General features: G+C 65.6%; 217 protein-coding genes, 5 tRNA genes, 2 other RNA genes and 2 pseudogenes (1 of these 226 running past the window's edge). 66 read left to right on the plus strand and 160 right to left on the minus strand.

What is annotated here, in order from left to right; all coding sequences use genetic code 11:
• Positions 1 to 140: 140 nt before the first annotated feature.
• Both lysS and prfB read right to left on the minus strand, forming a co-directional pair.
• Entirely contained in the window at positions 141 to 1,658 is a 1,518-nt protein-coding gene (gene lysS / locus CSC70_RS09115) for a lysine--tRNA ligase (RefSeq protein ID WP_162456367.1), read from the minus strand.
• 31 nt (positions 1,659 to 1,689) lie between these two features.
• A protein-coding gene (gene prfB / locus CSC70_RS09120) for a peptide chain release factor 2 (RefSeq protein ID WP_162456368.1) occupies positions 1,690 to 2,815 on the minus strand; the annotation gives its coding sequence in 2 pieces (ribosomal slippage) (positions 1,690 to 2,739 and positions 2,741 to 2,815; 1,125 coding nt in all).
• A 176-nt stretch (positions 2,816 to 2,991) separates the two neighbouring features.
• On the opposite strand from prfB, the gene CSC70_RS09125 reads away from it, so the two are divergent.
• On the plus strand, positions 2,992 to 3,735 hold the full coding sequence (locus CSC70_RS09125) for a M48 family metallopeptidase (protein WP_162456369.1): 744 nt from the start codon (positions 2,992 to 2,994) through the stop codon (positions 3,733 to 3,735).
• 57 nt (positions 3,736 to 3,792) lie between these two features.
• On the opposite strand, the pseudogene CSC70_RS09130 reads toward CSC70_RS09125, so the two are convergent.
• The 11 genes and pseudogenes from CSC70_RS09130 to CSC70_RS09180 all read right to left on the minus strand — a co-directional run.
• A pseudogene (locus CSC70_RS09130) lies at positions 3,793 to 4,821 on the minus strand (single-stranded-DNA-specific exonuclease RecJ); the annotation flags it as partial.
• An 814-nt stretch (positions 4,822 to 5,635) separates the two neighbouring features.
• Positions 5,636 to 6,394 carry an SseB family protein gene (locus tag CSC70_RS09135; protein WP_130522582.1) on the minus strand — a complete coding sequence of 253 codons (759 nt, stop codon included), beginning with the start codon at positions 6,392 to 6,394 and terminating at the stop codon, positions 5,636 to 5,638.
• Positions 6,395 to 6,521: 127 nt separating this feature from the next.
• Entirely contained in the window at positions 6,522 to 6,923 is a 402-nt protein-coding gene (locus CSC70_RS09140; RefSeq protein ID WP_234852496.1) for a copper-binding protein, read from the minus strand.
• Positions 6,924 to 7,002: 79 nt separating this feature from the next.
• Positions 7,003 to 7,368, minus strand: a complete 366-nt coding sequence (locus CSC70_RS09145; protein WP_130522583.1) for a hypothetical protein — start codon at positions 7,366 to 7,368, stop codon at positions 7,003 to 7,005.
• Between the two features lie 67 nt (positions 7,369 to 7,435).
• Entirely contained in the window at positions 7,436 to 10,612 is a 3,177-nt protein-coding gene (locus CSC70_RS09150) for an efflux RND transporter permease subunit (protein WP_130522584.1), read from the minus strand.
• Positions 10,609 to 12,156, minus strand: coding sequence for an efflux RND transporter periplasmic adaptor subunit (locus tag CSC70_RS14700; protein ID WP_130522585.1), 1,548 nt, complete (start codon positions 12,154 to 12,156; stop codon positions 10,609 to 10,611). The genes CSC70_RS09150 and CSC70_RS14700 overlap by 4 nt, the downstream gene beginning before the upstream one ends.
• Positions 12,153 to 13,376, minus strand: a complete 1,224-nt coding sequence (locus tag CSC70_RS09160) for a TolC family protein (RefSeq protein ID WP_234852498.1) — start codon at positions 13,374 to 13,376, stop codon at positions 12,153 to 12,155. Before CSC70_RS09160 ends, CSC70_RS14700 begins: the two co-directional genes overlap by 4 nt.
• 144 nt (positions 13,377 to 13,520) lie before the next feature.
• Complete coding sequence (locus tag CSC70_RS09165; protein WP_130522587.1) at positions 13,521 to 13,907, minus strand: hypothetical protein; 387 nt, start codon at positions 13,905 to 13,907, stop codon at positions 13,521 to 13,523.
• Positions 13,908 to 14,000: 93 nt separating this feature from the next.
• The gene (locus CSC70_RS14705) at positions 14,001 to 14,291 is read right to left on the minus strand and encodes a GDCCVxC domain-containing (seleno)protein (protein WP_484573146.1); all 291 of its coding nucleotides are present in this window, start codon (positions 14,289 to 14,291) and stop codon (positions 14,001 to 14,003) included.
• A complete protein-coding gene (locus CSC70_RS09175; protein ID WP_130522589.1) occupies positions 14,206 to 14,490 on the minus strand; it encodes a heavy-metal-associated domain-containing protein in 285 nt (94 codons plus the stop codon). Before CSC70_RS09175 ends, CSC70_RS14705 begins: the two co-directional genes overlap by 86 nt.
• Positions 14,491 to 14,500: 10 nt before the next feature.
• Positions 14,501 to 14,857: a mercuric transporter MerT family protein gene (locus CSC70_RS09180; protein WP_130522590.1), complete on the minus strand. Its 357-nt coding sequence runs from the start codon at positions 14,855 to 14,857 to the stop codon at positions 14,501 to 14,503.
• A 41-nt stretch (positions 14,858 to 14,898) separates the two neighbouring features.
• Here CSC70_RS09180 and CSC70_RS09185 point away from each other — a divergent pair, with 41 nt between their 5' ends.
• Positions 14,899 to 15,345, plus strand: coding sequence for a MerR family transcriptional regulator (locus CSC70_RS09185; RefSeq protein WP_130522591.1), 447 nt, complete (start codon positions 14,899 to 14,901; stop codon positions 15,343 to 15,345).
• Here CSC70_RS09185 and CSC70_RS09190 read toward each other — a convergent pair.
• From CSC70_RS09190 to CSC70_RS09235, 10 genes are all read right to left on the minus strand, one after another.
• Positions 15,342 to 16,235 carry a cation diffusion facilitator family transporter gene (locus tag CSC70_RS09190; protein WP_130522592.1) on the minus strand — a complete coding sequence of 298 codons (894 nt, stop codon included), beginning with the start codon at positions 16,233 to 16,235 and terminating at the stop codon, positions 15,342 to 15,344. The two genes, CSC70_RS09185 and CSC70_RS09190, sit on opposite strands and share 4 nt — an antisense overlap.
• Before the next feature lie 38 nt (positions 16,236 to 16,273).
• On the minus strand, positions 16,274 to 17,521 hold the full coding sequence (locus CSC70_RS09195) for a sodium:proton exchanger (protein ID WP_162456371.1): 1,248 nt from the start codon (positions 17,519 to 17,521) through the stop codon (positions 16,274 to 16,276).
• Between the two features lie 22 nt (positions 17,522 to 17,543).
• Positions 17,544 to 17,864: a P-II family nitrogen regulator gene (locus CSC70_RS09200; protein WP_130522594.1), complete on the minus strand. Its 321-nt coding sequence runs from the start codon at positions 17,862 to 17,864 to the stop codon at positions 17,544 to 17,546.
• Between the two features lie 73 nt (positions 17,865 to 17,937).
• Entirely contained in the window at positions 17,938 to 18,258 is a 321-nt protein-coding gene (locus CSC70_RS09205) for a P-II family nitrogen regulator (protein ID WP_130522595.1), read from the minus strand.
• A complete protein-coding gene (locus CSC70_RS09210; RefSeq protein ID WP_162456372.1) occupies positions 18,255 to 21,383 on the minus strand; it encodes an efflux RND transporter permease subunit in 3,129 nt (1,042 codons plus the stop codon). Before CSC70_RS09210 ends, CSC70_RS09205 begins: the two co-directional genes overlap by 4 nt.
• A gap of 40 nt (positions 21,384 to 21,423) precedes the next feature.
• Positions 21,424 to 22,551, minus strand: a complete 1,128-nt coding sequence (locus CSC70_RS09215; RefSeq protein WP_162456373.1) for an efflux RND transporter periplasmic adaptor subunit — start codon at positions 22,549 to 22,551, stop codon at positions 21,424 to 21,426.
• Positions 22,552 to 22,580: 29 nt separating this feature from the next.
• On the minus strand, positions 22,581 to 23,861 hold the full coding sequence (locus tag CSC70_RS09220; protein WP_130522598.1) for a TolC family protein: 1,281 nt from the start codon (positions 23,859 to 23,861) through the stop codon (positions 22,581 to 22,583).
• A 64-nt stretch (positions 23,862 to 23,925) separates the two neighbouring features.
• A complete protein-coding gene (locus CSC70_RS09225; RefSeq protein WP_130522599.1) occupies positions 23,926 to 24,312 on the minus strand; it encodes a hypothetical protein in 387 nt (128 codons plus the stop codon).
• A 109-nt stretch (positions 24,313 to 24,421) separates the two neighbouring features.
• Positions 24,422 to 26,812, minus strand: a complete 2,391-nt coding sequence (locus tag CSC70_RS09230; RefSeq protein ID WP_130560917.1) for a heavy metal translocating P-type ATPase — start codon at positions 26,810 to 26,812, stop codon at positions 24,422 to 24,424.
• 109 nt (positions 26,813 to 26,921) lie between these two features.
• A complete protein-coding gene (locus CSC70_RS09235) occupies positions 26,922 to 28,874 on the minus strand; it encodes a cytochrome c/FTR1 family iron permease (protein WP_234852499.1) in 1,953 nt (650 codons plus the stop codon).
• Between the two features lie 192 nt (positions 28,875 to 29,066).
• On the opposite strand from CSC70_RS09235, the gene CSC70_RS09240 reads away from it, so the two are divergent.
• Both CSC70_RS09240 and CSC70_RS09245 read left to right on the plus strand, forming a co-directional pair.
• Positions 29,067 to 29,510, plus strand: coding sequence for a MerR family transcriptional regulator (locus CSC70_RS09240; RefSeq protein WP_130560916.1), 444 nt, complete (start codon positions 29,067 to 29,069; stop codon positions 29,508 to 29,510).
• 37 nt (positions 29,511 to 29,547) lie between these two features.
• Entirely contained in the window at positions 29,548 to 31,194 is a 1,647-nt protein-coding gene (locus CSC70_RS09245) for an NAD+ synthase (protein WP_130522602.1), read from the plus strand.
• Positions 31,195 to 31,504: 310 nt separating this feature from the next.
• Here the strand turns inward: CSC70_RS09245 and CSC70_RS09250 are convergent, their stop codons facing one another.
• Positions 31,505 to 31,717 carry a hypothetical protein gene (locus CSC70_RS09250; protein WP_130522603.1) on the minus strand — a complete coding sequence of 71 codons (213 nt, stop codon included), beginning with the start codon at positions 31,715 to 31,717 and terminating at the stop codon, positions 31,505 to 31,507.
• A gap of 93 nt (positions 31,718 to 31,810) precedes the next feature.
• Here CSC70_RS09250 and CSC70_RS09255 point away from each other — a divergent pair, with 93 nt between their 5' ends.
• Positions 31,811 to 32,479 (plus strand): arginase family protein, encoded by a 669-nt coding sequence (locus tag CSC70_RS09255; protein ID WP_205956140.1) that lies wholly within the window; start codon positions 31,811 to 31,813, stop codon positions 32,477 to 32,479.
• Between the two features lie 86 nt (positions 32,480 to 32,565).
• On the opposite strand, the gene CSC70_RS09260 is transcribed toward CSC70_RS09255, so the two are convergent.
• The 16 genes from CSC70_RS09260 to CSC70_RS09335 all read right to left on the minus strand — a co-directional run bounded on the left by CSC70_RS09260 (position 32,566) and on the right by CSC70_RS09335 (position 46,894).
• Positions 32,566 to 32,862 (minus strand): EF-hand domain-containing protein, encoded by a 297-nt coding sequence (locus CSC70_RS09260; RefSeq protein WP_130522605.1) that lies wholly within the window; start codon positions 32,860 to 32,862, stop codon positions 32,566 to 32,568.
• A gap of 27 nt (positions 32,863 to 32,889) precedes the next feature.
• Positions 32,890 to 35,397: a heavy metal translocating P-type ATPase gene (locus CSC70_RS09265; protein WP_130522606.1), complete on the minus strand. Its 2,508-nt coding sequence runs from the start codon at positions 35,395 to 35,397 to the stop codon at positions 32,890 to 32,892.
• Positions 35,384 to 35,791 (minus strand): heavy metal-responsive transcriptional regulator, encoded by a 408-nt coding sequence (locus tag CSC70_RS09270; RefSeq protein ID WP_130522607.1) that lies wholly within the window; start codon positions 35,789 to 35,791, stop codon positions 35,384 to 35,386. The genes CSC70_RS09265 and CSC70_RS09270 overlap by 14 nt, the downstream gene beginning before the upstream one ends.
• Before the next feature lie 15 nt (positions 35,792 to 35,806).
• Positions 35,807 to 36,115, minus strand: coding sequence for a hypothetical protein (locus CSC70_RS09275; protein WP_130522608.1), 309 nt, complete (start codon positions 36,113 to 36,115; stop codon positions 35,807 to 35,809).
• A gap of 172 nt (positions 36,116 to 36,287) precedes the next feature.
• The gene (locus tag CSC70_RS09280; RefSeq protein ID WP_130522609.1) at positions 36,288 to 36,797 is read right to left on the minus strand and encodes a DUF411 domain-containing protein; all 510 of its coding nucleotides are present in this window, start codon (positions 36,795 to 36,797) and stop codon (positions 36,288 to 36,290) included.
• Positions 36,798 to 36,807: 10 nt separating this feature from the next.
• A complete protein-coding gene (locus CSC70_RS09285) occupies positions 36,808 to 37,329 on the minus strand; it encodes a YybH family protein (protein WP_234852501.1) in 522 nt (173 codons plus the stop codon).
• A complete protein-coding gene (locus CSC70_RS09290; protein WP_130522610.1) occupies positions 37,307 to 38,149 on the minus strand; it encodes a c-type cytochrome in 843 nt (280 codons plus the stop codon). The genes CSC70_RS09285 and CSC70_RS09290 overlap by 23 nt, the downstream gene beginning before the upstream one ends.
• A 47-nt stretch (positions 38,150 to 38,196) precedes the next feature.
• Positions 38,197 to 39,309, minus strand: a complete 1,113-nt coding sequence (locus CSC70_RS09295) for a copper resistance protein B (protein WP_130522611.1) — start codon at positions 39,307 to 39,309, stop codon at positions 38,197 to 38,199.
• Positions 39,306 to 41,204 carry a copper resistance system multicopper oxidase gene (locus tag CSC70_RS09300; RefSeq protein ID WP_130522612.1) on the minus strand — a complete coding sequence of 633 codons (1,899 nt, stop codon included), beginning with the start codon at positions 41,202 to 41,204 and terminating at the stop codon, positions 39,306 to 39,308. The genes CSC70_RS09295 and CSC70_RS09300 overlap by 4 nt, the downstream gene beginning before the upstream one ends.
• Before the next feature lie 123 nt (positions 41,205 to 41,327).
• Positions 41,328 to 41,774, minus strand: coding sequence for a CopL family metal-binding regulatory protein (locus CSC70_RS14895; protein ID WP_162456374.1), 447 nt, complete (start codon positions 41,772 to 41,774; stop codon positions 41,328 to 41,330).
• Between the two features lie 382 nt (positions 41,775 to 42,156).
• Positions 42,157 to 43,392 (minus strand): organoarsenical effux MFS transporter ArsJ, encoded by a 1,236-nt coding sequence (arsJ, locus tag CSC70_RS09310; protein WP_130522613.1) that lies wholly within the window; start codon positions 43,390 to 43,392, stop codon positions 42,157 to 42,159.
• Between the two features lie 4 nt (positions 43,393 to 43,396).
• The gene (locus CSC70_RS09315) at positions 43,397 to 44,401 is read right to left on the minus strand and encodes an ArsJ-associated glyceraldehyde-3-phosphate dehydrogenase (protein WP_162456375.1); all 1,005 of its coding nucleotides are present in this window, start codon (positions 44,399 to 44,401) and stop codon (positions 43,397 to 43,399) included.
• 33 nt (positions 44,402 to 44,434) lie between these two features.
• Positions 44,435 to 44,932, minus strand: a complete 498-nt coding sequence (locus tag CSC70_RS09320; RefSeq protein WP_130522615.1) for an arsenate reductase ArsC — start codon at positions 44,930 to 44,932, stop codon at positions 44,435 to 44,437.
• Between the two features lie 24 nt (positions 44,933 to 44,956).
• A complete protein-coding gene (arsB, locus tag CSC70_RS09325; protein ID WP_379655385.1) occupies positions 44,957 to 46,024 on the minus strand; it encodes an ACR3 family arsenite efflux transporter in 1,068 nt (355 codons plus the stop codon).
• Positions 46,021 to 46,365, minus strand: a complete 345-nt coding sequence (locus tag CSC70_RS09330) for an ArsR/SmtB family transcription factor (protein ID WP_130522616.1) — start codon at positions 46,363 to 46,365, stop codon at positions 46,021 to 46,023. Before CSC70_RS09330 ends, arsB begins: the two co-directional genes overlap by 4 nt.
• A 172-nt stretch (positions 46,366 to 46,537) precedes the next feature.
• Entirely contained in the window at positions 46,538 to 46,894 is a 357-nt protein-coding gene (locus CSC70_RS09335; protein WP_130522617.1) for a helix-turn-helix domain-containing protein, read from the minus strand.
• Positions 46,895 to 46,988: 94 nt separating this feature from the next.
• Between CSC70_RS09335 and CSC70_RS09340 the strand changes: the two genes are divergently transcribed.
• Positions 46,989 to 47,759 carry a hypothetical protein gene (locus CSC70_RS09340; RefSeq protein ID WP_130522618.1) on the plus strand — a complete coding sequence of 257 codons (771 nt, stop codon included), beginning with the start codon at positions 46,989 to 46,991 and terminating at the stop codon, positions 47,757 to 47,759.
• A 73-nt stretch (positions 47,760 to 47,832) separates the two neighbouring features.
• Here the strand turns inward: CSC70_RS09340 and CSC70_RS09345 are convergent, their stop codons facing one another.
• The 17 genes and pseudogenes from CSC70_RS09345 to hrcA form a co-directional block, all read right to left on the minus strand.
• Complete coding sequence (locus CSC70_RS09345; RefSeq protein WP_130522619.1) at positions 47,833 to 49,599, minus strand: single-stranded-DNA-specific exonuclease RecJ; 1,767 nt, start codon at positions 49,597 to 49,599, stop codon at positions 47,833 to 47,835.
• Positions 49,596 to 50,102, minus strand: coding sequence for a hypothetical protein (locus CSC70_RS09350; protein WP_130522620.1), 507 nt, complete (start codon positions 50,100 to 50,102; stop codon positions 49,596 to 49,598). Before CSC70_RS09350 ends, CSC70_RS09345 begins: the two co-directional genes overlap by 4 nt.
• The gene (locus tag CSC70_RS09355) at positions 50,099 to 52,240 is read right to left on the minus strand and encodes a hypothetical protein (RefSeq protein WP_162456376.1); all 2,142 of its coding nucleotides are present in this window, start codon (positions 52,238 to 52,240) and stop codon (positions 50,099 to 50,101) included. The genes CSC70_RS09350 and CSC70_RS09355 overlap by 4 nt, the downstream gene beginning before the upstream one ends.
• 1 nt (position 52,241) lies before the next feature.
• Positions 52,242 to 53,837, minus strand: coding sequence for a site-specific integrase (locus CSC70_RS09360; protein WP_162456377.1), 1,596 nt, complete (start codon positions 53,835 to 53,837; stop codon positions 52,242 to 52,244).
• Positions 53,819 to 55,009 carry a tyrosine-type recombinase/integrase gene (locus tag CSC70_RS09365; RefSeq protein ID WP_130522623.1) on the minus strand — a complete coding sequence of 397 codons (1,191 nt, stop codon included), beginning with the start codon at positions 55,007 to 55,009 and terminating at the stop codon, positions 53,819 to 53,821. Before CSC70_RS09365 ends, CSC70_RS09360 begins: the two co-directional genes overlap by 19 nt.
• A gap of 236 nt (positions 55,010 to 55,245) precedes the next feature.
• Positions 55,246 to 55,950 (minus strand): annotated as a pseudogene (locus CSC70_RS09370) (single-stranded-DNA-specific exonuclease RecJ); the annotation flags it as partial.
• A complete protein-coding gene (locus tag CSC70_RS09375) occupies positions 55,947 to 56,867 on the minus strand; it encodes a phosphoglycerate mutase (protein ID WP_162456379.1) in 921 nt (306 codons plus the stop codon). The pseudogene CSC70_RS09370 and the gene CSC70_RS09375, both read right to left, overlap by 4 nt.
• A 7-nt stretch (positions 56,868 to 56,874) precedes the next feature.
• On the minus strand, positions 56,875 to 57,339 hold the full coding sequence (gene greA, locus CSC70_RS09380) for a transcription elongation factor GreA (protein WP_484573205.1): 465 nt from the start codon (positions 57,337 to 57,339) through the stop codon (positions 56,875 to 56,877).
• A gap of 8 nt (positions 57,340 to 57,347) precedes the next feature.
• Positions 57,348 to 60,596, minus strand: a complete 3,249-nt coding sequence (gene carB / locus CSC70_RS09385) for a carbamoyl-phosphate synthase large subunit (protein WP_162456381.1) — start codon at positions 60,594 to 60,596, stop codon at positions 57,348 to 57,350.
• Between the two features lie 18 nt (positions 60,597 to 60,614).
• Complete coding sequence (locus CSC70_RS09390; protein WP_162456382.1) at positions 60,615 to 62,513, minus strand: alpha/beta hydrolase family protein; 1,899 nt, start codon at positions 62,511 to 62,513, stop codon at positions 60,615 to 60,617.
• Between the two features lie 84 nt (positions 62,514 to 62,597).
• On the minus strand, positions 62,598 to 63,722 hold the full coding sequence (carA, locus tag CSC70_RS09395; RefSeq protein WP_162456383.1) for a glutamine-hydrolyzing carbamoyl-phosphate synthase small subunit: 1,125 nt from the start codon (positions 63,720 to 63,722) through the stop codon (positions 62,598 to 62,600).
• A gap of 118 nt (positions 63,723 to 63,840) precedes the next feature.
• Positions 63,841 to 64,572, minus strand: a complete 732-nt coding sequence (dapB, locus tag CSC70_RS09400; protein ID WP_162456384.1) for a 4-hydroxy-tetrahydrodipicolinate reductase — start codon at positions 64,570 to 64,572, stop codon at positions 63,841 to 63,843.
• Between the two features lie 34 nt (positions 64,573 to 64,606).
• Entirely contained in the window at positions 64,607 to 65,719 is a 1,113-nt protein-coding gene (locus tag CSC70_RS09405) for a prephenate dehydrogenase (protein WP_162456385.1), read from the minus strand.
• A 61-nt stretch (positions 65,720 to 65,780) separates the two neighbouring features.
• On the minus strand, positions 65,781 to 66,896 hold the full coding sequence (gene dnaJ / locus CSC70_RS09410) for a molecular chaperone DnaJ (protein ID WP_162456386.1): 1,116 nt from the start codon (positions 66,894 to 66,896) through the stop codon (positions 65,781 to 65,783).
• Positions 66,897 to 66,984: 88 nt separating this feature from the next.
• Positions 66,985 to 68,919 (minus strand): molecular chaperone DnaK, encoded by a 1,935-nt coding sequence (gene dnaK / locus CSC70_RS09415; RefSeq protein ID WP_162456387.1) that lies wholly within the window; start codon positions 68,917 to 68,919, stop codon positions 66,985 to 66,987.
• A gap of 103 nt (positions 68,920 to 69,022) precedes the next feature.
• Positions 69,023 to 69,550, minus strand: coding sequence for a nucleotide exchange factor GrpE (grpE, locus tag CSC70_RS09420; protein WP_162456388.1), 528 nt, complete (start codon positions 69,548 to 69,550; stop codon positions 69,023 to 69,025).
• 94 nt (positions 69,551 to 69,644) lie between these two features.
• Positions 69,645 to 70,694: a heat-inducible transcriptional repressor HrcA gene (hrcA, locus tag CSC70_RS09425; RefSeq protein WP_162456389.1), complete on the minus strand. Its 1,050-nt coding sequence runs from the start codon at positions 70,692 to 70,694 to the stop codon at positions 69,645 to 69,647.
• A 100-nt stretch (positions 70,695 to 70,794) separates the two neighbouring features.
• On the opposite strand from hrcA, the gene recN reads away from it, so the two are divergent.
• Positions 70,795 to 72,471 (plus strand): DNA repair protein RecN, encoded by a 1,677-nt coding sequence (recN, locus tag CSC70_RS09430; RefSeq protein ID WP_162456390.1) that lies wholly within the window; start codon positions 70,795 to 70,797, stop codon positions 72,469 to 72,471.
• A 15-nt stretch (positions 72,472 to 72,486) separates the two neighbouring features.
• Here the strand turns inward: recN and fur are convergent, their stop codons facing one another.
• Positions 72,487 to 72,888 (minus strand): ferric iron uptake transcriptional regulator, encoded by a 402-nt coding sequence (gene fur, locus CSC70_RS09435; RefSeq protein WP_162456391.1) that lies wholly within the window; start codon positions 72,886 to 72,888, stop codon positions 72,487 to 72,489.
• A 110-nt stretch (positions 72,889 to 72,998) separates the two neighbouring features.
• On the opposite strand from fur, the gene CSC70_RS09440 reads away from it, so the two are divergent.
• Positions 72,999 to 73,385: an outer membrane protein assembly factor BamE gene (locus CSC70_RS09440; protein WP_425501566.1), complete on the plus strand. Its 387-nt coding sequence runs from the start codon at positions 72,999 to 73,001 to the stop codon at positions 73,383 to 73,385.
• Positions 73,386 to 73,389: 4 nt separating this feature from the next.
• Here CSC70_RS09440 and CSC70_RS09445 read toward each other — a convergent pair whose 3' ends face one another.
• Complete coding sequence (locus CSC70_RS09445) at positions 73,390 to 73,650, minus strand: RnfH family protein (protein ID WP_162456393.1); 261 nt, start codon at positions 73,648 to 73,650, stop codon at positions 73,390 to 73,392.
• Positions 73,640 to 74,077, minus strand: a complete 438-nt coding sequence (locus CSC70_RS09450) for a type II toxin-antitoxin system RatA family toxin (RefSeq protein WP_162456394.1) — start codon at positions 74,075 to 74,077, stop codon at positions 73,640 to 73,642. Before CSC70_RS09450 ends, CSC70_RS09445 begins: the two co-directional genes overlap by 11 nt.
• Before the next feature lie 77 nt (positions 74,078 to 74,154).
• Here CSC70_RS09450 and smpB point away from each other — a divergent pair, with 77 nt between their 5' ends.
• A complete protein-coding gene (smpB, locus tag CSC70_RS09455; RefSeq protein ID WP_162456395.1) occupies positions 74,155 to 74,649 on the plus strand; it encodes an SsrA-binding protein SmpB in 495 nt (164 codons plus the stop codon).
• A gap of 7 nt (positions 74,650 to 74,656) precedes the next feature.
• Here smpB and CSC70_RS09460 read toward each other — a convergent pair whose 3' ends face one another.
• A complete protein-coding gene (locus tag CSC70_RS09460; protein WP_162456396.1) occupies positions 74,657 to 77,086 on the minus strand; it encodes a S8 family peptidase in 2,430 nt (809 codons plus the stop codon).
• Between the two features lie 186 nt (positions 77,087 to 77,272).
• On the opposite strand from CSC70_RS09460, the gene ssrA reads away from it, so the two are divergent.
• Positions 77,273 to 77,626: a transfer-messenger RNA gene (ssrA, locus tag CSC70_RS09465) on the plus strand.
• A 75-nt stretch (positions 77,627 to 77,701) separates the two neighbouring features.
• Here ssrA and CSC70_RS09470 read toward each other — a convergent pair.
• The 5 genes from CSC70_RS09470 to rpsF form a co-directional block, all read right to left on the minus strand.
• The gene (locus CSC70_RS09470; protein ID WP_162456397.1) at positions 77,702 to 79,111 is read right to left on the minus strand and encodes a replicative DNA helicase; all 1,410 of its coding nucleotides are present in this window, start codon (positions 79,109 to 79,111) and stop codon (positions 77,702 to 77,704) included.
• A gap of 212 nt (positions 79,112 to 79,323) precedes the next feature.
• Positions 79,324 to 79,767: a hypothetical protein gene (locus tag CSC70_RS09475; RefSeq protein WP_162456398.1), complete on the minus strand. Its 444-nt coding sequence runs from the start codon at positions 79,765 to 79,767 to the stop codon at positions 79,324 to 79,326.
• Positions 79,768 to 79,916: 149 nt separating this feature from the next.
• Entirely contained in the window at positions 79,917 to 80,369 is a 453-nt protein-coding gene (gene rplI, locus CSC70_RS09480; protein ID WP_162456399.1) for a 50S ribosomal protein L9, read from the minus strand.
• Between the two features lie 162 nt (positions 80,370 to 80,531).
• The gene (rpsR, locus tag CSC70_RS09485; RefSeq protein ID WP_162456400.1) at positions 80,532 to 80,762 is read right to left on the minus strand and encodes a 30S ribosomal protein S18; all 231 of its coding nucleotides are present in this window, start codon (positions 80,760 to 80,762) and stop codon (positions 80,532 to 80,534) included.
• Between the two features lie 17 nt (positions 80,763 to 80,779).
• Complete coding sequence (gene rpsF, locus CSC70_RS09490; RefSeq protein WP_162456401.1) at positions 80,780 to 81,214, minus strand: 30S ribosomal protein S6; 435 nt, start codon at positions 81,212 to 81,214, stop codon at positions 80,780 to 80,782.
• Positions 81,215 to 81,423: 209 nt separating this feature from the next.
• Here rpsF and CSC70_RS09495 point away from each other — a divergent pair, with 209 nt between their 5' ends.
• On the plus strand, positions 81,424 to 82,104 hold the full coding sequence (locus CSC70_RS09495) for an Hpt domain-containing response regulator (RefSeq protein ID WP_211369461.1): 681 nt from the start codon (positions 81,424 to 81,426) through the stop codon (positions 82,102 to 82,104).
• 1 nt (position 82,105) lies between these two features.
• Here the strand turns inward: CSC70_RS09495 and recO are convergent, their stop codons facing one another.
• The 9 genes from recO to rpoE form a co-directional block, all read right to left on the minus strand.
• Positions 82,106 to 82,840, minus strand: coding sequence for a DNA repair protein RecO (gene recO, locus CSC70_RS09500; protein WP_162456403.1), 735 nt, complete (start codon positions 82,838 to 82,840; stop codon positions 82,106 to 82,108).
• Positions 82,841 to 83,047: 207 nt separating this feature from the next.
• A complete protein-coding gene (era, locus tag CSC70_RS09505) occupies positions 83,048 to 83,965 on the minus strand; it encodes a GTPase Era (protein WP_162456404.1) in 918 nt (305 codons plus the stop codon).
• A 56-nt stretch (positions 83,966 to 84,021) separates the two neighbouring features.
• Entirely contained in the window at positions 84,022 to 84,705 is a 684-nt protein-coding gene (rnc, locus tag CSC70_RS09510; protein WP_162456405.1) for a ribonuclease III, read from the minus strand.
• Positions 84,692 to 85,072 (minus strand): DUF4845 domain-containing protein, encoded by a 381-nt coding sequence (locus CSC70_RS09515; protein WP_162456406.1) that lies wholly within the window; start codon positions 85,070 to 85,072, stop codon positions 84,692 to 84,694. The genes rnc and CSC70_RS09515 overlap by 14 nt, the downstream gene beginning before the upstream one ends.
• A 38-nt stretch (positions 85,073 to 85,110) precedes the next feature.
• Positions 85,111 to 85,956 (minus strand): signal peptidase I, encoded by an 846-nt coding sequence (lepB, locus tag CSC70_RS09520; protein ID WP_162456407.1) that lies wholly within the window; start codon positions 85,954 to 85,956, stop codon positions 85,111 to 85,113.
• Positions 85,957 to 86,026: 70 nt separating this feature from the next.
• Positions 86,027 to 87,817: a translation elongation factor 4 gene (lepA, locus tag CSC70_RS09525; RefSeq protein ID WP_162456408.1), complete on the minus strand. Its 1,791-nt coding sequence runs from the start codon at positions 87,815 to 87,817 to the stop codon at positions 86,027 to 86,029.
• Between the two features lie 119 nt (positions 87,818 to 87,936).
• Positions 87,937 to 89,451 carry a DegQ family serine endoprotease gene (locus CSC70_RS09530; protein WP_162456409.1) on the minus strand — a complete coding sequence of 505 codons (1,515 nt, stop codon included), beginning with the start codon at positions 89,449 to 89,451 and terminating at the stop codon, positions 87,937 to 87,939.
• 106 nt (positions 89,452 to 89,557) lie between these two features.
• A complete protein-coding gene (locus tag CSC70_RS09535; RefSeq protein ID WP_162456410.1) occupies positions 89,558 to 90,532 on the minus strand; it encodes a sigma-E factor negative regulatory protein in 975 nt (324 codons plus the stop codon).
• Complete coding sequence (gene rpoE, locus CSC70_RS09540) at positions 90,532 to 91,164, minus strand: RNA polymerase sigma factor RpoE (protein WP_162456411.1); 633 nt, start codon at positions 91,162 to 91,164, stop codon at positions 90,532 to 90,534. Before rpoE ends, CSC70_RS09535 begins: the two co-directional genes overlap by 1 nt.
• A gap of 231 nt (positions 91,165 to 91,395) precedes the next feature.
• Here rpoE and CSC70_RS09545 point away from each other — a divergent pair, with 231 nt between their 5' ends.
• Both CSC70_RS09545 and CSC70_RS09550 read left to right on the plus strand, forming a co-directional pair.
• Positions 91,396 to 93,462 carry a 3-hydroxyacyl-CoA dehydrogenase NAD-binding domain-containing protein gene (locus tag CSC70_RS09545; RefSeq protein ID WP_162456412.1) on the plus strand — a complete coding sequence of 689 codons (2,067 nt, stop codon included), beginning with the start codon at positions 91,396 to 91,398 and terminating at the stop codon, positions 93,460 to 93,462.
• A gap of 60 nt (positions 93,463 to 93,522) precedes the next feature.
• On the plus strand, positions 93,523 to 93,696 hold the full coding sequence (locus tag CSC70_RS09550) for a hypothetical protein (protein ID WP_162456413.1): 174 nt from the start codon (positions 93,523 to 93,525) through the stop codon (positions 93,694 to 93,696).
• A gap of 24 nt (positions 93,697 to 93,720) precedes the next feature.
• On the opposite strand, the gene CSC70_RS09555 is transcribed toward CSC70_RS09550, so the two are convergent.
• From CSC70_RS09555 to CSC70_RS09610, 12 genes are all read right to left on the minus strand, one after another.
• Positions 93,721 to 94,083 carry a PilZ domain-containing protein gene (locus tag CSC70_RS09555; protein WP_162456414.1) on the minus strand — a complete coding sequence of 121 codons (363 nt, stop codon included), beginning with the start codon at positions 94,081 to 94,083 and terminating at the stop codon, positions 93,721 to 93,723.
• Positions 94,080 to 95,060, minus strand: coding sequence for a DNA polymerase III subunit delta' (locus tag CSC70_RS09560; RefSeq protein WP_162456415.1), 981 nt, complete (start codon positions 95,058 to 95,060; stop codon positions 94,080 to 94,082). The genes CSC70_RS09555 and CSC70_RS09560 overlap by 4 nt, the downstream gene beginning before the upstream one ends.
• A complete protein-coding gene (gene tmk / locus CSC70_RS09565; protein ID WP_425501567.1) occupies positions 95,057 to 95,692 on the minus strand; it encodes a dTMP kinase in 636 nt (211 codons plus the stop codon). The genes CSC70_RS09560 and tmk overlap by 4 nt, the downstream gene beginning before the upstream one ends.
• An 8-nt stretch (positions 95,693 to 95,700) precedes the next feature.
• Positions 95,701 to 96,762 (minus strand): endolytic transglycosylase MltG, encoded by a 1,062-nt coding sequence (mltG, locus tag CSC70_RS09570; RefSeq protein ID WP_162456417.1) that lies wholly within the window; start codon positions 96,760 to 96,762, stop codon positions 95,701 to 95,703.
• 82 nt (positions 96,763 to 96,844) lie between these two features.
• The gene (locus CSC70_RS09575) at positions 96,845 to 98,194 is read right to left on the minus strand and encodes an aminodeoxychorismate synthase component I (RefSeq protein ID WP_162456418.1); all 1,350 of its coding nucleotides are present in this window, start codon (positions 98,192 to 98,194) and stop codon (positions 96,845 to 96,847) included.
• An 82-nt stretch (positions 98,195 to 98,276) separates the two neighbouring features.
• A complete protein-coding gene (gene fabF / locus CSC70_RS09580) occupies positions 98,277 to 99,515 on the minus strand; it encodes a beta-ketoacyl-ACP synthase II (protein WP_162456419.1) in 1,239 nt (412 codons plus the stop codon).
• 102 nt (positions 99,516 to 99,617) lie between these two features.
• Entirely contained in the window at positions 99,618 to 99,857 is a 240-nt protein-coding gene (gene acpP / locus CSC70_RS09585; RefSeq protein ID WP_162456420.1) for an acyl carrier protein, read from the minus strand.
• Positions 99,858 to 99,999: 142 nt separating this feature from the next.
• Entirely contained in the window at positions 100,000 to 100,743 is a 744-nt protein-coding gene (gene fabG / locus CSC70_RS09590) for a 3-oxoacyl-ACP reductase FabG (protein ID WP_162456421.1), read from the minus strand.
• A 67-nt stretch (positions 100,744 to 100,810) separates the two neighbouring features.
• Entirely contained in the window at positions 100,811 to 101,752 is a 942-nt protein-coding gene (gene fabD / locus CSC70_RS09595; RefSeq protein ID WP_162456422.1) for an ACP S-malonyltransferase, read from the minus strand.
• Positions 101,753 to 101,844: 92 nt separating this feature from the next.
• A complete protein-coding gene (locus CSC70_RS09600) occupies positions 101,845 to 102,837 on the minus strand; it encodes a beta-ketoacyl-ACP synthase III (RefSeq protein WP_162456423.1) in 993 nt (330 codons plus the stop codon).
• 107 nt (positions 102,838 to 102,944) lie between these two features.
• Positions 102,945 to 103,139, minus strand: a complete 195-nt coding sequence (rpmF, locus tag CSC70_RS09605) for a 50S ribosomal protein L32 (RefSeq protein WP_162456424.1) — start codon at positions 103,137 to 103,139, stop codon at positions 102,945 to 102,947.
• Between the two features lie 60 nt (positions 103,140 to 103,199).
• Positions 103,200 to 103,709: a YceD family protein gene (locus CSC70_RS09610; protein WP_162456425.1), complete on the minus strand. Its 510-nt coding sequence runs from the start codon at positions 103,707 to 103,709 to the stop codon at positions 103,200 to 103,202.
• 113 nt (positions 103,710 to 103,822) lie between these two features.
• Between CSC70_RS09610 and CSC70_RS09615 the strand changes: the two genes are divergently transcribed.
• Positions 103,823 to 104,392, plus strand: a complete 570-nt coding sequence (locus tag CSC70_RS09615; RefSeq protein ID WP_162456426.1) for a Maf family protein — start codon at positions 103,823 to 103,825, stop codon at positions 104,390 to 104,392.
• Between the two features lie 30 nt (positions 104,393 to 104,422).
• Here CSC70_RS09615 and CSC70_RS09620 read toward each other — a convergent pair whose 3' ends face one another.
• Positions 104,423 to 106,270: an ArnT family glycosyltransferase gene (locus CSC70_RS09620; RefSeq protein ID WP_162456427.1), complete on the minus strand. Its 1,848-nt coding sequence runs from the start codon at positions 106,268 to 106,270 to the stop codon at positions 104,423 to 104,425.
• 38 nt (positions 106,271 to 106,308) lie between these two features.
• Here CSC70_RS09620 and CSC70_RS09625 point away from each other — a divergent pair, with 38 nt between their 5' ends.
• Genes CSC70_RS09625 through CSC70_RS09640 form a run of 4 tightly spaced genes read left to right on the plus strand, consistent with a single transcriptional unit; the run spans position 106,309 to position 110,694 of the window.
• On the plus strand, positions 106,309 to 107,256 hold the full coding sequence (locus CSC70_RS09625; RefSeq protein ID WP_246189380.1) for an AAA family ATPase: 948 nt from the start codon (positions 106,309 to 106,311) through the stop codon (positions 107,254 to 107,256).
• Between the two features lie 6 nt (positions 107,257 to 107,262).
• Positions 107,263 to 108,225 carry a DUF58 domain-containing protein gene (locus CSC70_RS09630; RefSeq protein WP_425501568.1) on the plus strand — a complete coding sequence of 321 codons (963 nt, stop codon included), beginning with the start codon at positions 107,263 to 107,265 and terminating at the stop codon, positions 108,223 to 108,225.
• 1 nt (position 108,226) lies between these two features.
• On the plus strand, positions 108,227 to 110,179 hold the full coding sequence (locus tag CSC70_RS09635; protein ID WP_162456429.1) for a transglutaminase TgpA family protein: 1,953 nt from the start codon (positions 108,227 to 108,229) through the stop codon (positions 110,177 to 110,179).
• Positions 110,176 to 110,694, plus strand: a complete 519-nt coding sequence (locus CSC70_RS09640; protein ID WP_162456430.1) for a Slp family lipoprotein — start codon at positions 110,176 to 110,178, stop codon at positions 110,692 to 110,694. Before CSC70_RS09635 ends, CSC70_RS09640 begins: the two co-directional genes overlap by 4 nt.
• A 60-nt stretch (positions 110,695 to 110,754) precedes the next feature.
• Here the strand turns inward: CSC70_RS09640 and CSC70_RS09645 are convergent, their stop codons facing one another.
• From CSC70_RS09645 to dnaX, 5 genes are all read right to left on the minus strand, one after another.
• Positions 110,755 to 111,105 (minus strand): histidine triad nucleotide-binding protein, encoded by a 351-nt coding sequence (locus tag CSC70_RS09645; protein ID WP_162456431.1) that lies wholly within the window; start codon positions 111,103 to 111,105, stop codon positions 110,755 to 110,757.
• A gap of 116 nt (positions 111,106 to 111,221) precedes the next feature.
• Complete coding sequence (locus CSC70_RS09650) at positions 111,222 to 111,602, minus strand: hypothetical protein (protein WP_162456432.1); 381 nt, start codon at positions 111,600 to 111,602, stop codon at positions 111,222 to 111,224.
• 261 nt (positions 111,603 to 111,863) lie between these two features.
• Positions 111,864 to 112,463 carry a recombination mediator RecR gene (gene recR / locus CSC70_RS09655; RefSeq protein WP_162456433.1) on the minus strand — a complete coding sequence of 200 codons (600 nt, stop codon included), beginning with the start codon at positions 112,461 to 112,463 and terminating at the stop codon, positions 111,864 to 111,866.
• A gap of 60 nt (positions 112,464 to 112,523) precedes the next feature.
• Positions 112,524 to 112,844: a YbaB/EbfC family nucleoid-associated protein gene (locus CSC70_RS09660; RefSeq protein WP_162456434.1), complete on the minus strand. Its 321-nt coding sequence runs from the start codon at positions 112,842 to 112,844 to the stop codon at positions 112,524 to 112,526.
• A gap of 5 nt (positions 112,845 to 112,849) precedes the next feature.
• Positions 112,850 to 114,535, minus strand: coding sequence for a DNA polymerase III subunit gamma/tau (gene dnaX / locus CSC70_RS09665; RefSeq protein ID WP_162456435.1), 1,686 nt, complete (start codon positions 114,533 to 114,535; stop codon positions 112,850 to 112,852).
• Between the two features lie 185 nt (positions 114,536 to 114,720).
• Here dnaX and CSC70_RS09670 point away from each other — a divergent pair.
• A tRNA-Ser gene (locus CSC70_RS09670) sits at positions 114,721 to 114,813 on the plus strand.
• 125 nt (positions 114,814 to 114,938) lie between these two features.
• Here CSC70_RS09670 and CSC70_RS09675 read toward each other — a convergent pair.
• The 4 genes from CSC70_RS09675 to CSC70_RS09690 all read right to left on the minus strand — a co-directional run bounded on the left by CSC70_RS09675 (position 114,939) and on the right by CSC70_RS09690 (position 118,190).
• Positions 114,939 to 115,088 (minus strand): hypothetical protein, encoded by a 150-nt coding sequence (locus CSC70_RS09675; protein ID WP_162456436.1) that lies wholly within the window; start codon positions 115,086 to 115,088, stop codon positions 114,939 to 114,941.
• Between the two features lie 107 nt (positions 115,089 to 115,195).
• Positions 115,196 to 115,885 (minus strand): ABC transporter ATP-binding protein, encoded by a 690-nt coding sequence (locus CSC70_RS09680; RefSeq protein WP_211369463.1) that lies wholly within the window; start codon positions 115,883 to 115,885, stop codon positions 115,196 to 115,198.
• Positions 115,882 to 117,042 carry an ABC transporter permease gene (locus CSC70_RS09685; RefSeq protein WP_162456437.1) on the minus strand — a complete coding sequence of 387 codons (1,161 nt, stop codon included), beginning with the start codon at positions 117,040 to 117,042 and terminating at the stop codon, positions 115,882 to 115,884. The genes CSC70_RS09680 and CSC70_RS09685 overlap by 4 nt, the downstream gene beginning before the upstream one ends.
• Positions 117,039 to 118,190: an efflux RND transporter periplasmic adaptor subunit gene (locus CSC70_RS09690; protein ID WP_162456438.1), complete on the minus strand. Its 1,152-nt coding sequence runs from the start codon at positions 118,188 to 118,190 to the stop codon at positions 117,039 to 117,041. Before CSC70_RS09690 ends, CSC70_RS09685 begins: the two co-directional genes overlap by 4 nt.
• A gap of 647 nt (positions 118,191 to 118,837) precedes the next feature.
• Here CSC70_RS09690 and ffs point away from each other — a divergent pair.
• Positions 118,838 to 118,934, plus strand: an RNA gene (gene ffs / locus CSC70_RS09695) — signal recognition particle sRNA small type.
• 98 nt (positions 118,935 to 119,032) lie between these two features.
• Here ffs and CSC70_RS09700 read toward each other — a convergent pair.
• Complete coding sequence (locus CSC70_RS09700; RefSeq protein WP_162456439.1) at positions 119,033 to 119,806, minus strand: MBL fold metallo-hydrolase; 774 nt, start codon at positions 119,804 to 119,806, stop codon at positions 119,033 to 119,035.
• The gene (locus tag CSC70_RS09705; RefSeq protein WP_162456440.1) at positions 119,806 to 120,555 is read right to left on the minus strand and encodes a 3-deoxy-D-manno-octulosonic acid kinase; all 750 of its coding nucleotides are present in this window, start codon (positions 120,553 to 120,555) and stop codon (positions 119,806 to 119,808) included. Before CSC70_RS09705 ends, CSC70_RS09700 begins: the two co-directional genes overlap by 1 nt.
• 21 nt (positions 120,556 to 120,576) lie before the next feature.
• On the opposite strand from CSC70_RS09705, the gene CSC70_RS09710 reads away from it, so the two are divergent.
• Positions 120,577 to 121,620 (plus strand): glycosyltransferase family 9 protein, encoded by a 1,044-nt coding sequence (locus CSC70_RS09710; RefSeq protein ID WP_211369464.1) that lies wholly within the window; start codon positions 120,577 to 120,579, stop codon positions 121,618 to 121,620.
• 132 nt (positions 121,621 to 121,752) lie between these two features.
• Positions 121,753 to 122,769 (plus strand): fatty acid desaturase, encoded by a 1,017-nt coding sequence (locus tag CSC70_RS09715; protein WP_162456441.1) that lies wholly within the window; start codon positions 121,753 to 121,755, stop codon positions 122,767 to 122,769.
• A gap of 25 nt (positions 122,770 to 122,794) precedes the next feature.
• Here CSC70_RS09715 and CSC70_RS09720 read toward each other — a convergent pair whose 3' ends face one another.
• Entirely contained in the window at positions 122,795 to 123,202 is a 408-nt protein-coding gene (locus CSC70_RS09720; protein WP_162456442.1) for a DUF6165 family protein, read from the minus strand.
• A gap of 131 nt (positions 123,203 to 123,333) precedes the next feature.
• On the opposite strand from CSC70_RS09720, the gene CSC70_RS09725 reads away from it, so the two are divergent.
• Entirely contained in the window at positions 123,334 to 123,813 is a 480-nt protein-coding gene (locus CSC70_RS09725) for a hypothetical protein (RefSeq protein WP_162456443.1), read from the plus strand.
• Positions 123,814 to 123,878: 65 nt separating this feature from the next.
• Here the strand turns inward: CSC70_RS09725 and CSC70_RS09730 are convergent.
• The 3 genes from CSC70_RS09730 to rpsO form a co-directional block, all read right to left on the minus strand.
• Positions 123,879 to 123,969: transfer RNA gene (locus CSC70_RS09730), tRNA-Ser, on the minus strand.
• Positions 123,970 to 124,057: 88 nt separating this feature from the next.
• The gene (gene pnp, locus CSC70_RS09735; protein ID WP_162456444.1) at positions 124,058 to 126,166 is read right to left on the minus strand and encodes a polyribonucleotide nucleotidyltransferase; all 2,109 of its coding nucleotides are present in this window, start codon (positions 126,164 to 126,166) and stop codon (positions 124,058 to 124,060) included.
• Between the two features lie 144 nt (positions 126,167 to 126,310).
• Positions 126,311 to 126,571 (minus strand): 30S ribosomal protein S15, encoded by a 261-nt coding sequence (rpsO, locus tag CSC70_RS09740; RefSeq protein WP_162456445.1) that lies wholly within the window; start codon positions 126,569 to 126,571, stop codon positions 126,311 to 126,313.
• On the opposite strand from rpsO, the gene CSC70_RS09745 reads away from it, so the two are divergent.
• A complete protein-coding gene (locus CSC70_RS09745; RefSeq protein WP_162456446.1) occupies positions 126,564 to 126,725 on the plus strand; it encodes a hypothetical protein in 162 nt (53 codons plus the stop codon). The two genes, rpsO and CSC70_RS09745, sit on opposite strands and share 8 nt — an antisense overlap.
• 9 nt (positions 126,726 to 126,734) lie before the next feature.
• Here CSC70_RS09745 and truB read toward each other — a convergent pair whose 3' ends face one another.
• The 23 genes from truB to tpiA all read right to left on the minus strand — a co-directional run bounded on the left by truB (position 126,735) and on the right by tpiA (position 149,945).
• The gene (gene truB / locus CSC70_RS09750; protein ID WP_162456447.1) at positions 126,735 to 127,697 is read right to left on the minus strand and encodes a tRNA pseudouridine(55) synthase TruB; all 963 of its coding nucleotides are present in this window, start codon (positions 127,695 to 127,697) and stop codon (positions 126,735 to 126,737) included.
• Between the two features lie 67 nt (positions 127,698 to 127,764).
• Positions 127,765 to 128,136, minus strand: a complete 372-nt coding sequence (gene rbfA, locus CSC70_RS09755; protein WP_162456448.1) for a 30S ribosome-binding factor RbfA — start codon at positions 128,134 to 128,136, stop codon at positions 127,765 to 127,767.
• Positions 128,137 to 128,233: 97 nt separating this feature from the next.
• Positions 128,234 to 130,843, minus strand: coding sequence for a translation initiation factor IF-2 (gene infB, locus CSC70_RS09760; protein WP_162456449.1), 2,610 nt, complete (start codon positions 130,841 to 130,843; stop codon positions 128,234 to 128,236).
• A 94-nt stretch (positions 130,844 to 130,937) separates the two neighbouring features.
• Positions 130,938 to 132,449, minus strand: a complete 1,512-nt coding sequence (gene nusA, locus CSC70_RS09765; protein WP_162456450.1) for a transcription termination factor NusA — start codon at positions 132,447 to 132,449, stop codon at positions 130,938 to 130,940.
• A gap of 139 nt (positions 132,450 to 132,588) precedes the next feature.
• Positions 132,589 to 133,161, minus strand: coding sequence for a ribosome maturation factor RimP (locus CSC70_RS09770; protein ID WP_162456451.1), 573 nt, complete (start codon positions 133,159 to 133,161; stop codon positions 132,589 to 132,591).
• Between the two features lie 160 nt (positions 133,162 to 133,321).
• Positions 133,322 to 133,398, minus strand: a tRNA-Met gene (locus CSC70_RS09775).
• A 71-nt stretch (positions 133,399 to 133,469) separates the two neighbouring features.
• Positions 133,470 to 134,915: an NADH-quinone oxidoreductase subunit NuoN gene (gene nuoN / locus CSC70_RS09780; RefSeq protein ID WP_162456452.1), complete on the minus strand. Its 1,446-nt coding sequence runs from the start codon at positions 134,913 to 134,915 to the stop codon at positions 133,470 to 133,472.
• A 9-nt stretch (positions 134,916 to 134,924) separates the two neighbouring features.
• Complete coding sequence (locus CSC70_RS09785) at positions 134,925 to 136,430, minus strand: NADH-quinone oxidoreductase subunit M (protein WP_162456453.1); 1,506 nt, start codon at positions 136,428 to 136,430, stop codon at positions 134,925 to 134,927.
• Between the two features lie 19 nt (positions 136,431 to 136,449).
• Positions 136,450 to 138,585, minus strand: a complete 2,136-nt coding sequence (gene nuoL / locus CSC70_RS09790; RefSeq protein ID WP_162456454.1) for an NADH-quinone oxidoreductase subunit L — start codon at positions 138,583 to 138,585, stop codon at positions 136,450 to 136,452.
• A gap of 7 nt (positions 138,586 to 138,592) precedes the next feature.
• The gene (nuoK, locus tag CSC70_RS09795; protein ID WP_162456455.1) at positions 138,593 to 138,898 is read right to left on the minus strand and encodes an NADH-quinone oxidoreductase subunit NuoK; all 306 of its coding nucleotides are present in this window, start codon (positions 138,896 to 138,898) and stop codon (positions 138,593 to 138,595) included.
• The gene (locus CSC70_RS09800; protein WP_162456456.1) at positions 138,895 to 139,551 is read right to left on the minus strand and encodes an NADH-quinone oxidoreductase subunit J; all 657 of its coding nucleotides are present in this window, start codon (positions 139,549 to 139,551) and stop codon (positions 138,895 to 138,897) included. The genes nuoK and CSC70_RS09800 overlap by 4 nt, the downstream gene beginning before the upstream one ends.
• Before the next feature lie 7 nt (positions 139,552 to 139,558).
• Positions 139,559 to 140,047 (minus strand): NADH-quinone oxidoreductase subunit NuoI, encoded by a 489-nt coding sequence (gene nuoI / locus CSC70_RS09805; protein WP_162456457.1) that lies wholly within the window; start codon positions 140,045 to 140,047, stop codon positions 139,559 to 139,561.
• A gap of 4 nt (positions 140,048 to 140,051) precedes the next feature.
• Complete coding sequence (gene nuoH, locus CSC70_RS09810; RefSeq protein ID WP_162456458.1) at positions 140,052 to 141,143, minus strand: NADH-quinone oxidoreductase subunit NuoH; 1,092 nt, start codon at positions 141,141 to 141,143, stop codon at positions 140,052 to 140,054.
• On the minus strand, positions 141,140 to 143,386 hold the full coding sequence (gene nuoG / locus CSC70_RS09815) for an NADH-quinone oxidoreductase subunit NuoG (RefSeq protein WP_162456459.1): 2,247 nt from the start codon (positions 143,384 to 143,386) through the stop codon (positions 141,140 to 141,142). The genes nuoH and nuoG overlap by 4 nt, the downstream gene beginning before the upstream one ends.
• Positions 143,383 to 144,768 carry an NADH-quinone oxidoreductase subunit NuoF gene (nuoF, locus tag CSC70_RS09820; RefSeq protein WP_162456460.1) on the minus strand — a complete coding sequence of 462 codons (1,386 nt, stop codon included), beginning with the start codon at positions 144,766 to 144,768 and terminating at the stop codon, positions 143,383 to 143,385. Before nuoF ends, nuoG begins: the two co-directional genes overlap by 4 nt.
• A gap of 9 nt (positions 144,769 to 144,777) precedes the next feature.
• Positions 144,778 to 145,305 carry an NADH-quinone oxidoreductase subunit NuoE gene (gene nuoE / locus CSC70_RS09825; protein WP_162456461.1) on the minus strand — a complete coding sequence of 176 codons (528 nt, stop codon included), beginning with the start codon at positions 145,303 to 145,305 and terminating at the stop codon, positions 144,778 to 144,780.
• Positions 145,302 to 146,612 carry an NADH-quinone oxidoreductase subunit D gene (locus CSC70_RS09830; RefSeq protein WP_162456462.1) on the minus strand — a complete coding sequence of 437 codons (1,311 nt, stop codon included), beginning with the start codon at positions 146,610 to 146,612 and terminating at the stop codon, positions 145,302 to 145,304. Before CSC70_RS09830 ends, nuoE begins: the two co-directional genes overlap by 4 nt.
• Positions 146,609 to 147,334, minus strand: coding sequence for an NADH-quinone oxidoreductase subunit C (locus CSC70_RS09835; protein WP_162456463.1), 726 nt, complete (start codon positions 147,332 to 147,334; stop codon positions 146,609 to 146,611). The genes CSC70_RS09830 and CSC70_RS09835 overlap by 4 nt, the downstream gene beginning before the upstream one ends.
• A 40-nt stretch (positions 147,335 to 147,374) precedes the next feature.
• Positions 147,375 to 147,929 carry a NuoB/complex I 20 kDa subunit family protein gene (locus tag CSC70_RS09840; protein ID WP_162456464.1) on the minus strand — a complete coding sequence of 185 codons (555 nt, stop codon included), beginning with the start codon at positions 147,927 to 147,929 and terminating at the stop codon, positions 147,375 to 147,377.
• Entirely contained in the window at positions 147,920 to 148,276 is a 357-nt protein-coding gene (locus tag CSC70_RS09845) for an NADH-quinone oxidoreductase subunit A (RefSeq protein ID WP_162456465.1), read from the minus strand. The genes CSC70_RS09840 and CSC70_RS09845 overlap by 10 nt, the downstream gene beginning before the upstream one ends.
• 323 nt (positions 148,277 to 148,599) lie before the next feature.
• Positions 148,600 to 148,684 (minus strand) — tRNA-Leu (locus tag CSC70_RS09850).
• Between the two features lie 48 nt (positions 148,685 to 148,732).
• Positions 148,733 to 149,155: a preprotein translocase subunit SecG gene (gene secG / locus CSC70_RS09855; RefSeq protein WP_162456466.1), complete on the minus strand. Its 423-nt coding sequence runs from the start codon at positions 149,153 to 149,155 to the stop codon at positions 148,733 to 148,735.
• Between the two features lie 25 nt (positions 149,156 to 149,180).
• The gene (tpiA, locus tag CSC70_RS09860) at positions 149,181 to 149,945 is read right to left on the minus strand and encodes a triose-phosphate isomerase (RefSeq protein WP_162456467.1); all 765 of its coding nucleotides are present in this window, start codon (positions 149,943 to 149,945) and stop codon (positions 149,181 to 149,183) included.
• A gap of 82 nt (positions 149,946 to 150,027) precedes the next feature.
• Between tpiA and CSC70_RS09865 the strand changes: the two genes are divergently transcribed.
• Complete coding sequence (locus CSC70_RS09865; protein ID WP_162456468.1) at positions 150,028 to 150,822, plus strand: SDR family NAD(P)-dependent oxidoreductase; 795 nt, start codon at positions 150,028 to 150,030, stop codon at positions 150,820 to 150,822.
• 49 nt (positions 150,823 to 150,871) lie between these two features.
• Here the strand turns inward: CSC70_RS09865 and CSC70_RS09870 are convergent, their stop codons facing one another.
• From CSC70_RS09870 to trpB, 5 genes are all read right to left on the minus strand, one after another.
• Positions 150,872 to 151,810, minus strand: coding sequence for an isopenicillin N synthase family dioxygenase (locus CSC70_RS09870; RefSeq protein ID WP_162456469.1), 939 nt, complete (start codon positions 151,808 to 151,810; stop codon positions 150,872 to 150,874).
• Positions 151,811 to 151,882: 72 nt separating this feature from the next.
• Positions 151,883 to 153,247 carry a phosphoglucosamine mutase gene (gene glmM, locus CSC70_RS09875; protein ID WP_162456470.1) on the minus strand — a complete coding sequence of 455 codons (1,365 nt, stop codon included), beginning with the start codon at positions 153,245 to 153,247 and terminating at the stop codon, positions 151,883 to 151,885.
• A gap of 45 nt (positions 153,248 to 153,292) precedes the next feature.
• Entirely contained in the window at positions 153,293 to 154,183 is an 891-nt protein-coding gene (accD, locus tag CSC70_RS09880) for an acetyl-CoA carboxylase, carboxyltransferase subunit beta (protein ID WP_162456471.1), read from the minus strand.
• Between the two features lie 71 nt (positions 154,184 to 154,254).
• Positions 154,255 to 155,058 (minus strand): tryptophan synthase subunit alpha, encoded by an 804-nt coding sequence (trpA, locus tag CSC70_RS09885; RefSeq protein WP_162456472.1) that lies wholly within the window; start codon positions 155,056 to 155,058, stop codon positions 154,255 to 154,257.
• Positions 155,055 to 156,272, minus strand: a complete 1,218-nt coding sequence (trpB, locus tag CSC70_RS09890) for a tryptophan synthase subunit beta (RefSeq protein WP_162456473.1) — start codon at positions 156,270 to 156,272, stop codon at positions 155,055 to 155,057. Before trpB ends, trpA begins: the two co-directional genes overlap by 4 nt.
• Positions 156,273 to 156,372: 100 nt before the next feature.
• On the opposite strand from trpB, the gene CSC70_RS09895 reads away from it, so the two are divergent.
• Complete coding sequence (locus tag CSC70_RS09895) at positions 156,373 to 157,263, plus strand: LysR family transcriptional regulator (protein WP_162456474.1); 891 nt, start codon at positions 156,373 to 156,375, stop codon at positions 157,261 to 157,263.
• A 134-nt stretch (positions 157,264 to 157,397) separates the two neighbouring features.
• Here the strand turns inward: CSC70_RS09895 and CSC70_RS09900 are convergent, their stop codons facing one another.
• Positions 157,398 to 158,252, minus strand: a complete 855-nt coding sequence (locus tag CSC70_RS09900) for an alpha/beta hydrolase family protein (protein ID WP_246189382.1) — start codon at positions 158,250 to 158,252, stop codon at positions 157,398 to 157,400.
• Positions 158,253 to 158,342: 90 nt separating this feature from the next.
• Between CSC70_RS09900 and CSC70_RS09905 the strand changes: the two genes are divergently transcribed.
• On the plus strand, positions 158,343 to 158,936 hold the full coding sequence (locus tag CSC70_RS09905) for a TetR/AcrR family transcriptional regulator (RefSeq protein ID WP_162456476.1): 594 nt from the start codon (positions 158,343 to 158,345) through the stop codon (positions 158,934 to 158,936).
• Positions 158,937 to 159,076: 140 nt separating this feature from the next.
• Here CSC70_RS09905 and CSC70_RS09910 read toward each other — a convergent pair whose 3' ends face one another.
• The 8 genes from CSC70_RS09910 to prmB all read right to left on the minus strand — a co-directional run bounded on the left by CSC70_RS09910 (position 159,077) and on the right by prmB (position 166,906).
• The gene (locus CSC70_RS09910; protein WP_162456477.1) at positions 159,077 to 159,724 is read right to left on the minus strand and encodes a phosphoribosylanthranilate isomerase; all 648 of its coding nucleotides are present in this window, start codon (positions 159,722 to 159,724) and stop codon (positions 159,077 to 159,079) included.
• Positions 159,721 to 160,500, minus strand: coding sequence for a tRNA pseudouridine(38-40) synthase TruA (gene truA / locus CSC70_RS09915; protein WP_162456478.1), 780 nt, complete (start codon positions 160,498 to 160,500; stop codon positions 159,721 to 159,723). The genes CSC70_RS09910 and truA overlap by 4 nt, the downstream gene beginning before the upstream one ends.
• Entirely contained in the window at positions 160,500 to 162,236 is a 1,737-nt protein-coding gene (locus CSC70_RS09920) for a motility hub landmark protein FimV (RefSeq protein ID WP_162456479.1), read from the minus strand. The genes truA and CSC70_RS09920 overlap by 1 nt, the downstream gene beginning before the upstream one ends.
• A 54-nt stretch (positions 162,237 to 162,290) precedes the next feature.
• Positions 162,291 to 163,313, minus strand: coding sequence for an aspartate-semialdehyde dehydrogenase (locus CSC70_RS09925; RefSeq protein WP_162456480.1), 1,023 nt, complete (start codon positions 163,311 to 163,313; stop codon positions 162,291 to 162,293).
• 125 nt (positions 163,314 to 163,438) lie between these two features.
• Positions 163,439 to 164,452: a 2-hydroxyacid dehydrogenase gene (locus CSC70_RS09930; protein ID WP_162456481.1), complete on the minus strand. Its 1,014-nt coding sequence runs from the start codon at positions 164,450 to 164,452 to the stop codon at positions 163,439 to 163,441.
• A complete protein-coding gene (gene aroC, locus CSC70_RS09935) occupies positions 164,445 to 165,548 on the minus strand; it encodes a chorismate synthase (RefSeq protein WP_162456482.1) in 1,104 nt (367 codons plus the stop codon). Before aroC ends, CSC70_RS09930 begins: the two co-directional genes overlap by 8 nt.
• Before the next feature lie 75 nt (positions 165,549 to 165,623).
• Complete coding sequence (locus tag CSC70_RS09940; RefSeq protein ID WP_162456483.1) at positions 165,624 to 165,914, minus strand: GIY-YIG nuclease family protein; 291 nt, start codon at positions 165,912 to 165,914, stop codon at positions 165,624 to 165,626.
• A gap of 62 nt (positions 165,915 to 165,976) precedes the next feature.
• Positions 165,977 to 166,906 (minus strand): 50S ribosomal protein L3 N(5)-glutamine methyltransferase, encoded by a 930-nt coding sequence (prmB, locus tag CSC70_RS09945; RefSeq protein WP_162456484.1) that lies wholly within the window; start codon positions 166,904 to 166,906, stop codon positions 165,977 to 165,979.
• Between the two features lie 102 nt (positions 166,907 to 167,008).
• Here prmB and CSC70_RS09950 point away from each other — a divergent pair, with 102 nt between their 5' ends.
• Together CSC70_RS09950 and asd are read left to right on the plus strand one after the other, a co-directional pair.
• Positions 167,009 to 167,668: an SCO family protein gene (locus tag CSC70_RS09950; protein WP_162456485.1), complete on the plus strand. Its 660-nt coding sequence runs from the start codon at positions 167,009 to 167,011 to the stop codon at positions 167,666 to 167,668.
• Entirely contained in the window at positions 167,665 to 168,513 is an 849-nt protein-coding gene (gene asd, locus CSC70_RS09955) for an archaetidylserine decarboxylase (RefSeq protein WP_162456486.1), read from the plus strand. Before CSC70_RS09950 ends, asd begins: the two co-directional genes overlap by 4 nt.
• Before the next feature lie 16 nt (positions 168,514 to 168,529).
• On the opposite strand, the gene CSC70_RS09960 is transcribed toward asd, so the two are convergent.
• Positions 168,530 to 169,741, minus strand: a complete 1,212-nt coding sequence (locus CSC70_RS09960) for an APC family permease (protein WP_162456487.1) — start codon at positions 169,739 to 169,741, stop codon at positions 168,530 to 168,532.
• A 53-nt stretch (positions 169,742 to 169,794) separates the two neighbouring features.
• Complete coding sequence (locus CSC70_RS09965) at positions 169,795 to 171,318, minus strand: lytic transglycosylase (RefSeq protein ID WP_246189383.1); 1,524 nt, start codon at positions 171,316 to 171,318, stop codon at positions 169,795 to 169,797.
• Positions 171,319 to 171,510: 192 nt separating this feature from the next.
• Here CSC70_RS09965 and CSC70_RS09970 point away from each other — a divergent pair, with 192 nt between their 5' ends.
• Complete coding sequence (locus CSC70_RS09970; RefSeq protein ID WP_162456489.1) at positions 171,511 to 173,016, plus strand: helicase HerA-like domain-containing protein; 1,506 nt, start codon at positions 171,511 to 171,513, stop codon at positions 173,014 to 173,016.
• A gap of 28 nt (positions 173,017 to 173,044) precedes the next feature.
• Entirely contained in the window at positions 173,045 to 173,545 is a 501-nt protein-coding gene (greB, locus tag CSC70_RS09975; RefSeq protein ID WP_162456490.1) for a transcription elongation factor GreB, read from the plus strand.
• 7 nt (positions 173,546 to 173,552) lie between these two features.
• Here greB and rimO read toward each other — a convergent pair whose 3' ends face one another.
• The gene (gene rimO / locus CSC70_RS09980; protein ID WP_162456491.1) at positions 173,553 to 174,944 is read right to left on the minus strand and encodes a 30S ribosomal protein S12 methylthiotransferase RimO; all 1,392 of its coding nucleotides are present in this window, start codon (positions 174,942 to 174,944) and stop codon (positions 173,553 to 173,555) included.
• A 92-nt stretch (positions 174,945 to 175,036) separates the two neighbouring features.
• Between rimO and CSC70_RS09985 the strand changes: the two genes are divergently transcribed.
• The 7 genes from CSC70_RS09985 to pcp are packed head-to-tail and all read left to right on the plus strand — an operon-like array spanning position 175,037 to position 180,843.
• Positions 175,037 to 175,699, plus strand: a complete 663-nt coding sequence (locus tag CSC70_RS09985) for a dienelactone hydrolase family protein (protein WP_162456492.1) — start codon at positions 175,037 to 175,039, stop codon at positions 175,697 to 175,699.
• The gene (locus tag CSC70_RS09990; protein ID WP_162456493.1) at positions 175,696 to 176,103 is read left to right on the plus strand and encodes an HIT domain-containing protein; all 408 of its coding nucleotides are present in this window, start codon (positions 175,696 to 175,698) and stop codon (positions 176,101 to 176,103) included. The genes CSC70_RS09985 and CSC70_RS09990 overlap by 4 nt, the downstream gene beginning before the upstream one ends.
• Positions 176,100 to 177,752, plus strand: a complete 1,653-nt coding sequence (pxpB, locus tag CSC70_RS09995) for a 5-oxoprolinase subunit PxpB (RefSeq protein WP_162456494.1) — start codon at positions 176,100 to 176,102, stop codon at positions 177,750 to 177,752. Before CSC70_RS09990 ends, pxpB begins: the two co-directional genes overlap by 4 nt.
• Before the next feature lie 7 nt (positions 177,753 to 177,759).
• Positions 177,760 to 178,512, plus strand: coding sequence for a 5-oxoprolinase subunit PxpA (locus CSC70_RS10000; protein WP_162456495.1), 753 nt, complete (start codon positions 177,760 to 177,762; stop codon positions 178,510 to 178,512).
• Positions 178,509 to 179,222: a DUF969 domain-containing protein gene (locus CSC70_RS10005; protein ID WP_162456496.1), complete on the plus strand. Its 714-nt coding sequence runs from the start codon at positions 178,509 to 178,511 to the stop codon at positions 179,220 to 179,222. The genes CSC70_RS10000 and CSC70_RS10005 overlap by 4 nt, the downstream gene beginning before the upstream one ends.
• A complete protein-coding gene (locus tag CSC70_RS10010; RefSeq protein ID WP_162456497.1) occupies positions 179,219 to 180,172 on the plus strand; it encodes a DUF979 domain-containing protein in 954 nt (317 codons plus the stop codon). Before CSC70_RS10005 ends, CSC70_RS10010 begins: the two co-directional genes overlap by 4 nt.
• 11 nt (positions 180,173 to 180,183) lie before the next feature.
• A complete protein-coding gene (pcp, locus tag CSC70_RS10015; protein WP_162456498.1) occupies positions 180,184 to 180,843 on the plus strand; it encodes a pyroglutamyl-peptidase I in 660 nt (219 codons plus the stop codon).
• Between the two features lie 16 nt (positions 180,844 to 180,859).
• Here pcp and dcd read toward each other — a convergent pair whose 3' ends face one another.
• Together dcd and apbC are read right to left on the minus strand one after the other, a co-directional pair.
• Positions 180,860 to 181,429: a dCTP deaminase gene (gene dcd / locus CSC70_RS10020; RefSeq protein ID WP_162456499.1), complete on the minus strand. Its 570-nt coding sequence runs from the start codon at positions 181,427 to 181,429 to the stop codon at positions 180,860 to 180,862.
• 98 nt (positions 181,430 to 181,527) lie between these two features.
• Positions 181,528 to 182,373, minus strand: coding sequence for an iron-sulfur cluster carrier protein ApbC (gene apbC, locus CSC70_RS10025; protein WP_162456500.1), 846 nt, complete (start codon positions 182,371 to 182,373; stop codon positions 181,528 to 181,530).
• A 289-nt stretch (positions 182,374 to 182,662) separates the two neighbouring features.
• Between apbC and CSC70_RS14805 the strand changes: the two genes are divergently transcribed.
• From CSC70_RS14805 to rnfB, 6 genes are all read left to right on the plus strand, one after another.
• Positions 182,663 to 185,428 carry a TonB-dependent receptor plug domain-containing protein gene (locus CSC70_RS14805; RefSeq protein WP_281349604.1) on the plus strand — a complete coding sequence of 922 codons (2,766 nt, stop codon included), beginning with the start codon at positions 182,663 to 182,665 and terminating at the stop codon, positions 185,426 to 185,428.
• Positions 185,429 to 185,524: 96 nt separating this feature from the next.
• Positions 185,525 to 187,579 (plus strand): alpha/beta hydrolase family protein, encoded by a 2,055-nt coding sequence (locus CSC70_RS10035; protein ID WP_246189384.1) that lies wholly within the window; start codon positions 185,525 to 185,527, stop codon positions 187,577 to 187,579.
• Between the two features lie 112 nt (positions 187,580 to 187,691).
• Complete coding sequence (locus tag CSC70_RS10040; protein WP_162456502.1) at positions 187,692 to 188,129, plus strand: DUF2147 domain-containing protein; 438 nt, start codon at positions 187,692 to 187,694, stop codon at positions 188,127 to 188,129.
• Positions 188,130 to 188,230: 101 nt separating this feature from the next.
• Positions 188,231 to 190,297, plus strand: a complete 2,067-nt coding sequence (gene metG / locus CSC70_RS10045; RefSeq protein ID WP_162456503.1) for a methionine--tRNA ligase — start codon at positions 188,231 to 188,233, stop codon at positions 190,295 to 190,297.
• A 61-nt stretch (positions 190,298 to 190,358) separates the two neighbouring features.
• A complete protein-coding gene (locus CSC70_RS10050) occupies positions 190,359 to 190,949 on the plus strand; it encodes an HAD-IB family phosphatase (protein ID WP_162456504.1) in 591 nt (196 codons plus the stop codon).
• Positions 190,946 to 191,389 carry an Rnf electron transport complex subunit RnfB gene (gene rnfB / locus CSC70_RS10055; protein WP_246189385.1) on the plus strand — a complete coding sequence of 148 codons (444 nt, stop codon included), beginning with the start codon at positions 190,946 to 190,948 and terminating at the stop codon, positions 191,387 to 191,389. Before CSC70_RS10050 ends, rnfB begins: the two co-directional genes overlap by 4 nt.
• A 15-nt stretch (positions 191,390 to 191,404) precedes the next feature.
• Here rnfB and CSC70_RS14810 read toward each other — a convergent pair whose 3' ends face one another.
• From CSC70_RS14810 to CSC70_RS10090, 7 genes are all read right to left on the minus strand, one after another.
• Positions 191,405 to 191,758: a TraB/GumN family protein gene (locus CSC70_RS14810; protein ID WP_162456584.1), complete on the minus strand. Its 354-nt coding sequence runs from the start codon at positions 191,756 to 191,758 to the stop codon at positions 191,405 to 191,407.
• A complete protein-coding gene (locus CSC70_RS14815; protein ID WP_162456505.1) occupies positions 191,734 to 192,342 on the minus strand; it encodes a TraB/GumN family protein in 609 nt (202 codons plus the stop codon). Before CSC70_RS14815 ends, CSC70_RS14810 begins: the two co-directional genes overlap by 25 nt.
• Positions 192,343 to 192,369: 27 nt before the next feature.
• Positions 192,370 to 193,317 carry a DUF1684 domain-containing protein gene (locus CSC70_RS10070; protein WP_425501557.1) on the minus strand — a complete coding sequence of 316 codons (948 nt, stop codon included), beginning with the start codon at positions 193,315 to 193,317 and terminating at the stop codon, positions 192,370 to 192,372.
• The gene (gene mutL, locus CSC70_RS10075) at positions 193,318 to 195,120 is read right to left on the minus strand and encodes a DNA mismatch repair endonuclease MutL (RefSeq protein ID WP_162456586.1); all 1,803 of its coding nucleotides are present in this window, start codon (positions 195,118 to 195,120) and stop codon (positions 193,318 to 193,320) included. It abuts the gene before it with no gap.
• Positions 195,121 to 195,169: 49 nt separating this feature from the next.
• Positions 195,170 to 196,678 carry an N-acetylmuramoyl-L-alanine amidase gene (locus CSC70_RS10080; protein WP_162456506.1) on the minus strand — a complete coding sequence of 503 codons (1,509 nt, stop codon included), beginning with the start codon at positions 196,676 to 196,678 and terminating at the stop codon, positions 195,170 to 195,172.
• Positions 196,679 to 196,753: 75 nt separating this feature from the next.
• Positions 196,754 to 197,236, minus strand: a complete 483-nt coding sequence (gene tsaE / locus CSC70_RS10085) for a tRNA (adenosine(37)-N6)-threonylcarbamoyltransferase complex ATPase subunit type 1 TsaE (RefSeq protein WP_162456507.1) — start codon at positions 197,234 to 197,236, stop codon at positions 196,754 to 196,756.
• A gap of 58 nt (positions 197,237 to 197,294) precedes the next feature.
• Entirely contained in the window at positions 197,295 to 198,767 is a 1,473-nt protein-coding gene (locus CSC70_RS10090) for an NAD(P)H-hydrate dehydratase (protein WP_162456587.1), read from the minus strand.
• 23 nt (positions 198,768 to 198,790) lie between these two features.
• Between CSC70_RS10090 and queG the strand changes: the two genes are divergently transcribed.
• A complete protein-coding gene (queG, locus tag CSC70_RS10095; protein WP_162456508.1) occupies positions 198,791 to 199,876 on the plus strand; it encodes a tRNA epoxyqueuosine(34) reductase QueG in 1,086 nt (361 codons plus the stop codon).
• Between the two features lie 5 nt (positions 199,877 to 199,881).
• Here queG and pgi read toward each other — a convergent pair whose 3' ends face one another.
• The 6 genes from pgi to pcnB all read right to left on the minus strand — a co-directional run bounded on the left by pgi (position 199,882) and on the right by pcnB (position 205,411).
• Positions 199,882 to 201,390 (minus strand): glucose-6-phosphate isomerase, encoded by a 1,509-nt coding sequence (gene pgi, locus CSC70_RS10100; RefSeq protein ID WP_162456509.1) that lies wholly within the window; start codon positions 201,388 to 201,390, stop codon positions 199,882 to 199,884.
• The gene (gene panD, locus CSC70_RS10105) at positions 201,387 to 201,767 is read right to left on the minus strand and encodes an aspartate 1-decarboxylase (protein ID WP_162456510.1); all 381 of its coding nucleotides are present in this window, start codon (positions 201,765 to 201,767) and stop codon (positions 201,387 to 201,389) included. Before panD ends, pgi begins: the two co-directional genes overlap by 4 nt.
• A gap of 76 nt (positions 201,768 to 201,843) precedes the next feature.
• Positions 201,844 to 202,686, minus strand: a complete 843-nt coding sequence (panC, locus tag CSC70_RS10110; protein WP_162456511.1) for a pantoate--beta-alanine ligase — start codon at positions 202,684 to 202,686, stop codon at positions 201,844 to 201,846.
• 69 nt (positions 202,687 to 202,755) lie between these two features.
• On the minus strand, positions 202,756 to 203,568 hold the full coding sequence (gene panB, locus CSC70_RS10115; protein WP_162456512.1) for a 3-methyl-2-oxobutanoate hydroxymethyltransferase: 813 nt from the start codon (positions 203,566 to 203,568) through the stop codon (positions 202,756 to 202,758).
• Complete coding sequence (folK, locus tag CSC70_RS10120) at positions 203,565 to 204,086, minus strand: 2-amino-4-hydroxy-6-hydroxymethyldihydropteridine diphosphokinase (protein WP_162456513.1); 522 nt, start codon at positions 204,084 to 204,086, stop codon at positions 203,565 to 203,567. Before folK ends, panB begins: the two co-directional genes overlap by 4 nt.
• On the minus strand, positions 204,083 to 205,411 hold the full coding sequence (pcnB, locus tag CSC70_RS10125) for a polynucleotide adenylyltransferase PcnB (protein ID WP_162456588.1): 1,329 nt from the start codon (positions 205,409 to 205,411) through the stop codon (positions 204,083 to 204,085). The genes folK and pcnB overlap by 4 nt, the downstream gene beginning before the upstream one ends.
• Positions 205,412 to 205,507: 96 nt before the next feature.
• Between pcnB and CSC70_RS10130 the strand changes: the two genes are divergently transcribed.
• Both CSC70_RS10130 and fdxA read left to right on the plus strand, forming a co-directional pair.
• Positions 205,508 to 205,582 (plus strand) — tRNA-Glu (locus CSC70_RS10130).
• A 187-nt stretch (positions 205,583 to 205,769) separates the two neighbouring features.
• Entirely contained in the window at positions 205,770 to 206,093 is a 324-nt protein-coding gene (fdxA, locus tag CSC70_RS10135; protein ID WP_162456514.1) for a ferredoxin FdxA, read from the plus strand.
• 96 nt (positions 206,094 to 206,189) lie between these two features.
• Here fdxA and CSC70_RS10140 read toward each other — a convergent pair whose 3' ends face one another.
• Positions 206,190 to 206,699, minus strand: coding sequence for a hypothetical protein (locus CSC70_RS10140; protein WP_162456515.1), 510 nt, complete (start codon positions 206,697 to 206,699; stop codon positions 206,190 to 206,192).
• A 181-nt stretch (positions 206,700 to 206,880) separates the two neighbouring features.
• On the opposite strand from CSC70_RS10140, the gene CSC70_RS10145 reads away from it, so the two are divergent.
• The 8 genes from CSC70_RS10145 (at position 206,881) to CSC70_RS10175 (ending at position 213,422) form a co-directional block, all read left to right on the plus strand.
• A complete protein-coding gene (locus tag CSC70_RS10145) occupies positions 206,881 to 207,456 on the plus strand; it encodes a glycine cleavage system transcriptional repressor (RefSeq protein ID WP_211369465.1) in 576 nt (191 codons plus the stop codon).
• Between the two features lie 16 nt (positions 207,457 to 207,472).
• On the plus strand, positions 207,473 to 207,598 hold the full coding sequence (locus CSC70_RS14820) for a hypothetical protein (protein WP_281349606.1): 126 nt from the start codon (positions 207,473 to 207,475) through the stop codon (positions 207,596 to 207,598).
• Positions 207,595 to 208,077, plus strand: coding sequence for a peroxiredoxin (locus CSC70_RS10150; RefSeq protein WP_162456517.1), 483 nt, complete (start codon positions 207,595 to 207,597; stop codon positions 208,075 to 208,077). Before CSC70_RS14820 ends, CSC70_RS10150 begins: the two co-directional genes overlap by 4 nt.
• Before the next feature lie 118 nt (positions 208,078 to 208,195).
• On the plus strand, positions 208,196 to 209,596 hold the full coding sequence (locus tag CSC70_RS10155; protein WP_162456589.1) for a PhoH family protein: 1,401 nt from the start codon (positions 208,196 to 208,198) through the stop codon (positions 209,594 to 209,596).
• A 159-nt stretch (positions 209,597 to 209,755) separates the two neighbouring features.
• Entirely contained in the window at positions 209,756 to 210,007 is a 252-nt protein-coding gene (locus CSC70_RS10160) for a helix-turn-helix domain-containing protein (protein ID WP_162456518.1), read from the plus strand.
• Entirely contained in the window at positions 210,007 to 211,728 is a 1,722-nt protein-coding gene (locus CSC70_RS10165; RefSeq protein ID WP_162456590.1) for a SulP family inorganic anion transporter, read from the plus strand. The genes CSC70_RS10160 and CSC70_RS10165 overlap by 1 nt, the downstream gene beginning before the upstream one ends.
• A gap of 48 nt (positions 211,729 to 211,776) precedes the next feature.
• Positions 211,777 to 212,586, plus strand: coding sequence for a bifunctional hydroxymethylpyrimidine kinase/phosphomethylpyrimidine kinase (gene thiD / locus CSC70_RS10170; RefSeq protein WP_162456519.1), 810 nt, complete (start codon positions 211,777 to 211,779; stop codon positions 212,584 to 212,586).
• A complete protein-coding gene (locus tag CSC70_RS10175; protein ID WP_162456520.1) occupies positions 212,583 to 213,422 on the plus strand; it encodes an alpha/beta hydrolase family protein in 840 nt (279 codons plus the stop codon). Before thiD ends, CSC70_RS10175 begins: the two co-directional genes overlap by 4 nt.
• A gap of 10 nt (positions 213,423 to 213,432) precedes the next feature.
• On the opposite strand, the gene galE is transcribed toward CSC70_RS10175, so the two are convergent.
• Positions 213,433 to 214,446, minus strand: coding sequence for a UDP-glucose 4-epimerase GalE (gene galE, locus CSC70_RS10180; protein WP_162456521.1), 1,014 nt, complete (start codon positions 214,444 to 214,446; stop codon positions 213,433 to 213,435).
• A gap of 274 nt (positions 214,447 to 214,720) precedes the next feature.
• On the opposite strand from galE, the gene tviB reads away from it, so the two are divergent.
• The 11 genes from tviB to CSC70_RS10235 all read left to right on the plus strand — a co-directional run.
• The gene (tviB, locus tag CSC70_RS10185) at positions 214,721 to 216,010 is read left to right on the plus strand and encodes a Vi polysaccharide biosynthesis UDP-N-acetylglucosamine C-6 dehydrogenase TviB (RefSeq protein WP_281349607.1); all 1,290 of its coding nucleotides are present in this window, start codon (positions 214,721 to 214,723) and stop codon (positions 216,008 to 216,010) included.
• Positions 216,011 to 216,031: 21 nt separating this feature from the next.
• A complete protein-coding gene (locus tag CSC70_RS10190) occupies positions 216,032 to 217,039 on the plus strand; it encodes an NAD-dependent epimerase (protein ID WP_162456522.1) in 1,008 nt (335 codons plus the stop codon).
• 78 nt (positions 217,040 to 217,117) lie between these two features.
• On the plus strand, positions 217,118 to 217,741 hold the full coding sequence (locus CSC70_RS10195) for an XrtA/PEP-CTERM system exopolysaccharide export protein (protein ID WP_162456523.1): 624 nt from the start codon (positions 217,118 to 217,120) through the stop codon (positions 217,739 to 217,741).
• Positions 217,742 to 217,803: 62 nt separating this feature from the next.
• Entirely contained in the window at positions 217,804 to 219,312 is a 1,509-nt protein-coding gene (locus CSC70_RS10200) for an XrtA system polysaccharide chain length determinant (protein ID WP_162456524.1), read from the plus strand.
• On the plus strand, positions 219,309 to 220,052 hold the full coding sequence (locus CSC70_RS10205) for a P-loop NTPase family protein (protein WP_162456525.1): 744 nt from the start codon (positions 219,309 to 219,311) through the stop codon (positions 220,050 to 220,052). Before CSC70_RS10200 ends, CSC70_RS10205 begins: the two co-directional genes overlap by 4 nt.
• A 12-nt stretch (positions 220,053 to 220,064) precedes the next feature.
• Entirely contained in the window at positions 220,065 to 221,411 is a 1,347-nt protein-coding gene (locus tag CSC70_RS10210; RefSeq protein WP_162456526.1) for an outer membrane beta-barrel protein, read from the plus strand.
• 62 nt (positions 221,412 to 221,473) lie between these two features.
• A complete protein-coding gene (locus CSC70_RS10215) occupies positions 221,474 to 222,232 on the plus strand; it encodes a polysaccharide deacetylase family protein (RefSeq protein WP_162456527.1) in 759 nt (252 codons plus the stop codon).
• A complete protein-coding gene (locus CSC70_RS10220; protein ID WP_246189386.1) occupies positions 222,229 to 223,377 on the plus strand; it encodes a glycosyltransferase family 2 protein in 1,149 nt (382 codons plus the stop codon). Before CSC70_RS10215 ends, CSC70_RS10220 begins: the two co-directional genes overlap by 4 nt.
• Entirely contained in the window at positions 223,374 to 224,606 is a 1,233-nt protein-coding gene (locus tag CSC70_RS10225) for a glycosyltransferase family 4 protein (protein ID WP_162456528.1), read from the plus strand. Before CSC70_RS10220 ends, CSC70_RS10225 begins: the two co-directional genes overlap by 4 nt.
• A 10-nt stretch (positions 224,607 to 224,616) precedes the next feature.
• Positions 224,617 to 225,765: a glycosyltransferase family 4 protein gene (locus CSC70_RS10230; RefSeq protein ID WP_162456529.1), complete on the plus strand. Its 1,149-nt coding sequence runs from the start codon at positions 224,617 to 224,619 to the stop codon at positions 225,763 to 225,765.
• Positions 225,762 to 226,777: the 5' portion of an asparagine synthetase B family protein gene (locus tag CSC70_RS10235; protein ID WP_162456530.1), read on the plus strand. Its footprint extends 769 nt past the window's final position; 1,016 of the gene's 1,785 nt are visible here — the first part of the coding sequence; it begins with the start codon at positions 225,762 to 225,764; its stop codon lies beyond the right edge, outside the window. Before CSC70_RS10230 ends, CSC70_RS10235 begins: the two co-directional genes overlap by 4 nt.

Genomic DNA, 226,777 nt, shown 5'->3' on the forward strand with positions numbered 1-226,777 from the left:
CGGTTGATGTAACGCACACTTCAGGCACAGTCCGATACCCTAGCCGGGCCATCGCCGGGCGCTGGTTGTGCGGCAGTTACGCAGAAACTGCCCCAGCGTGTCACCGTACGCCACAGCACTGTCGCCGGGCGCCGGAGGTCTCAGGCCTCGGGACGCATGTACGGGAACAGCAGGACGTCGCGGATCGAACCGGACCCGGTCAGCAGCATCACCAGCCGGTCGATGCCGATGCCCAGCCCGCCGGTCGGCGGCAGGCCGACTTCGAGCGCGCGGATGTAGTCGGCGTCGTAATGCATGGCTTCGTCGTCGCCGCCCTCCTTCGCCTCGACCTGGGCCTGGAAGCGCGCAGCCTGATCCTCGGGGTCGTTGAGTTCGGAAAAGCCGTTGGCGATTTCCTTGCCGTTTATGAACAGCTCGAAGCGGTCGGTATAGCCGGAGCCATCGTCGCTGGCGCGGGCCAGCGGCGACACTTCAATCGGGTGCTCGGTAATGAAGGTCGGCTGGACCAGCTTGTCCTCCACCGTCGCCTCGAAAATTTCCAGCAGCAGGCTGCCCCAGCCATGGCCGGGTTTGGTCTTGAGTCCCAGCCGCTGGCAATGCTTCAGCAGGGCCTCGCGATCGGTGCAGTCGGCCAAGGTGATCTCGGGGTTGTAGTGGCAGACCGCCTCGTCCATGCGCCAGCGGCGGAAAGGCGCCCCCAGATCGATCAACTGCCCTTCCCACTCCACTTCGGTGACGCCAAGCACCTCCCGCGCGGTATCGCGGATGACGTTCTCGGTCAGGTCCATGACTTCGTGGTACGTGGCATAGGCCTCGTACAGTTCGAGCATGGTGAATTCGGGGTTGTGCCGGGTACTGACGCCTTCGTTGCGGAAATTGCGGTTGATCTCGTAGACCCGCTCCAGCCCGCCGACCACCAGCCTCTTCAAGTACAGCTCCGGCGCCACCCGCAGGTACAGGTCCAGGCCCAGGGCGTTGTGGTGGGTAACGAAGGGCTTGGCAGTAGCGCCGCCGGGGATGTAATGCATCATCGGCGTTTCCACCTCAAGGAAACGCCGGGCGTCCAGCCAGGACCGGATCGCGCGGATGATCATCGAACGCTTGACGAAGACCTCGCGCGCCTCGGGGCTGACGATCAGGTCGACGTAACGCTGACGATAGCGCTGTTCGACGTCGCTCAGGCCATGCCACTTGTCCGGCAGCGGGCGCAGCGCCTTGGTCAGCAGCCGCAGCGTGTCGGCCTTGACCGACAGCTCGCCGGTCCGGGTCCGCATCAGCGAGCCTTCCACAGCGACGATGTCGCCGACGTCCCAGCCCTTGAACGCCTCGTAGGTTTCGCCGAGCACATTCGATTGCAGGAACAGCTGGACCCGCCCGCTCATGTCCTGCAACTGGGCGAACGCGGCCTTGCCCATCACCCGCTTGGCCAGCAGGCGCCCGGCCACTGCCACCCGACGGCCGGACGCTTCCAGCGCCTCGCCGGTCCAGTGCTCGGCATCGGCGAATTCGGCCTGCAGATCGCCGGCGAAATCGGCTCGACGGAAATCGTTCGGGAAGGCGATCCCCTGCTCGCGCAACGCCGCCAGTTTGCTCCGTCGCTCGGCGATCAGGCTGTTTTCGTCGGCGATGGATGCGGGATTGTCGGTCTGGTCGGTCATGTCGTCGGGAACGATGGCTTGTGCAGGAGGATTATGCGTCGATGCGCTTGGCGCCGGCGTCCAGCCCGGCTTTCAGGCTGGCCTCGAGGAATTCGTCCAGGTCGCCGTCCAGCACCTTCTGGGTGTCGGTACGCTCGATTCCGGTGCGCAGATCCTTGATCCGGCTCTGGTCGAGCACGTAATTGCGGATCTGGCTACCCCAACCGATGTCGGACTTGGTGGCTTCCAGCGCGTTCTTCTCAACGTTGCGCTTCTGCACTTCCAGTTCGTACAGCTTGGCCTTCAGCATCTTCATCGCGCGGTCGCGGTTGGCATGCTGGCTGCGCTCGGTCTGGCAGGCCACTACCACCCCGCTGGGCATGTGGGTGATGCGCACCGCCGATTCGGTCTTGTTGACGTGCTGACCACCGGCACCGGAGGAACGGTAGACGTCGGTACGCAAATCCGCCGGGTTGATGTCGATGTCGATGCTGTCGTCCACTTCCGGCGAGACGAACACGCTGGTGAAGCTGGTATGGCGGCGGTTGTCCGAATCGAACGGCGATTTGCGCACCAGCCGGTGCACACCGATCTCGGTCTTCAGCCAGCCGTAGGCATACTCGCCCTCGACCCGGAACGTGGCCGACTTGATACCCGCCACTTCGCCGTCGCTGGCTTCCATCAGCTCGACCTTCCAGCCGCGCGATTCGGCCCAGCGCAGGTACATGCGCAGCAGCATCTCGGCCCAGTCCTGGGCCTCGGTGCCGCCGGCGCCGGCCTGGATGTCGACGAAGGCATTGGCGCTGTCCATCTCGCCGGAGAACATGCGCTGGAATTCCAGCTTCTCCACGCCCCTGGCGTAGCGCTCGACGTCGTCGACCACCGCCTGCGCGGTGTCCTCGTCGTCTTCCATTTCCGCCAGTTCCAGCAGTTCGCCGCCACCGGATAGGCCGTCGTCCAGCTCGCGGATTCCGTTGACCACCTTGTCCAGCATCGAACGCTCGCGGCCCAGCTTCTGCGCGTACTCGGGGTTGTCCCAGATGTCGGGATTTTCCAGCTCCCGGCTTACTTCTTCCAGACGCTCGCGCTTGGCATCGTAGTCAAAGATACCCCCGTAGCGAGGCCAACCGCTGCTGCAGGTCGGCGATGCGCTGGCGGACGGGATTCAGTTCGATCATGGCGGCGGGCAAACTCTGTCGAAATCGGCCTGCCATTCTAGCAGCCGACGTGGCCGGATCGCCCGCTTCGGAATCGACCTCGCAATCGGCTTCGCCAAGGCCGATGGTTATACTCCGCGCGCCGTGGCCGGCCGGTGCCGGCTGCCGATATCGCCCAATCGAAAGGAGTTGCACGCATGAGGATGTTGTCCGGAACCTGTCTGATCGCCGCCTGCCTGGCGGTTGCTTTTCCCGCCCAGGCCATCGATCTGAAGAAACTGGCCGAAACCGGGCTCAAGGCCGGCAAGGCGATGAGCCTGTCCGATGCCGACATCGCCGCCGGCGCCGAACAGGGCTGCGCCTACATGGATCAGGAAAACCAGCAGGCCGCCGCCAGCGACCCCTACAGCAAGCGCCTGGCCAAGCTGACCCAGGGGCTGGAAAACGAAGACGGCATGCAGCTGAACTTCAAGGTCTACAAGACCGACGAGGTCAACGCCTGGGCGATGGCCAACGGCTGCGTACGCGTCTACACCGGGCTGATGGACATGGCCAGCGACGACGAGGTCCGCAGCGTGATCGGCCACGAGATCGGCCATGTCAAGCTGGGCCACAGCAAGAGCAAGATGCGCACCGCGATGCTGGCCGCGCTGGGCCGCGAGACCCTGCAGTCCAGCGGCAGCTCGACCGTGGCCAGCCTGACTTCCGGCCAACTCGGCGACCTGGCCGAAGGCTTCGTCAACGCGCAGTTCTCGCAAAAAGAGGAAAGCGCCGCCGACGAGTACGGCTACCGTTTCATGGTCCGCCACCAGTACGACCCCAACGCCATGGTCAGCATGTTCCGCAAGCTCTCCAGCGACGGCGGCCTGATGTCCTCGCACCCCGGCTCCGAAGCCCGTGCCAGCAAGATCGAAACGCTGATCGAGAAGGACGCGCGCTGACAACCCGGTTGTTCTCCCTCCGCGGCGCATCGGCCGCCGGAGGGAGTTCGGCGCGGGTCATGCCGGCTCGCGATGCACGACCACCAGCTGGATGGCGCCGCCGCCGCGCCAGTCGTCCGGTTGCAGGCGGTAGGCCAGCCGGCTGCGCGGCGCCGGCCGTTCGCCATCCCAGCCGCCGAAATGGATGGCATTGAGCGGCTCGCGGCGCCCTTCGGAACGCAGGCTCAGCTTTAGGTGGCGCTCACCGACCACGCGCCAGTCCAGCACTTCGAACTCGCCGTCGAACAGCGGCTCGGGAAAGCCCTGCCCCCACGGCCCGCCATCGCGCAGTGCTTCGGCATGGAAGCGGTCGAATTCCTGCGGCCTGAGTTCGCCATCGCTGAGTATCTCGGCCTGCAGCAGGCCTTCATCCAGCATGGCTTCCGCCTGCGCGACGAACGCGGTCCGGAATGCCTCCAGATCGTCCAGTTGCAGGCTCAATCCGGCCGCCATCGCATGCCCACCGAACTTTCCGATCAGACCCGGATGCGCGGCGTCGACCGCCGCCAGCGCGTCACGGATGTGGAAGCCGGGAATGCTGCGGGCCGAGCCGCGCAAGCTATCCGCGCCCGGTTCGGCCGGGGCAAAGGCGACCGCCGGGCGATGCAGCCGTTCCTTCATCTTCGAGGCGACCAGGCCGACCACGCCGGGATGCCATTCCGGATCGAACAGGCATAGCGCCGGCGGTGGCGCATCGTCGGCAACGATCCGCGCCAGCGCCGCTTCGGCTTCGTCGGTCATCTGCTGCTGCACACCCTGACGCTCGGCGTTGATGCCGTGCAACAGCGCGGCGATTTCGCGGGCGCGAGCCGCGTCATCGCACAGCAGGCACTCGATCCCCAGCGCCATGTCCTCCAGCCGGCCAGCCGCGTTCAAGCGCGGCGCGATGGCAAAGCCGATGTCGGCGGCGCTCAGGCGTCCTTCCTCGCGCCCTGAAACCTCGATCAGCGCGCGCAGCCCGGGGCAGCCACGACCATTGCGCAAGCGGCGCAGGCCGGCGCCGACCAGAGCACGGTTGTTGGCGTCCAGCGGCACCATATCGGCTAGGGCGCGGCGCCCGTCTGGACACTTTTTCGGTAGCTGTCGAAATTTAGGCAACCTCGCCTGTGGATTCGAAACAGAGCCGAACACTTCAGATATTCCTTGGGTTGTGCACTTTTGGCCAGGGTCCATCGTGCGAGGAGATGCTAGCTAACAACTTGCACCAACCCTACCAGCCGTGTGACTCCGTCGGAAGCGGACACAAAACAGACTTCGGCGCAGCCCCCGAGGGGCTGCCGATATCCGCCTGAAAGGAGCAATAAACCCAAGGATATGCCTTTAATATCAATTAGTTACTTGATACTAGCTGCCATAGTTGCTGCCCTGATTACGTTCGCCAAGGCTCAGGTGTGAGATCAGACGCTGCGTGATACAGCGGCAGACGATAGGTCCCGAATAGCCGCCGAAGCCGGCCCCAGTCGCGCCCTAGGAAGAGCCAGCGGAAATCTTCGTCGAATTGAAACTCCGAACGGAATGGATAGGTCGGCCTGTCATTGTCCACTCCTTCCAGAAGATCGAACCCATCTAGCGCAAGCACGCTGATCGCAGGCGCATCCTTCCGCTTCCGCCTACCCTCAAAGCCACATAGCCGCTCGGTTACCCTGCCAAGGAGTTCGGCAGGCGCAGGACGCAGATCAATGATCTCCGTCGCAACTCCTCTTGCACCTGCCGCACGCGTAACTGCAGCGAGCACTGCTTTGGCGCACAAATCGTCTGGGCAAGCCAAAAACGCCGGTGTTCGGAAACTCGGAAACAACGCATGTACGAATTCCGAGGCAACCTGTTCGGCGAGAACTTCACCTTCGCGTAGCGAGGTCATTTACTGCAGCCCCTGCGGACCAAGACCTATCCGCTCGCCCATGGCGCGCACATAGAACGGTTCGAGGCTGGCATCCTTTAACCAACCCGGGAGATCACCAGGCTCAAAAGCAGTCAGGTCGACGGTGGTTCGAAGCGCTCGGCAGTGCGGCTGCAATTCCGTCGTAGTGGCACGGGCGACACGCTCGGCATCTTTCGCTGGCACAGAGACGGCAACCAACAGTCCTCGCTGTTCGGAGCCATAGGGCGCACCGATGCCAGCCAGATAAGCCGCCTCGACACAATCCAGACCCGCGTAGAGCGCAATCAACCGGTCGACTAACCAAGTAGGCCAATCGCTGGAAGCCCCTATCCAAAGCTGCTGACCGCCCGTGTCGATCCGCTCGACGATGGCCACCTCTCCATGATCGAGCAGCGCAGCGATTTCTTCGGGATACAGCGTACAACCTACCTCGTTTGGGTTGAGCATCAGTGTCGCACCCCGTGTCCATTCGAATAGTTGACGTCCGGTTAGCACCAAGACAGTCGCTGCAGACCCGGCCGCTGTTCTGGCCTGCGATTCTTCGGTGAAGAATGGCAACACGGTCAGACCTTCGGGCGTTGTGAACTGGATGAAGCGCAGACGTTCACCACGACGACCACTGCGTGGCGTGTGAGCGTAGACCGTTGCATCCAGCAGCGCACGGAAAAAGGCCGGTTCCGCCGACTTGTCGGCGAGTGCCTCATGCATCAGCCTGGCGAGTTCGTCTGCAGGAATCACGCGTGTTCGTTGGGCTCGGTTAGACTAAGGAATACTTAGTCTAACCGGATTGTATGCCTCCGCGCCCATGCCTGGAAGCAAGCCCACGCCTCGGGCGCGACCGTGCGCGCCCCTTTCCCGACGCGCACTACTTGCGCACTATTTTGGTGATGGTGCCATCCATACCGGTCGAGGTGAGCTCGAAGTTAACCTGATCGCCCTGCTTCAGGGCGGTCAGGTCCACCTCGGGCGCCTTGAAGGTCATGGTCATCGCCGGCCACTTCAGAGCATCGATTGGTCCATGAGCGATCGTGATCGTCTTCGCAGCGGTGTCGACCGCCTCGACCGTGCCGCTGGCCGACGCCATGGTAGCCGCCGATGCCATTTCCGGCATGGGCATCGATTCGTTGGAAGCTGATGCCGCCGTGGATGCTTTCGATTCTGCAGGCATTTCCGCATGATTCGTCGACGCGGGGGCATTCGCATCCCCCGAAGGCGACGAGCAGGCGGTCAGCAGTGCAAGGGTGAGTACGAGGGTGGGCATTTTCATGGGTTCTCCTTGGGCTAGATGATGAGTGCAAAAAAGGGACCACCTACGCAGCTGCCAGTGCCCAGGTGGTCATACTTCGTCAGCAAGGGCAATTGCGGTCGCCCTCTTGTGTAGCAGCGGTCCTATCCGTGGTGATGACGCGGTCGTAGCGCTTCGCGGCGCCATCCACCAGTTCAGCGGTCACACACGAGTCCTCGGTGACGGTGACGCGTGCGTGGCCGATGGTTTTGTATAGCGTGGCACCGCTGCTCTTGTAGGGGACGAAGCCGCGCTGGATCGCCAGCGACGTGCCGACATCCGGTGCCGGCGTGTGCTTGAAGCACACCTGGAGCTGATGATCGGCGATCTGGTGGACCGAGCCGACTGGGGCTCGCTCACGCGGCGCGGCCGCAGCAGCGATCGGGAGCAGCAGGCTGATGGCGAGCGATGTTAGATGCAGTTTCATGGGAACCTCCTGATAAGTCAGAGGGAGTGGCACGCCGGGCACCAAACGGGGCGCTCGCCGTGGCCGGTCATGTCGGCAACGCCGACGAAGAAAGTGAGCTGGGACGTGATTGGCGTGATCGCCGCAAGCGACGCCGCTGCAGCAACCGGTACGCGGCCGGAATCACGAGCATCGAGAGCAACGGCGCACTGAGCATGCCGCCGACCATCGGCGCAGCAATGCGCTGCATGACTTCCGAGCCGGCGCCGCTTCCGATCAGGATCGGGAACAGACCGGCCAGGATCACGGCTACGGTCATCGCCTTTGGTCGCACGCGTTGCACGGCGCCTTCGCGGATCGCGGCGTCGAGTTCCGCCTCGCCCGCGCTCGGATTCGCGGCGAGTTGGCGTTCCCACGCGTGGCGCAGGTACAGCAACATGATGATGCCGAACTCGGCGGCGACGCCGGCCAGGGCGATGAAGCCGATCAGCGTGGCGACCGATACGGCATGGCCCATGCCCCAGATCAGCCACAAGCCCCCGACCAATGCGAGTGGCAGGCTGAGCATGATGATCGCGGCCTCCGACACGCGTCGAAACACCAAGTAAATCAGGCCGAAGATGATTACCAACGTCGCGGGAACCACCACGCGCAGCCGCTCACTGGCACGTTTGAGGTACTCGTACTGGCCGGACCAACCCACGGCGTATCCGGCTGGCATCGGCACCTGCTTTGCGACCGCACGTTGCAGATCGGTCACCACCGAGCCGAGATCGCGTCCAGCCACATCCACGTAAACATAATTGCTGAGGCGAGCGTTATCGCTGCGCAACATCGGCGGGCCTTCGCTGAAGCTCAGCTCGGCGACCTGTCCCAACGTCAGCTGCACACCACTTGGCGCGAGCAAAGGCAACTGCGCGAGTGCGGCCGGCGAGTCGCGGATCGTGCGTGGATAGCGCACCACCACCGGGTAGCGTTCGCGGCCCTGGATGGTCTCCGCGACCGGTTCTCCACCCACCACCGTCGCAATCAACCGCTGCACATCGGCCTGGCTTAAGCCGTACCGGGCGGCCATATCGGGCCGCACCTTCACGTCGATGTAGCGACCACCCGCGATGCGTTCGGCCAGCGCCGAACTCACGCCGGGCACGGTGCGTGCAACCCGTTCGATGCGATCGCTCAACTGCGCCAGCACCGCAACGTCGGGCCCCGAGACCTTGATGCCGATCGGGCTCTTGATGCCGGTGGCCAGCATGTCGATGCGGTTGCGGATGGGCGGCACGAACAGGTTCGTCAGCCCCGGCACCTTGACTGCGCGGTCAAGTTCCTCGCGCAGCTTCTCGGGTGTCATCCCCGGCCGCCATTGGCTGCGCGGCTTGAAGGTGATCGTCGTCTCGAACATCTCCAGCGGTGCCGGGTCGGTGGCGGTCTCAGCCCGGCCCGCCTTGCCAAACACGTGGTCCACTTCGGGCACGGTCTTGAGCATGCGGTCAGTCTGTTGCAGCAACTGCGATGCCTTGCCAGCAGACAAGCCGGGCAATGCCGATGGCATGTATAGCAGCGTGCCTTCCTCCAGGGGCGGCATGAACTCACTGCCAAGACGTAAGAGCGGAATCAGGCTAACCAGCAGCACGACACCGGCCAGCGCCAATGTCAGTTTCGGGAAACGCAGCACTGCATCCAGCACCGGCCGATACAGCGCGATCAGGATGCGATTGAGCGGGTTGTCTTTCTCGGATCGGATATGGCCGCGGATCAGGTAGCCCATCAGTACCGGAATCAGGGTGATGGACAGGCCCGCCGCAGCGGCCATGGCATAAGTCTTGGTGTAGGCCAGCGGTGAGAACAACCGTCCTTCCTGCGCCTGCAAGGCGAACACCGGCACGAACGACAGCGTGATCACCAGCAGACTGACGAACAGCGCCGGACCGACCTCGCTGGCGGAAACCGCCATCAGCTCCCAGCGCTCGGCGCCCTCGGGTTCACGGTGGTGCTCGTCGCGGAAATGCTCGAGGTGCTTGTGCGCGTTCTCGATCATCACCACCGCGGCATCGACCATCGCGCCAATCGCGATCGCGATGCCACCGAGCGATAGCAGGTTCGCGGTGATGCCCTGCATGTGCATGACGATGAAGGCCGCGAGCACGCCCAAGGGCAAGGTGATCACCGCCACCAAGGAGGAGCGTACGTGCCACAGGAACAGCGCACACACCAGGGCGACGACAAGGAATTCCTCGCCGAGCTTGCGAGTGAGGTTGCGCACGGCTTCGAGGATCAATTCGGAGCGGTCATAGGTCGGCACGATTTCGACACCGGCCGGCAGGCTTCCCTTCAGGTCCTGCAGCTTGGCCTTGACGGCTTCGATCGCGGCCAAAGCGTTCTTGCCCGAACGCAGAATGATCACGCCGCCGGCGACTTCGCCTTCGCCATCGAGTTCGGTGATGCCGCGGCGCAAGGCCGGTCCGCGTTGCACCATCGCCACATCCTGCAGTAGCACCGGCACGCCGTCGTTGCCGGTCGTCACAGGGACGCGCTCGAAATCGGCGCGCGTACGCAGATAGCCTTCGCTGCGTACCATGAACTCGGCTTCGCCCTGCTCGATCACCGAGCCGCCAGTGGCGCCGTTGGCGGACTGAATGGCTTCGACGAGTTGGTTGATGGTGAGGCCGCGCGCCGCCAGCGCCTGCGGATTTGGCACGATTTGCCAGGCTTGGACCATGCCGCCGACGCTTGCGACTTCGGCCACGTCGGGCACGGTCTTGAGGTCGTAGCGCAGAAACCAGTCCTGTAAGGCGCGCAGCTGCCCCAGGTCGTGCTTGCCGGTGCGATCGACGAGCGCGTACTCATAGATCCAGCCAAGACCCGTGGCATCCGGCCCGATCGCCGGACTGACCTGCGCCGGCAAGCGATCACGTACCTGGCTCAGATACTCGAGCACGCGCGAGCGTGCCCAGTACAAGTCGGTCTTGTCGTCGAACAGCACGTAGACGAACGAGTCGCCGAAGAACGAGAAGCCACGCACCGCCTTGACGCCCGGCACCGACAGCATCGTTGTGGTCAAGGGATAGGTGACCTGGTCTTCGACGATGCGCGGCGTCTGCCCGGGCCATTCGGTGCGGATGATGACCTGCGTATCCGACAGGTCGGGCAAGGCATCGAGCGGCGTGTGCAATACCGACCAGATGCCGGCCGCTGCCAGCGCAATGGCAGCCACCAGCACAAATAGCCGGTTAGCGATAGAGGCGCGAATGATGCGGGCGATCATGGCTGCCGTCCCGCCGCAGGCACATCACGAATGGTGCAATCCGGGTTCGCCTCGGGCGCGAACTTGGGCACCAACTGCATGTCCATGTAGGGCGACTTGCCGGGTTTGTCGAAGTGCTTGTCCGGCACCATCGGGTCATACCAATAGGTCACTGGGCATTGCCGTGCCTTGGGTGACGCGGTGACCGCTGGTGTTGCAACGGCTGGGGGCGCCTTCTTCTTGGGCGGTACTACGGGTGGCGCCGGGCGCGCGGGCGCAGCCTGCGGCGGCATCGCCATGTCTGGCATACCGGGCATGACATCGCTCGGCATGTTCGCTTCTTCATCACCCGCACCGGCATTGAGGCGTTCGAGTGCGCCTGACAGGTTCGCTTCGGAATCGATCAGGAACTGCCCCGAGGCCACCACCTTCTCGCCACCTTTCAGCCCCGCGAGAATTTCAGTCATGCCGTCACCACTGCGACCGGTCTGCACGCGCACGGGATGGAACATGTCGTCGGCGCCGAGCACGATCACGCGAGCCTGCGCACCCGCTCCGATCAACGCGTCCGTCGGTACCAGCGGCCGTTCGATACTCGCAGTTGGCTGCAAGGTGATCTGCGCGAACATGCCCGGTGCCAGGAGACCGTCCGGGTTGTCCAGAACGATGCGGGCCCGTTGGGTGCGGCTACTCATGTCCACTTGCGGCAGCAAGGTTTCCACGCGGCCGTGGAAGGCCTCGCCTGGCAATGCGTCGACAGCCGCTTCCACCAACGTACCCGTCGCGATGCCCGCAGTGCCCGCTTGCGGAATCGACGCTTCGAGCCAGACCGTCCGGGTACCGTTGACGCGGAACAGCAGCGTGCCTATCGGCGCCGACTGCCCTTCGCGCACGCCGATTTCGCTGACGACGCCGGTCACGGGTGAGGTCAAGGTGAGTCGTCCGCGCTGCCCCGCACCACTGCCCGCGGGCAGACCCAACGCACGCAACCGTTCGTGGGCGGCGGATTGCAAACCTCGTGCGGCGGCGGAGCGAGCTCCACCTAACGCTCGCGCTTCGGCAATCGCAGTGTTCCAACTTGGCGCGATGATGCTGGCCAGGGGTTGCCCCGCGCGCACCGGCTCAAACGGGGCACGCACGTGCAAGCGCTCGACGATGGCGTCGACTCGCGCACTGACGATGCGTTCCTGACGCAGGTCCCAGCCAATGGTGCCCGGCACGCGGACGGCTGCCGTCAGTCGGCCAGGCTTGACCACCACCGTGCGGATGCCGAGGTTCTGGCGCACGCCCGGTGCAACGGCAACGCCGCCGGCCGTCGCCTCGTCGGCGTACTTCGGCACCAGTTGCATGTCCATGAAGGGCGACTTGCCAGGCTTGTCGAAGTGTTGGTCGGGCACCATCGGGTCGTACCAATAGAGCGCCTTGCGTTCGGCGGACTGCGGGCTCGAGGTGTCGGCGGCGGATGAACTCCCGTGAGTGCGCCCCCACCAGTAACCGAGGCCGACGGCGGCCACCAGCGCAAGGGAAACAGCAGCAGTGACCACGCTGCGACGAGTGGTATTCATGGCTGCATCTCCGAGGGCAACAGGAAGGCCAGCGCGGCCCAGGCACGTCCGAGTTCACCCAGGTGTTCGGCGTGCGCGAGGTGCACATCGAGTTCGTCACGTCTGGCGTTGAGCCACGGCTGCAGTTCGCCGCCGGCGCGATACGCGGCGAGCGTCGTCGCACTGCGGTCCTGCGCGAGCGGCAACAGGGAGTGCTCATGCAGGGCGACCTGGCGCTTCAGCCCTTCCCATCGAGCGAGATCCGCGCGAATGCGCGCCGCTTCCTGGCGACGCAGGTCTTCGCGGGTCGCCAACGCGGCCTGATAGTCCGCTTCCCGGGCTGCGATGCCACGATCCTGCCGGTTACGCGAGAACAGCGGCAAGCCGATGCCCACTTCGAACATGATCATGTCGCTGCGACCACCGGCACGCTGGCCATAGGACGCACCCACGCTCCAGTCCGGATGCTTGTCGGCGCGGGCGACATCGATCGCAGCTGCGGCGGTTTCGAGCTGAGCGGTGGCGGGAAGCAACGGCCCTACCCGATTCACCTCTGCCAGCAATCGGGCTTCGGATACAGGCAGCGAGTCAAAGTTCGGGGCTTGATCGGCAACCTCGACCGGCGCGTCGCCCAGCCAGCGCGCCAGCCCGGCTTGTGCCGCCAGCTTCTCGGCACGGGCGGCCTCGATGCGGTTGTCGAGTTCCAGCAGTGCGGCCTCGGTGGCGAGTGCGTCGCTCACCGGTTCGCCACCGCTCGCCACGCGTGCCTTCGACACCTTCGCCGCCAGCGCGGCTTGCTCACGCAGCTTCTGCAGCGCCGTCAATTGGCGCTGCGCGGCCCACACGGCGATCCAGGCTTCGGCCGTGGCGCGGCGCACGGCCAGCACTTCGGCGTCTGCTTGCGCCTGCGCTTCGTCGATCTGGCGCGCGGCGAAGGACTGACGCGCTGAACGCTTGGCCCGCGAGGGAATCTCTTGCCGCAGCCCGATCTTCTTCATGGTCATGTCGTCGGCGCGCGTATCGAAGGCATCGCTTCCGGTGACTGGCAGGTTGTCGATGCCGACCATCAGCATTGGATCAGGCAAGGCGCCGGCGCGGGCTGCTTCTTCTTGCGCGGCCAACACACCGGAGCGGCGGGCATCGAGCATCGGCGCACGCTCGCTGGCCAGACGGATGGCTTCCGGCAGCGTGAGCTTATGGGATGCGGCCAAAGCCGCAAATGGCGTCGCCAGCACGGCCACGCACAAGGTCCGGACCAACGCACACTTAAGTGCGGCCCAGGACCGACAACGATCAAAACGGGAGTTCATGACGCCTCCGAAACGGACATGGCCGCGCGCACGGCGCATCGGCGCCGGCGCGGATTCGCTACGTCGTTTCGGGGGCTAGATCAGAAGACTGCAGAAACGCAGCCGTGGGGGCGGATCGGATCGGGCGATCGGCACGTCAGCCTGGATGGTGACGTGGGATACAGGTTGCACGTAGACCGGCGCCAGGATGAGCGCCGGCAACGCAAGCGGTGGCACCGATAGCTTGGCGGTGTCGGTAGTAACTGTGTGATCAGGATTACAGTGCTTCTGACAAAGAAGCGGATTGTCCTTGTCGTGCTGCTGGGCCATGCCCATCTCGGCGCAAGGCTCCGCCATCGCCATGGTCTGGGCGGACATCTGCTCCATCGGGCACAGATACGCCGCCAGCGCCGCCTGCTGGAACAGCAGGCAGACGATCACCAGGACGGCGATCTGTAGGCGGTGGCGGGCGCGCCGGGTCATGGGCGGGATGGTACTCCTCTGGCGGCGAGCAAGCCGAATAGTCCATAGACGCGGTTTAGCGCGGCGAGTTCCCAACATCCGGTGGCCAACCGACTACCCACAGCACGGCCTTTGCTGCTGGATGGGCGGACACGGCACCGTGCCGTAGGAGCAGAAAACACAGCAGTCGCCCGGTTCGGGCTTCAGCAGCTCGCCACAGGCCGTGCACTCGTAGAAGAACTGGCACGCCGTCGTCGGCATGGTCTCGACGGCCTGGTGACCGCATTGCGGACACGTCAGCGTGCTCTGCAACTGCAACTCAGCCACCGTTGGCCCTCGCCTTGGCCGGGAAGCCTGCCTCGGAGATCGCACGCGCGATAGCTGGCACGTTGGTGCGATCGGCATCGAAGTCCACGGTGACAGTAGCCGCCTTGGTGTCGACTTGTGCCTTGGAAACGCCGGGCACCTTGTCCAGGGCCTTTTCGATCGTGATGCTGCACGCCGGGCAGGTCATGTTTTCAACATCGAGGACGGCCTTCTTCGGCGTCGCGGCCCACGCCATGCCCGTCCACAAGATCATCAACCCAACAATCCACTGGCGCATCGTTCGTCTCCTACATGAACCAAGCTACGTAATACGGGAAGAGCAGCAGCAGCGCGATCACGACGGTTGCCATCCAGAGCCAACGCCGGCGGCGGCGCAGCCCGCCTGGATCAATGCAAGCTCCGTCCGTTCGACAGCGGGAGGCAGGACCGTACAGACTCCAAAATGCCCAGCCAAGGCACGCCAACGTGGCCACGCTGAACCAAGGTCGCCAGGCATCCAGCGCGGTGAGGTTGGCAATCCACGCGCCGCTGACGCCCAGCAGCACCAGAACCAGCGGCACCACACAGCACACGGACGCCGCGATGGCGGCAAAACTCGCCGCAACGATGGCTGGCAGGGAGGATTTGGCGGGGAGGTTGGCCATGAGCGCATACTACGGTCTGTACCTGGGTACGGAGTCAAGCCATGGCCGAGAGCGCCCTCACCATCAGCAAACTGGCGGCATCGGCCGGCGTGCATGTCGAAACCGTGCGCTACTACCAGCGCCGCCGGCTGTTGCCGGAACCCCAACGGCCCTTGGGCGGCTTCCGCCACTACGGACCAGCCGATGTCACCCGTCTTCAATTCATCCGGCGAGCCCAAGCGATGGGATTTACCCTGGATGAAATTGCCGGCCTGCTGGAACTCAAGGGCAAGCGGGCCTGTGAGCAAACGCGTCGACTGACCGAACTCAAACTGGTCGATGTTCGCGAACGACTCGATGCGTTACATCGGCTGGAAGTCGATCTTATGAACCTCATCGCTGAATGCAGTCAGGCGCCTGGCGGCGAGTCGTGTCCGACCCTGGACCGTCTAGAGCATGCGACGGAGCACTCGGACAAGCGCGGTCGATGCGCCGCGATAGCCGATTAGGCATGACCATGTGCATCGTCACATGGCGTCATTTCGACTTGCAGCGTCGCGTGGTGAATGCTGAACCGCTCCTCCAGTGCAGCGGCCAGTGAGCGCCGGACTTGTTCTCCATCGCCCCCATCGCGCAACACGATATGCGCCGTCAGCACCGGCTCCTTGGAGCCCAAGGCCCAGGCATGCAGGTCATGAACCGCGATGACGTTGGGGTGCGACAGCATCATGGTGCGGACCTCGTCCAACTCCAGGCCATGCGGCACGCCTTGCATCAGCACCTGACCAGCTTCCCGCAACAATGTCCACGTACGCGGCAGCACCCAAAGTCCGATGAGGACTGCGATGATGGGGTCGGCCACCGTCCATCCGGTGAACTTGATCACCAACGCGCCGACGATGACACCGACGGAACCCAGCATGTCGCTCCAGACTTCCAGATAGGCGCCCTTGACGTTGAGGCTGGTGCCGCTGCCCGCCTTGAGTAGGCGCATCGAGATCAGATTGATGACCAGGCCAATCGCAGCGATCACCAGCATGCCGCTCGAGGCGACTTCCGGCGGATCGCGAAAGCGGCCGACGGCCTCCCACAGGATGTAGCCGGCGACCAGGAACAGCAGGCCACCATTGATCATCGCGCCTATGGCTTCCATCCGCGCATAGCCATACGTGCGCTTGGCGTCGGGTGGTCGTCGGCTCAAACGCACAGCGAACAACGAGATTGCCAGCGCAATGACATCTGTGCCCATGTGAGCGGCATCGGACAGCAATGCCAGGCTATTGGTAATCAATCCACCGATGACCTCCGCAATCAGGAACGCGGTAGTTAAGCCAAAGGCCCACCACAATGGCTGTTCGTGCTTTATCTCGCCGGTGCCGTGATCGTGTCCTGCGCCCATAAGAAGTCTCCCGTAATCGAATCGATGGTTCGAACGCGTTATTCGGTCTGCGGACTCGTTCCGAGCATTGCCCGCATCAGTGCGGGCAATCGCCGGATGTGGCGAACAAGCAGTGCTACCGCCAGCGCGAGATACACCCAGGCCAAGGCCGTCAGCACGGCGATCTCGCGCTCGGGCGTGGCCTGGTAGAAGAAGGCCAGCCCGAGTTGCGTCACGAACAGACTCGCCAAGGCCAATGCCCCCCAGAGGCTAAGCCGCAGCGGCAACAGCAGCGCCAGCGCGAACACGGATTGCGCCGCCGTCAGGAAGAACTCCTCGTGCTGGCGCGCATCCAGCGGAAGCGACATCACTCGCCCAGCGCCGATGCTCATCGCGATCGGCAACATGCCGACCAACAGCGTCCACTGGTTGATCTTGTCACTGATCATGGTGGTGAGGCCGGCACGGGCGCGGCCATCAAGGGCGAACAGGATGGCGATGGTGACCGCTGGCGCTTCGCTGGCCAGCGGTGCCAGCCACTGGACTACAAGGAACTCGTCGATGCCTAGACGACGACCTGAAGCCACCAGCGATTCGGCGAAGGGTTCGGCCGCCAGCAGGATGACACCGGCCGCCACCACACTCATCGCCGCCATCACCGTCCAGCGCTTGGCGGGCGTCAACTGCGCGATCACCGCGCCTGGGCCCGGTTCTTCGTCTTCCTCTTCCTCTTCGTTCTCCGCGCGCGAGGTGCGCCACAGGTACAGGCAGAACAAGACGCCCAGCACGAGAAAGTCGATTATGCCAATGCTGTTCTTCAGCAAGATGATGAAGGCATACGCGCTGGCTAGGGCGAGGAAAACGATCTCGACCGAGTTTTCGTACTGCAGCACGATTCCTCGCTGTCGCGAACGCCACCAATGCAGGCCCACCAGCAGCGGCCAGGCCAGGCCGATCAGCAGACGATTGGCGCCTGTCATGTTCGCTGCGGCGTAGGCGACGTAACCCGAGGCCGGATCCTGCCCGGCGCGATAGGCGTAGTAGAAGTCGACCGCGTATTCGGGCAGCACTGTAATCAACGCAACCACCGCCAGCACGAAACCGGTGGCGATGTATTTTTCCGCCGCTTCGGCACCCCATGACAACAGGAAGCCCGCTGCCAGGATCGCAAGACCAAACAGCACCGCATCACCCAGCGCACCCGCGCTACCGCTGGTGATGCGCAGATACGTGGCGGGCAGGACGGCCGCTACTGCGGCGCTCACGGGAACGACGAATTCGCGAATGCCGTTATGGAGGCGAGTCATGCGCGGCTTCTCCTTCGATGAGTCATTCGGCTGGGCTCGACGGGCCGATTGCCTCGTGCCGCTCCACCGGCACGACGAACACGGCCCCTACCGGCAGGTCGCCGATGCGGCCTACCTCATGGATCAGGGCCACAATCTGTTCGGTCCGCGCATCTTCGCAATAGGCTTCCAACCGCACGTCGGATTCACCCTCTGGCGCCAGATCGGCACGGACGATGGCTTCGTTCGGATGCACGACGCCGTGCACCCGGGACAGCGAGAGGTGGTAGAGGCCCGCACGCTCGATTACCCGCACGATGCGATCAGCCAGCGATGGACGGACAAAGGCGACAATCATCTTCATGGTGGGCACTCCCGATGTTGAAGGACGCGACAGGCCGGGCCCGCCGCACCCAGTCACGGCACCGCTTCGGCCATCAACGGACGTCGTTGATGGGAATCGACTGATCGATGGTGCTCACGTATATCCAGCCGGCTTCCGCTCGACCCGTCCGCCCGATCTGGCGAAAAATCTCCACCGCACGCCCTACGTCGCTGTCCTCGCAGAACAGTTCCATCTGCACTTCGTTGATCACTTGATCACCGAACTCGACCGAATACTCCTGCTCGCGCGCACTGAGTGCGCGCAGCAGGCCTTTCACGTCGAACAGGCTGAGGCGCTGGAAGCCGGCGGCTTCCAGCGCGTGGATCAAGTCTGAGACACGATTGCGGTGCACAAATGCCTTGATCTGTTTCATGACGCAGTCTCCTGAGAATTGTGCTCGGCCGCCTTGCGGTCGGAGCGGTTTTCAAGCCATTCGTACAGAACCGGAAGCAGGATCAACGTGAGCAGCGTTGAACTGATCAGACCGCCAACGACCACCGTCGCCAACGGACGTTGCGTTTCCGCGCCGACACCGCTGGACAGCAGCATCGGCACCAGACCGAGGATCGCCACGCTCGCGGTCATCAGCACCGGTCGCAGACGCAGAGCCGTGCCCTGCACCACCGCTTCGCGCACCGACAGGCCTTTCTCACGCAGCTCGTTGAGGAAGCTCACCAGCACGATGCCGTTGAGCATCGCCACGCCGAATACCGCGATGAAGCCGATCGCTGAGGGCACCGACAGGTACTGGCCGGTGACAAACAAGGCCAACAATCCGCCAATGGTGGCGAACGGCACGTTGGCCAGAATCAGCGCCGCGTACTTGACCGAGTTGAAGGCGGTATAGAGCAACACGAAGATGAAAAAGATCGTGACTGGCACGATCAGCGCCAACTTGGCCAGCGCACGCTGCTGGTTCTCGAACGCCCCACCCCACTCGATCCAGTAGCCCGGCGGCAGCTTCACCTGCTGCTTAATCGCCGTCTCAGCGTCCTGGACGAAGCTATCGACGTCGCGGCCTCGGACGTCCATCTGGATCACCGCATAGCGTTGCAGTTGCTCGCGACGGACGAACGAGTAACCTTCGGCCACGTTGATGTCGGCTACCTCCGACAGCGGCACCAAGGCGCCGGTTGCCGTGCGGAGCGGGATGCGACGCAATGACTCGACCGAATCGCGTGTCGCGTCATCCAGCCGCACTGCGATATCGAAGCGTTTCACGCCATCGAGCAGTACGCTCACCGGTTCGCCGCCCAGGCCATTGCGGACGATGGTGAGCACCTCCTCAGCGTTCATGCCATGGCGGGCCAGTTCGTCGCGCTTGACCGCGATGCGAATCTGCGGCTTGCCGATGTTGGCTTCCAAAGCAAGGTCGGCCACGCCCGGCACCTTGTCCAGCACGCGCTTGATGCGGCCGCTCAGCTTGTCGAGTTCGCCCAGGTCTTCACCGTAAAGCTTCAGCGCCAAGGTGGCGCGCACGCCGGAGATCAGTTCCTCCACGCGCATCTGGATCGGTTGGGTGTAGCCGGGCACCACGTTCGGCACGACCTTCTCCAGCGTCTCTTGCATCGCCGCTTCGAGCTGCTTGATGTCGCGGCCCGACTTCCACTCTTCCTCGGGTTTGAGCGCGGTGTAGATCTCCATGTAATTGACGTCGGCGGTCTCGCCCTTCTCGGCACGGCCGATCATCGCCAGCGTGGTCTCGACCTCCGGGAATTGCTTGAAGGCCGCGGCGATGGTGTTGCTGGTCTTGATCGATTCGTTGAGCGAGGTCGACGGGATGCCCGTCACGCGCCACATGATCGAGCCTTCCTGCAGTTGCGGCATGAACTCCTTACCCAGGAAAGGGAACAGCGCCAGGCTCGCGACCAAGGCGACAAGCGCGCTGATCACGACCACTTTCTTGCGGCCCAGCGCCTTCGCCAACAGCGGCTGATAACCACGCTTGATCCTGGCCACCAACCACGTATCGCGCTCGGGCTTGGGCTTGAGAATCATCGACGCCAAGACCGGGATCAGCGTCAGGCTCAGGATCAGCGAACCGGCCATCGCGAAGGCGATGTTGAATGCCATCGGCTTGAACATCTTGCCTTCGAGGCCTTCCAGCGCGAACAGCGGCAGGAACACCACGATGATGATGCCGATCGCGAACGTGATTGGATTGGCCACTTCCTTAGCCGCGGCCAACACCGCAGAAGTCTTGTCGACCTTCTCTCCGTGTTCCAACCGCTCCGCCATGATCCGGAAGGCGTTCTCCACCATTACCACCGCGCCGTCGACCATCATGCCGATGCCGATCGCCAGGCCCGCGAGCGACATCAGATTGGCGGACAAGCCGACCTGCCCCATGCCGATGAAGGCAATCAGCATGGCCAGCGGCAGTGTGACGATCACGACCAGCGCTGAGCGGACCTCGCCCAGGAACAGGAACAGGATTACCGCGACCAGCAGCGAGCCTTCCACCAGCGCCCGCACCGCGGTTTCGACCGCCTTGTTGACGAGGTCAGTGCGCTCGTACATCGGCTTGAGCACCATGGTCTTCGGCAGTGCATCGCGCACCACGTCAAGCTTGCCCTTGACCGCCTCGACCACGTCCTTGGCGTTCTCGCCGATGCGGGCCAGCGCCTGGCCCATCACGACTTCCTGGCCGTCGCGGGTCACCGCACCGACGCGCGGCGCGGGGGCTTCGACCACGGTTGCCACGTCACGCAGATACACCGGCACACCGTCCTCCGACTTGAGCACGATCGCGCCGATGTCCTCGGTCGACTTCAGCAAACCCAGACCGCGCACCAGGAACTGCTCGCGGCCCACGTCCATCACGTTACCGCCGACCTGGCCGTTGTTGGCGGGGAGCGCGTTGATGACATCGCCGAAGCCCAGCCCGCGGGCGTAGAGGCGTTGCGGATCGATCTGCACCTGGTACTGGCGTTCGCCACCGCCCCAGGAACTAACGTCGTCCACGCCCGGTGCCGTGCGCAGGATCAGCCGCACGGTCCATTCCTGCCATGTGCGCAGGTCCATATCGGTGACCTGGTCCTTACTGACGCCGGGCGCGCGTTCGACGGTGTACCAGTACACCTGCCCCAGGCCCGACGTGTTCGGGCCCATGCTCGGCTTGCCATAGCCTTCAGGCAGACGATCGCCGATTTCCTGCAGGCGTTCGTTGACCAGTTGTCGCGCGAAGTAGATGTCCATGTCGTCCTTGAAATAGACCGACACGTACGACAACCCGAACAGGCTGACCGAGCGGATTTCCTGCACCTTCGGCAGGCCGGCCAACGCAGACTCCACCGGCGTGGTGAGCAACTGCTCGACGTCCTCGGCGGCCAGGCCCGGGGACTCGGTGTAGATGTTGACCTGGACCGGCGTCACGTCGGGGAAGGCATCGATCGGCACGTTGCGAACGGCGCTGATGCCGAGGAAGGCGACGACCGCGAACACGATCAGGACCAGGAACTTGTAGCGCAGGGAGAGTTCGACCAGGCGATTCAGCATGGCGCACCTCCCGCAAAGGCGGGATTGGCGTCAGAGATCATCACTCTTCTCCTAACTGCGACTTGAGCATCTGCGCTTTGACGGCAAAGGCGCCTTCGACCACGACGGCGTCGCCGGGCTTGAGGCCTTCGCGGATGACGGTCCGATCGCCGATCGCTTCACCGGTACGCACCGGCGTCGGTTCCAACGCACCGGTCGCGTTGCGACGGAACACGACCGTGTCGCCTTCCAACTGCACCACCGCGTCGGTTGGCACCGACACCATAGTCACGGCGGCGTTGCCATCCTTGGCGACGTCGCTGGCCTCGAAGAACACATCGACGTAATCGCCGCTGTGCAGGCGGTCGTCCCGGTTCGGAACCTCGATCCGCACCACCGCATTGCGGGTCGTGTCCGACGTGCGATGCGCGGGATGCTGAACGGTACCCTTCAGGCGCTCGCCGTTGAACACCACCGTCGCTTCCGTGCCGGGTGTGATGCGCGGAACGATCCCCGATGGCAGCTTGGCGTCGACCCAAACCACCGATTCATCGACCAGGCGGAACAGCGTCTTGCCCGGTTCAATTTTCTCGCCGACGACCACGGCATCCTCGGTGATTCGCCCGGCATGCGGCGCGGTCAAGGTGAACTGGCCGTTGCTGCGCCCGGCCGCCGTGCCCGGCAAGCCATACGCCTGTGCCGTTGCGCGAGCGCGATCGAGCGCGACCTGTGCCTCGTTGATGCGGCGCCCGGACACGGCCTCACGACCGAGTGCAGAGACGCGGCGCCATTCCTGTTCGGCGATGCGCAACTCTGCCTGGGCATTGGCGACTTCGACGCTGGACAGCGTCACCAGCGGTGCGCCGGCGCGCACTTCGTCGCCGAGCTTGGCATGGCGACGCACGACCAGGGCTTCGACACTGGGCGTGATCAGCGCCGTGCCGTAGGCATTGTCGAGCACTTCACCGGGCGCACGCAGCTGTTCGCTCATCGAAGCGGGCTGCAACGCCTGCACGACGATGCCGGCAGCTTTCATCGCTGCGGCATCGAGCTTGACGGGCGCGATGCCGGCTTCGCTTTCGGTGGGCGCTTCAGCGCCTTCGGCTTCGGTCGGGGCCGACTCGGTCGAGGGGGACCTCGAACATGCGGCCATGGCAAGCAGTAACGCCGCGGCCAGCAACGGCGACATCAGACGGAACGGGGTCATCGAAAGTTCTCTCATGGGGTGCCCTCCAGGCCGGCCCAGCGTTCAAGCTGTCCGGTGGCGGCGAGGTAATCGGCGTAGCTGCGCCACAGGCGCGCTTCGAGTTCGGCGCCGGCGAGTTGCGTGTCGAGGGTCTGCTTGAGTTGCAGCAGGTAGTCAGCGGTGGACAGCTCGCCCTCGCGCCACAAGCGCTCAAGGAGAGTGGCGCGACGCTCCACATCCGTGCCGCGGCTCGCCTGCCAGCGCGACCAGGCCGATTGCGCTGCGGCGTAGCTGTCGATCGCACGGCGACGATCGGCATCGAGTTCGACGCGCACGCGCTCGGCCTCGGCGATCGCGACATCGGCATCGGCCTGAGCTGCCACTACCTCGGCGCGATAGGAATTGCGCACGAACAGCGGAATGCTGAGCGACACGCCGACCACGTTGTCCTGCACATTGCCGTAGTCGATGCGTCCGCCGCGCACGCCCACGGTGGGATCGGCCACCCGATTGCGGCGGGCAACGGTCACTTCGCGTTCGGCAGCCAGCGCAGCGGCTTGTGCGGCTTGCCAGTCGGGCAACTGTTCGATGCCGGTATGGGAGGGCATCGGCGGCGGCAATGCGTCGCTGGGCAGCGTCAGGCTCGCCAGGAGTTCCGGCGAGCCGCCGACCGCGCGGAAACGCGCTTCGGCCTCCGCCTGTTCGGCGACGAGTTGCGACTGCTGGGCTTGCGCTTCATCGCGGGCCAGCAGTGCCAAATCGCGCTCCAACCCGGAAATGTCGGCTGCAGCAAACTGCTTTTGTGCCAACTCGCCAAAGCGCGTGACCAACGCCAATCGACGTTCACCGGTGCGCACACGTTGCTGCGCCGTCTGTAGCTCAGCCCAACTGGCGAACCACTGCTTGGCGAAATCGCGGCGACGCAGCTTGGCTTCAGCGGTGGCTAGATCGACCCGCGCGGAGGCCGCGTCGCGACGCGCGCGACGCTTGCCGCTCAGATCGAGCGTGAGGTTGAGGCCAGCGGTTGTGGTGCGATCCGGGCCTTCATCGTCGCCGGCCAACTCGACTTCGGGGTTGTAGAGCGGTCGTCCGGCCGCATCGTACCGGGCACGGGCTGCGGCCAGTTGCGCTTCGGTGGCGCGATAACTCGGATGGTGTTGCCAGGCGGCCTGCAGCGCCTCGCGAAGTGCGACTGGGGCCTGTGTATCGGGGGTTTGGGCGGCCATGGCCAAGCCCGACAGCAAACTCGCTGCCAGAACCAGGACGGCCAGCCGCGCGACGCGACGTCGTCGCGGCGAACGAACAAGGTGCATTGGAAGATCCTCTGAGTCGACGGTGTCCTCTGGCGCTCCGCGCCAAAGGGGCAAAACACCTGACTCAGGCGATCGGCGGCCTCAGTTCCAAGGGTTGCGACGCGCTGGGCGGCAACCCGGACGTACGCATAGGCAGCGCCTGCGGCACGAGCACAACCACGATCTGCGTATCCGGCACCATGGCGGCAGCATGATGGCAACCGCAGTGACTGCAAGCGGCATGCCCGAGCTTGAGCTTCGTGGAATCGTCATTACCGCTATCCAGCGGCGATGCCTTCACCGCCACGGCATGGCTGCCATCCGTGCCGAAGCCCATGTCCGCGAAATCGTGCTTCGCACAGGCGGCCGCCGCGCCGATCTTCAGGGCGAAGATCAGCAGCACCAGTACCGCCAGCCGCGTGGAAGCGCGCAGGCGGGCCAGCAGCAGGCAGGAGGAGGCGACCGGGTTCATCCTGCCAGCCTAGCCGGTGCCACGGACGTTATAAAATCTCATCAGGCCGGTTCCCGGGAGCGGGTCATGCCGTTCCTCGCTCGTGGACACATGCGCGACGGTATCCACGTCACTTCCTCAGCAGGCGCATGCCGTTGCCCACCACCAACAGGCTGGCGCCCATGTCGGCGAACACCGCCGCCCACATCGTGGCCTGACCGGTAAAGGTCAGCACCAGGAATACTGCCTTGATGCCCAGCGCCAGGGTGATGTTCTGCGTCAGCACGTGAGCGGTGGCGCGCGACAGCCGGATGAAGGCCGGAATCTTGCGCAGGTCGTCGTCCATCAGGGCCACGTCGGCGGTTTCGATCGCGGTGTCGGATCCAGCCGCGCCCATGGCGAAGCCGATGTCGGCCCGTGCCAGGGCCGGGGCGTCGTTGATGCCGTCGCCAACCATGCCGCTGGTACCCTGTGCGGCGAGCGCTTCGACCTCGCGCAGCTTGTCTTCGGGTAGCAGGTTGCCTTGGGCGCGGTCGATACCGACCTCACCGGCGATGGCCTGCGCCGTGTGCGGGTTGTCCCCGGTCAGCATCAGGGTCTTGACCCCGAGCGCGTGCAAGTCGGCGATCGCCTGTCGGCTGCTGTCCTTGACCGTATCGGCGACCGCGAACACCGCCTGCACGCCGTCGCTGCCTACGACGGCGACCACGCTCTTGCCTTGGGCTTCCAAGGCCGCGAACTGCGCTTCCAACTCGGCGGAACTGGCACCCAACTCCTGCACGAGCCGGTGATTGCCCAGGTGGTAGAGCGACCCAGCGACGCGGCCACTCACGCCGCGGCCCGGCAGTGCAGCGAACTCCTCGACCTCTTGCATCGGCACGCTGTCATTCTGTCCCGCCACGGCGATGGCCTTGGATACAGGATGATCGGAACGCGCCGCCAGGCTGGTCGCTATGGCGCGCACGCGGGTCGCATCAGCCTGGCCCCAAGCCGCGAAATCGGTCTGTTTAGGCTTGCCGTGGGTGATCGTTCCGGTTTTGTCCAGCGCCAACCACCGCAGCTTGCGGCCATTCTCCAGGTACACGCCGCCCTTGATCAGGATGCCGCGTCGCGCCGCCGCGGCCAGACCGCTGACGATGCTCACCGGGGTGGAGATCACCAGGGCGCAGGGACAGGCGATCACCAGCAGCACCAGGGCCCGGTACGTCCAGTCCAGCCAGTCCGCGCCCATCAAGAGCGGCGGCACCACCGCCACGCCCAGGGCGACGGCAAACACCAGCGGGGTGTACCAGCGCGCAAACTGATCGACGAAACGCTGGGTCGGCGCACGATTGCCCTGCGCGGCTTCGACCGCGTGGATGATGCGGGCCAAGGTGGAATCGCTGGCCACGGCGGTAACGCGATACTCCAGGGAACCTGCTTCGTTGATGGTGCCGGCGAATACCGGGTCGCCTTCGGCCTTTTCGACCGGCAGGCTCTCGCCGGTGATCGGCGCCTGGTTGACCGTCGAACGGCCGAGCACCACCATGCCGTCCAGCGCTATGCGTTCGCCGGGCTTGACCCGCACTCGGCTGTCGAGTGCGACGGCCTTGGCATCCACCTCGATCCAGCGCTGATCGTCTTGCAGAACGGTGACACGTTCGGGCGTGAGATCCATCAGGCCGCGTATCGCATTGCGGGCGCGATCCAGCGACTTGGCCTCGATCACCTCGGCCAACGCGAACAGCACCATCACCATCGCCGCCTCGGGCCAATGGCCAATGAGCATCGCGCCCGTGACAGCGATCGACATCAGGGCGTTCATGTTGAGATTGCGGTTCTTGAGCGCAATCCAGCCCTTCTTGTAGGTCGACAGACCGCCAGTCCCGATGGCGACCAACGCCAGCGCGATGACCAGCCACGTCGGGGCGCCGAGCCAAGACACGACTTCGGCCAGGATCGCCGCCACACCGGAGACGGCCAATGGCCACCACGCGGTGCGTGTCGGTACCGGCGCGCCCGGCTCTGCGCCACCTTGGCTGCCCACCACCTCGGCCTCGAAGCCCAGCGACTTCAGGCCGGTCAGCACGTCAGGCAAGGCCTCGGCCGCGTGACGCACGGTCAAGGTGCGCTGCACGAGGTTGAAGGCCAGCGACGCCACCCCGGGCATGCCGCCGAGTTTGCCGCGGATCAGGCCTTCCTCGGTGGGGCAATCCATCTTCGCGATACGCAGTGCTGTTTCCACGTCGGAGGACGGCGTATCCATGGGCGCCGCCTGCATGCCGATCGCGGCCAGCGCTTCGTCCACGGGCGTCAGCGCAGACAAGGTGTGGTGCACCGACAACGTCCGTTGCACCAGATTGAATTCCAGATCCGTCACTCCCTGGACTTGGCCGAGCTTGTTGCGGATCAGCGCCTCTTCGGTGGGGCAGTCCATGTTCTGGATGCGATAGCGCATCGGCGACCGGACGGCCGCTGCTGCGGGCACCGTCGTCGTTGCCACTGCCTGCGTGCTACCGCAGCTATTGCAGGTGTCGCTCATCGCGTGGGTTCCTCCATGCAGGCCTGTAGGGTCTGCGGGATCGATCGCATCTGGAAGGCGTCGCGCCGAGCGCCGTCCCTGCTGCCGCGCGCAGGCCACATGCCGTGCCTCATTGTTCCACTCGTGCGGACACGCGCGAGGTGCGGGCGTTGAAGTAGAAGCCGCCGATGGCGATGACCGCGACAGTCACTTGCGCTAGCAGCGACTGCCAGGACGGATACACGCCGAGCCAATCGATTCTCGGAGCAGCGACCAGGGCCTGGCCTATCCAGCCGGCCTCCTGCAGCGCCGCCACGCCCTTGCCAACGAGCACAACCGCGAGCACCGCAATCAGGATCGAGCTGATCGAGAAGAACTGGCCGATTGGCAAACGCTTGCTCATGCGCAGCATCCAATAGGCGACCGCCGCGAGCACGACGCAGCCCGCCACTAGTCCGCCGAGAATCGCGGTGCTGTTCTCCTGGCTCCACATCGCGATGAAGAACAAGATCGTTTCGAACACTTCGCGATAGACCGCGACGAAGGCCAGCAGGAACAGGAACACCGCCGAGCGTCGCGTCAGCGCCGCCGACACCTTGGCGTGCAGATACTGTTGCCAGCGGCCGGCCAGGCTCTTCTGGTGCATCCAAATCCCCACGCTCAGCAGCACCGCGGCAGCGAACAATGCGGAGACGCCTTCAGTCACCTCGCGATTGGCGCCGCTCACATCGACCAGGTGGGTGGCGATCGCCCAGGTCGCCACGCCCGCCAGCAACGCGCCGATCCAGCCGGCGTGCACCGCCGGCAGGACCTCGCGGCGCTCGGCCTTGCGCAGAAAGGCGATCATGCCGATCACGATCAACAACGCCTCAATGCCTTCGCGCAACAGGATGGTGAAGCTGCCGAGGAACGCCGTGGTGCGATCGGTATGCGCGTCCTGCAGCACGCCCTCGGCGCGGTCGAAGAGTCCGGTGACCTGCGCGGCCTGCACGGTCGCGTCGGCCACCGGCACGCGCCGGCCGATCATGTCGCGATAGCGCGCCATCGTCGTTTCCAGCTCCCGCATCAGCGCGTTGTCGCGGGCGGCGAGCGTGGGTTCGACCGGCTCCACCCCATCCAGGTACGCCGACAAGGCCGCGGTCTTCGCCTGCACGGCATCGCCGGCCTCGTAGGCGCTGAGGCTTTCGGCCATGCGTTGGCGGGCCAGCGTGAACGGCCCGGCCGCCACGCCTGACGCCGGGTGCTGCAGCGCCTGCGGGTGCGCGCGCAGGTAGGCAACGATCGCCCGCGCTTGTGCCGCCTCGCTGCCGGCGGCCACCAGATCCGCCTCGCTGGTGCGGGTCAGCGCTTCCAGCGTGGGAATGCGCTGGCGCCAGGCGGGATCCTCGCGCCACAGGGTTTCACCCTCGGCCCGCGCCTGCGGCGAATGCGCCAAGCTGCCGACATGGAACGCCAACGCCCAGCGATCAGCCTCGGGCAGCGACGCGAAGCTGGTCATGGCCGTGCCCTGGATGCCTTGCGAGATCGCCTCGTACAAGGCGAAGGGCGTGCGCCGGGCGGCGCGGGTGGCATCGGTGAAGGCGATCGGGGGCGGATCCAGGCTCGCCGCGGCCGGCCCGTCGCCAGCGCCTGACGGGCCGTGGCAAGCGGCACACTGCGCGGCGTACAGATCCGCGCCGTGGGCAGGATCAGGAGGCGTCGCCGGCACGGCACCCACCGGATAGCTGGCCAGCAGGCCGTCTGCCAACTGGTGCGCCAACGAGGCGACGTGCCCAGCATCGGCCTTACCCTCGACGGCTGCGACCAGTTGATCCGCCTGGCCGATCAGCGCCGCTTGGCCCGGCGTGGTCGGCAGCACCGCCAATTGGCTCCGCACGGCGCCTGCAAACTCGCGCATCTCTGCGTACTCGGCCTCGGACACGACGCGTCCGGCTTGCACGGCCGCGCTGTAGTCGACAGCCACATAGTCCAGCAATTGCCAGGTCTGGCGCGGATTCACTGCCGACGTGGGGGCCCCAAAGACCGGCAGGCACATCGAGGCCAACAACGCGATCAGCAAGCCACGGCAAAAGGAGTTCGTCACGGGAAGCGCCTGGATGGGAGAGAGTCGAAAACGGGAATGGGAACCAGTTGCAATTGCACAGGGTAAACCCCGTACCACCTACAGAGTCAAGCGGCTGTATTCCCTGGCATGGCGACTTCGTTGTTGCAGGGCATAGCACCCGTAGGCCCCACAGGGTAAAGTCCGTAGCCGCTATAGGGTCAAGAGGCGTCGATGAAGATCAGCGAAGCGGCCGAATCCAGCGGCTGCCATCTGGAAACCATCCGCTATTACGAGCGCGTGGGGCTCATGCCCAAACCGCACCGGACCGCCAGCGGTTACCGCGAGTACCGCGACGAGGAGGTGGATCGGCTGCGCTTCATCACCCGCAGCCGCAACCTGGGCTTCAGCCTGGACGAGATCCGCAGTCTGTTGCGGTTGGAGCACAACCGCATGTTGTCCTGCGCCGAGATCGATGCCATCGCCCGCGAGCATCTGGCCGATGTCCGTAGCAAGGTCCGCGAACTCAACCGCATCGCCCGCGAACTGGACCGCACGATCAACGCGTGTTCGGGCGGCGCCCGCGGCCAATGTTCGATCCTGGCCACCTTGCGCGAACCACCGCCGGCCAAGCGGACAGAGAAAGCAGCAAATGTGCGTCGGACCAGGCAAGCGTGAAGCGTCCCGCAGCCCGATGCAATGACCGAAACCGCGCATGAGCCTGCGCATCGCATTGGTCCAGGCGGACTTTCCGGTCGGAGACCTCGACGGCAATGCCGCTCGCATTGCCGAACGGATCGCCGAGGCGCGCGATCTCTACCGCGCCGACTTGGTGCTCTTTCCCGAACTCACAGTCAGCGGCTATCCGCCCGAGGATCTGCTGCTACGACCGCAGTTCCTGTCCGACTGCGTCGCCACGTTGCACCGCGTCGCGCAAGAGGTCACTGGGATCGTGGCCGTAGTGGGCTGGCCGGAAGCTGTCGGCGCTGTGGTCTACAACGCACTGAGTGTGCTGCGTGAAGGCGCCGTTACCACGACCTATCGCAAGCGCGATCTACCCAATTACGCGGTCTTTGATGAGCGGCGTTACTTCGCTGTCGATCCCGATGGTGGGCCATGCGTCTTCGACGTCAACGGCGTCACCGTGGGCGCGATGATTTGTCAGGACTTGTGGGGATTGGAGCCCACGTTTGAAACCGTCGCGGCCGGCGCTCAGCTGATCCTGATCCCGAATGCTTCGCCATTCGAGCGCGACAAACATGCTGAGCGCGATGCACTGCTCGCCGAGCGCGCCCGCGCGAACCAAGTCGCGCTCGCATACGTCAATGTCGTCGGTGGCCAGGATGCGATCGTGTTCGATGGCGCGTCCCTGCTCGCCGACGCCAATGGCCACGTACACCCGGCGGCCATTGCCTTCGAGGAACACGCACTGGTTGCTGATTTCGATCCGCATTCACGTAGCTTTACCCCAGTCGCGTGGCCGATCGACACCGATGTCGGCCGCGACGCGGTCGCCTGGCGGGCAATCGTGCGGGGGCTAACGGACTACTGCAGCAAGAACGGCTTCGATCGGGTCTGGGTCGGCCTGTCCGGCGGACTGGATTCGGCGGTCGTGCTGGCGATGGCCGTCGATGCGCTCGGCGCCGACCGGGTCACCGCCGTGCGCCTGCCATCGCGCTACACCAGTGCGTTGAGCAACGATCTGGCCGCCGCGCAATGCGCGGCCCTGGGCGTGGCACTACGGACGGTGCCGATCGACGCACCGTTTCAGGGCTACCTCGACACGCTCAGTGGTCTGTTCGCGGGTACGACGATCGATGCGACCGAAGAGAACCTGCAATCTCGCGCGCGCGGCGCGGTGCTGATGGCGCTGAGCAACAAGCTTGGCGGGTTGCTGCTGACCACTGGCAACAAGAGCGAGTACGCGGTCGGCTACACCACGATCTACGGCGACATGTGCGGCGGCTATGCCCCGCTCAAGGACGTGTACAAGACCGAGGTGATCGCACTGGCACGCTGGCGCAATACCGTGGGCGGCGCACCGGTCATTCCACCCGAGGTGATCGCCCGGCCGCCGACGGCAGAACTGCGCGAGCATCAGACCGATCAGGACACGTTGCCGCCCTACGACGTACTCGACGCAATCCTGTTCCGCCACATCGATCAGGAGCAGTCGCGCGAGGAGATCCTGGCGGCCGGATTCGCCGCTTTCGTTGTCGACCCGGTGCTGGAGCTGGTGCACCGCCACGAATGGAAGCGGCAGCAGGCGGCGCCGGGACCGAAGATCTCGCGCCGGGCGTTTGGACGCGAACGGCGTTACCCGATCACCAATGCCTATGCTCAGGTGTTCCCCACACCGTGATCCCACGAGCAACGTTAACCGCTACCTCGGAACCGCCACCCGCCCTTTCCGCACCTTGAACCGCGTGGCATTCAGATGCTGACCATCCTCGCGCCGTCCCGAAAACGTGCCTAGCCCGAGGAACAACGGTGAGCAAACCAGCTACTCAATCGGGCTTTGTCAAGCTCCCCACGATCCTCACGCAGTTAGTCGTGGATGTCGGCGCCGCACTGGCCGTGCTGATCGCGACGGCCACGCCGTCAGTGTTCAAACCGGCGGGCGACCCATCGCGGTTGGGCGACGAAAGCCGCCCGCTAGTTGATCGCATCACTCAGATCTTGAAATCATCGAAAGCCACGTGGCTTTCCGGAACCTCCAGTTCCGCCAGCATGTGGCGGGTAGCCGACAGCATCGCCGGGGGGCCACACAAATAGAAATCGCACGATTGCAGGTCGGGATGGCCTTGCAGCAGATGATGGGACGCCGCCTCGTGCACCAGTCCCTGCAACAGCGCATCGTCGCATTCGGCGGCTTCCGAAATCACCAGGTGCCAGGTGAAATTGGAGCTCCTCGACCTGCCCTTTCAAGGCAACTGAAATAACTGGCATCTGGGCATGGCCGCATCGACCCGCCGGGCTTGGCGGACACGCGCCGGTGGCACCAGGTGGTGCGCAAGGCGGACGAATCCGGTTCGCCGGGCGTCGCCCTGATGGGTTTGGCCAGCGATGAAGGCATCCGCCGCAATTCGGGCCGAATGGGTGCGATGCAAGGGCCGCTTGCGTTGCGGAAAATGCTGGCCAACCTGCCGGTGCTGCACGCCAGCGCGCTGTATGACGCCGGCGACGTAGCCTGCGAAGGCGAAGCACTCGATGACGCGCAGGCCCGTTATGCCGAACGCGCCAAGGCCCTGCTCGACGCCGGTCACTTCGTCGTCGGCATGGGCGGCGGACACGAAATCGTTTATGCAAGCTATTCCGGCCTGGCTTCGCATCTGGCGAACGCGCGGCAACGTATCGGCATCTTCAATTTCGATGCACACTTCGACCTACGCGAACAACCGCGCGCCAGTTCCGGCACGCCGTTCCTGCAAGCCATCGAGGACGCGCGACGCCTGGGCCACGACGTTCGCTACCACTGCCTTGGCGTCAGTCGAACGAGCAATACGCCAGACTTGTTCGCCGTGGCCGACAGGGTCGACGCGCGCCATATCCAGGACGACGCGCTATCATGGACGTGTGCCGAATTGTCGCCACCACTGGACATCGACAACGCGACCGCGCGCGTGGCAGCACGACTCATCCACTGAGTCGTCGGTCGCCGCTGAGCCGTATCGTGGAAGACGGGTTTCGGCTTCGGCCGCAACCGCTACCGAAACCCGTTCACCGCAAAGCGTCACATGCCTTTGCCGGCGGCGAACTCTTTCGGGCTCAGGCGACCATCCTTGTTGGCATCCAGCATGCCGAAATGCGGGCCGAGGCGGTGCTTGGCCAACTCGGCCTTGGACAGCGTGCCATTCTTGTCCGTATCAAGCGTGGTGAACTCGTCCGGCTTGGCATCCATCTTCATCGCACCATGGTTCATCTTGCCGTGATCCATCTGGCCATGGTTCTGCGCTGGTGCCGTCGTTTGTGCCATCGCGGTGCCCGCAAAGAACAAGGATGCCGCCAATAGGGAAATCATCGTTTTCATCGTTCTACTCCAGTGGAAAGTGGGACCTTAGTGACAGGACGAGCCGCCCGCGGACCCGGCGGGACGGAGCGTAGTGGTGGTAGCGGGTTCGGCAGTCGGCATCCGCGCAAGGCGAAGCGCGTTGGCAACCACCGATACTGAACTCAGGCTCATCGCCAGCGCGGCGATCATCGGGCTGAGCAGCAAGCCGAAGGCCGGGTACAACACGCCTGCGGCCACCGGCACGCCGATGGCGTTGTAGAGGAAGGCGAAGCCGAGGTTCTGCTTCATGTTGGCGACGGTTTCTTCGGAAATCGCCCGCGCCTGCAGGATCCGCCGCAGGTCGCCCTTGACCAGAGTCACCTGCGCACTGGACATGGCCACGTCGGTGCCGGTGCCCATTGCGATGCCGACATCGGCGGCGGCCAGCGCCGGCGCGTCGTTGATACCGTCGCCGGCCATCGCCACCCGCTTGCCCTGCGCCTTCAATGCCTGCACCAATTCCGCCTTGTCCTGCGGCTTGACGTTGCCGCGCACGTCGTCGATACCGAGCGTGCGGCCGACCGCTTCCGCGGTGGCTTGCGCGTCGCCCGAGGCCATGACGATATGCAGGCCCGCGGCGCGCAATTCGTTGAGCGCCGGCAGCGTGGTCGGCTTGACCGGATCAGCCACGGCGATGGCGCCGGCCAGGCGACCGCCGGAAGCCAGGTACATCACGCTCGCGCCCTGCCCGCGCAAACGTTCCACTGCATCGGCCAACGGCGCGACGTCGGCGCCAACGGATGCCATCAGCGCCTGGTTGCCGAGGACCATATCTTGGCCTTCGACGCGACCGCGCACGCCCTGCCCCGTCACTGAGTCGAAATCTTCGGCTGGCGTCAGCGTAACGCCACGACGCCGGGCTTCGGCGACGATCGCCTCGGCCAACGGATGTTCGCTGCCCTGCTCCAGACTGGCCGCCCATTGCAGCACTTGGTCGGCATTGAAGCCGTCCATAGTCAGGCTGTCCTGGAACGCCGGTTTGCCTTCGGTCAACGTACCGGTCTTGTCGACGACCAACGTATCGATCCTGCGCAGGTTCTCGATCGCTTCCGCATCGCGGAACAGCACGCCGGCGTGCGCGGCGCGACCGGTGGCGACCATGATCGACATCGGCGTGGCCAGTCCCAGCGCGCACGGACAGGCGATGATCAGCACCGACACGGCGTTGAGCACAGCATAGGTCCACGACGGCTCCGGTCCGAACAGGCCCCAGCCGAAGAACGTCGCCAAGGCCACGCCGAATACCGCCAACACGAACCAGAACGCGACCTTGTCGGCCATGCGCTGCATCGGTGCGCGCGAACGCTGCGCCTGCGTGACCAGTTGCACAATCTGCGCCAGCACGGTGTCAGAACCGATCTTCTCTGCGCGAATCACCAGGCTGCCGGTGCCATTGATCGTGGCGCCGATCACGCGGCTGTCTGCGGTTTTTTCCACCGGGATTGGCTCGCCGGTCAGCATCGATTCGTCGAGGTTCGAGCGCCCTTCCAGCACGACGCCATCGACCGGCACCTTCTCGCCCGGACGCACGCGCAGGCGGTCGCCGACATGCACGTGTTCGAGCGGCACGTCTTCTTCATCGCCACGATCGTTGATGCGTCGTGCGGTCTTCGGCGCCAATCCCAGCAATGCCTTGATCGCGGCCGAGGTCTTCGAACGTGCGCGCAATTCCAGCAACTGGCCCAACAGGGTCAGCGACACGATCACCGCTGCCGCTTCGAAATACACGCCGACGCGGCCGTGTTCGCGGAAGGAATCCGGGAAGACGCCGGGCACGAGCGTCGCCACCACGCTGTAGCCGAAGGCAGCGGCCACTCCCACGCCGATCAACGTGAACATGTTCGGGCTGCGGTTGCGGATCGACTGTACGCAGCGTTCGAAGAACGGCCAGCCGGCCCACAACACGACCGGCGCACTCAACGCGAGTTCCAGCCAAGTGCGCGCCTGCGTGGACAGGCCGGGGATGCGATGGCCGAACATGGCCAGTACCAGCACGACCACGCTGAGCGGCAGTGACCACCAAAAGCGATGACTGAAATCGCTCAGCTCAGGATTCTCTTCCTCGTCCAGGCTGGGCATTTCAGGTTCCAGCGCCATGCCGCAGATCGGACACGTGCCCGGCCCTTCCTGGCGGATTTGCGGATGCATGGGGCAGATATAGATCGTGCCCTTCGGCATCGCTGCCGGCACCTCGGGTTTCGGTGCAAGGTACTTGGCCGGTTCGGCGACGAACTTCTCGCGGCAACGCGCCGAACAGAAGTGATATTCGTTGCCCGCGTGACTGGCGTGGTGCGGCGTAGTGGCGGGGTCGACCTGCATGCCGCAGACCGGATCGGTCAGCGGATCCGCATTCGCGGCATCGGGTTTCTTGCTGGAACAACAGCCGTGCGCCGCATCGTGGTCGTGGTGCGCGGCCGGCGCCGGCGCGGTCGCCTTCGCATCGGACGAACAGCAGCCCTGTCCCGCGGCGTGGTGATGATGGTGGGGATGTTTGGAAGGATCAGGCGTGTTCATGTGTTTCCCCGACGAGCGCATTTAGGATGGGGCAACCCTGCAGTTCCCCGTGACCCGGACAGGCATCGACCAGGCTAACCAGGCCGTCGCGCAGGCGGGTCAGTTCCGCCAGCTTGGCTTCGACGCCGGCCAGCCGCGCTTGCGCGGCCTGCCTGACCTGGGCCATGTCGGAAGTACGGTCGCCCGACAGGCTCAGCAGATCGCCGATGTCGGCCAGGGTGAAACCGAGCGCCTTGGCGCGCTGGATGAACTGCAGTCGCGCCACGTCGTCCTGGCCGTAGTTGCGGTAGCGCGATTCCAGGCGCGCCGGCGATGGCAGGACGCCTTCCCGTTCGTAATAGCGGATGGTGTCCGGCGTGACGCCGGCCTGTTTCGCGAGTTGTCCGATATGCATGTCCCGGCTCCAAGGTCAGGCGTGGCGGATTTCCGCAGCCTCAATGACGCCGTCATGATTGCGGTCGATGCGGTCTCGGCACTTGGCCTGGCATGCTGCCGACATCTGCGGATTGTCGGTTTCGGCCGCCTCAAGGAGACCATCGCGATTGACATCGCGCTGGGCGAACTGGTGCTTCAAGAGGCGGGCCTGTTCGTCGGCCTTTTGATCGCACGTGGCAAGATGGATTTCGTGCGGCGTGGACTGACCCATGGCCAACGTGGTGAGGGGCGCCAGAGACAGCAAGCCGGCGCTGATTGCAAAGATGTGGGAAGCTATTTTCATGATCTGTCTCCAGCGACAAGTTCTGGAAGAATTCGGTTTTTCAGCTAGGTGACCCTGGCTGACAAGGCCAGCTTGCACTTTGGAGTTACCTCCAAGGTCAAGCGTTTTGTCTCGGATTCAGGAAAATATTTCGCCTTCATTCATGCAGGGATGTCCTAAGGCAAGATGGGCATCAATGCTGGGCGAAAGCCTGTGTGCTGCCATCACGGGCAACCTGCTCCACGGTGTACGGCTCCGTTCGCCCGTCCGGCAGTTCCATGCCCGGCGAACCGGCCGGCATGCCGGGAAGCACCAGTCCCTTCACGTCGGGCTTCCGCACCAGCAACCGCTTGATGTCTTCCGCCGGCACGTGGCCTTCGATGAAGTAGCCCGCCACTTCCGCGGTGTGGCACGACCCCTTGCCATACGGCACCCCAAGACGCTGTTTGATCGGGGTGACGTCGTTCTGGTTGTCCACCTGCACCGTGAATCCGGCTTGTCGCATGTGTTCGACCCATTGGTTGCAGCAACCGCAAGTGGGACTCTTGTGCACCAGTACCACTGGCAATGTTGGCGTGGCCGTTGCCTGCACCTCAGGCGATATGCGGGTACCTTCGGCGACGGTTGCAACCGGCTTGGCGCAGGCCGCCAGGGCAGTGCCGCCTAACAACACCAGGATCGGAAAAGCGTGACGAATCAACATGGCGGCTTCCTCAGCGTTTGGGTCGCGATGACCAATGGATGTGGACGATGCGCCAGCCCTGCGTCCCACGCTTGAGCACCATGGTCTCGGTACTGAGCAGGGTCAGGGGCTTGCCATCCTTGCTGGCATGCAATTCGCTTTCGCTGCCGACCCAAGCCAGTTCGCCCACCGCCTTTGCCGTGCGTTGCTTCAGCTGTACATGCGCGCCTTTCAGGAATTCCGCATCGTGCTTGGCATGCCCATCCAGGTATTCGGTCCTGGAGCGCTCGGCACCACCGCTTTCCAAGATCAGCACATCATCGGCCAACCAATTGCCGGCGCGTTTCAGGTCGCCAGCCTGCAATGCACTCGAGAAGGCTTCCACGACAGCGACAGCAGGCTTCGCTTCGGCGGCGATGGCGGGCTCGCTGGCCTTCGCATGCTGCGCGGGATCATGGGCTTGCGCGGCGAACGGCAGGGCCAGCAAGGTCAGGAAAACGATTCGATGGATCATGAGACTAATGCTCCGGTCAGTGTTGGTGATCGTGTCCATCGCTGGCCGGTTTGGTTTCGGGCATGTCCATGCCGGCATGCGGGTCGACGACCGCCGGCTTGGCTGTCGCAGAGACAGCCGGCTTGGCGGCAGGAGCAGCGGCGTGGACGTGCTCCTTGCCATCGGCATGGGTATGCACTTGGCCGCCGGCCGGTGCTTTGGTGTTCTTCGGCGCGTCGTCGTGCGGTGGCGTGCCCGGAGGATGCGGGTGCGGCTTCGCCTCGCTCATCGGCATGCCGGCCATCTCGTCGTGCCCCTCGCCTTCGGCATGCTCATGCTCCTCGCCCTCCTCCGCATGCGAATGGCCGCCGCTCTCGCCACCACCATGCGAGTGCCCTCCGCTGCTGGCGACCAAGGTTTCGTATCCCGCCTTGTTGAGCTTCGGCAATTCCTGCAGGAAGGCGGCCATGTTCCAGATGTATTCGTCATTCATGCTCTTGCCCCACGCCGGCATGCCGCTGGCCTTGATGCCGTGCTTGATCACCCAGAACGCTTCGGCTGCATCGACCGATTCCTTTGCGAGATTGGGCGGCGTCGGGTACAGGCCCTTGCTCAGTTCGGTTTCCTGCATGCCCGGGCCGAGATGGCAACCCGTGCACATGGCGTTGTAGTTACCGGCGCCTTGGCGAATGCGTGCCGGGTCATTGAGGTTGGCCGGCAGTTGCAGCTTGTGCGCGCGGGTGTCGATCGAGCGCTCGCGCAGCGTTTGCAGCACCGCATACACGGGCTTGGTGTGTGTGTCGTCGGCGCCGATGTTGTAGATGCCCGACCAGACGAAACCGGCCGTCCCCACGAGGGCGACACCGGACAGGAGGCTCATAGCGAGCAGGGACTTTCGTGTTACGAACGGCATGGTGATCTCCCCAATCAGAACCAGATGCGGATGCCCGCCACAAAGCGGGTGTCGTTGACGTCTTCACCTTCTTCACGGCGCAAATCCGCGGTGCGGCCGAAGGCTCGTTCATGGACTACTCCGAGGTAAGGCGCGAATTGCCGGGTGAACTCGTAGCGCAGGCGCACGCCGGCTTCGGCGGTGCTCAGGCCGGAACCGATGCCGCGGCGCGCGTCGTTCTTGCCGTAGACATTGACTTCAATCAGCGGCTGCAGGATCAGCCGGTTGGTCAGCAACGTTTCGTACTCAGCTTCCAGGCGCGCACCGGTTTGCCCGGATTGGCCGATGTAGGCCGTGGCCTCGACTTCGAACTTGTATGGCGCCAGGCCCTGCACGCCGATCGCGACGAAGTTCTGCGAATCGCCGGGCTTGAAGTCGTGGCGCATGCCGGCGACCACGTCCCACCAGGTCGAAACGCTGCGCCCGTAAAGCACTTCCAGATCGGCCGACTCGGTACGCCCATCGACCCGCTCGCCTTCGCTGCGCCACCACAGGCGGTCCAGGTCTGTGCCGATCCAGCCTTGTCCTTCCCAAGCCTGCCCCTTGCCCGGATCGGCATTCCAGCCTTCCAGGCGATTGAGTAGCGTATAGCTGTGGATGGCATTATCGAGGTGTTCCATGTGCTTGGAGGGCGGCATGGCGGCAGCGCGGTCGGCTTCGATGATCGGCGGAATCGGCGTGCGCGGCTCGCCAGGTGCCATCTCCATGTCGCCGTGCTGCATGCCGGGCATGGCTTCCATCGACATGCCGGCCATGTCATGCCCCATGCCAGCGTGGTCCATCGGCGGTGCGATTTCGGCGGGGGGCTCCGGCATCGCATGGTCCATCTTGGAATGATCCATCGGCATCGCGGCAGGTTTGGCTGCCGTGGCCGGTGCCATCGGGTGCCCGGCATGGGGATCCGCAACCGCAGGCTTGGCGGCTATTTTCGGCGCCGGCTCGGCTACTGGCTGCTTCTTCGCCGTCGGCTTGGTTTCGGTCGACGGCGACATCGGCATGGCCATCTTCGAATGGTCCATTTCCTGCGCCCCGGCGGGCAGTGCCGTTGCCAGCGCGATGCCCAGCAGTGAGGTCTTCAAGGCATTCATGCGACGCCCTCCCCTACCTGCACGGCCCGCATCATGCCTGCCTCCATGTGATAGAGCAGGTGGCAGTGGTAAGCCCACAGGCCCAATGCATCGGCACGCACGCGGTAACTACGCTTGCTGCCTGGCGGCATGTCCACGGTGTGCTTGCGCACCATGAAGTTGCCGGCGGCGTCTTCCACATCGCTCCACATGCCGTGCAGATGGATCGGATGGGTCATCATGGTGTCGTTGACCAACACGATGCGTACGCGCTCGCCGTAGTTGAGCCGCAATGGCGTCACCTCGGAGAACTTCTGCCCGTTGAAGCCCCAGGCGAACTTCTCCATGTGCCCGGTCAGGTGCAGTTGGATCTCTCGACCGGGATCGCGGCCATCCGGATCCTCGAACGTGCTCTTGAGCATCGAATAACTAAGCACGGTGCGGCCGTTGTCGCGCAGGCCGTTGCCCGGATCGTCGAGGCGCGAGCTGACGGTCATCGCCTGGTTGTCGAGCAGCGGGTTGCGCGTTTCGCTGGCCGGGTGTGTGACCATGCTCCCGGGGTCCATGTCCGCCATCGCGCCGCCTTTCATGCCGGCCATGTCATGACCCGCGTCCGGATCGGCATTGGCCGGCTTCGACTCCTGCGTCATCGCGCCGTGGTCCATGCCGGCCATGCCCATGTTGGCGCCGCAGCTCATTTCCATGCCCTTGCCGCCGGACATATCCATGCCGCCCATGCTTCCATGATCCATTCCCATGTCCTGCATGGTCAGCAACGGGCGCGGATCGATCGCCGGGACCGGTGCGCGCAGGCCTTCGCGCACCGCCAGCGTGCCGCTCACGTAACCGGTGCGGCCCATATCCTGGGCAAAGATCGTGAAGGCATCCTGCCCCGACGGCTCGACGATCACATCAAAGGTCTCAGCCACCGCGATGCGGAATTCGTCCACAGTCACTGGATGCACGTATTGCCCATCGGCGGCGACCACGGTCATCTTCAGACCCGGGATGCGCACGTCGAAATAAGTCATCGCCGAACCGTTGATGAAACGCAGCCGCACCTTTTCCCCGCTGCGGAACAGACCGGTCCAATTGCCCAACGCCGTGGTGCCGTTCATCAGATAGGTGTAGGTGTTCGCGTTGACGTCCGACAGGTCAGTCGGCGACATGCGCATCTGCCCCCACATCTTGCGATCCTCGACCGTGGCGGCCACGCCATCGCGCTTTGCATCGTTGAAGAAGTCCCCGACGGTGCGCATGTAGTAGTTGTCGTACATCGACATCTTCTTCAGCCGCGCGAACAGCCGTGTCGGATCCATGTCGGTCCAGTCGGACAGCATGACCACGTAGTCTCGATCGTAGGCGAAGGGTTCCGGTGCGATCGGATCGATGATCAGCGGCCCGTACAAGCCGGCCTGTTCCTGGAACGCCGAATGGCTGTGGTACCAGTAGGTACCGCCCTGGTTGACCGTAAAACGGTATTGATACGCCTCGCCACGGGCGATGCCGTTGAAACTCAGCCCTGGCACGCCGTCCATGTTGGCCGGCAGGATGATGCCGTGCCAATGGATCGAGGTTTCATTGCCGTGGATCGAGCCGGTGGGTAACGCGTTCGCCACGCGCAGGTTCACCGTGGTGCCTTCACGCCAGCGCAGGATCGGTGCCGGCAGCGAGCCGTTCACAGTGATCGCCGGCCGCACACGCCCGGTGAAGTCCATCGGGGTTTCGCCGATGGTCAGATCGAAGTCGGTGCCGGCCAGGACGTTGGCGTTGCCGGGGCCTTTCAGCGCCCAGCTGTTCTTGGGCCACAACCCCAACCCCAGCGCCGCACCACCGGCGGCCAGACCTTGCACGAAGCGGCGGCGCGATGGCTGGAATGCGCCATCTGCCGTCCAGCCGAATTTTTCGGAAAACATGGAAACTCCATCAACGCGTCCAGAGGATCCGGTGTTAAGACCGGAACAGCCTGCGATCCCATGCGGTTCACAGCACGGTAAAACACACGCAAGCGAAGGGGCGCCGCAGGCGCCTTGGGACACTTAGCCGATGGGAGGTCGGACCAGATGCGGCAACGTGGGATCCGCGTGACGGAGGGACAGCGGACGGACCACGTCCGAGTGCAGCGGGCCCACGCCAAAGGCGGCCACGGTCATGAGTGCAGCCGCAACGGCCTGCGTACAGGCGCATCGGCAGACACTGGACTTGCAGCAATCCGGGGTCGAGTGCTTGGTTTTTTGCGCCTGTTCAGCAGGCAGCGCTCCGACAGTATTCGACGAGGAGCGTTCTGCCGTCATCTGCGCCATGTCGTGGCAGGGCGAACTACTCGACATCGCCACAGTCATCGGGTGTGATCGGGTCTGTCCCGTCGACACGCTATCCGGTGAAGCGCCAGGCATCAGTATGACGGACGCAGCTGCCGTCCCTGCCCCATTCAGGATCAGGGCAACGATCAGCATCACGCGCAACAGGGCAGACCGCAACGTCATTCAAATACTCTACCCCAGTCTGGCAGTGCGGGCCAGTCACATCCAGACACGAGCAGTCTGGAGTTCACTTCCAGGTTATCGAAGTGTTACGTCGCCGAACGGAGTTCGTTCTCGCCTTTCTCGTACTGGTTGATTCGAGGGCTCGCTGCTGTGGGTCAATATTGGTAGGCGAGCTGCGGCGACTCCCCCTTCGCACCTACCCGGCGAGTGAGCTGGGCTTGAATGGCGACACTCGCAGACGTGGACGTCATCGAAGTTCCTTGGCCGAAGCAGTGTTGGGAAGTACAACGCGATGCCCAGTCAATGTCGATCGAAGGTCTGCATTGACGCCTGTCCTGGACAGTGTACGAGCCGGAATGCCTGGTTGATGCGTCCGTGGACGTCACGAGGACTCGACGTCCACAGCCGCCAAGGGTTTGTGCCGGGGGAGCGACAGGGAAATCGCGGCGGCGAGCCCTACCAGCACTGCCGAGATCCACAGGCACGCCGCCAAGCCCGCCACCTGGAATATCCACCCGGACAGCACGGTACCCAACAATCGGCCAAGCGCATTGGCCATGTAATAGAAGCCTACGTCGAGGGAAACGCCGTCTTCGCTGGCGTAGCTGACGATCAGGTAGCTGTGCAGCGAAGAGTTGATCGCGAACAGCACCCCGAATACCAGCAAGCCAACGACCAGGATCGTCTGTACGGACTCCTCACGCGCCAGCAGCATCGCCATCACCGCCGGCACGAGCGCCAGGATCGCCGCGCATACGAAAGCCGAGCGTCCGTCTGGCACCTTGCCGCTGCGCTTGCCGGTGAAATACGGCACCACCGACTGCACGATGCCGTAGCCGATGATCCATACGGCCAGAAAGCCACCGACCTGCCAGAAATCCCAGCCCAGCGTCTGCGCCAGGAACACCGGCAGCGCGACCACGAACCATACGTCGCGGGCACCGAACAGGAATAGCCGTGCTGCCGACAGCAAGTTGATCGCCCGGCTCTTGGAGAAGATGTCGCGGAACTTCGGCTTGTGCTTTGCCTTGCCCAGGTCGCGCTTGAGCAACGCCAGGCTCAACAGCCATACGATCAGCAGCACGCCGGCCATCAGCGCCACCGCCGGCGCAAACCCCATCGTGGTCAGCATGGCGCCGCCGAGGAAGAAGCCGATGCCCTTGAGCGCGTTCTTCGAGCCGGTCAGCGCCGCCACCCAGCGGAACAGGGCCCCCTGCTGATCGCCCGGCACCAGCAGCTTGATGCTGCTCTTGGCGCTCATCTTGTTGAGGTCCTTGGCGATGCCCGACAGCGCCTGCGCCGACATCACCCAGGGCACGGTCAGCCATGCGCCGGGCACCAGCAACATCGACAGGGCCACGACCTGCAGGGCCAAGCCGATGTTCATCGTCCGGTTGAGGCCGATCCGCGCGCCCAGCCAGCCGCCGACCAGATTGGTGACGACGCCGAAGATCTCGTAGAACAGGAACAGCAGCGCTACCTGCAACGGCGAGTAGCCCAACTGGTGGAAGTGCAGCACCACCAGCATGCGCAATGCACCGTCGGTCAAAGTGAAGGCCCAGTAGTTGCCCGTGATCAACAGGTACTGGCGAACATCGGGCGACAGGCGGGACAACATGGACTTACCCTGCCTGACCCACCAACTGGACCAACTCGGCGGTACGGTTCACGTAGCCCCATTCGTTGTCGTACCAAGCGTAGATCTTCACCTGGGTGCCATTGATCACCATCGTCGACAACGCGTCGACGATGCTGGAGCGCGGGTCGGTCTGGAAATCGATTGATACCAACGGCTGGGTTTCGTAACCCAGGATGCCGTTGAGCTCGCCCTCGGCGGCGGCCTGCAAAAACGCGTTGACTTCCTCGACCGTGGTCGGCCGCTCGACCTCGAACACGCAGTCCGTGAGCGAGGCATTGGTCAGCGGCACGCGCACGGCATGACCGTTCAACCGCCCCTTCAGTTCGGGGAATATCTCGGCGATCGCGGTGGCCGAGCCGGTCGAAGTCGGGATCAGGCTGCTGCCACAGGCCCGAGCGCGGCGCAGGTCCTTGTGGGGCGCATCGACGATGACCTGAGTGTTGGTCAGGCTGTGGATCGTGGTCAGGCTGCCATGGCGGATGCCCAGCTTTTCGTGGATCACCTTGACCACCGGCGCGAGGCAATTGGTCGTGCACGAGGCAGCCGAGACGATGCGGTGCTGGGCCGGATCGAAGCGCTGCTGGTTCACGCCCATGACGATGTCGAGCGCGCCGGCCGACTTGACCGGTGCAGTGACGACCACACGCTTCACGCCCTGGTCGAGGTAGGGCCGCAGCACGTCGGGTTTGCGGAACTTGCCCGAGGCCTCGATGACCACATCGCAGCCGGACCAATCGGTGGCGGCGATGTCCTTGTTGCGGGCCACCGGGATACGGACGCCATCGATCACGAGGGCATCGCCATCGGCGATCGCCTCGTGCTGCCAGCGGCCATGGATCGAATCGAAGTTCAGCAGGTGCGCCAGGGTGGCCGCGTCACCGGCCGGGTCGTTGATCTGAACGAAGGAAAGCGCGGGATTGCCCCAGGCGGCGCGCAGGGTCAGGCGCCCCATGCGACCAAAGCCGTTGATGCCGATGCGTAGAGTCATGGTGGCGTGCAGTCGAAAGGAAGACGAAAGGTATCAGGTGGACGCCGTGCCGATCTCGCGGACGCGGGTCTCCAGCACCAGGCGATCGAGGGCTTCGACCTTCAGCGCCATCAGCAACGCGATCCGGTGCTGCAACAGATGAAGTGCATTGGTGAAGGCGCGGCGCACCTGGTCCTCGGTGCCGGTGACTTCGGCCGGATCCGGGACGCCCCAATGCGCGGTGATCGGCTGGCCGGGCCACACCGGGCACGTCTCGCTGGCGGCACGATCGCATACGGTGATGACGATATCCATCTGCGGCGCATCCGGTTCGGCAAACTCGTCCCAGGCCTTGCTACGCAGGCTGTCGGTCGACAATCCGACGTCCTGCAATACCTTCAAGGTCATCGGATGGATCTGGCCGCGCGGCTGGCTGCCGGCGCTGTAGGCATTGAATCGTGTCTTGCCCAGTTGGTTGGCCAAGGCTTCGCCCATGATGCTGCGGGCGGAATTGCCGGTGCACAGGAACAGGAGGTTGTAGCGACGGCTCATGACAGGGTCTCGGGGTTGGGCAAATCAGGGGCGCGCTTCGTACCACGCCTTGGAGGCGGTCACGATGCGTACGACGGACAACATGACGGGAACCTCGACCAGCACGCCGACGACGGTCGCCAGCGCCGCGCCGGAGTGGACGCCGAAGACGCTGACGGCGGTGGCCACGGCCAGTTCGAAGAAATTGCTGGCGCCGATCAATGCGGAAGGTCCGGCCACGCAATGGGCAACACCGAACTTGCGGTTGAGCCAGTAGGCCACCCCGGCGTTGAGATACACCTGGATCAGGATCGGCACGGCCAGCATGGCGATGATCAGCGGTTGTGCGACGATCTGCCGACCCTGGAAGCCGAACAACAGAACCAGCGTGACCAGCAAGGCGCCAAGCGAGACCGGCCCCAGTCGCTTCAGCAGGGCTTGCAGCGCCGCCTCGCCACCTCGCTGCAGGATCCAGCGACGCAGGACCGCGGCGATCAGCACGGGCACGATGATGTAGAGCTCCACCGACAGCAGCAGCGTCGACCATGGCACGGTGATCGACGAAATGCCCAGCAGCAAGCCCACAACCGGGGCGAAGGCGAACACCATGATCGCGTCGTTGAGCGCGACCTGGCTGAGGGTGAATTGCGGCTCGCCCTCGCACAGATTGCTCCAGACGAACACCATGGCCGTGCATGGCGCCGCGGCCAGCAGGATCAGCCCGGCGATATATGAATCCAACTGATCCGCCGGCAGATAACGGGCAAAGACGTGGCGGACGAAGAGCCAGCCCAGCAGCGCCATCGAGAACGGCTTGACCGCCCAGTTGACGAATACGGTGACGCCGATGCCTTTCCAGTGCTGCTTGACCTGTCCCATCGCGCCGAAGTCGATCTTCAGCAGCATCGGGATGATCATCAACCAGATCAGTACCGCGACCGGCAGGTTGACCTTGGCGATCTCCATCGCGCCCAGCGCGGCAAAGCCGTCGGGAAACAGGTAGCCCAGTCCGGTGCCGACGACGATGCACAAGGCCACCCACAAGGTCAGGTGGCGCTCGAAACCGCCCATGCGCCGGGAAAGCGGTACCGGTGAAGCGATCGTCTCGTTCATGCCGCGTCCTTCCTCCGGCGCGTGGGCTCGCACACCTGGCTTGGCAGGCAGTTCGTGGCACCGCCACAGCAGTTGCGGGTCAGGAAGGCGATCAAATTGGTCATGGCCTCGAAGTTGGCGCGATAGCGCTTGAAGCGACCGCGCGCCTCGCACTCGATCAAACCGGCACCACTGAGCTCCTTCAGGTGGAAGGTCAGCGTGGCGCCGGGCAGCGACAGGGTCTCGGCGATCTCGCCGGCCAACCGGCCTTGGGGACCTGCCTCGACCAGCAGGCGGAAGACCGATAGCCGGGTGGTCTGGCCCAAGGCGGCGAGCGAGAGGGTTGCGTCTTTGATTTCCATTTTTCTAAAATAATCGAATATACGAAGCGTAGCAACCCGCGATGACAGGAAAACGACAGCCTGGCTGGCACTGGCCTCACCTTCTCCTGCTGGCCGGCTTGCCGCTGGTGGCGATGGTCGCCATCCGCCTGCATTTGCCCACCACCGCAGTACTGTTCGGCTGGGTGCCTAGCTATTCCGCGGCACTGCGTGATCTCTTCGCTTTTGGCGCCTTGTTAGCTTCGACCAGCTTGACCAGCTCTTTCTTCTTGCGCAGGGACAGGCCGTTCCACTGCAGCAGAAGTTCAGCGAGCAGGTCGTCCTCGGTATAGAGAAAGGCCGGCGGGATGCCCAGCACCTCGGCTAGCCGCTTAGCCCGTTTGAGCTGGGGTTCGTGCTTGCCGCGCTCGTATTGATTGATTGTGGGAGAGGCCACGGCAGGATCCAAGCCGGCAAGCACACCGAGTTGCGTCTGCGACAGGCCTGAGCGCTCACGCGCCTGGGCCAGTCGTAGCGCAAAAACCGGGTATTTTGCCGTTCGAGTCGTCACTACCACCCCCTAAGGAAGCCTTAAGGATGGCGGAAGTGACCGGTTCTTGGATACTAAGTTATTCTTAGAGCCCCAACAACCACCTCTGCCCTACATGGCGTCGCCCGCCCCCGCCACCGTCGATGAACTCGGGCTAAGAGGATGCCTGTACCTATGGGCGCTATTGACTGGGCAGGAATACCGCCTACCGATCGCGCAGACCAAGCGGATGACCCTGGTAGCTATGGGGTACTTACAGGAGCGCGGCGTCATCGAAGTGCCTTGGCCAGAGGCACGCTGGGAACTAAAGCCCGATGCCCGGATCACGCCGATCGAAGGCTTGCAGTGGCATCTGTCCTGGGCCGTGTATGAGCCGGAGCGGTTGGTCGATGCGCTGGATGACTACTTCAACTCCCTGGAACGCGACGACTTTACGACGGCAGAACGATTGCGGCTTTGGACCGAACTGGGATCCGCCGAGGCCGAACGTTTCTTCGAGCAGCAACTGCTGAAGCATCGGTTCTCCGGTGAGTGGGCACAGGACATCGCGTTCGCCTATCGGGAAAGCGGAGTAGTACTAACGGTAGCCCAGTGGCGCTACTGTGCCTGGGCGGCAGTACGGCGTGGCGCTTCCATGGCCATGCAGCACGGACCCCAGGTGGATGGCCTGCGCGACACGATCTATCAGGAAATACGCCGACGTGCGACTTCAGTAGCGAGCGGCACGTGGGATGGCTGTTCGTTTCCGCCCTTTAACCCGCAACCTGAAAGCGCATTGGGTCGCGGCTTCGTTCATAGGCTGACGCGCTTGGGACAACTCTATTGGACAGGGTGGCCAAGTACAGAGGTGTTGATTGGCCACGGTCTCGAACATTGTCGTGTTTAACAGATGCTGCGGATCGTGACGGTTCTGTCCCACTCATTTCGCAACGCGTGGCTAGGTCATCCAAACTGCACAATCAACGCAAATCGATCCCCCGAATTATCAGCTGCAGCCGGGTGTTGCCGCGGTAACTTTGCGCATCCAGACAATAAGCAAACGTCACGCTGACTCCAACACTGACAGGAGGGTTCCCCTCTTTGTTGGCTCCAAACCAGACCGCATCGATGTCAGTTGCGCTGTTTGAGAGCCGTAACTTCAAGTGGGTTCCGTCGCCAATCAGGCGCATATCGTTCACGCGCCAAGTACCCATGAATATTGGCTGCTCGAATTCTCGGCCATAGGGCTCCAACGCCGACAACTCGCGTACATGATCTAAACCAGGTGCTTCGAGCAACCCGTCAACTAGCAGATACGGTGATGGCAGTTCTTCGCCATAGGCTTCTTTGACACACGTATCCCATGCATCAACCAAGGTGGGAATATCGCTTCGCTTCACCTTGAGCCCGCCCGCACCACGATGCCCGCCAGCGCTCAACAATAGGCCTGGCCAGCGTTGTTTAATTAATGTCAGCGCTTGCAGGACGTTAACGTGCGGCGTTGTTCGTATTGATCCGGTGGCAATGCTCTCGTCACTCGCAAGCGGCGATAGGCATATCGTTGGCAATCCGAACTGCTCCACCATTCGAGTGGCGGTAATACCGTGAACCCCTGCATGCGACCGTTCCCCCAGCCATAGACAGAGTCCGAGTCGCCCATCGCGGATACCGGCTTTAGCCAAAGGTTCTGCAATACTGCGCAGTGTCGCTTCAATGTCCTTTCGCTCGCGATTGTTGGAATCAAGTTCCTGGAGGATGCGGAATGCCTCCTCCTCGCTGGTGGCACACAGAAACTCCACCCCCAGCATGGCATCGGTTAGCCGGCCTCTAGCATTTATGCGTGTCGCGATCTGAAATGCAATATCGGCAGCTGTCCAGTCCCCTTCCTTCTTTAGCAAGCGGCGCATAGCTTGCCAACAAGGTCGCGGCTTCGAATTCATCAAACGGAGCCCGCGCTGCACGATCATTCGATTGTTTAGCGAGTACGCAAGAGACGACGCGTCCGCAATGGTCCCAACCGCGCAATAATCTAGAAGATCAGAGACACGTGGCGATTCCGGGGTTAAAGACCCACGCTCAATTAACAGCTCGCGAGTAGCCGCCATGACCAGCAATGCGGTATGGCAACCGGCTATCGCCTTATCTGGAAATTTGCTATCGCGCCGCACCGGGTTCACCACGGCATGAGCTGATTGCGGCGGCCCTTCTTCGGGAATGCCGTGATGATCCGTCACCACGACGGAATGGCCAGCAGCGACCAACCGGGAGATTCGCATCTCATCGGTACTCCCCTGATCCGCCGTAATAATGCACGTGCTTGGCGGAAGCTGAGGGAGCATGCGATCGACTAGCGCATCGCTGAGGCCGTACCCCTCGATCATCTTATGCGAGAGAAAACTATAGATTCGGCCAACCGGATACCCCATCGCCACTAGAGCGTTTTTGAGAATCGCGTGGGAAGTGGCGCCATCAGCATCGTGATCAGTAACCAGAGCAATTGGTGTGTGCGCAGAGATTGCGTCGGCAAGGTGCCCGGAGGCCTTATCAATGTCGGGCAATGCGTGCGGCCCATCGATCTCGTTAGGCGATGGGATAATTAGGGAGCGAAGCTGCGAGAAGGAAACCCCATGTAATCGACCTGATATCACCCGCGCCTGCAACGGCGTATAGCCGAGACTAATGGCCTGCTCCTCCACAGGCTTATCGCGCGATCGATCCTTAAGCATCATGTTTGTGCTGTCTGTCATCGCCCAGGCTTTCCTGCAGAAGGCTTGATTGGGAAGACATTGCTGCCTGCCTTCCGACTCTTGACTGCAGAAATGTCACCCCCACAGAACAGGCAAGCTGAAGCCTCCTTGCATTCCTCTGCCAGAAGCGGGGTCAGCAAAGGCGTTATATCCGCGGAGCTGTGGTGAAACCGCCTATATATTTCGACATGATGCTGTCGAAGCGCTTGAACTTGACGTTGAGCCACAGCTAGTTCTTCTTGCAGCCGTTCGTTTTGAGCGCGGAACAGCGCAATCAATGCTTCGCCTGAAGTAGATCGGCGCCCTGCCTTCAACGATTTCAGCGTTTCCGCTACAACATGATCATAACGCCTTAGAGTCGTTCTCGATGCGGGCACACGTGCCGAAACCTCGCTCGCATTGAATACGTAGCCCTTCCCGAGCTTCGCCGCCTCATCCGCCAACTCATGAATTACCGTGCGAATGCGACCAGACAATTCTTCACCGCGAAGTTGTTTTCTCATTTCGCTACAACCTCGACTCCGAGCCCCATCTGCTCCAGCTTGAGGGTCGTATTACTGAAAATACGCAGGTAATGACTGAACATGGGAGACTCCGAAGGAATAACTTTCAGCGCCACCTGCGCCTCGCTACGAAGGCGTCTGATCTCAGCGACATGCCCAGAATTGTTGCGATCTACGATCAGATGCTCGCAAGCGCCACTATTCTCCTCACTATCTCCACCGCAGGTGAAACAGCTGAGATAGTGTGGGCACGGGTTCATTGCCCAATTTAGGGTACACAGACCGTGCGGCATGATGTTTATCATTCGCAGTGCACCCGCCAGATATTCCTCCGCTTGCTCTCTAGAGATATCCGCCAGACGCGAATATGTGTCGCTGATCTCGCCGACGATCACTCCGTCTCGCACGGCATTCCTTAAGCGTTCTGCTCGCTCTTCGCTCGACGTTTGGTCATATGTGGCATTCTGACCGACGTCCTTGCGACCAAAGATCAGAGCAATCTGCTGCTGACTAAGACCGCCTCGCTGATACTGTGTGTTGAGCCAGTGCCGCACGTCATGCCAAGTAAACTTGGCGATCTCGCCTGTCCTTGGATCTACAATCCCGAATCTCTGAAAAACACTAATCTTTGTTTTTCCATCATTTCGACTTAGCCACCGCGCCAAGTCGGTGACGGTGACCGCTAGAAAATCGCTAGTGCGAGAATTTCCACCCCGGCCGCGCCTGCGGAGCAGCAACGCCTCGTGAGCTTCCAGGTATGACTCTCCCCCTGGGCCTCTAATGAGGGCAAATGATCGTTTGAATTGGGCCTCCAGGCCTTCATCTCTAACCGGATTCGGATAAAACTCTCCTCGCAACTGCATTTCTCTGGCGTCTTGAATGATCGCTCGGACAGACGGATACAGCTTGTGTGTTGTGGTTCGCGCGCGCAGCTTGAATTGATTCTCGTTAATGAGTCGAGGATCGAAATTCCAACTGCGTATTTCCTTCCCCTTGCAGGTCATGGTGCGGAGCTCACCTGCGCGGGCGGCACGCTGCTCGGCCAGCATCCTTTCCAGGCTCATGTACGTCACGCCCAGTCTGCGACCTGCTTCAGACTTATTACCACCGCACTCCTCTAACGTGCCGATCGCATCGATCAGCTTCTTCTTGAACTTGTGCCAAACCGCATCGGGATTAATGAGCCGATTGGCTGGATCTGCGGTCCATTCGTGCGCGAATTTTGATGTGAAGTAGCATGCAGCCGCCTCATTGGAAGACACCTTAAGCCAATCGACTGGCTCATTCTCACGCTGTTGCGCGGCAAGCTTTCGCAAATCCTCGGTGGAAGATTTCAATGCGGAAACAGCGGCACGGATTGCCGGCACTAGACTGGGAGGCACCACCTTTGGAACGGGACGCCCTTTCTTCTCGGGGAAGTACAGCAATTGCAAGGCGCCATCGTGCTCGATGAGACAATTTTCCGGCAAATTCGCCAACTCGCCCACACGAAATCCGGCCCCGACATCGATAGTGAAAATCTGCAGATAGAAGCGATCGATGTCACTTATATCGTCTCTTGAATTGACAGCAATCAGGTCGCGTATGACCTCGTCTGGCATTAACTTTTCATGGCGACCTGCATCATTGCCCTTGCGCCCGTGCTTAGCTGGCTTCTTCATGCCGGAGACGTAGCTCAGTCTCGATCGCGTCCGCAAATTCAGCCACTTCGCGAACGTCGCGAGCACCTTGCATAGTCCGTATGCGCCCGCAGCTGCGCGATTCTTTCTGATCCGCCGTTCTGCAGCGTAGAAATCTTCGTTCTTGAGCGTGTCGAATGACCGTGCCCCGAGAACTTCCCCTAAAATTGCCACGACCGTTAAGCGGGCCTGAGCCGAACCTTCTCCAAGATTTCGTGTCATCCGTCCATGGAGAATCCAAATCTTGCATGCCGCCTTCAAGTTGGCATGAACGATCTTGTCAAAGTAGAGGTATCTGCTGATGCCATTGCCAGGACGTAACACCCATGAAATTACATTCCATTGATCCGATTCGAATGACGCTCCAGGCGGAATCAAGGCGAGCAAATGCGACCCCAACTCCGAAATTGAGGAATCCGCCGTGTGCTCATGCAGCCAACGAGAAAGTGCGGCCGACATCCTAATGCCCCTCTTCAATAGCCGTGATCACGTCTTTGATCCCGGCGTATACCTGTTCAAAATCCTTGCCCAATTTGCTGCGCTCTTTTCCAGCCTCGGCATGGCTCCATCGTTCATGTTCGCGCTGGACATACTTCATTGAAGCGCTGTGATCGCCATCCCGCCACGCTTGAAAATGTGGGCATCCTCCGTAGCACGCCCAAAACGGATGAGTTGGGCACGCCCCGCTGCTGCCACATGAGCCAACGACAGCGGGGGCGCCCGAGTGAAAATCGGGAACGAGAATTTGCTTCTCTCCTAACGCAGGTACAACCACGCCTTGAAAGAAGGCCGCATTAAGACCGGCGAATAGCCCGCCTAGTGCACGGTCTGCTCGCTCGATGGCAGGCAGCAACTCCGAAGCCACCGCATCAATGTAGGCCTGAGCCGATGTAGGATCATCGTGCTCGAAGATTGTCTGGATTTCGTCTCGAGGAGTACCCTGCATGGCAAGACGCGTTCCGCCGGTATGACGAACGCGCTTCGCTCCAAAAACAAGTACCTTTCCAGTCCTTGGACTGACGATATTGCTTTCAATACTCCATCGACGCAGCAATCTGGTCATGGTGCCCGTAGGTACCTGCCCATGCTCATGCCACTCCATCGGAAGTTCTAGACCGTATTGATCGCGCGAACCGATAGTGGTTGCATTTCGATTGTTGCCGCCTTGTTTTCTGCCTGGCACGACAATCAATCGGTCGAATTTTTCCTGTAGAGCCAAGAGTAATGGGCGGTCGCCCAATGCCTGTATCGATTTCCCCAGCGCCTCGCTTACAGGCCACAACTCGGCAACATCGCCCGTTTGCGCCTTTACCTTCGGAATTCTTAAAAAGTATTGCCAGCGTTGCCCCTTATAGGTGACCAAGGCATCTTTGCGCATACCAAGTAGTTGCAGTGGACGCTTATAGGTCTCAAAGAGAATCCAGCCAAAAACCCGGATAATGCATTCAACATCAGATTCATCACCTACGGGCATGGCCAATGCGCGTCGGGCCAGTTCCGACTCCCCCGACGTGTATGCCCCAGTCTCTGCATTCCAGGTCAGTACGTCCTGCATGCCCGCCGGTTGTGGCCACGCGACCCATTCGTCCATTTCCAGTGCGATAGCTGGGCTCGCTCCCGCCATTGATCGCTGAGCCATCTCCCTATAGAAGATTCGGAGCATTGTTCGAGCTTCTTTTGAAAGCAGCACCCACATTGCTGCCCATTCCTTGATGGACAGAGCGCCAAGCCCACCTGAAAGCTCTATCCCCAGACTGTTTGCCGCCATAACAAGGCCATGCAACATCCGATGCACGTGCTGCGCCCACGACGCGGATTTGGTTCGCAATTGCTCCAATGCAATAACTTGCAAAGGCTCAACAACAGCATTTGACAGTCCGCCCTGTCGCCAATCCAACCTCCTCGCTGAACCACCCAGGCTGAACCGCCAGACATCATCCGTTACGTCGATAAACACTGGGGCGTCTGGATTGAATTCATTGCGGACGAATTTGCGTCCGTCCGAACCTTCCCACAGGCCAGTTTCATGGTTCTGCATCATTGCAATGCCGTCCATGACCAGTTCTCATTTTCGGATCGCATCACTCCCTTCGCTCGGTCGGCTCGAGCACGTCTTGAATAGATCTCAAGGCTCTTTTCGCTCTCCCAGCCACCCCAGTACACAAGATCCTGCAGTTCCTGATTGGTCTTGGCGCGCAGGTACATCCGATTGAAGAAGGCGTGTCGTGCCAGATGCCAGTGGAAGTTGATGCCAGTTGCCGCCTTGATCGCGGACGCCACATCATTCGCAGTGCTGATAGAAAGCGGCTTACCGTTCGTTGCTACGATCAGGAATGGATGGGGAAGGACCCACCGATATACCTGGCGGCCATGCTCCTTGACCGAGGCGCGACGAAAGCGAGTCGTGTATTGGGCAATTAGATGCGGAAACCTGGTCTCCTTCCATAGAAAGCGAAGGTCGCGACTTAGGGTTTTTGGCCTTGGGGCATGCGCTCCTCTCGAGTCAATCACTCCGTCGTCACGCTCTTCGATCCTGACGACACTAATGTAGTTGCGACCCAACGCCGGACAGTCCTGGAGCCTCAGGCTTAGCACCTCACCAAGTCGCAAGCCGAACTCAATCGTCAATCTCCAAAGTAGATAGTCCCGCCATGCAATATCTTGGCCGACGTTCCTACTTCTATTTTCAGGTAATAGAAATTCTTCGATCCGCGCCAGTTCTTCGTCCGTCAGATCTGGCGCTACTCTCTTCTTCCGCGTCTTGATCCGTGTCCTTGTCCACTCGCGACCTTGCGAGTTGGCAAGAAGTTCGATTTGCATAACGCGTTCTGCGACTGCTGAATTCGATGTCGCATACTGAGTTATGAAATGCACACAGATTTGTCGGCAGAAGTGCAGGGTCTGGTTGTGTGTGGTTCTCGATTCAGGCGTGAGCCTTGCTTTCCCGTCCTCACCTAGCCGTACCCGCAACCAGGCCGAGAAAGCGGAGATCTGCGACGGCGCCAAGCCTTCACCACTCAGGAGTTGTGCATCCAAGTCAACGCCGCGCTCGTCAGCCCATGAGTACAAGCTTGCGATCCCGTATAGCGATCCTGACCTTGTCTTCTGCGAGTCGCTCTTCTGAGCGAGATGCGTTTCATAGATGGACGACGCGATCGGCAGTCGACCGGATTCGCGATGCATCAAGACGTACCGGCTGGTTGCGTCCTGATCCAGGAACGGAATCACCCTATACGCCAAGCTAACTCGGTCAGGCCTCAAAGTGAACACCTATGAAGTTTATATCATTGATATAAATAGACTTATCTATAAGTCCAATACATGCCGCGCCTAAGACGTTAACGAAAGTTGCGTAGAAGGGCAACCAGTCAATATCCCTCTCAGGATTTAGGGGGGCAAAGACCGATCTAGGGCAGGTCTAGGAGCTTTGACCCTAGAAGAAAGTGTCCAGATCCGCCCCCACCTAAGTCGGCGACCGTGCCGACCGCGACCAGGTCCAGCAGTTCTGCCAGTTCCGGTTGTGGTTCGGCCAGCCGGCCCACGTCGCGCAAGGCCGCACGCAACGCAACCAGCACGTAGAACATCACCCCGACCCCGGCCAGCGACTTGCTAGGAAAGCCGTCGCCGGGCAGGTTCGGATTGACGATAGCGTCGGCCGCCGGCAGCGTCTCGCCGGGAAGGTGGTGATCGGTCACCAGCACCTGCCAGCCCTTGTCCCGCGCCAGGCGAATGCCGGCATGGCAGGCGATGCCGTGATCGACGGTGACCAGCAACTCCGGCTGCAACACCGCCAGTTCCTCGACCAGCCCGGGCGACAGGCCGTAACCGTGCGCGATCCGGTTCGGTACCGCCGGGCTGACCCGCGTTGCCCCCAGCATGCGCAAGCCGCGCACGGCCAGTGCGCAGGCGGTGGCGCCATCGCAGTCGAAATCGCCGACCACGACGATGTGGCGGTCGGTTTCGATCGCCTTCATCAGCAGATCCACGGCCTGCGGTATGCCCATCAGGGCCTGCGGCGGCGGCAGGCTCGCCAACCCCGGCTGCGCCTGCGCCGGATCCCTCACCCCGCGTGCTGCATAGATCCGCTGCAGCAAAGGCGGCAGCGTCGCCGGCCATCCGCCGCCGACTTCGGCCGCGGCACGACGACGAATCTTCGGCGCGGGCGTCATGCGTCCAGCGCCCGCATTCCACGTCGCCAGAACCGCCAGCGCTGTCCACGGCGAAGGCGAAACTGCGCACCATCGGCAAAGTCCAGTTGCATCACGTTGAGCCGTCCGCGCTTCAGTTCCTCCAGCAGCGGCAGCACGACTTGATCGACCAGTGCCTGCAGCGAACGCAGGTGGCGTAGGTCGATCAGCACATTGCCCTCGCCGTCCTCGCGCTCGTCCAGGCCGGCGGCACGACCCAACGCACGCAGCAACGGATCGGCCGACTGTACCCGCGTCGCGGACGCTGCGACCGAATCGGGCAGCAGGCCCGCGCCCCAGAACCACAGCGAATTGACCGCCGCCTGACCGCGAGCGGCGCGCTGCCGGTTCCACGGATGGTTGTGCAGGATCACCTGCGTCTCGCTGAGCAGTGCCCGCCAGCGACGGCCGGCATCGCCTGGCGGCAGATGTGCGTATAGGTCATCACCCAATGCCTCTTCGGGCGCCGCGAAGGTTGGCAGGCGGGCGCCTTCCGGCAAGCGCAGGTACCAGCGCGACGGCGACGGCGCATCCAGCGCGAAACCGGCGTCGCCGAACAGCGGGCGCAACGCAGGCAGCAGTTCCGCCAAGTCTTCGGCCTGCAATTGCAGCGCCTCGCCATGCGCCAGCATGCGTGCGCCGTCGATATCGGGCGCGATGTGGACCGGATCGGCACGCAGCCAGCAGGCGCCGGCGGCATCGCCAGCGTCCAGTTGCCGGGTCAGCGCCGCCACTGGCCAGTGATCGGGCAGCAGGCGGAAATGCCGCCGCAGCTGCGCGGTTTCGCCGCTTTCGCCCTGCTCGCGATCGGCCCGCGCCAGCGCCCGCCCGAATGCGTCCGGCAAGGTCTGCCGGCCGAGACGCGGGCGTTCTGCCAGCAGCAGCGTGGCCGAAGGCATCGGCGCCTCAGCCGAGGTAGGCGACGCCGACGATCTCGTATTCGCGACGTCCGCCGGGAGCGTCCAGGGTGACGGCATCGCCTTCGTGCTTGCCGATCAGCGCCCGCGCCAACGGCGACGAGACCGCGATCAGCGCCTGCTTGATGTCCGCCTCCAGATCGCCGACGATCTGGTAGCGCTTCTCCTCGTCGGTCTCGACATCGGCCAGGGTCACGGTGGCGCCGAACACCACCCGCGAACCGGCATCCAGCTTGCTGACGTCGATGATCTCGGCATGCGATATCTCGCCCTCCAGCTGCTTGATCCGGCCCTCGATGAAGCCCTGCTGCTCGCGCGCGGCGTGGTACTCGGCGTTTTCCTTCAGGTCGCCGTGTGCGCGCGCTTCGGCGATCGCGTTGATCACCGCCGGCCGCTTGACCGACTTCAGTTCTTCCAGTTCGGCACGCAGGCGCTGCGCGCCCTGCATGGTCATCGGTGCTCTCATGCCTGCTTCCTCGTTTCGGCGTGCAGTTCCTGCAAGGCCCATACCGGCCCGCTGCCACGGAAATCCAGCGAGTGCAGCAAGGCGCGCGCGCCGGCGATGGTGGTCGAATAGGTCACGCGGTGCTGCAGGGCTTCGCGACGGATCGAGAACGAGTCGGAAATCGCCTGCCGCCCTTCGGTGGTGTTGACGATGTAGGCGATCTCGCCGTTCTTGATCAGGTCGACCACGTGCGGGCGGCCCTCGGCGACCTTGTTGATCGGCTCGCACTCGATGCCATGTTCGCGCAGCCAGGTAGCCGTGCCGGCAGTCGCGACCAGCGAGTACCCGCGTTCCAGCAGCGCATGCACCACCGGCAGCACCCGCGGCTTGTCCGGGTCGCGCACCGAGACGAAGGCCTTGCCTTGCGGCGGTGCCTTGATGCTGGCCGCTTCCTGCGCACGCGCGAACGCGGCGCCGAAATTCCGGCCCACTCCCATCACCTCGCCGGTGGAACGCATTTCCGGCCCCAGGATCGGGTCCACGCCCTGGAACTTGGCGAACGGGAAGATCGCTTCCTTCACCGAGAAGTAGTCCGGGACGATCTCGCGGGTGGCGCCCTGCTCGGCCAGGGTCTGCCCGGCCATACAGCGCGCGGCGATCTTGGCCAGCGGCTGGCCGATCGCCTTGGACACGAACGGCACCGTGCGCGAGGCGCGCGGGTTGACCTCCAGCAGGTAGATCGTTTCCTGCCCCGACTCGTCGGCCTGCACCGCGAACTGGGTGTTCATCAGGCCGACCACGTTCAGCGCGTTGGCCAGCGCCATCACCTGCTCGCGCAGCCGGTCCTGCACCTCGCGCGACAGCGAATACGGCGGCAGCGAGCACGACGAATCGCCAGAATGCACGCCGGCCTCCTCGATGTGTTCCATCACCCCACCGATCAGCACCTTGCCATCCTGGTCGGCGATCACGTCGACATCGACTTCGACCGCATTGTCGAGGAAGCGGTCCAGCAGCACCGGCGAATCGTTGGACACCTTGACCGCATCGCGCATGTAGCGCGCCAGGTCGGCGTCGGCGTGCACCACTTCCATCGCCCGGCCGCCGAGCACGTAGCTGGGGCGCACGACCAGCGGATAGCCGATCTCGCGCGCCAGTACCAGCGCCTCGTCCTCGCTGCGCGCGGTGCGGTTGGGCGGCTGCTTCAGGCCCAGATCGTCGACCAGTTGCTGGAAACGTTCACGATCCTCGGCCAGGTCGATCGAGTCCGGCGAAGTGCCGATGATCGGCACGCCATTGGCCTCCAAGGCACGCGCCAGCTTCAGCGGGGTTTGCCCACCGTACTGCACGATCACGCCCTTCGGCTTTTCCAACTCGACGATTTCCAGTACGTCTTCCAGCGTCAGCGGCTCGAAGTACAGGCGATCGGACGTGTCGTAATCGGTGGAAACGGTCTCCGGGTTGCAGTTGACCATGATGGTCTCGTACCCGTCTTCGCGCAGCGCCAGCGCCGCATGCACGCAGCAGTAGTCGAACTCGATGCCCTGGCCGATCCGGTTTGGGCCGCCACCGAGCACGATGATCTTGTCGCGGTCGGTCGGCGCAGCCTCGCATTCGTCCTCGTAGGTCGAATACATGTAGGCGGTGGTGGTGGCGAACTCGGCCGCGCAGGAATCCACCCGCTTGTACACCGGCCGGACCCCGTGCGCGCGGCGCAGCGCGCGAATCGCCTGCTCGTCGCTGCCGACCAGCTGGGCCAGGCGCGCATCCGAGAAGCCCATCCGTTTCAGCCGGCGCAGGTGTTTCGCATCCAGCGCATCGATGCCGGCCGCGGCGACTTCGCCCTCGACCGCGACAATCTCCTCGATCTGATCGAGGAACCACGGATCGACCCACGACAGCGCGAACACCTCCTCGATCGACATCCCGGCACGGAACGCATCGGCCAGATAGAACAGGCGCTCCGGCCCCGGTTCCTTGAGCTCGCGCCTCAGGGTGGAAAGATCGCCTTCGTCGGTCAGGTCCAGTTCGGTCGGATCGAAGCCGACCTTGCCGGTTTCCAGTCCACGCAGGGCCTTCTGCACCGACTCCTGGAAGGTGCGGCCCATCGCCATGACTTCGCCGACCGACTTCATCTGCGTAGTCAGGCGCGCATCGGCCTGCGGGAATTTCTCGAACGCGAAACGCGGAATCTTGGTGACCACGTAGTCGATGCTGGGCTCAAACGATGCCGGGGTCAGGCCGCCGGTGATCTCGTTCTTCAGCTCGTCCAGGGTGTAGCCCACCGCCAGCTTGGCCGCGACCTTGGCGATCGGGAAACCGGTGGCCTTCGACGCCAACGCCGAGGAACGCGACACCCGCGGATTCATCTCGATCACCACCACCCGGCCGTTGTCCGGGTTGATGCCGAACTGCACGTTGGAGCCGCCGGTATCGACGCCGATCTTGCGCAGCACCGCGATCGAGGCGTCGCGCAGGCGCTGGTATTCCTTGTCGGTCAGGGTCTGCGCCGGGGCGACGGTGATGCTGTCGCCGGTATGCACGCCCATCGGGTCAAGATTCTCGATCGAGCAGACGATGATGCAGTTGTCCGCGGTGTCGCGAACCACCTCCATCTCGAACTCCTTCCAGCCCAGCACCGACTCCTCGACCAGCACCTCGTGCACCGGCGACAGGTCCAGGCCGCGTTTGACGATGGCCTCGAATTCCTCGCGGTTGTAGGCGATGCCGCCGCCGCTGCCGCCGAGGGTAAAGCTGGGGCGGATGATGGTGGGATAGCCGACACTGGCCTGGATCTCCACCGCCTGCTCGAAGGTCTTGGCGACCTCGGCACGCGGGCACTCCAGGCCGATCTCCTGCATCGCCACCCGGAACAGTTCGCGATCCTCGGCCATGCGGATGGCTTCGCGCTTGGCGCCGATCAACTCGACGCCATGCTTCTCCAGCACACCATTGTCGGCTAGGTCCAGCGCGCAATTCAGCGCGGTCTGCCCGCCCATCGTCGGCAGCAGCGCGTCTGGCTTCTCCTTGGCGATGATCTTCTCAACCGTCTGCCAGTGGATCGGCTCGATGTAGACCGCATCGGCCATCTCCGGGTCAGTCATGATCGTGGCCGGGTTGCTGTTGACCAGCACCACCCGATAACCCTCGTCGCGCAGGGCCTTGCAGGCCTGCGCACCGGAGTAATCGAACTCGCAGGCCTGACCGATGACGATCGGGCCTGCGCCGATGATCAGGATGGTCTTGATGTCGTTGCGCTTTGGCATGAAAAACTTCTTCTAGGATTACTTGGTCGCAGCGGCTGCCGCTTTGGACCCGATGTACTTGTCGAAGAACGCCAGCATCTTCGTGTAAAGATTGATCTGGTTATCCAGGTCGCGGAATCCATGGGCTTCCTTGTCCTCCACGATGACACCATCAGGCTGTTTGCCCACTTTGGCCATCTGATCGATCAGGAAATACATGTTCTTGATCGGCACCCGGACATCCTTCTTGCCGTGCACCAGCAGGACCGGCGCCTTGAGCCGCTCGACCCCGTAAGCAGGAGACTGCGCCATCCGCTCGGATTTTTCCGGCGGATAGACATCCTTCAGGTAACTCTGCCCGAACTTGGAATCGGCGAAATCCGCGTCCCGCTGCGCATCCAGGTCGTAAACACCCACGTAGCCCACCGTGCACTTGTACAGGTCAGGCTCGCGCACCGCGCTCATCAGCGCTGCATAGCCGCCATATGAAGCGCCATAAATGCAGACCCGGTTCGGGTCGGCAATCCCCTGAGCAACCGCCCACCTGACCGAGTCGGTCAGATCATCCTGCATCGTCGTTCCCCACTTGCGGTATCCCTTGCCCTCGAAGGCATTGCCGTAGCCACCGGAACCGCGATAGTTGATCTGCAACACGGCGTATCCGCGGTTGGCGAACAGCTGCACTTCGGGATTGAAGCCCCACTCGTCCCTCGGGCCATGCGGACCGCCATGCGGATTGACGATCAGCGGAAGGTTCTTGCCATCGCTGCCTTCGGGAATGGTAATGTAGCCGTGCAGTTGCAGACCATCGCGCGCCTTGAGCGTGATCGGCTTCATCGACGACATCTCTTCGGGCTTAATCCACTCCATGCTCGAGGTTAGGAAGCTGGCCTTTCCGGTCTGACGGTCGAACAGATAGGCCTCCGGCGGCATGGTGTCCGAATAGACGCGCATGGCGAAGTAACGCCCATCGCGGGACGGACGGAGGAAGCGCAGCGCCTTGCCCGGGAACGCCTTCACCAGCCCTGCGTACACCTTTGTCTCCGGATGTTCCGGGGCAACCCAGTCCCAGTATGGGACACCATCCTCGTACCAGACCCCCAGCAGAGTCTTTTCGTCACTGCTCCACAGGTAGGCCGACGGGCTGACGATGCCGTTGCGGGATACTTGCGTTTCCTCGCGCGTGTCCGGATCCAGCAGGATTACCGACTCAGGCTGGCCTTCCTCGCCCTTGGCCATGTAGACCTGCTTGTTCTGCGCATCGAAGCCCAGCGGGTAGAAGGTCGCCCCGTTCCTTTCGCTTTCGTGGACCTGAGTCCAGACATCGCCATCACGCCGGTAGGTCACGTTCCTGCCGTCGTTCATCGCACCGGATACGTATCGAACGCTTCCGGCATGGTCGACCAGGAAGCTACCCATTTCCACCGGCGCGCTGGCCACGGTCGTGATCCGGCCGTTGTTGACGTTCAACCTGGAAAGGAAGGAGGTCTCAATCGCCCTCTCCACCAGGATGTGATCTGGATCGTCCGGCAGCAGGTCCGCAATGCGGTAGAAATTCCCGTTCGGGATGTCCAGGCGCCCGGTACCGTCGATGTTGGACGCGTACAGATCGCCGCGCATGGTCTCGAAATCGAAGCGACCGGTCTTGAAGGTCACATAGAACAGCAACCGGTCGTTGTTGGCCCAAATCACTCGGCGGAAATACCGGTTTTCGCCGTAGTCCCATTTGCCGACGATGCCCTGGTCGGAAACACGAAGCACCGCCAGCACGGTACGATCCTCGCGTGGAACCGTGACCGCCATGTGCTTTCCGTCCGGCGAAATGCTGATCGATGTGAACTCTGGGTCCTTGAAAAAATCACGAATGGGAACCTCCCGCGCCCAAGCCGCCATCGGCAGCAGCAACAGGAATAACACCAGGCGAATAGTCGATTTCATTTCCATCTCCTTCGAAAACCCCACCAACAAACTATGCGCGGCATGCATACAGCGGCACGATAGCGCCAATCCAGCCCGTCCCATTCATTGGGAAACGGACATCATCGAGACAAACCGGTCAAACAACGGAGACACGTCATGCGGTCCCGGCGACGCTTCCGGGTGTCCCTGAAACGAGAACGCCGGCGCATCGGTCAGTTCGATGCCCTGGTTGCTGCCATCGAACAACGAGCGATGAGTAACCCGTACATTGGACGGCAGAGTCGACTCGTCAATCGCGAAGCCATGGTTCTGCGAGGTGATCATCACCCGACCGCCATCCAGGTCCTGCACCGGATGGTTGGCGCCGTGGTGGCCGAACTTCATCTTCAGCGTACGCGCACCGGCCGCCAGGCCCAGCAACTGGTGGCCCAGGCAGATGCCGAACGTGGGAACCTTGTTCGCGACGAGTTCGCGGATCGCGGCGATCGCGTAGTCGCAGGGCTCCGGATCGCCCGGTCCGTTGGACAGGAACACCCCGTCCGGTTGCAGCGCCAGTACCTCGGCCGCCGGCGTCTGCGCCGGTACCACCTGCACATCGCAACCGCGTTCGGCCAGCATGCGCAGGATGTTGCGCTTGACCCCGAAATCATAGGCCACCACCTTGAATCGCGGCGCTGCCGAAGCGAATTCGCCGCTGTCCAGGTCGAGCTGGCCCTGCGTCCAGCGGTAGGCCGAGTCAATGGTCACTTCCTTCGCCAGGTCCATGCCCTTCAGGCCGGGGAACTTGCGCGCGGCCTCCAGCGCCCGGTCCACGTCGATCTCGCCCGCCATCAGCGCACCACTCTGCGCACCGCGGTCGCGCAGCAATCGGGTCAGTTTGCGGGTATCGATGCCGGCGATGGCGACGATGCCGCGCTGGCGCAACCATTCCGGTAACGCCACCTGGCTGCGCCAGTTGCTTGGCCGGCGCGGCACGTCGCGCACGATCAAACCGGCGGCCCAGGCCCTGGCAGCCTCGTCGTCCTGTTCGGTACAACCGGTGTTGCCGATGTGGGGATAGGTCAGGGTGACGATCTGCCGCGCATACGACGGGTCGGTGAGGATCTCCTGGTAGCCGGTCATGGCGGTGTTGAACACCACCTCGCCGACCGACAGGCCGGCGGCTCCCACGGAAACGCCCTCGAATACGGTGCCGTCTTCGAGGACGAGGATTGCGGTTTCGGTCACGGTGTCGCCTACGTCGGGTTGCAAGAAACCGCCGAAGCGGCGTCGAACCGGTCCGGAGGCAGGGGAATCAGGCGAGCCGGAATTCTACCCAAGCCGGACCCTGGGCGCCAGCGCAAATTCAGCCCAGCAGGTCGGCCACGCGGTAGCTGCCAGGGGCTTTGCCGCACAGGCGGGTGGCCACGTGCAGGGCGCCGCGGGCGAAGATGTCGCGGTTGCTCGCGCGATGGGCCAGCTCGATCCGCTCGCCGATGCCGGTGAACTGGACCAGGTGTTCGCCGACGATATCGCCGGCGCGCAGCGAGGCGTAATGGGGCGAGGCACCGCCGCGCCCGGCCGATTCCCCCAGCGCCAGCGCGGTGCCCGAGGGAGCGTCCAGCTTGCGGGTGTGGTGGGCCTCGACGATGTCGCAGTCCCAGCCCGGCAGCATCGCCGCGGCGCGTTCGACCAGGTCGTTCAGTACCGCCACGCCGAGGCTGAAGTTGGCCGCCCACAGCAGCGGCGAACGGACGGCCGCTTCGTCCAGCGCGCCGCGCTGGGCATCGGACAGCCCGGTCGTACCCGAGACCAGCGCCGCGCCGCGTTGCGCGCACAGGGCCAGGATGGCGTCGAAGCCCTGCGGCAGGCTGAAATCGATGGCTACGTCGAACGGCGGCAGGCTGGCCAGTTCGGTCGAGGCGAAATACGGCACGCCATCGACCACCCGCGGCGACGGTGTGCGGCGGACCACGGCCGCGACCACCTGCATCGACGGGAACTCCGGCGCCAGCCGCAGCAGGGCCTGACCCATGCGGCCGGAGGCGCCGTGGATGACCAGGCGCAGTGGCGATTCATTCCCGGGTGACGCGTTCATGGGCGACATGGTAACCGCAGCCGGCCCGTGCGCTTCATTGCGGCAGGATATGGCCGATGCCGCTGGCGTCGACCTCGGCGGCGGCGGTCCGCAAGGCCGGTGGATCGGTATCGGTATTGAACCCGAGCCGGAAATGCAGTTCGCCGGCAGGCGTGCGCGAGGAGTGCAGCGAGGCGATGCTGACGCCATGGCGTTCGAACACGTGCAGCAGTTCGCGCAGCGAACCGGGACGATCCTGCGGCAGATGGATGCTCAGGGTGTGCGAGTCGTTGAGGTCGGCCAGCAGGTAGCCGATACGCTCGTAGCCGTAGTTGCCGGCAGCCAGCGCGGCCTCGCCCAGCGCCTGCCGGTTGCGGTCGAAGAATTCCTCGCGGAAGGACGTGCGTGCCGCCGCATCGCCCTGCCCGACCTGGCCTTGCAGGGTCGACAACTGCCGCACCAGCGCCTCCAGCACGGGGCCGGCGTGCGGATTGTTGAACTGGATGTCCTCGTAGATCGACGGATTCAGCGACAGGATCCGGCTCAGTGCGGCCACGTCCATTTCGAACGAGGCCGACCGATACGGCATCAGCGCGGCCAGGTCGCCCAGTACTGGCGCGTATTCGCGCAGCACGCCCGCCTGGGCCAGATGAGTGGCGTGGACCATGGCCTGGACCAGGGCCATGACCTGGTCGTGGTGGTCGGGAGCGGCATGGACGCAATCGGCCTCCAGCGCATCCAGCAGGCGCTGCAGCCAGCCGCGCCAGTGCTGCAGCCGCGCCTCGCAGACCACCATCACCCGCCCCTTCAGAGTCGGCGACTTCGGCGGCGCGGTCATCGGATGCAGACCGACCACCTCGGCTTGCGAGGCCAGCATCGCCTGCACCGGCGCGGCCTTGATCGAGGTCACGTCCAGCCACAACTGCCCGCTTTCGCGTCCACCGGCAAGCGCTGCGTATTGCCCGATCAGCTCCGGCGTCAGCCGGATCGGCGCGGAAAACACCAGCACGTCGCAGCGCGCCAGCAGCGCTTCGGGGTCGAGCCCGTCACGGGCCGCCGGGTCGCTGCCCAGCACCCGAAGTCCCATGCGCTGCCCGAAGAAACGCCGCAGCCAGCGCCCGTATGCGCCTTCGCTGCCGACGATGCCGATCACCGGGGAATCTTTCATGCCTGTCCGGACGCGAAGGAAGCGATCATTGTAGGACCCGCCGGACACCCGGCCGCTGCGCTCAGGAGGTCATCCGGTCCCAGAAGCCCTTGACCCCATCCAGAAAGGTCGCCGAGCGCGGCGAATGCTTGCGCCCCTGCTCGCCGACGAAGGTGGCCTCGAACTGCTGCAGCAGCTCGCGCTGCTCGGCGGTCAGGTTGACCGGGGTTTCCAGCACTACCTTGCAGTACAGGTCGCCCGGCACGCGGCTGCGCACCGACTTGACGCCCTTGTCGCGCAAGCGGAACACCTTGCCGGTCTGGGTTTCGGCCGGGATGCGGATTTCCGCCTCGCCACCCAGGGTCGGCACCCGCACGGTGTCGCCGAGCGCGGCCTGCGAGATGCGGATCGGCACTTCGCAATGCAGGTCGTCGCCGTCGCGGTGAAATATCTCGTGCTCGCGCACCCGCACTTCCACGTACAGGTCGCCCGGCGGCGTGCCCGGCGGCCCGGCCTCGCCCTCGCCGGTCAGACGGATGCGGTCGCCATTGTCCACGCCGGCGGGAATCTTCACCGACAGGATCTTCTGTTCTTCCACCCGGCCCGCACCGTGGCAGGCCTTGCACGGGTTGCTGACCACCTGGCCTCGACCGTCGCAGTTCGGGCAGGTCTGCTGCATGGTGAAGAAGCCGCGCTGCATCCGCACCTGGCCGCGACCACCGCAGGTGCCGCAGGTGTCGACCTTGCCGTCTTCCGAGCCGCTGCCATGGCAGTGCCCGCATTCGGCCAGGGTCGGTATCTCGATCTGGCGTTCGATCCCGGCGACCGCTTCCTCCAGATCCAGCTCCATCACGTAGCCGACGTCGGCGCCGCGACGGGCGGCACGGGCGCCGCCGCCGAAAATGTTGCCGAAGATGTCGCCGAAGATGTCGCCCATGTCGGCCGGACCGGGTCCACCGCCGCCCATGCCATGCTCGAACGCGCTGTGCCCGTACTGGTCGTACATGCGGCGCTTACCGCCGTCGGACAGGACCTCGTAGGCCTCCTTGCATTCCTTGAACGCGACTTCCGCAGTGTGGTCGCCCGGATTGCGGTCCGGGTGGTACTTCATCGCACAGCGACGGTACGCCTTCTTCAGGTCGTCCTCGCTGGCGTCGCGGGACACGCCCAGGACTTCGTAGTAGTCGCGCTTTGACATCTTCCGGGAAATTCCAGGGGTGCGGAGGCCGCCGTTCACGGACCGCGGCCCGGATGCAACCGGACCGCGGCATTCATTCCGTCATGGATTACTGCTTCTGGTCGTCCTTGACTTCGGTGAACTCGGCATCGACCACATCGTCGCCGGCCGAAGACGCACCGCCCGCACCGGCATCGGCGCCCGCCTCACCCGGCGGCTGGGTGGCGGCGGCGGCAGCGGCGTACAGCGACTGCCCGGCCTCTTCCAGCGCCTTGGTGCGGGACTCGATCTGGTCTTTGTCGTCGCCCTTCATCGCCGTTTCCAGGTCGGCCAGCGCCGCCTCGACCTTGCCAATGATCTCGCCGCCGACCTTTTCGCCATGCTCCTTGATCGCGCCACGGGTGGCGTGGATCAGGGCATCGGCCTGGTTGCGCGCGCCGACCAGCTCGTGGAACTTCTTGTCCTCGTCGCGATTGGCCTCGGCGTCGGCGACCATGCGCTGGATCTCGTCCTCGGACAGGCCGGAGCCGGCCTTGATCTCGACCTTCTGCTCCTTGCCGGTCTTCTTGTCCGTGGCCGAGACGTGCAGGATGCCGTTGGCGTCGATGTCGAAGGACACCTCAACCTGCGGCATGCCGCGCGGCGCGGCCTCAATGCCGGTCAGGTCGAACCTGGCCAGCGACTTGTTGTAGCGGGCCTGCTCGCGTTCGCCCTGCAGCACGTGCACGGTGACCGCCGACTGGTTGTCCTCGGCCGTGCTGAAGGTCTGCGAAGCCTTGGTCGGGATGGTGGTGTTCTTCTCGATGATCTTGGTGAACACGCCGCCCAGGGTCTCGATGCCCAGGCTCAGCGGGGTCACGTCCAGCAGCAGCACGTCCTTGACGTCGCCGGCCAGCACGCCGCCCTGGATGGCCGCGCCCAGCGCCACCGCCTCGTCGGGGTTGACGTCCTTGCGCGGGTCCTTGCCGAAGAACTCCGCCACCGCCTGCTGCACCTTAGGCATGCGGGTCTGGCCGCCGACCAGGATGACTTCCTGGATGTCGCCGGCGCGCAGGCCGGCGTCGTTCAGCGCGGTGCGGCAGGGCTCGATCGACTTCTTGATCAGGTCCTCGACCAGCGCCTCCAGCTTGGCCCGGGTCAGCTTGATGTTCAGGTGCTTGGGACCGGAGGCGTCGGCGGTCACGTACGGCAGGTTGACCTCGGTCTGCTGCGCGCTGGACAGCTCGATCTTGGCGCGCTCGGCCGCGTCCTTCAGGCGCTGCAGGGCCAGCGGGTCCTTGCGCAGGTCGATGCCCTGATCCTTGTTGAACTCGTCGACCAGGTATTCGATGACGCGGTTGTCGAAGTCCTCGCCGCCGAGGAAGGTGTCGCCGTTGGTGGCCAGCACCTCGAACTGCTTCTCGCCGTCGACGCTGGCGATCTCGATGATCGACACGTCGAAGGTGCCGCCGCCCAGGTCGTAGACCACGATCTTGCGGTCCTTGCCGTCGCCCTTGTCCAGGCCGTAGGCCAGCGCGGCCGCGGTCGGCTCGTTGATGATGCGCTTGACGTCCAGGCCGGCGATCTTGCCGGCGTCCTTGGTCGCCTGGCGCTGGCTGTCGTTGAAGTACGCCGGCACGGTGATGACCGCCTCGGTGACCTTCTCGCCGAGGAAATCCTCGGCGGTCTTCTTCATCTTCTCCAACACCTTGGCGGAAATTTCCTGGGGCGCCAGCTTCTTGCCGTCGCTGGTCTGCACCCAGGCGTCGCCGTTGTCGTGCGCCAAGATGCCGTACGGCACGTGGGCAATGTCCTTCTGCACTTCGCCGTCGGTGAACTTGCGGCCGATCAGGCGCTTGACCGCGTAGAAGGTGTTCTTCGGGTTGGTGACTGCCTGGCGCTTGGCCGAGGCGCCGACCAGCACTTCGCCGTCCTTGGTGTAGGCGACGATCGAAGGCGTGGTGCGGTCGCCTTCGGAATTCTCGATGACGCGGGCCTTGCCGCCGTCCATGATCGCCACGCACGAGTTGGTGGTGCCCAGGTCGATGCCGATGATCTTGCCCATTGGATTTGCTCCGTAAATTTCAGTCTTTGGCCGGCAACGTGCCGGGGATGTCTGCTATGTGGGGGCCGGCGTGGAACATTCAAGCCGGCTATCGAAATGCCGTTCAGTCCTGCCGCGCCACCACCACCAGCGCGGGGCGCAGCAGGCGGTCGTTGAGCACGAAACCCTTCTGGAACACCTGCAGGACCTGGCCCGGGGTCGCGCCTTCCGGCGCCTCTGCCTGGCTGACGGCCTGGTGGAATTCGGGGTTGAAGGTCTCGCCCAGCGGGTCGAGCATGCGCAGGCCATTGTCGCCGGCGACCTTCAGCAACTGCTTCAGGGTCAGCTCCATGCCGTCGCGCAGCGGGCCGGCGGTGTCGCCGGCGGCGGACAGCCCGGCGTCCAGGCTGTCGAACACCGGCAGCATCTCGCCCAGCAGCTTCTCGTTGGCGAACTTGCGCAGGTGGTCGATGTCGCGGCTGACGCGCTTGCGCTGGTTCTCCAGGTCGGCGCGTTCGCGCAGGACATCGGCGCGGGTCTGTTCCAGCTCGGCGCGCAGTTGCTCGACCTCGGCCTGCAGCTGCTCCTCGGCGCTCAGCGCCGGGTCGGCGTCCTGCGCCGTTTCGGTATCGGGGGTGTTCTGGTTGCTCATTGCGGGTTCCGTGGCGGTCACCATGCCGCCGACGGACAGCCTATGGGGTCGCCGGCGCCGCGATTCAAGCCCGGCAGCGGCAAAATGGCGGCACTCAGGACGGCGACGGTTCCATCGCCGCGCCGAGTACATCGGCGGCGGCCTGTACCACCGGTATGACCCGCTCGTAGGCCATCCGGGTCGGCCCGATCACCCCCAGCACGCCGAGCACCCGTCCACCCGCCGTGTACGGCGCGGTGACTACCGAAACACCGTCGTGGCGCCCCAGCCCGGCCTCCTCGCCGATGAAGATGCGCACGCCGGGCGCGTGGATGGTGCGCTCCAGCAGTTGCAGGATCTCGCGCTTGCGGGCGAAAGCCTCGAACAGCTCTCGCAGCCGGTCCAGATCGGACAGGTCCTGCACCGACATCAACCGGGTCTGCCCGGCCAGCACCACGTCGTCGCCGGACGGCGCCAGCGCGTGCTCGGCCAGCTCCACCGTCTGCTGCAGCAGGCCTTCCATCTGGTCGCGCGCCTGCCGCATCTCCTGCACCAGAATGGCGCGAATGTCGTGCAGCGGGCGGCCGGCGAAATGCTGGTTCAGGTAGTTGGCCACCCGTTCCAGTTCGGCCGGATCGTAGCTGCGGCGCGGCTCGATGACCCGGTTCTGCACCTCGTTGTCGGCGAACACCAGGATCGCCAGCACCCGGCGGCCGTCGAGCGGCACGAAATCGATATGGCGGAAGGCGAACTGCTCGCGCTTGGGCACGCTGACCACGCCGACGAAGTGGGTCATCGCCGACAGCAGTTCCGAAGCGTTGCCGAGCAGGGCCTGGGTGCCGCCGCCGCTGGGCAGTTCGCTGCGCAGGCGGGTCAGTTCGCCCTCGCCCAGCGGCTGCATCTGCACCAGGCTGTCGACGAACACCCGGTAGCCCTGCGCGGTCGGCACCCGCCCGGCCGAGGTGTGCGGCGAGGCCAGCAGGCCGACATCCTCCAGATCGGCCAGGATGTTGCGGATGGTCGCCGCGCTGACGTCCAGCCCGGCGTGCCGGGCCAGCGTCTGCGAGCCGACCGGCTCACCGTCGCGGATGTAGCGCGCGATCAGCGTGCGCAGCAGCTGTCGCGAGCGCGGGTCCAGCGCGGTGTCGGCGGGTTGCGTGGCCATTCCTGCCCGAATAGATAGCGCCATCCGCGCCCTGCCGCAAGACGCGGCCACCCGCCGTCCGTCGCAATTCCTGCGCCGCCGGCCACTACAATCCGTTCCCATGCTGACCCGCCTGACCCTGCAAGATTTCGCCGTCGTCGCCTCGGCCGAACTCGAGTTCGGCCCCGGCATGAGCGTGATTTCCGGGGAAACCGGTGCCGGCAAGTCGCTGCTGGTCGATGCGCTGGGCTTCCTGTCCGGTATGCGCGCCGACAGCAGCGTGGTCCGCCACGGCGCCGAGCGCGCCGAGCTGGCCGCCGAATTCGCCCTCGACGAAGACGGCCCGGCGCTGGCCTGGCTGCGCGAAAACGCACTGGACGACGGCCGTGACTGCCTGCTGCGGCGGGTGATCCGCGCCGACGGCGGCTCCCGCGCCTGGGTCAACGGCCGCGCCGTCACCCTGTCCCAGCTGTCCGAACTGGCCGCCCTGCTGGTGGAAATCCACGGCCAGCACGAACACCAGGCCCTGCTCTCCCGCAGCAGCCAACTGGCCCTGCTGGACAGCTACGGCGACCACGCCGGCGCGCTGCAATCGGTGCGCCAGGCCGCCGCTACCTGGGCGGCGCTGCTGGACGAGCGCGAACGCCTGTCTGGACAGGGCGACGTGTCCGACCGGATCAACTACCTGCAGCACCAGTTGGCCGAATTGCAGCGCGAGGACCTGGCCCCGGTCGCGCTGGCGCATCTGGTCGCCGACCATCGCCGGCAGGCGCACGCAACCGGCCTGATCGCCGCCTGCGACGGCGCACTGGCAACCCTGGCCGGCGACGAATCGCCTTCGCTGGCCGGCCAGCTGCAACGCACCCGCGCCGACCTGGCCCGCCAGGCCGAGCACGAGCCCCGACTGCGAGAAGTCGACGCCCTGCTGGAAAGCGCCGGCATCCAGCTCGACGAGGCGCTGACCCTGCTCGGCCAGGTCCGCGAGGATCTGGACGCCGATCCCGACCAGTTCGACCGGCTCGAACGCCGGCTGGGCCGCCTGCACGACCTGGCGCGCAAGCACCGGGTCACGCTGGACGGCCTGCAGCCACAGGCCGAACGTCTGGCCGCGGAACTGGCCGGGCTGCAGGGCGCCGGAGAGCGACTGGATCAGCTGAACACCGAAATCGAGGCCGCCCGCACCGGCTGGCGCCAGGCCGCCGACGCGCTGGGACGCAAGCGCCGGCGCGCCGCGCTGGCGCTGTCGAAGGCGGTCACCGGCCTGATCGACGAGCTCGGCATGGGCGGCGGCCGCTTCGAGGCGGTGCTGGAGCCGCAGCCGGAGGAACGCCCGGACCCGCAGGGCGGCGAACGGGTCGAATTCATGGTCGCGGCCAATGCCGGCCAGCCGCCGCGACTGCTGCGCAAGGTCGCTTCCGGCGGCGAGCTGTCGCGCATCTCGCTGGCCATCGAAGTCGCCGCGCTGGGCGCCGACGCGGTGCAGACCATGGTGTTCGACGAAGTCGATTCCGGCATCGGCGGCGCGGTCGCCGACATCGTCGGCCGCAAGCTGCGCGCGCTGGGCGAATCGCGACAGGTGCTGTGCGTGACCCACCTGCCGCAGGTCGCCGCGCAGGGCCACGGCCATTACCGGGTCAGCAAGGCGCCGGTCGGCGGCATCACCCGCAGTTCGGTGCAGAAGCTGGACGATGCCCAGCGCGAGGACGAACTGGCGCGGATGCTGGGCGGTGTGGAAGTCGGCCGCGAGGCATTGGCGGCGGCGGCGCGGCTGCTGCGCGACGCCCGTCGCGCGGGCTGAACCGGAGCGTCGGCCTCAGCGCTTCTTGCGCACGTACAGCACCAGCGAGTGTTCCTCGATCTCGTAGCCGTACTCGGCCGCGATCTTGTCCTGCAGCGCTTCGATCTCGTCGCTGGAGAACTCGATGACCTTGCCGCTCTCGATGTCGACCATGTGGTCGTGGTGCTCGCCGCGGTCCAGTTCGTACACCGCCTGGCCGCCCTCGAAGTTGTGCTTCAGCACCAGGCCGGCGGCCTCGAACTGGGTCAGCACCCGGTAGACCGTGGCCAGACCGATCTCGTCGCCGCTTTCCAGCAGGTGGCGATAGATGTCCTCGGCAGTCATGTGGCGCGGCTTGCTGGCTTCCAGCAATTCGAGAATGCGCATCCGTGGATGGGTGACCTTCAAGCCGACTTTGCGCAGGTCTTGCGATTCCATGGCCTCTCCGTTCATTGGCGGTTTAGCGCCAGCTGCCTGGGATGGGGTCGCGGCGATCAGGGGAAGTGTATCATCGCCCCAGCCACTCTCCTGCCGCGATTTTCCACATGATCCGTATCGTTCTGCTTGCCGTCCTGACCGTCCTGACCACCGCCGGTTGCGGCCTGCTGTACAAGCAGCCGATCTACCAGGGCAACCTGGTCGAACAGGCCAACGTGGATCAACTGGAAGCCGGCCTGACCAAGCAGCAGGTCATGGCCCTGCTGGGCACGCCGTCGATCGCCGACCCGTTCCATGCCGACCGCTGGGACTACACCGCCAGCGAACGCACCAACCGCCGCGGCAGCACCGAGATCAAGAACCTGACCGTGTTCTTCGAGAACAACTTGGTGAAGAACTGGGAAGGCGAATACTTCCCGGAAAACGACCTGCAGCTGACCCAGGACGTGCGCAAGTTCGGCCCCAACCTAGCCAAGGAAAAGAAAAAGGGCGGCTGAGCCGCTACCCCTTCGGCTGTTGCGCGCGCCGGCGGCGCGCCTCCTTCGGATCGATCTGCAGCGGCCGCAGCAGTTCCACCCGGTCGCCATCGCGCAACGACTGTTGCGCGCCCGCCGCTACCCCGAACACCGCGTAGCCGGCCACTTCGTCGATGCCGTCGAACACCGCCGCGGCGACCGCGTCGGACACTGTGGCCCCGGCCGGCAGTTCCAGTTGCACGCGGCGCAGGCGCCGCGGCCAGGCCATGACCACCTCAACCCGCATCGCCGCCCTCCCCGGCTGCGCGCACGAAATCGTCGACCATGCGATCGGCCAGGTTCTGGAATCCCAGCTTGAACGCCGGCGCCAGCAGCCGGTTCAGCGGCTCGAACTCCAGCGTCAGCGTGACCTTGCACGCCGACTCGTCCAGCGCCTGGAATTCCCACAACCCGTGCAGGGCGGTAAACGGGCCGTCGACCAGGTTCATCTCGATCCGCAACGGCCGCTGCAGGCGGTTCTCGGTGGTGAACCAGGTCTTCAGCTTGCCCAGCCCCAGTTCCAGCCGCGCCCGCATCCGTTCGGGCTCCGATTCGATCACCTCCGAACGCTCGCACCAGCCGAACCGGCGCGGGTAGCCGGCCACGTCGTTGACCAGATCGAACATGCGCGCGGCCGAATGCTCGACCAGGGCGCTGCGGCGGATGCTTTGCATGGGTAAGCGGCGTGATGCTGGCGGAACGGACGAGGCGAGCTCGCGCGAACCGGTGGCTTGGGCGACAATGCGCGGATATGTCGAAGAAAGCGGCCAAGGATAAAGCAAAAGGCAGCGGCACGATCGCGCTGAACAAGCGCGCGCGGCACGAATACCACCTGGTCGAGCGCTTCGAGGCCGGCCTGTCACTGCAGGGCTGGGAGCTGAAGGCGATCCGCGCCGGCCGCGCCAACATCGGCGAAAGCTACGCGATGGTGCGCGGCGGCGAACTGTACCTGTTCGGCGCCCAGATCACCCCGCTGATCCAGGCCTCCAGCCATGTCGTCGCCGACGACCGCCGCACCCGCAAGCTGCTGATGCATCGGCGCGAGATCGACAACCTGATCGGCAAGGTCGAACGCGATGGCTACACCCTGATCCCCACCGCACTGTACTGGAAGGGCAACAAGGTCAAGGCCGAACTGGCGCTGGCCAAGGGCAAGCAGACCCACGACAAGCGCGCCAGCGAGAAGGACCGCGACTGGCAGCGGGAAAAGCAGCGCGCCATGCGCCAGCACAACCGCGACGCCTGACGACGGCTCAGGTCGCGCCCAGCATCCGCACCAGGTTGGGAATGCCCCGCCCCTGCATGTAGGGGTCGCGGCCGATGTCGGTGCAGTGCTCCAGCAGGATGCGCTTGACCCGGTCCGGCGCACCGATGAATTCGCGCCGCGCCGACAGGAACGCCGCCAGCAACCCCGACACGTGCGGCGCGGCCATGCTGGTGCCGCTCATTTCCACCATCCAGCTGTCGCGCTTGCGCCGGCTGAAGCCGTGGTGGGCCGACAGGATCTTCTCGCCCGGTGCGACCACGTCCGGCTTGCCGCGACCGTCGGCGGTCGGCCCGCGCGAGGAAAAGTACGACACGCCGTAGGTATGCGGGTTGCTCTTGTGCACCGAACCGACCACGATCGATTCCTCCAGGTTGGCCGGGTCGCCGATACTCAAATCCATGTTGGCTGGCAGGATGCTGCCGTCGGCCTGCAACAGCCAGGCCGTGCCCTCGTTGCCGGCCGCGAGCACCACCAGCACGCCCTGCCGCCACAGCCGCCGCAGCTCGTTGCAGACCGGGGTGAAGCCGCAGCCGTAGCTTTCGGCATCGAACGGCCCGCCGAGGCTGAGATTGACGCCGTGGATCAGCAGTTCGCCGGCCGAATCGTTGATCCGCCCGATCTGCTGCAGCGCCTTGATGATGTACGAATCGTGGCCCAGGCCTTCATCGTCCAGCACCTTGAACCCGTACAGGCGGGCCTCCGGGGCGATGCCGCCGAAGCTGGCCGTTTCCCCGCCGGGCAGCGGCGCCGAACAGCTGCCGGCGATGATCCCGGCCACGTGGGTGCCGTGACCGTCGCGGTCCATGCCGGAGAAGGCGTCGCCGTCGGCGCGCACCCGTTTCTTCGGCGCGCCGCGCACGGTGCAGTCCCATTGCGCCGCCACCACGTCCTTCTTGCCCGCCTCGTAGAAATGCGGGTGGCTGGCGGCGATGCCGGTATCCAGCACCGCCCAGCCGATCTTCCTGCCGAGCGCGCGATAGGCGTTGTGCGCGGCGTCGGCCTGGACCACCACCGGCGACTGGTTGATCAGCGCCCGCTTCTGCGCGTCGCGCCACAGGCGCTTGAACTTGAGCGGCTGGTGCGCGTCGCGCAGGCGTTCGATCTCGAACCGGGTCAGCCGCGCCGACACGAAGCGCTGCAGGCCGTCCTCCAGCCGGATCGCCTCGTCCAGCGCCTCGCCCTGCAGGCCGGTGCTGGCCCCGGCCAGCTCGCGGATCTGCGCCAGCAAGCGTTGCCGGCTCTGGTCCAGGTCGCCCTCGCCGTCGGCACGCTCCAGTTCGATCAGCGTCTCGTGGCGGTATTCGCCGTCGCGCGCCTCCAGCTGGTCGGACAGGTCCTTGATCAGCACCGTGTTCGACAACGGCTGGTCGAAACCGGGGCCGACCGCCTCGCGCACCGCCTCGCGCACCTGCGCGATGGCCAGGTAGCCGGAACCGGAATGCGGGTGCTGCGGGCTGTCGAGGTTGATGCCCTGCCCACGCAGGTTGCGGAAGCGCCCCGCCGGCCGCTCGATGTCGTCCTTCAGGTCGCCGTCCAGCGCCACCGGATCGGCAGTATCGGCCACGTTGAACCACTGCCGCACGCAGGGCGGAAACGGCAGCTTCGATTTCTTCGTCCACTGCTTGAACATGCTGCGCACGCTGGGCAGCCCCAGCGGCGAGCCGACGGTCACCAGCAGGGCGACATCGCAGCGCGCCGGATCCAGCTTGCGCAGCACTTCGTAGGCGATCATCGACCCTTGGCTGTGCGCCACCACCACGAACGGCCCACCGCCGGATTCCAGCCGTTCGCGCAGGCTGCGCTCCATCGCCTCGCGGCGTTCGCGGACAAAGAAGAAATCGTGCACGTCCTGCAGCAGCGCCGCCGAGACCAGCCGCAGCAGCGCTTCGTTGATCTTGCCCAGCACCCCGCGCTTGCCCGGCCCGCGCCGGCCGACGCCGTCGACGCCCAGTTCGCCGAGCATCTGCCGCAGCAGCCGCTCCTCTTCCGGGGAACCGGCGATCTGCCCGGCCAGCGCCTGCAGGTCGCGCTGCGCCGGCGAAACCCCCATCGCCGCCATCACCTTCAGCTCGGCGGGGGTGATCGTCGGCCCGTCGTCGCGGTCGTTGCCGGTGCCGGCTTCGGGCACCGGATAGCGCTGGCGGTCGACCCAGTAGGCCAGCCGGGTACGCTCGCCCATGCTGCGGCCGAACAGCGCCTGGTCCCACTGCGCGCGCAGCACCTCGGCCGGCGGCTTGTTGCCGATGCCGTGGACGTAGACCACGGCCTTGGCCTCGCCCTGGGCGGTGGCCATGAAGTCGGAAGCCGCTTTGTTGCCCTTGCCCGCCTGCGCGGCACGCTTGCGCGGCGCCTTCCGCCCCTTCGTCGTCGCCTTGCCGGCGGCCGTCGCAGTCCGTCCGCGTTTCGTGGTCGCCATGGCGCCTTCTCCGTCGCAGTCCACCCGTTCCAACGGCCGTCCGCTGTCGGGCAGGACACGCGCGCCGGTGAAGCGATGCTGACCCCGTCGGCGTGGCGGCCTTGTGAAGCGGATTCCCCGCCCCTACACTGCTGCCATCAGCTATTGGACGCTCTCGGCCAATCGTTGCCCGGTTCCCGGTTTTACGGGGGTGCACTGGCTTCGACGGGGGTCGCGAAATTGCCTGGTGCATGCCGAGGGGGCAGCTTTCCTCGTAAATCCAGCGGCAAACTCATAGTTGCCAACGACGACAACTACGCTCTCGCCGCTTAAGGCGTAAGCCCCGAACCCACTTGTGCCCGTGCTCGTGGATGTAGGGTCATTATCACGGAACCGGCTGTGATGGCTGCCTGTCAGTCATGGCTTGAACAAAACAGGCTGGTCCCGCGATGCGCTTTGCCCATCGTGCTGTCGCGGGACGAGACCTAACGGCGGGATAAGCATGTAGTGCCGGGAATGGAGTGCCTTCGGACGGCGGTTCGATTCCGCCCACCTCCACCAACAAAACGCCCTGCAATCCAATGGATTGCAGGGCGTTCTTGTTTTCGTTTCGAACCCGCTTCGACGGCGTCGCGGTTATTCGAAACTGCCGACCGCGTCGTGGGCCAGGTTGTCGAAACGGGTGTATTCGCCGAAGAACTTCAGCTTGAACGCGCCGGTCGGACCGTTGCGCTGCTTGCCGATAATGATCTCGGCCAGGCCCTTGTCCGGCGAATTCTCCTTGTTGTAGTACTCGTCGCGGTAGATGAACACGATCACGTCCGCGTCCTGCTCGATCGCGCCGGACTCGCGCAGGTCGGCCATCACCGGGCGCTTGTCGGTGCGCGTCTCCAGCGAGCGGTTGAGCTGCGACAGCGCGACCACCGGCACGTTGAGCTCCTTGGCCAGCGCCTTCAGTGAGCGCGAAATCTCGGAAATCTCGGTGGCGCGGTTCTCGTTGTTGCCGGGCACTGCCATCAGCTGCAGGTAGTCGATCACGATCAGCCCCAGGTCGTGCTCGCGCTTCAGCCGGCGCGCCTTGGAGCGCAGCACGTCCGGCGACAGCGCCGGGGTGTCGTCGATGAACACCTTCACCTCGCGCAGCAGGCGGATCGCGCTGGTAACCCGGCTCCAGTCCTCGTCCTCGAGCTGGCCGGTGCGCAGGCGGGTGGCGTTGACCCGGCCGACCGACGAAATCAGGCGCAGCGCCAGCTGCGAAGCCGACATTTCCATCGAGAACACCGCCACCGCCTTCTTCGACTTCATCGCCGCGTACTCGGCCATGTTCAGCGCCAGGGTGGTCTTGCCCATCGACGGGCGCGCGGCCAGGATCAGCAGGTCGGTCGGCTGCAGCCCAGCGGTCATCTCGTCGAACTCGTGGTAGCCGGTCGGCAGCCCGGTGATGTTGCCGCCGTTGTTGAAACGGTCCTGGAGGACGTCGAAGGCTTCCTTCAGGGCCGCGTTGACCGGGGTGAAATCGCTGCGCCCGCGCGCGCCGGCCTCGGCGATGGCGAACACCTGCTGCTCGGCGCTGGCCAGCAATTCGGCGCTTTCGCGGCCGTCGGGTTGGAAACCGTCGTTGACGATGCCGGTACCGACCTCGATCAGCTTCCGCATCACCGCCTTGTCGCGCACGATCTCGGCGTAGGCAACGATGTTGGCCGCCGACGGCGTGGTGCTGGCCAGTTCGATCAGGTAGGCGCCGCCGGCCACCTGCTCGCCCAAGCCTTTCGAGTTGAACCAGTCGCCCAGCGTCACCGCGTCGTACGGCAGGTTCTTCTCGGCCAGTTCGGCGATGGCGCGGAAGATCAACTGGTGGTCGCGACGGTAGAAATCGTTGGCGGTCAGCTTGTCGCCGACCCGGTCGTAGGCTTCCGGCGCCAGCATCAACCCGCCCAGCACCGCCTGCTCGGCCTCGATCGAGTGCGGCGGCACCCGCAGCTGTTCGATGCGCGCGTCGCTGGGATCGTGGCGGAGGTCGGTACGGAAATCGGGGCGGGCGGACATGGCGGAATCGGGTTCCTGCAGGTGCAACGGCAGCGGGTCGGACATGCTAGGCCGAAGCGCGGTGGACTGGCGATGCAACAAGCGGGGGAAATGTTGTGGATAAGTGCCTTGCAGAAGGAATAGCCTGCGGGCGTCTCATCCGCCGAGACTGAAGGAAAAAAGAACGGGCGCCACTTGGGCGCCCGTTCCACAACCATAGGAAACCTTCGGACTCAGTGCACGCAGATCGCGTCGTCGCCGTCGCCCTTGCCGGTACCGCCACCCTCGTTGCACAGCAGCATGAACAGCTTGCAGCTGGCACCGGGACCATCGCCCTTGGTGCAGCAGGTGATCGGCTTGTCCTTGGTGCCGCATTCGGCGGTCTCGTACTTCTGGCTGCCGTCTCCGCCGGCACCTACGGCCAGCAGGTTGGCGGTCGCCGGTTTTGGCGATGCCACCGGCGTGGCCGCACGCGCCGGTTTCGCGGTCGTGACCCGTGCCGGGACCGGGGTTGCGTTCTTCTGCGCCTGCCGGACGTCGATCTCGTCCGGTTCGATGCCGGCAGCAGTCGTCGCGGCCGGTTCGCTCGTCTGCCGTGTCTGCGCATCGGCAACCTTCGCCTGGAACAGCGCCGCCACTGCCAGGCACACGCACAAACCTCGTACTAGGTGATGCATGACCATCCTCCTGTCTTCGGGTTAGCGGGGGTGAGCCGGCAGTGTATCGCCAATGGCCGCGGCAGTCCTTTGCGACCCGAAAACGCCGAACGGGCGCCACCTGGGCGCCCGTCCGATGCAACTGGATCGTGCCTTGCCGGCAAAACGGATCAGGCCGCCTCGGCCTCGACGATCACCTTGAGCATGGTTTCCACGTCGGCGTGCAACTTGGCGACCACTTCGTACTCGCCGATGTTGCGGAAGGCGCCCTCGCCCATCACCACTTCGCTCTTCTCCAGCGCCAGACCGGCGGCGGTGAAGGCATCGGCGATGTCGCGCGGGCCAACCGAACCGAACAGCTTGCCTTCGGTGGAGGCATTGGCCTTGATGGTCACGCTGGCGCCTTCCAGCTTGGCGCGGCGGCTCTCGGCCTCGTCGTGGATCGACTTGGCCTTGGCTTCGTACTCGGCGCGCTTGGCCTCGAACTCGGCGATGTTGGCGGCGGTGGCCGGCACCGCCTTGCCTTGCGGGACCAGGTAGTTGCGGCCGTAGCCCGGCTTGACGCTGACCCGGTCGCCCAGGCCGCCGAGGTTGGTCACTTTCTGCAGCAGGATCAGTTCCATGTTTCTGTCTCCGATTCGTTAGCGGGCGAACCCGCAACTGGTGGCTGTCCGAATGGACGGGGTGAAACGAGAAGCGAGTGGAGAGGAACGAGGAACGAATGAAAGCAAGGCTGCATTCGTTTCCCGTTCCCGCGGCGAAGCCGCGCCACTCGTTGCTTGCGATCAGACGTCGTGGTTGTCGGTGTACGGGATCAGGGCCAAGTAGCGGGCGCGCTTGATCGCAACCTGCAACTGGCGCTGGTAGCGCGACTTGGTGCCGGTGACGCGGCTGGGTACGATCTTGCCGGTCTCGGTCAGGTATTGGCGCAGGGTGTTGAGATCCTTGTAATCGATCTCCTTCACGCCTTCGGCGGTGAACTTGCAGAACTTGCGGCGACGGAAGAACTTGGACATGTGCGTGGGTTCCTTGATCAGGCGGCTTCGGCGGTATCGGTATCGGAATCGGAAGCGGCTTTGTCGCCGTTGCCTTCTTCCTCATCGTCGCGACGGCGACGCTCGGCGCGCTCGGGCTTGTCGCCCTTCTCGTCCTTGCTCTTCATGATCAGGGACATCTCGGTGTCGGCCTCGTCGCGGCGCATGATCAGGTGGCGCAGCACCGCATCGTTGAAGCGGAACGCTTCGGTCAGCTCGGCCAGCACGGACTGGTCGGCCTCGACGTTGAGCAGCACGTAGTGGGCCTTGACCAGGTTCTGGATCGGGTAGGCCAGCTGGCGGCGGCCCCAGTCTTCCAGGCGGTGGATCTTGCCGTTGCCGCCCTCGATCAGCGCCTTGTAGCGCTCGACCATGGCAGGCACCTGCTCACTCTGGTCCGGATGGACCAGGAACACGACTTCGTAATGACGCATGTGGTTGATTTCCTTGTGGATATCGATTCTGTAGCGGATCCGCTACAGCTTCGAAAGCTCCCCGCCCGTCCGGGATTGGACGCGGTGGAGCAAGGTCTCCCGGCGAACGGGAGCCGAATATTATGGCAGTTCAGACACTTGCGCGCAATTCACTGCACTGCGGGAACGCGGCTGGCCGTGGCCGCGGCTAATATCCGTGCCACGGAGGAATGGAGAAGGAAGCCGCCTTGCTGCCCCGCTTGCTGCTGGTCGAGGACGACCCCATCAGCCAGAGCTTCCTGTGCACGGCCCTGCAGGCCCTGCCGGCCCAAGTGCTGACGGCCGCCTCGATCGCCGAGGCGCTGGCCGCCGAAGGCGGCTTCGACCTGTGGCTGATCGATGCCCACCTGCCCGACGGCGACGGCGCCGAGCTGCTGCGGCAACTGCGCCAACGGCAGCCGCAGACTCCCGCCATGGCGCACACGGCCGATCCCTCGCCCGCACAGCGGGCCCGATTGCGCGCCGCCGGTTTCGCCGACGCCCTGGTCAAGCCGCTGGCGGCGGAGACGCTGCAGACCGCGGTACGCGAGCTGCTGTCATCGAGCGACGGCCCGGCCGTCTGGAACGATGCCGCCGCCCTTTCGGCCCTGAACGGAAACATCGCCGGCATGGATAGCCTGCGCCGGCTGTTCCTCGATGAGTTGCCGACCCAGCTCAAGGCCATCGAGGCCGCCCTGCAAGCCGGCGACCATGCGGCGCTGCACCGCGAACTGCACCGGTTGAAGGCCAGCAGCGGCTTCGTCGGTGCGGCGCGCCTGCAGGCCGCCATCGCTGCGCTGGACGCCACCCCGCACGACGAACCGGCGCGCCAAGCCTTCCGCGAGGCGCTGCGGCTGACCCTGGCCGGCTGAATCAGCCATCGCGCGGGCGCATCCGCTGCAATTCGCCGATCAGCTCCCACGACTTCAGCCCGCGCGCGCCCAGGTAATGCGACAGCACGCCGCGCAGCGGCAGGCGCAGGCTGGCTAGGTCTTCCATCTCCGGCGCGGCATCCGCCGCCAGCGCCAGCAGGCCACGCCCGGTAGCGGCGTTGCGGCGCTCGCCGTGGCCGCGGTCGCTCAGCACCCGACGCGGGCCGTGCTCCGGGTCCAGCCAGTAGCGTGCGGCCGGGTCAATCGGTGCGCCATCGCCATCGCAGTCGCCGCTGAAGCCGAAGCCCAGCGCGTCGAGCAGGTCGCGTTCGTAGCGGCGCAGGGCCCAGGCTAGGCCCTGCCCTTCGCGCAGATGCTCGCGCACGTCGGCATAGGCCGCGAACAATTCCGGCTGCGGGTCGTTGCGCGGCGCCAGCCTCAGCACCAGTTCGTTGACGTAGAACCCGGCCAGCATCGCATCGCCGGACAGCCGCGGCGCGGCATCCAGCGCCTCGGCCGTGTGCAGCCGCGCCAGTTCGCCCTGCTGCACGGCGTCCAGGCGGATGTACTGCAGCGGCTGCAACGCCGCCCGCAGTGGATGCCGCTTGCTGCCCTGCACGCCACGCGCGACCAGGCCGATGCGCCCGTGCAACGCAGTCAACACCTCGACCAGCAGGCTGGTTTCACGCCACGGACGCGCGTGCAGGACGAAGGCGGGCTCGGCGGACAGGCGCATCAGAGGCCAGGAACGAGGGGCGATGAACGAGAAACGAGAAGTGAGGAGCGGAAAGCGAGGAGGAGGAGCGAAAAGTGAGGAGTGAGCCGGATACGGGATCGATGCGAGTGATGCGCACGGGGCACCGAAAATGCCGCAATGCCCGACGGCGTTGCCATCTGCCCGATCACTCGTTCCTCACTCCTCGTTCCTCTTCGCTACTACGCTCTACTCCGAGTACCCGAATGCCTTCAACGCGGCCTCGTCGTCGGACCAGCCGGCGCGCACGCGCACCCAGGTTTCCAGGAACACCTTGCCGTCGAACAGCCGCTCCATCTGCTGGCGCGCCTTGCTGCCGATATCCTTCAGCCGCGTGCCGCCCTTGCCGATGACGATCGCCTTCTGGCTCTCGCGCTCGACCCAGATGACCGCGCCGATCCGGCGCAGGTCGCCTTCCTCGACGAAGCTCTCGATTTCCACCGTTGCCGCATACGGCAACTCGGCACCCAGCTGGCGCATCAGCTGCTCGCGCACCAGTTCGCCGGCCAGGAAGCGCGCGCTGCGATCGGTGATCTCGTCCTCGCCGTACATCGGCGGCGCTTCCGGCAGTAGCGCCAGCACGTCCGCGGCCAGCGCCTGCAGGCCGTTGCGGGTCAGCGCCGACACCGGATGCACGCTGGCGAACTGCCGGCCCTCGCTGGCCTGGGCCAGGAACGGCAGCAAGGCGCTCTTGTCCTTCAGCCGGTCGATCTTGTTGACCACCAGCACCACTGGCACGCCGGCATCGGACAGCACGTTGAACGCCAGACTGTCCTCCTCGTCCCAGCGTCCGGCCTCGACTACCAGCAAGCCGGCATCCACGCCTTCCAGCGCGCTGCGCGCGGCGCGGTTCATCACCCGGCTCATCGCCGACGCCGAAAACCTAGCCTGCTGCTTGTGCAGGCCGGGCGTATCGACCAGCACGATCTGCCCTTCGGGAAAGCTGGCGATGCCGAGCAGGCGGTGGCGGGTGGTCTGCGGGCGGTCGGACACGATACTGACCTTGGCCCCGACCAGCGCGTTGACCAGGGTGGATTTGCCCACGTTGGGACGGCCAATGACGGCCACGCTGCCGCTGCGGAACGGAACGGAAGAAGATTCTGGCATGTGCGGATTGTAGGGACAGATCGCAGCCGGTGGCGGAATGGTTCCGCCTGACCGGCTTATCTGCCGGAAGGCAGCCGTTCCAGCAGCGCCGCCGCCGCCGCCTGCTCGGCGTTGCGGCGCGAGCTGCCCTCGCCTTCGGCCTGCAGCTCCGGTGCGACGGTGCTGCAACGGGCGACGAACACCCGCGCATGCTCGTCGCCGGACTCGGACACCAGCTCGTAGACCGGCAGCGGATGCTGGCGAGCCTGCAGCCATTCCTGCAACCGGGTCTTGGCGTCCTTCTCCGGCTTGCCAACCGGCAAGGCTTGCAGCAGCGGCTCGAACCACGGCAGCACCGCGCGGCGGCAGGTCTCGTAGCCGGCGTCCAGGTAGATCGCCGCGACCACCGCTTCCACCGCGTCGGCCAGGATCGAGTCGCGGCGATGGCCGCCGGACTTCATTTCGCCGGAACCGAGGATCAGCTGCGCGCCGAGGTCGAGTTCACGCGCGATTGCGGCCAGCGAGGCTTCGCGCACCAGTTCCGAGCGGGCGCGGGTCAGCACGCCCTCGTCGGCCTTGGGCCAGCGCAGGTACAGCGCCTCGGCGGCGAACAGGTTAACCAGACTGTCGCCGAGGAATTCCAGCCGCTCGTTGTGCGGCGTGCCGGCGCTGCGATGGGTCAGGGCCTGGTTCAGCAGTTCCGGATCGGCGAAGCGGTGGCCGATGCGGCCGCCGCCTCGCGCGGTTTCACTCGCCGCCACCGCTGCGGGTCAGGTCCTGGGACACGTCGAACTTGCCGACCACGTCGAGGTTGCCGACCAGCGAACGCCGCACTTCGTAGTTGACCTTCATGTTCCAGCCGCCGCTGACACGCTCGATCTTGACGTTCGAGGGCTTCACGTTCTCGGAATAATTGATGTACAGACGACGGAAGAACAGGTCCTGGATCTTGGACGGGTCCATGTCGGCCACGCCCGGCTCGCTGGCCAGACCTTTGGCCGCGCTGCGCACCGAATAGTATTCCTGATACATCGGGAACAGCTTCATGCCGATGTAGGCGGCAAAACCCACCACCGCCAGCACGACCAGAAAACTGGTCAGCGTCATCCCTTTCTGATTGCGTCGCATACTCACCCCCTTCGTTGATTGTCCATCCCTTGGAAGCATCAGCGGATACGGTTACCGATGCGCGACGGCTCGAAGCTGTTCTTGCAGAACCAGTCCGAACAGTTCAGCCACACCAGAAACGCCTTGCCGCGCAGATCGCTCTCCGGCAACAGCCCCCAGAAACGACCGTCCTCGCTGTTGTCGCGATTGTCGCCCATGACCAGATAGTACCCCGTCGGCACGCTCCATTCGCCACTGATCGGCAGAATGTCGCTTTCCACCACCGTATGGGTCCGCCCCGGCAGATCCTCCTGCACCAACCGGCCGCCGGGCACGCCGGACAGGCGCTCGTCGTAGGGCCCCTGCACCTGGTAGGACAGCGGCTGGCCGTTGATGGTCAGCTCGTTGCCCTGGAAGGCGACGGTATCCCCCGGCAGGCCGATCACCCGCTTGATCCAGTTCTGGCTCTCCACCGGCTGCAGCGGGTAGCGGCAGAAACGGTCGCCGCTGCGCACGGTCTGGCCGTCCACCTGGCACGGGTAACCGGGGAAATGGAACACCACCACGTCGCCGCGCGCGGGTTCGCCGATCGGCACCACCTTGGTGTTGGTGATCGGCAGGCGCAGGCCGTAGGCGAACTTGTTGACCAGGATGAAATCGCCGATCAGCAGGTTGGGCACCATCGAGGCCGAGGGAATCTTGAACGGCTCGGCGATGAAGCTGCGCAGGATCAGCACCGCGGCGAGCACCGGGAAGAACGCCTTCGACCAGTCGACCAGCACCGGCTCCTCGGCCAGCAGGTCGCCCTTGGCCGCGCGGCGCCTGGCCAGGAACAGCTTGTCCAGCAGCCAGATCGCCCCGCTCGCCAGGGTCAGCACCACCAGGATTGTCTCGAACCAGATCATCGAGGATTCCTTCAATACGGAAGTCGGGATGGAACGTGCGGGTCAGAACGCGCGGGTCAGGCGGCCGCGATCACTTGTCGACCTGCAACACCGCCAGGAAAGCCTCCTGCGGAATTTCCACCCGGCCGACCTGCTTCATCCGCTTCTTGCCTTCCTTCTGCTTTTCCAGCAGCTTCTTCTTGCGGGTGATGTCGCCACCATAGCACTTGGCCAGCACGTTCTTGCGCATGGCCTTGACCGTGGTGCGAGCGATGATCTGCGAGCCGACCGCGGCCTGGATCGCCACGTCGAACATCTGCCGCGGGATCAGTTCCTTCATCCGCTCGCACAACTCGCGACCGCGACGGTCGGCATGGCTGCGGTGCACGATCAGGCTCAGCGCATCGACCTTGTCGCCGTTGATCAGGGTGTCCACGCGCACGAACGGGCCGGCCTGGAAACGCAGGAAGTGATAGTCCAGCGAAGCATAGCCGCGGCTGACCGACTTCAGCTTGTCGAAGAAATCCAGCACCACCTCGGCCATCGGCAGTTCGTAGCTGATCTGCACCTGGCTGCCCATGTAGGTCATGCCGATCTGGCTGCCGCGCTTTTCCTCGCACAGGGTGATCACGTTGCCGACGTAGTCCGGCGGGGTCAGGATGTTGGCGCGGATGATCGGCTCGCGGACTTCCTCGATCTGATTGACCGGCGGCAGCTTGGCCGGGTTGTCCAGCGGCATCAGCGTGCCGTCGGTCCTGAGCACTTCGTAGACCACCGTCGGTGCGGTGGTGATCAGGTTGAGGTCGTATTCGCGCTCCAGCCGCTCCTGCACGATCTCCATGTGCAGCATGCCGAGGAAGCCGCAACGGAAACCGAAGCCCATCGCCTCCGAGCTTTCCGGCTCGAAACGCAGCGCGGCGTCGTTCAGGCGCAGCTTGTCCAGCGCCTCGCGCAGCGCCGGGTAATCCTCGGCGTCGACCGGGAACAGGCCGGCGAACACCCGCGGCTGCATTTCCTGGAAACCCGGCAGCGGCTTCGGCGCCGGGTCGGACGCCAGGGTCAGGGTGTCGCCGACCGGTGCGCCGTGCACGTCCTTGATGCTGGCGGTAATCCAGCCCACCTCGCCGGCGCCCAGCTTCGGCAGCGTCTTGCGCTTGGGGGTGAACACCCCGACCGCGTCGATCTGGTGGGTACGGCCGGTGGACATCACCAGCATCTTCTGCCCGGGCACCAGTTCGCCCTGCATCACCCGCACCAGCGACACCACGCCCAGGTAATTGTCGAACCAGGAGTCGATGATCAGCGCCTGCAGCTTGTCGGTGTCGCGCGGCACCGGCGGCGGGATGCGGTGGACGATGGCTTCCAGCACGTCCTGCACGTTCAGCCCGGTCTTGGCGCTGACCGGGATCGCGTCGGCGGCGTCGATGCCGATTACCGCCTCGATTTCGCTCTTGGCACGTTCGATGTCGGCGGTCGGCAGGTCGATCTTGTTCAGTACCGGCACCACTTCCAGGCCCTGCTCCACCGCGGTGTAGCAGTTGGCCACCGACTGCGCTTCCACGCCTTGGGCGGCATCGACCACCAGCAGCGCGCCCTCGCAGGCGGCCAGCGAGCGGCTGACCTCATAACTGAAGTCGACATGGCCGGGGGTGTCGATGAAGTTGAGCTGGTAGGTCTGCCCGTCCAGCGCGCGGTACGGCAGCGACACCGACTGCGCCTTGATGGTGATGCCGCGTTCGCGCTCGATCGGATTGGAGTCGAGCACCTGCGCTTCCATCTCGCGCGCCTCCAGCCCACCGCACAACTGGATGATGCGGTCGGCCAGCGTAGACTTGCCGTGATCGACGTGGGCAATGATGGAGAAGTTGCGGATGTTCCGCATCGAATCGGCAGACATGGGCGGCGGCCGGGGGCCGTCAACGGGGATAGCCGCGCATTATCGCACGGCAACCGGGTCGTCCGCCGCCGCGTCGGTCCGGACGCGACGGCGGATTGCAGGCGTCAGTCTTCCCCGGCGGTGACGGCGACGAACTGGGTCGGGCCACCGCGCGAATCGCGCACCAGCAGCATGACCACATCGCCCGGCCGGACCCCGGACAGGGCCTTTTCGAAGGCGGCCACGCTGCCGACCTTGGTGCGGCCGACCTGCAGGATCAGCACGCCCGGACCCAGCCGGGCCTCGCGGGCGGAATCGCCGTCCACGCCGGTGATGCGGATGCCCTCGCCGGACGCCAGGCCCAGCTGTTTGCGTGTGGCCGAATCCAGGTCGGCCACGCTGAGGCCGAGCAGGTCGGACTTGGCGGTCTGACGGCTGCCGCCCTCGTCCTGCGCCGAATCGTCGCGCTCCGGGGTGGCCGCATCGGATTCCAGTTCATCCAGGGTCACCGTGATCTGCCGCGGTTTGCCGTCGCGCAGGATGTCCAGCTTGACCTTGCTGCCCGGCGCCATCGCGCCGATCATCGGCGGCAGCTCGCCGGCGGTTTCGATCGCCTTGCCGTTGACGCTGCGGATCACGTCGCCGCGCTCCAAACCAGCCTTCTCGCCGGCCCCATTCTCAACTAAATCGCGAACCAAAGCCCCACGGGTATCCGGCAAGCCGAATCCCTTGGCGTCGTCAGCGGCAACCGGACGGATGACCACCCCGATCTGCCCGCGGCTGACCTTGCCGGTGGCCTTGAGCTGCTCGACCGCGCTCATCGCCAGGTCGATCGGGATCGCGAAGCTGATGCCCATGTAGCCGCCGGACATCGAGAAGATCTGCGAATTGATCCCGACCACTTCGCCGCTGGTGTTCAGCAGCGGGCCGCCGGAGTTGCCGCGGTTGATCGCCACGTCGGTCTGGATGAACGGCACGTAGCGCTGTTCGGCCGAAGTCGTGCGCCCTACCGCGCTGACGATGCCGGCGGTGACCGAATGGTCCAGCCCCAGCGGCGAACCGATCGCCACCACCCACTGCCCCGGCTTCAGCGTGTCGGAATTGCCCAGGCGGATGCTGGGCAAGTTGTTGCCGTCGATCTTCAGCAAGGCCACGTCGTACTGCTCATCGCTGCCGATCACCTTGGCCTTGAACTCGCGGCGGTCGGACAGCTTGACCGTGACCTCGTCGGCGCCGTCGACCACGTGATGATTGGTCAGCACATAGCCGTCGGGCGAGATGACGAAACCGCTGCCCAGCGAGGTGCCGCGGCGCTCCTGCGGACCATCGGGCTGCTGGAATTCGGGGCCGAAGAAGCGGCGGAAGAATTCCGGCATCTGGTCCAGGTCCGGCTGCTGCGCGTTGCGGGCGAGCTTCTGGCTGACCTTGGCCTCGACATTGACCACGCCGGGGCCGACCTGTTCGACCAGGCGGGTGAAGTCCGGCAGGCCGGTGACGATCTGCGGCGCGCTGCTCTGGGCGATGGTCGCCGTGGCCACCGGAGCCGAAGCGGCGGGCGGCGCGGCCTGTTCGGCGCAGGCGCCCAGCGGCAGGGTCAGCATCAGCAGGCCCAGAAGAGGAGTTCGGAGGGTATGTTTCATCGGACGCATGCCTTGTCTGGAGTGGGTCGATTCGGGAGATTCCGGGTATGGGCGTCCCGCGCCGGCGTCCATGGACAACCGGCAGAACGGGAACGGAGCGGACGTTTCAGTCCTGCGGCGACGGCGTGTCGCCGACCTCGGCCGGTGGCGGCGGGGCCTCGGCCGCCGGCAGATGCGGTTCGAAAGGATGGAAGGACGGCGCCGTGATGCTGCCGGGTCCGGCGTAGCGGGCGGTGTATTCGCCGGCGCTGTCCAGCGACAACGCCGAACGTGGCCACGGCCGCGCCGACGGCAGGACCGGTTCGGTTTGCGGTTGCAGGCTGGGGCGGAACGCCTCGGCCGCCGAGCCCGTCGTGCTGGCGATCACATCATCGGCCGGCGCCATGCTCCCGGCCGCAGCCAGTGCCGGCGCCTGCTCGACGACCGGAGATGCCGCGCGCGCGGCCTGCCGGGTCCGGGTGGCGCTGCCGCGTCCTGCCCCATTCTGCCGCCGCGGCAAGCTGGCCACGGCCAGCGCGGAGGCGGCGATGGCGGAAGCGTCGGCCGAGGCACCGGCCACGGATTCGGCGGCCGCCGGCGATTCGGTCGGGGCTTCGGACAGGATTTCCGCCGCAGGCAGGACCGCCACCGGTTCCGCCGGAGCGGCCTCTGCAGACGCGAATTCGGGCGAAGGCGTCGCCGCGGGCGTCGGCTGCGGCAACTGCCGGTTGGCCATGAACAGGGCGATGGCGGCAACCGAGGCTGCCAGCGCGCCGCCCCAGCGCAACAGTTGGCGCCGCGGCGCAGCCGTCCGTATCGCCGAACCATCGGCGGCAACGGAGACTTCGCGGACCTCGACGTCGGCGGCGACAGCCAGCGAAACCCGTTGCGCGAAACCGGCCGGCGCCGGCGCCTGAGCCTGGCCGCGCAGCACGTCGCCGCACAGTTGCCAGCGTTCCCAGCGGGCGTGCAGGTCCTGATCGTGTTGCAGCCGCCGCAGCAGGAAGCGGGCTTCGTCGGCGGACAGGTCACCGTCCAGCAGCGCGGAAAGCTGCCGGCGGCAGTGCAGTTCCAGCTTGTCTTCGTCGCGATCCATGGTCATCAGCGGGCACGCTCCCGGGTGGCACTGTCGGTATCCAGCAGGGGCCGGAGTTCGGTGTCGATGGCCTCGCGGGCGCGGAAGATGCGCGAGCGCACCGTGCCGATCGGGCAATCCATCTTCTGCGCGATCTCCTCGTAGCTCAGCCCTTCCACCTCGCGCAGGGTGATGGCGTCGCGCAATTCCGGCGGCAGCGCCTCGACCGCGCGCATTACCGTGCGTTCGAGTTCCTGCCGCATCAGTTCGCGTTCGGGGGTGTCGGTATCGCGCAGACGGGTACCGACGTCGTACTGCTCGGCTTCGCCGGCGTCGATGTCGTCGGTCGGCGGGCGGCGGTTGTGGGCGGTCAGATGGTTTTTCGCGGTATTCACGGCAATCCGGTGCAGCCAGGTATAGAACTGGGACTCGCCCCGGAAACTGCCCATCGCGCGGTAGGCGCGCAGGAACGCGTCCTGCGCCACGTCCTGGCATTCGCTCCAGTCGTGCACGTAACGCCCGATCAGCGCCAGCACCCGATGCTGGTACTTGCGCACCAGCAGGTCGAAGGCCGCGCTGTCGCCGTTCTGCACGCGCCGGACCAGTTCCAGGTCGGGCTCCTGCGATGGGGCAACTTCCGGTGAATCGACTTCAGCCATGCCGGGCCGCACTCCTGTCAGCTCGGCCATCGGCCGTAGCCTGTGACCGCGGTTGCGGGAAAAAGTTCAGAAGCCAGCGAATTCGGCTTCCTTATCAGACATTTAACGAAATTTGCCCGCATCGCGACCCTGCTGCATGTCATGCTGTGGGTTCGATATGCGGATTTGACGCGCGGTAAACAACCTCACGATCATAGCCGCCTTCCCCATACGCGAACGGATGGTCAGACCATGTCAGCAAGCTTCGACGGGCTGCGATTCAGCCACTGGCAGACCGAACTGCGCGAGGACGGCATCGTCCTGCTCAGCTTCGACCGGCAGGGCGCCCCGGTCAACGCCTTCTCGCAGGATGCGCTGATCGAACTGTCCGACCTGCTGGAGCGGCTGGCGATCGACCCGCCGAAGGGGCTGGTACTGCGTTCGGCCAAGGCCAATGGCTTCATCGCCGGCGCCGACCTGAAGGAGTTCCAGGAGTTCGACCGCCGCGGCACCGTCAACGATGCCATTCGCCGCGGCCAGAGCGTGTTCCAGAAGCTGGCCGAACTGCCCTGCCCCAGGGTGTCCGCGATCCACGGCTTCTGCATGGGCGGTGGCACCGAGATCTCGCTGGCCTGCCGTTACCGGGTCGCCAGCAGCGACGCCTCGACCCGGATCGGCCTGCCCGAGGTCAAGCTGGGCATCTTCCCCGGCTGGGGCGGCAGCGCCCGCCTGCCGCGGCTGGTCGGCGCGCCGGCGGCGATGGACCTGATGCTGACCGGCCGCAGCCTGTCGGCCAAGGCGGCGCGGGCAATGGGGCTGGTCGACAAGGTCGCCGAACCGGCGGTGCTGATCGATGCCGCGGTGGCGCTGGCGCAGGGCGGCACACAACGCCCGTTCAAGCAGCGCTTCATGGCCTGGCTGACCAACACCTGGCCGGCGCGGCAGATTCTGGCGCCGCAGATGGCCAAGCAGGTCGCGCGCAAGGCGCCGAAGGCGCACTACCCGGCCCCGTACGCGCTAATCGACGTCTGGCAGCGCGCCGGCGGCAAGGGCATCCAGGGCCGGCTGGACGCCGAGCGCAAGGCGGTGGTCAAGCTGGCCAGCACACCGACCGCGCGCAACCTGGTCCGCATCTTCTTCCTGACCGAACGGCTGAAGGGGCTGGGCGGCAAGGATCATGGTATCGGCCATGTGCATGTAGTCGGCGCCGGGGTGATGGGCGGCGACATCGCCGCCTGGTCGGCCTACAAGGGTTTCGAGGTCACCCTGCAAGACCGCGAGCAGCGCTTCATTGATGGCGCGCTGGGGCGGGCGCAGGAACTGTTCGCCAAACGGGTCAAGGACGAAGGCAAGCGGCCGGCGGTCGCGGCGCGGCTGCAGGGCGACCTGGACGGCGCCGGCGTGGCCAGGGCCGACCTGGTGATCGAGGCGATCATCGAAAACCCGGACGCCAAGCGCGAGTTGTACCTGTCGCTGGAACCGCGAATGAAGGCCGATGCCGTGCTGGCCACCAACACCTCGTCGATCCCGCTGGTCGAACTGCGCGAACACATCCAGCGCCCGGCGCAATTCGCCGGCCTGCACTACTTCAACCCGGTGGCGCTGATGCCATTGGTCGAGATCATCCGCCATGACGGCATGGCGGCCGACACCGAAAAGCGGCTCGCGGCGTTCTGCAAGGCGATCGACAAACTGCCGGTGCCAGTGGCCGGCACGCCCGGCTTCCTGGTCAACCGGGTGCTGTTCCCGTACATGCTGGAAGCGGCCACCGCCTACGCCGAGGGTATCCCGGGCGCGGTGATCGACAAGGCTGCGGTGAAATTCGGCATGCCGATGGGCCCGATCGAACTGATCGACACCGTCGGTCTGGACGTGGCCGCCGGCGTCGGCAAGGAACTGGCGCCGTTCCTCGGCCTGCCGATCCCGGACTCGCTGTCGAGCCCGCCGGAAGCCGGCAAGCGCGGCAAGAAGGACGGCCAGGGCTTGTACCGCTGGGAGGCCGGCAAACCGGTCAAGCCGGAGGTGGCGAAGGACTATCAGGCGCCGGCCGACCTGGAGGACCGCCTGCTGCTGCCGCTGCTGAACGAAGCCGTCGCCTGCCTGCACGACAGCGTGGTGGCCGATGCCGACCTGCTGGATGCCGGGGTGATCTTCGGCACCGGCTTCGCCCCGTTCCGCGGCGGCCCGATCGCGCACATCCGCGCCACCGGCGCCGACGCCCTGCTGCAGAAGCTCAAGGCGCTGCAGGCCGCGCACGGCGAGCGCTTCGCCCCGCGTCCGGGCTGGGACGCACCGGTCCTGCGCGAAGCCAATCCCTGACCCAACCCGGCGCGGACGCTGCGACGGCGTCCGCGCAAGACCATCGATTCGAGGAACCCCATGTTCAATCTCAGCGCCCCGACCTCGGGCACGTTCTTCCTGTCGCTGCTGCTCGGCGGCATCGGCGTGGCCGCCCGTCTGGGCTACATCCCGGCGCTGGCGCCGTATGCGTTCTGGATCCTGTGCGCCGGTCTGGTGGCGCTGCTGATCGGCAACCTGTTCAAGGGGCTGTGACCCGCAACCGGGAATTCAGTCCGACTACATCGTGTGCGTCGGCTTTTCCGCGTTCAGGGTGCCGGCCAGCAGGGTTTCGATCCTGCTGCGGATCGCTTCGCCTTCGCTGTTCTCGGCGAACTGCACGCCGATGCCGGCGGTGCGGTTGCCCTGCGCACCGACCGGGGTGACCCAGATGACCTTGCCGGCCACCGGCAGACGGTCGCTGGATTCGGGCAGGGTCAGCAGCAGGAAGACCTCGTCGCCAAGGAAATAGCGCTTCGGCGTCGGCACGAAGATCCCGCCGTTCTTCACGTACGGGATGTAGGCGTTGTACAGCGCGGCCTTGTCCTTCACCGCCAGCGACAGGATGCCCTGCCGTCCACCCGCACCCACTGCCGCATTCATCGCCTGCCTCCACGCTTGTCGTTGGCGGCCGCGGCGCGCATGCCGCTGCGCCAGGCCAGTAACAGGTCGGCCACCGCCAGATCGCCGCGGACCGTGGTGTCGAGCAGGTCGCGGGTCCGGTTGGCGGTATCGAACCAGACGGCCAGCTTGTGCAATTGCGACGGATCGGTCAAGCCGTCGCTCGCAGCGCCAGCAGCACGCGCCAGCGCCAGGTCGGCGGCGTGGCGCAGACGCAGGGCGGCGTGTTCGTCGCCGGTCCAGCGCTGCGCCGTCTCGACCACGGCGATCTCGCCGCGGGCCAGCCGCTCGAGGTCGCCGGCGACCTGCTGGCGCAACGCCAGGCCCTCGCTCTGCAGCCACTCGTCGGCCAGCCCGGGATGGCCGCGCGCGGCCTCCAGCGCACGCGCGGCATCGGCCTCAGCGTGTCCCAGCCGGCGCAGCCAGGCCAGCGCCTCGTCCGCCGGCGGCAGGCGGAATTCCAGCCGCTGGCAACGGCTGCGGATGGTTGCCGGCAGGCGCATCGGATTGGCGCTGATCAGCCACAGGTAGCGCCCCGGCGCCGGCTCCTCCAGCGTCTTGAGCAAGGCGTTGAAGGCCGAACGGTTGATCGCATCGGCGGGGTCGATGATGACCACCTGCGCGCGACCGTACTGCGGCGTCAGCGCCAGCCTCTGCGACAACGCGCGGATCTGGTCGATGACGATCTCGGTCCGCAGCTTGTCGCCCTTGGCGTTGGGGATGAACGACACCAGGCTCAGGTCCGGATGGGTACCGGCACGGATCAGCTGCAGGTTGCGGTCCTGCGGAGTCGGCTCGCCGCCGCAAAGCACGTACTGCGCCAGCCGCTCGGCCACCGCGCGCTTGCCCAACCCGGCCGGCCCGCAGACCAGCAGTCCGTGCCCCAGACGGTCAGCGCGCAGCGCGGAAAGGGCATGGTCGTAGATGCGCTGCTGCCATGGCGCGAAGGTTTCGCTCATCGCCCCTGCTCCAGCCAGGCTTCGACCACTGCCCGGACCGCCGCGGCGACAGTATCGACCGGTTGCGAGGCGTCGATAACGCGGAAACGCTGCGGTTCGGCCTGGGCACGGCGGCGGAAGGTCTCGCGCACGCGTTCGAAGAAATCGTCCTGCTCGCTCTCGATCCGGTCCGGCCACAGGTCGCGGCCGGCAGTGCGTGCACGGCCTTCGCGCACGTCTAGATCCAGCAGCAGGGTCAGCCCCGGCTTCACCCCGACCGCGCGCCGCTCCAGATCCTCGATCCAAGTGGGATCCAAGCCGCGACCCGCGCCCTGGTAGGCGTAGCTGGAATCGGTGAAGCGGTCGCTGACCACCCAGGCGCCACGCTGCAGTGCCGGCCGTACCACTTCACGCACGTGCTGCGCGCGCGAGGCGAACATCAGCAGCAGCTCGGTCTCCGCCGCCAGCGCTTCGCCATCGCGGTCCAGCAGCAGTTCTCGGATGCGCTCGGCCAGCGGCGTGCCGCCGGGCTCCCGGGTCAGCACGACCTCGACGCCGTGGGCAGCCAGCGTCTCGCGGATCGCCGACAGGGCGCTGCTCTTGCCCGCGCCTTCGCCGCCTTCCAGACTGATGAAATGCGGGTGATGGATCATCGCTTCGCTCACGGCGCCTGCCTCCGCGCCGCGCGCAATTGCCGCAGGTAGCTCGCCACCGCGGCATTGTGCTCGGCCAGAGTGGCAGAAAACGCGTGCCGGCCGCTGCCATCGCCCAAAGCAACGAAATACAGCGCATCGCCCGGCGCCGGGTTCGTCACTGCGCGCAGCGCATCCACACCCGGCATCGCGATCGGCGTCGGCGGCAAGCCGTCGCGAGTGTAAGTGTTGTACGGGGTATCGGTTTCCAGATCGCGGCGACGGATGTTGCCGTCGTAGCTGCTGCCCATGCCGTAGATCACGGTCGGATCGGTTTGCAGGCGCATGTCCAGCTTCAGCCGGCGGACGAACACGCCGCCGATCTGCGCGCGTTCGTCGGCCACGCCGGTTTCCTTCTCGATGATCGAGGCCAGGATCAGCGCTTCGTCCGCCGTGCGCAGCGGCAGCTCCGGCGAACGCGACGACCAGGCCTCGTCCAGCGCCGACTGCATCGCGTCGTGCGCGCGGCCGAGGACATCCAGGTCGCTGTCGCCACGGCTGTAGGCGTAGGTCTCCGGCAGGAAGCGCCCTTCCGGATGCTGATCGGGAAAACCGAGCGCCTGCATCAGCGCGGCATCGTCCATCCCGGTCGTCTTCTGCTCCAGCGGCGAAGCCGCGGCCAGCGCACGGCGCAGCTGGCGGAAATTCCAGCCTTCGACCAGGGTGATCCGGTACTGGATGGCCTTGCCGTCGCGCATGTTGACCAGCAACGCACGTGGCGTGGTGCCCGGCTCCAGCGCGTACTCGCCGACCTTGAGCTTGCCGGCCGCATCCAGCCGCCGCGCCAGCCAGCGCCACTGCAGGTCGCTGCCCTCGTCGATGCCGTGCGCCCGCAGCTTGCCCAGCACCCGCGCGAAGGAATCGCCGGATTCCACCTGCACGCTGTCGCCCAGCTGCAGACCGGCCAGCGGATGATCCGGGAAGCCGGCGTGCCGCTGCCACAGCCACGCCACACCACCGGCCGCGAGGGCGGAGAGCAGGACGAAGGCGATGACGACCGTCAGGCAGCCGCGCTTGAAACCCGATGCCACGCAGTTCTCGGAACAATGGAACAGGGGCGCAGGATAACCGCTCGCCGCCCCGGACTGCAGCTGCGGAACGCCGGCAGCACGCTCACAGGGCCTTCAGCACCCCGCGCGCCTTGGCGCGAGTCTCGTCCAGTTCGTGCTGCGGGTCGGAATCGGCCACGATCCCGGCGCCGGTGCGGAAGCGCGCCAGCCCGCCCTCAAGCTCGATGCTGCGGATCAGGATGTTCAGGTCCAGGTCGCCGTCGCGGTTGAGCCAGCCGAAGGCGCCGGTATAGGCCCCGCGCGGCGTGCGCTCCAGCTCGGCGATGACCTGCATGCAGCGCACCTTGGGGCAGCCGGTGATGGTGCCGCCCGGGAACACCGCGCGGATCACCGCGCCGGGCGTGGTGCCGTCGCGCAACCGGCCGCGCACGTTACTGACGATGTGGTGCACGTGGGCATAGCTTTCCACTGTCATCAGTTCGTCCACTTCCACACTGCCCGCCTCGCAGACCCGACCCAGGTCGTTGCGCTCCAGGTCGATCAGCATTACGTGTTCGGCGCGCTCCTTCGGATGGCCGACCAGTTCGCGAATGCGCTCGCCATCGTCGTCGCCGTCGAAGCGCGGACGGGTGCCGGCGATCGGCCGGGTCTCGACAGTGCTGCCATGTACCGATACCAGCCGCTCCGGTGAGGAACTGGCCACCGCCCAGCCCTGTCCCGCGTACAGCCCGGCGAACGGCGCGGGATTGCTGGCGCGCAATCGCGCATACAGGGCAGCAGGATCGACCGGCGCGGCGAAACGCGCCTGCCAGCCGCGCGAAATATTGGCCTGGAAGATGTCGCCGGCAGCCAGATACTCCAGCACCCGGCGCACGCCGGCAACGAATACCTCGGGATCTTCTTCGTCCACCTGCAACGGCGGTTGCCAGTCCATTTTCGGCAAGTCGGCGGCACATGCGAGGTCATCGTCCAGCCGCGACAGCAAGGCCTCGTGGCCGGCTTCGGCCAGCGCCACGCATTCACCGCTAGCGCGATCGCGCAGGATCGCCGCCGGACAACGCAGAGCCTCGGCGACCGGCGCCGAGCCGGACGGCATCGGCAGCTGCAGCACCGGCTCGACCTGCGCGGCCAGTTCGTAGCCCAGATACAGCGCCCAGCCGCCGCGGAACGGCCAGCGCAGGGCGGCAGCCGGCATATCGGTCATGCGTTCGCTGGACCAAGCCCGGTCCAGCACTTGCAGGAAATCGCCGGGGATCGTTCGATCCTGCGCATCGCGGACGCGGCCATCCACACCCAGCCGCAGCGCCTCGCCGCCGGCGATCAGCAGCATGTCCCAGCGTCCCTGCGCGGTTCCCGCCGCCACCGATTCCAGCAGCAGCGGATAGCGCATCGGCGCCAGCCGGTGCAGGGCCAGCAAGTCGGTCGCGGACGGCAGAGTGCGGGTCTGGGTCATGTCCGCCGGTCGCGGGAGTGGGAGCAGCAAGCCAGGGGCCGACGAGCCGGCCCCGCGTTCGGCAGTACGGCGTTGCGGGTCTTCAGAGCCGGCGGAACACCAGGGTGCCGTTGGTACCGCCGAAACCGAAGCCGTTGGACATCGCCACGTCGATCTTCTTCTCGCGCGCCACGTTCGGCACGTAGTCCAGATCGCAGCCTTCGCCCGGCTGGTCCAGGTTGATGGTTGGCGGGATGATGCCGTGATGCAGGGCCAGAACGCTGAAGATGGCTTCCACGCCGCCGGCGGCGCCGAGCAGGTGGCCGGTCATCGACTTGGTCGAACTGACCATTAGCTTGCCGGCGTGATCGCCGAAGGCGCGCTTGACCGCCAGCGTTTCGGCCAGGTCGCCCAGCGGCGTCGAGGTGCCGTGCGCGTTGAGGTATTCGACCTGGGTCGGCTCCATGCCGGCATCTTTCATCGCCGCGGCCATGCAGCGCGCCGGCCCTTCGCCGTTCTCGCTGGGCGCGGTCATGTGGAAGGCGTCCTGGCTGGCGCCGAAGCCGACCAGTTCGCAGTAAATGCGCGCGCCTCGGGCTTTGGCATGCTCGTATTCCTCCAGCACCAGGATGCCGGCGCCATCGCCCATGACGAAACCGTCACGATCCTTGTCCCACGGACGCGAGGCCTGCGCCGGCGCGTCGTTGCGGGTGGACATGGCCTTCATCGAGCAGAAACCGGCCATCGAGGTCGGCGACGAACCGCGCTCGGCGCCGCCGGCCACCATCGCATCGGCGTCGCCGTACTGGATGGTGCGCATGGCGATGCCGATCGAGTGATTGGCAGTGGCGCAGGCCGACACCGCGGAAAAACCCGGCCCCTTCAACCCCTTCATGATGCTCAGATGGCCCGGCAGCATGTTGATGATGGTGCTGGGAATGTAGAATGGCGAGACCTTGCGCGGGCCGCCATCCAGATAGCGCGCGGTCTGCTCCTCGATGCCGTAGATGCCGCCGATGCCCGAGCCGATGATCGCACCGACGCGCTCGGCGTTGGCCTCGCCGATCTCCAGCCCGGAATCCTCCAGCGCCATCAGCGAAGCGGCGATGCCGTAATGGACGAACACGTCCATCTTCTTGGCGTCCTTGAGGTTCACCCAGCGGGTCACGTCGAAGTCGCGCACCTCGCCGCAGATGCGGGTGGAAAAGGCCTCCGCGTCGAATCCGGTCAACGGGCCGATGCCAGAGCGGCCGTTGACGATGCCGTCCCAGCTGCTGGCCATGTCGTTGCCCAGCGGCGACACCATGCCCATGCCGGTCACCACAACGCGACGCTGCTTCATTCGCGACTCCTGCAATTTTGCGCTAGCGCGGCACACGGGCCGCTTCCAGATACGCACGGGGCCGCATCAGCGGCCCCGGCTTGTTTCCTTCCCTTGCGGGGATCAGGCCTTGACGTGGGCCTTGATGTAGTCGATGGCCTGCTGCACCGACGTGATCTTCTCGGCTTCCTCGTCGGGGATTTCGCACTCGAACTCCTCTTCCAGCGCCATCACCAGCTCGACGGTGTCAAGCGAGTCCGCGCCCAGATCGTCAACGAAGGATGCGCTTGTGGTGACTTCTTCTTCTTTGACGCCAAGCTGCTCGACTACGATCTTCTTGACGCGCTCTTCAATGCTGCTCATGTATGTCGCTCCAGACGGAGTTGGGTTGAACGAAGTATCTCCTCGACGACGAGGAAAACCGGGGGATAGTTTAGTGGAAAGATCGCGCCGTGACACGCCCGACTTTCCGCAGTCCAATCAATCACTTGTAGCGTGAATTTGCTTACGGCATGTACATGCCGCCGTTGACGTGCAGGGTTTCGCCGGTGATGTAGGCCGCATGCGGACCGGCCAGGAAGGCCACCGCGTGGGCGATGTCGCCCGGCTGGCCCAGGCGTCCCAGCGCGATCTGCCCGACCAGCGCGCTCTTCGCGTCTTCCGGCAGGTCGCGGGTCATGTCGGTTTCGATGAAGCCCGGTGCGACCACGTTGACGGTCACGCCGCGGCTGCCGATTTCCTTGGCCAGCGATTTGCTGAAGGCGATGATGCCGGCCTTGGCCGCGGCATAGTTGGCCTGCCCCGCATTGCCGGTCAGGCCGATCACCGAGGCGATGTTGACGATGCGACCCTTGCGCGCCTTCATCATCCCGCGCATCACCGCCTTGCTGGTGCGGTAGATGCTGGTCAGGTTGGTGTCGAGGATGGCCTGCCAGTCCTCGTCCTTCATCCGCATCAGCAGGTTGTCGCGGGTGATGCCGGCGTTGTTGACCAGCACGCTGACCGCGCCGAATTCCTTGCCGATGGCATCCACCAGCGCCTCGATCGCCTCGGGTTGGGTCACGTCGAGCGGACGACCGTGGCCGCCGAACGGCGCCAGACGCTGTCCGATCGCATCGGCGCCTGCCTGCGAGGTGGCGGTACCGATCACGGTGGCGCCCTGCTCGGCCAGCAGGTCGGCGATGGCGGCGCCGATGCCGCGGCTGGCGCCGGTAACCAGCGCGATTTCGCCTTGCAGAAGCTTGCTCATGTCGGGAATCCTGTCATTTGCCCGGCTTCGGGCCGGAAAATCCGGGGTCGCATCAATCGCGTTGCCGTCACGCCCACTCTTCCAGCGCACCGGAAAAGTCCGGTGGCGCGGCCAGCGAACGTGCATCCAGCGACTTGTCGATGCGCTTGACCAGTCCGGTCAGCACCTTGCCCGGACCGCATTCGGCGATGCGCGACACACCGCTCGCGGCCAGCGCCTGCACGCATTCGGTCCAGCGCACCGGCAGGTACAACTGGCGCACCAATGCCTCGCGAATGCCGTCGAGATCCTCATGCACGCGCGCATCGACGTTCTGCACCACCGGCATGGCCGGCAATCGCCACTCCAATCCGGCCATGGTTTCGGCCAGCCGGTTGGCCGCTTCGCGCATCAGCGGCGTGTGCGAAGGCACGCTGACCGCCAGCTTGACCACCTTGCGCACGCCGCGCTCGCCCAGCAGCGCGATCGCGCGATCCACTGCCGCCGCGTCGCCGCCGATGACGATCTGTCCCGGCGAATTGAAATTGGCCGGCACCACTACCTGGCTGTCGCTGGCAGCCTCGCAGACCTCGGCCACCAGCGCATCGTCCGCGCCCAGTACCGCCGCCATCGCGCCGACACCGGCCGGGGCGGCGTCCTGCATCAGCTGCCCGCGCAGACGCACCAGATGCGCGCCGTCGTGCAGGCTCAGGGCGCCGGCCGCCACCAGTGCGGTGTATTCGCCGAGGCTGTGACCAGACAGGCGCACGGGCGCGGGGCCCTCCTGCTGCTGCCAGGCGCGCCACACGGCGATGCCCGCCGCCAGCAACGCCGGCTGCGTGTATTCGGTGCGGTTGAGCATTTCCTCCGGCCCGCCCTGCGACAGTGCCCACAGATCGACACCGGCACCGTCGGAGGCTTCGACGAAGGTGTCGCGAACGATCGGGTGCAGTTCGGCCAGTTCGGCCAGCATCGCCACGGACTGCGAGCCCTGTCCGGGGAAAACGAAAGCAATGGAGGATTCGGTCATGCGGTCGGAAGCGGCCAGAAAAACTCAGGCCGCGATGATACGGGCGAATGTGCCGATCTGTCTGTACGAGGGAGTATGCGCAGGCGCCGCGCTCAATAGCGCAGCAGCGCCGAACCCCAGGTGAAACCGCCGCCGAACGCCTCCAGCAGCAGCAGCTGTCCACGCTGCACCCGTCCGGAACGGATCGCGGTATCCAGCGCCAACGGCACCGAACCGGACGAGGTGTTGCCGTGCTTGTCGACGGTGACGATGACGTTGTCCATCGACATGTCCAGCCGCCTGGCGGTGGCTTCGATGATGCGCAGGTTGGCCTGGTGCGGAATCAGCCAGTCGAGGTCGTGCTTGTCCAGGCCGTTGGCGGCCAGGGTTTCGTCGACCACCGAATCAAGGGCCTTGACCGCGTACTTGAACACGTCGTTGCCCTTCATGATGATGCGCGCGCCGGCATTCGGCTCGACGCCGTTGAATCCGGCGGATACGCCGACCGGGTTCCACAGCAGATCCTTCTTGCTGCCGTCGGCATGCAGGTGCGTGCTCAACACACCGGTCTCGCTATCGGCCTTCAGCACCACCGCACCGGCGCCGTCGCCGAACAGCACGCAGGTGGTGCGCTCGGTCCAGTCGACAATCCGGCTGAGGGTTTCGGCACCGATCACCAGCACGGTCTTCGCGTCGCCGCAGCGGATGAACTTGTCGGCCACGCTCAGCGCGTAGACGAAGCCGGAACAGGCGGCATTGACGTCCATCGCCGCGCAGCCGTCGGCACCCAGCCGCGCCTGGATCAGGCAGGCGGTGGACGGGAAAATCAGGTCCGGCGTGGTCGTGCCGACCACGATCATGTCCAGGTCGGCGGCGCTGACGCCGGCCGCTTCCATCGCACGGATCGCGGCCTCGTAGCCAAGATCGCCCGTGGTCTGGCCCTCGGCGGCGAGGTGCCGCTCGCGGATGCCGGTGCGGCTGCGAATCCATTCGTCGCTGGTATCGACGCTCTTGGCCAACTCGTCGTTGGTCACGGTGCGCTCCGGCAAGAAGCTGCCGGTACCGGCGATGCGCGAATAGATGCGGCTGCCCGGTGCCTGGGTCATGTTGTCTCCATCTGCATGGCCCGCCACGGGCCGTGGATCACTGCAAGGTCATGGACAGCTGCCGCGGCACCGACAAGACGGCGCCGGGAAGGCCCGGCCGGCGAAGATCAATCTTCGTCGACGACCGCGGACTTGGTGGCGATCACCTTCTTGCCGCGGTAGTAGCCGTCGGCGGTGACGTGGTGGCGCAGATGGGTCTCGCCGCTGGTCGGGTCGGTCGACAGCTGCTTGGCGCTGAGGGCGTCGTGCATGCGGCGCTGGCCACGACGGGACGGGGTGACGCGGGATTTCTGTACAGCCATGGTCTTGCTCCAACTTCGTGTTCGGGTGACGGCCGTGGTGCGGCCGGTTCTGCTTTGGATTCAGTTTTTCTTCAAGCCGGCCAGCGCGGCGAACGGGCTGGCCTTCTGCAACTCTTCTTCCCCGGCGGGCCAGTCGCGTTGCACCGCGTCCGACTCCGGGGCCGTGGGCACCAGCGGTACCGCCAGCACCAGTTCGTCCTCCACCAGGTCCAGCGGACGCAACTGGCCGTCTTCCGGCACCAGCAGGGCCTCGCAGCCCGGCGGCAACGCGGCCTCGTCCTGCTCGTCGCGGATCAGGCCCAGCCGCTGGGTGATTTCCACCGGCAGGGCGAACCGCTCGAGGCTGCGCTGGCACACCAGCGGCAATGCCGCCTGTATCTGCAATTCGACGCACGGCCCCTGCAATTGATCGTGATCGAACTGCAGGACGTAGCTCGCTTCGCCCTCGTCGTCGGCCAGCAATCCCTGCAGGCGCGCCAAGGCCGACAACGGCACCCGCCCTTCGAACCGGCGCCGCGCCGCCGCCATGCGCCAAGCATCCAGAATATCGGGCACCCGCGATGACGGCATGTCTGGGGACATAACCTGCGAATTATCAATTAGATGCGGGACGAGTGTCAAACCGTCCCCGGCCTGCGGCCGGATCGGCCAGAATGCCCCTCCCCCGGCCCTTGTTCCCGCCAATGCGACTGATCCTGGCTTCCACCTCGCGCTATCGCGGCGAATTGCTGCAACGGCTGCGGCTGCCGTTCGAGACGGCGGCCCCGGGGATCGACGAATCCCCGCTGCCCGGCGAGCCGCCGCCGGTGCTGGCGGCGCGGCTGGCGAAGGCCAAGGCCGAGGCGGTTGGCAGGCAGCAGCCGGGGGCCTGGGTGATCGGCTCGGACCAGTGCGCCGAGCTGCTCGGAAAGCCGCTGGGCAAGCCCGGCCACCGCCAGGCGGCGATCAAGCAGCTTGCGGCGATGTCCGGACATCCGGTCGATTTCCATACCGCCGTCTGCCTGTGGCGCGACGGCACCTGCCTGCAGGCCATGGACACCATTACGGTCCGCCTGCGCCCGCTGTCCTCGGCCGAAATCGAACGCTACGTGGACGCAGAACAGCCGCTGGACTGCGCCGGCAGCTTCAAAAGCGAAGGCCTGGGCATCGCCCTGTTCGACTCCATCGACAGCCACGACCCCACCGCCCTGATCGGCCTGCCGCTGATCGCGCTGTCGCGATTGCTTCGTGAGGCGGGGTTCGAACTGCCCTGAAAACCCCCACTGCACGAATCGCGATCCGGATCAGGGCCGGATATCTATCGCGGTTTCGATCCAGATTTCATCGCTGCCGTCGGTACCGTGCAGTCTCAAACCGAGCCAATGCCTTCCGGCCGACATGCCGGAGACATCAACTTGGGCCTTGAAGCCTATGCGCGGAAGATTTGGGTCCCTGGAGTGTCCCCGATAGAACTGCTCCGTCACCCAAGCTTCCGGAACTCCATACATCGCATCCGCTACTGGCTTGTCGTCCAGCATGACCGTCACTACCTTGATGCCCGCGCCCTCCTTGATCGCCCAGCCTTGAACGGCAAATTCCCGCGAAACCCGTTCGCCCGGCCGGGGCTGGTTGATGTGCGCAATGGCTGGAGCGATGCACTTGCCTGCACCACGCTGTGCCGGCAGGCGGAACAACAGAAACCGCTGGCCACCATGGTCGATGCTGACCACGCGCGGTGGTGGCAACGGCCCGAGCCGTTTGCACAGCGACTGGTAGTAATCGACCTGTTCGCGCAGTTTGACGTCGGTCGAAGTCACCACCAGCAACACCGGGCCATCGCGACTACCGTCGCTCTGCAGGCTCCACAGACGCAGTTGCGGGGCGCGGCCGTGCTTGTGGTTGAGCGGATGATCGAGGACGGCGATGTCGGCATCGTCGAGCGCGAAGCCCAGTTCGGCGCCGGCCTTGAAGTTGTCGGCCAGCACTCGCGTCCCCGCAGGCATGTCGCGCAGTTCCTCGCGCACGGCGTCGGCCAGTCGGTCCCAGCCCGAGAAATTCGACGGGTAGTACTTGCTGGCCGCGGCCTGTTCGCGCAGCTCGGGCACGGACACGGCGACGTAGTAACCAAGCACGGCAATCAGCCCGATACCCGCCAGGATCCAGCACAACCTGCGCCAGAACACCGGCCAGGCCGCCAGGCAGGCGGGTACGCCGATCAGCAGCGCCACGTAGCCCGGCAACGGCCAGTGGAAACTCACACGTTCGACATCGGCGAAGAAGCCCAGCACGAAGTAGCCCAGCGTCGACACCCCGCCGAGCAGGCCGAAATATCGCCACTGCACCGGCATCGCCGGCATCGGCCGCAGGCTGCGCGCGAACACCTGCATCAGGGCGACGAACAGCAGCGGCGTGACCAGAGCCGCCTGGATCAGCAGGAACCACAGGCCGCCGGACTGGAACGCCCACGGATGGCGCTCGACCAGCTGGAAGCGCAGGCCGGCGTCGGCGTTTTCCAGGTTCCACAGCAACAATGGCGCCCATGCCGCAATACCCATCGCCAACGCGATCCAGATGCGCACGTCGCGGAACAACCGCCGGCCATCGGGCAGGAACAGTAATGCCAGAAACCCGACGCCGATCACGCCGACGAAGCGGTAATGGCTCAACGCACCGATCACCAGCCCCAGCGCCAGTTCCGCGGCCGAGGTGCCATCGATACCGCGCAATAACCGCGCACCGGCGTCCAGGCACAGCACGGTGGCGAACAGCATCGGCACGTCCGGCAAGGCCAGAATGCCCAGCGAGCCGGCCAGCGGCATCAGCAGCATCAGGCTGCCGGCACGCCAGCCGAAATTTTCGCCGTACCAGCGCGCGGTGATGTGCGCGACCAGCCACGGCAACAGCGCCGCCAGCAGCAGGAACGGCATCCGCACCGCCAGCACGTGCTGACCGCCGATTTCGGTGCCCAGCCGGATCAGCCACGCGGTCAATCCCGGCAGGTCCGAATAGGCCAGCGCCAGATGGCGACCTTCCTGCCAGTAGAAGGCTTCGTCGACGAACAACGGCAGCCGCGCAGCGACCAGCAGCTTGATCGCGGTGATCGCGATCCACAGCGCCAGAAAGACGTGCCGCGCGCGGTTTTCCTGTTGCATATGCCGTTAGACTTCCCGAAAACCGTACAGGGAACACGATGACCGCACCCTCGCCGCACATGCTACCCGATGCCTTGCGACAGTCGCTGAAGCAGGCGCAGGAACAGGTCAACGCGATGGTGCTGGGCAAGGCGCATGAAGTGCGGCTGGCGTTCGTCGCCTTGCTTGCCGACGGTCACCTGCTGATCGAGGACCTGCCGGGGCTGGGCAAGACCACGCTGGCGCACGCGCTGGCTGCGACCCTGGGGCTGAAGTTCCAGCGCGTGCAGTTCACTTCCGATCTGTTGCCGGCCGACGTGCTGGGGGTGTCGGTCTACGACGCCGGCACGCGCCAGTTCCAGTTCCACCCCGGTCCGGTATTCACCCACGTGTTGCTGGCCGACGAGATCAACCGCGCGCCGCCGCGCACGCAGAGCGCCCTGCTCGAAGCGATGGCCGAACACCAGGTCACTCTGGACGGCGCCACCCATGCCCTGCCGGAGCCGTTCTTCGTCATCGCCACCCAGAACCCGGTCGACCTGTCCGGCACCTATCCGCTGCCCGATTCGCAGCTCGACCGCTTCCTGCTGCGGCTGGCACTGGGCTACCCGAACGCCGAATCCGAACGCGCCCTGCTGGCCGGAGATGACCGCCGGCGGATGATCTCGCAATTGCAGCCGCTGCTGTCGGCCGACGATGTGCTGGCCTTGCGCCAGGCCAGCGAGAGCGTGCACGCCAGTCCCGCGCTGATCGATTACGTGCAGGCCCTGCTGACGCGCAGTCGCGTGCATCCGGGCGTGCGCGTCGGCCTGTCGCCGCGCGCCGGCTTGGCCCTGCTGCGCGCCGCGCGTGCCTATGCCCTGCTGCTGGGTCGGCAGCACGTGGTGCCGGAAGACGTGCAGGCGCTGTTCGCCGCCGTTGCCGCCCACCGTCTGGTTCCGGAGGCCGAAGCCAGCGCCTCGGCCGGGCTGGCCAAGGCCATCCTGCACGTGGTGCCCGTGGACTGAACCGTGTTGTCGGCCTGGCGCCAGCGCATGGCGGAACGACTGCGGCAACTGGCGCGCCCGCGCGCGCCGGAACCCCTGCCGGTTGCCATCGGCCGCCGCCGCGTGTACGTGCTGCCGACCCGTTTCGGCCTGTTCTTCGCCGTGCTGCTGCTGGCGATGCTGCTGGGCGCGCTGAACTACAACAACAACCCGGCGCTGTTGCTGGCCCTGCTGCTGGGCGCCACCGCAATGGCCAGCATGATCGTCGCCCACCTGCAGTTGTCCGGCTTGCAGGTGCAGGCGCTGTCGGCCGAACCGGTCCCGGCCGGGCAGGCCATCGTCCTGCATCTGGCGCTCTCGGCCGCCGATCCACGCCCGCGCCGCGGCCTGCGCGTGGAGACCGGGCCGGCGCATGCCTACCTGCCCGCCTGGCGGGATTCGACCGTCGCGATTCTGGAACTGCCCACCCAGCGCCGCGGCTGGCTGCCCAGACAACGCATCCGCCTGTCCAGCACCCAGCCGCTGGGGCTGGCCCTGGCCTGGGCGTGGGTCTGGCCGGACAGCGCCTTGCTGGTCTATCCGGCCGCGGAGCCGCAAGGACCGCCGCTGCCTTCGGGACAGGGACAGGCCGAACGTTCGCGGCTGAGCCCGGCCGGCGAGGACGTCCATCACCTGCGCGGCTACCGCGCCGGCGATCCGCGGCGCGCGATCGCCTGGAAACCCTCGGCCCGCCGCGACACCCTGCTGGTGCGCGAATACGAGCAGCCGCTGGGCCAGGACATCGTGCTGGACTGGGCCTCGCTGTCTTCGTTGCCGTACGAAAAGCGCATCGCCCGGCTGGCGCACTGGGTGGAACTGGCCGAACGCGAGAGCCGCAGCTATCGGCTGACACTGCCGGCGCAACCACCGCTGGGGCCTTCGCTTGGCGCCGCCCACCGCCACGCCTGCCTGCGCGCGCTGGCCCTGCTGCCGCAGGCCGAGGCGGAATGAGATGACCGCCCAGCCACCATCCCTTCGACTGGATTCCGGCGCCCGCGCGTGGACGCTGGTCGCCGCCGCGGCCTGCCTGCTGCCGTTGCTGCTGCAGCTGCCGGCGATGCTGGCCTGGGGCGCGGCCGGGGTCGCTACCGTGGTGGCGATGCTGTCGTGGCAACGCCCGTTGCCGGCCTGGTTACGCGTGCTGCTGGCCATGGCCCTGCTGGCGGCGGTGTTCTGGGTCATGGGGCCGCGCCCCGGTCGCGATACCGGCTGCGCCCTGCTGGCGGTGATGCTGGCGCTGAAACCCTCCGAAACCGCCAGCCTGCGCGACGCACGCAGCCTGCTCGGCTTCGCCCTGTTCGCCCCGTTCGCCGCCTTCCTGCTCGACCAAGGCCCGCTGAGCATGGGGCTGGGCCTGCTGGCGGTGCTGACGGCCTTGCTGGCCCTGCAACGGCTGGCCGATGCCGAAGCCGGGCTGGTCACGCGCGGATTGTCTTTGCGCAGGGCATTGCCGGCGACCGGCAAACTGGTCCTGATCGGCCTGCCGCTGGCGCTGGTCGCCTTCTGGCTGTTCCCGCGGCTGGGTTCGCCGCTATGGGGCGTGCCGGAACGCGCCCTGGCCCGGCCCGGGCTGTCGGACGAAATGACGCCTGGCGAATGGATCGACCTGCTGGCCGACGACACTCCGGCCCTGCGTGCGCAGTTCTTCGGCCCGGCGCCGCCGCCGGAACAGATGTACTGGCGCGGCCCGGTGCTGTGGGACTTCGACGGCCGCCGCTGGACCCGGCCCATGGGGTTTCGCGGACGGCCGGCCGAACCCTTCGTCGCCGGCCCGGCGCGCTGGGATTACCAGATCGAATTCGAACCCACCGACCGCCGCCAGTTGGTCGCACTGGACCTGCCGCTGGCAGCGCCGGCGCAGGCCCGCCTCGACGGCGATTACGGCCTGTTCGCCGACCGACCGCTGAGCGCGCTGAGCCGCTGGCGGCTGCAATCGGCGCCGCCGGCCCGTTACCAGCCACAACTTTCGCCCGCGCTGCGACAGCTGGCCTTGCGCCTGCCATCCGGTTACAACCCGCGCACACTGGCGCTGGCCCGGCAATGGCGAGCACAGGTCGGCAATGACGATGCCGCCATCGTCGATCGCGCCCTGCAGATGATCCGAGCCGACTTCGGCTACACCCTGACCACCCCGCTGCCGGGGCGCAACTCGGTCGACGAGTTCCTGTTCGAGCAGAAACAGGGTTACTGCGAGCATTTCAGTTCGTCCTTCGTGGTGCTGATGCGCGCAGCCAGGATTCCGGCACGGGTGGTCACCGGCTACGTCGGCGGCTATCGCAATCCGTTCGGCGATTACTGGGTGGTCCGGCGCATGGACGCGCATGCCTGGGCAGAGGTCTGGTTGCCGCAGCGCGGCTGGGTGCGCGTGGACCCGACCGCGGCGGTGGCGCCCGAACGCATCTACGACACCCTGGAGGATCGTCTGGGCCCGCAGGCCGATGCCCTGCCCGCGCTGACCCGCTTCGTCGATTTCGGCGACTGGCTGCGACGCGGATGGAACGATCTGGTGCTGGGCTTCAACTCGCAGCGGCAGAAGATGATGCTGTCCTCGTTCGGGGTCGACGAACTGGACGAAGGCGACCTCGGCCTGTTGTTTGCGGTATTCGCGATCCTGGCGCTGGCCGGCATGGCCTGGCTGCTGGCCCGGGGCGAACGCCAGCGTGATCCCCTGCTGCGTGCCTGGCACCGGCTGGGACGGCGCTATGCCCAGCTCGGACTCGGCCGCGAACTGCATGAACCGGCGCTCACTTGGGCCGCCCGTGTCACAAAAACAACCGGCAACGAAGAGCTGTCGCTGCTCAGCCAGCGTTTCAGCAAGGCGCGCTACGCTGCCGACGTTGGGGATACCGCCAGACTGGTCCGGGACCTGCATCGGCATCGCCCCCGTCACAGGAGTCCGCCATGAAAACCCGCTTCCTCCTTCTGGCCTCCGGCCTGCTGCTGCTCTCGGCCTGCGCCAGCGTGCCGCAGCCGCTGCAGGGCGACTTCGCCCAGGTCAGCCCGCGCGACTCGGTCGCCAGCGCCCAGCCCGGCGCCACCGTGCGCTGGGGCGGCAGCATCATCGAGACCGTGCCCGGCCAGGACAACACCTGCTTCCAGCTGATCTCGCGCCCGCTGAACAACTCGGGCCGTCCCGACAGTGGCGCCAGCGACGCCACCGACGGCCGCTTCATCGCCTGCCGCGCCGGCTTCTACGACCCGGCGGTCTTTGCCGAAGGCCGCGAGATCACCGTGATCGGCCGCATCGACGGCTACCAGGACACCAAGATCGGCGACTACGACTATCGCCTGCCGCGGGTCACCGCCGACGTGATCTACCTGTGGCCGGAAGTGAGCGAAGTGCGGACGCGCTATCCGTACTACGATCCTTTCTGGGGCCCGTACTGGGGTCCCTACTGGGGACCGCGCTGGTGGTGGTGAACCGCTGACCGCTTCCTTATCCCGCAACGCCGCCTCCGGGCGGCGTTGTCGCATCCGCGATCAGCCAGCGCCGAAATGCCCCAGCGGCGCACCGGCAAGCAGGTGCAGGTGGATATGGAACACGGTCTGCCCAGCGTCCTCGCGGCAGTTCATCACGACGCGGTAGCCGTTTTCGGCGAAGCCCTCGCGGCGCGCATATTCGGCCGCGGCCAGCGCCAGCTTGCCGATCAGATGCGCCTGCTCCGGCTGCAGGTCGTCAAGCGTCGGGATCAACTCATTCTTCGGAATGAACAACACGTGCACTGGCGCCTGCGGCGCGATGTCCTTGAAGCCCAGCACATCGTCGTCCTCGTAGACGATGGTGGCGGGGATTTCGCGGCGAATGATCTTGCCGAAGAGGGTGTCGTTCATGGCGTCATATCTTCCTGAATCCGGAATCGCTTCATTGTAGGAGCGGCGTGAGCCGCGAATGCGTTTCATCCAGGCGTGTCGCCCGAATCATGCTGCGTCATTTGACGGCGTAAGCTTTAATGGCCGTTAGCACCCAGCCTGAGATAGGCGTCAAGGATCGCTTCTCGATAAGGCGCTGGAAGCACATCATAGTCTTGCGCCCGCTCCGCCAGCTTCAAGTCCAGGTTGGTAGACGTGTCGTACCCAGACGCCACTGCACGCAGAACCAGCAACGTACACGTTACAAATTCCCGCTCATGTCCTGGTTTCAAGGAATTCGCACAAAGCTCAATAACCTCGTAAGGATGCCAGTAGAGCCCTTCAGTCAGGTGATGGCTTGGACCAGCAACCAGCTTTTTGAGTTCTTCAAAGTGAATGTCGGCGTCAACACCGTAGTCGCACTCAGCAATAAACATCAATTCTGAGGGCGTTAGTGATTGAAGAAGCTCATCGAGCATTGATCTGGGCGCAAACACCTGAATTAAGCCGTGCCGTGAAGCGACGTTAGCCTGAATGAGTTGTTAGGTCACATAGATTAGCGCCGCTCGAATTCTTTGAGCATGACGCTGTGCAAGTGCTCAACTTGAGCTTGCAACCTGTTCACTGCCTTCTTTGTATCTACGAGATATCCGATTGCAAAGGCGAGACCAATGAGTGTAAGCACTTGAAACCACATGACCTCTCTCCAATTTCACTCTCTCTATGGAGCCTAACGCGCCCTACAACGTCATTTCGCTGCGCGAGCCGAAGGCGTGCTGCAGCGTGCCGCGATCGACGTATTCCAGTTCGCCGCCGAGCGGTACGCCGTGGGCCAGCCGGCTCGGGCGCACGCCGTGCTGGCGCGCCAGTTGCGCCAGGTAGTGCGCGGTGGCCTCGCCTTCCACGGTCGGATTGGTGGCGATGATCAGTTCGGCGACCTCGCCTTCGGCCAGCCGCGCCGACAACCGGTCCAGACCGAGTTCGGCCGGGCCGATGCCGTCCAGCGGCGACAGCCGCCCCTGCAGCACGAAATACACGCCACGGAAACCGGTCGCCTGTTCGATCACCAGCCGGTCGGCCGGCGATTCGACCACGCACATCAGCTGCCGGTCGCGGCTGGCGCTGGCGCAGATCGCGCACAGATCGCCCTCGGTGAAGTCGCGGCATTGCACGCAATGCCCCACCCGCTCCATCGCCGCCTCCAGCGCTTCGGCCAACCGCCGCCCGCCTTCGCGCTCGCGTTCCAGCAGGTGGTAAGCCATGCGCTGGGCGGACTTCTGCCCGACGCCGGGCAGCACCTTCAGCGCCTCGATCAGTTGTTCCAGCAACGAAGCCGTCATTGCGCTCGCCGTGCCCTGTATTCGCCCGATGCCGTTCCCCGCCGTTGACGGGAAGCGGAATCAGAACGGCAGCTTCATTCCCGGCGGCAGCGGCATGCCGGCGGTAGCCGAGCCCATCCGGTCCTTGGTTTCGGCATCGACCTTGTTGGAAGCGTCGTTGAAGGCGGCGGCGATCAGGTCTTCCAGCATCTCCGCATCGGACAGCACCGACGGGTCGATCCGCACCTTGCGGCATTCCTTGCTGCCGGTCAGGGTCACGCTGACCATGCCGCCGCCGGCGCTGCCGGTGATTTCCAGCTTGGCCAGTTCTTCCTGGGCGCGCTGCAGGTTTTCCTGCATCTTCTGCGCCTGCTGCATCAGTTGGGCGATGTTTCCACGCATGGGGTCTATTCCTCGAAGGGACGGATGGAGTCCGGCACGAGCCTGGCGCCGCGCTGCTCGATCAGCCGCTGCACGTCCGGGTGGTTCATGAAACTTTCTTCGGCCGCGCTCTGGCGCTCGTCGCGCTCGCGGTGGTTGCGCTGCTGCAGGGTTTCGCCTTTGGCACCGCCGGTGTCGAACACGATCTTCGGCATCCCGCCCAACGCCGGCGCCAGCGCTTCGGCCAGGTCTCCGACCGAACGCTCGGTGCGCAGGTATTCGAATCCGGGCGCCAGCGACAGCCGCAGCACCGCGTCGGCGTAACCGGCGAAGGCGGCATTGGCAGCTAGTTCGCGCGACGGCCCCTTCAGCGCACAGGCGCCGACCAGATCCAGCCACTGTTCGGCATCGCGGATCTGGCGCGACGGCACAGCCGCGGGCTCAACCTTGCGTTCCACGGGCGGCGGCGGAACCGCGGCAGGCGCGGGTTCGGCCACAGGCGACGTCGCCGCCCTGGCAGCGGCAGCCGGCGCGGCCGGCGTCTTGCCGCCTTTGGCTCCACCTTCCTGTGCCTGCGGCGCGGGCGTCGCCGCGGCAGGTGTTGCCGGCGCCATCGCCGTCATGTCGCCGGCCTGGGCCGGGCGGAACGCCAGCATCCGCAGCAGGCTCATCTCGAAGCCGGCACGCGCGCTGGGCGCCAGGTACAGGTCGCGGCGGCCGTTCAGCGCCATCTGGTACCACAGCTGCACCACTTCCGGCCGCAGGCGATCCGCGAAGGCGTCCACCTCGATGCCGTCGGCCTCGATCTCGGCCCCATTGACCAGCTGGCGGACCTGGATCCGGTGCAGGGCCTCGGCCAGCGCCTCCAGCACCCCGCCCCAGTCCGGGGAAAATTCGGCCAACCGGGCCACCGTCGCCAGCAGCGTGACGCCATCGCCATCTGCCAGCGCCGCCAGCAAGGCGTTGACCTGAGTGCGGTCGACCGTGCCCAGCATCGCCGCCACGGTGGCGTCATCCAGCTTGCCGCCGGCATAGGCGATGGCCTGGTCCAGCAGCGACAGGCCGTCGCGCAGCGAGCCGTCGGCGGCCTTGGCGATCTGGCGCACGGCGCCGTCGTCGGCCTCGATGCCCTCGGCGGCCAGGATCTTGCCGATCTGCCCGGAAATCTGCGCCTCGTCCAGCCGTTTCAGGTTGAACTGCAGGCAGCGCGACAGTACCGTCACCGGCAGCTTCTGCGGGTCGGTGGTGGCCAGCAGGAACTTGACGTGCTCAGGCGGCTCTTCCAGCGTCTTCAGCAGCGCATTGAACGCCGCCTTCGACAGCATGTGCACTTCGTCGATCAGATAGACCTTGAACTTGCCGCGCGAAGGCATGTACTGCGCGTTCTCGATCACCTCGCGCACGTCGTCCACGCCGGTGTTGCTGGCCGCATCGATCTCCAGCAGGTCGATGTAGCGGCCGCTGTCGATATCCAGGCAGGCCGCGCATTCGCCGCAGGGCTCGGCGCTGGTGCCGCGTTCGCAGTTCAGCGACTTGGCGAAGATGCGCGCGATGGTGGTCTTGCCGACCCCGCGGGTGCCGGTGAACAGGAAGGCGTGGTGAACGCGGCCACTGTCCAGCGCATTGGTCAGGGCACGGACGACGTGCTCCTGGCCGACCAGTTCGGAAAAGCGCCGGGGCCGCCACTTACGGGCGAGGACGAGATACGACATCTGTCCATTGTGCCCCGCCAGGCAGATCGTTCCAAGGACGGATTCACCGCGCCCGCCATCACCGGGCCGGATGAACGGACCCGCGCCCGTTCCTGCCGCCCCAGACGCCGGGGGCTCGCAATAAATGCCTGTGCCCGCTAGAATTTGCGCCCCTGAATGGCGTCCGGATGGCCGTATTCGGGTCCGGAGAGGTGTCCGAGTGGTTGAAGGAGCACGCCTGGAAAGTGTGTAAGCGTCTAAACCGCGCTTCGGGGGTTCGAATCCCCCTCTCTCCGCCAGTTATCCAACAGGTAGTGGCTCCGGCCAAGCAATTCCGGAACTCCCCTACTAAAAGACCTACCACGCCTGATGTACTGGGCCATGTGGGCGAGAAGGCCACCCGTCGAGGTGGCCTTTTTGTTGTTCAGAGCTTGGCCCGCTGGCTCTCGGTCGCCTCTCGCTTCGCGTCCCGCTCCGCCTTGATCTTGGCAGTCAAGATACTCATGGTTCCCACGTTGGGACCACCCAATGTCGGTAGCTTCGCCATCGTCATGTCCGGGCTCTCCAGCTTCACGAACGTTCCCACCGGCAACTTGGTTACGTCTGTAAGGTACCCCCCCCGATTCAACCAATGATCGCGGCGATCTGCCCGGCCCGCACGGCAACGCATAGCGGCTCGGTTCAGCCCTTTACCAGTCGACCATCCTGCATGTGCAACAGGCGATCAAAGACATCCAGCGATCGTTGATCATGGGTGACACACAGCACGCTGGTTCCCTGTTCCCGGGCAATCCTGCCAAACAGTTCGAAGACCTGCCGGCCTCGCCTTGAATCAAGCGCAGCCGTCGGCTCATCGGCCAGGACCAGCTGCGGGCGATTGGCCAGCGCCCGAGCGACGGCCACACGCTGTTGCTCTCCGCCCGACAATTGCCGCGGCAGGTTGTTTTCGCGATGGATGACATCCAGATATTCGAGGAGTTCCCGACTGCGGCGAGCGGCATCCTCGCTGTCCTTGCCGTCGACCTCCATTGCGATTTGCACGTTCTCTCGCGCGCTGAGGAACGGAATCAGGTTTGCCTTCTGGAACACGAAACCAATATGCCGACGCCGGAAGGATCGCAACCGCGAACCGGCAGTGTCATCGGGATTGATCGCCTGGCCGGCAACGAACACCTCACCGCTCGTGGGCGGTTCCAGCAATCCTGCTATCAAAAGCAGAGTGGTCTTTCCGCATCCGCTGGGGCCAAGCAATGCGGCAAGCCCTCCCGTTTCCAGCTTCAGGTCGATTCCGTCCAATGCGGTGACTTGCGTGTCGCCCGAACCATAGACCTTACGGACTCCGCGCATTTCCAGCGGGCACGGGCGGCTCACGACAGTACGTCCTGGGCACGCACCGACAGCGCCTTCATGCAGCCGACCGTACTGCCAATCAGGCACGTTACAAGGACGATGCCCTGCAGAAGCAGCGCGTCGGCTGGCAGCAAAAACAATCTGCGCGGGAAAACCGGAGCCATGAGATGGGACATGGCCGTCGCCAGCAGCGTACCCCCGATCCCGAGGAGTACCGCCTGTTGAAGTATCATCCCCACGACCACGCCATTTGGGGCCCCAATGAGTTTAAGCATGGCAATGGTGTGCAGCTTCTCCAGCGTCATCGTGTAAATGATCAGCGTGACAACCACCCCGGTAATCACGACCAGGATTGCCGTGAACAGCAGTATCTGTTTGCGAAGCCGTTCAAGACGACCGTTGACCAGCAGGTCTCGTTGTTGATCGCGTGTCACGACCGAAATGTCCGGCCAGCCGGACAGGACCCGGTGCAGCGCGGCAATGTCCGCACCAGGCTCTAACCGCAACATCACTGCAGCCACAGCACCCGGATCCATGTTCTCGGAAACGATGCCACGCGAAGAAGCGGCAGCCTCTTCGCGCCGCAGCAGTACCGCCTCGCTCGGAGCCCATGCGCGGATGGTCAACAGATCCTGCAGGCTGACACCAAGAATGGGATCTCCGTTGGACTCGAGCATGCCATGCATCAGTCCAACGACGGTGTAGTCGTCATGACCTACATGAAGAATGTCGCCTACCGCAACGCCAAGCGAATCATCCGCCACCAGTTCGTAATGCCCTGCCCCCAGGCCACGCCCCTCGGTGAGCGGCAGCCAGACACCGGCATCCATCGGATAATCCAGTCCCAGTAGGCTGACCTGCCGCAAGTCGCCGTCGACCCCGATGCGCCGCGACACGCTTGCGTAGGCGCGGGCCTCGGCGACGCCCGGGACACCCTCTGCGCGCTGCACAAGGTTGCGGCGCACCGACGAAGCCTCAGCAAAAGGCCCTTGGGTGCCGCCCTGAACCAGCCAGATGTCCGCTCCGATACGGTCGATCAGCAACAGCGCATCGCTGACAATGCCGCGATACACGCCGTTCATCATCATTGCCGCGGACGTCAGCAATGCGATGCCGAACCCGGTCAACGCGAAGCGCAGCGCATTGTGGCGTATGTCGCGCCAGGCCAGATTCATCATTGCGATGCAGGCCGGATGCGCCGGCCAAGAGAGAGTCCAGTTGGCGCAAGCACAACTTCTCCTGCCGCTAGGCCCGACACGACTTGCACACGATTGTTGCCGCGCGCACCCAGAATAACGTCCCGACGACGCGCACGCCCGCCAACATCGACCCAGACCTGGTGACGCCCCTCCCGGTTGACGACCCAGCCCTGCGGAATGCTGAGGGCATGCTCGACGGTACCAAGCACGATGTCGACATCAGCGCGCTGGCCAAGCGCCCATGCCGGCGGCAGAGTGTCCAGTTCCAGATCGACCGCCAGTTCACGGGTCTCTCCATCCACCTCACGGCCAATCCGGCGAATCTTTCCACTGAAAGGTGTATCGGGTGCAGAGCGAAAGCGGACGGTGACAGTCTGTCCCGGCTGCAATACAGATAGTGAAGCTTCGTCCACACGTGCAGACAAGACCACCGAAGCCTGTGAAACGAGGTGGATGATTACGGTTTCGGGGGATGCAAGATCGCCGATACTGACATGGCGGGCAACGATCATGCCCGCAAACGGCGCATGAACGACGGCCTCCCCGGCATTGACGCTGGCGACGTTTGCCGCTGCGCAAGCCGCTTCAAACTCCGCCCGCGCACGCGGGATGGCCGCAGCGGCATTGCTCGACTGTGCCAGTGCAGTTTCATGCTCGGCAATTGCCGCATCGAGATCTGCACGACTAATGAACGCACCAGCTTGGAGCTCCTTGGCCCTGTCCAGTTTGCGCCGGCTCAACTCGACCGCCGTGCGTGCCTGACTGAGCTGAGCAAGGGATTGCTGCACACCGGCCTGTGCAACCCGCACACTTGCCTCAGCTTGCTCCAATGTGGCGCGCAGAGAGCGGTCATCCAGTTGCGCCAGTCGTGCACCAGCATCGACAACATCGCCAACATCAACCGGCAGTAGAACCACGTGACCCGTAACTTTGGGTCTGAGCGCCGCGATATCCAGCGCATCCAACGTGGCAGGGGCACGTATCGTTACCTCGAATTGCCCTGCCTGTACCTGCTCGCGCGGGGGAGCATCGGCCCGAAGCAAATACCATGCAAGCATCAGGACAAGCGCAATCGACAGAACCGCCGCCGCCCGGAACCAGCAGCGTTTGTGGAAACCGTTATACATGTCGGAAGTGACTGGCGAGAAGATGATGAAAGAAACGGATCAAGGCCGTGACGACCGACCATGACCGCCATCCGGGCCCGCATCAGCGCATTGGAGTCAACTGCGCCAGCATGGCTTGCGATTGCATCGACAGCAGGCGCAACACCTCGGACGTAATCGCAACGGAGATAGCATGCCAACTTCGTTGTCACGAATGGCTGTCGAACTGTAAGCATGTATTACGGAATGCGGCTTGCAGAATTCGCTACCTTGCTGAGCTTGCGCCGTGCAGGAGGCAGTGCAAGCGATCGCCTTGGGGACAAGTTCCGCATCGAGGCGGTGAAGCTGCGACCGGGCCGGTGGTCGAAGATATTTGGACGGCCATGCGACAGCCGAACACAATCATCCGGATCGTACGTTCTCGCGGTAAACCCGATGAGTCCGAAATTCGGGATTTCGCCGCTTGAACTACCCCCAGACAGCCCCTCAAATTGACGGGCCTGCGCCCGTATGGGACACTTTTCGCACATCGCGGGGGCGCGCCCACACCGGGCAAACTTACTTCAAGCGCCTGTTTTTATTGGGAAATTTTATACAAAGGACCTGATTTCCCACTCTTCCGCCAGCTTCCCGGGCCGCGCGCTGCGCGGCCCGCGTCCATGGTGACCCCGTCGGTCCCTCGCGACGCTAGACCGAAAATCCCGCCAGGGCCGGAAGGCAGCAACGGTATCGGTCGACGCGGGTGCCGAGGTCAACCGGCGGGGTCGCCACCTTTTCGGCCCTCAAAGAAGCCGCCATTCACTCCATCCTGTCGTTGCGACGGCATCATTGTCCTGACTGCCTACTCATCGCGCGGCGCGCGCTCAGCCCAGATTCTGCCCGGCATGCGCCTGCAATGCGGTCGGTTCGGCCAGGATAATGACCTCACCGGGATGGGCGACCCGGTGCCCGCGCGCAGCCAGTTGTTCGCCTTCCGCCGTGCTGGCGTAGTGGTACAGCAGGCAGCGTTGCAGCAGCGCCGGCGGGTACTCGCGCTCCAGGTCGTCCACCCCGCTGTGCGAAGGGTTGCCGTGCAGGGCGCAATCGTGCGCGACCAGTTCGTTGTCGTCGGCGTAGCGCGCCAGCATTTCCGGGATCGGCCGGGTATCGCCGGTCCAGACCAGGCTGCCCTTCAGTCGTAAGCCGAACGCGCTCTGCGGCCAGTGGTGACGGACCGGGAACACCTCCAGGCGCACGCCCTGGTGCCAGAACGCCTCGCCGACCGGGATCACCTGGAAGGCGTCCCACAGGTTGACCCCGCCTTCGGCCAGCACGTTGGGGTATTCGCCGATGCGCTGGTGCAGCAATGGCAGCAGCGGCGCCGGCACGTACAGTTTGACCCGCCCGCGCCGCGCTTCGGAGAACCAGGCGCTGACGAACAGGCGCTCGAAGCCGGAGACATGATCCAGGTGCGCATGAGTCAGGAACAGCGCCGACGGATAGGCGCCGTCGTATTGTTCGAGGTAATGACTCAGGCCCTCGCCACCGCAGTCGATGGTCAGCCACGGGATGCCGTCGCGCTCCAGCGTGGCCATGGCGGATCCCAGTTCCACTGCGAAGGCGTTGCCGACGCCTTGCAGCCGCAGGGTCCAGGCCATCAGTAGCCGCGGCCCCAGACCGTATCGTAGGCGCGCCGCAGGCGGGCGAAGTCGTACTTCACTTCGTCCTCGCCGCGTTGGCCGCGCAATTTCAGCATCGAGCGCTGCAATCGCGCCAGGTTGCGTTCGCGCCAGCCGGTGGCCGGGATGCGCAGCGCGCAGCGGTCGAAATCGATGATCCAGCCCTTGCCCTGGCTGTCGAACAGCAGGTTGTGCGCGTTGAGGTCGGCATGGTCCAGGCCGGCACGATGGAAGCGCGCCACCAGCCGGCCGGCCTCTTCCCACGGCGCGTCGGACCCGGCCACCTGCATGCGGTCGGCCAGCGAGCGCACGTCCTGCAGCCGCTCCAGCAGGATCGAGGCCCGATAGCGCAGCCCTTCGCGCACATAGCTGGCGGCCACCGGCCGCGGTACCGGCAGGCCTTTCAGCAGCAGTGCGCGGGTCAGGTGGAATTCGGCGAAACTGCGGGTCCGGTCCGGTCCGGACCACCAGTAAAGGTCGCGGCTGAACTTCGCCGCCAGCCCGCCGCGCCGGTATTGCCGCAACACGCAAGGCGCGAACGGCGCATCGACGAACCAGGCGCCGCCGCGGCCGCCGCTGTCCACCGGGCGCGCCTTGTCGCCCCAGAATTCGGGTGACATCCATTCCGGCCTGGCTTGCCGAAAGCACTCGCGGTCGAACAGAATCGCTCCCAGCCCACGCTCCGTGTGGAACGGCGTCAGCGTTTCACGGGCATCGAAATCGATCATTCCTTCCGAGTCTATCAATACTTGCCCGCAATTCCTGCCTCGATCTGCATCCTGCGCCTGTCCGCGCTCGGCGATGTCACCCATGTTCTGCCACTGGTGCACACGCTGCAGGCGCACTGGCCGCAGACGCGTTTGCATTGGGTGATCGACAAGGCTGGGCACCGACTGCTGGAGGGCCTGCCCGGCGTGACCTTCCACGTCTACGACAAGAACAGCGGACTGGCCGGTATGCGCGCGCTGCGCCGGGAACTGCCTGCCGAGGGCTTCGACGTGCTGCTGCAGATGCAGGTAGCGGCCCGCGCCAACCTGCTGTCGGCCTTCATCCGCGCCCGCCGCCGGGTCGGCTACGACCGCGCGCGCTCCAAGGACCTGCATGGGCTGTTCGTCAACGAACGCATCCCCGACCGTCCCGGCATCCACGTGCTCGACGCCATGGGCAGCTTCTGCGAGCCGCTGGGCCTGAAGCAGACCGAGGTGAGTTGGAACCTGCCGGTTCCGGCGGCCGCACGCGAGTGGGCTGCCGCCCAGTGGCCACAGGACGGAACCCCGACCCTGCTGATTTCGCCCTGTTCCAGCCACGTGCGCCGCAACTGGTATCCCGACCGCCATGCCGCGGTCGCCGATCATGCGCTGGCGCACGGCTGGCGGGTGGTGCTGTGCGGCGGCCGCAGCGAACTGGAGCGCAGCACTGCCGACGCCATCGTCGCGGCGATGCGGGGCCAGGCGCTGGACCTGGTCGGCAAGGACACCCTGAAACAGCTGCCCGCCCTGCTCGAACGCGCCGACTTGGTCATGACCCCGGACTCCGGCCCCATGCACATCGCCAACGCCATGGGCACCAGGGTGCTGGGCCTGCATGCGGCCAGCAATCCGCGTCGCAGCGGTCCGTATTCGGATCTGCGCTACTGCGTGGACAAGTACGATGCTGCCGCGCGCAAGTATCTGGGCAAACCGGGCGAGGCGCTGCCGTGGGGCACCAAGATCGAATTCGACGACGTGATGGCGCTGGTCGAGGTCAAGGACGCGATTGCCGCGTTCGAACGCTATCGCGCCGACCAGCGGTAACCGCCAGAACCCGATACCGGCCGGGATTTTGCACTTGCAGCATTCATCCGAAAGCTCCATACGCCTGCGAACGTGATTGCGTTGTCATCTGCAGGCCGAATACTCTGTCCGCACCACAGGGGAGAACCGCACTTGAGCCTCGCTGCCCAATCCGCCGCACAGCTGCGCAAGCTGTGCAGCCACTATGCCCAGCCGCAGACCGGCAAGGCCATCGGACAACTGCTCAATACCCTGCCGCCGTTGCTGGCGCTGTGGGCGCTGATGGCCTGGAGCGTGGTCGGCGACTGGGGCTACGGCTGGACCTTGCTGATGGCGGTGCCCGCGGCCGGGTTCTACGTGCGCCTGTTCATCATCCAGCATGACTGCGGCCACGGCTCGTTCTTTCCCAGCCGCCGCGCCAACGACGTGGTCGGGCGCTGCCTGGGGGTGATCACCCTGTTCCCGTACGGCTACTGGAAGAAGACCCACGCCATCCACCACGGCAGTTCGGGCAATCTGGACAAGCGCGAGATCGGCGACATCATGACCCTGACCGTGGCCGAATACCGCGCCCGCTCATGGCTGGGCCGCCTGTCCTACCGCCTGTACCGCAGCGTGCCGGTGCTGCTGGGGGTGGGTCCGTTCTACCAGTTCGTCATCAAGCACCGCTTCCCGTTCGACCTGCCCTTCACCTGGAAGAAGGAATGGGCCAGCGTGATGCTCAACAACCTGATGCTGCTGCTGGCGATCGTGCTGCTGGGCTTCGCCATCGGCTGGCATACGGTGTTCCTGGTGCATCTGCCGATCGTGCTGCTGGCCGGCGCCACCGGCGTCTGGCTGTTCTACGTGCAGCACAATTTCGAAGGCGCCTACTGGGTGCGCAAGGACGGCTGGGATTCGGCCAAGGCCGCGATCGCCGGCAGTTCCTATTTCGACCTGCCGGCGGTCCTGCACTGGTTCACCGGCAACATCGGCTACCACCACATCCACCACCTGGCCAGCCGCATCCCCAATTACCGGCTGCGCGAGGCGTTCCAATCCAGCAGCCTGCTGCAGTCGGCACCGCGGCTGACCCTGTGGTCCAGCCTGAAGTGCGCGCGGCTCAAGCTGTGGGACGAGGAAAACCAGCGGATGATCGGATTCGGTCAACTCGCCAAGGCGACCGGCTGACACGGGAACGCAGCAGCGGCTGCAATCAGGGCGCCGCGCCGCTGCGATAGTCCTGGTAGGACTTTTCCTCGACGTAGCTGGAGCCCAGCGCCAGGTTGATCTCCTTCTTGATCCGTGCGCGTTCGTCGTTCTCGAAATACACGCTGCGCGCCAGTCGGATGAATTCGTCGTCGAATTCCTGCGCCTTTTCCTTCAGGCGGATGTCGTCCTCGATCTCCCACAGGCGCTCGTTGACCGCCTTCAGCTGACCACGCAGCGCCGCGATATCGTGGCCGGCGGCCGGGTGCGCCATCCACGTGCTTTCCAGCGCCGACAGTTCGTTGCGCACGTTGGTCAGCTTGGCCGGATCGCCGATGCGCTCGGACTTGATCTGCAGGATGGCGATCTTGTCGAGCAGTTCGCCGAAGGACACCGGGGTATGAATCTCGGACATGTGCATTCCCTGTAACCAAGTGGCGGCATTGTATGCCCTGCCATCCAAGCCGCCTACGCCTGCGGCTGGCGGATTTGACATTGGCACTGCCCGTGTCAGGATCGGGACATCACCACTCCCGGGAGATTGCCATGCTCCACTCCGCATTCCGCGTCCGTTCCCGACTGCTGCTCACGGGCACCTTGCTGACCTCGATTGCACTCATCTCCACGGCCAGCGCACAACAATCCAAGGATTCCGGCGGTTTCACCACCACGGACCAATCCAGGCTGAAGACGCCTGCACGATCCTCGCAGACCGCCAAGGGCGGGGTGAAGACCAGCGACTCCTCGGAAATCCGCTCCACCGACGACAGTAGCGTGCAGGTACAGGGCGGCAGCTTCGGCACCAGCGACACGTCCGAAACACGGTCGCAGTCCAGCACCATTCGCACGGACAGCGGACCGCACAACGAAGACCGCTCCAGCCTTTCCCGACCAGCGCAAAGCACGCTGAAGGTCGAATCGTCGCAGGTCAAGCCGGCTTCGCACTCGAAGCTGAAGAACGAACAGAGCACCCTGCGCGTCGAGAACGGCGACGACGGCAAGAAGCAGGACAAGAAGGGCGACTAGGCCGGCGACCGGTTCACTGCCTTCCGGACACGAAAAAGCCCCCGTTCGGGGGCTTTTCGTGCAACTGGCGGAGAGGGGGGGATTCGAACCCCCGAGGCGCTATTAACGCCTGCCTGATTTCGAGTCAGGTACATTCAACCGCTCTGCCACCTCTCCGGATCTGCTGCCCGGCGCGGACGCCGGGGGCGTGATGATAAGGACAGCGACCGGCGCGGACAAGCCGGCGCCGGCCTGCCGGCCTTATTTATTCGGCCGCCGTGCCCTCGCCTTCGGCCACGGCCTTCATCGACAGGCGGATGCGGCCCTGCTTGTCGACTTCCAGAACCTTGACCTTGACCACGTCGCCTTCCTTCAGCTTGTCGCTGACCTTCTCGACGCGCTCGGACGAGATCTGCGAGACGTGGACCAGGCCGTCCTTGCCGGGGGCGATGGTGACGAAGGCGCCGAAATCCATGATCTTGGCAACCTTGCCTTCGTAGATGCGACCCGGCTCGACGTCCGAGGTGATCTGCTCGATACGCGCCTTGGCGGCCTGCGCGGCGGCGCCGTTGACCGAGGCGATGGTGATCGTGCCGTCGTCCTGAATGTCGATCTGGGTCCCGGTTTCCTTGGTGATGGCCTGGATGGTCGAACCACCCTTGCCGATCACTTCGCGGATCTTGTCCGGGTGGATCTTGATCGTCAGCAGACGCGGCGCGTAATCGCTCAGTTCGGCGCGCGGCGCGGTCAGCGCGTTGGCCATCTCGCCGAGGATGTGCAGGCGACCGGCCTTGGCCTGCGCCAGCGCGGTCTTCATGATCTCCTCGGTGATGCCGTCGATCTTGATGTCCATCTGCAGCGCGGACACGCCTTCGGAGGTACCGGCCACCTTGAAGTCCATGTCGCCCAGGTGGTCTTCATCACCCAGGATGTCGCTCAGCACGACGTAACGGTCGCCTTCCTTCACCAGGCCCATGGCGATGCCCGCCACCGGCGCCTTGACCGGCACGCCGGCATCCATCAGCGCCAGCGAGCTGCCGCAGACCGAAGCCATCGACGAGGAACCGTTCGATTCGGTGATCTCGGACACCACGCGGATGGTGTACGGGAATTCTTCCAGCGACGGCATCACCGCCAGCACGCCACGCTTGGCCAGACGTCCGTGGCCGATCTCGCGGCGCTTCGGCCCCATCATGCGGCCGCACTCACCCACCGAGTACGGCGGGAAGTTGTAATGGAACAGGAAGTTTTCCTTGTACTCGCCGCTGACCGCATCGATCACCTGACCGTCGCGGGCGGTGCCCAAGGTGGTGATCACCATGGCCTGGGTCTCGCCGCGGGTGAACAGCGCCGAACCGTGGGTACGCGGCAGCACGCTGGCCTTCACGGTGATCGGGCGCACGGTATCCAGCGCACGGCCATCGATGCGGACCTTGGTGTCCAGCACCGAGTCACGCATGGTGCGGTACTCCAGTTCGCCGAACTCCTTGGACAGCTCGGCCGGATTCCAGCCCTCGGCCTCGACGCGACCAGCCAGCTGTTCGACCACGTCCTTCTTGATCGCGGCGATGGCGTCGCGGCGCTGCAGCTTGTCGCGCACCTGGAAGGCTTCGGCCAGCTTGCCGCCGACGGCTTCCTTCAGCGCGGAAATCAGCGCGTCGTTCTTGGCCGGGGCGACCCAGTCGCTCGGCTTGGTGCCGGCTTCGACGGTCAGCTCGTTGATCGCGTTGATGACCTTCTGCATCTCGCGATGGCCGAAGGTCACCGCGCCCAGCATCACCTCTTCGGACAGCAGCTGCGCTTCCGACTCGACCATCAGCACGGCGTTGGCGGTGCCGGCCACGACCAGCTCCAGCTGCGACTCGGCCAGTTCGCTGGCGGTCGGGTTGAGGATGTATTCGCCATCCTTGTAGCCGACCTTGGCGGCAGCGATCGGGCCCTGGAACGGGGTGCCGGCCAGGGCCAGGGCGGCGGAGGCGCCGATCATGGCCGGAATGTCGCCGTCCACTTCCGGGTTCAGCGACATCACCGTGGCGATGATCTGCACTTCGTTCTTGTACTCTTCCGGGAACAGCGGGCGGATCGGACGATCGATCAACCGCGAAATCAGCGTTTCCTTCTCGGTCGCGCGACCTTCGCGCTTGAAGAAGCCGCCGGGAATGCGGCCGCCGGCGTAGAACTTCTCCTGGTAGTCGACGGTCAGCGGGAAGAAGTCCTGGCCTTCGCGCGCGCTCTTGGCGGCGACGGCGGAGACCAGCACGACGGTGTCGTCCATCCGGACGATGACGGCGCCGCTGGCCTGGCGAGCGATCTCGCCGGTCTCCAGGGTCACAGTGTGTTTGCCGTACTGGAAGGTCTTGGTGATTTTTGCCACGTTGGTTCCTTAAGGAAGCTTTCTTGACTGGACCGTCCGGAACCCCTGCCCCGGGCGGGTGGCCGTGCAGCCGGCCGGTGATGCGATTGCGTGTTGCGGAAAAACGAACCGCGGCGCATCACTGCGCCGCGGCGGGTATCTGGATCAACGGCGCAGACCGAGTTTCTCGATCAGGGTCTTGTAGCGGTCGCCGTCCTTGCGCTTGAGGTAGTCGAGCAGGCTGCGGCGGCGGTTGACCAGCTGCAGCAGGCCGCGCCGGCTGTGATGGTCCTTCTTGTGGGTCTTGAAGTGCTCGCTGAGCTGTTCGATGCGGGCGGTGATCAGGGCCACCTGGACTTCCGGCGAACCGGTATCGTTGGTGCCGCGCGCGTGCTCGGCGATGACTTTCTGGGTATCGATGGACATGGTCGTTTCTCTTTTCTGGATGCGTGACCGGCAGGAACGCGGGCTGTCCTCCGCGCGCACCACCTGGCTCGCCGTTTACTGTCGATTGGGAGTGGCCGTGAAGGCCGATGTGCCGAAAATCGGCGCGCGTATTGTAGTCGCAGCCGCCTTTTGAAACAAGGCGTTAACAATCCCCGTCCGGGGAGATGTCGGGCCGGTTGAACAGCCGCTGCGGCGCCAGTCGGTCCTCCCCGTCCAGGCTACCCAGGCCCAGTGCCAAGCCCTCGGGGCCGAACACCGCCACCGGCCCGGGGCGCCCGGGTACCCCGGCCAACCGCTGCCCCTGACGGAAACGCAGCGCGGCCGCCTCGGTCAGCTCGACCGGCGGCAGCCCGACCAGCCCCGCCTCCAGCGGCAGCAGACAGGCGTCCAGCGACCGTTCGTCGCGAGCGGCCAGTTCGCGCAACGCCTCCAGCGTCCACATCCGCGGTTCGCGAAACGGGTCCACCCACAGCCGCCGCAGTTCCTGCACATGGGCGCCGCAGCCCAGCGCCTCGCCCAGGTCGCGGACCAGGCTGCGCACATAGGTTCCGGAACCGCATTCCACCTGCAGCCGTAGCAGCGGCTCGCCGTCGTCCAGCAGGTCGGCAGCCGATTGCAGTTCGAAGCGGTGCACGGTCACCGGACGGGTTTCCACATCCACCGCTTCGCCGCGGCGCGCCTTGGCGTACAAGGGTTCGCCGCCGCGCTTGAGCGCCGAATAGATCGGCGGGCGCTGTTGCAGCGAGCCGGTCAGCGAGCGCAGGACCGCATCCAGCCGGCCCAGCGGGATCGGCGGCACTGGGCGTTCGCGCAACACCTGGCCTTCGGCGTCGTCGGTATCGGTGGTGACGCCCAGCCGGGCGACGGTGTCGTAGGCCTTGCGCGCGCCGAGCAGGCTGCCGGCGATCTTGGTGGCCTCGCCGAAGCACAAAGGCAGCAACCCGGTCGCCAGCGGGTCCAGGCTGCCGGTATGCCCGCCCTTGGCCGCGCGGAACAGGTGCCGCGCCTGCTGCAGGGCCTGGTTGGAGCTGAGCCCGGACGGCTTGTCCAGCAGCAGGATGCCGTCCAGCGGGCGGAAGCGGGTCTTTTTCGGCTTCTGCGTCATCGGCGCGATTGTAGGCGCGGGAAGGCGGAAGCGCCGCTGCGGGTAGCCACGCGCCGCGGCGCGGCCGTCATTGCGATTCGTCGGACCCGTCGTGGTGCGGCAATTCGCTCAGCAGGCGGTCGATGCGCTCGCCGCGGTCGACCGAGTCGTCGTAGTGGAAGTGCAGCTCCGGCACATGGCGCAGCTTGATCGCCCGCGCCAGCGCCATCCGCAGCTCGCGCGCAAGCTCCTTCAACCCCTTCACCGCCTCGGCGGAACGCTCCGGTTGCAGCGCGGTCACGTACACCTTGGCATGGGCCAGGTCGCGGGTGACCTCGACGTCGGACACGCTGACCGAAGGCAACCCGTACTCGCGCACGGCCTCGTGCACCAGCGTGCCCAGCTCGCGGCGGAGCTGGGCGGAAACGCGATCGGTGCGGTGGAAGGACTTGGAAGGCATGATTCAGGAGCGAGTGAAGAGGGAAGAGAAACGAGTGGAAGCGGGATAGGATCGACGAAACTCGTTCCTCATTCTTCTCCACTCGTTCCCCGCTTCATTACAGCGTGCGCTGCACCTCGATGCGCTCGAAGCATTCGATCTGGTCGCCGGCCTTGACATCGTCGTAGGCCTTCACGCCGATACCGCATTCGGTGCCGTTGCGCACTTCCTCGACGTTCTCCTTGAAGCGACGTAGCGATTCCAGTTCGCCTTCGAAAATTACGGTGTTGTCGCGCAACACGCGGATCGGGCGCGACTTCTTGACCACGCCTTCGACCACCATGCAGCCGGCGACCGCGCCGAACTTGGAGCTGCGGAACACGTCGCGGACCTCGGCGATACCGATGATCTCTTCGCGGATCTCCACGCCCAGCAGGCCGGACGCCACCTGCTTCACCTGGTCGATCACGTCGTAGATGATCGAGAAGTAGCGCAGGTCCACGCCGTTGGTCTCGACGATCCGGCGCGCGGAGGCGTCCGCACGCACGTTGAAGCCGATCATCGTGGCCTTGGAGGTCACCGCCGCGTTGGCATCGGATTCGGTGATCCCGCCGACGCCGGAGCTGAGGATGTTGATGCGGATCTGCTCGTTGGACAGCGCGGTCAGCGAATGCCGCAGCGCCTCCACCGAACCCTGCACGTCGGCCTTGACGATCAGGTTGAGGACCTGCTGGCCCTCGCCCTTGCCCATCTGGGCCATGATGTCTTCCATGCGGTTGCCCGCCGCCTGCACCAGACGCGACTCGCGGCGCTTGGCGTCGCGCTGCTGGGCCACGTCCTTGGCCAGGCGCTCGTCCTCGACCACGACGAAGTCGTCGCCGGCATCCGGCACGCCGGACAGGCCGAGGATCTGCACCGGGATCGACGGACCGGCCGAATCCGGCTGATTGCCGGATTCGTCGAACAGTGCGCGCACGCGGCCGTACTGCACGCCGCAGACCAGGTAGTCGCCCTTTTCCAGCTTGCCCTGCTGCACCAGCACCGTCGCCACCGGGCCGCGGCCCTTGTCCAGCGAGGATTCGATCACCACGCCGCTGGCGCGGCCGTCGGCCACCGCCTTCAGCTCCAGCACTTCGGCCTGCAGCGAGATCGCGTCGAGCAGTTCGTCCACGCCCTGCCCGGTCTTGGCCGACAGTTCGACCATCTGGATGTCGCCGCCGAATTCCTCGGCCACGACTTCCTGCGCCAGCAGTTCGTTCTTGACCCGCTGCGGATCGGCTTCGGACTTGTCGACCTTGTTGATCGCCACGATCAGCGGCACGCCGGCGGCGCGGCTGTGCTGGATCGCCTCGATCGTCTGCGGCATCACGCTGTCGTCGGCGGCCACCACCAGCACCACGATGTCGGTCAGCTTGGCGCCGCGGGCGCGCATGGCGGTGAACGCGGCATGTCCGGGGGTGTCGAGGAAGCTGATCACGCCCTTCGGCGTTTCCACGTGATAGGCGCCGATGTGCTGGGTGATGCCGCCGGCTTCGCCGGTGGCGACCTTGGTGCGGCGGATGTAATCCAGCAGCGACGTCTTGCCGTGGTCGACGTGGCCCATGATGGTGACCACCGGCGGGCGCGGGAGCTTGTCGCCCTGCACTTCCTCGGCATGCGCCAGCAGCGCGTCCTCGGCGTCCTCGCTTTCGGCGCGAACGGCCCTGTGGCCCAGTTCCTCGGTGACCAGTACCGCGGTGTCGTGATCGATGCTCTGGGTAATGGTGGCCATCACCCCCATCTTGAACAGCGCCTTGACCACGTCGCCGCCCTTCAGCGCCAGCTTCTGCGCCAGATCGGCCACGGTGATGGTTTCGCCGATGGCGATCTCGCGCACCACCGGCGCGGTCGGACGCTCGAATCCGTGCGCGCCGCCACCGCCGCCACGCGACGGCTCCATTCCGCGCCTGGGCTTCGGCTTGCCGCGGGCCGCACCGCGGCGGGCGCGGTCGGCCGCGCTCAGGTGCAGCTGACCGGCGAAGCGGCTGGCGTTTTCGTCGTCCTCGATACCCGAGACCATGGCGTGCGAGCCGCGAGTCTTGTGCCGGTGTCCGGCGGAACGGTCGTCGGCGCGCGGCGGGTCCTTGCGCGGAGCGCTCTTGGGCGCATGCGCCGCGCCGCGCGGGGCACGCGGACTATCGGTGGCGTCCTCCAGCGCGGCAGCGGCGGCTTCCGCCTCGGCGGCGGCACGCTGGCGCTCGGCTTCAGCCTGCTCGGCCTCCTCACGCTCGCGCTGCTCGGCGCGCTGGCGATCCTTCTCCGCCAACTCGCGCTGTTCTTCCAGGTTGCGCTGCTTGGATTCTTCCAGCTTGCGCAGGATTTCCTCGCGTTCGGCGCTGACGGTCTTGTCCGCAGCCGCTTCGCCGCTCTCACTGGGCTTGACGTAGGTACGCTTCTGCCGCACCTCCACGTTGACCGTGGTCTTGCTGCGACCGGCGGCCACCGTCACTTCCTGGACCTTGCGCCGGCTCAGGGTGATCTTCTTCGGCGCGGCGACCTCTTCGGCCGGCTTGCTGCCCTTCCCATGGGCACGCTTCAGGAAGCCCAGCAACTTGAGCTTCTCGGCGCTGGTCACGACCTGATCGGGATCGGCGAACTTCATGCCCGCCTCGGACAACTGCTCGAGCAGTTTCTCGACCGGCGTATTGACCAGTTCGGCAAGCTTGCGGATGGTGGTTTGCTGCGTCATTCGAATCCTGCGTTTTGCGTTCTGCCCTCCGCATCAACCCGGAGGGGGTGTCGATTTTAGCCCTGTTGGCAAACGGGCCGCGTTCATGTCCGGCTCATTCGCCGCGCTCCAGACGGGCGATCTCCTCGGCGCGGGCCGCCAGGATCAGTGCCGCGGCGCGCTCGTCGTCCAGGCCCTCGATGCCGAACTCGACCACCTCGTCAGCGGCCAGGTCGGACAGGTCCTCGCTGGTGCGCACGCCGTGCGCGGCCAGGGCGAAGGCGGTGTCCTCGTCCATGCCTTCCAGCGCCAGCAGGTCCTCGGTCGGCTGGTTCTCGTCCAGCTCTTCCTCCTCGGCCAGCGCTTCGTTGAGCAGGGCGTCGCGGGCGCGGGCGCGCAGTTCCTCGACGATGTCCTCGTCGAAGCCCTCCACCGCCAGCAGCTCGCCGACCGGCACGTAGGCGATTTCCTCGACCGTGCTGAAGCCCTCGCTGACCAGGATGGCGGCGATTTCCTCGTCGACTTCCAGCTTGGCCATGAACAGTTCGCGCGCGGCGGCCTGCTCGGCCTCGCTCTTGGCCTGCACTTGGTCGGCGGTCATCACGTTGAGTTGCCAGCCGGTCAGGCGGCTGGCCAGGCGCACGTTCTGCCCGCCCTTGCCGATCGCCTGGGCCAGGCGGTCTTCGGCGACGGCCAGGTCCATCGAATGCTTTTCCTCGTCGACGATGATCGACTGCACCTCGGCCGGCGCCATCGCGTTGATGACGAAGTTGGCCGGGTTGTCGTTCCACAGCACGATATCCACGCGCTCGCCGTTGAGCTCGTTCGACACCGCCTGCACGCGCGAACCGCGCATGCCGATGCAGGCGCCGATCGGGTCGGTGCGGGTGTCGTGGGCGAGCACGGCGATCTTGGCGCGGTCGCCGGGGTCACGCGCGCAGGCCTTGATTTCGACCAGCCCTTGGCCGACTTCCGGCACTTCCAGCTTGAACAGCTCGATCATGAATTCCGGCGCGGCGCGGCTGATGAACAACTGCGGGCCGCGCGGCTCGGAACGCACGTCGAACAGGTAGCCGCGAACGCGGTCGCCGGTGCGCAGCATGTCGCGCGGAATGCCCTTGTCCTTGGGAATGAAGGCCTCGGCGTTGCCGCCCAGGTCGACGTAGATGTTGCCGCGCTCGGCGCGCTTGACCACGCCGGTGACCAGTTCGCCGACGCGATCCTTCCACGCATCGACGACCTGCTGGCGCTCGGCCTCGCGCACGCGCTGGACGATGACCTGCTTGGCGGCCTGGGCGGCGATGCGGCCGAATTCGGCGTTCTCGATCTGCTCCTCGATGTAGTCACCGACCTCGACGCCTTCGGCTTCGTCCACCGCATCCATCAGCCGCAGCTGGCGGTCCGGCGACTCCATCACCACGTCGTCGGCCACCACCTCCCAGCGACGGAAGGTTTCGTAGGTGCCGTCCTTCTGGTCGATGCTGACCCGAGTCAGCACGTCCTCGTCGGGGTAGCGCTTCTTCGCCGCCGAAGCCAGCGCAGCCTCGATCGCGTCGAAAATCACTTCGCGCGGCACGCCCTTCTCGTTGGCCACCGCATCGACTACCAGCAACAGTTCCTTACTCATCTCTTAAGCTCTCTGGAAACTCGCGAATCTCGCACCGGATGCGCCGGACCACCGCGCATCCCCCGCCACGGCGCGGAAACCGCGCCACGTCGCCCCTCCGGACCGAAGAGGCCTTCTTGTCTCTGACTCCGATACCCCGTTACCGCGCCACCTTGGTCGGACCGGCCGCTGCCGCTTTCCGCGACGGCTTGCCGGTCCCCGCCTTCTTCTTCGGCTGCGGCGCCATGCCCAGCGCCACCCAGTCCGGCACCAGCCGGGCCTTGTCGATGTTGTCGTGCGCGACCGCCACTTCATCGCCCGATTCCAGCGCGAACACGATCCGATCGCCATCGATGCGGACGACCGTTCCCTGCAGGCGCCGGCGACCATCCTGCGGCAGCTTCAGCATCGCCTTGACGGTTTCGCCGCGGAAACGGGCGAACTGCGCCGGCGCGAACAGCGGCCGGTCCACGCCGGGCGAAGACACTTCCAGCGTGTAGTTACCGCTGATCGGGTCTTCCACGTCCAGCTGCGCCGACACTTCGCGGCTGACCGCCTCGCAATCGTCGATGTTGACGGTGCGGGCGTCGCGCTCGGCTTCGGCCACGTCGATGTACAGGCGCAAGGTGGCGCCGCCCGGCGCGGGCAGGTATTCCGCCCCCAGCAGCTCCAGCCCGAGGGCCTGCACCGTCGGGGCCAGCAGATTCGCGATGTGGCTTGCCTTCTCGCTCATGCAACCGAAACACCTGAAGAAAAACGCCTTCCGGAAAAGGCAAGGGGCCCAATGGGCCCCTTGTCCGATGACGCTGGATGCGAACGGCGCCAGCAGCATGCGCCTTTCGCGAGCCCGAGTCCCGATCGGTAGTGCCAGGGCACGACCGGGACCGGAAACTTGGTAGCGGGGGCAGGATTTGAACCTGCGACCTTCGGGTTATGAGCCCGACGAGCTGCCAGACTGCTCCACCCCGCAGCAGAAGCGGAATTATGCGGAACCGGCCGGATTGTTGCAAGTGCGCTGCACCCGGGCGGTGCAGCCGGCGGTCATGCGAAGGCGCGCTGGCACCAGGCCAGGATCGGGCTCCAGGCCACGCCCAGGGCCAGCAGGGCCAGCGCATTGACCCCGAACACCACCGGCAACACGCGCCCGCTGCGCGGCGGATGGACCTCGCCTTCCGGCTCGTCGAAATACATCACCTTGACCACGCGCAGGTAGTAGAAGGCGCCGATCACTGCGCAGATCACCGCCAGGATCACCAGCCACAGCAGGTCGCCGCCCAGCGCGGCGCGCAGCACCACCAGCTTGGCCCAGAAGCCGAGGAACGGCGGCACGCCGGCCAGCGATGCCATCACGCACAGCACCAGCCCGGCCTGCCACGGATTGCGCGCGTTCAGGCCCTTGAAGTCGTCGATCTGATCGGCTTCGAACCCCTGCCGCGACAGCACGATGATGGCGCCGAACGCGGCCGCCGACATCAGTGCATAGGACAGCGCGTAGAACAGCGCCGCCGCGTATCCGGTCGGGGTGCCGCCGGCCAAACCAAGCAGCAGGAAGCCGATGTGCGACACGGTCGAATACGCCAGCATGCGCTTCAGGTTGCTTTGCATCAGCGCGACCAGGTTGCCGATCACCAGCGAAGCGGCGGCCAGGCCGGCCAGCAGCAGATGCCACTGTTCAGCCAACGGCCCCACCCCGCTTTCCAGCAGACGATAGGCCATGCCGAAGGCGGCGATCTTCGGTGCCGCGCTGATGAACAACGTCACCGGCGTCGGCGCGCCTTGGTAAACGTCCGGCAGCCACATGTGGAACGGCGCCGCGCCCAGCTTGAAGGCGGTACCGGCCACCATGAACACCACCCCGGTCAGCAGCATCGTGCGGTCCGGCGCCGCATCCACCGCCGTGTGGATCGCCGACAATTCCAGTGTTCCGGTCGCGCCATAGACCAGCGACATGCCATACAGCAGCAAGCCGGAGGCGATCGAACCTAGCACGATGTACTTCATCGCTGCCTCGGTGGACAGCGGGTCGTCGCGGTTCAGCGCCACCAGCGCGTAAGAGCACAGCGCCAGCAGTTCCAGGCCCAGATAGACCATCACCAGACTGCCGGCCGAAACCAGCATCATCATGCCCAGGGTGGCGAACAGCACCAGCACCGGCACCTCGCCAACATACAGCTTGCGCTCGCGTAGCCAGGTCCACGCATACACCAGCGACAGCCCGCTGAAGAACACGGTGGCCATCTTGGCCACTTCGGCCATGCCGTCGCGCACGAACATGCCGTGGAATACCGTGCCCTGCCCGCCCGCGCCGCAGGCCAGCATGACCAGGACCACGGCCAGCAGCAGCAGCGACAGTGCATGGGTCACGACCCGGCGCGAAGCATCGAGGAACACATCGACGATCAGCAGAGCGAACGCGCCCGCAGTCAGGACCAGCTCCGGTAGCAGGGGCATCAGGTCAACCGTGGTGGGCAGGGCTGGTGTAGTCATCTGGATTCCTTACAGCTTGCTGCCGGCAATCTGCATTGCCAGTTGCGCGATCGACGGCTCCATCAGGTCGGTCAGCGGCTTGGGATAAATACCCAGCGCCAGCACGCCCAGCGCGAACACGCCCAGCACCAGCGCTTCGCGCCCGTTGATGTCCTTGAGTTCGGCGACGTGGCTGTTGGCGACCTCGCCGTACAGCACGCGCTTGACCAGCCACAGGGTGTAGCCGGCGCCGATGATCAGGGTCAGCGCCGCGACCAGCGCGATGAACGGGTGCGCCTGGAAGGCGGCCAGGATCACCATGAATTCGCCGACGAAGCCGCTGGTGCCCGGCAGGCCGGAATTGGCCATGCCGAAGAACACGAACAGCACCGCGAACCAGGGCATCACGTTGGCCACGCCGCCGTAGTCGCGGATCATGCGGGTATGCATGCGGTCGTACAGCACGCCGACGCAGGAGAACATCGCGCCGGACACGAAGCCGTGCGAGATCATCTGCACCATGCTGCCCTGCAGGGCCAGGCGCGCGCCGTCCAGGTTGTTGCCGTCGCGCAGCAGGCCGAAGGCGATGAACACGCCCAGGGTCACGAAGCCCATGTGCGAAACCGACGAGTACGCGATCAGCTTCTTCATGTCGTCCTGCACCAGCGCGACCAGGCCGACATAGACCACCGCGATCAGCGACAGCACGATCACCAGCATCGCCCACTCGTGCCCGGCGTCGGGGACGATCGGCAGGCTGAAGCGCAGGAAGCCGTAGCCGCCGATCTTCAGCATGATCGCTGCCAGGATCACCGAACCGGCGGTCGGCGCCTCAACGTGCGCGTCGGGCAACCAGGTATGCACCGGGAACATCGGCACCTTGACCGCGAACGCGACCAGGAAGGCGAAGAACAGCCAGGTCTGCTCCTTGGCGTTCAGCGGCATCGCGTACAGGTCGGCGAACTGGAAGCTGCCGCCCTTGACGTACAGGTAGATCAGCCCGACCAGCATCAGCACCGAGCCGAGGAAGGTGTACAGGAAGAACTTGACCGAGGCGTAGATGCGCCGCGGACCACCCCAGACGCCGATGATCAGGAACATCGGGATTAGCATCGCCTCGAAGAACACGTAGAACAGCATGGCGTCGGTGGCGCTGAACACGCCCACCATCATGCCCTCGAGGATCAGGAACGCGGCCACGTACTGATTGACCCGCTTCTGGATCACCTCCCAGGCACCGATCAAGGCCAGCACCGTGGTCAGCGTGGTCAGCACTATCAGCGCCACCGAGATGCCGTCGGCGCCGAGCGCGTACCAGATGTCGAAGGCCGGAATCCAAGCCCGCTTCTCGACGAACTGCATCGACGGATCGGCCATGTCCATGCCGAACAGGCCCAGGCTGACCACGAAGGTCAGCAGCGCCACCCCCAGCGCGGTCCAGCGCGCCACCGAGGCACGCTGCCCCAGGGCGAGCACGATGACGCCACCCAGGATGGGCAGCCAGATAAGGATGCTGAGCAGTGGCCAGTTCGACACGAGTACTTTTCCGCCCGATTCAGCGCCAGAACTTGATGAGCGCGGCCAGCAGCACGATCAGGCCGAGAATCATCGCGAAGGCATAGTGATAGAGGTAACCGGATTGACTGCGACGCAGCAGGGCGGCCGCCAGGCCGACCACACGCGCGCTGCCGTTGACGAACACGCCGTCGATCAACTTGCTGTCGATCTGCCGCGAGAGCTTGCCCAGACCGACGCTGCCGCCGGCCAGGCCGCCGATCCACAGGTCGTCGGCCCAGTATTTGTTCTCCAGCACGCGCACCGGCCACTTCAGCGCATGGCGCAGCTTGCCGGCCAGGTCCGGCTTCAGCAGGTACAACAGCGTCGCCGCCAGGAAACCGGCCAGGGTCAGCCAGAACGGCCATGCCGTCATGCCGTGCAGCGCATAGGCGACCGGGCCGTGCCAGAACTCTTCCTTCAGCGCGGTCACGGTATCGTGCGCGGAGAACGACGCGGTGAAATCGCGGTTGATGAAGTCGATCGCACCCTGGAAGAACGGTACCGCCTCGTGGTGGCCGCTCCAGTCGGTACCGAACAGCATCGGGCCGGCGGTGAAGAAGCCGATCAGTACCGACGGAATCGCCAGCAGCACCAGCGGCACGGTCACCACCAGCGGCGACTCGTGCGGCTCGTGCGCGCCATGGCCGTGGTCGTCATGTCCGCCGTGGCCATGGTCGTCGTGTGCATCGCGGAAGCGTTCGCGGCCGTGGAAGGTCAGGTACAGCAGGCGGAAGCTGTAGAAACTGGTGACGAACACGCCGCCAAGCACTGCCCAGTAACCGTAGGTCGCGATCCAGTGATGCGCCTCGTGCGCATGGTGCGCGGCCGCCTCGATGATGGTGTCCTTGGAATAGAAACCGCTGAAGAACGGGGTCCCTACCAGTGCCAGGGTGCCGATGACCATGGTCAGGTAGGTGATCGGCATGTATTTGCGCAAGCCGCCCATCTTGCGCATGTCCTGCTCGTGGTGCATGCCGATGATCACCGAGCCGGCGCCGAGGAACAGCAGCGCCTTGAAGAAGGCGTGGGTCATCAGGTGGAACACGCCGGCCGAGTACGCCGACACGCCCAGCGCGACGGTCATGTAGCCCAGCTGCGACAGCGTCGAATACGCCACCACCCGCTTGATGTCGTACTGGACCATGCCGATCAAGCCGGTGAAGAAGGCGGTGGTGGCGCCGATGAACAGCACGAAGTTCAGCGCCGTTTCCGACAGTTCGAACAGCGGCGACATCCGCGCCACCATGAAGATGCCGGCGGTGACCATGGTCGCGGCGTGGATCAGCGCCGAGATCGGGGTCGGGCCTTCCATCGAATCCGGAAGCCACACGTGCAGCGGCACCTGCGCCGACTTGCCCATCGCGCCGATGAACAAGCAGATGCAGATGGTGGTCGGGATCGACCACAGCAGCGGCTCGCTCAGCAGCTGCCAGCTGTGCCCGAACAGGTTCAGCTGCCCCGACCACGGCTGCCACGACAGGTCGGCGATCAGCGGCGCCGAGGCGAACACGGTGGCGTAGTCCAGGCTGCGGAAGGTCAGCAGCACGCCGGCGATGCCGAGCAGGAAGCCGAAGTCGCCGACCCGGTTGACCAGGAACGCCTTCAGGTTGGCGAAGATCGCGGTCGGACGCTTGAACCAGAAACCGATCAGCAGGTAGGAGACCAGGCCCACCGCTTCCCAGCCAAAGAACAGCTGCATGAAGTTGTTGCTCATCACCAGCATCAGCATGCTGAAGGTGAACAGCGAGATGTAACTGAAGAAGCGCTGGTAGCCCGGGTCGTCGGCCATGTAGCCGATGGTGTAGATGTGCACCAGCAGCGAGACAAAGGTGACTACCACCATCATCATCGCGGTCAGCTTGTCGACCATGAAGCCGACATGGGCGGAAAAATCACCGACCTGAAAGAAGGTGTAGACGTTCTGGTTGAACGGCGCCGCACCCTGCCCGACCAGCTGGTACAGCACGTAGCTGGAGATCGCGCAGCTGACCGCCACGCCGAGGATGGTGATCCAGTGTGCGCCGGCGCGGCCGACCTGGCGGCCGAACAGGCCTGCCACGATGCTGCCCAGCAGCGGCGCCAGCACCACCGCCAGCAGCAGGTTCTTGGAAAGGGTGATTTCGACTCCGGTCATCTGCGCATCAACCCTTCAGCGAATCGACTTCGGCGACATTGATCGTGCGCCGGCTGCGGAATAGGGCCACCAGGATGGCCAGGCCGATCGCGGCTTCCGCGGCGGCCACGGTCAGAATGAAGAACACGAAGATCTGCCCGGCCGGATCACCATGCACGCGCGAGAACGCGACGAAGTTGATGTTGACCGACAGCAGCATCAGTTCGATCGACATCAGCAGGACGATGACGTTCTTCCGGTTCAGGAAGATGCCGGCCAGGCTGATGCAGAACAGCACCGCGCCCAGCGCCAGCAGGTGTCCCTGGGTGATCATGGCGCGGCCTCCGTGGGGTTGCCGGTCGAATCCGGCACTACCGGCGCGACCGGCTTCTCGGCCTGCATTTTGACCATGCGCAGGCGTTCGGACGCCTTGACCCGCGACTGCTCGCCCGGATTCTGGGTCTTGATCCCGGTGCGCTTGCGCAGGGTCAGCATCACCGCGGCGATCACCGCCACGGTCAGGATCACCGCGGCGTACTCGAACGGCAGCAGGAAGCCGGTGAACAGCTCGCGCGCCAGCCAGGTGGTGTTGGAGGTTTCCGCGGCCTGCGCGGCGGCGTTGTCGGCCAGCGGCTGCGCCAGCTTGGCCTTGATCCCGATCAGCACCAGCATCTGCGCCAGCATCACCGCCGCCACCACCAGCCCGACCGGGAGGAACTTCACCCAGCCCTCGCGCATCCGCGCGACGTCGATGTCCAGCATCATCACCACGAACAGGAACAGCACCATCACCGCGCCGACGTAGACCAGGATCAGGGCCACACCGAGGAATTCGGCCCCGACCAGCAACCAGGTGCAGGCTACCGAGAAGAAGGTCAGGATCAGGAACAGGACCGCGTGCACCGGGTTGCGCACGCTGATCACCGCGCCGGCGGCGGCGACCGCGATGGCGGCGAAGGCGTAGAAGCTGATCAATACCCAGTCCATGACGTCCTCAACGGTAGGCCGCATCGGCGGCGCGGCGCTCGGCGATCTCCGCCTCCAGGCGGTCGCCGATCGCCAGCAGCTGCGGCTTGGTGACGATATTCTCGCCACGGTTTTCGAAGTGGTATTCCAGGATGTGCGTCTCCACGATGGAATCGACCGGGCAGCTTTCCTCGCAGAAGCCGCAATAGATGCACTTGAACAGGTCGATGTCGTAGCGCGTGGTGCGGCGGGTGCCGTCGTCGCGCTTGGTCGAATCGATGGTGATCGCCAGCGCCGGGCATACCGCCTCGCACAGCTTGCAGGCGATGCAGCGCTCCTCGCCGTTGGGATAGCGGCGCAGCGCGTGCAGCCCGCGGAAGCGCGGCGACTGCGGGAAGTGTTCCATCGGATACATCATGGTGTACTTCGGCCTGAAGGCGTACTTCAGCGTCAGCCACAGGCCGCCGAGCAGTTCCAGCAGCAGCAGGCTCTTGAAGTAATGGACGATTCTGTTCATGTCTTCAAACGCCCTTCTGGATCACGCCAAAGAACACCATCAGCGCCGTGACCGCGATCCAGGCGATGGTCAGCGGAATGAATACCTTCCAGCCCAGACGCATGATCTGGTCGTAGCGATAGCGCGGGAAACTGGCGCGGAACCAGATATAGGCGCTCATGAAGAACACCACCTTGGCCAGCAGCCACGGCCAGCCACCCTTCCATATCCAGTCCACCCACGGCGACACGTCGGCGTCGATCCAGCCCTGCAGCGGGCTGAGCCAGCCGCCGACGAAGAAGATCGCGATCAGGAAGCTGACCAGGATCATGTTGGCGTATTCGGCCAGGAAGAACAGCGCGAACGATGCGCCCGAATACTCGACCATGTGCCCGGCGACGATTTCCGACTCGCCTTCGACCACGTCGAACGGGGCGCGGTTGGTTTCGGCCACGCCGGACACCCAGTACACCATGAACAACGGCAGCAGCGGCAACCAGAACCACTCGAAGAAACCGGCATTGCCGGCCTGCGCCATGACGATGTCGCTGAGATTCAGGCTGCCGGCGGCGATCATCACCCCGACCAGGGCGAAGCCCATGGCGATTTCGTAGCTGACCACCTGCGCGGCCGAACGCAGCGCACCGAGGAAGGCGTACTTGGAGTTGGACGCCCAACCGGCCAGGATGATCCCGTACACGCCCAGCGAGGTCATCGCCAGCAGGTACAGCAGGCCGGCGTTGGCGTTGGACAGCACCAGCTTGGCGTCGAACGGCACCACCGCCCAGGCGGCGAAGGCCGGCGCCAAGGTGATCAGCGGCGCAAGAATATAGATCGCCTTCTGCGCGCTGCTGGGCTGGATGATTTCCTTGAACAGCAGCTTGAACACGTCGGCGAAGGCCTGGAAGATGCCCATGCCGACATACATCGGCCCGTGGCGCACGTGCATCCAGCCGATCAGCTTGCGCTCCCACACCACGTAGAAGGCCACCGCCATGATCACCGGCACGGCGACGGCGAGGATCTTCAGCACGATCCACAGCACCATGCCCCAGTCGCCCAGGCCCAGCATCCAGTCGCGCAGCGGCCCGACCGCGTTGATCAGCAGTTCGTTCATGCGGCCACCACCTTGACCCGCCCCGCACCCAGCGGCGCGGTCGCGCCGTAACCGGACTCGATCCAGGCCACGCCTGCCGGCACCCGGTCGCTGACCGTCACCGGCAACGTCGCGGTGCCGTCGGCGGCGTGCAGCTTGGCGGTCTTGCCCGACTCGATGCCGGCAGCCTGCGCATCGGCGGCGTTGAGCAGCACGCGCGCACCGGCATTGAGCGGATGCGCCTGCAGCGCGGCGGCGCGACGCACCACCGCATCGCTGCGGTAGATCGCCGGAACCACGGCCAGTTCCAGTCCCTCGCCCGCCACTGCCGGCGTCGCCGAAGCGGCCAGTTTGGCCGGTGCGGCAGCGGTCAAGGCGCGAACACCTTCGAGATCGGCAAACTCGAACGCCGGCAGACCCAATTGGCCGCCCAGCGCGCGCAGTACGCGCCAGCCCTCGCGGGCCTCGCCGGGCAGCTTGCCGCCGGCTTGCGCCACCTGATCGACACCATCGAGGTTGGCCAGGGTGGCGTCAATTTCCGGCAAGGCGCCGATCGGGAGGATCACGTCGGCGACTGCACGGGTCGACGCGCAGGCGAACTGGCTGAAAGCCACGACCTTGGCCGCGTTCAGCGCCTTCAGCGCGGCGGCGGTATCGGCGAAATCCACGCCCGGTTCGATCCCGTACAGCACGTAGGCGGCACGCGGCTCGGCGAACATGCTGGCCACGTCGCGCGTAGACGGCAGTACACCGTTGCGAGCCAGGCCCAGCGCGTTGGCGCCCTGCGGAATGCGGCACAGCGACGCGCCGGTAGCCGCAGCGAAATCGCGCGCCGCCTGGCGCAGCGCGGCGGCTTGCGGATGGTTCTCGGCGATCGCACCGACCAGCAACACGGCATGGTTGGCGGCCTTGGCAGCCTCCAGCAGCGCCGGATCGGACAGCGCACCGGCCAGCTTCGACGGCGGCACGATCTGCTTGCCAGCCAGCGAGAAGGCGAAGTCGAAATCGACCGGATTGATCGCGTGGATCTTCGCCCCGTTCTTGGTCTGCGCCTTGCGCAGGCGCTGGTGCAACAACGGCAACTCGTGGCGGATGTTGCTGCCGAACACCACCACCAGGTCGGCCTTCTCGATGTCGGCCAGCGGCAGCGCGAACGGCTCGGCCACCGGCGCATCGGAGAAGTCGCGGGTGTGGATGCGATGATCCAGATTTCCGCTGCCCAGTTCCCCGGCCAACCTGGCCAGCAGCACGCCTTCCTCGCTCGAGGTCGAAGGATGCGCCAGTACGCCCAGTGCATCGCCGCGGTGAGCGTCGAGAATCTCGGCGGCCGCGGCCAGGCCTTCGGCCCAGGATACTTCGCGCCACTCGCCATCGACCTTCTGCAACGGCTTCAGCGCGCGGTCGGCCGCGTACAGGCCCTGGTGCGAATAGCGGTCGCGGTCGGACAGCCAGCACTCGTTGACCGCTTCGTTGTCGCGCGGCACGGTACGCAGCACTTCGCCGCGACGCAGGTGCAGGAACAGGTTGGAGCCCATCGCGTCGTGATAACCGAGCGACTCGCGCGCGATCAGTTCCCACGGACGGGCGCGGAACTGGAACACCTTGTTGGTCAGCGCACCCACCGGGCACACGTCGACCACGTTGCCGGACAGTTCGGTGGTCAGCGGCTTGCCGTCGAAGGTGCCGATCTGCAGGTTCTCGCCGCGGTACATGCCGCCCAGTTCGTAGGTGCCGGCGATCTCGCCGGTGAAGCGGACGCAGCGCGTGCACTGGATGCAGCGGGTCATCTCGGTGGCGACCAGCGGGCCGATGTCCTCGTCGGGCACGGTGCGCTTGCGCTCGTTGAAGCGGCTGACCGAACGGCCATAGCCCAGCGACAGGTCCTGCAGTTCGCATTCGCCGCCCTGGTCGCAGATCGGGCAATCCAGCGGATGGTTGATCAGCAGGAATTCCATCACGTTGCGCTGCGACTTCAGCGCCTTCTCGCTGCGCGTGAACACCTTCATGCCGTCGGCCACCGGGGTGGCGCAGGCCGGCAGCGGCTTCGGCGACATGCGCCCGCCCATCTCGGCCTCGACCAGGCACATGCGGCAGTTGGCCGCCACTGCCAGCTTGTCGTGGTAGCAGAAGCGCGGGATCGGAATGCCGGCCTTGTCCGCGGCCTGGATGATCATCGAGTTCTTCGGCGCGGCCAGCTCGACACCATCGATGAAGACGGTGACGTGGTCGGGCGGCAGATTCGGATTCACAGGCTGCGCGCTCATGCGGCGGCCTCCACCGACGGAATGACCAGCGTACCCGCCAGCTCGTCGTCGACGTAAAAGTGTTTGTTGACGATGGCGTACTCGAATTCGTGCCAGAAGTGGCGCAGGAACCCTTGCACCGGCCATGCCGCGGCCTCGCCGAACGCGCAAATGGTGTGGCCTTCGATCTGTCCGGCTGCATTGCGCAGCATCTGCAGGTCGTCGAGGCTGGCCTCCATGTTGGCGATCCGGGTCAGCATGCGGTACATCCAGCCAGTGCCTTCGCGACACGGCGTGCACTGGCCGCAGCTCTCCTTGAAATAGAAGCGCGAGATGCGCTGGCAGGCGCGCACCATGCAGGTAGTGTGGTCCATGACCACGACCGCACCCGAACCCAAGCCGGAACCGGCCTTCTGGATCGCGTCGTAATCCATCGTCAGCTGCATCATCGTCTCGCCCGGCAGCACCGGCATCGACGAACCGCCGGGGATCACCGCCTTGATGCGGTTGCCGTTGCGGATGCCGCCGCACAGCTCCAGCAGTTCGGCGAACGACGTGCCCAGGCGGATCTCGTGGTTGCCGGGGCGGGCGACGTGGCCGGACACCGAGAAAATCTTGCAGCCGCCGTTGTTCGGCTTGCCCAGATTCATGAACCACTCCGGCCCGTTGCGCACGATGGCCGGCACCGAAGCGTAGGTCTCGGTGTTGTTGATGGTGGTCGGCTTGCCGTACAGGCCGAAGTTGGCCGGGAACGGAGGCTTGAACCGCGGTTGGCCCTTCTTGCCTTCCAGCGACTCCATCAGCGCGGTTTCCTCGCCGCAGATGTAGGCGCCGGCGCCAAGCGCGTTGTACAGATCGATGTCGACGCCCGAGCCGAGGATGTCCTTGCCCAGCCAGCCGTGCTTGTAGGCTTCGGCGGTAGCTTCTTCCAGGTGCTCGAACGGCTCGTGGTGGAATTCGCCGCGCAGGTAGTTGTAGCCGATCGTGCTGCCGGTGGCGTAGCAGGCAATTGCCATGCCCTCGATGACCGCATGCGGATTGAAACGCAGGATGTCGCGATCCTTGGCCGTGCCCGGCTCGGACTCGTCCGAGTTGCACAGGATGTACTTCTGCATGTCACCCTTGGGCATGAAGCTCCACTTCAGCCCGGTCGGGAAGCCTGCGCCGCCGCGGCCGCGCAGGCCCGACTGCTTGACCATCTCGACCACGTCGGACGGCGCGATCTTTTCTTCCAGAATCCTGCGCAGCGCGGCATAGCCGCCCGTCTTCAGGTAATTCTCGTACGACCACGGCTTGTCGAAATGCAGCGTGGTGTAGACGGCCTGGTGCTCCTTCGGCGCCGGGCCGACGGGGCCGTAGCCCTCGGATGCATGCGGAGCGTGCTTGTCTGGTGCGTGTGCCATGTCCGCGCCTTACTCCAGTCCGTCCAGCAGCTCGTCGACCTTCTCGGGCGTGAGCTTCTCGTGGTAATGGCCGTTGATCACCACCACCGGTGCGCCACAGCAGGCCGCGACGCACTCTTCTTCGCGTTTCAGGTACACGCGACCGTCGGCGGTGGATTCGCCCAGCTTGCAACCGAGCTTCTTCTCCGCGTGCTCGACCAGTTCCTGCGCGCCATTGAGCCAGCAGCTGATGTTGGTGCAGAAGGCGACGTTGTTGCGGCCAACCTTGTCGGTCTCGAACATCGAATAGAAGCTGGCCACTTCGTAGGCCCACACCGGCGGAATATCCAGGTAGCGGGCCACGCCGGCGATCAGTTCGTCGCTGAGCCAGCCGCCATTCTGTTCCTGCGCCGCATGCAGACCCTGCAGCACCGCCGAACGCTTGCGCTCGGGCGGGAACTTGGTCAGCCAGTGGTCAATGTGCGCGCGCGTGTCGTCGCTCAGCACGACCATCGGGTCGACGTTGCGGGCGTTCTCGAAATTGCCTGTGGCCCTCATCGGTCCACCTCACCGAATACCAGATCGTAAGTGCCGATCATCGCCACCACGTCAGGCAGCATGTGCCCGCGGACAATGGCGTCCATCGACGACAGATGGGCGAAGCCCGGCGCGCGCAGGTGCACGCGGAACGGCTTGTTGGCGCCATCGGAAACCAGATAGCAGCCGAACTCGCCCTTCGGCGCCTCGACCGCGGCATAGGTCTCGCCGGCCGGCACGCAATAGCCTTCGCTGAACAGCTTGAAGTGGTGGATCAGCGCTTCCATGTCGTCCTTCATGTCCGCGCGCTTGGGCGGCGCAACCTTGAAGTTATCGACGATCACCGGACCGGGATTGGCCTTCAGCCACTTCACGCACTGGCCGATGATGCGGATCGACTGGCGCATCTCGGCCACCCGCACCAGATAGCGGTCGTAACAGTCGCCTTCGACGCCGACCGGAATGTCGAAGTCGACCTCGGCATACTTGGCGTACGGCTGCTTCTTGCGCAGGTCCCACTCGATGCCCGAGCCGCGCAGCATCACCCCGGTCATGCCCCAGGCCCTGGCCTGCTCCGGGCTGATCACGCCGATGCCGACGGTACGCTGCTTCCATATCCGGTTGTCGGTCAGCAGGGTTTCGTATTCGTCGAAGCGCTTCGGGAACTGCTCGACCATATCTTCAAGGAAGTCGAGCATGCTGCCTTCGCGGGCAGCGTTCATCTTCTGCAGCGCCTTGCCCTTGTGCCAGCGTGATTCCTTGTACTTGGGCATGCGGTCCGGCAGGTCGCGATAGACGCCGCCCGGACGGTAATAGGTCGCGTGCATGCGCGCGCCGCTGACCGCTTCGTAGCAATCCATCAGCTCCTCGCGCTCGCGGAAGCTGTACAGCATCACCGCCATCGCGCCGAGGTCGAGCGCGTTGGAGCCGATCCACATCAGGTGGTTGCGGATGCGGGTGATCTCGTCGAACAACGTGCGGATCCACTGCGCGCGCTCGGGCACCTCGATCCCCATCAGGGTCTCGATGGCGCGCACGTAGGCGTGTTCGTTGCACATCATCGACACATAGTCGAGGCGATCCATGTAGCCGATCGACTGGTTGAACGGCTTGGATTCGGCCAGTTTTTCGGTCCCGCGATGCAGCAGTCCGACATGCGGGTCGGCGCGAACCACGGTCTCGCCGTCCATCTCCAGGATCAGGCGCAGCACGCCGTGCGCGGCCGGATGCTGTGGACCGAAGTTCATCGTGTAGTTGCGGATCTCCTGCCGCGCCTCGGCCGGGTTGCTGGCGAAGGCGGCGCCGGAAGGCTGGACGTGCGCGTTCATTCTGCGCTCCTGCGCTGGGCGGCTTCGCCGGCCGAGGTTTCGTAGCGAGCGTCGTCGCGGATCACCCGCGGCACGCCCACGCGAGGCTCGACCGAGGTCACCGGCTCGTACACCACCCGGCCCTTCTGCTCGTCGTAACGCACTTCGACGTTGCCGATCAGCGGGAAGTCCTTGCGGAACGGATGACCGACGAAACCGTAGTCGGTGAGGATGCGGCGCAGGTCCGGGTGGCCCTCGAAGACGATGCCGTACAGGTCGAAGGTCTCGCGCTCGAACCAGTTGGCGCCCGGCCAGATGTCGGTGACCGAGGCCACCACCGGCACCTCGTCGTCCGGCGCATAGCAGCGCACGCGCAGGCGGCGATTGTGCTGGTAGGACAGCAGGTGCGCGACCACGGCGAAGCGATGGTCGCCATCGGCGCCCTGCGGGCGATGCGTCCAGTCGAAGCGACCCGGCCCCTGCCCTTCCACGCCGCGGCTGAAGCCTTCCGAGGACACGTCCGAGGTATCCCACTCGGCGCTGCCGTAACCCAGGTAATCGACGCCGCAGACATCGACCAGTTGCTCGAAGCCGAATTCGTCGCGCAGCGCCAGGCAGGTGGCGTGCCATTGCGCCGGCGGCACTTCCAGGGTGACCTCGCCGCGCGGCAGGACCACGCCTGGCACCGCTTCCGGAAAGCGGACGCGCAACTGCTCGATGAAGTCTGGGGCTTGCTCTGCCATGGGGGCGTGGCGTGCTCTGTCGTCAGTGAATGGGGAAGGATCAGCGGGCGATGGTCTGGGTTCGCCAGATCTTCTTCTGCAACTGCAGGATGCCGTACACTAGCGCCTCGGCCGTCGGCGGGCAGCCCGGGATGTACACGTCGACCGGTACCACGCGGTCGCAGCCGCGCACCACCGAATACGAATAGTGGTAGTAGCCGCCACCGTTGGCGCAGCTGCCCATCGAAATGACCCACTTCGGGTCCGGCATCTGGTCGTAGACCTTGCGCAGCGCCGGAGCCATCTTGTTGACCAGGGTGCCGGCCACGATCATCACGTCGGACTGGCGCGGCGACGGACGGAACACCACGCCGTAGCGGTCCAGATCCAGGCGCGAAGCGCCGGCATGCATCATCTCGACCGCGCAACAGGCCAGACCGAAGGTCATCGGCCACATCGAACCGGTACGCGCCCAGTTCATCAGCGCATCGACGCTGGTGGTCACGTAGCCCTTTTCCAGCAGCGGGTTGTCGCCGGCCGGACGCAGGATGTCGTCGACCCTGCCCTCCGGGTACGGATTGTTGGCCAGGCGGCTGACGGTCTGGATCACTCCCATTCGAGCGCCCCTTTCTTCCATACGTAGATGAAGCCGAGGAACAGCATGCCCACGAACAGGGCCATGGTGACCAGGGCGCGCGCGCCGAGTTCCTGGAACACCAGGGTCCAGGGCACGATGAAGATGATTTCCAGGTCGAAGACGATGAACTGGATGGCGATCAGGTAATAGCGCACGTCGAACTTCATGCGCGCGTCTTCGAAGGCGTCGAAGCCGCATTCGTACGGCGACAGCTTTTCCATGCCGGGACGGCGCGGGCCGATCAGGCGGCCGATCACCATCAGGGCGATGCCGATCCCGGTGGCGACGATCAGGAACAACAGGGTGGGCAGGTAATTGGCCAGCACGCTTGGTTCTCTGGAGATGGATGACCTGTGAGCCCGGCCGATTCGCGCCGCGGGCGGACCTCCCAGCCGCACGCCGCACGCATGACGATCGATGCTCGGTGACGCTTCCCTGTCGCTCCGCCCATGCATCGCGGCAGGGCCTCCCGAGGGACACGCAATTGTAGCGGTTGCCGAACTCCGCAGTAAACGTTTGCGGCACATCATTGCCGCATCGATGCGAACCGCACAGCCACGAAAAAGCCCGCCGAAGCGGGCTGATGCGTGGTTTTCCGTTCCCGAACGTCGTGAAAGGAAACCGTTGTTGCGACATGTTCGCAACTGTGTGGTGCCCAAGAGGGGACTCGAACCCCTACGGATCTCTCCGCTACCACCTCAAGGTAGTGCGTCTACCAATTCCGCCACCTGGGCAATTCGGGCCGCTGCGCATTGTACCTGCGCGGCGGAATACTGCGGTTACTACCCGGCCGGCGGCACGTCATCGCCGGCTTCGGGCGCGGCGGGAACCGTGGAATCGGGCGCCGGTGTCGCGGCCGGGGCCGCCGGTACGCTGGCGGGCGCGCCCTGCAATTCGCCGGCCGCGGGCGCCGGCGCCTCCTGCTGCTGCCCGGCCATGATGCCGAGATCGGCAGCCTGCTGCCCCGGACGCGAGCCGTGCGAGGCCTGCCAGGCCATGAACAGGCTGATGCCGAAGAAGACCACCGCCAGCCACTTGGTGCTCTTGGACAGGAAGTTGGACGCGCCGCGCGCGCCGAATACGGTGCCAGAAGCGCCGGCACCAAAGCCGGAACCGGCCTGCGCGCCGGAGCCGCGCTGCATCAGCACCATGGCGATGATGCCAATTGCGACCAGCACGTACACCACATTGAGGATCAACATCATGGGTTCGGTTTCCAAATAAGTCCGTTCAGCTGCCCGCCTGCCCGGCCATCGCCCGGGCGATGGCGAGGAAATCCGCCGCCACCAGCGAGGCACCGCCGATCAGGCCGCCATCGACATCGGCCTGCGCGAACAGTTCCGCAGCGTTGTCGGGCTTGACGCTGCCGCCGTACAGGACCGGCAGCAAACTGGCAATTCTAGCATCATGGGCGGCAAGCTGGCCACGGATCGCCGCGTGCATCTGCTGCGCCTGCTCCGGGCTGGCGGTGCGTCCGGTGCCGATCGCCCAGACCGGCTCGTAGGCCACCACCGCGCCTTCGAAGCCCTGAACCCCCGACAACGCCAGCACCGGCTCGATCTGCTCGGCGATCACCGCCTCGGCCCGTCCTCCCTCGCGCTGCTCCAGGGTTTCGCCCACGCACAGGATCGGCACCAGACCGGCATTGCGCGCCGCCTGGAACTTGCGGGCGACCAGTTCGCTGCTTTCGTGGTGGTATTGCCGGCGTTCGGAATGGCCGACCAGCCCGTAGCGGGCGCCGACGTCGACCAGCATTGCCGCCGACACCTCGCCGGTATAGGCGCCGCGCTCGTTGGCGCTGACGTCCTGCGCACCGAACGCCAGCGCCCGACCTTCGAAATCCTCGATCAGATCGCCCAGATACGGCATCGGCGGCAGGATCGCCACCTCCACCCCGGGCAGCGGCAGGCCTTTGGCCACTTCGCCGACCAGGGCGGTGGCGAAATCCCGGCTACCGTGCAGCTTCCAGTTTCCGGCTACGATCTTTCTGCGCATCAGACCAATTCCCGTCCAGTAAGGCCCGCAAGGATAGCCGATGCTCCCTGCCGGCCTGCAGGACCGACCCGAAGGAACCCGCATGTCCCAACCCGGCTATGCCCTGATCACCGGCGCCTCCAGCGGCATCGGCATGGAAATCGCCCGCGAATACGCTTCCCGCGGCGTACCGCTGATCCTGACCGCGCGCCGCCTGGACCGCCTGCAACGGTTGGCGGACGAATTGAGGCCTGCTGTGCCGGTGGAAGTCATCGTCGCCGACCTCTCCGACCCGGCGGCACCGGCCGCGCTGGCGGCCGAGATCGGGCATCGCGGACTGGTGGTACGCATCCTGGTCAACAACGCCGGCTACGGGGTACCGGGCCGTTACCTGCGCAACGACTGGAAGACCCATGCCGATTTCCAGCAGGTGATGATCGCTTCGGTGGCCGAGTTGAGCTGGCGCCTGCTGCCGTCGATCCGCAACGCCGGCGACGGCCGCATCCTCAACGTGGCTTCGTTCGCTGCGCTGGTACCGGCCGCCGACGGCCAGACCCTGTACGCGCCGGCGAAAGTCTGGCTGCTGAAATTCAGCGAGGGGCTGGCGCTGGAGAACGCGGACCGCGGCGTGCACGTCACCGCGCTGTGTCCGGGTTTCACCCGGTCGGAATTCCACGACGTCACCGGCACCCGTTCGAAGATGCGGGTATCGAAGTCGATGTGGCTGGACGCCGCCGAGGTCGCCCGCTACGGCATCGAGGCCTGCGAGAAAGGCAGGGTGCTGGCCGTGCCTGGCTGGCGCTACCGCTGGCTGCACGCATTGGTCAAGCTGCTGCCGCATCGAGCGACCCTGGCGCTGATGGCGAGGAACTCGCGCAAGGTACGGCCGCTGGACTGAGGCACGCGCAGCGGAGCGGCGTGCGAAGGTATCGCGGCTTACGCCGCTCCTACTTCAGCTTGATTTCGCGAAGGCGCTCTTCCAGATAGCCCTGCGCGGTGATCGGCTGCGGGTAGCGGCTGGGGTTGTCGGCGCTGATGCAGGACGGCAGCACGTCGATCAGGAAGTCCGGGTTGGGGTGCAGAAAGAACGGCACCGAATAGCGCGGCTTGCGCGCCTGTTCGCCCGGCGGGTTGACCACGCGATGGATGGTCGACGGATACACGTGGTTGGTCAGCCGCTGCAGCATGTCGCCGATGTTGACCACGATGGTGTCGGCGTCGGAGGTGAACGGCACCCACTCGCCCTCGTGCGAACGCACTTCCAAGCCGGCCGCGCTGGCGCCGACCAGCAGGGTGATCAGGTTGATGTCGCCATGCGCGCCGGCGCGCACGTTGGGGATGTCGTCGGCGGTGATCGGCGGATAGTGGATCGGGCGCAGGATCGAGTTACCGTGGTCGGTCTTGTCGGCAAACCAGTTCTCGGGCAGGCCGATGTGCAACGCCAGCGCCGACAGCACCCGCGACCCCAATGCGTCCAGCGCCTGGTACAGGCCGTAGCCGTGTTCGCGGAACCCCGGCACTTCTTCCGGCCACAGGTTGGCCGGCATGAATTCGCGGTACTTCGAATCGTCGGCGATCTCGCGGCCGATGTGCCAGAACTCCTTGAGGTCGAAGTGCTTGGAGTCCTTGGCCGTTTCCACCCCGAACGGGGTATAGCCACGCGCGCCGCCGCTGCCGTGCACGTGGTACTTCATCTTCACCGCTTCGGGCAGGGCGAAGAACGCCTTGAACACGTCGTAGGCCGCGTCGATTTCCGCCTGCGGGATACCGTGATTGCGGATGCCGGCGAAACCCCACTCCCGGTACGCCGCGCCCAGTTCGGCCACGAAAGCCTCGCGGTCGCTGTCGAATCGGGTGATGTCCAGGGTGGGAATGCGGGCGCTCATGCGGCTCTGCTCCGGAAAGGGTTCGAAAGATTCATTCGGCCATGGCCGGCCCGCGGCCGGCATTGATCCGCATCAAGCGGCCGCCGCGGCGCGGACCGCGCCGGCCAGCGCGTCCAGGGTGGATTGCATCAGCGCATCGTCGTCGGCTTCCACCGTGACCCGCACCACCGGTTCGGTACCGGACGGACGCAGGAAGGCGCGCCCCCTGCCCTGCACCGCCGCCTGCGCCTGCGCCAGCGCGGCGGCGACATCGGCATCCTCGACCGTGGCCTTGGCGGACGCGCCGTCCAGCCGCACGTTGACCGTGCGCTGCGGCAGCATCTGCAGCCCGGCCACCGCCTCGCGCAGGCTCTGTCCGTTGCGCTTCAACACCTCCAGCACCTGCAGCGCACTGACGATGCCGTCACCGGAACTGACCCGGTCCAGGCACAGGATGTGCCCGGACGCCTCGCCGCCGAGGATGCCGTCGCCGTCCACCAGCGCCTGGTGCACGTAGCGGTCGCCGACCTTGGCGCGCTGGAAGGCGATGCCGCGCTCGGCCAGCGCCTTTTCCAGCCCGTAATTGGTCATCAGCGTGCCGACCACCGGACCGCGCAGGCGGCCGCTGCGCTGCCAGTCCAGCGCCAGTACATAGATCAGACCGTCGCCATCGACCACCGTGCCCTGGTCGTCGACCAGCAGCACGCGGTCGCCATCGCCGTCGAAGGCGATCCCGAGCTCGGCGCCGCTCTCGCGCACCCGCGCGGCCAGCGCTTCGGGATGGGTCGAGCCGACGCCGTCGTTGATGTTCAGTCCGTTCGGCGCCACCCCGACGGCTTCGACCGTGGCCCCCAGCTCGGCCAGCACGATCGGACCGACCTGGTAGGTGGCGCCGTTGGCGCAGTCGACCACGATCCGCATGCCGTCCAGGTCGAAGCTGCGCGACACCGAATTCTTGCAGGCCTCGACGTAGCGGCCGATCGCGTCGCGGGTGCGCACCGCCTTGCCCAGCTGCTCCGAGGCCACGGTGCGGAACGGCTGCTCCAGCGCGGCCTCGATCGACAGCTCGGTGGCGTCGTCGAGCTTCTCGCCCTCGGCCGAGAAGAACTTGATGCCGTTGTCGTGATGCGGGTTGTGCGAGGCGGAAATGACGATACCGCCGTCGGCACGCAGCGCGCGGGTCAGGTGCGAGACCGCCGGGGTCGGCATCGGCCCCATCAGCTGCACGTCCACCCCGGCGGCGACCAGCCCGGCTTCCAGCGCCGCCTCGAACATGTAGTTGGAGATACGGGTGTCCTTGCCGATGATCACCAGCGGCTTGCGCCCGCCGGCGCGTGGTGCCGCCGCGGTCAGCGCATGGCCGTAGGCATTGCCCAGCCGCAGCATGAAGTCGGCCGAAATCGGGCCTTCGCCCACGCGTCCGCGGATGCCGTCGGTGCCGAAGTATTTCCTGCTCATCGATCCTGTTCCTGTGCTTGACCTGGTGCCGCGCTCGCCGCGCGATCAGGCCGTCTGCGCCTCGTCCGCCGGCGCCGGCTGCCGCGTCAACAACGCCAGCAGCCCGGCGAGCCGGTCACGCAGTTCGCGGCGGTCGCAGATCTGGTCGATCGCACCGTGATCGAGCAGGAACTCCGAACGCTGAAAGCCTTCGGGCAGGGTTTCGCGCACGGTCTGCTCGATCACCCGCGGGCCGGCGAAACCGATCAGCGCGCCCGGTTCGGCGATGTTGATGTCGCCGAGCATGGCGAAACTGGCCGAGACGCCGCCGGTGGTCGGATGGGTCATGATCGAGATGTACGGCAGCCCGGCCTCGCGCAGCCGCGCCAGCGCGGCCGAGGTCTTGGCCATCTGCATCAGCGAATACAGGCTTTCCTGCATGCGCGCGCCGCCGCTGGCCGAGAAGCACACGAACGGCGAACCGATCTGCAGCGCGCGCTCGGCGCCCAGCGTGAAACGCTCGCCGACCACCGACCCCATCGAGCCGCCCATGTAGGCGAAGTCGAACGCGCTGGCGACCAGGTCGCGGCCCTTCAGCTTGCCCTGCAGGGTGACCAGGGCGTCGCGCTCGCCGGTACTCTTCTGTGCTGCCTTGATCCGGTCGACGTACTTCTTCTGGTCCCTGAACTTCAGCACATCGGTCGGACCAAGCTCGGCGCCGATTTCCTCGGTGTGGCCGGGGTCAAGCAGCGCGGCGAGGCGGGCACGGGCGCGGATCGGCCGGTGGAAGCCGCACTTCGGGCAGACCTCCAGGTTTTCCTCCAGCTCCGGGCCGTACAGCACCGCGCCGCAGCCTTCGCACTTCTCCCACAGGCCCTCGGGCACGTTGCGCTTGCCGCCATTGGCGGTGCGCTGGGTGCGGATGCCCGAAGGCTTGAGTTTGTTCAGCCAGCTCATGTACGCGCCAACTCTCGTTCAGGTAGGCCGACAACGGCAACGTGTCAGTTTAGCCTACCTGTCTGATGGCGCTAGCCGTCCAGCGCGGCACGCAGCGGCGCCAGGAAGGCGAGCGCGTGCGCTGCCGCTTGGTCCGGGGCGGTCGCCTCGGCCAGCACGCTGACCAGGGCGCTGCCGACCACCACGCCGTCGGCATCGGCCGCCATTGCCTTCGCGCTAGCGGCATCGCGGATACCGAACCCGGCCACCACCGGCGCCGCGCTGGCGCGGCGGATGTCGCGCAGGCGCGCCGACGCGGCCTGGGTATCGAGCCGGTCGGAAGCGCCGGTCACGCCGGCGAAACTGACGTAGTACAGGTAGCCCTGCGCCTGCCGGCATAGCATCTCCAGCCGCGTCGGCGTGGTCGTCGGTGCCGCCAGCAGGATCAGATCGATGCCTTGCGCGGTGAACGCCGTACGGTAGTCGTCCGCTTCTTCCGGCGGCAGGTCGACCAGCAGCATGCCGTCCACGCCCGCTTCGGCGGCCTCGACAGCGAAGCGGGCGGCGCCATGGATCTCGACCGGGTTCAGGTAGCCCATCAACACCACCGGGGTGGCAGCGTCGCGCTGGCGGAATTCGGCCACCACGCGCAGCACGAAGCCGAGCCCGGCCCCGCGTTGCAGCGCGCGCTCGGAACTGCGCTGGATGGCGGGTCCGTCGGACATCGGATCGGAGAACGGCACGCCCAGTTCGATCACGTCGGCGCCGGCCTCGACCAGCGCGTGCATCACCGGCACGGTTGCCTGCAGCGAAGGGTCGCCGGCGGTGACGAACGGGATCAAGGCCTTGCGACCGGCAGCTTTCAGTTCGGCGAATCGGGTATCGATGCGGCTCACAGCACGATCCCCTCGCGTGCGGCGATGGTATGCACGTCCTTGTCGCCACGCCCGGACAGGTTGCATAGCACCAGCGCGTCCTTCGGCAATTCGCGGGCGAGTTTGATCGCCTGCGCCACCGCATGGCTGGATTCCAGCGCCGGCAGAATGCCCTCGGTGCGGGTCAAACGATGGAATGCCTCCAGCGCCTCGGCATCGGTCACGCCGACATATTCGGCGCGCCCGCTGTCCTTCAGGAAGGCGTGCTCGGGACCGACACCCGGATAGTCCAGTCCGGCCGAAATTGAATGCGTCTCGATGATCTGGCCATCGTCGTCGCAGATCACGTAGGTGCGGTTGCCATGCAGCACGCCGACCCGGCCAGCGGCCAGCGAAGACGCGTGGCGGCCGGTCTCGATGCCGTCGCCGGCCGCTTCGGCGCCGACGATGCGCACGCCGGCATCGTTGAGGAAGGCATGGAACAGGCCGATCGCGTTGCTGCCGCCGCCGACGCAGGCGGTGATCGCATCGGGCAGACGACCATAGTCCTGCAGCATCTGTGCGCGCGCCTCACGCCCGACCACAGCGTTGAAGTCGCGGACCATGCGCGGATACGGGTCGGGACCGGCGACCGTGCCGATGATGTAGAAGGTGTCGGCGACGTGGGTGACCCAGTCGCGCATCGCCTCGTTCAGCGCGTCCTTCAGGGTTGCCGAACCGCTGGTCACCGGCACCACGGTCGCACCGAGCAGCTTCATCCGGTAGACGTTGATCTTCTGCCGCTCGATGTCGGTGGCGCCCATGTACACCACGCACTCCAGCCCGAGCCGGGTGGCCACGGTGGCGCTGGCCACGCCGTGCTGGCCGGCGCCGGTCTCGGCGATGATCCGGGTCTTGCCCATCCGCGCCGCCAGCAGCGCCTGGCCGATGGTGTTGTTGATCTTGTGCGCGCCGGTGTGGTTGAGGTCCTCGCGCTTGAGCAGGATCTGCGCGCCGCCGACTTCGCGGCTCAACCGCTCGGCGTGATAGATCGGGCTGGGCCGGCCGACGTAGTGCTTCAGGTCCTTGTCGAAGGCGGCGATGAAGGCCGGATCGACCCGCGCCGCGTCATAGGCCTCGGCCAGCTCCTGCAGCGGCCCGATCAGGGTTTCGCCGACGAATCGCCCCCCAAATTGTCCGAAATGTCCCAATTGATCGGGAAATGCGTAATAGTTCACTGAATCAACCGTACCCATCGATACACACTGGACCGCCTCATGACAGTGCACACTTTATCGCACAGGTCATGCAGGGGAAATCGACAATTTCAGACAAATTAGTGAATAAATATCACACATGAAATCGGCCATCCTGCCCCCGCTCAACGCCTTGCGCGCCTTCGAGGCCGCTGCCCGGTACTCCAGCGTCAGCCGCGCCGCCGTGGAATTGCATGTCACCCACGGCGCGGTCAGCCGCCAGGTGAAGCTGCTGGAAGACTACCTGGGCCTGCCGCTGTTCCGGCGCGATGGCCGTGGGCTGCGTCTGACCGCCGCCGGGGAGAAACTGCGCGACATCGCCGGCAGTGCGTTCTCCCAGCTGCAGGCGGGAGTGCGCGACCTGCGCAACGGCCAGGGCGGGGAAAACCTGACCCTGGGCTGCTCCGGCAGCCTGCTGGCGCGCTGGATGATTCCCCGACTGGAGCGCCTGTCGATCGACCTGCCGCACCTGAAACTGCACCTGTCTCCGTATGCCGGCGATGCCACCACCGATCTGGAGGGCGTGGATGCGGCGCTGCTGATCGGCGACGGCCCCTGCCCGGCCGGCTGGCAGGCATACGCACTGGCCGAGGAACGGATCGGCCCGGTCCTCAGCCCCCGCCTCCCCGCCTGCGCCACCCTGTCCGGACAGCCCGTGGCGGCCGTGCTGGGCGAACCGCTGCTGCATACCGAGTCGCGACCTCAGGCCTGGCCGTTATGGGCGGCGCGCATGGGGCTGGACCCGGCCGCGATCCAGCCGGGTACCGGCTTCGAGCACCTCTACTACCTGCTGGAAGCCGCCGTCGCCGGCCTCGGCATCGCCATCGCCCCGCAACCGCTGGTCGCCGACGACATCGCCAACGGGCGCCTGGCCGCGCCTTGGGGATTCGTCGAAACCGGCGAACACTGGCGCCTGCTGGTACGCCGCGACAACCCGGACCAACGCATCGAGGAACTGGCCGACTGGCTACGCGGGCAGCTGGCCTGCTAGTGATCTGATCAAGCCAACGAATGCAGAAGGTGGGCCAAGGCCCACCCTGCGCAAACCACGACAAGCCGCAATCGTAGGGCGGGCTCAAGCCCGCCGTACGCGGTTGAGTCGGCGCAGGGTGGATGGCGATGGCCTCACGCGGCCATCCGCACGGGCAGCGATTCAAACCATGCCAGCATCTCGCCCCACAGCAGTTCCGCACCCTGGCGGAAATAGCCCATGTGTCCGATCTTGCCACCCAGCTCGCCGGGTATGATGTCCCGGCATGCGACGGGCGCGTTGCGATAGCCCTGCATGAATGCCTCGCGGGACGCGGGAAGTGCCCACAGGTCGTCGAGCGCGTTGGCGGCGACGATCGGCGTGGTCACGGCCGCATACTCGCGTTCGATGCCGCGCATGTCCGGGTCGTCGAAGAAATAATGCGGGAACCCGCACCAGTGCCGCCACTGCCTGTAGGCGTCGACCGGCAGATCCTCGCCCATGCCCAGCAGCTTCCACGGACAATAGCCCTTCCACCACGTCAGCGGCGGCAGCACGATCCACCACAACGTCAATACCTTCAGCCGTTCGCCCAGCGGCATCCACCCGTGCCAGCCGGCGCCGGTTCCGCAGACATAGAAGCCGTCGACCTTCGAGTGGTTAGGCAACAGCCCGAATGCATGCCCACCGTAGGAATGGCCCACAACATACAGCGGCACGTCGCTGCCGGACATGAGTTCCACCGCCGCTGCGAGATCCAGCCGAGCCCAGTCCAGCAGATCCATACGGAAACCCGCCAGCAATGGCGGCCGCGAGCGTCCGATGCCGCGGTAGTCGAAAGTGAGGACTTCATATCCCCGCTCGCGCGCGTATTCGGCAAAACGCTTGTAGAACCCCTGCGGGACGGCGGTGGCGCCGGCCATCACGATCCGGCCCCGCAGCGGCCCGGTCGCCGGATAGCGAGTGGCGGCAAAGACGTAACCGTCCACAGCTGTCAAAGTGATGGCCAATGGCTGCGACGGGGGCGGGGATCGTTCTATGTCGACTGTCATAGAACGGCAGGCTAGACTATGACGACTGTCTTAGCAAGGATGTCGTCCATGAGCCCGCGCCAATCCGACTCCCGCCAACGATTGGTCACCGCCGCTGCCGACATGCTGGCGCAACACGGCTTCAACGCCACCAGCATCCGCGAGATGGCCAAGCGCGCCGACGCACCCGTCGGCTCGACCTACCACCACTTCCCCGGTGGCAAGCATCAGATGGTGATCGAAGCGGTGCAGTTGGCCGGCACACGTGTCGGCGCCGGGCTCGAGCACCATTTGCAGACCGGGTTCGCACCGGGGTTGCGCGGCTTCCTCGCCGCGTGGCGGGACATCCTGCTTCGTTCCGACTTCAGGATCGGCTGCCCGGTGATGGCTGCCGCCGTGGAGGAACCGATCGACGAGGCGGCGCCCGACGTGCTGATGGCGGTGGCACAGGTGTTCGGTGAATGGGAGCAAATGCTGGTCAGGGTTCTAGTCGCCGAGGGTCACAGCCGCAAGATCTCATGCGACTTCGCAACGCTCATCGTCGCAAGCGTGGAAGGCGCCATTGTGTTGTGCCGTGCGCAACGCAGCATCGATCCCTTCGACAGAGTGTCGAGGCGATTGGAAGAGATTGTCGGCGTACCTAAAGAATCCCGGATCAAGTAGAGGCGGCGAGGAGAATAGTTTCCAAGCGACCCTCTTTGGGCCGAAATCCGCCTTTCCGAACATCGCTCCAAACATTGCGTTCATCCATGCGGCAGCACCTGCTTCGCAGGTACCGCCCCACGGCTTGCGTCCGACGGTCTTTACGGGATCACATCCGCCGCGGCAACGCCGTCGATGAAGGCGCGCATTCTTTCGGCCGACTTGATGCCCGGCGCCGATTCGATGCCGCTGGACACGTCCACTGCCCACGGCCGCGCCGCGCGTACTGCCCGCGCCACGTTGCCGGCATCCAGCCCGCCGGCCAGCAACACATGTTGTTCGACGGGCCGTTCCAGCGCCGACGGCAACAAGGTCCAGTCGAAACGTTGTCCGCTGCCGCCGGACTCGCCGGCCGCATGGCCGTCGAACACGAAACCCTGCGCCGCGGGATAGTCGCGCAGACGCGCCAGTGCCGTCTGCGGATCGCCGCCCATCGGGATCGCCTTCCAGTACGGCAGGCCGAAGCCGGTGCAGAACGCCTCGTCTTCGCTGCCGTGAAACTGCAGCAGGTCCGGGCGCACCTGATCGACGATGGCGCGTACCGCGTCGACGTCCTGGTCCATCACCAGCGCGACCACGCCGATTTCCTCCGGCACCGCCTCGCGCAAGCGGCGCGCTTGCTGTACGTCCAGCCGGCGCGGACTGCGAGGGGCGAAGATCAGGCCGACGAAATCCACGCCCAACTCGACCGCCTGGGCGATATCGCCGGCGCGGGTGAAACCGCAAAACTTGATCCGGGTCCGACTCATGCGGGCAGCGTCACCTCGGCGGGCAGGTTCCACCGCTCAGGATACAGCGGACCGAGGAACACCAGCCCTTCCGGCGGCGCGGTCGGTCCGGCCAGGGTGCGGTCGCGCCCGGCCAGCAGCTTGGCCATCCAGTCTTCCGCCTGGCGACCGGCGCCGATCTCGGCCAGCGAACCGACGATGTTGCGCACCATGTGATGCAGGAAGGCATTGGCCTGCAGTTCGAATTCGATGATCTCGCCATCGCGGCGCACCTCGATCCGCTGCATCTCCCGGCGCGCATGCCGGGCCTGACAGTGCACGGTGCGGAAGGCGCTGAAGTCCTGTTCGCCCAGCAGCGCCTGCGCCGCACGGTGCATGGCCCCGGCGTCCAGCGGCCGGCGTTCCCAGGCCAGAGTGTTGCGGTACAGCGCCGGCCGCACCGGGCGATTGATCAGCCGGTAGCGGTAGCGCCGCGCGCGCGCGGCGAAACGGGCGTTGAAGTCGTCGGCCACCGGCACGCACCAGCGCACGCACACCGAGGCCGGCAGGTTGCCGGTCGCTCCCAGCGTCCAGGCGCGCGGATCGCGCTGGGCGTCGCTGTCGAAATGCACCACCTGACATTGCGCGTGCACGCCGGCGTCGGTGCGCCCGGCGCAGACCACGGCGACCGGGTGATCGGCGACTTTCGACAAGGCTTCCTGCACCGCCTTCTGCACGGTCGCCCGCGGGGACGCCCCCAGTTGCTGCCAGCCGCGGAAATTGCTGCCGTCGTATTCGACGCCCAGCGCGTAGCGCATCACTCCAGCTCGCGCAGCAGGCGCGCGGCCTCCTGGCGGGCCGGTTCGTCGTCGCCGGCCAGCACTTCGTTGAGCAGGTCGCGCGCGGTTTCCGTGTCGCCCAGGTCCAGATAGGCGATGGCCAGTTCCAGCCGATCATGCCCCTCCGGCGCGTCGCCGATCCCCAGCGGCGACACGTCAAGCGCATCGTCGCCGGTGTGCCAGGTCGGCTTGGCCAGATGCGCCTGCTCCCATTCGGCATCGCTGGCGACGGCCGGGACTTCTTCCGCCGCCCCGCCGCCACCGAAGAAGGGGTCATGCCCGGTCGGGGTCGGCGCATCGGTGTCTTCGCCGCGCACCGGAGCGTTTACGGCGAAGGTTCCAGCCGGTCGGGGAGCCGGTCGCGCGGCGGCCGCCTGTGCGCGACGGCGGCTGGTCAGCAGCCCGGCCAGCAGTCCGATGATGATCAGCCCCAGTCCGGCGACCAGCCAGGTCGGCACGCCTTCGCCGCCTTGCGTCTGCGACAGCCGTTGCTGGGCCGCGGCCAGATCGCTGTCCTTCATCGCGATCAGCTGTTCCTGCTGCTGCTTGATCTTCTCCAGCTCGGCCACCTGGGCACGCAATTCCTGCACTTCGGATTCGCGTGCCGCGACGTCTTCGCGTGCCTGCTGCAACTGCTGTTCCGCCAACATGTCACCCTCGCCCCCGGCCTGAATGCCGGATGTCGTACCTGCACGGTCGGTGACCGCGGCCGCCGGCGGCGCGATTTCCAGCCGCGCCTGATCGATCGGACCGCCCGTCCCGGCCGGCGAAGCGGATGCGGTCGTGGCCGCCACCGCCGCCGGCTGCACCACCGGACGGCGCGCCTGCCGCCATTCGGCCACCTGCTGCCGGACCAGGGCCGAAGCCTCGGCGCGGTCGAGTTGCGCCAGTTCCGAGGTTTGCGGCACCCGCAGCACCGCGCCCTGTTTCAGGCGGTTGATGTTGCCACCGATGAAGGCCTCGGGATTGGCACGCAGCAAGGCCAGCATGGTCTGGTCCAGGCTGTAGCCGGTATTCAGGCGGCTGGCGATGCCGGACAGCGTCTGCCCGCGGCGAACCGGCGCCAGCGCATCGCCGGGCCCGGCAGCAGTCGCGACTGGCGCTGGGGGCGAAGCCTCCGGCGGCGGGGCGGCGGGCACGGGGATCGGTGCGGGTATTGGTACCGGCGCCGAGGGTGGTGCGGCCGCCGTCGGCTGCGGTTCGGCAGGCGCAGGCGTTTCGGTTTCGACCGGAGCCGCCACCTGCGGTTCGCGCACGATGGCATTGGAAGGCGCCGGCAACGGCGCTTCGACGGCCGGTGCCGCCACCGCCGCCATCGCTTCCGGTGTACTGACCAGGGCCGAGTACTCGCGAACCAGGCGCCCCTGGCCCCAGTCGACCTCGATCAGAAAGTTCACCGCCGCCTGTTCCACCGGGGCGGCGCTGGTCACCCGGATCACCGGCTGTCCCTGGTCGGACAGCGCCACCGCGAAATTCAGTTCGCTGACCAGGCCGCGCGGGCGTTCCAACCCGACCCGCTCGAAGGTCGCCGGCGATGCCAATCGCGCCTGCAACTGCTCCATCTCGGCAGGGTCGCTGGAAACGATCGGGATTTCGGCCAGCAAGGGCTGCCCCGGCTGCGACAGTACCCGGATCTCGCCCAGGCCCAACGCCATGGCCGCGCCGCTGGCCAGCGCCAGCAGGCCGCCGGCCAGCCATCGGACGAGTTGTCGCATCGCGTTGTTGCTCAAGCAGGCGCCCTGTCGGTTTTCCCCGCGACGACTATAACGTCAAGCCTCGGCGGCTACCAATTCGGCCAGTTGCACCGCATTCAGCGCCGCGCCCTTGCGGATGTTGTCGGCCACTACCCACAGGTTGAGCCCGCGCGGATGCGAGAGGTCTTCACGGATCCGGCCCACGTACACCGGGTCGGTGCCCGAGGCATGGGTCACCGGGGTCGGGTAGCCGCCCGGCTTGTGCTCGTCGACGACCTGCACACCCGGCGCGGCGGCCAGCAGCGCGCGCGCCTGCTCCGGGGTGATCTTCTTTTTCGTCTCGATGTTGACCGCCTCGGAATGGCCGAAGAACACCGGCACCCGCACTGCGGTCGGGTTCACCTGGATGCTGTCGTCGCCAAGGATCTTGCGGGTCTCCCACACCAGCTTCATCTCTTCCTTGGTGTAGCCGTTGTCCTGGAAATCGTCGATGTGCGGGATCAGATTGAAGGCGATCTGCACCGGGAACTTCTGCGGATCGATATCCTGGAAGTTCAGCAACTGTGCGGTCTGCTTGCCCAGCTCCTCCATCGCCGTGCGTCCGCCGCCGGAAACCGACTGGTAGGTCGCCACGTTGATGCGCTCGATGCCGTACTCGCGATGGATCGGCGCCAGCACCGGCATCAGCTGCATGGTCGAGCAGTTCGGATTGGCGATGATGCTGCGCGGACGCTGCCTGGCGGCGTCCGGATTCACTTCGCTGACCACCAGCGGCACGTCGTCGTCGTAGCGGAAGGCCGAGGAGTTGTCGATCACCACCACGCCGGCGGCGGCGAATTTCGGCGCGTACTCCTTCGACACCCCGCCACCGGCGGAGAACAGCGCGATGTCCACCCCGGTCGGATCGAACGTGGCCAGATCCTGGACCACGATCTTTTTGCCGTCGAACTCGACCTCGCCGCCGGCCGAACGCGCGCTGGCCAGCGCGACGACTTCGGACACCGGGAATTTGCGTTCGGCCAAGATGGCCAGCATGGTTTCGCCGACGGCGCCGGTGGCGCCGACGACCGCGACTTTGAAGCGGCGTTGTTCGTTCATTGCGTCAGATGAATGGTGGGGGTGTTCCGCAGGAGCGGCGTAAGCCGCGATCAAGCTTTCCCATGAAAGCCCTTTCGCGGCTTACGCCGCTCCTGCGGGGATGCGGAGGATAGCGGAAGCCCGGATCATGCGCCCGGACGGTTGCCGATGAAACCGGGATTCACAACGTTCGGCGGGCGTCCGGCCCGCGGTCCGCAGCCCAGTGCAGCGATCAGGTTGTCCACCGCCAATGACACCATCGCCCGCCGGGTACCCAGGCTGGCGCTGGCGATGTGCGGGGTCAGGACCACGTTGCGCAGCGCCAGCAGTTCCGGCCGCACGGCAGGCTCGCCCTCGTACACGTCCAGCCCGGCGGCGGCCAGCCGGCCATGGGCCAGCGCGTCGGCCAACGCGAGCTCATCGACGATGCCGCCACGGGCGATGTTCACCAACGTCGCGGTCGGCTTCATCCGTGCCAGCGCAGCCGCATCGATGATGTGCCGGGTCTGCGGCGAATACGGCAGCGCCAGCAGCAGATGGTCGGCCTGTACCAGCAGCTCCGCGAAACCGACATGGCGGGCGCGGCAGTCGCGTTCGACCGCTTCGGGCAGCCGCGTGCGGTTGTGGTAAAGCGTGCGCATACCGAAGCCGGTGGCGCGGCGGGCGATGCCCTGGCCGATCCGACCCATGCCGAGAATGCCCAAGGTGCTGCCGTGCAGGTCATGGCCCAGCAGGGTGTCGAACGACCAGCTGCGCCACTGCCCCTCGCGCAGCCAGCGCTCGGCCTCGGTGATGCGCCGGGCCGCGGCCAGCAGCAAGGCGAAGCCGAGGTCGGCGGTGGTTTCGGTCAGCACGTCCGGGGTATTGGTGACGACGATGCCGCGTTCGCCCAGCGCCGGGATGTCGAGGTTGTCGTAGCCGACCGCAACATTGGCGACCGCGCGGAGTTTCGATGCGGTGGCGATTTCGGCCGCGCCGATGCGCTCGACCAGGGTGACCAGCGCGCCGTGCGCGTTGGTCAGATGCGCGGCGATTTCCTGCGAGGTGTAACGTTCGCCGGCCGGTTCGCTGCGGATGACGTCGAAATGTTCGTCCAGCCGGCCGCTGATGTCGGCGAACAGCGGTCGCGCCAGCCACACCCGCGACCGCGATTCAGTCATCGACGGGCGCTTGCGCGGGGATGCGCGGCGTCACCTCACCCACGTCGCCACACTGCGCGCGGTGGCGCAAGGCCTGGTCGATCAGCACCAGCGCCACCATCGCCTCGGCGATCGGGGTGGCGCGGATGCCCACGCAGGGATCGTGGCGGCCGGTGGTGATGACCTCGGCCGGCTGGCCTTCGACGTCCACCGTGCGCTCGGGCAGGCGCAGGCTGGACGTCGGTTTCAGCGCGATCGAGGCGATCACCGGCTGGCCGGTGGAGATGCCGCCGAGGATGCCGCCGGCATGGTTGGAGACGAAGCCCTGCGGGGTGATCGGGTCGCGGTGTTGGGTGCCCTTCTGCACCACGCTGGCGAAGCCGTCGCCGATTTCCACGCCCTTGACCGCGTTGATGCTCATCAGCGCCGACGCCAGTTCGCCGTCCAGCTTGCCGTAGATCGGCTCGCCCCAGCCCGGCGGCACGCCGGCGGCGACCACGTCCACCCGTGCGCCGACCGAATCGCCGGACTTGCGCAACGCATCCATGTAGGCCTCCAGTTCCGGCACCTGGTCGGCATGCGGCCAGAAGAACGGATTGTCCTCGACTGCGTTCCAGTCGAAACCCTGAGGACGAATCTCGCCCAGTTGCGACAGGTAGCCGCGCACGCTGACACCGTGGCGCTGCTTCAACCATTTCTTGGCGATCACCGCCGCGGCCACCCGCATCGTCGTTTCGCGCGCGGACGAGCGCCCGCCGCCGCGCGGATCGCGGATGCCGTATTTCTGCCAGTAGCTGTAATCGGCGTGGCCGGGACGGAACTGCGCGGCGATGGCGGCGTAGTCCTTGCTGCGCTGGTCGGTATTGCGGATCAGCAGCGCGATCGGGGTGCCGGTGGTGCGGCCTTCGTACACGCCGCTGAGGATTTCCACCTCGTCGGCCTCGCGCCGCGCCGAGGTATGGCGGCTCTTGCCGGTGGCGCGGCGCTGCAGGTCATGGGCGAACTCTTCCGGGGCGATCTCCAGCCCCGGAGGACAGCCATCGATCACGCAGCCGATCGCCGGCCCGTGCGACTCGCCGAAGGTGGTGACCCGGAAAAGATGCCCGAATGTATTCACGATACGCCCTCAACCATTGCCTTGCCCTTGCTTTTGCCCGTCATTCCCGCTCAAGCGGGAATCCACCTCTGCCGCCTATCCATTGATGTCATCCCAAAGATCCCGCCAATGCGGATTGAATGTCCGGATCAATTCCAACTTCCAGGCACGATTCCACTTCTTCAGCTGTTTCTCGCGCCGAATGGCCTCCTCCATCACGGCATGCTGCTCGTACCACACCAGCATGGTCACCCCGTAACGACGAGTGAACCCTTCTACCAGATGCTCACGATGTTGCCATACCCGAGCAACCAGGTTGCTGGTCACCCCGATGTAGAGTGTGCCGTTGCGCTTGCTTGCCAACATGTAAACCGCAGGCTGCTTCATGCCCGTACCCATCCATGGGTCCCCGCTTTCGCGGGGACGACGACCCCGATTTGTTCACTCTGTCAGGATCGCGCGTCCGCCAGTTCGCGGATGCGCGGGTGGTGCACGATCAGTTCCGAGCACTCCAGCGCGAACACGCCCATCTGCCCGACCTTGAACTCGATCCAGGCGAACTCGACGTCGGGCAACAGTTGTGCCAAGGCATGCTCGGACTCGCCGACCTCGCAGATCAGCAGGCCTTCCTGGCTCAGGTGCAGCGGCGCGTCGCGCAGGATCTTCAGCACCAGATCCAGGCCGTCGTCGCCGGCGCGCAGGCCCAGTTCGGGCTCGTACGAGTATTCCTGCGGCAAGGCGTCGGTTTCGGCATTGGTCACGTACGGCGGATTACTGACGATCAGGTCGTAGTGCGCGCCGGACAGGCCGGCGAACAGGTCGGACTTGATGAATTCCACGTTGTCGGCGTGCAGGTGCGCCTTGTTTTCGGCGGCCAGCGCCAGCGCGTCGTCGCTGATGTCGGTGCCGTGCACCTGCCAGCCCGGGTTGTAGTGGCCCATGGCGATGGCGATGCAGCCCGAGCCGGCACACAGATCCAGCGCGCGGTGGACCGGTCGCCCGCCCAGCCACGGTTCGAAGCCGGACAGGATCAGTTCGGCGATCGGCGAACGCGGCACCAGCGCACGCGCATCACTCTTGAAGCTGAGTCCGGCAAACCAGGCCTCGCCGGTCAGGTAGGCGACCGGCAGGCGTTCGGCGATGCGGCGCTCGAACAGCTGCAGGATCGCTGCCTTCTCGCTGGCCAGCAGCCGCGCCTGGCCGTAGGCCGGGCCCAGGTCCGGCGGCAGTTGCAGGGTGTGCAGGACCAGATGGGTGGCCTCGTCCAGCGCGTTGTCGTAGCTGTGGCCGAAGCTCAGCCCGGCCGCGTTGAAGCGGCTGGCGCCATAGCGGATCAGGTCGATGAGGGTATGCAGTTCGTGGGCCGGATCGACGGTCATGACGGGCCTTGGCGACGGACGCGCAGGAATCGGCCCCGGATTATAGAGGTGCCGGTGCGGGCGCGCCGGTATCATGGACGCATCCCGCTACCGGAACCGCACATGTTCAACCGCAAGATCGCCCTGGTGCTCGCCATCGCTGTGGCCGCCGGCCTCGGCCTGCTGGCGGCGCAGAAGTTCTTCGTCGCCGCGCCGCCGGCTTCCGGCACGCAATGGCCGCCGATGCAGACCGTGACCCTGCTGCCGCAGCCGCGCGAGGTGCCGGCGTTCTCGCTGGAGCAGTCCGACGGCACCCGCCTGACTTCGGGCGAACTGAACGGCCACTGGACCTTGGTCTTCATCGGCTTCACCTTCTGCCCCGATGTCTGCCCGACCACGCTGACCGAACTGGCACCGGCGCAGAAGCAGTGGCAGTCGCTGCCGGACAGCATCCGCCCGCGCGTACTGTTCGTCTCGATCGACCCAGAGCGCGACACCCCGGCCCGGATCGGCGAATACGCCCACGGCTTCCATCCGGACACCCTGGCCGCCACCGCCGACATCCCCACCCTGGAGAACTTCGCCAAGTCGCTGAGCCTGGTGTTCGTCAAGGTGCCGGGGCCGGATTTCGAGCAGCACCCGGACAACTACACGATGGATCATTCGGCCGCCATTGTCCTGCTCGACCCGCAGGGCCGGATGGCCGGGCTGATCCGCCAGCCGTTGCAGACCCAGGCCATTGCCGACGATCTGACCGCACTGAGCCGAGCCAGCGCGCCGTGAGTCCGATGACCGCGCTGACCTGGGCGCTGCCGCACCGGCTGCTGTCGTCGCTGGCGCGGCGGCTGGCCTACTCGCGCACGCCGTGGCTCAAGCAGCGGCTGATCGACACCGTGGTGCGCCGTTTCGGCGTGGACCTGAGCGAAGCCGCCGAACCGGACCCGGCCGCCTACCTCAGCTTCAACGCGTTTTTCACCCGCGCCCTGCGCCCCGGCGCACGCACGGCCGACCCCGACCCGCGCGCCCTGCTGATCCCGGCCGACGGCCACATCAGCCAGTGCGGCGCGATCGACGACGGCCGCATCTTCCAGGCCAAGGGGCGCGGCTTCACCGCCGCCGCCCTGCTCGGCGACGACGCCGCAGCCGAACCGTTCCGCCACGGTCGCTTCGCCACCGTCTACCTGTCGCCGCGCGACTATCACCGCGTGCACATGCCTTGGACCGGCACCCTGCGCGAAACCATGCACGTGCCGGGGCGACTGTTCAGCGTCGGCACCGACGCGGTGGCCAGCGTGCCTGGGCTGTTCGCCCGCAACGAGCGCCTGGTCTGCCACTTCGACACCGACTTCGGTCCGATGGCCTGCGTGATGGTCGGCGCCCTGCTCGTTTCCGGCGTGGAAACCGTGTGGAGCGGCGTGGAGATTCCCCGCTATGCCGACGCCATCGTGCGCAAGGACTGGCGCGGGAAGGGCGTGGTGCTGGAACGGTTCGCGGAGATGGCCCGCTTCAACTACGGCAGCACCGTGATCGTCCTGCTGCCGCCGGGCGTGGCCGAACTCGACCCGACACTGACGGCCGAAGCGCCGGTCAGGCTGGGACAGAAACTCGCCACCAGAACCTCCGCCTGACGCGGCGACGCGCGCCCTATTCCCCTTCGGCCGGAGTACCGAACACGGCCGCCGCCAGCATCAGCAGCGCCAGCGCGGCATAGGCCGGGCTGCGCCAGCGCGCCGCGCCGGCCCGATGCGCCAATCGCGCCGCCAGTGCGCATTGCAGCGCGTAGTAGAAGGCGAATGCGCGCGAGGCATAGCTGATGATCTGGTAGATATCGGCGGTCCAGGTCAACACCAGCCCGGCGCCGATCAGCAAGGCATACGCCTGGCGCGAACTCAGCCTGTCGCGGCTCATCTGTTCGACCAAGCCACCGCAACCGTTGGTATCGGCCACCGCTGCGCTGAACTGGGCGGCCAGCGCGGCCAGCACCAGCAGTCCCGGCAGCACCCCCGCCACCGGTGCCATCATGTCGATCACCGCGGTTTCCTCGTGCGGCACCTCGGCGGCGGTGAACACCAGCCCGCACAGGCCGATGTACAGCACGTAGATCGCACCGGACAGCCATTGCGCGTAACGCATGCTGCGCACGCGCGTATCCGCGTCGTAGGCGCTGCCCAGGTAGCGCGAGGTCTCGAAGCCCTGCACGGTAATCACCAGGCCGAAGGCCAGTGTCAGCGAATGCATATCCAGGACCGGCGCCACCGTCTCCGGCAGTTGCTGCTGCGTCGCCGACCTTGCTGCGAACAGCACCAGCCCGGCCAGCAGGCCGGCGATCACCGCCAGCTTCAGCGAAACGGTCAAGGTCTCGGCCCGTTCCAGGCCGCGCAGGCCACGGCTCAAGCCGATCGCCGCGATCAGCAGCAACGCCGCCGTGGTCACCCCGCGGCCGACCGTTTCGCCGTGCCAGGGCGCCAGGCTGACCGCGAAGGCACCGAACAGGTTCAGGTAATAGCAGACCGAAATCACATAGGCGAAGGCCAGCGCCCACGAAGCGACCGCATCCAGCCGCCTTGCCAGCGGCGGCGGCGCGGCGGCCTCCATTCCTTGCAGGTTCCAGCGGATCGCCGAACCGACGGCATAGGCCAGCAGGCACAAACCCAGCATCACCCACGGCGCGCGATTGCCGTATTCGTGCAGCAGCAGCGGCGCCAGCACCAGGAAGCCGCTGCCGATGATCGAGGCCAGCGGCGTCACCGTGGCCTGCCAGATCGCGGCATTGCGCAGGCGCGGCAGCGCCAGGATCCACAACACGACCGCGCTCGCCGCGATCACCGTTGCGTTGGCCAGCGCCGTCGCCGACATCAGTCTTCAGGTCCGCGAGGGTTCGGTGCAGCGGGCTTCGGCATGCCGCGCGCCTACTTCGAGCACCCTTCCAGCTTCAGCACCTGTCCCTGCCGCACGCTGTAGCGCGGGGCGTGGACGCCATTCGCGCGCGCCAGCGTCTTCAGGCTGCAGCCGTTGCGCTGGGCGATCCGCCCCAGGCTGTCGCCTGCCTTGACCCGGTAGGTCCTGGCCGGTTTCGGCTTCGGTTTCGGCGGCGGCGCAGTCACCGGGGTCACGTCGCCGACGGCCACGCTGCCCTCCGGCTGCGGTGGGCGCTGCAAGGCCGCGTACACGTTGGCGCCGACCAGGGTCCGCGCCAGCTGCGCGCGTTCGCCGTCGATGCAATGACGCTTGTACTGGTTGGACATGCGGGTCGTGGCCAGCATCGTGGTCCCGGCCGGGATCAGCTGGTCGGCCTGGTAGCGCGGGTTGAGGTTGCGCAGCGCGCGCATGTAGCCCTCGCGGGTGCCGCCATTGCCCATGCAGATGGTCATTTCGTAGATGGACGCGTCGCGCGACAGCTTGAACTGTGCCAGCTGCGCGTTGACCTTGGGGAACTCCAACCCGTACTGCTTGGGATGCAGGAACAGCCAGGCGGCGGCGATCACCATCGGCACGTAGTCGCGGGTCTCGGCCGGGAACTGGTTGTACACGGTTTCGTCCCAGAAACTGCGCCCCGGATACTGGCTGTAGACCCGCAGCGCGCGCCCTTCGCCGCCGTTGTAGGCGGCCAGCGACAGCTCGACGTTGTCGTTCAGCTCGTGCAGGCGCTCGAGGATGTAGTCGGCGCTGGCCGCGGCAGTGGCGCGCGCGTCGTAGCGGGTGTCGAAGCCGGTACCGTCGGGGCCGAGGCCGAAACGGCTGCCGGTCGCCGGCATGAACTGCATCAGCCCGGCCGCGCCGGCGCGCGAACGCGAATGCGCGCGGCCGTTGGATTCCTTGGCCATGATCCCGAACAGCAGCGCCTCCGGCAGACCATTGCGCTCCCATTCCGGCCACATCACCGGCCGCAGGTTCATGTAGTTCTCGTAGCTGGTGATCAGCGAACTGCGCATGTCGGTCAGCCAGCGGCGGATGCCGGCCTGCACGGCCGGGTTGAATTCCACCATGCGGTCGAACGCATGCCGGCCATCGTGGTACTGGGCGGCAGAGGACGCCGAAGCGGTCGCGGCCGCCGCGCCCTCGGCCAGCGCATGGTCGCTGCCGTCGTCGAGCGGATCGTCGGTTTCCTCGTCGTCGCCGGCCAGGGCGTCGGTTTCCTCCTTCAGCAGGCGCTTGAACGCAGCCAGCTGGGTGTTGACCGAACAGCCGCGCTGCTTGATGCAGGCGTCGATGACGTCTTCCATGTCCTCCAGCGCGGCGTTGCTTTCGCCCGCGCCGCGCGGATCGTTGTTGGCGACCAGCACCAGCGCATCGCGATAGCGCTGCTCGGCCGCAGCCATGCGCTGATCGATCACCTCGATGGCGGCCTTGTCGCGTGCCGAAACGCGCTGGGCATGGGCGGAGGGAACGGCCGCGAACAGGGCCAGGAAAGCCGGCAGCAGCCAGCGGCACATCGATCCGTGGGGCATTGGTGCGGTCGTTTCGATCAGGAATGGGCGATCACAGCGGATCAGGGTAGCCCCGCCCGCGCCGGGCAGGCAAGCCGACTCCGACGCTGCCGTTCACTGTCTCCGCTCGCGACATGCCGGCCGCAACCGCTAGAATTCCTCGGAAGCGTGACCGTGTACCCACTTCCCAGGAAACCCATGGACCCCATCCTGCTTGGCAAAGGCGTCACCGACGACATTCCCGTCCACCTGCTGCCCAAGTTCGGCAACCGCCACGGCCTGGTCGCCGGCGCCACCGGTACCGGCAAGACGGTGACCCTGATGACCTTGGCCGAAGGCTTCTCGCGGCTCGGTGTGCCGGTGTTCATGGCCGACGTGAAGGGCGATGTCTCCGGCGTCGCGGTGGCCGGCGATGGCAACGAGAAGGTGCTGCAGCGGGCCCGCGACATCGGCATCGACGGCTACGCGCCCGGCGCCAACCCGGTGATCTTCTGGGATATGTACGGCAAGCTCGGGCATCCGGTGCGGACCACGGTCAGCGAGATGGGGCCGACCCTGCTGGGCCGCATCCTGGAGCTGAACGACACCCAGAGCGGCGTGCTGGACATCGTGTTCAAGCTGGCCGACGACCGCGGCCTGCTGCTACTGGACCTGGCCGACCTGCGCGCCCTGCTGAACCTGGTCGCGGCCGAGCGCAAGGACATTTCCACCGAATACGGCCTGGTCAGCACGCAATCGGTCGGCGCCATCCAGCGCGCCCTGCTGCGGCTGGAGCAGGAAGGCGGCGAGAATTTCTTCGGCGAGCCGGCGCTGGAACTGAACGACCTGATGCGCACCACCCCCGACGGTCGCGGCGTGATCGGCCTGCTCGCGGCCGACCAGCTGATCCTGAAGCCGCGGTTGTATTCCAGCTTCCTGCTGTGGCTGCTGTCGGAACTGTTCGAGAACCTGCCGGAAGTCGGCGACCTCGACAAGCCCAAGCTGGTGTTCGTGTTCGACGAGGCGCACCTGCTGTTCGACGACGCCCCGGCCGCGCTGCAACAGCGGATCGAACAGGTGGTGCGATTGGTCCGTTCCAAGGGCGTGGGCGTGTATTTCTGCTCGCAGTTCCCCGACGACGTGCCGGACAACGTGCTCGGCCAGCTCGGCAACCGCGTGCAGCACGCGTTGCGTGCCTACACTCCGCGCGACCAGAAGGCGGTCAAGACCGCAGCCGAAACCTTCGTTCCCAACCCCAAGCTCGATGTCGCCGCCGCCATCTCCAAACTCGGCACCGGCGAAGCGCTGGTGTCCACATTGCAGGACAAGGGCGTGCCCTCGCCGGTGCAGCAGACGATGATCTCGCCGCCGCGCTGCCGGATGGGCGCGGCGACTACCGCCGAACGCGACCAGGTCCGCGCCGGCAGCCCGGTCGGCGGCAAGTACGACACCGCCGTGGACCGCGAATCGGCCGCCGAGATGCTGACAAAGAAAGCCGAAACCGCGGCCGTCAACGCCAGGGCACCGCCGGCACGCAGCCGCGAGCAGGACGATGCCGACGAAGGCGGCTTCAGCCAGGCGATCAAGGACGCGGTGTTCGGCACCAAGCGCCGTCAGGGCATGCTGGAGACGATGGCCAAGCAGACCTCGCGCACCGTCGGCAGCAAGCTCGGCAACCAGATCGTGCGCGGCATCCTGGGCGGCATCTTCGGCGGCAAGCGCTGATCGGTTCCGTGCCCCGCCGCTGTCGCCGATGAGCCGCTGGCGTCCGCCCGCCGAGAAAAGCACCGCCCTGATCACCGCCGAAGGCCATGCGCGGCTGAAGGCCGAGCTGGACGATCTGTGGCGCGTGCGCCGACCCGAGGTGGTCAAGGCGCTGACGGCGGCGGCGGCCGAGGGCGACCGTTCGGAAAACGCCGAATACCACTATCGCAAGAAGCAGCTCGGCGAAATCGACCGCCGCGTGCGCTACCTGAGCAAACGGCTGGAAGCGCTGCGGGTGGTCGATGCGGCGCCGGCCAATCCGCAGGCGGTGTTCTTCGGCGCCCAGGTCGAACTGGAAAACGCCGACACCGGCCAGATCCATCGTTACCGAGTGGTCGGTCCCGACGAAACCGACGCCGCACAGGGCTGGATCAGCATCGATTCGCCGCTGGCTCGGGCCATGCTGAAGAAACGCGTCGACGACGAATTCAGTGCCGTCCTGCCCGGCGGCATCGTCACCTTCGTCATCGTCGACGTGGAATATCCATAGGGCGGCGCTATGCCGAAACGATATCCAGCGACAGCGACGGCTTCTTCGTCAGCGCCTCGCCGAACAGGTCGTGCTCGTCGCTGTCGGTGATCTCGACCTCGACGAACTGCCCGGCATGCAGGCCGGCTTCGGCGCCGTTCTGGACATGCACCAGGCCGTCGATCTCCGGCGCGTCGGCCATCGAACGCGCCACCGCGATGCCGTCCTCGACCCCGTCCACCAGGCATTGCCGCACGCTGCCGACCTTGGCCGCCAGCTTCTCGGCACTGATCGCGGCCTGGGTTTCCATGAAGCGGGCCAGCCGTTCCTGCTTGACCGCTTCCGGCACCGGATCGGGCAGCGCATTGGCGGCCGCGCCCTCGACCGGCGAATAGACGAAGGCGCCGACGCGGTCCAGCCGCGCCTGTTGCAGGAATTCCAGCAACGCCTCGAATTCGGCCTCGGTCTCGCCGGGAAAGCCGACGATGAAGGTCGAACGCACGGTGATCTCCGGGCACAGTTCGCGCCAGCGCAGCACCCGCTCCAGCGTCCTGTCCACCGCGCCCGGACGCTTCATCAACTTGAGGATGCGCGGACTGGCGTGCTGGAAGGGAATGTCCAGATACGGCAGCAGCCTGCCCTCGGCCATCAGCGGCACGATCTCGTCCACATGCGGGTATGGATAGACGTAGTGCAGCCGCACCCAGGCGTCCAACTCGGACAGCCCTTCGCACAGCGACTTCATCCGGGTGGCGTATTCGCGCCCGCGCCAGCTGCCCGGCGCGTACTTGCGGTCGACGCCATAGGCCGAGGTGTCCTGCGAGACGACCAGCAGCTCCTTCACCCCGCCACGGACCAGTCGCTCGGCCTCGCGCAGCACCTCGTCGACCGGGCGCGAGACCAGCCGTCCACGCATCGACGGGATGATGCAGAAGCTGCAATGGTGGTTGCAGCCCTCGGAAATCTTCAGGTAGGCGTAATGGCGCGGGGTAAGCTTGATGCCGACATCTTCGTATTCGCCGAAGCCAAGGCGTCGGCGCGGCACCAAATCCACGAACGGGTCGTGCTTCGGCGGCAACGCCGCGTGCACGGCTTCCATCACGCTGTCGTAGTCCTGCGGGCCGGACACCGACAACACATCCGGATACTGCTTGCGGATCAGTTCCGATTTCTTGCCCAGACAGCCGGTGACGATCACCTTGCCGTTCTCGGCCATCGCCTCACCGATCGCGTCCAGCGACTCGGCCACCGCCGAATCGATGAAGCCGCAGGTATTGACCACCACCACGTCGGCATCGTCGTAACTGGGCGAAATTGCATAGCCCTCGACCCGCAGCTGGGTCAGGATGCGCTCGGAATCGACCAGCGCCTTGGGACAGCCCAGGCTGACGAAACCGACTTTGGGGCTGATGGCGGACATGCGCGGACGTGGCGACCAAGGCAACGGGAAGGCGCGCGATTATACGGGGTTACACTTCTGCCCTTCCGTTTCTACCGGACGAGGCGACGACAATGGGCGAATGGATCGACCTTCAGACCGCACGCGGCCCGGTCAAGGCCTGGCATGCGACACCGACCGGCACGGTGCGCGGCGGACTGGTCGTGGTGCAGGAAATCTTCGGCGTCAACGCGCACATCCGCAACGTCACCGACCGCTATGCCGATGCCGGCTACCTGAGCCTGGCACCGGCGTTCTTCGACCTGGTCGAAGCCGGGGTGGAACTGGACTACGGCCCGGACGAATTCCGTCGCGGACGCGAGCTGGTCACCGAAGTCGGCATGGACGGCGCGCTGGCAGTGGTCGAAGCCGCGGCGCGGCAGCTTGCCGGCGCCGGCAAGGTCGGCACGGTCGGTTACTGCTGGGGTGGTTCGGTGGTGCTGCGCGCCGCACAGACACTGGCCTTGCCCGGCGTCAGCTACTACGGCGCGCGCAACGCCGGTTTCCTCGACCAGCCGTTGCAGGCACCGGTGATGTTCCATTTCGGCGAGGCCGACACCAGCATTCCACCGGAAGCCGTACAGGCGCATCGTGAGGCCTACCCGGACATGCCGGTGCACGTCTACCCAGCCGGCCACGCCTTCAACCGCGACGTCGATCCGAACGCCTGGCAGGCAGACAGCGCCGCGCTGGCCTGGCGGCGCAGCCTGGACTTCCTGCACGAGCATGTCGGATGAGCGACTTCGTCCTCGATCCTCGGCTGGCTGCCGACAGCGTATTCATCGCCGATGCGCCGTTATCGCAGTTGCGGCTGATGAACGACAGCCGCTTCCCGTGGCTGCTGCTGGTGCCGCGGGTGGCTGATGCCGCCGAATGGATCGACCTCGACGGCAGCCAGCAACGCCTGCTACTGGGCGAGATCAACCTGGTTTCGCGCCTGTTGCAGGCCGAACCCGATGTGCACAAGCTCAACATCGGCGCACTCGGCAACATCGTCCGCCAACTGCACGTGCATCTGGTCGGCCGCCAGGAAGGCGACCCCGCCTGGCCCGGCCCGGTCTGGGGCAGCGGCACCGCCGTGCCCTACCCGGCCGATGCACTGGCCGCGCGGATCGAAAGCTGGCGCCAGCGCCTGTCATGAGCGCACCGCGGTTCGAGCTACTGGGCAGCGACGCCGTGCTGGTGCGTTTCGGCGACCGCATCGATGCCGCGCTCAACCGCCGCGTGCATGCCTTCGCCGCCCGCCTGCGTGCGCAGCGGCCGGACTGGCTGCTCGACCTGGTCCCGGCCTATGCCAGCCTCGGCGTGTATTTCGATCCGACGCGCATGAGCGCCGACGATCCGCATGCCACAGCAATCGACTGGCTGCGGCAGATCGACGACGCCGATGCCGAAGATCTTTCCGCCGGCACCCTGCACGAAATCCCGGTCTGCTACGGTGGCGAATACGGCCAGGACTTGCTGACAGCGGCCGTGGCACTGGGCCTGACCGCGGATGCGCTGGTCGCGCGCCACAGCGCGGCGGTCTACACGGTGGCGATGATCGGTTTCGCGCCCGGCTTTCCCTATCTGCTGGGCCTGGATCCGGCGCTGACATTGCCGCGACTGACCACGCCGCGCGCGGACGTGCCGGCCGGCTCGGTGGCGATCGGTGGCGCGCAAACCGGCATCTACCCGCGCAGCAGTCCGGGCGGCTGGCGCTTGCTCGGACGCACGCCGCTGCCGCTGTTCGATGCGCAACGCACCGAACCCTCGCTGCTGCAACCCGGCGACCGCGTGCGCTTCGTGCCGATCGACGCCGAGAATTTCCGCCACGCTGGCGGAAGCCGCGCCATGAGCCGCGCTTCCACGACATATTGGGAAGTGCTCTCGCCCGGCCTGCAGACCACGGTGCAGGACTGCGGTCGCCACGGCTGGCGCCATCTGGGCGTCTGCCGCGCCGGCGCCATGGATCCTCGGGCACTGGCGCTGGCCAATCGCCTGGTCGGCAACGACGCCGATGCCGCCGGACTGGAAATCACCCTGCGCGGCCCGCGCCTGCGACTGGCGCGCGCCTGCCGCATCGCCCTGGTCGGCGCGACGGTGCAGGCGCGCTGGAACGACGAGCCATTGCCGATGGGACGGCCGTTGCTGCTGCCACCCGGCGAACTGCGACTGGGATCGGTACGCGACGGCGCGCGCTGCTGGCTGGCCGTGGCCGGCGGCATCGATCTGCCCTTGCAACTGGGCAGCCGCAGCACCGACCTGCGCGGTGGCTTCGGCGGCCTGCAGGGGCGTGCATTGCTCGCTGGCGACCGGTTGCCGCTGGCCGCCGTGAAGCTGCCGACGACACGCCAGCCGCAATTCCCCGACTGGTGGATCGACCCCGACGACCCGTGGACGCGTCAGGCCGGTCTGCTGCGCTATCTGCCTGTCGACCCTGCCCTGCCAACGCTCACCGACAGCTGGCGCGTGCACGCCAACAGCAACCGCCAGGGCCTGCGCCTGCAAGGAACTGCCCTAGCAAGCATGGCCAACAGCGGCGTGTCCGAACCGGTCGCCGTCGGCACCCTGCAATTGCCGCCGGATGGCCAGCCGATCCTGCTGCTGGCCGATGCGCAGACCGTCGGCGGCTACCCGCGCCTGGGCCATGTGATCGCCTGCGACCTGGCCCGCGCCGCCCAGCTGCGACCGGGCGATGCGGTGCGCTTCGAAGCCGTCACGCCGGAACAGGCGCAACAGGCGCAACGCGATGCCTCGCACCGGCACGCGCGCCTGCTGCAAGCCATCGCGCAGAAACTGCCCGCATAATCGACACATGCGCCATATCGACTTCAACTGCGATCTGGGCGAAGGCTGCGGCGACGACGCAGCCATCGTGACGTGCATCAGCTCGGCCAGCATCGCCTGCGGCGGCCATGCCGGCGACGCGGCCTCGATCCGCGAAACGATCGCCCTGTGCAAGCGCCACGGCGTGGCGATCGGCGCGCACCCTGCGTTCGAGGACCGCGAGCACTTCGGCCGTCGCGAACAAACCCTGCCGCCCGCCGACATCCATGCGCTGGTGCAGCGGCAGACCGCCGCGCTGGCCGCCGCCTGCGACGAAGCCGGCATCGCCCTGCACCACGTCAAACCGCATGGCGCGCTGTACAACCTCGCCGCGCGCGATGCCGATACCGCCCACGCCATCGCCGACGCCATCCGCCAATTCGACCCGCGGTTGTGGCTGTACGCACTGGCCGGTTCGGCGCTGGCCGTGGCTGGCCGCGATGCCGGCCTGCGCGTGGCCGAGGAAGTGTTCGCCGAACGCGGCTACGACGCCGACGGCCGGTTGCTTGCGCGCGGCCGTCCCGGTGCCGTGATCGACACCCTCGACGCTGCGCTGGCCCAGGTCCGCGGCATGCTGCGCGAAGGCGTGGTCGTCGCCGACAACGGCAAGCGTGTGCCGATCCGCGCCGACACCTTGTGCCTGCACGGCGACCGTGCCGATGCCGCCGCGTTCGCAACCGCCCTGCGCGATGCGCTGCGCGCCGAAGGCTTCGTCATCGCCTCACCGGAACTCGCCGCATGAGCTACTGGCCGCTGATCGGCATTGCCCTGGTCGTCGTCGGATTCGTCCTGCGCTTCAATCCTGCCCTGGTCGTGGTCGGTGCCGGCATCGTCACCGGCCTGGTCGCCGGCAAGACCCCGGTCGAGGTGCTGGAACTGCTCGGCGAAGCCTTTACCAAGCAGCGCTATCTGGCGATCTTCCTGTTGACCCTGCCGGTGATCGGCCTGCTGGAGCGGCACGGGCTGAAGGAGCACGCGCAGGCCTGGATTGCCCGCCTGCGTAGCGCCACCGCAGGCCGCCTGCTGATCGCGTACCTGGCCGCACGCCAGCTGACCTCGATGCTGGGCCTGAACAGCCTGGGTGGCCATCCGCAGACGGTGCGTCCGCTGCTGGCGCCGATGGCCGAAGGCGCCGCTGAAGCCAGCCACGGCCCGCTGCCGGAAGCCGGAAAGGAAAGATTGCGCGCACTGTCGGCCGCCACCGACAACGTCGGCCTGTTCTTCGGCGAGGACATCTTCATCGCCTTCGGCGCGGTGCTGCTGATGCAGGGTTTCTACGCCGAGCACGGCATCATGCTGGAGCCGCTGCAGATCGCCCTGTGGGGCATTCCCACCGCCATCTGCGCCTTCCTGATCCACGCCTCGCGGCTGCTGCGGCTGGATGCACGACTGGCGCGCGAAGCGGCCGCGCTGCGTGCCAGTTCGCCCGCCGCCACGGAGGACGCCGGATGATCTCGCTGCAATGGATCTACTGGCTGGGCGGCCTGTATCTGGGCTGGGTCGCCTGGCAGGGCTGGCGCGACAAGGCCAATCCGCGACGACTGGCCAATGCGCTGTTCTGGGGGCTGCTGGCGGCGATGCTGCTGACCGCCGACCGCTTGCCGGCAGCCGTGGTCGGCGCGGTCGTCGTCGCGCTGGCCTGCCTGGCCGGTTTCGGCGGGCTGGGTCGCGGCCACTACCGCGAAAGCAGCGCCGAGGAAAAAGCCGCCGAGGCGGCGCGGTTGGGCAACCGGCTGTTCTGGCCGGCATTGCTGATCCCGCTGGTCGCGGTGCTGGTGGCGGTGCCGCTGGCCGACCTGCAGATCGGCGGCCACCGGCTGTTCGGCAAGGACCACACCACCCTGGTCGGGCTGGGCCTGGCCTGCCTGCTGGCCACCTTGGCGGCCTGCCGGCTGACCCGGCAATCGCCGGCCACGGCGGTGGAACAGTCACGCCGGCTGATCGACGCCATCGGCTGGGCGGCCATCCTGCCGTTGCTGCTGGCCACGCTGGGCAGCGTGTTCGCGGCCGCCGGCGTCGGCGATGCGGTCGCCGCGCTGGTGCAGCAGGTGATTCCGGTGCAGAACCGTTTCGTCGTCGTGCTGGCCTATGCGCTGGGCATGGCGCTGTTCACCATGATCATGGGCAACGCCTTCGCCGCCTTCCCGGTGATGACCGCCGGCATCGGCCTGCCGCTGCTGGTGCAACTGCACGGCGCCGACGCCGCCTCACTGGCAGCCATCGGTATGCTGTCCGGCTACTGCGGCACCCTGCTGACGCCGATGGCGGCCAACTTCAACCTGGTGCCGGCTGCGCTGCTGGAACTGAAGGATTCCAATGCGGTGATACGCCAACAGGTCGCCACCGCGCTGCCGCTGCTGGCCTGCAACGTGCTGCTGATGTATTTCATCGTGTTTCGCTGATACCCGCCGACATGACCGCCCGCCGCCCTCCCATCGTACTGCTGACCGGTTTCGCCCCGTTCGGCGGCGAGCCCGTGAACCCGAGTTGGCAGGCGGTCGCCGCACTGCATGGTCGCCGGGTCGGCGGCCATCGCATCGTCGCCCGTGAACTGCCGGTCGAGTTCGGCGCTTCGCTGAAAGCGTTGCGCAAGGCACTGCGCGAAACCCGGCCGGCATTGGTCATCTGCGTCGGCCAGGCCGGCGGCCGCGCCCGAATCTCGCTGGAACGGATCGCTATCAACATCGACGACGCACGTATTCCCGACAACGCTGGCCGGCAGCCGGTCGATCTGCCGGTGATTGCCGATGGCCCGGCCGCCTACTTCTCCAGCCTGCCGATCAAGGCCATGCACCATGCGCTGTGCACGGCCGGTTTCCCTGCCGAAATTTCGCAAACTGCAGGCACCTATGTCTGCAACCACGTCTTCTACGGGCTGATGCATGCCCTGCGCCGGCAGCGGCGCGTGCGCGGCGGATTCATCCATATTCCCTATTCACCCGCGCAGGCGGCCGCCCATCCGGGCGCGCCCAGCCTGTCCGTGGACACGGTCGCCGCGGCGTTGAAACTGGTCGTGAAGACCGCGCTGGCGACGTCGCAGGACATCCGCCAGCCCGGCGGCGCCGAACACTGATCCGGCCGCGAACCGCTCAGGTCCGCGGCAGGGTCACTCCGGTCTGGCCCTGGTACTTGCCGCCGCGGTCCCTGTAGCTGGTTTCGCAGACCTCGTCGGATTCGAAGAACAGCATCTGCGCGACACCCTCGTTGGCGTAGATGCGCGCCGGCAGCGGTGTGGTGTTGCTGAATTCCAGCGTCACGTGGCCTTCCCATTCCGGCTCCAGCGGGGTGACGTTGACGATGATCCCGCAGCGCGCGTAGGTGCTCTTGCCCAGGCACACCACCAGGGTGCTGCGCGGGATGCGGAAGTATTCCACCGTACGCGCCAGCGCGAAGCTGTTGGGCGGGATGATGCAGACGTCGCTCTCGATATCGACGAAGCTGCCACTGTCGAAATGCTTGGGGTCGACGATGGTGGAGTTGATGTTGGTGAACACCTTGAACTCGCGCGAGCAGCGCACGTCGTAGCCATAGCTGGATGTGCCGTAGCTGACGATCCGCTGGCCGTCGGCCGCATGCTTGACCTGGCCCGGCTCGAACGGTTCGATCATGCCGTGCTGCTCGGCCATGCGGCGGATCCAGAGGTCGCTCTTGATGCTCATTCGCTGTTCCCGTAACGGCGGACTCGTCCGCCGGTGTGATGGTGAAGTTCGGTCGGGCATTGTAGGCGCTGTCGCTCCGGACCGGGCCCGCCGTCCGCCTAGACCAGCGAAGCGGCGATCGAGCGCGGCGCCCGCGGCCGTTTTTCCAGTTCAGCCACCAGCGCCCGCGCCGCTTGCCGATAGGCCTGGGCCACCACCGAGTCCGGCTGCGCCACCACCACCGGCTCGCCGGCATCGCCCTGTTCGCGCACGCGGATGTCCAGCGGCAGCGAGCCCAGCAGCGGCACGCCGTACTGCTCGGCCATCCTGCGCCCGCCGCCCTCGCCGAACAGATGCTCGACATGGCCGCAGTGGCTGCAGACGTGCATGGCCATGTTCTCGACGATCCCCAACACCGCGATCTCGACCTTCTCGAACATCTTCAAGGCCTTGCGCGCATCCAGCGTGGCAATGTCCTGCGGCGTGGTCACCACCACCGCCCCGGCCACCGGAATCTTCTGCGCCAGGGTCAGGTGGATGTCACCGGTCCCCGGCGGCAGATCGACCAGCAGGTAGTCCAAGTCGCCCCACAGGGTGTCGGTGAACAGCTGGACCAGAGCCGCGGTCACCCGCGGACCGCGCATCACCAACGGCACGTCCGCATCGACCAGCAGGCCGATCGACATCGCCTCGACCCCGAATGCCCGCATCGGCTCGATCGAACGGTTGTCCGGGCTGTCCGGTCGCCCGCTCAGGCCCAGCATGGCCGGAATGCTCGGACCGTGGATGTCGGCATCCAGCACCCCGACCCGCGCCCCGTCGGCGGCCAGCGCCAGCGCCAGGTTGACCGCCGTGGTCGACTTCCCCACCCCGCCCTTGCCCGAACCCACGGCGATGACGTTGCGGACGCGGGGAGCCGGAGACAGGCCAGATTGGACGACGTACGAAACTTGGGAAGGACTCATTCAGAAGGATTCAAACAGTTGATCAAAAAAGAAAATTTCGACATGAAACATGCATGATTCATACACGAACCCGATTGTGTATTTATCGTTAACGCTATGCTACCCTTCGACTACTCGTATAGGAATCATTCATTAACGTGTACGGCGGCATCGGACTTGCCAAGTACCGACCAAGGGAAAGGTCGAACACCCCTGACAACCACCCATCACACAAGCTCAGGACCCTGAAGCCATGCAAGCACGCAATCCGCTCCGTACCACCATGAAGCGCAACCGACTCTGCTCCGCCATGCTGGCGGCCATGGTGGTTTCCGCAGGTACTCCAGCCTTCGCGCAGGAGACCGAACAGGCTGAAACCGAAACCACCACGACCTCGCAGACGACCCAAACCCTCGACAAGGTCGAAGTGACCGGCTCGCGTATCAAGCGTACCGAAATCGAAGGCCCGGCCCCGGTTGTCGTCCTGACCGCGGACGATATCGAGAAGGAAGGCTTCTCCACCGTATACGAAGCGCTGAACACCCTCAGCCAGTTCACCGGCAGCGTGCAGAACGAGTTGACCCAGAGCGGCTTCACCCCGAATGCGCAATTCATCAACCTGCGCAGCTTGGGCCCAGGCTATACGCTGATCCTGATCAACGGCAAGCGCATGGCGGACTACCCGGTCCCCTACAACAGCCAGTCCAATGCGGTCAGCCTGAGCAGCATCCCCGCCGCTGCAGTGGAGCGCATCGAAGTGCTGACTGGCGGCGCCTCGGCCATTTACGGTTCTGACGCCGTGGCCGGCGTGATCAACATCATCACCAAGAGCAATTACGAAGGCGACACTATCCGTCTGCGCGGCGGCATCACCTCCCGTGGCGGCGGCGATACCCTGCTGTTCCAGTGGACCGGCGGCAGGACTTCCGACAACTGGAGCCTGACCTACGGCTTCGAGTACCTCGACCGCGAGGAAATCCTGGCGTCGCAGCGCGATTTCATGGACTCCTATTACGACAACCCGGATTTCAAAGATGATCCGAATTACGCCACTGCAGTCAGTGGCGTATACCTGTACCAAAATGGTCCGGGCTACGTCTGGCAGGGTCAGGACGGCAGCATCTCGACTTCCGTCGATAATCTGCTCTACTCCTGCGCGGCAACTTCTCCGGACTTCGAGCCCTACAATTCATCGGCTTCCGTGTCCAACGATACCCCCAACCGCTGTGGCTACTTCGGCTACCCAGCCACCCAGTCCATCCAGAATGCCTTCAACAAGAAGTCCGGCTACCTGAGCGGCGCCTACGACTTCGACAACGGCATGCAAGCCTATGGACAGTTCCTGGTCACCAACTCCAGCAACAAGGGCTACAGTTCCACCCAGTTCTGGCAGACCCCGGGCTGGGTGTACGATCCGACCCTCGGCTATGTCCAGGCGCAGCGTATCTTCACCCCGGAAGAGGTCGGCGGCCCGCAAGCTACCACCTACGATGAAACTGCCTACAACCTGGTCGGCGGCCTGCGAGGCACCATGTTCAGCGATCGCTTCGACTGGGACGCCAGCGTGTCCTATTCGAAGTTTGATTTCGAATCCCAGCGCCCGCGCTTCCTGGCCAACAAGATCAACGACTACTTCATGGGCGACCTGCTGGGCTATGCGGGCAGTTATCCGGCCTACAATGTCGATGTCGACCGCCTGTTCAGCCCGCTGACGCCCGAGACTTACCAATCGCTGATCACCACGGTGAAGAGCACCGGCGAATCGGAGAACATGAGCGGTGCATTCACCCTCAGTGGCGACCTGTTCGACCTTCCGGCTGGCCCGCTAGGCGCGGCCCTGGTCCTGGAAGCCGCGCACCAGGAATACACTCTGGATCCCGATCCTCGTACCATGGTCGATTACGAAGGCGAGGACTCCATCTACAATCTCACCAGCACCAACGGCGGCGGCGAGCGCGACCGCTATGCCTTGGGCCTCGAGTTCAGCATCCCGATCTTCAACTCGCTGAAAGCAAGCTTGGCTGGTCGCTTCGATCAGTATGACGATGTCACCAACGTTGATGGAGCCTTTACCTGGTCGGCTGGCTTGGAATGGCGCCCGTTCGACAAGCTGCTGCTGCGCGGCAGCTACGCAACCAGCTTCCGTGCGCCGGACATGCACTACGTGTACGCCGGCAACTCCGGCTTCTATACCAGTATCCGCGACCAGTATCTGTGCCGCGTGGATGGCATCGACCCGCAGTCTTCCGACTGCTCGGGTTCAGACTATGTCTATCAGGTCTTCGGCACCCGCAAGGGCAGCACCGAACTCGAGGAAGAGGAAGGCACATCGTTTACCGCCGGCCTCGTCTTCGACGTCACCGACAACATGTCGGTGACTGTCGACTACTACAAGATCAAACTGGAAGGCGCCGTCTCGGATATCAGTACCGACTTCCTGTTCCGCAACGAGGCGAACTGTCTGCTGGGCACCGATACCGCCGGCAACCCGGTGGATTCCAACTCGGCCGCCTGCGAGTATTACACCAGTCTGGTTTCGCGTGACTATTCCGATCTGGGCGATGGCAAGGTCGACGAGTATCTGTCCGTGCCATACAACCAGTCCATGCAGCGCACCGAAGGCATCGACGCCAATTGGAAATACCGGATGGATACCGATCGCATCGGCGCGTTCCGCTTCGAGATCGGCTATACCCACGTGTTGAAGCTGGAAGAGCAGGAATTTCCGGGCAGCGACATCGTCAATACCCGCGATCACCTGCAGTACTTCAACTTCCGCAGTCGCGCCAACATGCGCGTGAACTGGGAAATCGACGATTGGAGTACTACGGTCTATGGCACCCGCTTTGGCTCACTGCCCAACTGGGCCGAGACCGGCCGCATTGCTCCATATTTCTTATGGAATCTGGAACTGCAGAAGAAGATCACCAACAATGCCACGTTGGGCTTTGCGGTGACCAACATCTTCGACAAGTTGCATCCGGCAGACGATACCTACAACTCGTACCCGTACTTCTGGCGCGCCTACAGCCCTGTCGGCCGACAGATCTATGCGGATTTCCGATACAGCTTCTGATTCAAGACACTTGCATCAACGATTTTGCTAGCCTTGGAGCCCGGACTCTGTCCGGGCTCTTTTTTGCCGCATGCTTGCCTTGCATAGACGGCAGCCATGCAGACACTGGACTCCATTGTTTTCAGCGAGGCAAACGGAATGAATGCTCTCCATAAATTGGCCACACTGTCCTTGGCCGCCACCTCAATGATGGCCGGCATTGTCGATTCGGCGAACGCGACGACATCCATCTCCGATTTCGTCAAGCACCCCGTCTACAGCACGGCCAGGATTTCCCCCAACGGCGAATATCTGGCCATCAGCGTGGACCAGGGCGATCAGGATGTTCTGACCATCCTGCGCACCAAGGACCTCAGCCCGGTCAAGATCAACGTCCTGCCCGACAAGAAAAGCGTCGGTGCGTTCTACTGGACCAGCCCGGACAGGCTGATGTTCAACGCCGTCATCAAGATAGGTTCATACGAGCGTCCGCGCGCAACCGGCGAATGGTTCGCGGTCAATGCCGACGGCTCGCAGCCGCGCACGCTGATCGAATACGGCACCCAGAACGCGACTCAACGCAGCAAGTCCGTAGGTAACGAGGCATTTTCCATGCTGGATACTTTGCGCGACGACGATACCAACGTCGTCATGCTGGTGCGTTATCCGCGCTCCAGCACGGGCGCGGGCACCGAAGTGGTCATGGTCGACACCCTGAGTGGACGCCGCAAGTCATTGGGTCGTGCGCCGAGGGAAAACTGCTCGCTTGCCCTTGGCCCTGACAAGCAGCCGTTGTACGCCGCCTGTTACGATGACAAAGACGAGACCAATGGCTATGACGCCAGTAACGAGGTTTACCAACGCGGCGCGGATGGCAAGTGGAGCCTGATCAGCGCATCGAAGGCCGACGGAAAGTTCCTCGACATCGAGCGCAGTGCTGCCAACGGCAAGATCTACGCCACCCAAAGCGATGGCAAGGGCCCAGCAGCATTCGGCCTGCTTAACCCAACCGATGGCAGCTTCACCGAGCTGTTCCATGATGATGTATCAGAGATCTCGGACATGATCGAGGCGGCGGACAATTCCGAGGCCATCATCGGCGTGGTTACCGAAGCCGGCGCGCCCAAGGTCACGATGATCGACGAAGCGCATCCGGACGCGGTGCTGTATCAATCATTGGCGATGTCTTTCCCGGGCCAGTTCGTCGATTTCTCCAGCGCCACCCTCGACGGGCAGAAGATCATCGTCAGCGTTCGCAGCGACACCAATCCCGGCGAGTTGTACATGTTCGACCGCGGAACCAACCGCGCGCGCTTCCTGATGAAGAGCCGGCCCTGGATCGACCCCAAACAGATGAGCGACATGAAGCCCCTCTCGTTCAGGACGCGCGACGGAATGACCCTGCACGCCTACTTGACTCTGCCCAAGGGCAGCGATGGCAAAAACCTTCCGATGATCGTCAACGTTCACGGCGGCCCGATGGGCCCACGCGACAACTGGGGCTTCGACAATGAAGCGCAGATGTTCGCCAGCCGCGGCTACGCGACCCTGCAGATCAACTACCGCGGCTCTGGCGGCTTCGGCAAGGCGTTTCGGGACATGGCCTACGGGCAATGGGCCGAGGGCATCATGAACGACATCATCGACGGCACACGCTTCGTCATCGATCAGGGCTATGCCGACGGCAAACGGGTCTGCATCTACGGCGGCAGCTTCGGCGGTTATGCCTCGATGATGGCCCCGGCACGCAATCCGGACCTGTTCGCCTGTGCGTTTGGCTATGTCGGCGCGTATGACGCGCAGGTGCAGATGACCAAGAGCGACACCAGCAAGAGCGAAAGCGGAATGCGTTATCTGCTGCGCGCGCTTGGCAGTACCCGTGCAGAGCGAGATGCCATGTCCCCGGTCAACCATGCAAGCCAGATCAAGCTTCCGGTCTACCTGGCCGCAGGCGCTCGCGATCAACGCTGCCCACCGGAAAACACCGAGGCCATGGCCAAGGCACTGACCTCGGCCGGCAATCCGCCAGAGGGGGTCATCATCCAGTCGGGCGAGGAACACGGCTTCTACAAGGAAGAGAACAACCTCAACCTCTACACCAAGATGCTGTCGTTCTTCGATAAGCACATCGGCGGCAAGGTGGATGTCGGCGTGCCGGCCTCCGCCAACTGAAGCCGCTGTCCTGCTGCACCGCCGCTTGCGACATACGCAGGGGAATGGTGAGATAGCCGCCGGTTGCCGCACTGACGGCAGCCGGTGACTGTCCAATCCCTCGGAGGGGAACATGCGCAACACATTTCTGGCTGCGGCCTTGGCCTTGCCGCTTTTCGCCGCCGCGCTGCCGGCCCTGGCGGCCGATGCCGAAGGCCGCTGGAAGACCATCGACGACGAGACCGGGCAGGCCAAGTCGATCGTCGAGATCACGCGTGCCGCCAATGGCAGCTATAGCGGCCGCATCGTCGAGTTGCTGAGGCCCAGCAAACCCAACCCGACCTGCGACAAGTGCAAGGACGACCGCAAGGACAAGCCGATCACCGGGATGGAAATCATCCGCGGGATGAAGAAGGACAACGCCACACGTTTCAGCGGCGGCACCATCCTGAAACCCGACGAAGGCAAGGTCTACAAGTCGAAGATGGAGCTGATCGACGGCGGCCAGAAACTGAAGGTTTCCGGCTGCATCGCCTTCATCTGCAAATCGCAGACCTGGCTGCGCCAATAGGTCCGGTCCGACACGACCCGATGCATCCCGCGACCCGGCCTCTGCCGGGTCGCGGCTTTTCCGGCATGCGATAATTGCCGATCCCCGAACCGCCGCCGACCATGTCCGCCCGCAAGATTCTCGTTTCCAGCGCCCTGCCCTACGCCAACGGCCCGCTGCACCTGGGCCATCTGGTCGGCTACATCCAGGCCGACATCTGGGTGCGGGCACGGCGCATGGGCGGTGACACCGTGCGGTTCGTCTGCGCCGACGACACCCACGGCACCCCGATCATGCTGGCGGCCGAGAAGGCCGGGGTCACCCCGGAGGCCTTCATCGCCGGCATCCAGGCTGGGCACGAGCGCGACTTTGCCGCCTTCGGCGTGGCCTTCGATCACTACGACTCGACCCATTCCGCTGCCAACCGCGAACTGACCGAATCGATCTATGCACGGCTGGACGCCGGCGGCCACATCGCGCGCCGCAGCGTGGCCCAGTTCTACGACCCGGCCAAGAGCATGTTCCTGCCCGATCGCTACATCAAGGGCATCTGCCCGAACTGCGGCAGCCCGGACCAGTACGGCGACAACTGCGAGGTCTGCGGCGCCACCTATGCACCAACCGAGCTGAAGGAGCCGAAGTCGGTCGTGTCCGGCGCCACCCCAGAACTGCGCGAGTCGGAACATTTCTTTTTCGAGGTCGGCCGCTTCGATGCCTTCCTGCGCGAGTGGCTGGCCGGCGACGTGGCCGTGCCGGGTGTGAAGGCCAAGCTGATGGAGTGGCTGGATGCCGAAGGCGGCCTGCGCGCCTGGGACATTTCCCGCGACGCGCCGTATTTCGGCTTCCAGATTCCCGGCCAGCCCGGCAAGTACTTCTACGTCTGGCTGGATGCGCCGATCGGCTACCTGTCCAGCTTCCGCAACCTGTGCGCGCAGACTGGCGACGATTTCGACGCCTGGCTGGCCGCCGATGCGGATACCGAACTGCACCACTTCATCGGCAAGGACATCGTCAACTTCCACGGCCTGTTCTGGCCGGCGGTGCTGCACGGCGCCGGCATCCACGTGCCGGACCGCCTGCACGTCAACGGCTACCTGACCGTGGGCGGCGCCAGGATGTCGAAGTCGCGCGGCACCTTCATCATGGCCCGCACTTACCTGGACGTGGGCCTGGAGCCGGAAGCGCTGCGCTACTACTACGCGGCCAAGTCTTCCGGTGGCGTCGACGACCTGGACCTGAACCTGTCCGACTTCGTTGCCCGGGTCAACAGCGATCTGGTCGGCAAGCTGGTCAACCTGGCCAGCCGCTGCGCCGGCTTCATCGGCAAGCGCTTCGACGGCAAGCTGGCGGCGACTTTGCCCGACCCGCAGCAGTACGCGCGCTTCGCTGCCGCGCTGGCGCCGATCCGCGACGCCTACCTGCACAACGAGCCAGCCAGCGCGATCCGCCAGACCATGGCCCTGGCTGACGAAGCCAACAAGTACATCGACGAGCGCAAGCCCTGGGTGATCGCCAAGCAGGACGGCAGCGATGCCGAACTGCAGGCGGTGTGCAGCCAGGGGCTGAATCTGTTCCGGGTGCTGGCCTGCGCGCTGCGCCCGATCCTGCCGCGGTTGGCCGAAGGCGTGGAAACCTTCCTGGCCGCGCCGCTGGCACGCTGGAGCGATGTCGATGCACCGCTGCTCGACCATGCCGTCCAGCCGTACCTGCCGCTGTTCACCCGCCTGGACCCGAAGCGGATCGATGCGATGACCGAGCAATCACGCGACACCTTGGCTCCCGCTGCAACGGCAACCGTTCCTGCAGCGAAAACGCAGAAGGACACCCCGGTGGAAGCTCCCGCAGATACCTCGCCGACCCATGTCGGCATCGACGATTTCGCCAAGCTCGACCTGCGCATCGGCAAGGTGATGGCCTGCGAGTTCGTCGAAGGCTCGGACAAGCTGCTGCGTTTCGAACTGGACGTTGGCGAACTGGGCACGCGGCAGATCTTTTCCGGGATCCGCGCCAGCTATGCCGAGCCGGACAGGCTGGTCGGCCGCAAGGTGGTGTTCATCGCCAACCTGGCCCCGCGCAAGATGCGCTTCGGCCTCAGCGAGGGGATGATCCTGTCGGCCGGCTTCGACGGCGGCACGCTGGCCCTGCTCGATGCCGACGACAGTGCGCAGCCAGGCATGCCGGTCCGCTAGGCGAACGGGACGTCATCGCCCGCAAGCGGCGGTTTCGGCGGCCGCCGCGAGAACACACTGCATGCAACTCGCGTTGTTCGACTTCGACCATACCTTGACCGACCGCGACAGCTATGCGCGATTCCTGCGCCGGGTGGCGTCGCCGACGCAACTGGCACGGGCGCGGTGGAGCATCGGCCCGTGGTTGCTGGGCTACCGGGCGGGATTGATATCGGCGCAACGATTGCGGGCACGCGTCACCCGTATCGTTTTCTCGGATCACGACGCGGACGAGGTCTGCGCGCATGGCCTGGCCTACGCGAACGACGCAATTCCCGGCATGTTGCGCCCCGAGCCGATGCAACGACTCGCCTGGCACCAGACGCAAGGTCATGAAGTGGCAGTGGTTTCCGCTTCGCTCGACCTGTATCTGCACCCCTGGTGCGAACAGCACAGTCTGAATCTGATATGCAACCGGCTCGAAGCACGTTCCGGCAAGCTGACCGGGCGCTACGCCGGACGCGACATCGGCCGCCACAAGGCCGACGAAATCCGTGCGCGCTACGATCTGAGTCGCTACGATCGCATCCACGCCTACGGCGACAGCCACGAAGACTTGGCGATGCTGGAACTGGCCCACGAGCGCTGGTATGCGGGCAAGCGCATCGCATGAACACACCGTCCATGACCACGCCTGCCGAATCCGATCTGATCGAACGCCTCGACCGCCTGCTGCCGCAGACCCAATGCGGCCAGTGCGGCTATGCCGGCTGCCGGCCCTACGCCGAGGCGATGGCGAACGGCGAGGCCGGCGTCGATCATTGCCCGCCCGGCGGCGATGCCGGCGCGCGCGCGCTGGCGCGCCTGCTGGACGTGCCGGCGCTGCCCTACGATCACAGCCGCGGCGAACACCTGCCGCCGCGGGTCGCGCTCGTCATCGAAGCCGACTGCATCGGCTGCACCAAGTGCATCCAGGCCTGTCCGGTCGATGCCATCGTCGGCGCCGCCAAGCTGATGCATGTGGTGCTGGAGCCGCTATGCACCGGCTGCGAGCTGTGCCTGCCCGCATGCCCGGTGGACTGCATCGTGATGGAACCTGCAACCGCGGACTGATTCAGCCGATCCGATTCAATCCGCCGCGCAAGCCGCGCAGACCCGTTCGACCTGGTAACCCTGGTCGCGCAACTGCTCGACCAGCCCGTCCGGCCCCAGCAGGTGCAGGGCGCCGACCACGACCAGCACGTCCGCGTCATGACCACCTTCGTCCAGTCGCTGCTGCAATTTGGGCAGCCAGGCCTGATTGCGCTGGACGTTGATCAGGCGGTAGGTCTCCGGCGTCTTGTCGATGGTCTCCTGCAGCATGTTGCCATTAAGCCCCTCGACATCGCCCTGCCGCCACTGCTCATGAAGTTCGAACAGCTGGCCCAGGGATTTCTGCGGATCATCGAGAAGCTCCTTCAGGCCGCTGACCTGCTCGGATATCGGTGTCGAGCCAGTATCTGCAGCTGCTCGTCGAAGGTCTCCAGCCCGGCCGCCGGCTTGTCCGCTTCGGCGGCACGCTGCATCAGGTGCTGGTCCAGCCCCAGTTCCGGACGAAAGCCGTTGGCCTGGGCGAAACCCATCACCATGCCCAAGGTCAGGAACCAGGGCTCCTGCGTGTCCACCGCCGCCGCGCCACCGCCCATTTTCATCATCTGGTCGAGCTTGGCGTAGGTCTCCTCCGACAGCACCTGCTTCAGGGTCGAGCCATCGTCGAACATGCCGGCCGCCAGGAACTTCTGCCCGATGTCCGGCGCGGCCAGCGCCTCCGGCCCCAGTTCGAACACCAGTGATTCGGCATCGTCGAACGCCGCGTCGACTTCGGCGGGCAACGGATAGTCGCTCGGTTTGAGCAGGTGGAACGATCCGAGCAGATAGACCGCATTGTCCGCATCGGAGACCTTCCACAGCAGGGGTTTGGCATCGGCGGCAGCCGACGCCGGTGCGTTTTCGGCCTGGCTGCCGAAAGCGCAGCCGAACAGCAGGCAGGCCGCGAGCAGCGACCGATAATGATTCCGTTTCGACATGGTGACACTCCTTATCGGGGTTGAAGGTCAATGCACCGGCTTGGGCGGAACGTAGGCCTTCTCGCCGGCGGTGATGGCCAGGTCCAGCCGGTTTTCCGGTGGCGGCAGCGGGCAGGTCGCGAACGGGGTGAACGCACAGGGCGGACTGTAGGCGCGATTGAAATCGAGACTGACGTACCCGGCGGCATCCGGCCCCGGCGTGTACAGGTAGCGCCCGGCCGGATAACTGCCGTGGCCGCTGGTGCGGTCGGCGACGATGAAGAACAGTTCGTCATCCGGATCGCCCAGCGCCTCCAGCCGGTAGCTGTGACCGTCGCGCTCGAACTCGACCGCGCCCGGATTCGGGGTGTCGGTGGTGATGCCGATGATGTCGACGATCGGAATGGTCTTGCCTGCCGGGTTGGGAATGTATTTGGCCAGGATTTTCCAGGACGCATCGGCCGGCCAGTACTCGAGCCCGGTGAAATGCAGGCGGCTGTCCGCGTCGGCATGCTTGACCCGCAGCGCGAAGCGGTCGCCACGACGAATGACGGTCAGCTGACCCTTGCCGTCGTCGAACCCGACCGTATCCGGCGCGGCATCCATGTCGCTCTTCAACTCCACCTTGCCCTTCAGCGGCTCGCCGTTGAGCGACAACGGCAGGCCACGCTCGGGAGTGAAGTACACCTTCCCGTTCTGTTGCTGCACCATGCCCAGCTTGTCCGGGCCCACGGCCAGACGAATGCCGCTGCCGGGGCCGCTGCCAATGTAGTGCGCCTTCAGTTCCAGCCAGTGCAGGCCGACCAGGCTGGTCCAGCCATCCGGCTGCAGCAGCCTTTCCTTGCGCTCCGCACGCCAGATGGCGTTGTCGGCGAGAAATTCGGGATCGGCAACCGGCGTATCCGCCGCCGGCGCCTTGTCGCCGCCGCGCCCGCATGCAGCCAGAAGCAGCAGCGCGGCAAGTATCCCCATCTTCCACTTGTCGTTTCCCATCATTCAACGCCCCCGCAGGAACCAGCGATCGATTTCGGCCAGTGAGAAGCGCGCCCACGTCGGCCGGCCATGATTGCACTGGCCGGAACGTTCGGTGGCTTCCATGTCGCGCAACAGCGCATTCATCTCCGGAACGGTCAGGCGCCGGTTGGCGCGCACCGCCCCGTGGCAGGCCATGGTGGCCAGCAATTCGTCGCGCGCGGCAGCCACGCGGCGGCTTTCACCGTGCTCACGCAAATCGGCCAGCACGTCGCGCAGCAGCGCCGCCGGCTCGGCATGCGCCAGCAATGCGGGCACGCTGCGCACGCTGAGCGACTGCGGACCGCTGCGGATCACTTCGAAACCCAGCGCCTGCAGCGTGGCCTGTTCGCGCTCGGCGACGTCGGCTTCGCGCTCGGCCACGGCCAGGCTGATCGGCACCAGCAGCGGCTGCGACGTCAGGCCAGCCGCGTCATGCGCGCCCTTGAGCTTTTCGTAACCGATCCGCTCGTGCGCGGCATGCATGTCGACCACGACCAGGCCTTCGGCGTTCTCGGCCAGGATGTAGATGCCGTGCAGCTGGGCGATGGCGTAGCCGAGCGGCGGAACTCCGCCCGCATCGGCATCCGGCATCGCCTGCGGATAGCCGGAATCCTGCGCCGGCGGCGCGGCGTACAGCGTGGCATAGGCGGCAGGCGCTTCGGCCACGGCAAGACCCAATGGCGACTGCCGGGTGGGCATCCAGCCGGATGGCGGCGCGGCATGGCCAGCTGCGGCAGGCATGGCGGAGTAAGAGGGATCCGAACCCGGCGGCGGCATCGAAGCCGCCGCGCCCGCGCGGGTTTCGGCCAGGGCCTCGTGCAGGCTGCGATAGACGAAATCATGCACCAGCCGCGCGTCGCGGAAACGCACTTCGTGCTTGGCTGGATGGACATTGACGTCGACCCGGGTCGGATCGATCTCCAGGAACAGCACATAGGCCGGCTGGCGGCCATGGAACAGCACGTCCTGGTAGGCCATCTTCACCGCATGGGCGATGCTGCGGTCGCGCACGCTGCGGCCATTGACGTAGAGGTACTGCTGGTCGGCGCTGGCGCGCGAGTAGCTGGGCAGGCCGATCCAGCCGTGCAGGCGCAGCCCCGCGCCGGCATGTTCGACCCGCAGGCTCTGGCGGGCGAAGTCCTCACCCAGGGTCTCCAGCAGCCGCGCCGGCGATTCGGCAGCGTCCGCGCGGTAGCGGCGGGTCGGCTTGCCGTTGTGGGTGACGCGCAGTTCGATGTCGGGCCGCGCCAGCGCCAGCGAACGCAGCCATTCCTCGATGTGGCCCAGCTCGGTGCGTTCGGCGCGCAGGAACTTGCGCCGCGCCGGGACGTTGTAGAACAGCTCGCGCACTTCCACCGTGGTACCGGGCGATTGCGCCTTCGGCATCACCTCGCCGAGCTTGCCGCCATCGATGTTCAGTACCGCGCCGTGCGCGTCGTCGGCACGGCGCGAAGCCAGCGAGAAGCGGCTGACCGAGGCGATCGACGGCAGGGCTTCGCCACGGAAGCCCAGGGTGGCCACCGCTTCCAGGTCGTCCAGCGAGGCGATCTTGCTGGTGGCATGGCGCGATACCGCCAGCGGCAGTTCGTCGGCCGCGATGCCGCCGCCATCGTCGCGGATGCGGATCAGGCGCACGCCGCCCTCTTCCAGATCGATGTCGATCCGGGTGGCGCCGGCATCAAGCGCGTTCTCGACCAGTTCCTTGACCACGGAGGCCGGGCGCTCGACCACTTCGCCGGCGGCGATCTGGTTGATCAGCAGTTCGGGAAGCGGTCGGATCGGCACGGCGGACACGGAAAACACCAGTCCGGATGATACCCGAGCCCCGTTCGCCTCAGGGAGAACCCGCGCCCGCGGCGACCGCCGTCGATTCCCGCACCGCCTCGGCCGCCTGTGCGCGCGCGGCGAACAGCGTGCCCGGCGGCGGCTGGCGGGTGAAATAGGTCTGTACGCCGTCCAGCACCGCGCCGGCCAGCTTACGCTGGAACGCCGGATCGGTCAGCCGCTTCTCTTCGTCCGGATTGGAGATGAAGGCGGTCTCCACCAGCATCGCCGGCATGTCCGAGGTCCGCAGCACGGCGAAGTTGGCGCGTTCGATCTGCGGCTTGTGGTTGTTGCCGACCCGCTTCAGGCCCGACAGCACCTGATTGGCGGCATCTTCCGACGCGCGCATGTGCCCGCTCTGGGCCAGATCGATCAGCACCGAGGACAGGGTATTGCCGACCTGCTGCAACTTCACCCCGCCGACCAGATCGGAGGCGTTTTCCTTGTCGGCCAGCCAGCGCGCGCGCTGCGAGGACGCTCCGCGCAAGGACAGCACGTACACCGACGAACCCTTGGCGCTGCGGTTCTCGGCGGCATCGGCATGGATCGACACGAACAGGTCGGCATTGGCGGCGCGCGCCTTCTTGGCCCGGTTCGGCAGCGGGATGAAGTAGTCGCCATCGCGGACCAGATAGGCCTTCATGCCGGGGGTGGCGTCGACCTGACGCGCCAGTTCGCGCGCGATCGCCAGTACCACGTGCTTCTCGTACTTGCCGCTGGGTCCGACCGCACCGGAATCCTGGCCGCCGTGGCCAGCGTCGATCGCGATGATCAACGGCCTGCTCTTGAGCGGCGCGGCCGGCTTCGGTGCCGCCGCCGCAGGTGCGGTCGTCGCCGGAGCGGGAGCGGTAGCCCCCGGCGGCGATGGCGGAACGGTCGCCAGAATAGCGGAAGCCCCCGCCGTGGCCGGTGCGAGAGAGGCCCCGACAGCGGCCGAGGTCGTTGCAGGCACCTGGTAGGCAGTCGCCTGGCCGTCGAGGATGGACTGCGGCGAGATGCCCGGGTTCTGCGTCGCCGCGACCTGGACGGACGATGGCGCGCTCTGGGTCAGGATCTGCTGCGGGGACGGCGTAGATGCCTGAACGGGCGCGGATGTCGTCGCGACCGCCGGTACCGGACCGTCGCCCGGCCATTCGATCACCAGCCGCGAACCGCCGGAAGACGCCTCGACACGTGGCTGCAACGCCGCCACCGGCGCCGCCAGGTCGAACACCAGCCGCAGCGTGCCCGGCACCGGCTGGCCGCTGCGGACCGCCTTGACCACACCGGTACCCGCCGGCAACTGCAGCCCGCGCTGCATGCTGGATTCGCCCAGATCGACGACCAGACGGTCCGGACCGGACAGCGACAGGGTCTTGAACTCGCCGCGGCCGACCAGCTCGATTTCGACCCGGGTCCCGGTTGCGCCCTGGCTCAGGCGGACATCGCGGATTTCACCGGAAAACGCCGGGGCAGCAGCGCCCAAGGCCAGCAAACTGCCGGCCAACCAGGCTCGAATTCGGACATTCCCCATGCGCATGCGCGAATTCAAGCATCAAACGGGGCCGGAATGCAAGGGCTTTTCCCTTAATAATCCGTGACCTGGGATAACTTCCTAGTCTTGACCGGAAAGGATTTCCCGCAACTCGCTGCGCCCGGGCAGCCGTTGCAGCCAGGCCTCGCCGGTCGGCGAGGTCGCCAGCAGCCGGGCTGAGCGCCCCTGCCCCTCCACCGCCAGTTCCAGCCGCAGGTCGGCTGCCGGCAGGGCATTGCCGCCACGCTCGGGCCATTCGACCAGCCACAGGCGGGCTTCGCCCTCGTCTAGGCCAAGGAAATCCAGCTCGGCGGCCTCGGCGATGCGGTACAGGTCCAGATGCCAAGCCTCGCCGTCTTCCAGCGGATAGCGCTCGACCAGGGTGTAGGTCGGGCTGCGGATCGCGCCCTGCACGCCCAGCCTGCGCAACAGCGCGCGCGCCAGCGTCGATTTCCCGGCGCCGAGATCGCCCTGCAGATGGATCACGGCCGTTTCCGGCCTGGTCAAGCCCAGCGCACTGCCAAGTGTTTCGGTCGCCGCCGTATCGGGAAGGAAGCATCGCATCTGCACATTCTAGGCAAGCGCAGGCATGTCCGCGCCCACTGCCGGTTCGCGCGATACCTCAGGGATTGGCCAGGCGTCGCAGCTGCGGCAGCAGGTCCGAAGGCAGCAGACCGCGCTGGCCATCGACCGCGGCAGCATCGCCGGCCAGCGAGTGCAGCAGCGCACCGGCGGATGCCGCATCGAACGCCGACAGGCCCTGCCCGCGCAGGGCGGCAATCGCGCCGGTCAGCAGATCGCCCATGCCGCCGACCGCCATGCCCGGGTTGCCGGCGCCGACCACGCGGGGAATTTCCGCGGGCGCGGCGACGATCGTTCCGGCGCCTTTCAGTACCGTCACCGCGCGATGGCGTTCGGCAATCGCCTGCGCAGCGGCGAAGCGGTCGCACTGTACGTCATGTACGGCCGTGCCGAGCAGGCGCGCGGCTTCGCCCGGATGCGGGGTCAGGATCGCGCCGTCCAGCGGCTGCGGCGCTTCGGCCAGCAGGTTCAGCGCATCGGCATCGAGCACCAGCGGCTTGCCCGCTTCCAGCGCGAGACCCAGCATCGCCCGCCCCCACTCGCCCATGCCCAGCCCGGGGCCGACGGCGACGACATCCGCCGCGGCCAGCAACGGGATCGCCTCCGCGCCCGATTCCACCGCCACCGCCATCGCTTCCGGCCGCCGCGCCAGCAACGCCGGCACGTGGCGCTCGCGGGTCGCCACGGTCAACAAGCCGGTGCCGCAGCGCAGGGCCGCCTCGGCGCACAGCAGGATCGCGCCGCCATGACCGTGGTCGCCACCGATGCACAGCACGCGCCCGGATTCGCCCTTGTGCGTGTTGCGACGACGCGGCGGCAGCCAGGCCGACAGCGCGCCCGCCTGCAGCAACCCGGCCGTCGCCTCGATGCCGGCATGGGCAGCATCCGGCACCTGCAGATCGTCCAGCAGCAGTTCGCCGGTCCGCTCCAGTGCATCGCCGGTATGCAGGCCGCGATGGCGGACGATGAACTGCAGCGTCACCGCCGCCGTCACCGCCGCGCCCGGCGCGATGCCGGCGTCGGCATCCACCCCGGTCGGCACATCGAGCGCGAATACCGGCGCTGCTTGCGTGTTGATGACCTCGATCAGCGACGCCGCATCAACCTCCGGCGCACGCGACAGGCCGATGCCGAACAGCGCATCGACGATGACATCCGCTTCCAGGCCCGCCTCGGGAAACAGATCGACGCGACCGCCTGCCGCCAGATACTCGGTGCAGGCGCGCTGGGCCAATGGCGTGCGTGGCGCATGCGCGGCCAGGTGCAGCACGCGCACCTGCCGCCGCGATTGCAAGGCCAGTTTCGCCAGTACGTAACCGTCGCCGCCGTTGTTGCCCGGCCCGCACACCACCACGATCCGTTGCGCCTGCGGCCATCGCTGCAGCAACTGCTGCCAGCCCGCCTGCCCGGCGCGCTGCATCAGCGCGTAACCATCGCCGCCAAGCAAGGCCGTAGCTTGCGCATCCAGCCGGCGCGCGGCGGCGGTGTCGTACAGGGGAACGATGCCGTGCATGCAGCGGATTCTATACTTCATCCATGCCTTCGCCCCTCGCCCCGCCCCGTCCCGAGCTGCCGGATCCGGCCGGCGTTGCCGCACGCATCCGTGAGCTGGCCCATGCCTCCGGCTTCCAGCGCTGCGGCATTTCCGGCGTCGAACTCGGCGAGGACGAAACCCATCTGCATAACTGGCTGGCGCAGGGCCTGTACGGCGACATGCAGTGGATGCGGGCGCATGGCGACAAGCGCTCACGGCCGCGGGAACTGGTCCCAGGCACTTTGCGGGTGGTTTCGGTCGGACTGGACTACGGTCAGGACGACGACGCGGAGGCCTGGCGTACGCTGGCCGACGGCGAGCGTGCCTACGTGGCGCGGTATGCGCTGGGCCGCGACTACCACAAGCTGATGCGCAACCGCCTGCAGAAACTGGCCGAACGCATCGCCACCGAGATCGGGCCGTTCGGCTTTCGCGTATTCGTCGATTCGGCGCCGGTGCTGGAACGCGCGCTGGCGCGCAATGCCGGGCTGGGCTGGATCGGCAAGCACACCTGCCTGATCGACAAGGATGGCGGTTCGTGGTTCTTCCTCGGCGAAATCTACCTGGACCTGCCGCTGCCGGTCGATCCACCGGCCAGCACGCACTGCGGCAGTTGTACGCGCTGCATCGACATCTGCCCCACCCAAGCCATCGTCGCCCCGTACCGGCTGGATGCGCGCCGCTGCATTGCCTACCTGACCATCGAGCACGAAGGCGCCATTCCCGAGGAGCTGCGCCCGGCCGTCGGCAACCGCATCTTCGGCTGCGACGACTGCCAGCTGGTCTGCCCCTGGAACAAGTTCGCCAAGCGCACCGACGAAACCGATTTCCGCACACGCAACCGGCTGGACACCGCCACCCTGGCCGAACTGTTCGCCTGGAGCGAAGACGACTTCCTCAGCTGCACCGAAGGTTCGGCGATCCGCCGCAGCGGTCATGAGCGCTGGCTGCGCAATATCGCCGTCGCCCTGGGCAATGCACCGACCACGCCGGAAGTACTGACCGCATTGGCCTCACGTCGCGACGACCCTTCAGCGCTGGTCCGCGAACATGTCGCTTGGGCGCTGACACGCCACGCCAGCGGCTGAGCGCGTCAGCCGCGTGACCTGATCTCCGCCAGCAGCGCCTGCGTCACCGGATCGGAGGCTTCCGATTCGCCGCGCAGGGCCGGCAGCAGGCCGTTGGCCAGTTGCTTGCCGAGTTCGACGCCGAACTGGTCGAAGGCGTTGATGCCCCAGATCACCGACTGCGCGTAGACGCTGTGCTCGTACATGGCGATCAGCGCGCCGAGCGACTGCGGGGTCAGCGCGTCGAGCAGGATCATGGTGCCGGGACGGCCGCCGGGATAGCGGCGATGCGGGTCGTCGCTGCCCTGCCCGTTGGCCAGCGCCTCGCTCTGCGCCAGCAGGTTGGACAGCAGGGCCAGATGGTTTTCCGCATACGGATCGTCGTTGCGCAAGGTGCCGACGAAATCCAGCGGCACCACTTGGGTGCCCTGGTGCAAGGCCTGGAAGAAACTGTGCTGCACGTCGGTGCCGGCGCCACCCCACCACACCGGCACGGTGTCGCCATCGACCGGCGAGCCGTCGAGCTTCACCGACTTGCCCAGGCTTTCCATCACCAACTGCTGCAGGTAGGCCGGCAGCAGCGCCAGGCGCTGGTCGTAGGTCATCACCCCGTGCGCGGCATGGCCGAGCAGGTTGCGGTTCCACACTGCGGTCAGCGCGTGGCGCACGGCCAGGTTGGTCGCCAACGGTGCCTGCAACACATGCGCGTCGAACTCGGCCGCACCGGCCAGCAGCGCCTCGAAGCGTTCGAAGCCGATCGCCAGCGCGATCGGGAAACCGACCGCCGACCACAGCGAATAGCGGCCGCCAACCCAGTCCCACATCGGCAGCACGCGTTCGGCGGCGATCGCGAAAGCCGTCTCGGCGCGCTGCGGATTGGCGCTGACCGCGTACAACTGCTCGCTTCCGCCCAGCCAGTCGCGCAGGATCGCGCCGTTAAGCAGGGTTTCCTGAGTGCCGAAGGTCTTGGAGATCAGGATGCCTGCGGTCCGCGCCGGGTCGAGCTCCGCCAGCGCGCGCTGCATGGCCGCACCGTCGACGTTGGAAACGAAGTGCACGCGCAACTGCCCAGGCACTGCGTCGCGCAAGGCGTCGGCGACCAGCCGCGGCCCCAGGTCGGAACCGCCGATGCCGACGCTGACGATGTCGGTGATCGGGCCGGCTTCCAGTTCCGCAACCAATGCACCCATGCGCCGACGTACTTCGCAGGCGGTGGCGAAGGCTTCGCGCGCCGCCGTGGCCTGCGACAGGTTGCCGCGCAATGCGGTGTGCAGTGCGGCGCGGCCTTCGGTGACGTTGACCGTCTCGCCATCGAACAAGCGCCGGAACGCGGCCGATAGCCCCCTGTCCTCGCCCAGTGCGACCAGTGTGGCAAAGGCGGCGCGATCATAGCCTTGGCGCGCGAAGTTGGCGTACAGCGGCCCCACCCGCAGCGAGAAATCGGCGACCCGCGCCGGATCGGTGGCGACCAGCTCGGCGGTACGGCTGCCCCGCAACCGGGCGGCATGCGTTTGCAGCATATCGAATGCGCTCATGCGGCCTGTTTCGGAATGCTGTCGTTGGTATGGGTGATGCGGTTGTCGCCGTCGACGTAGACCAGTTTCGGCTTGAACTGCGCGACCTCGGCTTCGTCCATGCTGGCGAAGGCGGCGATGATGACCAGGTCGCCGACCTGCACGTGGCGGGCAGCGCCACCGTTCAGCGAAATGATGCCGCTACCCTCGTCGGCGCGGATCGCGTAGGTGGTGAAGCGGCTGCCGTTGCTGATATCCCAGACATGCACCTGCTCGAACTCGCGGATGCCGGTGGCATCCAGCAGCAGACCATCGATGGCGACCGAACCTTCGTAGTTCAGTTCCGAATGGGTCACCGTGGCGCGGTGGATCTTGGCTTTGAGCAGATTCAGATGCATGGCGGCGGATTCGCTCGGGGGAACCCGGATTCTAGCAAGCCAACGACGCAAGCTTTCTTCTCGCGCACGGGCAGGTTCAGAACTCCAGGTTGTCGATCAGCCGGGTCCGCCCCAGTCGGGCGGCGATCAGCGCGACCTTCGCACCGGCATCGTCCGCGCCCGGTTCACCGAGGTCGTGCCGTCGCACCGCCGCGTAATCGACAACGAATCCGGCTGCGGCCAGCCGCTGCGCGGCTGCGGCTTCGACCTCGGTACGCGACTTGCCCGCCCGCATGCCATCGATCATGTCCTGCAAGGTGCGGCGGATCTCGGCCGCACGCGGACGCTGATCCGCATCCAGATACTGGTTGCGCGAACTCATCGCCAGACCATCGGCCTCGCGCACGATGCTGCCGGCCAGAATCTCGATCGGAAACGCCAGGTCGGTCACCATCTGCCGGATCACCGCCAACTGCTGGTAGTCCTTCTTGCCGAAGGCAGCCACGTCCGGCTGCACCTGGTTGAACAGCCGGCTGACCACGGTACAGACGCCATCGAAATGGCCGGGGCGATGCTCGCCTTCGAGCACGCCACTGACACCCGGCACGTGCACGTTGGCCGCCAGCTCGATGCCGAACGGATACATCGATTCCACCGTCGGCAGCCACAGCACGTCGCAACCAGCGCCTTCCAGCCCGCTCATGTCGGCCTCCGGCGTGCGCGGGTAGCGGGTGTAGTCCTCGTTGGGACCGAACTGGGTCGGGTTGACGAACACGCTGGACACCACCCGGTCGGCGTACTGTCGCGCCAGCATCACCAGCGAATAGTGCCCGGCATGCAGGTTGCCCATGGTCGGCACGAAGCCCACCCGCAACCCCTGCCGCTTCCATTCGCAGACGCGGGCGCGCAGCTGATCCAGCTCGGTGATGGTTTCGATCATGGTTCCCGGTTCCGGTACGCGGCGGCGCGCCGCCGTGGCTCAATCAGGCGTGGGGCAATCAAGCATGGATCAGTAGGAGTGTTCGGTGTCGGGGAAGACGCCGCTGCGCACAGCCTCGGCGTAGGCACGCACCGCACCGGCGACCGAGCCGCCTTCGGCCAGGAAGTCCTTGACGAATTTCGGCTTGCGATGGCCGGTATCCAGCCCCAGCATGTCGTGCAACACCAGTACCTGGCCATCGCAGCCGGGGCCGGCGCCGATGCCGATGGTGGGAATGGCGACCTCGGCGGTGATCTGCGCGGCCAGCTCCGAAGGCACGCACTCCAGTACCAGCAGTTGCGCGCCGGCCTCGGCGACCGCCTGCGCATCGCGGCGCAATTGCTCGGCCGCAGCCGCCTCGCGCCCCTGCACCCGGTAGCCACCGAATTTCAGCACCGACTGCGGGGTCAGGCCCAGGTGCGCGCAGACCGGGATGTCGCGCTCGACCAGGAAGCCGATCACGTCCAGCTTGTGCCCGGCGCCTTCCAGCTTGACCATCTCGGCGCCCGCCTGCAGCAAGCGCACCGACGCATCCAGCGCGCGCTCGGCGGTGGCGTCGGACTGGAACGGCAGATCCGAAACCAGCAAGGCACGCTGCAGGCCGCGCGCAACCACGCGGGTGTGGTAGACGATCGCATCCACCGTCACCGGCAGGGTCGAGTCGTGCCCCTGCACCACCATGCCCAGCGAATCGCCGACCAGCACCAGATCGACACCACAAGCGTCGAAGACCCGGGCAAAGCTGTTGTCGTAGGCGGTCAGCATCACCAACTTGCGGCCGTCGCGCTTGGCTTCGGCCAGGGCGGGAACGGTCCAGGGCTTGCTGTCGGCGTGGGTACTCATGACGGGCTATTATCCACGTCCAGCGCGCGGATATGCGCCATCTCGTCCGATTCCAGCGCGGATACAGCGTTCCGCGCCGGGCCATGGCCCGGCACCTGCACGTCCGGGGCGATCTCCAGCAGTGGCACCAGCACGAAGGCTCGGCGCAGCATCTGCGGATGCGGCACGCTCAGGCCGGCTTCCTCGATGCACGTGTCGCCGTACAGCAACAGGTCCAGATCCAGGCGGCGCGGTCCCCAGCGCTGCTCGTGACGGCGGTCGCGGCCGAAATCGCGCTCGATCCGCAGCAGGGACTGCAACAGCCCGCGCGGCGACAGCCCGGTCTCCAGCTCGGCCACCGCATTGACGAAATCCGGCTGCTCGCGCACACCCCAGGCCGGGGTTGCGTACAGGCCGGAAGCCTGCCGCAGGCGCGTGTCGGGCAGCGCATCCAGCGCGATCAGGGCCTGACGCAAGGTGACGGCGACATCGCCGAGATTGCCTCCCAGGCCGATGTAGGCCGCCACCGGCACATTCATTCGCGCGAGGCGCTGCGACTGCTGCGCCGGCGTCGGCGCCGGCTGCGCTTGGACGGCGCATCGTCGTCAGTGGAAGCCTCCGCTGGCGGCGCCACGCCGAGGCTGGCCGACAGCTCGTCGCCGGACTGGCTTTGCGCCTGCTTCCAGAAGGCCACATCGTCGGCATGCTCGTCCGAGGCGAACAGCCGCAGCGCCAGGAAGTCGTAGCCGGCGCGGAAACGCGGGTGCGCCAGCAGGCGCATCACCCGCTTGCGCTGGCGGGTGGAGAAACGCGATTGCAGCAGCCAGATTTCCTGCATCGGCAGCGAGAACCGCCGCGGCAGCGCCACCGTGTCCAGCAGGTGCAGGGTGACCCGGTCGGCGGCACGGCGCTGCGCGTCCTCCAGCGCCACGCCCTGCGCCTGCAGGCCCATCAGGCTGCGGCAATAGGCCGGCCACATCAGCAGGGCGAACAGGAAGGCCGGCGAGACCGGCTCGTCGCCGGCAACCCGCACGTCGGTGCCGCGCAGGCCTTCGACCAGCATCCGCCGCAGCGCGCCGCTGCGGTTGGCTGCCAGCGCCGCGGCGGTCTCCGGCAGCAGGACCGGCAGCAGGCCGTAGCGTTCGAGCCCCTCGAAACTGGCGACCGCGTGCCCGGACAGGAACAGCTTCAGCATTTCCTCGAACAACCGCGCCGGCGCGGCCTCGGCCAGCAACGGCGCCAGCCGCGCGATCGGTTCGGCGGTCGCCGCCTCGATCTCGAACTGCAGCTTGGCCGCCAGCCGCACCGCGCGCAGCATCCGCACCGGGTCCTCGCGGTAACGCTGCTCCGGGTCGCCGATCAGCTTCAGCCGCCGCGCCAGCACGTCGGCATAGCCGCCAACGTAGTCGCGCACCGAGAAGTCCTCGATCGCGTAATACAGCGCGTTGGCGGTGAAGTCGCGGCGCACCGCATCCTCCTCGATGCTGCCGTAGACGTTGTCGCGGACCAGGCGGCCGTTGTCCATCTCGCGGTCCCCGCTGCCGTCGTCGCTGTTGGCGCGGAAGGTGGCGACCTCGATGATCTCGCGGCCGAACACCACATGCGCCAATCGGAAGCGGCGGCCGATCAACCGGCAGTTGCGAAACAGCTGCTTGACCTGCTCCGGGGTGGCGTCGGTAGCCACGTCGAAGTCCTTCGGGATCTGCCCGACCAGCAGGTCGCGCACCGCGCCGCCGACCAGATGAGCGGAATAGCCGCCGTCGCGCAGCCGGTACAGCACGCGCAAGGCATTGGGACTGATGTCGCGGCGCGAAATCGGATGCTGCTCGCGCGGGATGACGGTGAGTTCGGCCTGGAAAGTGATGACTGCGGTTCCGGTAGGCGGTCGCGGGGTATCGGGTGATTGCCCGGAGCGACCCAAGCCGAATATACTAATCTGCTACGCCGGCGCAGCCCAAACGCTCCCTTCGTCTAGAGGTTAGGACGTGGCCCTCTCAAGGCTAAAACAGGGGTTCGAGTCCCCTAGGGAGCGCCACTTCGGCCCGGCGTGACGCACCCGGCAGGGCGACCGCCCTGCCATCCGGGCCCCGCCTCGGCGGGGTTCGCCGCTTAACGCCCCGCCAGCCGTGCCGACGCCCTGCCACGAGAACCCTTCTCATCCGCGGCGGCCGGCTGGATTAAACTTGCGCATTCCCGTTCGTCTCCGTTCCGGCAACATCCCCATGCCTTTCGTCGTCACCGAAAACTGCATCAAGTGCAAGTACACCGACTGTGTCGAGGTCTGCCCCGTGGACTGCTTCCACGAAGGCCCCAACTTCCTGGTGATCGATCCCGACGAATGCATCGACTGCACCCTGTGCGAGCCGGAATGCCCGATCAACGCGATCTACCCCGAGGACGACGTGCCGGCCGGACAGGAGTCCTACGTCGCCCTGAACGCCGAGCTTTCGCGGCAGTGGCCGGTGATCACCACCCGCAAGGACCCGCTGCCGGATGCCGACGAGTGGGAAGGCAAGCCGGACAAGCTGAAACTGCTGGAGCGCTGAACGAAGCGCGTCCCTGCGGCAGCTACGGCAGCAGCCGGCATCATCGAAAAGGGCGCCAATGGCGCCCTTTTCTCGTTCAACCCTGGGACCGGCGAATCAGCTGCCCAGCTTGTCCTTCAGGGTCGCCATCAACCGGGTCGCAGCTTCGCCGCTGGCCGGCAGGCCACGCGGATCGACCGCCGAGACATAGGCGCCACCCTCGACGCCGACCACCCGCACCAGGAAGTTGCTGCCGTCGTAGCTGACGTCGTAGGTGCCCAGCAGCTGGGCTCCGCTGGCGATGGTCACGCCTTCGGTAGCGCCGAGGATCTCGCCAACCTTGGTGAAAATCTCGTCGCGGTTGCCGCTGACGTTGAAACCGGTCGCCGAAGCGGCCACCGCGGCCGGAGCCCCCGCGGACGCGCTGCTGGCCACGGGCGGCAGCTGCATGGCCCCGGCGGTGCTGGGCGCGGTCAGGTCCGGCGGCACTTCCAGCGGGCGCGCCTCGGCCGGCATCGCGTAGTCCGGATTGCCCTTCTTGAACCATTTGCAGCCGGTCACGCCGAAAACCACGCTCGCCAGCAGAAGCACGGCGAACGGACGCGAGACGGTGGCGGTAAGGCGCATGGGCGATGACTCCTGCTGTGACAAAGGGGCGGGCCCGCCGACGCCTGCACCGGAATCGTCCGGGCCGGCAGCCTGGGGCCGCTGCAATGGGCTGCGATGTTACTTGCGACGCGAAAGCACGGGCAAGTATGCTGACCCCTGCGCCGGACGCCTGACCGGCTGCCATTCAGACTCACTCGCAATGCCGGAAGCCCCTTTGACCGATTCCACGCCCCGGCCTTCGCCGAACGAGAACCACCTGCTGATCAACGCCTACACGACGCATCCGGAGTCGCCGCTGCTGGCGGTGACCCGCCGGATCGCCGACAGCGGCTGCAATCTGGTCGATGCACGCCTGTCCACGGTCGGCCGCGACGTCTCGGTCACCGCGCTGGCGACCGGCTCGTGGGACTCGGTGGCCAAGCTGGAGGCCATGATGACCCGGCTGGAGCGCGAGGACGGCCTGAAACTGGTCTGGTACCGCACCGGCGCCAAGGAAGTCCAGAGCAACTTGCTGCCGTACATCGTCGAGGTCATCGCCGCCGACAAGCCGGGCATCCTGTTCCAGCTCGCCGATTTCTTCGACCGCCAGGGCATCACCATCGAAAACCTGCAGAGCACCCGCTACCGCGCCATGCAGACCAGCGCGGAGATGTTCTCGGCGCAGGTGACCATCGGCGTGCCGGCCAACATGCACATCGCCGCCCTGCGCGACGATTTCCTCGAATTCTGCGACCATCTCAACCTGGACGCGATCATGGACCCGATGAAGTTCTGAGTTCCGGGAGAACGCCTTGGAATATTTTCTGCTCATCCTCGTGCTGGCCGTGTTTTTCGGGCAGAAAAGCGCAATCGACAAGCTGAAAGCTCGCATGGACGCCCTGGAAGGCAAGGCTTCGAAGGACAACCCAGGCCAATGACCGCAACCGGCAAAGCGCTGACCAAGACCACGCTGAAACTGCCGCTGACACTGTCCGGCGGCGAAACCGCCACCCTGGCCAATTACGCCGGCCGCTGGCTGGTGCTGTATTTCTACCCCAAGGACAGCACCCCGGGCTGCACCACCGAAGGCCTGGACTTCAACGCCCTGCTGCCGAAATTCGGCAAGCTGGGCGCCGCGCTGCTGGGGGTGTCGCGCGATTCGGTCAAGTCGCACGACAACTTCTGCGCCAAGCAGGGTTTCCGCTTCCCGCTGGTCAGCGATGCCAACGAAAGGCTGTGCAAGGCCTTCGATGTCATCCACGAGAAGAACATGTACGGTCGCAAGGTACTCGGCGTGGTCCGCAGCACCTTCCTGATTTCCCCCGATGGCCGCATTGCCCACGAATGGCGCGGGGTCAAGGTGCCGGGCCATGCCCAGGACGTGCTGGACACGCTGAAGGCCCTGCAATCCCGGTGATCTTCCTTTCCGACACCCCCAGCGCGCCGCCCCGCCCCGCGGGCCGCGGCCGCGCTTTGCCGTCTGCCATCCCCTCCTTCCCAATCCGCATCCCCATAGCGAGCACGACACGCCGATGATGACCAAGGGCAAGCGTCTCTACGTTCTGGATACCAATGTGCTGATGCACGACCCGACCGCGCTGTTCAAGTTCGAGGAACACGACGTCTACCTGCCGATGCAGGTCATCGAGGAACTGGACAACGCCAAGAAGGGCACGTCCGAAGTCAGCCGCAACGCCCGCCAGGTCAGCCGCTTCCTCAACGAACTGATCGAAGGCGCCGGCGCCGAGCACATCCAGGCCGGCATCACCCTGACCCATCCGCAGGGGCTGCAGCTCAAGCGCCAAGGCGGGATCGGCAAGCTGCACTTCCAGACCCAGCCGATCGATCCGGGCCGCAGCTTCGGCAGCGTGATCCCGGACAACAAGATCCTGGCCGCGGTGCTGGCGCTGCGCGAGGAGCATCCGGAAGCCCCGGTCATCCTGGTGTCCAAGGACATCAACCTGCGGATCAAGGCCGCGATCAGCAGCCTGGACGCCGAGGATTACGAAAACGACCGTGCGCTGGACGATTTCAGCCTGCTCTACACCGGCGCCACCGAGTTGCCGGACGACTTCTGGGAGCGCCACCAGTCCGACCTGAAGTCGTGGACCGACAAGAGCGGTCGCACCAGCTACGAGGTCGCGATGTCGGCGGACGAAGACTGGCATCCCAGCCAGTACCTGTACCTGCCCGGCGAGGAGGAAGTCGAACTGCGGGTGACCAAGGTCGGCGACGACCGCGCCACGCTGGCGCTGGTGGACGACTTCCGCAACGGCCAGCACGCGGTCTGGGGCATCACCGCGCGCAACCGCGAGCAGAACTTCGCGCTGAACGCACTGATGGACCCGGAAATCGACTTCGTCACCCTGCTCGGCACCGCCGGCACCGGCAAGACCCTGCTGGCGCTGGCCGCCGGCCTGGCGCAGACCATGGATCAGCAGCGTTACCGCGAGATCATCATGACCCGCGCCACCGTCAGCGTCGGCGAGGACATCGGTTTCCTGCCCGGCACCGAGGAGGAAAAGATGACCCCGTGGATGGGCGCGCTGACCGACAACCTGGAAGTGCTGACCCACAACCAGGAAGGCGGCGCCTGGGGCCGCGCGGCGACCAACGACCTGCTGGCCAGCCGGATCAAGATCCGCTCGATGAACTTCATGCGCGGCCGCACCTTCCTGTCCCGCTACTTGATCCTGGACGAGGCGCAGAACCTGACCCCCAAGCAGATGAAGACCCTGATCACCCGCGCCGGCCCCGGCACCAAGATCGTCTGCCTGGGCAACGTGGAACAGATCGACACCCCGTACCTGACCGAAACCACTTCCGGCCTGACCTACGCCGTGGACCGCTTCAAGAACTGGGGCCACAGCGCGCACATCACCCTGCGCCGCGGCGAACGTTCCCGGCTGGCGGATTACGCGTCGGAAGTGCTCTGACTCGCGCAAATGGTTTTTGCGGGGCCAAGGAACCGCACGAGCAGAAGCACAACCCAACCCCTCATAATGATGTAAAAAACATCAATATGAATATCTGCAGATTGCATAAGCCAATCTGAAGCGCCAAAATCAGGCTGCGTTTCACAGCCTGATTCCCGCATGATCTCCGCCTCCCAATTGCGCGCCGCGCGCGCTCTGCTCGGCATCGACCAGCGCAAGCTGGCCGCGATGGCCGGGGTGTCCCTGCCCACCATCCAGCGCATGGAAACCAGCCAGGGGCACGTGCGCGGCTCGGTCAGCACGCTGACCAAGATCGTCGAAGCGCTGGACGCGGCCGGGGTGGAACTGATCGGCAACGAGCAACCCAGCCAGGGCCGCGGCCGTGGCGTGCGGATGAAGGAGCCGACGTGATGGCCAGTCCGGGCTTCGACCGCCAGCAATACCTGAAGATGTTCGAACCCAAGCTGCTGACCGTGCTGCGCGAAGGCTATTCGCTGCGCACGCTGCGCACCGACGCGGTGGCCGGCCTGACCGTGGCGGTGGTGGCGCTGCCGTTGTCGATGGCGCTGGCGATCGCCAGCGGCGCCACGCCGGACAAGGGCCTGCACACGGCGATCATCGCCGGCTTCCTGATCTCGGCCTTCAGCGGCTCGCGGGTGCAGATCGGCGGTCCGACCGCGGCCTTCATCCCGGTGGTGTTCTCGGTGATCCAGCAGTTCGGCTACGGCGGGCTGATCCTGTGCACGCTGCTGGCCGGGCTGATGCTGATCGCCGCCGGCCTGCTGCGGCTGGGCACGCTGATGAAATACATGCCGCAGCCGGTGGTCACCGGCTTCACCGCCGGCATCGCGGTCAGCATCTTCTCCAGCCAGGTCAAGGACATGCTGGGCCTGCAGATGGAACAGGTGCCGGCCGAATTCTTCGAACGCTGGCGCGCCTATGCCGAGCACATCGCCAGCACCCAACCGGCGGCGGTGGCGCTGACCGTGCTGGGGCTGGCGGTCATCGTCGGCCTGCGCCGCTGGAAACCGAAATGGCCCGGCTTCCTGATCGCGCTGCTGGCCTGCACCCTGGCCTGCCTGGCCTTCGCCATGCCGGCCGAAACCATCGGCACCCGCTTCGGCGAACTGCCTTCGGCCCTGCCCAGCTTCGACTTCCCGCACATCCCGTTCGAGCGCACCTTCGAACTGCTGCCCAGCGCCTTCACCATCGCCTTCCTGGCCGGGGTGGAGTCGCTGCTGTCGGCGGTGGTCGCCGACGGCATGACCGGCGGTCGCCACCGTTCCAACGGCGAACTGGTCGCGCAGGGCGTGGCCAACGTCGGTTCGGCGCTGTTCGGCGGGTTGCCGGCCACCGGCGCCATCGCCCGCACCGCGACCAACATCCGTTCCGGCGGTAGCACCCCGGTGGCCGGCATCCTGCATGCGCTGTTCCTGCTGCTGTTCATGCTGCTGCTGGCGCCGCTGATGGGCTACGTGCCGCTGGCCGCGCTGTCGGCGGTGCTGCTGGTGGTGGCCTGGAACATGAGCGAGGTGGAGAACTTCCGCAACACGCTGTCGGCGCCGATCGGCGACCGCCTGGTGCTGCTGCTGACCTTCTTCCTGACCGTGTTCCTGGATCTGACCGTCGCCATCCAGGCCGGCATCGTGCTGGCTGCGTTCGTGTTCATGTACCGCATGGCCGAAGCGGTGGAAGTCAGCTCCGGCGTGCGCATGATCGAGGACGACCTGCACGGCGACGATCCGGCCCGCGCCGCCGACCTCGGCCAGCGCGCGATGCTGCCCAAGGGCGTCGAGGCCTACCAGATCAGCGGCCCCTTGTTCTTCGGCGCGGCCAACCGGCTGGACAACCTGCTGGACCAGTTCTTCGAACCGCCCAAGGTATTCATCCTGCGCATGCGGCTGGTGCCGGTGATCGACGCCAGCGGCGTGCACGCGCTGAAGAAGCTGGCCGAACGCTGCCATCGCCAGGGCATCGCCCTGATCATCTCCGGCCTGCAGGAACAGCCCAACCGGGTGATCTCCGGCATGCGGCTGGATGAACATCCCGGCGAGTTGCACTTCGTTTCCAACTTCGAACGCGCGGTGAAACTGGCGCACTCGATGATCGAACACCCGACGCCGGCAGCCTGACTACGGCGCCACGGCGCGCCATGCGCCGCATCCGGCACAATACGCGGCATGCAGACCCCTTCCGTCGTTTCGGCCCTGACCATCGCCGGCTCCGATTCCGGCGGCGGCGCCGGTATCCAGGCCGATCTGAAGACCTTCGCCGCCCATCGCGTGCATGGCCTGTCGGCGATCGCCGCGCTGACCGCGCAGAACACCCGTGGCGTCAGCGCGGTCGACGTGCCGTCGACGGCTTTCCTGCGCGCGCAGCTGGAAGCCTGTTTCGATGATTTCGGAATCGGCGCGGTCAAGCTGGGCATGCTGGCCACCGCGGAGGTCATCGATGCCGTCGCAGACATACTGGAAGCGCACCGCCCCCGCTTTGTCGTGCTCGACCCGGTCATGGTCGCCACTTCCGGCGCCCGGCTGCTGCGAGAGGACGCGCTGGACGCGCTGCGCACGCGGCTGCTGCCACTGGCTTCGGTGATCACCCCCAACCTGCCCGAAGCCGAGCTGCTGCTGGGTCATGCCATCGACAATGCCGACGCCATGCGCCGTGCCGCTGACGAACTGCTAGCGCAGGGCGCGCGCGCGGTATTCCTGAAAGGCGGGCATCTGCCCGGCGATGGCGACGTGATCGACCTGTATGCCGATGCCGACGGCATCGTCGAAACGGCACATCCGCGGCTGTCCGCCAACGGCCACGGCACCGGCTGCACCCTGGCTTCGGCGATCGCCGCCCAGCTGTGCCTCGGCCAAACGCTGCCGAAGGCCTGCCGTGCCGCGTCCGACTATGTGCATCGCGCCCTGCGCCTGGGCTATCGCCCCGGCCGCGGCGACGTGCAGGTACTCGACCACTTCGGCGCCGCCCTGCCCGCATGAGCACGATCCACGCTTCCGACATTGCGCTGTCGGCCGACGACGACCATGCCTGGACCCTGCTGGCCCGCCTGCCGGACGCGCCGCAAGCCGCCCTGCTATGGCTGCCGGCGCTGGGGGTGGCGGCCAGGCACTACCTGCCTTTCGCCGAAGTGCTGGCCGAACGCGGGGTGGCGGTATTCGTCCACGAATGGCGCGGCAATGGCAGCAGCAGCCTGCGCCCGGACCGCGAACACGACTGGGGTTATCGCGAGATCCTGACCATCGACCTGCCACTGAGCCGGCAGGCGCTAGCGGAACGGCTACCGGGCCAGCCGTGCTACATCGGCGGCCACAGCCTGGGCGGGCAACTGGCCTGCTGCCACGCGGCGCTGAATCCGCAGGACTACGCCCAACTGTGGCTGGTCGCCAGCGGCAGCCCGTACTGGCGCAGCTTCCCGTCCCCGCGACGCTACCTGCTGCCGCCGCTGTACCGCTTCCTGCCGTGGCTGGCGCAGCGACGCGGGCGCCTGAACGGACGCCGGCTGGGGTTCGGCGGGGTGGAATCGCGCGGCCTGATCCGCGACTGGGCGCGGGTCGGCCTGACCGGCCGCTATGCGGCGGCCGGGATGGACGTCGATTTCGAAGCCGCGCTGTCGGCGCTGGCGATCCCGGTCCACGGCGTGCTGCTGGCCGACGACTGGCTGGCGCCGGTCGGCTCGCTGAAGGCGCTGACCGGCAAGCTGGCGCCAGCGCAATCCAAGGTCATCGGCCTGGATGCCGCCCAGCTCGGCGCGCGCGCCGATCACTTCGCCTGGATGAAGCAGCCCGGCAAGGTGGTCGACTGCCTGCTAGAGTGACCGGACCGGCTCAGTCCGCGTAGTCGTCCGGGTTGGCCGACTGCCAGCGCCAGGCATCGCGGCACATCGCCCGCACGTCCAGCTCCGCCCGCCAGCCCAGCAGGCGCTGCGCCAGCGAGGGGTCGGCGAAGACCTCGGCCACGTCGCCGTCGCGGCGTCCGACGATCCGGTACGGGATCTCGCGCCCGGACGCTTCGGCGAAAGCCTGCACCAGTTCCAGCACGCTGACGCCGCGGCCGGTGCCCAGGTTCACGGTCAGGTTGCGGTCCTCGCGGACCAGGTAGTCGAGCGCATCGGCATGTGCCCGCGCCAGATCCATCACGTGGATGTAGTCGCGCACGCCGGTACCGTCCACGGTCGGCCAGTCGCCGCCGAACACGCTCAGTTCCGGTCGCCGGCCCACCGCCACCTGGCAGATGTACGGCATCAGGTTGTTGGGGATGCCGCCGGGGGCTTCGCCGATCAGTCCCGACTCGTGCGCGCCGACCGGATTGAAGTAGCGCAGGTTAGCCGCACGGAAATCCGCCTGCGCTCGGCACAGGTCGCCGATCAGTTCCTCCACGACCAGCTTGGTGCGGCCATAGGGGTTGCTGACCTGCAGGCGCGCGTCCTCGGTGACCGGCACCCGCTCCGGGTCGCCGTAGACGGTCGCCGACGAGCTGAACACCAGCCGCCGCACTCCGGCCCGGCGCATCGCCTGCAACAGGGCGATGCTGCCACCGATGTTGTTGTCGAAGTAGTCCAGCGGCTTCTCGCAGGATTCGCCGACCGCCTTCAGCGCCGCGAAATGCATCACCGCATCGACCGGGCGCAGCGCGAACATCCGGTCCATCGCCGCAGCGTCGCGGATATCCAGATGATGGAATTCGAACGGCATGCCAGCCACTTCGCCCAGCCGCTCCACCGCGCGCGCCGAACTGTTCGACAGATTGTCGACAATAGCCACTTCGTGGCCGCGCTGTGCCAGCACCACGGCGGCATGTCCGCCAATGTAACCCGCACCCCCGCACAACACGATCCTCATGGATCTCTCCGCTTCCGTCCTGATGCCCCAACCCGGTCGGGCCGCACCAACGGCAAGCCGCGCACCCACTCACATGACCTAATGAACGCGCCTCCCGCATTTCAGCGGCCACTGCAACGCTTCACCGCACAGCAAGTGAACGGCAGCAAACCAAGGCTGTCCTACAATGTCTCTGCATATCGTATCTGACTGGCAGCGACGGAATACCTCCCGTCGGCAAACAGCCGCCCCGGCAAGCACGGGCGAACAGAAACACAGGGGAATCCTCTTACCAATGAGCACATCCTTGCCCGCCCTCGACCAAGTGCGGATTGCCGTGATCGGTCTGGGTTACGTGGGCCTGCCGCTGGCCGTGGCCTTCGGCAAGCGCTACCCGACTCTCGGTTTCGACATCAACGGCAGCCGCGTGGCCGAACTGCGCCAGCAACGCGACCACACCCTGGAAGTGTCGGCCGAAGAACTGGCGGCAGCGGACAAGCTGGAGTTCAGCGACGACCCGGCCGCGCTGGCCGGCTGCAACGTGTTCATCGTCACCGTGCCGACCCCGATCGACGACTACAAGCGCCCCGACCTGCGCCCGCTGGAATCGGCCAGCCGCACCGTCGGTCGTGCGATCCGGCCCGGTGGCGTGGCCATCTTCGAATCGACCGTGTACCCGGGCGCCACCGAAGAGGCCTGCGTGCCGATCATCGAGCGCGAATCCGGCCTGCGCTTCAACCAGGATTTCTTCGCCGGCTACAGCCCGGAACGGATCAATCCCGGCGACAAGCAGCACCGGCTGGAAACCATCCTGAAAGTGACTTCCGGTTCGACCGCGGATGCGGCCGATTTCGTCGACCGGCTGTACGCCAGCATCATCACCGCCGGCACCCACAAGGCCTCCAGCATCCGCGTGGCCGAAGCGGCCAAGGTCATCGAGAACACCCAGCGCGACGTCAACATCGCCCTGATCAACGAACTGGCGCTGATCTTCCACCGCCTCGGCATCGATACCCACGAAGTACTCGAAGCTGCTGGAACCAAGTGGAACTTCCTGCCGTTCCGTCCCGGCCTGGTCGGCGGCCACTGCATCGGCGTGGACCCGTACTACCTGACCCACAAGGCCCAGCAGATCGGCTACCACCCCGAGGTGATCCTGGCCGGACGCCGGATCAACGACGACATGGGCAGCCATGTCGCCCAGCGGGTGGCCAAGCTGATGGCCAGTCGCGGTCTGCCCACCCCGGGCGCGAAGGTGCTGATCCTGGGCCTGGCGTTCAAGGAGAACTGTCCGGATCTGCGCAATACCCGCGTGGTCGACATCATCGCCGAACTGCGCAGCTACAACGCCAATGTCGACGTGTACGACCCATGGGTCAGCCGCGAGGAAGCGCGCCACGAATACGGCATCGACCTGATCGCCGAACCCGAGGCCGGCGCCTACGATGCGATGATCCTGGCGGTGTCCCACGACCAGTTCATCGGGCTGGGCAGCGATGGCGTCCGCGCCTTCGGCAAGCCCGAAGCGGTGCTGTTCGACGTCAAGCGCGCCCTGCCCCGTGAGTGCGTGGACGACTGCCTGTAATACCAATAGAGAACCGATTCCATGCGCGTACTGGTCACCGGCGCCGCCGGCTTCATCGGCTCCCATCTCAGCCACCGTCTGCTCGAACGTGGCGACGAGGTGCTGGGCTACGACAACCTGAACGCCTATTACGATCCCACCCTGAAACAGGCGCGGCTGGATCGGCTGACGCCGCTGCCAGGTTTCGATTTCGTCCAGGCCTCGCTCGAGGACCGGGCCGCATTGGAAGCCGCCTTCGATCGCTTCCGCCCGCAGCGCGTGGTCAATCTGGCCGCGCAGGCCGGCGTGCGCTACTCGCTGGAAAACCCGCAGGCCTACATCGACAGCAACATCACCGGCTTCATCAACATTCTGGAAGCCTGCCGCCATCGCGACGTCGAGCACCTGGTCTACGCCTCGTCCAGCTCGGTCTACGGCGCCAACCGCAAGCTGCCGTTCGCGGTCGAGGACAGCGTCGACCATCCAGTCAGCCTGTACGCGGCGACCAAGAAGGCGAACGAGCTGATGGCCCACACCTACAGCCATCTATTCGGCCTGCCGACCACCGGCCTGCGCTTCTTCACCGTGTACGGCCCCTGGGGCCGGCCGGACATGGCGTTGTTCCTGTTCACCAAGAACATCCTGGCCGGCAAGCCGATCGACGTGTTCAACCACGGCCGCCACACCCGCGACTTCACCTACATCGACGACATCGTCGAAGGCGTGATCCGCACCTTGGACCATGTCCCGGGCCCCGACCCGTCCTACGATCCGCTGGCTCCTTCCCCGGCCACCTCCTCGGCCCCGTACCGGGTCTACAACATCGGCAACCACAACCCGGTGGAGCTGCTGCATTACATCCGGGTGCTGGAAGAATGCCTCGGCCGCAAGGCGGAAATGAACCTGCTGCCATTACAACCCGGCGACGTCCCCGACACCTGCGCCGACGTCGTCGCCCTGCAGCGCGATGTCGACTACCGGCCGGATACACCGGTCGAAACCGGCATCCGCAGGTTCGTGGACTGGTATCGCACGTATTACCGAATCTGAACACAACCGACCTCCAGCCGACTGGCCGGAGGAGCCCTCTTCCTGCGTTGTTCAGGACATTATTCAGGGGATATCGCCATGACCCGTATTTTCGCCATTGCCTTCGCCATCTGCATCGGCCTGCTGCTGAGCTCCTGCGCCAGTTCCGGCGGTAACGCATCGCCCCCGCCCGCTCCGGAAAGCGCCATTGCGGTCGATGCCTATCAGATCGGCGTCGACGACATCGTCCAGGTTTCGGTCTGGCGCAATCCCGAACTGGGCATTACGGTCCCGGTCCGTCCCGACGGCATGATTTCGGTTCCGCTCATCGGCGATGTCGCCGCTGCCGGTCATACGCCTTCGGAAGTCGGCCAGAGCATCCAGGAAAAGCTGGCGGCCTACGTACGCGACCCGCAGGTGGCGGTCATCCTGACCGAACTGCGCAGCCATGAATACCTGTCCCGCATCCGCGTGACCGGCGCGGTACGGCAGCCCGTCTCGATTCCCTATCGTCCGGGGATGACCGTGCTCGATGCCGTTCTGGCCGCCGGCGGACTGACCGAATTCGCCGCTCCTGACCGTTCCAGCCTGTACCGGAAGAGCGGTGAAGCCACCCAGAGCTACGACGTCCGACTGGACCGCATCCTCAACCGCGGTGACCTGTCCACCAACTTCACGGTCGCCCCCGGCGACGTCATCACGGTGCCGGAACGCAGTCTGTGAACACTCCACTCGCCACCTGGTCGGATGCCGAAAAACCAGGCTCGCAACAACTGTTGTCCATATTGCCGATCGGCCTGAAGGAGATTCAGCGCCGGCCGGTCATACTTGCCGGAATTTTCACGGCAATCGCGCTGATGGCGCTGCTTGTCGGCTTGCTGTTGCCCAAGAAATATTCATCGACGACCAGCATCTTCGTAGAAGACCGCAACATCATCGCGCCGCTGATGGAAGGTCGCGCGGTGGCCACCAGCGTCAACGACCGCGCCAGCATCCTGCGCGAAGTGGCCTTCAGTCGCCGCGTCATGGACGAGATACTGGAAACCGGCGGCTGGATGGAAGACGATCCCTCACCGCTCGAACAGGAAAAACTGATCGAGAAGATCGTCGACCGCACCACGATTTCGAACAGCAGCCCCAACCTGATCGACATCGCGTATACCGACTCCGACCCTGAGCGCGCATTCCACGTCACCAAGCGTCTCGCCGACCTCGTGATCAGCGAGAGCCTGGCGACCAAGGAACGCGAGAGCAGCGAGGCCTATGCCTTCATCGATTCCCAAGTCAAGCAATATCACGACAAGCTGACCCAGGCCGAGGCCGACCTCGAAGATTTCCGCCAAACCAATCCGGATGCCCGCCCCGGCACCGATGCCGACGTCAACGCTCGCATCGGCGAGTTGCGCCGGATCATCGAGTCCTCGCGGATGGACCTCATTGACGCGCATTCGCGCGAATCCGCCCTGCAATCCCAATTGTCCGGCGAAAGCGAAATCACTCTGGTGCAGACCCGTGCCGGCCAGTTCCGCGCACGCCTGGCCGAACTCCAGGCCGAACGCGACCGCCTTCTGCTGCAATACACCGACCGCCATCCTGATGTCATGCGCGTCCAGCATCAGATCGCCGACCTGCAGGAAGAACTTCGTCGCGAGGAATCGCGGCCGCGGGTGTCCAGCGCCGGCCAGTCGCTCGACGGCCCGGCTGCATTCAATCCGCTGTACGGCGAACTCAAGAGCAAGCTGGCGGATGCGCGCCGGCAATCTGCCGCCACTTCCGCACGTATTTCCAGCGCCGAGGCGATGCTGTCGAACGAGCTTGCCCGCAGCAATCGCATTGCCTCGTCGGAAAGCAAACTGGCAGAACTGACGCGCGACTACGAAGTCAATCGGGACCTCTACCAGGATCTCCTGAAACGCCGCGAAAACGCGCGCGTATCGATGAACCTGGATGCCGAACGCCGCGGCTTGACCTTCCGTATCCAGGAGCCTGCGGCCATGCCGTTGCGCCCAAGCGGCCTGCGCACCATGCATGTGGCCGTCGCCGGGCTGCTGCTCGGCCTGCTGGCTTCGCTGGGGCTGCTGTTCTCCATGATCAAGTTCGATCCTCGCGTGCGCTCAGCCTCCCAGATCGAGAGTGAAGCCAGGCTCCCGGTACTGAGCACCATTCCGTCCTATGTCACCGGACGGGACCGGCGTCGGCATTTCCGCCGATATGCAATAGCCGCCACGGTATTCCTGACCGTGCCGGTGGCATACGGACTTGTCTACCTGCTGAAATCGACGGGCGCACTATGAGCAATGCACTCCCTACACGCCGGGATGGATACGACAACGACGAGTTTCGCGTATCCGGCCGTTCCATTGCCCCGCACGTACCGTCCACCGCGCTCAGCCCGGTGCAGATGGAGGATCGCGCGACCATCTACCGTAGCGACACTGCGCGTCGCGAAGTCGATGCCTTTCGCGAGCTCAGGACGCAATTGCTGGCGATGGCCGAGGGTAGCTTCATCACGCTGGTGGTTCCAGTCAGTCGCGGCAGCGGCGGCAGCTTCGTCGCGCGCAACCTGGCTGCTGCGGTGGCCTTCGACGAAACCAAAAGTGCCCTGTTGATGGATTGCGACCTGCGCCATCCTTCGCAGGACCGCACCATGAAGCTGAACGCTCAACAGGGCGGACTGGTCGACTATCTGGAAGATCAGGGCGTCGACGCCGACAGCGTGCTGTACGATACCGGCGTTCCGCGTTTGCGGCTGCTGCCAGCGGGACGTTCGCGCGAAACCGGCGCAGAATACTTCTCCTCCTCGCGCATGCGCCTGCTGCTGGACTCGCTGCGAAGCAGCTATCCCGACTGCCATCTTTTCCTCGATGGTCCTCCGGTACGCGGCGCACCCGACGCACGCATCCTGTCCGATCTCGCCGATGTGGTTGTACTGGTCGCCGGCTATGGGCGCGACACCCCGGCCACCATCTCGCAGGCCGCCGTCAATTTCGACCCGAAAAAATTCGCCGGCGTGGTGTTCAACGAAGGCGCATGAAGGAGAGGTCACATGACCAGCGATAACCGCAAGCGCGCGCTCCGGCATATGCCGCACACGGCGATCTTCGGCGCCCTGGTCGCGACATTTCCGGCCGTCTCCAGTGCCGCACGACTGGATTACGAACTGAGCATGCGCTACATGCACAGCGACAATATCGCGCTGGTTCAGGACAACGTCAGCGAAAATATCCTCTCTCCGCAGGTGAGGTTCCGTTTCACCGAGGAAAGTTCGGCCGTGACTGCAGATTTCAGCGGTGCCGTCCAGTATCTGGACTACCTGGATGACACATTCGATGACGATGCCCGCGGCGAATTCTCTGGCGACCTGGAGTGGAAAATCGTTCCGGAGCGCATCACTCTCTATGCACGCGACACCCTGAGCGAGCAATCCGTCGATTCCCTAGCCGCTTTCACGCCGGGAAATCAGCAGCAGATCAACGTTTTCGAGGGTGGCCCAACCTTCCTGGCGCGCTTCAACGAGACCACCCAGGGCCAACTGGACTTGCGTTACATCAATAGCTGGGCCGAAGAGACCGAGTCCCTGAACAGCGATCGCTACAATATTGCCGCCCGCATGACACACCTCTTGAGCGAAACCAGCTCACTGGCGCTGAATGCTGAGGCCGGAAACACCGAATACGACAACATTTCGGAGCTGTACAACTACAAGCGTTACGACCTGTACGCCACCTATCAAAGTGAGCTGGCCAAGTTGGAACTGAGCGTCGATGCTGGCTACTCGCGATTGGAGCCAGAAGATTCCGAGAGCTTCTCTAGTGCCCTGTTTCGCGGCTATCTGCGATGGAAGGCTACGGCACGGAGCTCGCTTGGCGGGAATTTCGACTACCAGTTCGGTGATTCCTCACAGGATCTGATCCGGCGCGTCGGCGCGCCCGGAACGTTGCCGGGGCCTGTCGATCCCAATAGTCCGATCATCGGCGAGCCCGACAATCCCAACCTGCAGATCATCCCGGACACCTTCAGGCAAGAGCGTGTCTCGCTGACATACGAATACACTGGCGAGCGCCTGAGGTTGCTGGCAGAGCCCTATTACGAGCAGTTGAGGTATTTGCGCGACGATACCTTCGATGTCGACAGCCAAGGCTTCGGGATCAGTGGCCTGTACAACCTTCGCCCTCGCCTCGACCTTACCTTCGTTGCCCAGCACAACGACCGTGAGTTCGTCACCTCGGATCGAAGCGACTCCGACCTCATCACCGGCGCCGGCCTTGCATATCGGTTCACCCGGCACTGGGGAGCACAATTCGACTATCGTTACCGGAAGCGCAACAGCTCAGTCGGCGGACAGGATTACGTCGAAAATCTGGTGGTGCTGTCGATCAGCTACTTCCGCTGAGACATTCGGCAATGCCTATCACCCATCCCGCGAACGGAACCCGGTCGCCCACCGTGGCGTTGATGTATCACGCCCTGTTTCGGGAGGAAATGCCCAGCGGACAGGACCCGCATTACACGCTGCATGCAGATGATTTCGATCGCCACCTGCAGCAACTGGCTGCAACTCAGGGCGGCACCAGCACTGCCGCCGTACTGAACGGATTCCCGCAAGCGCAAGCAATATTGACTTTCGACGATGGCCACATGAGCAATTTCACGCTTGCATTTCCAATGCTGCTCAAGCATGGCATGCGCGCGGATTTCTTCATAAACCCGGCCACCGTGGGGACACCCGGGTTCGCTCGCTGGAGCGAACTGCGGGAGATGGCCGAAGCCGGCATGTCGATCCAGTCGCACGGCTATGACCATGTCTACCTGACCCACCTCTCCGCGCGCAAGCTGCGAGAAACACTGTCTGCAGCACGACACGAGATCGAGCAGCGCATCGGTCAACCGGTTACTCTGCTGGCGCCCCCGGGCGGGCGGATGCCGGCGAACCTGACGGCAATCGCGCGCGAATGTGGATATGCCCGCATCCTGTCGTCCATACCAGGCAGGCTGCCCCGAGTACTTCCGGGAGACTCATCCATTCCGCGCATGGCCGTAACCCGGGCCATCGACGAAACCGTCTTCGCTCGCTGGATAGAAGGAAACCGCAGTTCGATACTGCGCGAACGCCTCCGCTACCAAGGACTCTCCCTGGCTAAACGGATGCTTGGGGATGCCGGTTATGAACGTGTACGCGCACGAACTCTAGCCGCATTGCGAGGAGCGTCGTGATCGCACTGTTCTGGCTCTCGCTTTTTCTGATCGCATTCACCTACGTCGGCTATCCGTTGACGATGGCCTTGCTGGCACGCCTGCGCCCTCGCCCGGTGCTCGTCCAACCGGATTTTCCGCGTATCGACGTACTGCTTGCCGTCCACAATGGCGCCGAAGATCTGCAGGCGAAGCTGGATAACCTGCTAGCGCTGGACTACCCCGGCGATCGCCTGCGCATCAACGTGGTTTGCGACGGCTGCAGCGATGACAGTGAATCCATCGCGCGCAGCGCCAACCCTGCGCGCGTGCGGGTGTTCGCCCATCCGGAGCGACGCGGGAAATCGGCATGCCTTGGCGAGACGATCCGCATGCTCGATTCCGACGTCGTGCTGTTCACCGACGTTCGCCAGCGAATCGATGCCCTGGCCGCACGCGAACTGGCGGCTGCACTGGCCGATCCGTCGGTAGGCGCGGCCAGTGGCGAGCTGGTGCTGGATGCGGATGACGGATATGGGCGCGGTGTGGATGCATACTGGCGCTATGAAAAAGCTCTCCGTCGTCTGGAAAGCCGCAGCGGTTCGCTGGTCGGCGTGACCGGCGCGCTGTACGCAGCCCAGCGGAAACTTATCCCGCATGTACCAGCCGGCGTAGTCCTTGACGACATGTGGATCCCACTCGGCATTGCCGCATCGGGTCATCGCGTGGTCTTCGTTCAGACCGCCTTGGCTTTCGACCGCACCCCGTCCAACCCCGCTGACGAGGAACGGCGGAAGCGCCGTACTCTCGCAGGCAATTATCAGCTTCTGCACCTGCAGCCATCGCTTGCGGTGCCCGGCCGTCACCCGCTGGCATTGCGCTTGTGGGGGCACAAGTGGCTGCGCCTGCTGGCGCCCTGGCTGCTCGCGTTGGCGTTGCTGTGCAATGCAATACTGGCTCTTCGAGGTGGCGCGCTGTATCCGACCCTGCTGGCCCTGCAACTGATCGCCTACACCTTGGCGGCACTGGGCAGGGGATGGCCGAAACTGACGGCTTTCGTACCCATTCGCCTGGCTACCGCCTTCCTCAGCCTGAACGCCAGCGCCATGCTGGCCTTGTCCGATTACGTGAAAAACCCGTCCGCACACTTGTGGCAGACCACACGGCTGGGAGATGCGCCACGATGAACTCGCAGCCTCCATTGCAGCGTGTGGTCTACATCGTTTCGCTGTTCCCGTGCTGGTCGGAGACTTTCATCGTGCGCGAGATAAACGCGCTCGTCGAAAACGGCGTGGACGTTCGGATCATTTCTCTGAAATCACCATCCGAAAGTCTTGTGCAGGCTGATGCGACGGCATTGATGGATCGGGTGCGCCACCCGAAGACGCTTTGGAGCGTCTTTGCCGGTCTGGTCAGCGCATTTCTTCGGAGCCCTGGCCAAACCCTGTCGACCTTCGCGACCATCATCGCTGGCAACTGGCGCAAGCCGGTTGTGTTGGGCAAGTCTCTGGCCGCCTGGGCTCGCGGTCTGGAACATGTCGACTGGCTTCGCGATTTCGACCCCCAAGTTATCCATGCGCATTGGGCCACCTACCCCTCCACTGCGGCATGGACACTCTCTCGCGTACTGTGTCGCCCATTCAGTTTCACCAGCCATGCACACGACATCTTCATCGAGCGGCAATTGATCGCGCGCAAGATAGAAGACGCGGCATTGGCAGTGACCATTTCAAGATTCAATGTCGGTTGGCTCAGTGAACGCGAGACGCCGCTGGCCGACAAAAAATTGAAGATCATCCATTGCGGTGTGGACCTGGAGCGCAATCCCTGGAATCCGGATGGACGCGAGCCAGGCCAGATCCTTGCCGTGGGCAGACTCGATCCGATCAAGGGTTTCGCCACCCTGATCGAGGCACTGGCGCTGTTGCGCGAACGTGGGATCGACTTCCATTGCCATCTGCTGGGATCTGGCCCGCTGGAAGGCGAACTTCGCCAACTCGCCCGGCAACGCGGTGTGGGCGAACACGTGGAATTCGCCGGCGCTCAACCGCAAGACGTGGTACGAAGCTGGATGACTCAGGCATCCATGTTCGTACTGCCATCGGAGGTCGCTGAAGACGGAAATCGTGACGGTATTCCAGTGGCTCTCATGGAAGCGATGGCTACTGGCTGCCCGGTCATCAGCACGCGCGTGTCCGGCATTCCCGAGCTGATCGAGGATGGGGCCCAGGGCCTGCTGGTGGAAGAAAGGCAACCCCGTGCGCTGGCGGACGCCATGCAACGCCTGTTGGCCGACGCGGCGCTTAGCACGCGCATTGTCGATGCGGCGCGGGTCAAGATCGAAAGCGAATTCGATGCTCGCAAGGAAGCGCGCCGCCTGCAGAAGCACATGGAGGCCATAGCATATGGCGCCTAGGAAGCTTCTCGTGGTCAGCGACGAAATGGAGGTCGGCGGCAGCCAGCGCCAGGTCGTCCATCTGCTGCGCGACATCGATCGCTCGCAATGGCAACCTGAACTGGTGTTCTTCCGCAATGCCTCATTCCTGGTCGACGATCTTCATGCCCATGGCGTGACGGTTCACCATGTTCCGAAGCGCGGGCGACTCGACCTGCGCTTTCTGCTGGCCTACGCCACGCTGCTGAGACGCGGACGCTACGACCTGGTACACGCATTCTCGCTGACCGCCGAACTCTGGACACTGCTGGCCAGCCGGCTGGCGGGCAAGCAGCTGCCACTTGTCGCATCAATCCGCGGCCTGTATCTGGCGGAATCCGAGCGCTTCTGGCAATTGAAACGTTTCGTCCTGGCTCGCAGCACCGCAGTAATCGCGAACGCGCGTGCAGGCGCCGCCGCGGCTGTAGAACGCGGCAATATCCCCCTGTCCTCGATTGACGTGGTGCCCAATGGCATGCGATTCCCGGAATCGCTGCTGCCAGGCCAGCGCGAGCACCTACGCACTGAACTCGGAGCGCCTGAGAACCGGCCGTTCGGTCTGTTTGTCGGTCGATTGGTGAAGGAAAAAAACCTTCCCTGCCTACTACGGGCGCTGGGGGAAATACCGACCGGGCACCGCCCCTGGATTGCCTTGGCCGGCGATGGTCCGCTCCGCGGGGAGCTCGAGAGCATCTGCCGAGAAGCCGGGTTGGATGCCGATGTCAGCTTCCTCGGGGAACGCAACGATGCCACCCGGTTGATGCAGGCAGCGGACTTTCTGACTCTACCCTCCTCTTATGAAGGCATGTCGAACGTGGTGATGGAAGCAATGGCCGCCGGTTGTCCGGTAGTGGCCTCGGATGTGGGCGGGAACCCCGAACTGATCGACGATGGCGCCACTGGCCTTCTGTTTCCCGATGACGATTCGAGCGTCTTGTCGGACAGGCTGCAGGAAATCTCCAACGATGCCGGATTGCGCGAGCGGCTGGCGCAGAAAGCACTGCATGAGGCACGGCGACGCTACTCCGTGGCGCAAATGGTCAAATCGACCACCGCGGTCTATGCGCGCTGCCTGGACGCGAAGCACGCCTCCGACATCAATGCTTCCGCGCTTGCAGACAGCCGTGGGGACAAAGCATGACCATCGCCTCCACGCGCGCAGACTTCGTACTGGCCTGCGGCCCACGCGCTGCCGAGTGGCTGGCTCGCCATCCCGACTTGCGCCGCCTGGATACCGGAGACGATGATCTGCATCTGTACGCAAGTGGCGAGGTGCCATCCGGGCAGCACCCGAGCGGCAGGAGATGGGCGGCGATTGCCGACCTGATCTCCGGTCGACTCGAAGATGCAGCCTCCGCCGATCAGTCCGTGCCGCAACGTCACTGGCGTGGACGCTTCGCATTTGCGGCGTGGCAACCAGGCGCGGATGAAATCCGGATATTTACCGATCACTTTGCATCGCTGCCGTTGTACTGGTACCAGCGTGACGGCCATTTCGCCGTGGCCACCGACTTGCGCCTTCTGCTGGATGCCCCAGGCGTCCGCCGGGCTGCAGATCCGTCCGCGGTCTATCACTTCCTAAATTTCACCTGCATTCCCGCACCATTGACCATCTGCCGCGACATCCGCAGGGTCGAACCAGGTACCGTACTCACTCTCGGCCTCAGCAGCCAACACAGTACGCGCTACTACGTGCCGGAGTATCCGGCCGATCTGCATGGCAGCGACACGGAACTGGCTACGGAACTCCGCGACCGCATCCAGGCCACGGTGCATGATTTCCGCCCGCAGACGGACTCCGACTGGGGCTGTTTCCTCAGTGGCGGCACCGACAGCAGCAGCATCGTCAGCATTCTGTCGCGCCAGGGCGGATCCCAGGTGCATACATGCTCGATCGGCTTCCATGAGGCCGGATACGATGAGCTGGATTTTGCTCGTATCGCCGGCGAAGCCTGCGGGGCGAAACCGCACCTGGCCAGGATAGACAGAAAACAGGCTCTGGACCTCCTGGACTCGGTGATAGATGCCTACGACCAACCTTTCGCCAACGCCTCGGCAATACCGACCCTCGGCTGCGCCGAACTCGGGCAAACGCATGGATTCGGGCTGATGCTGGGGGGCGATGGCGGCGACGAAATCTTCGGCGGCAATGA

This window comes from Pseudoxanthomonas kalamensis DSM 18571, assembly GCF_010211745.1.
In the GTDB taxonomy this organism is placed as follows: domain Bacteria; phylum Pseudomonadota; class Gammaproteobacteria; order Xanthomonadales; family Xanthomonadaceae; genus Pseudoxanthomonas_A; species Pseudoxanthomonas_A kalamensis.

Coding starts and splice junctions, on each gene's coding strand:
- CSC70_RS09320 (WP_130522615.1), bottom strand. CDS start 44,932: ATGAGCCGTCGCTACAACCTCCTGTTCCTGTGCACCGGCAATTCCGCC.
- CSC70_RS09985 (WP_162456492.1), top strand. CDS start 175,037: ATGGGCGAATGGATCGACCTTCAGACCGCACGCGGCCCGGTCAAGGCC.
- CSC70_RS09535 (WP_162456410.1), bottom strand. CDS start 90,532: ATGACCATGGATCGCGACGAAGACAAGCTGGAACTGCACTGCCGCCGG.
- CSC70_RS14700 (WP_130522585.1), bottom strand. CDS start 12,156: ATGAATACCACTCGTCGCAGCGTGGTCACTGCTGCTGTTTCCCTTGCG.
- fabD (WP_162456422.1), bottom strand. CDS start 101,752: ATGACCGAATCCTCCATTGCTTTCGTTTTCCCCGGACAGGGCTCGCAG.
- CSC70_RS09645 (WP_162456431.1), bottom strand. CDS start 111,105: ATGAACGACACCCTCTTCGGCAAGATCATTCGCCGCGAAATCCCCGCC.
- CSC70_RS09800 (WP_162456456.1), bottom strand. CDS start 139,551: ATGGACTGGGTATTGATCAGCTTCTACGCCTTCGCCGCCATCGCGGTC.
- CSC70_RS09350 (WP_130522620.1), bottom strand. CDS start 50,102: ATGAGAAAACAACTTCGCGGTGAAGAATTGTCTGGTCGCATTCGCACG.
- nusA (WP_162456450.1), bottom strand. CDS start 132,449: ATGAGTAAGGAACTGTTGCTGGTAGTCGATGCGGTGGCCAACGAGAAG.
- panC (WP_162456511.1), bottom strand. CDS start 202,686: ATGATCGAAACCATCACCGAGCTGGATCAGCTGCGCGCCCGCGTCTGC.
- CSC70_RS09700 (WP_162456439.1), bottom strand. CDS start 119,806: ATGGCCTGGACCCTGCGGCTGCAAGGCGTCGGCAACGCCTTCGCAGTG.
- rpsO (WP_162456445.1), bottom strand. CDS start 126,571: ATGTCCATCGATACCCAGAAAGTCATCGCCGAGCACGCGCGCGGCACC.
- nuoG (WP_162456459.1), bottom strand. CDS start 143,386: ATGAGCGCGCAGCCTGTGAATCCGAATCTGCCGCCCGACCACGTCACC.
- CSC70_RS09635 (WP_162456429.1), top strand. CDS start 108,227: ATGACCGCCCAGCCACCATCCCTTCGACTGGATTCCGGCGCCCGCGCG.
- CSC70_RS10215 (WP_162456527.1), top strand. CDS start 221,474: ATGTATCACGCCCTGTTTCGGGAGGAAATGCCCAGCGGACAGGACCCG.
- CSC70_RS09240 (WP_130560916.1), top strand. CDS start 29,067: ATGAAGATCAGCGAAGCGGCCGAATCCAGCGGCTGCCATCTGGAAACC.
- CSC70_RS14705 (WP_484573146.1), bottom strand. CDS start 14,291: ATGCCGATCGCACCAACGTGCCAGCTATCGCGCGTGCGATCTCCGAGG.
- CSC70_RS10035 (WP_246189384.1), top strand. CDS start 185,525: ATGCAGACACTGGACTCCATTGTTTTCAGCGAGGCAAACGGAATGAAT.
- CSC70_RS09245 (WP_130522602.1), top strand. CDS start 29,548: ATGAGCCTGCGCATCGCATTGGTCCAGGCGGACTTTCCGGTCGGAGAC.
- CSC70_RS14815 (WP_162456505.1), bottom strand. CDS start 192,342: ATGTCGAAACGGAATCATTATCGGTCGCTGCTCGCGGCCTGCCTGCTG.
- queG (WP_162456508.1), top strand. CDS start 198,791: ATGCCTTCGCCCCTCGCCCCGCCCCGTCCCGAGCTGCCGGATCCGGCC.
- CSC70_RS09865 (WP_162456468.1), top strand. CDS start 150,028: ATGTCCCAACCCGGCTATGCCCTGATCACCGGCGCCTCCAGCGGCATC.
- CSC70_RS09555 (WP_162456414.1), bottom strand. CDS start 94,083: ATGAATGCGGCAGTGGGTGCGGGTGGACGGCAGGGCATCCTGTCGCTG.
- CSC70_RS10010 (WP_162456497.1), top strand. CDS start 179,219: ATGATCTCGCTGCAATGGATCTACTGGCTGGGCGGCCTGTATCTGGGC.
- lysS (WP_162456367.1), bottom strand. CDS start 1,658: ATGACCGACCAGACCGACAATCCCGCATCCATCGCCGACGAAAACAGC.
- CSC70_RS09950 (WP_162456485.1), top strand. CDS start 167,009: ATGTTCAACCGCAAGATCGCCCTGGTGCTCGCCATCGCTGTGGCCGCC.
- CSC70_RS09925 (WP_162456480.1), bottom strand. CDS start 163,313: ATGAACGAACAACGCCGCTTCAAAGTCGCGGTCGTCGGCGCCACCGGC.
- CSC70_RS09360 (WP_162456377.1), bottom strand. CDS start 53,837: ATGGACGGCATTGCAATGATGCAGAACCATGAAACTGGCCTGTGGGAA.
- CSC70_RS09175 (WP_130522589.1), bottom strand. CDS start 14,490: ATGCGCCAGTGGATTGTTGGGTTGATGATCTTGTGGACGGGCATGGCG.
- CSC70_RS09450 (WP_162456394.1), bottom strand. CDS start 74,077: ATGCAAAGCATCCGCCGCAGCGCCCTGGTCGAGCATTCGGCCGCGCGC.
- CSC70_RS10145 (WP_211369465.1), top strand. CDS start 206,881: ATGCCGGAAGCCCCTTTGACCGATTCCACGCCCCGGCCTTCGCCGAAC.
- greB (WP_162456490.1), top strand. CDS start 173,045: ATGAGCCGCTGGCGTCCGCCCGCCGAGAAAAGCACCGCCCTGATCACC.
- CSC70_RS09640 (WP_162456430.1), top strand. CDS start 110,176: ATGAAAACCCGCTTCCTCCTTCTGGCCTCCGGCCTGCTGCTGCTCTCG.
- rnfB (WP_246189385.1), top strand. CDS start 190,946: ATGAACACACCGTCCATGACCACGCCTGCCGAATCCGATCTGATCGAA.
- CSC70_RS09375 (WP_162456379.1), bottom strand. CDS start 56,867: ATGCCTTCGGCCACGCTGCTGCTGGCAGAACGCCCGCGTCTCGGCCGG.
- CSC70_RS09895 (WP_162456474.1), top strand. CDS start 156,373: ATGAAATCGGCCATCCTGCCCCCGCTCAACGCCTTGCGCGCCTTCGAG.
- dnaK (WP_162456387.1), bottom strand. CDS start 68,919: ATGGGCAAGATCATCGGCATCGACCTGGGCACCACCAACTCGTGCGTG.
- dcd (WP_162456499.1), bottom strand. CDS start 181,429: ATGAGCATCAAGAGCGACCTCTGGATCCGCCGCATGGCCGAGCAGCAC.
- dnaJ (WP_162456386.1), bottom strand. CDS start 66,896: ATGTCAAAGCGCGACTACTACGAAGTCCTGGGCGTGTCCCGCGACGCC.
- pcp (WP_162456498.1), top strand. CDS start 180,184: ATGACCGCCCGCCGCCCTCCCATCGTACTGCTGACCGGTTTCGCCCCG.
- nuoL (WP_162456454.1), bottom strand. CDS start 138,585: ATGACCGGAGTCGAAATCACCCTTTCCAAGAACCTGCTGCTGGCGGTG.
- CSC70_RS09495 (WP_211369461.1), top strand. CDS start 81,424: ATGGAGAAGGAAGCCGCCTTGCTGCCCCGCTTGCTGCTGGTCGAGGAC.
- CSC70_RS09725 (WP_162456443.1), top strand. CDS start 123,334: ATGCTCCACTCCGCATTCCGCGTCCGTTCCCGACTGCTGCTCACGGGC.
- tpiA (WP_162456467.1), bottom strand. CDS start 149,945: ATGCGCAGAAAGATCGTAGCCGGAAACTGGAAGCTGCACGGTAGCCGG.
- rpsF (WP_162456401.1), bottom strand. CDS start 81,214: ATGCGTCATTACGAAGTCGTGTTCCTGGTCCATCCGGACCAGAGTGAG.
- CSC70_RS09285 (WP_234852501.1), bottom strand. CDS start 37,329: ATGGACACGATCACCAACACTGACCGGAGCATTAGTCTCATGATCCAT.
- CSC70_RS09905 (WP_162456476.1), top strand. CDS start 158,343: ATGAGCCCGCGCCAATCCGACTCCCGCCAACGATTGGTCACCGCCGCT.
- CSC70_RS09840 (WP_162456464.1), bottom strand. CDS start 147,929: ATGGGAGTGATCCAGACCGTCAGCCGCCTGGCCAACAATCCGTACCCG.
- prmB (WP_162456484.1), bottom strand. CDS start 166,906: ATGACCGTCGATCCGGCCCACGAACTGCATACCCTCATCGACCTGATC.
- CSC70_RS09275 (WP_130522608.1), bottom strand. CDS start 36,115: ATGAAAATAGCTTCCCACATCTTTGCAATCAGCGCCGGCTTGCTGTCT.
- fabF (WP_162456419.1), bottom strand. CDS start 99,515: ATGAAGCAGCGTCGCGTTGTGGTGACCGGCATGGGCATGGTGTCGCCG.
- CSC70_RS09745 (WP_162456446.1), top strand. CDS start 126,564: ATGGACATGGTCGTTTCTCTTTTCTGGATGCGTGACCGGCAGGAACGC.
- CSC70_RS09620 (WP_162456427.1), bottom strand. CDS start 106,270: ATGCAACAGGAAAACCGCGCGCGGCACGTCTTTCTGGCGCTGTGGATC.
- CSC70_RS10190 (WP_162456522.1), top strand. CDS start 216,032: ATGCGCGTACTGGTCACCGGCGCCGCCGGCTTCATCGGCTCCCATCTC.
- CSC70_RS09125 (WP_162456369.1), top strand. CDS start 2,992: ATGAGGATGTTGTCCGGAACCTGTCTGATCGCCGCCTGCCTGGCGGTT.
- galE (WP_162456521.1), bottom strand. CDS start 214,446: ATGAGGATCGTGTTGTGCGGGGGTGCGGGTTACATTGGCGGACATGCC.
- CSC70_RS09330 (WP_130522616.1), bottom strand. CDS start 46,365: ATGGAAATCAAAGACGCAACCCTCTCGCTCGCCGCCTTGGGCCAGACC.
- CSC70_RS09290 (WP_130522610.1), bottom strand. CDS start 38,149: ATGAGCCTCCTGTCCGGTGTCGCCCTCGTGGGGACGGCCGGTTTCGTC.
- fdxA (WP_162456514.1), top strand. CDS start 205,770: ATGCCTTTCGTCGTCACCGAAAACTGCATCAAGTGCAAGTACACCGAC.
- CSC70_RS09835 (WP_162456463.1), bottom strand. CDS start 147,334: ATGGCAGAGCAAGCCCCAGACTTCATCGAGCAGTTGCGCGTCCGCTTT.
- CSC70_RS14895 (WP_162456374.1), bottom strand. CDS start 41,774: ATGACGTTGCGGTCTGCCCTGTTGCGCGTGATGCTGATCGTTGCCCTG.
- infB (WP_162456449.1), bottom strand. CDS start 130,843: ATGACGCAGCAAACCACCATCCGCAAGCTTGCCGAACTGGTCAATACG.
- era (WP_162456404.1), bottom strand. CDS start 83,965: ATGCCAGAATCTTCTTCCGTTCCGTTCCGCAGCGGCAGCGTGGCCGTC.
- smpB (WP_162456395.1), top strand. CDS start 74,155: ATGTCGAAGAAAGCGGCCAAGGATAAAGCAAAAGGCAGCGGCACGATC.
- CSC70_RS09270 (WP_130522607.1), bottom strand. CDS start 35,791: ATGCATATCGGACAACTCGCGAAACAGGCCGGCGTCACGCCGGACACC.
- CSC70_RS09445 (WP_162456393.1), bottom strand. CDS start 73,650: ATGCGGGTTGAGGTGGTCATGGCCTGGCCGCGGCGCCTGCGCCGCGTG.
- panB (WP_162456512.1), bottom strand. CDS start 203,568: ATGAGTACCCACGCCGACAGCAAGCCCTGGACCGTTCCCGCCCTGGCC.
- lepA (WP_162456408.1), bottom strand. CDS start 87,817: ATGCGGAACATCCGCAACTTCTCCATCATTGCCCACGTCGATCACGGC.
- rplI (WP_162456399.1), bottom strand. CDS start 80,369: ATGGAACTGATCCTGCTGCAGAAAGTGACCAACCTCGGCGGCCTGGGC.
- rimO (WP_162456491.1), bottom strand. CDS start 174,944: ATGTCCGCCATCAGCCCCAAAGTCGGTTTCGTCAGCCTGGGCTGTCCC.
- CSC70_RS10080 (WP_162456506.1), bottom strand. CDS start 196,678: ATGCGCATGGGGAATGTCCGAATTCGAGCCTGGTTGGCCGGCAGTTTG.
- CSC70_RS09515 (WP_162456406.1), bottom strand. CDS start 85,072: ATGCGACGCAATCAGAAAGGGATGACGCTGACCAGTTTTCTGGTCGTG.
- CSC70_RS09215 (WP_162456373.1), bottom strand. CDS start 22,551: ATGTCGCCGTTGCTGGCCGCGGCGTTACTGCTTGCCATGGCCGCATGT.
- fabG (WP_162456421.1), bottom strand. CDS start 100,743: ATGAGCAAGCTTCTGCAAGGCGAAATCGCGCTGGTTACCGGCGCCAGC.
- CSC70_RS09470 (WP_162456397.1), bottom strand. CDS start 79,111: ATGTCCGCCCGCCCCGATTTCCGTACCGACCTCCGCCACGATCCCAGC.
- apbC (WP_162456500.1), bottom strand. CDS start 182,373: ATGAGTCCTTCCCAAGTTTCGTACGTCGTCCAATCTGGCCTGTCTCCG.
- CSC70_RS09260 (WP_130522605.1), bottom strand. CDS start 32,862: ATGAAAACGATGATTTCCCTATTGGCGGCATCCTTGTTCTTTGCGGGC.
- CSC70_RS09195 (WP_162456371.1), bottom strand. CDS start 17,521: ATGACTCGCCTCCATAACGGCATTCGCGAATTCGTCGTTCCCGTGAGC.
- CSC70_RS10000 (WP_162456495.1), top strand. CDS start 177,760: ATGCGCCATATCGACTTCAACTGCGATCTGGGCGAAGGCTGCGGCGAC.
- CSC70_RS10210 (WP_162456526.1), top strand. CDS start 220,065: ATGACCAGCGATAACCGCAAGCGCGCGCTCCGGCATATGCCGCACACG.
- nuoH (WP_162456458.1), bottom strand. CDS start 141,143: ATGAACGAACTGCTGATCAACGCGGTCGGGCCGCTGCGCGACTGGATG.
- CSC70_RS09770 (WP_162456451.1), bottom strand. CDS start 133,161: ATGAGCGAGAAGGCAAGCCACATCGCGAATCTGCTGGCCCCGACGGTG.
- CSC70_RS09225 (WP_130522599.1), bottom strand. CDS start 24,312: ATGAACCCGGTCGCCTCCTCCTGCCTGCTGCTGGCCCGCCTGCGCGCT.
- CSC70_RS10175 (WP_162456520.1), top strand. CDS start 212,583: ATGAGCACGATCCACGCTTCCGACATTGCGCTGTCGGCCGACGACGAC.
- nuoE (WP_162456461.1), bottom strand. CDS start 145,305: ATGAGGGCCACAGGCAATTTCGAGAACGCCCGCAACGTCGACCCGATG.
- rbfA (WP_162456448.1), bottom strand. CDS start 128,136: ATGCCTTCCAAGTCCTTCCACCGCACCGATCGCGTTTCCGCCCAGCTC.
- carB (WP_162456381.1), bottom strand. CDS start 60,596: ATGCCAAAGCGCAACGACATCAAGACCATCCTGATCATCGGCGCAGGC.
- tviB (WP_281349607.1), top strand. CDS start 214,721: ATGAGCACATCCTTGCCCGCCCTCGACCAAGTGCGGATTGCCGTGATC.
- CSC70_RS10040 (WP_162456502.1), top strand. CDS start 187,692: ATGCGCAACACATTTCTGGCTGCGGCCTTGGCCTTGCCGCTTTTCGCC.
- trpB (WP_162456473.1), bottom strand. CDS start 156,272: ATGGGTACGGTTGATTCAGTGAACTATTACGCATTTCCCGATCAATTG.
- CSC70_RS09140 (WP_234852496.1), bottom strand. CDS start 6,923: ATGAAAATGCCCACCCTCGTACTCACCCTTGCACTGCTGACCGCCTGC.
- CSC70_RS10160 (WP_162456518.1), top strand. CDS start 209,756: ATGATCTCCGCCTCCCAATTGCGCGCCGCGCGCGCTCTGCTCGGCATC.
- recO (WP_162456403.1), bottom strand. CDS start 82,840: ATGCGCCTGTCCGCCGAGCCCGCCTTCGTCCTGCACGCGCGTCCGTGG.
- CSC70_RS09340 (WP_130522618.1), top strand. CDS start 46,989: ATGGCGTCGCCCGCCCCCGCCACCGTCGATGAACTCGGGCTAAGAGGA.
- dapB (WP_162456384.1), bottom strand. CDS start 64,572: ATGAACGCGTCACCCGGGAATGAATCGCCACTGCGCCTGGTCATCCAC.
- recN (WP_162456390.1), top strand. CDS start 70,795: ATGCTGACCCGCCTGACCCTGCAAGATTTCGCCGTCGTCGCCTCGGCC.
- CSC70_RS09990 (WP_162456493.1), top strand. CDS start 175,696: ATGAGCGACTTCGTCCTCGATCCTCGGCTGGCTGCCGACAGCGTATTC.
- pgi (WP_162456509.1), bottom strand. CDS start 201,390: ATGAGCGCATTCGATATGCTGCAAACGCATGCCGCCCGGTTGCGGGGC.
- CSC70_RS09530 (WP_162456409.1), bottom strand. CDS start 89,451: ATGAAACATACCCTCCGAACTCCTCTTCTGGGCCTGCTGATGCTGACC.
- CSC70_RS09575 (WP_162456418.1), bottom strand. CDS start 98,194: ATGACCCAGACCCGCACTCTGCCGTCCGCGACCGACTTGCTGGCCCTG.
- CSC70_RS09145 (WP_130522583.1), bottom strand. CDS start 7,368: ATGAAACTGCATCTAACATCGCTCGCCATCAGCCTGCTGCTCCCGATC.
- CSC70_RS09190 (WP_130522592.1), bottom strand. CDS start 16,235: ATGGGCGCAGGACACGATCACGGCACCGGCGAGATAAAGCACGAACAG.
- CSC70_RS10155 (WP_162456589.1), top strand. CDS start 208,196: ATGACCAAGGGCAAGCGTCTCTACGTTCTGGATACCAATGTGCTGATG.
- CSC70_RS09300 (WP_130522612.1), bottom strand. CDS start 41,204: ATGTTTTCCGAAAAATTCGGCTGGACGGCAGATGGCGCATTCCAGCCA.
- CSC70_RS10225 (WP_162456528.1), top strand. CDS start 223,374: ATGAACTCGCAGCCTCCATTGCAGCGTGTGGTCTACATCGTTTCGCTG.
- CSC70_RS10005 (WP_162456496.1), top strand. CDS start 178,509: ATGAGCTACTGGCCGCTGATCGGCATTGCCCTGGTCGTCGTCGGATTC.
- CSC70_RS09690 (WP_162456438.1), bottom strand. CDS start 118,190: ATGTATAACGGTTTCCACAAACGCTGCTGGTTCCGGGCGGCGGCGGTT.
- greA (WP_484573205.1), bottom strand. CDS start 57,339: ATGACCATGCAGGGCGCGCAGCGCCTGCGTGCCGAACTGGAAGAACTG.
- recR (WP_162456433.1), bottom strand. CDS start 112,463: ATGACGGCTTCGTTGCTGGAACAACTGATCGAGGCGCTGAAGGTGCTG.
- CSC70_RS09205 (WP_130522595.1), bottom strand. CDS start 18,258: ATGAAACAGATCAAGGCATTTGTGCACCGCAATCGTGTCTCAGACTTG.
- CSC70_RS09355 (WP_162456376.1), bottom strand. CDS start 52,240: ATGTCGGCCGCACTTTCTCGTTGGCTGCATGAGCACACGGCGGATTCC.
- hrcA (WP_162456389.1), bottom strand. CDS start 70,694: ATGGCCACGCAACCCGCCGACACCGCGCTGGACCCGCGCTCGCGACAG.
- nuoK (WP_162456455.1), bottom strand. CDS start 138,898: ATGATCACCCAGGGACACCTGCTGGCGCTGGGCGCGGTGCTGTTCTGC.
- CSC70_RS09830 (WP_162456462.1), bottom strand. CDS start 146,612: ATGAACGCGCACGTCCAGCCTTCCGGCGCCGCCTTCGCCAGCAACCCG.
- truA (WP_162456478.1), bottom strand. CDS start 160,500: ATGCGCTACGCGCTGGGCGTCGAATACGACGGCAGCAATTTCCGCGGC.
- tsaE (WP_162456507.1), bottom strand. CDS start 197,236: ATGCGATGCTTCCTTCCCGATACGGCGGCGACCGAAACACTTGGCAGT.
- CSC70_RS09625 (WP_246189380.1), top strand. CDS start 106,309: ATGACCGCACCCTCGCCGCACATGCTACCCGATGCCTTGCGACAGTCG.
- nuoN (WP_162456452.1), bottom strand. CDS start 134,915: ATGACTACACCAGCCCTGCCCACCACGGTTGACCTGATGCCCCTGCTA.
- CSC70_RS09180 (WP_130522590.1), bottom strand. CDS start 14,857: ATGGCCAACCTCCCCGCCAAATCCTCCCTGCCAGCCATCGTTGCGGCG.
- CSC70_RS09910 (WP_162456477.1), bottom strand. CDS start 159,724: ATGAGTCGGACCCGGATCAAGTTTTGCGGTTTCACCCGCGCCGGCGAT.
- CSC70_RS09220 (WP_130522598.1), bottom strand. CDS start 23,861: ATGCACCTTGTTCGTTCGCCGCGACGACGTCGCGTCGCGCGGCTGGCC.
- CSC70_RS09660 (WP_162456434.1), bottom strand. CDS start 112,844: ATGCGTGGAAACATCGCCCAACTGATGCAGCAGGCGCAGAAGATGCAG.
- CSC70_RS10195 (WP_162456523.1), top strand. CDS start 217,118: ATGACCCGTATTTTCGCCATTGCCTTCGCCATCTGCATCGGCCTGCTG.
- CSC70_RS09930 (WP_162456481.1), bottom strand. CDS start 164,452: ATGACTGAATCGCGGTCGCGGGTGTGGCTGGCGCGACCGCTGTTCGCC.
- CSC70_RS09265 (WP_130522606.1), bottom strand. CDS start 35,397: ATGAACACGCCTGATCCTTCCAAACATCCCCACCATCATCACCACGCC.
- fur (WP_162456391.1), bottom strand. CDS start 72,888: ATGGAATCGCAAGACCTGCGCAAAGTCGGCTTGAAGGTCACCCATCCA.
- rpmF (WP_162456424.1), bottom strand. CDS start 103,139: ATGGCTGTACAGAAATCCCGCGTCACCCCGTCCCGTCGTGGCCAGCGC.
- CSC70_RS09615 (WP_162456426.1), top strand. CDS start 103,823: ATGCGACTGATCCTGGCTTCCACCTCGCGCTATCGCGGCGAATTGCTG.
- CSC70_RS10050 (WP_162456504.1), top strand. CDS start 190,359: ATGCAACTCGCGTTGTTCGACTTCGACCATACCTTGACCGACCGCGAC.
- CSC70_RS09705 (WP_162456440.1), bottom strand. CDS start 120,555: ATGATCGATTTCGATGCCCGTGAAACGCTGACGCCGTTCCACACGGAG.
- CSC70_RS09685 (WP_162456437.1), bottom strand. CDS start 117,042: ATGATGAATCTGGCCTGGCGCGACATACGCCACAATGCGCTGCGCTTC.
- CSC70_RS10090 (WP_162456587.1), bottom strand. CDS start 198,767: ATGCACGGCATCGTTCCCCTGTACGACACCGCCGCCGCGCGCCGGCTG.
- tmk (WP_425501567.1), bottom strand. CDS start 95,692: ATGATCCATCACCCGCATTTCATCAGTCTGGAAGGCGGCGAAGGCGCG.
- CSC70_RS14805 (WP_281349604.1), top strand. CDS start 182,663: ATGCTGGCGGCCATGGTGGTTTCCGCAGGTACTCCAGCCTTCGCGCAG.
- CSC70_RS09185 (WP_130522591.1), top strand. CDS start 14,899: ATGGCCGAGAGCGCCCTCACCATCAGCAAACTGGCGGCATCGGCCGGC.
- CSC70_RS09940 (WP_162456483.1), bottom strand. CDS start 165,914: ATGAAGCAGCCTGCGGTTTACATGTTGGCAAGCAAGCGCAACGGCACA.
- CSC70_RS09150 (WP_130522584.1), bottom strand. CDS start 10,612: ATGATCGCCCGCATCATTCGCGCCTCTATCGCTAACCGGCTATTTGTG.
- CSC70_RS09560 (WP_162456415.1), bottom strand. CDS start 95,060: ATGAGCGAAACCTTCGCGCCATGGCAGCAGCGCATCTACGACCATGCC.
- secG (WP_162456466.1), bottom strand. CDS start 149,155: ATGATGTTGATCCTCAATGTGGTGTACGTGCTGGTCGCAATTGGCATC.
- CSC70_RS09550 (WP_162456413.1), top strand. CDS start 93,523: ATGTTCAATCTCAGCGCCCCGACCTCGGGCACGTTCTTCCTGTCGCTG.
- CSC70_RS09960 (WP_162456487.1), bottom strand. CDS start 169,741: ATGTCGGCGACGGCGCTGGCCAACGCAACGGTGATCGCGGCGAGCGCG.
- CSC70_RS09475 (WP_162456398.1), bottom strand. CDS start 79,767: ATGCATCACCTAGTACGAGGTTTGTGCGTGTGCCTGGCAGTGGCGGCG.
- lepB (WP_162456407.1), bottom strand. CDS start 85,956: ATGATCTGGTTCGAGACAATCCTGGTGGTGCTGACCCTGGCGAGCGGG.
- CSC70_RS10140 (WP_162456515.1), bottom strand. CDS start 206,699: ATGCGCCTTACCGCCACCGTCTCGCGTCCGTTCGCCGTGCTTCTGCTG.
- CSC70_RS09210 (WP_162456372.1), bottom strand. CDS start 21,383: ATGCTGAATCGCCTGGTCGAACTCTCCCTGCGCTACAAGTTCCTGGTC.
- CSC70_RS09720 (WP_162456442.1), bottom strand. CDS start 123,202: ATGTCCGAGATTCATACCCCGGTGTCCTTCGGCGAACTGCTCGACAAG.
- CSC70_RS10205 (WP_162456525.1), top strand. CDS start 219,309: ATGAGCAATGCACTCCCTACACGCCGGGATGGATACGACAACGACGAG.
- CSC70_RS09230 (WP_130560917.1), bottom strand. CDS start 26,812: ATGAGCGACACCTGCAATAGCTGCGGTAGCACGCAGGCAGTGGCAACG.
- thiD (WP_162456519.1), top strand. CDS start 211,777: ATGCAGACCCCTTCCGTCGTTTCGGCCCTGACCATCGCCGGCTCCGAT.
- rpsR (WP_162456400.1), bottom strand. CDS start 80,762: ATGTCCAAGTTCTTCCGTCGCCGCAAGTTCTGCAAGTTCACCGCCGAA.
- CSC70_RS09295 (WP_130522611.1), bottom strand. CDS start 39,309: ATGAATGCCTTGAAGACCTCACTGCTGGGCATCGCGCTGGCAACGGCA.
- truB (WP_162456447.1), bottom strand. CDS start 127,697: ATGACGCAGAAGCCGAAAAAGACCCGCTTCCGCCCGCTGGACGGCATC.
- acpP (WP_162456420.1), bottom strand. CDS start 99,857: ATGAGCAGCATTGAAGAGCGCGTCAAGAAGATCGTAGTCGAGCAGCTT.
- CSC70_RS09870 (WP_162456469.1), bottom strand. CDS start 151,810: ATGAGCGCCCGCATTCCCACCCTGGACATCACCCGATTCGACAGCGAC.
- CSC70_RS10165 (WP_162456590.1), top strand. CDS start 210,007: ATGGCCAGTCCGGGCTTCGACCGCCAGCAATACCTGAAGATGTTCGAA.
- CSC70_RS09460 (WP_162456396.1), bottom strand. CDS start 77,086: ATGGCGACCACGAAACGCGGACGGACTGCGACGGCCGCCGGCAAGGCG.
- CSC70_RS09970 (WP_162456489.1), top strand. CDS start 171,511: ATGGACCCCATCCTGCTTGGCAAAGGCGTCACCGACGACATTCCCGTC.
- nuoI (WP_162456457.1), bottom strand. CDS start 140,047: ATGAACAGAATCGTCCATTACTTCAAGAGCCTGCTGCTGCTGGAACTG.
- CSC70_RS09390 (WP_162456382.1), bottom strand. CDS start 62,513: ATGAAATCGACTATTCGCCTGGTGTTATTCCTGTTGCTGCTGCCGATG.
- CSC70_RS09405 (WP_162456385.1), bottom strand. CDS start 65,719: ATGAAAGATTCCCCGGTGATCGGCATCGTCGGCAGCGAAGGCGCATAC.
- CSC70_RS09280 (WP_130522609.1), bottom strand. CDS start 36,797: ATGTTGATTCGTCACGCTTTTCCGATCCTGGTGTTGTTAGGCGGCACT.
- dnaX (WP_162456435.1), bottom strand. CDS start 114,535: ATGTCGTATCTCGTCCTCGCCCGTAAGTGGCGGCCCCGGCGCTTTTCC.
- CSC70_RS10150 (WP_162456517.1), top strand. CDS start 207,595: ATGACCGCAACCGGCAAAGCGCTGACCAAGACCACGCTGAAACTGCCG.
- arsJ (WP_130522613.1), bottom strand. CDS start 43,392: ATGTTGTCCCGCCTGTCGCCCGATGTTCGCCAGTACCTGTTGATCACG.
- CSC70_RS09200 (WP_130522594.1), bottom strand. CDS start 17,864: ATGAAGATGATTGTCGCCTTTGTCCGTCCATCGCTGGCTGATCGCATC.
- metG (WP_162456503.1), top strand. CDS start 188,231: ATGTCCGCCCGCAAGATTCTCGTTTCCAGCGCCCTGCCCTACGCCAAC.
- accD (WP_162456471.1), bottom strand. CDS start 154,183: ATGAGCTGGCTGAACAAACTCAAGCCTTCGGGCATCCGCACCCAGCGC.
- CSC70_RS09965 (WP_246189383.1), bottom strand. CDS start 171,318: ATGTGCCGCTGGCTGCTGCCGGCTTTCCTGGCCCTGTTCGCGGCCGTT.
- glmM (WP_162456470.1), bottom strand. CDS start 153,247: ATGAGCAGGAAATACTTCGGCACCGACGGCATCCGCGGACGCGTGGGC.
- grpE (WP_162456388.1), bottom strand. CDS start 69,550: ATGAGCAACCAGAACACCCCCGATACCGAAACGGCGCAGGACGCCGAC.
- folK (WP_162456513.1), bottom strand. CDS start 204,086: ATGAATGTGCCGGTGGCGGCCTACATCGGCCTGGGAGGCAATCTCGGC.
- CSC70_RS10070 (WP_425501557.1), bottom strand. CDS start 193,317: ATGATGGGAAACGACAAGTGGAAGATGGGGATACTTGCCGCGCTGCTG.
- CSC70_RS09315 (WP_162456375.1), bottom strand. CDS start 44,401: ATGACTCTACGCATCGGCATCAACGGCTTTGGTCGCATGGGGCGCCTG.
- CSC70_RS09345 (WP_130522619.1), bottom strand. CDS start 49,599: ATGACAGACAGCACAAACATGATGCTTAAGGATCGATCGCGCGATAAG.
- CSC70_RS09165 (WP_130522587.1), bottom strand. CDS start 13,907: ATGACCCGGCGCGCCCGCCACCGCCTACAGATCGCCGTCCTGGTGATC.
- arsB (WP_379655385.1), bottom strand. CDS start 46,024: ATGAACGAGACGATCGCTTCACCGGTACCGCTTTCCCGGCGCATGGGC.
- CSC70_RS09650 (WP_162456432.1), bottom strand. CDS start 111,602: ATGCTCGATGAGCTTCTTCAATCACTAACGCCCTCAGAATTGATGTTT.
- CSC70_RS09610 (WP_162456425.1), bottom strand. CDS start 103,709: ATGCCGTCATCGCGGGTGCCCGATATTCTGGATGCTTGGCGCATGGCG.
- CSC70_RS09545 (WP_162456412.1), top strand. CDS start 91,396: ATGTCAGCAAGCTTCGACGGGCTGCGATTCAGCCACTGGCAGACCGAA.
- pxpB (WP_162456494.1), top strand. CDS start 176,100: ATGAGCGCACCGCGGTTCGAGCTACTGGGCAGCGACGCCGTGCTGGTG.
- rpoE (WP_162456411.1), bottom strand. CDS start 91,164: ATGGCTGAAGTCGATTCACCGGAAGTTGCCCCATCGCAGGAGCCCGAC.
- nuoF (WP_162456460.1), bottom strand. CDS start 144,768: ATGGCACACGCACCAGACAAGCACGCTCCGCATGCATCCGAGGGCTAC.
- CSC70_RS09600 (WP_162456423.1), bottom strand. CDS start 102,837: ATGACCCAGGCACCGGGCAGCCGCATCTATTCGCGCATCGCCGGTACC.
- panD (WP_162456510.1), bottom strand. CDS start 201,767: ATGCATCTGAATCTGCTCAAAGCCAAGATCCACCGCGCCACGGTGACC.
- CSC70_RS09920 (WP_162456479.1), bottom strand. CDS start 162,236: ATGCGACAACTCGTCCGATGGCTGGCCGGCGGCCTGCTGGCGCTGGCC.